The organism is Haloarcula sp. H-GB5, assembly GCF_054850705.1.
Map to the genome: position 1 here is coordinate 883980 of NZ_JBTWBG010000002.1, position 227328 is coordinate 1111307.

Below are 227328 nucleotides of genomic sequence, written 5' to 3' on the forward strand. Positions count from 1 at the left end.
GCCGGGTTCGACTTCGAGGGGGGCATCAGAATTATCTGCACGGTCATCGACGAATATCAGCCCGAATCCTTGACAGACGTGCGACTCATCGCCTACTCCGACGACGACTTCGCGGAAATGGAACGGGTCGCGGCCGACATTCTCGACTGACTATCCGCTACAGCAAGTGTATGCGTCCGGCACGCCACTCCCAGGCGAGTTCCAGTGCGATCCAACAGACGAGCCATACCGTGGCGAAACTGAACACCAGCCACGTCGATCCGAGGTAAGCCGTGGTTCCAGCGACGGACTGAAACCACGGATACGCCTGCACACCGACGACAAGCGTCGCGACGAGCCCCAGTATTCCGGTCACGTAATGCTCGACTGTGTTCCTTATTGAGCAGACACAGGCGTCACTGCCAGTAGTCTCCTCGAGTGTCTCGCTGCCCGGTCCCCGAGCGTTGGTCATTGTTACCTTTCCTCAAGATATAGCTTGATTTTACTGTGGCTTAACAATTTCGGCGGAATAGACCGCTGTCTGTATTCGTTTCAAGATACTCGATCGGGATGGCGAAACTCCTAATCGGCGGACAGCCGCCAGTATTACTCGTGGCCAGACACCCGAACTGGCTCGTATGGCTCTTCCAGCCACTCCACGTCACTCGCCGAGAGGTCGATTTCCAGCGCTGCGACTGCTTCTTCGAGGTGTTCGAGGCTACTCGTCCCGATAATCGGTGCGTCGACCCACTCCTTGTCGAGTACCCAGGCCAGCGCTATCTGGGCCATCGAGGCATCGTACTCGTCGGCCAGTTCCTGCACGCGCTCGTTGACCTCGCGGCCGTTGCCCTCGTAGTAGGGATGTTCGCGGGCGTAGTCGTCCGTCTCGCCCCGGACCGTCTCCTCGACCTGCTCGTGTGGACGAGTGAGATAGCCCCGGGCCAGTGGGCTCCACGGGATGACGCCGACGTTCTCCTTGTCACACAGCGGAAGCATCTCGCGTTCTTCCTCGCGGTACAGCAGATTGTAGTGGTTCTGCATCGTCTCGAACCGCTCCAGCCCCTCGCGCTCGCTCGTCCGCAGGGCGTCGGCGAACTGGTGGGTCCACATCGAGGACGCGCCGACGTAGCGCGCCTGCCCCCGCCGGACCGCGTCGTCCAGCGCCCGGAGCGTCTGCTCGATGGGCGTGTCGTAATCCCAGCGGTGGATCTGGTACAGGTCGACGGTGTCCATCCCGAGCCGGGAAAGCGAGTTCGACAGTTCCTGCTCGATGGCTTTCCGCGAGAGTCCCCCAGAATTGGGGTTGTCCTCGTCCATCTGAAAGTACCCCTTCGTCGCCACGACCTGACTGTCGCGGTCGTAGTCGTCGAGGACGGTCCCGAGGACGCGCTCGGACTCGCCCATCGAGTACATGTTGGCCGTATCGAAGAAGTTGATGCCGAGGTCGATGGCCCGCTCGATGACCTCGCGGCTCTCGTCTTCGTCAAGCACCCAATCGCGCCACTCCGAGGTTCCGAAGCTCATACAGCCCAGACAGAGCCGGCTGACTTCCATGCCAGTCGACCCGAGTGTGGTGTACTCCATGTTCGGGTTCGCGTTCGGGGCGGCGAAAAAGGTTCGGCGTCGGTTACAGTGACTCCGCTGCGACCCGCCCGATGTACAGTCTGGCGGCGGCGTAGCCGGCGACCGCCAGCAAGACCGCCCCGCCGACGTGGCCGTAGGTCAGTAGCGTCGGACTATCGACCGCAAGCTTCGCCACCGTCGTTGCCGGGTGTTCCGGAAGGATGACGGCCCCGCCGAAGAGCACGAGTGTGAGTACGGAGAACAGCAACTGCGCCGGGCGACGGTTCTGGAGCGTGATGCCCAGCACGACCCCGAGCGTCACGACGACGACGGTGACTGCGGTGATGAACAGCAGAATCGCTGCTGGGTTCGAAACCGCGATACCGTTCGTCGACAGCAGCGCGAGCCACATGAGCGCCTGTGCAGGGGCAAGCAACACCATTCCGAGGGCTTTCCCGTCGATAATGTCGAGCAGTGACACCGGAGCTACGCGGAGTAGTTCCATCGTGCCGCGTTCGAGTTCCTCGGTGACAGTGTCGACGGCCACCGAGCCGCTGATGAACGGCGGGAGGAACAGCAACAGCGGAATCAGAATGGTGTAGGTGAACCCGAAGTACTGGCTCGCGCTGACGGTGTCCGGGAGCGGCACGGGCGGCTGGTCGAGGTACGGCGTCCGCTCCAGTCGCTCCTGCCGCTCCAGCGCATTGAGAACCCGCCGCACCTCGACGACGATGAGCGTCGACCGGATGCTTCCTTCCGGCACGACAGCGGTGACCGCTATCTGCTCCCCTGGCCCGCGTGTCGACGGCACGTACTCGCCGCGCAGTATCGCATCGACCCGGCGCTGGTCGAACGCCCGCTGTGCGGCAGCCTCGCTCTCGAAGGCCGTCACACTCGTCCCGTCCTGTTCAGCGGCCGCGGCTTCCAGTTCCTCGCGGGCGTCGCCGGTAACGGCCATCTCTACCTCGCCGGCTGCAACCGAGCTGGGGTCGTACAACGAGGTGAGGCCGACAACGAGGAACGAGGAGAACCCCGCGACGAACAACTGGATGAGCAGCGCCAGCACGATGGTCTTCTCGCGGGACAGCGACCGCACGTCTCGCCGGGCGACGACGACTCGCGGGTCGCGCCAGAGGGGGCGATCATCAGACAAGGGTACTCACCACCGTGAAGTTGTAGGCGAAGTGAATCACGATAGCTACGGTCAGCGCAGCGACGTAGGCCCGTCGCCCACGACTCGCGCCGACCGAGGAGATGGCTGCCGTCACCGTGTGCAACGCCAGCGGCAGCATGAACAGCAGCCCCGCAACCCACAGCGGGAGGCCGGCGGGCAACGTTGCGCCCTGTAGAGCCGCTTCCCCGATAGGGAGACTTTCCAGATCAGAGAGTCTGGCGATAAGCAGGCCTTTCTCCCCGATGAAGAAGCCGAGCCCGGAGAGCGCACCGACGCCGAGCGCCGACCGGAGCGTTCGCTCGTAGCGGGCGTGCTCGTAGCCAGCGTAGACGTGCAGGCTCTTTGCCAGTTCCTCGATGACGACGATGACACCGAGCACGAGCACGATACCGAGCGACTGGTTCGTCCCGAAGACGTTCAGCGATACCGAGTCAAGGACGAACAGGAACGCAATTGCCGCCAGTTCGGCGACGATGACCAGCGGTAACAGGACGATACTCATCTTCAGCGCGCTCCGGCGGGAGTTGATACCACCGGCCAGCGCATCGAGCACTTTCAGCGGAATCGGTCGCTGGGTGAACATGTCCTCTTCCCGGTAGAGACCGGCTCCCAGACCGAACAGCACCAGTCCAGTCAGCAGCGGCGGGACCGTCGAGAAAACGAATGACGAGAGCCCCACGGACTGGCCAGTCAGGTCCAACACGACCAGCGTCAGCGGCGAGATGAGCGCGATGGGAGTCACGTCTGTAAAGATAGCCGGGACGAACGCGTAGGAGGTCAGCGTCACCGTTATCGTCACCGTCACGAAGGTGAGTTCCTTGAACGAGCGGGCGAACATCGCCCCGCAGAACGTCGCCGAGAGGAAGAGGACGACGAGCGGGACCACCGCCAGCACCGCGACATAACTCCCCGCCGGTGCGATATTTCCGAACCGTAGCGCCGCGGTGATGAGCGCCGCCACGCCGACAGCGCCCGCAAGGTACGGGAGCGTCTTGCCGCCGATGATATCGCCCCGCGAGGCCGGCGTCACCAGCAGGAGTTCGCCGCGACGGTTCAACCGTTCCGAGAGCATCGACGAGCCGTAGGCCTGGATGACGAAGTTCATCGGCACGATGTAGAGGAAGGCGAGCACGAGCGACTCGAAGGGGAACGGCGGCGAGATGTCCGACGGGGTGCCACCCTGTACGTCACCAGTCAAGCGCGCGCCGATAGCGCCGAGGTTCGCGCCGCTACCGCCAGCGGTTCCGCCGTCACCGCCGCCGCTTGTGACTGAGCCGCCAGTGTCGCTCGTATCTGAACCGCCACCGCTGCCGCGGGTACTCGTCTCGCTGCCGTCTGAGGAACTCGACCCATCGCTGCTGTCGTCACTCCGGGGGTCAAGCTGGCTGCTCCCCGACTGTTGCTCGTAGACAAGCGTCACAGAAACGGGGAACGCGGCGGTCTGGTTGTCGTCCCGAGCGAGTGTTCGGTCGTTATACTGCGCCGTGCTGTCGCGGAGTTCGGTGAGCGCGGCTCGCTCCTTGGCTGTTCGCGGAACGCTCTGGAGCTGGGTCCCACGATACAGGAGTTCCTGTTGGCGTCGTTCGATGGCTGCTGGGTCCGGCTCACGGATATCAAAGGTCGAATCATCGGCCGCGACGCCGTAGTACGGGCTGCTCTCGTCGACGCCGATCCGGTAGATGCCGTCGTCCATCCCCGCACCGGCACCGCCACTGACAGCTATCGCGGCGACCGCACCCATCGCAACGAGGGACAGCGCCATCACAACGATGGTCCGCTTGTCGACGCCGCCGGCGTTTTTCGTCACCTCCCACTTCGCGACGCGCAGGAGCGTATCCAGTTGCATCTACTCAGTGTCCTCCTCGACGTACCGCGTGCCGCGCGTGCCGGCCTCAGCGACGTTGAGGAACACCTCCTCAAGGCTGGATTCCTCTGTTCGGATGTCGACCACGTCACCACCATTGGCCTCGGCCCGCTCACGCGTCTCCTCGACGGCGTCCATGCTCTCGACGACCCGCTTGTACGACCCGTTCTCCTGCACTGCGTCGGGCACGTCGACGGTCGTGTAGACGTGATACCGCGTGTGGCCGTACTCGGCCTGAAGTTCTTCGAGATCGCCGCGGGCGACGATCTCCCCTTCGTTCATTATGACGACCCGGTCACAGATAGATTCGACGTGAAAGAGGTTATGCGCCGAGAAGACGATGGTTTTCCCCTCTTTCGCCAATTGTTCGGTGAACTCGATGACGTAGTTCGTCGTCAGCGGGTCCAGCCCCGACGCCGGTTCGTCGTAGATGAGCACGTCAGGGTCGTTGATAAGCGAGCGAGCGATGGCGACCTTCCGTTTCATCCCCTTGGACATGTCGCCGAGCTTCCGGTCGCGGTGTTCGAGTTCCAGTTCGTCCAGCGTGTCGTGCATCCGCTCCTCGGCCACGTCCGGGTCTACGTCGTAGAGGTCGGCGAAGAATTTCAGATAGGAGATCGGCGTCATCTCCTCGTACAGTGGCGATTCCTCGGGCAGAAAGCCCAGTTGCTGGCGCATCTCCGCGGTTTCGGTGTCGAATCCCGCTATCTCGGCGGAGCCACTCGTCGGCTCCAGGAGGCCCGCGAGCATCTTCAGCGTCGTCGTCTTGCCGGCCCCGTTCGGCCCGATGATACCGAACACCTCACCACGGTCGACCGAAAACGAACTGCCCTGCACAGCGACGAAACCGCCGTACTCCTTTCGAATGTCCCGGGCGTCAATCATCTGCCGATTGGTTGTGGGTGAACTAACCTATACCTTGGCTCCGGCCTATTGCTTCTGATAATGGCTCTCGAACTCGGCATGAACAGTGTTTCGCTTGAGAAAACACCGGACGGACGACGCCTTCTCGTCCGGCACAACGCCGACGCGTCGGTCGACACCGTGTGGGATATCCTGACCGACACCGGCTGCTGGTCGGACTGGGGGCCGTCGGTCACAGCCGTCGAGACGACGGATCAGTACATCGATGACGGGACGACCGGCCGCGTTCGCGTTGCCGGCGCGGTGTGGCTCCCGTTCGAGGTGACTGCGTGTGCACCGTACCGCTGGACGTGGAACGTCGCACGGCTCCCCGCGACAGGTCATTTCGTCGAAGAACGAGCCGACGGCTCCGTCGTCGGGTTCGAAATCCCGCCGCTGGCGACTGGCTACGCTCCGGTGTGTGCCCGAGCGTGCCGGCGAATCGCCGCGCTGGCACAGCAGCGCGACGCGTAGTCAGCGATCGCACCGACCTGTCAGGACTGTATTGGCGTCTTCGAGCGCGTGTCGGTGTCTTCTTCGGGGCCGTCCATCCTCGTGATGTCCGTAATCTCGAAGCGTGTCCCGCCCCCGTCGCTTTCCATCACGTCGATGTTCCAGTTGTGGGCTTCGACGATGCGCTGGACGATTGCTAGACCCAGCCCGCCTTCGCCGTCAGTTGTGGTGTAGCCGTCGTCGAGCACCGCATCACGCATCTCAGGCGGGATCCCGGAGCCATCGTCCGCGACGTAAAACCCCCCAGCCATCTCGCCGACACGAATCGTCAGGTCAGCACTGCCGTGTTCAAGATCGTCATCAGCCGCCGGTCGGCTGCTTGTTGAACCGTGTTCTGCACTGTCGCCGGACTGCGTCCGACTGCCCGTGGAGCCATGCTCCACGGCGTTCCGAAATAGGTTCTCAAACAGGTGGCGGAGCCGATCCGGGTCGGCGTCGATGATGGCTGTCATCTCGTTTTGTAGCGTCGCATTCGCCGTCGGCACGGCCTCCCAGCAGCTATCGACCAACTCTGCGAGATCGACAGCTTCCGTCTCGCTGATGACGTGGCCGCTTCGAGCCAGCGTCAGCGTCCGGTCGACGAGCGTTTCCATCCGATCCATTGCTTTCGCAGCCGTCTCCAAGTGTTCCGAGTCGCGGTCCATTAGTTCGAGTTCGAGCTGGCCGGATGCGACGTTGAGCGGATTCCGGAGGTCGTGTGCCACGACGGCCGCGAACTCGTCGAGGCGTTCGTTGCGCTGCTCGATGGCCGCCCGGCGGAGTCGCTGTCGCTCGGCCTCGACGGCCCTGGATATCGCACGCGCCTCGAAGATTCCCATCATGAGACCACCAAAACCGCCGACGATAGCCGCGAACAGCGCCCAGCCGATGTCTTCACTCAGCGACCCCGTCGGCCAGGTGAAAATCATCACCACATTCAACAGTAGAAAAGAGACGAGTCCGCCAGCGAACCAGACCCCGATACGCTGGTAGTGGTCCGGATCGATCCTCGAGTCACTGAGCCAGAACCCGCCGACGATGATCGCCGCTGTAAACGGCACGACTGCCAGCATACTGACAGCGAAATCAGCAGTAAAAACAGCTGCTAGTCCCAAGTCAGAGAAATAAAAGTAGTTGGCGACGCCTCCAAGGAGGAACAGCCACCCGACTCCCTGAATAATGGCTGGCAGGCGATCTGAGTGACGATCTATATCTGTCACTTCCGCACCGATTTGTTAGATGTGCATTTACATTTGCTGGCCAACGGAACAGGCGTGCGTCGTGTTTCCCGGCACTGTCGTCCACCGCACTGCTAGCTCGGTCTGTTCTTCCCGTTAGCTACTGTTTGGTCACGCGTGCGTCCGATACTTTGTGGATATCGTCGTCGATCCCGGAGCCGTCACAGTCGTCATTCGGACATCGATAGTGCCAGCCGTCCTCCGTCGCCGCTCGCTCTGTAAATCGGTCACCACATTCGTCACAGTAGAGCTGCCCGTCCGAACATGTGTCGCGATGGAGTTCGAGTTCGAGTTCTGTGCCGAAGGTCCGCTTGCAGTTCCGACAAATATGAGGCATATTCGAAAATACAGATTCATCCCTTATAGCGATACCGGAACGTTCACGGCCGCTTCTTTCCGTTGACGGATGTTTCGGGTCGGCCGCCGTCCGTCGATTTTCGATACTTCATACACCTCATATCTTGGACAGTAATGGTTGACAATACTGACTACCGATGTACACATTTCTCCAGCAGCCAGTTCGGGACCGAACACTCCAGAAGCCGTGTCAAAATGGCCCAGCTCTATTTTACGCTATAAAAGCGCTAGGCTGTCGTCACGTCGATCCGCGTGCCGCCGGATTCGCTGTCCCCAACCGACACCGTCCACCCGTGTGCCCGCGCTGCGGTGTCGACGAGGAACAGCCCATACCCCTCCCCTTCCCGTGTTGTCCCGAACCCCTGTTCGAACACGCTGTCGCGGTCCGATTCGGGAATCCCCGGGCCGTCGTCGGCCACGTAGAACCCCGACTCGGTGGCACCGACAGTGACAGTCACCGGTCCCTCGATGTGAGCGACGGCGTTGTCGAACAGCTCGCGAAGGAGCAACTGCAGTCGGTCGTCTTCGGCGTCGACAACTGCGTCTGTCACCACCTCAAGCGCCGCGTTTTCGTAGCTCGCGGTGGCCCAGACCTCAGTGGCGACATCCGCCAGCGAGAGCGACTCGGTCTCCGAAACGGGGCGTCCGATGCTTCCGATGCGAGACAGGTCGGTAAGTAGCGACTCGACCCGGTTGACGGACCGAAACAATGCATCTTCATGGGGCTCACCGATGTCGAGTAGCTCTAACCGACCCATGACGACGTTGAGCGGGTTCTTCGCGTCGTGGGAGACGCCGCTCGAAATATCGTCCCACTGGCTAGCACCGACCCACCAGTCAGTCGGCCACCGGGTCGCGTACGCTTCGAGCTTCGCGGCCACCAAGGACGCCGACGTTTCTGCGGTCACATAATCAGTGACGCCGGCCCGGAGCGCCTCGGTGACTCGATCCGGATCAGGGTCGGTCCCGACGAGTACAATCGGAATATCGGTGTCCGCTGCCCGTAGTGCCTCGAATACCGCAACCCCGTCGCAGTCACCGTCGTCACTGATGACGACACCCCTGATATCCCCGTCACTCAGCCGGTCCTGTACGTCGCTCGTATCTGGGATTGCCTCGGCTGTTACCCCGTCCGTGGTCAGTGCTTCGGAAAGTGCCTCAGCAAGCTCAGTCACTCCGCTACCGGCCACGAGATAGACAGTCCCACGAGCAGGCGTCATCCCCTGATATTACGAAAACAGGTGATAAGAAACCGACGGTGCCCTACAGCAGGTCTTCGACGTGGTCGGCGACTTCCTCCGGCGTGTCACCGACCGGGACGCCGTTGTCCTCCAAGGCGGTAATCTTCGACTGCGCGGTCCCGGTACCGGAGCCGGAGACGATAGCGCCGGCGTGGCCCATGCGCTTTCCGGGCGGTGCGGTCCGACCGGCGATGAAGCCGGCGACCGGCGTGTCCATGTGCTCGCCGATGAAGCGCGCGGCCTCCTCCTCGTCCTCGCCGCCGATTTCGCCGCACATCACGACGGCGTGGGTGTCGGGGTCGGCCTCGAACTGTTCGAGCGCGCCGATGAAGTCCGTCCCGATGATCGGGTCGCCGCCGATACCGATGGCCGTCGACTGGCCGATACCGCGGTTGGTGAGGTTGTCGACGACCTGGTAGGTCAGCGTCCCCGAGCGGGAGACGAGGCCGACGTTCCCCTCGGAGAAGATGTTCCCCGGGAGGATGCCGAGCTTGGCGACGCCGGGCGTGATGACGCCGGGGCAGTTCGGACCGACAAGGTGCGTATCGGTCTCCTGCAGTTTGCGGTAGACTCGAGCCATATCCTGCGTCGGGATGCCCTCAGTGATGGCGACCACGAGGTCGATACCCTTCGCATCGAGCGCCTCGAAGCAGGCATCACCGGCGAAGGCCGGCGGCACGAACACGACGGCGGCGTTCGCGTCGGCCTCGCGGGCCGCGCCCTGCACCGTGTCGAACACCGGCACACCGGCGACTTCCTGGCCGCCGCGGCCGGGCACTGCGCCGGCGACGACGTTCGTGCCGTACTCGAGCATCTGTTCGGTATGGAACTTCCCTTCACCGCCGGTAATTCCCTGTACAACGACGCGTGTGTCTTCGTCGACTAGAACACTCATGCTTCCACCTCCTTTGCGTACTCAACCGCACGCTGGACGGCGTCCTCCAGCGTATGCTCGACCGTCACCAGATCCTCGTTCAGGATCTCCATTCCCTCCTCGGCGTTGGTCCCTGCGAGTCGGACGGTGACTGGCTTCGGGATCTCGTCGAACTGCTCCAGCGCCTGATTGATGCCGTTGGCGACCTCGTCGCCGCGGGTGATGCCGCCGAAGATGTTGAACACGACCGAATCGACGTTGTCGTCGGAGAACACCATATCGAGCGCGTTTGCGATCCGGTCGGCCTTCGCGCCGCCACCGACATCGAGGAAGTTAGCGGGTTCGCCGCCGTAGTAGTCGACGAGGTCCAGCGTCGTCATCACGAGGCCCGCACCGTTCCCGATGATGCCGACGTTGCCATCGAGTCGGACGTAGTCGAAGCCGTACTCGTCGGCCTTCTGTTCGAGCTCGTCGCCTTCCGCTGCCTCTTCGCCCATCTCGGCGATTTCGGGCTGGCGGAACAGGGCGTCGCCGTCGATGTTCATGACGGCGTCGGCCGCGATGACCTCGTCGTCGCTGGTAATCATCAGCGGGTTGATCTCCGTGTCAGCGCCGTCGCGGTCGTCCCAGAGCTGGTACAGCGTCGTGAGGACGCTCGCTACGTCGTTTGCGACCTCGCGGTCGACGCCGGCCTCGTAGACGACCTTCCGGGCCTGGAACGGGTGCATTCCGAAGGCCGGGTCGATGTGCTCGCGGGCGATGGCGTCGGGGTCCTCCTCGGCGACCTCCTCGATGTTGACGCCACCTTTCGTCGAGACCATCGCGACGGGGCGGCCCTCGCCGCGGTCCATCGTCACGCCGACGTACAGCTCGTTGACGAAGTCGACGGCTTCCTCGACGAGCACTTTCGAGACGTGGTAGCCCTTGAGGTCCATCCCGATGATGTCCTCGGCGGCCTCGCGAGCCTCCTCCTTGGACTCGACGAGCTTGATTCCGCCGGCCTTGCCGCGGCCGCCTACGTGGACCTGTGCCTTGATGGCGACCGGATATCCGATCTCCTCGGCCGCGTCGACGGCCTCATCTACTGTCTCGGCCAGCTGCGAGGCGGGCGTCGGGATGCCCGCGTCAGCGAAGACTTGCTTCGCCTGGTATTCGTGCAAGCGCATGTCATGCAGAAAGGCGAGCGGTGGCGATTTAAATCCGTCCGTTTCTCTTCCTGCGACCAAGCGAAGATGGTCCCAGTTTACTGTGGGTGTCGAGAGCGAGCTATGCCCACGCGGTGCCATGATGCAGTACGGAGACTCGGGACACGAGGGCACGTCCACAGTCGCCCTCGCAATCGGGTACAATCCGATAGACCCACAGCGTCGTACCCCGAAGCGAGCGTATGGCTGACGACAGACACGGAGCTGAGGGTGTCGCCGACGAGACGCTCGGTGCTGTGGCCGAAGCGCTTCGTACCGCTGAAACCGGCGTCGCGCTCACCGGCGCGGGTGTCTCGACGGCATCGGGCATCCCCTCCTTCCGCGGCGACGACGGTATCTGGGAGCGCCACGACCCGGCCGACTTCCACCGCCGTCGGCTCGACGCCGACCCGGCGGGCTTCTGGGAGGACCGACTCTCGTTGCGAGAGGCTATCTACGGCGATTTAGACCCCGAACCTAACGCCGCCCACGAGGCGCTGGCGGCGCTTGAAGCGGACGGCCACCTCGACGCCGTGCTCACGCAGAACATCGACGGGCTGCACGACGCCGCCGGGACGGACCGGGTCGTCGAACTGCACGGAACCCATCGGCGCGTGGTCTGTGACGACTGCGGTCACCGCCGGGACGCGGAAGCGGTATTCGAACAGGCCGCCGAAAGCAGCGACTTGCCGCCGCGCTGTGACTGTGGCGGCGTCTACCGCCCGGACGTCGTGCTGTTCGGCGAACCTATGCCCGACGTAGCGATGAACGAGGCCCAGCGTCTCGCACGGGATAGTGACGTGTTTCTGGCGGTTGGGTCGTCGCTGTCGGTCCAGCCGGCGTCGCTCCTGCCGAAGATAGCGGCTGAGGGAGACAGTACGCTGCTCGTAGTAAACTACGAGGAGACGCCGCGTGACGCGAGTGCGGCGCACGTGCTTCGCGCCGATGTCACGCAGGTGCTCCCGGCGATTGTTGAGCGGCTGTAGCGGACTGGCTACAGCTCGACGCCGCCGGGAATCAGGCTCTGCCCGCGCAGGAGGCTCCCGTCGTGGTCGTAGACGAGCAGCGTCCGTAGCTCGTAGGTCCGTGACTCGCCCTCGCCATCGGTGAGACGGACTGTAAACTGTGGGTCTTCTTGAGCGTCCGCCGTGGAAACGAGTGCGTCGATGTCAGCTGTCGGTGCTGTCGCTTCGAAGACGTACTCACCGGTGAGTCGGTTCGTCAACGAGAGCACGCCGTCGCTCTCTGGCTGGCGGCGGAAGGTCACGTCGATCTCGTCGCCATCGAGTGTGCCGCCGTCTACTTTGGTGAGGCGCTTGCGGAGCTCTCCTGTCGGCCCGTCGTATACAATCTCGATCGTGGGGTCGTCGTTGTCGGTGGCCGAAGCCTGGATGTCGACGGTGAAGTAATCACGCCTCATTCCGGTGTTTACAGGTACGTGGCCCGGCCAAATGAACGTAACGGCGCACCGACTGTTGGTATCGGTAGCTTTTACCGGACCGGCCTACCCTCTGACAGTAGTATGGCCTGGGTGAAATCAGAGTACGCGGGCGAGTTCGCGGTGCTTGCGACGTGGCTCGTGGGGCTGGCCCCGTGGTCGGTGTCGCTGTTCGAGATTGAGGGGGTCACTGTCGTCGGGCTTCGCTTTCTCCCGTTCCGGTTCCAGTTCATCTTCGGGACGACGCTCCCCGGAGAGCGGCCGTTTCTCTGGGCGTGGCAGGTCGCCGCGTTCCAAGAGTCGGAGCCGCTTGCGCTCGCCGGGACACTCGGGGTCACGGCCCTGGCCGTTTTCCTGTTGCCGCTCGGCCTCAGCCTCTATTACTACGCCGCTGAGGACCGCGTCGAAGCGAGCCTGCCCGTCGACCCTGTCCGGCTGTTCGGCGGGCTGCTCGGACTCGTGGGCGTCCTCACGCTCGCGGCCAGTGGGCTGTTCATCACGTCGTTTCCCGGCATCACCGTCCCCATCGGGGCGCTCGTCGCCCTCGTGTTCGCCTATCTGCTGCTGACCGTCGACCGGGCGTAACAGCCAGTCCGGTTCTGTTCGTCCGACCGCTGGCGATTATACTCCTGATAATTTGGCGAGCGAATTTAAGTAGGTGGATACGATAGCAGAGGTATATTCCGCGGAGCACCGTCTGCTCCCCACTGCACCACCGATGTCGAACCCAGAATCTCCCGAACCCGGTGACTTCGTTTCGGACCCGCTCGGCCACATCCAGTCGTGGCTCTCGCGGACCGCGACGGTGTTGAGCGGGTCAGCAGTTCCGACGGCGAACTACGACCCCAGTCGCCACGGGACACTGGTCGAATTCGACGGTCTGGACGGCTACAACGAGGTCGACCGCTACTGGCTGAACGCTCCCTTCGCCTTCGCCTCTATCAATCACGATCCCGACCGCGACGAGCACCTGTACCACGTCGTCGAGCCGTCGCTGAGCGACATCGAGCGGGAACTGCTCGACCGCCTGTTCGAGGACATCCGCATCCCGCTCATCTACCGCGACGACGTCGACACCGACCCGGAGCGCGTCCTCGCCGAGGAACTCGAAGCCAGGCTGGAGGAGTACGGCGTCGTCATCGAGCCCGAGACGTTCTACCGCCTGTTTTACTACCTGCATCGCTCGTTTCAGGGCTACGGTCACATCGACCCCCTGATGCACGATCCTGACATCGAGGACATCTCCTGTGACGGAGCGAACCTTCCCATCTTCGTCTACCACGACGGCTACACGGACATCGAGACGAACATCGCCTACGACGCCGACGAACTGAACGACTTCGTCATCCAACTGGCCCAGCGCTCGGGGCGACACGTCTCCGTTTCGGACCCTGTTGTCTCCACGACGCTCCCGGATGGCTCCCGTATCGAGCTGGCGCTCGGCGAAGAAGTGACCCCTCGTGGCTCCGCGTTCACCATCCGGAAGTACGCCGACGAGCCGTTCACACCCATCGAACTGCTGGAGTACGGCACGTTCTCCGTCGAGATGCTGGCCTACCTCTGGCTTGCCATCGAGTCCAACAAGTCGCTCATCTTTGCGGGCGGGACGGCGGCCGGCAAGACCACGTCGATGAACGCGCTGGCGATGTTTCTCCCGCCCCGATCGAAAGTACTCTCCATCGAGGACACCCGTGAACTGTCGCTGTACCACGACAACTGGCTCTCCTCGGTCACCCGCGAGCGGCTGGGTGACTCGGACATCACGATGTACGATTTGCTGCGGTCCGCGCTCCGGCACCGCCCCGAGTACATCATCGTCGGCGAAGTTCGTGGCGAGGAAGCTATCACGCTGTTTCAGGCAATGAACACTGGGCACACGACGTTCTCGACGATGCACGCGGACTCGGTCCAGACGGTCATCAATCGGCTGGAGAACGAGCCGATCAACGTCCCACGGCCGATGGTCCAGAGCCTCGACATCCTCTGTGTCCAGGTGCTGGCCCGCTCGGGCGACGAGCGCGTCCGTCGTGCGAAGACGCTCGCCGAGATCGAGGGGATCGACCAGCGGACCGGCGAACTGGACTACTCGACGACGTACAACTGGCGGGCCACCGAGGACCGCTTCTCTGAGAACAACAGCGAGCTACTGGACGAAATCCGCGAGGAGCGCGGCTGGACGCAGTCGGAGCTGCTGACCGAACTCCGCAACCGCCAGCGGTTCCTCCGCTATCTCCAGTCCGAGGGCATCACTGACTACCGGAAGTTCACGGCGATGGTCAACAAGTACTACGCGGACAAAGAGCAGGTCATGGCAAACATCGACGACGACGCGATAGCCTGACATGGCGCTGAACCCGCTCGGTCTGGCACCGCTCGCCGTTGTCGTCGGGATTCTCGGGTTAGTCGGCTATAGCACTGTCAACGAGCGCTTCGACCGCAACGTCACGCGGCTGTCCCGACGGCTCTTCGGCCGGTACGTGGGCCAGTCGTCCGAGCGGGAACGCCAGCTCGAAGCCGCCTACGTCGACGAGACGTACCGCGGCTACGCTGCCAGAACGCTGGTGTACGCCTGTGTGGGAGCCGTTGGCGGAGCTATCACCGGGGCGTACGCTATCGGCGGCCTGCTGTTGATTCTGCCGGCGCTGGTGAACCTCGCACAGGGGCTCCCCTCGACGATGGTGAACGCCTTCGGCCTGCGAACGTTCGAGCTCGTGTTGTCGCCGACACAGACGCTGTACATCCTCATCGGCGGCGGTGTGCTTTCGGGCGCGGCGACGGCCGGCCTCACGTACCTCTACCGCTGGGAACGGCTGAAAAATCAGGCGGACGTGCGGAGCCGGAATATCGACGAGGGAATGGCTCGTACCATCGCGTTCATGTACGCGCTCTCTCGTGGCGGCATGTCCTTCCCCGACGTGATGCGTGTGCTGGCCCGGAATCAAGAGATCTATGGCGACACGGCCAGAGAGGTCGGCGTCGCCGTCAGAGAGATGGACCTGTTCGGCCGGGACATGATCTCGGCGCTCGAACACGTCTCCCGGCGGACCCCCAGCGAACAGTTCAAGACCTTCACCGAGAACCTCTCCAGCGTCCTCCAGAGCGGCCAGTCGCTGGCCCCGTTCCTCCGCGAGCAGTACGAGCGCCATCAGGAGGAAGCCGCCGAGCGTCAGGAGGACCTGCTGGAACGGCTGGCCACGGTCGCCGAGGCGTACGTCACCGTGTTCGTCGCCGCCGTGCTCTTCCTGATGACGATTCTGCTCGTCTTCGGCCTAACGACGACGGACACGCTCTGGCTATTACAGATGATGGCGTATCTCGTCATCCCGCTGGCCAACGTCGGGTTCATGGTGTATCTCGATAGCAAGCTTCAGTCGCTGGGAATCGGGAGCGGCGGGACGACGGACATTTTGGACCGGTACGAAACGGCGACACTCGGGAAACCCAGTCTGGGGACCGGCCGGCTCGGCCTGACTGACGGCGGTGTCGTCCCAGCCGACGAGGCGAACTGGCTCCGCCTCCGGTTCTACGACCGCATCAAGTCGCTCCGGGAGCTGCTTAGCTCCCCGATCCAGTCGCTCGTCTGGAACCCGGTGTACGTTCTCTACCTTGCCATACCCGTCGCGGTGGTGCTGTTGCTCGTCCGTTCCCCCGTGGCGTTCCAGACGTCGTCTGTTAACATCCGCATCCTCGACGACCTCGTCATCCAGTCGCTCCTGCTGATTCTTGGGCCGTTCGCGCTGGTGCGGTTCATCTACACCCAGCGGCTCTCGCGTATCGAGAACGCGACACCGGATCTGCTCGAACGGCTGGCGAGCCTGAACGAAGCCGGGATGACTGTCGTGGAAAGCCTCCGACGTGTCCGGGGCAGTGACATCGGCGTCCTCACGCAGGAGATGCACCGCATCTGGGCTGACATCAGGATGGGCGCGAACGTCGACGACGCCTTGGTCCGGTTCGGCCGCCGGGTCCAGACCACGGCGATAACGCGGATCGTCACGCTGCTGACCCACGCGATGCACGCCTCCGGCCAGCTCGGCCCGGTGTTCCGCATCGCGGCGACCCAGTCGCGGGCCGACCTCCGGCTGAAGCGGCGACGACGCCAGCAGATGCTCACCTACCTCGTCGTCATCTACGTCGCCTTTCTGGTGTTTCTCGTCATCATCGTTGCCGTCCAAGAGGTGCTCGTCCCGAGCCTCCCCTCCAGCGTACCGACGCCGGCCGGGGAGTCGAACCGCCTCGGCGTCAACGTCGACCAGTTCGCTCGCTTCGGTCGCGTCGACAAAGCCGCGTACACGCTCGTGTTCTTCCACACCGCCCTCATTCAGGCGGTCCTGACCGGCTTCATCGGCGGTCAACTCGGCGAGGGGACGCTCAAGGACGGCGCGAAACACGCCGCGATTTTGCTGGGCGTCGCCTACGTCGCGTTCATTCTCCTCTCCTCACCGGTCGCATCGATGACGGTCACCAGCCCCGCTGTCTCCGGCGACCAGATAACGGTCGAATCGGCATCGCTGTCAGAGGGTGGGTTCATCGTTGTCAGGGAGTTCGAGGAAGACGGTAGAGTGCTCGGGACCTCCGAGTACCTTCCGTCGGGGTCCCACAGCGATGTACAGATAACGCTTGACCGGCCGCCGTCGACCGGCCAGTCGATCGTGCTCGTCGCCCATCAGGACACCAACGGGAACCAGCAACTCGACTACCCCTTCGGCAGCAATTCAGGGTCGCCGGACCGGCCGTATGCGTCGTCGACGGCCGGCGAGAACGTCACCGTCGAGTACACGGTCGAGTGACGCTGGATTTACGGTGCCGAATCGGGTAGGAGGCGCTGATGGAGTTCGCCGCCTTCGCCGACCGCGCCGAAGCAATCGAAGCCGAGAGTGCCGACACCGCGATAACCGAGGCGGTGACCGACCTGTTCACCGACGCGGGGCCGGACCTCTCGACGCTCGCTCGCTTCGTACAGGGCCGGGTGTTTCCGGCCTACGAGTCCCGCACGCTCGACATCGGGCCGCGGCTCTGCTACGAGGCGATTGCCCGAGCGGCCGGTCAGAACGTCAGCGCCGACGACGTGGAACAGCGCCTCGCCGACATGGGGGAAATCGGTGCTGTCGCAGCCAGCTACGACCTCGGCGGCCAGCAGGGCCTCGCCGCCTTCGGCGCTGGTGGCGGAGGGAACGACGCGCTGACCGTCGCGGAACTCGACACCGAGCTACGGGAGCTGGCCGCTGTTGACGGCAGCGGGAGCCAGGGGACGAAAGTCGACATCCTCTTTGGCCTGTTCTCGCGGTGTTCGTCGACGGAAGCCGGCTATCTCGCCCGACTCGTCCTCTCGGAGATGCGTATCGGTGTCGGCGAGGGGACGGTCCGAGACGCCGTCGCGGCCGCTTTTGACGTGTCCGTCGAGGCCGTTGAACGGGCCGTGCAGGTGTCGAACGACTACGGCATGGTCGCCGAAGTGGCTCGCGACGAGGGCGAGTCCGGACTGTCGACCGTCACTCTCGAAATCGGCCGCCCCGTTCAGGCGATGCTGGCACAGTCGGGTTCGGTCGCCGGTGCGCTCGAAGACTGGGACCGTGCCGCGGTCGAGTGGAAGTACGATGGCGCTCGCGTCCAGGTCCACTTCGACGGCGAGGACGCGCGGCTGTTCTCCCGAAACATGGAGGAAGTCACCGACCCGCTCCCGGAGGTCGTCGATACCGTCGAGTCGACGCTGGACGCACCGGCAATCCTCGACGGCGAGGTGGTCGCGGTCGACGCCGACGGCGACCCGCTCCCGTTTCAGGAGGTGCTGCGGCGCTTCCGGCGGAAACACGACGTGGCCGCGGCCCGTGAAGACGTGGCCGTCCGTCTGCACGCTTTTGACTGCCTGCACGCCGCCGGTGAGGACCTGCTCGATGCCTCACTGGAGACGCGCCACGACCGTCTCGAATCACTGTTCCCGGCTGACAGCGATGTTGTCTCCCAGATGTGGCTGTCAGGCGACTCCGAGGAGATTGAAGACTTGGAAGCTGAGGCCCTCGCCGCCGGACAGGAGGGTATCATGCTGAAAGACCCAACAGCGGCGTACTCGCCCGGCAAGCGGGGCAAGCACTGGCGCAAGCGCAAACCCGACGTGGAGACGCTCGACTGCGTCGTCACCGGTGCGGAGTGGGGCGAGGGCCGCCGAGCGAACGTGCTCGGCTCGTTCGAGCTTTCTGTCCGAACCGACGACGGCTACGCCACCGTCGGGAACGTCGCGACTGGCATCACCGACGAGGAACTGGACGACCTGACCGAGCGGTTCGAACCGTACATCCAGAGCGAGGACGGCCGCGACGTAGTGCTCGACCCGGCCGTCGTTTTCGAGGTCGGGTACGAGGAGATACAGGCTTCGCAGTCCTACGCCTCGGGCTACGCGCTTCGGTTCCCGCGGTTCCTCTCGGTCCGCGAGGACAAGACGCCTGACAGCGCTGACTCGCTGGAGCGTGTCGAGCGACTGGCCGAGTCACAGTAGCGCCGCTGGGCCGTTTCGAGACGGACCGACACGCGTAATGGGCGTCTCCGAGAACACCCGCTCATGACAGTCCGACACGACGGCATCACCGCGGAGTGGCTCGGCTACGCGACCCTGCGGCTGGAAGGCGAGGAGACGGTTGTCTACTTCGACCCTGGCCGGTACGGCGTCCTGACTGGCGAGTGGGAACCAGACACGCCCGGTATCGGTCACCCGCCGACGCAGGACTACGCCCCGAAAGACGGCGACATCGTCTGTGTGACCCACATCCACCACTACGACCCCGACGGCATTCGCCGCGTCGCAAGCGAGGACGCCACCGTCGTCGCGTTCGAGGGCATCAACGTCCACGCCACCGACCGCGACCTCGACCGTCTCGCCGATCTCGACTACGAGGTCCGCAAGGTGTCGATGGAGGCTGACGTGCTGGTCGACGACGTTCCCATCTGGACGATGCCGGCGTACAACCACGAGGACGGCCGAAATGTGAAAGACGACGGCAGCCCGATCCACCCGAAGGGCATCGGCTGTGGCTTCCTCGTCTCCTTAGACGACACCCGCGTGTTCTGGCCCGGCGACACCGACGTGCTGGACGGCCACGCCGAACTCGACGTGTCGCTGTTCGTCCCCTCTATCGCAAAGAACTACACGATGAACCGCCACGAAGCCGCTGACCTCGCCGAAGAGATGGACCCTGACCTCGTGTTGCCGATGCACTACAACACGTTCGAGTCGCTAGAAGCGGACTCCGGTGCGTTTGCCGAGGACGTCGCCAAACGCGGGGTCCCGGTCGTCTTGGACGAAAGCTAGCTGGTGCAACAGCCAGACCACGTGACCTGAGACGACGGGCACCCAACTTCACCTGTCAGTCAAAACAATATTAAATCGCTCATAGGAACACGACTGTGATGGAACGCTCCAGCGACCGAGCAGGGGAGGCACGGTCCTCGACTGATCAAGCTCCCTCGTTTGGGCACCTACTGCTAGTTTGGGTCCTCATTGGGTCGTCCCTCTGGTCTCTCGGTGCTACGGTGGCTGATGCGATTCAGGTCGAACTTCCGCTATCGACGATGGGGACAGGCTTGTTGTTCGGAACGGTCGTCGTCGTGCTGTTCTGGACAGTCGGCTTCCACCCCTCACTCGCGGCCAGTTTCGGGTATTTCGTTACCGAACAGGTCATCAACATAGTCCTGCTTTTCGGTGCCATCTTTCTCTTCGTTCCGCCCTCTACACCGTGGGCCACGGCTGTGCTCCAGTTCAGTTCGATCTGTCTCGCTGCGACGCTGGTGTTTACGCCCGTCGGGAAGCAGATACGGAACTCTTTCCGGCGATCTGTCCGTTCTTTGCTTAAACTACCGCCCCAGAAGCAGTCGGCTAACAACGATTGATCGGTCGCCACGTAGAATCGGGCTAAACGCGGTTTGACTCGCTGCTACTCAGATCGCGGATATCGTACGCCTCCGACTGCACCGACCCTTCATTTGACAGAAAACACTTACCGAGCGACTGGAGTTAGACTGTCAATGCCCTCCTCCCGTCGGCGATACCTTCGTGGCTGTGCCGCGACCCTCGGACTGGCAACCGCTGGTTGTCTGGGTTCGAACGAGTCAACGGAACCAACGCCGGCGAAAACCAGTACAGCGCCGGAATCAGAGACTGGGACTGCCACCCCCACACAGAGCGGGCAAACGGAATCGTTTGTCGCCTGGCAGCAGTCGCTCGAATCTAAAGTCACGGCCCAACCAGCCAGTACGGACAACAGCGTCTACGTCGGCACAAAGTCGGGAACCGTCAAATCACTTGCAACTGCTGACGGGAGCCAGCAGTGGTCCTACGGCGCGAACGAACCCATCCGCTCGCAACCGAGACGTGTCGGGAATACCGTATTCGTCATAAGTGGGAAAGAGGGGCTGTACGAGGACCACGTCGTCGTGGCACTCGACGCCGAAAACGGCTCGAAGCAGTGGACGTTCGCTCCCGGAGAGTGGTGGCTGGAGTTGCTTGGCGCGGCCGGGAAGCGAGTGTACGTCGGAACGAACACTGACGCCCGGGCAAAGCAGGGACAGACGCTCTATGCACTCGCCGTTTCTGATGGGTCGGTACAGTGGTCCGGCGAAGTCGGCAATCAGTACGAGGGGGTCGTTCGAAACGGGACGATATACGTGGCCTCGCGCGGCCGATTCTACGCGTACGACACTGAGACCGGTGAGCAACGGTGGGCCAACGACGTCTCGGACTACTACTCCCAGACGATGGTCGCCACCGACGACACGCTCTGTTATGCTGCTGATATGGACGAGACTCGGGGCACGCTACTCGGCGTGGATTCCGACACTGGGGAGACGCTCTGGACCCACGGGGAAGGGTCCATCGCATCGACGACGCTCCACGACGGGACGCTCTACGCTGGTGGGACACACGTCGCCGCGCTCAACCCGACGACTGGCGAGCAACGGTGGCGAACGGACCAGTCCGGGGACGTCCAACAGGCCCCGGTTCAGGACGGGACTCTCTATACGGGTGGCGACGTGGTTCGCGGTCACGACAGTAGTACCGGCAAACTGGACTGGACGTGGAGACCGGAGACGAATATTAAAGGGGTGGTGCCGGCGGCAGTCGTGTCAGATACGCTGTACGTGGACTCGTGGGCGTACGGCGATCCACGGAATCGATTCAAATTCGCGCTCAATACGACGGCAGGAACGAAACGGTGGGCGTTCGATGTCGAGAGCGATCTGACCGATCTGTCTGTCGACGAAAAACGGGCGTACGTCGCCGCTGACGATACTGTGTACGCGCTGGAATAACCGGAAAAACGTCTCGCTGACGCTGTTTCTACAGCACGCCCATCTCGTCCAACCGCTCGGGCAGGTAGGTCTCTGTCACGAAGTCGAGCCCCCGAGACGCGAGCGCCTGCTGCTCGGCCTTCTTATTGATGTCGAGCTGGAGTTCGATCTGCTCCTCCCAGAAGTCGGTCTGGAAGCGCGGGTCCTCCAGTTCGCTCTCCAGGGCGTTGACGTCGGAGTCCGACAGCGGGTCTGTCGGCAGTTCGTACTCGACGATGTCTTCGGGGCGGATACCGATGAACTGCGCTTCGGGTGTCGCCAGGTACTCCGAGAGATGGGCCGATTTGATCGAGCCGTAGGAGACCGACCCGAAGATACGGTACGACCACGGGTCACCGTCAGTGAACACCGTGACCGGGAGGTCGAGTTCGTCGTGGAGGCGCTTGATGAGCCGCCGGGTCGCCCGCGCGGGCTGACCGCCGAGGTGGACCACCAGCGCGTCGTACTCGTCGTCGAAGCCGTTCTCGACGAGTCGGTCGCGCATCCCACCGGTCTCCACGCAGAGGACGAACTTCGCGTCGTTGTCGAGGAATTCGATGGTGTCGGGGTTGTTCGGGATCTGGTAGCCGCCCTGCCCCACGTCATCCTGACAGTGGATCTCGCGGTCCCCGCGGTTGGTCTGCTCGCGGAGGAGCAGTGGCCCCATCACCTTCGCTCCGGACTCCTCCGGGCGCATGTGGAAGTCCTCGCGTTTGACGTCGGAGACGATCTCCAAGTCCTCGATGAGGTTGTTCGACTCGTCCTGTGTGTTGAACTGGGCTTCGTCGAGGTCCCAGGACTCCGAGAGGTAGTACAGTTCACGCAGGGTCGAGGAGCGGTCTTCCTCCAGTTGCTGTGAGAGGAAGTCGATGGTGTAGACTGCCTTCAGGATCTTTTCGGCCCCGGATATCGTCTTGGCCGACCGCGTAGAGTTCCGGTCGCCGTACACCCAGACCTGCTCGTCCTCGTCGAAGACGATGTTGGACTTGGTCCGGGTAGGAATCGTCATTGTCGGGACCTCGCCGTCGGCGAACTGGTCGTAGAAGTCCGCCGCGAGGTCGATGAGTTGCTCGCGCGCTTCCTCGGTGTCGGGTGTGGTGTCTGAGTCGGTGCTCATATCAGGCGTTCACCGTAAGTTTCTCTTCTTCGATGCCGTCGACCGAGACGGTGAACTCGGCCTCGCCAGTCACGCTGTATTCGAGGACGGCCGTTTCACCAGCCCCGACGGTCGGGGACCACTTGACGAACCACTCGCCGTCCATCTCGACAACTGTCGCACCGTTCGTGTCCTGCGGTTCGGCGGTGACGATGTCGGTCAGCTCCACGTCCGCGTTCGTGTCGTCGTTGTTCTCGATTCGGACCCGGACCGTGTCGTCCTCAACCTCGCGCTCGACGAGGACGTTGTTCATGATGCGGGCCAGCGAGTCGTCGATGTGTAGCTCGTCGTTGTCGGTGACTTCGGTGAGCTTCTCGGCCATCTCCGGCAGGATGGTCGCCAGCTTGTCCTGTTTCTCGCGACGCTGTTGCATCGAGCGGCGCTTGTTCAGGTAACTTTTGAGCTCGCGGGCGGCCTCCCGGATGGCGAGTTCGATCTCGTCTTCCATCTCGGGGACATTCGCGATGGCGTCCTTGGACTCGCTGGTGAAGGGCACGTTCGTCGAGGCGACGTGGACCATGATGACGGCCGGCCCCTTCGGGATGCCGGAGCCGCCGGGCTGGTCGAGGTTGTAGTTGCGCCAGCGGATGGACTTCACGACATCGGTGGTCGCACAGGCCCCGCGCTGGTACACCAGCGGGACCCGGTTGGCGAACCGCATCACATCAACTGTCCCCTCGCTTTCGAGTTCACCGCCGTAGGCGATACCGGCCTCAACGATGAACGGGTCGCCGCCGTGGACCGACGCATCCCGCGTCGAGGCGGCGTAGAAGTCCGCGTCGAACTCCTTGCGAAGTCCTTCCTCGACGAGTTCCGCGCTGATCGGGGAGAGACAGTCCGTCGGCGGCGCGATGATGTCTGTCTCGCGCATCGCCGACAGCAGTTCGCTCGCCGTATCGCGGTCGTCGGCGATATCGGAGACCTTTGGCGGCTCCTCCGGGACACCCTCGGCGGCCGTCCAGAGCGCCTCTAGCACGTTCTCGCGGGCCGTCTCACCGAAGGTGGCGTCGTCTTGCTCCTCGGTCATGTCGGCCGCACGGTCGATGTAGCCCCGGAGTTCGTCGCGGGTCAGCCGGTGGCGGCCGTCGTCGTCGAATTTGTCGGCCAGTCGACTCGCCAGCCCCTCGATCGCGGCGTCGTCTTTGCGTTTCGTCGTTACCTCGTCGACGAGCGCGTAGAGATCGCTCGATAGGTTGTCGCTGACGGCACCCCAGGCGGCTTCGACGGCGTTTTCTCGAACTGTCGCGCCGAACGTCGTGTCGCCGTCCGCTTCGGCGTCTTCGGCCGCCGAATCGACGATAGCTTCGACCTCGTGGTACGCGACTCGGTCACGGTCGTGGATGGCGTCGGACACGGCGGCTGCGAACGTCGCAGTGGTCTCAGCGCCTTTGTTCGCCACGGCGTCCTCGACAGCGTGCTCGATGTCGGCGTCCTCGTTGACTTTCGGCGGCTGCCAGGCCATGCCGCGGCCGTAATGGCGGTCGTTGAAGTTCGCGATGACGCTGTCGGCGGTCTTCCCGCCGACGCGGGTGAACTCCTCCTGCATGAAGCCGGACACAGAGTACGAATCCGTCGCTTCGAGCATCTTCAGGAGCGTCCCCAACTCGACGCCGTGGGGGTGTGGGCGAATTTCTTCCGTCTCGTCGGGGAGTTCGGCGCGCTCGGCCCGCTCGAACTTCAGGGACTCGTCCAGCCCTGGTTCGTCGAATTCGATGCGGGCGTGGGGGTTGACCACAGCGGTGTCCTGAATGTAGTCCCGCAGTGTCGACCGGGCCCGCATGTTGGCCTCCATTTCCAGCTCGATTCGCGTCCCGTGAGGTCGCTCCCACGTTGTCGTCTCGTCGACGCTGATTTCGGGCTCATTGGTGTCCGTGTCGACGATGAGTTCGAAGTACTGTGCCTCGTCCTGTCCCTTCGGTCGGGACGTTATCTTTGCCGGCTTGCCCGACGTCAGCTGCGAGTAGAGCACAGCCGCAGAAATCCCGATTCCCTGCTGGCCGCGGTTCTGCTCTCTGGCGTGGAACCGGGAGCCATACAGGAGTTTCCCGAAGATTTTCGGTGCCTGTTCCTTCGTAATCCCGGGGCCGTTGTCCTCGACGACCAGTTTGTAGTAGTCGCCGGACTCCTGAATCTCGACGTAGATATCGGGGAGAATACCGGCCTCCTCACAGGCGTCGAGCGCGTTGTCGACGGCCTCCTTGACGGCCGTGACGAGCGCCCGGGCCTCCGAGTCGAAGCCCAGCATGTGCTTGTTCTTCTCGAAGAACTCGGCGATGGAGATGGCCCGCTGGGATTCGGCCAACTCCTCGGCGATCCCTTCGCCCTCGCCGAGTCGCGACTGATACGAGGTCATTGTCGTGCGATACGTACCCGCGTCGGGGTTAAAAGGTAATCGCCACCAGAGTGAAAGTGAAAACTGTCCCCGAAACCGCGGTCCCGCGCGCGTGCGGGAGCTTTATACGTCCCCCTCTATTAGGACGGGTAAGTTCCTATGTCAGGAGAGTCTGATGAGTACGGCGCAAAGTCGATCCAGACCCTCGAAGGGCTGGAAGCCGTCCAGAAGCGACCCGCGATGTATATCGGGTCGACGGACGCTCGTGGCCTCCACCATCTTGTCTATGAGGTGGTCGACAACGCGATCGACGAGGCGCTCGCCGGCTACTGTGACAACATCGACGTAACGATTCACGACGACGGTTCAGTCTCTGTCAGCGACGACGGGCGAGGTATCCCCGTCGATACCCACGAAGAGCACGGCCGCCCGGCCGTCGAGGTCGTGATGACGATCCTCCACGCGGGTGGGAAATTCGACAACAAGTCCTACCAGGTCTCCGGTGGCCTCCACGGGGTCGGGGTGAGCGTGGTCAACGCGCTCTCGAAGTGGCTCGAAGTCGAGGTCAGGCGCGACGGCGCGCTCTGGAAGCAGCGCTTCGACCACGGCAAGCCCGAGTACGACCTGAAGAAGGTCCGCGACCTCGAACCCGACGAAGAGACGGGGACGACGGTCCGGTTCTGGCCCGACGACGAAATCTTCGAGACCGGCGAGTTCAAGTTCTCGACGCTCTCGTCCCGCCTGCGTGAACTCGCCTTCCTCAACTCCGGCGTCGCCATCTCTATCCACGATGAACGCGACGGCGAAACGGAGACGTTCGCCTACGACGGCGGCATCCGCGAGTTCGTCGAATACCTGAACGAAACCAAGGACCCGCTCCACCGGAATATCATCTACTTCGAGGACGAAGAAGAGATCGCCGAGGGGCCGGTGCAAGTCGAAATCGCCATGCAGGGAACTGACGACCTGCAGGGGTCGATCCATGCCTTCGCCAATAATATCAATACACGCGAGGGCGGGACACACCTCACCGGATTCAAAACATCACTCACACGGGTCGTCAACGACTACGCGACCGACAATAATCTGCTCAAAGATCTGGACGATACACTCAAAGGCGACGACATCCGCGAAGGGCTGACGGCTGTCATTTCTGTCAAACATCCCGACCCGCAGTTCGAGGGGCAGACCAAGACGAAACTCGGCAACAGCGAGGTCCGTGGCATCGTCGAATCGGCGATGCACGACGGGCTAGCGACCTTCTTCGAGGAAAACCCCGATACGGCCGAAGCCATCGTCGGGAAGGCCGTCGAGGCCGCAAAGGCACGGAAAGCCGCACAGAAGGCCGAGGAACTCACCCGTCGGAAGTCGGCGCTCGACTCGACCGCACTGCCCGGAAAGCTGGCCGACTGTCAGACACGGGACCCCGAGGAAGCCGAACTGTTCATTGCCGAGGGTGACTCTGCGGGCGGCAGCGCCAAACAGGGCCGGAACCCGGACTTTCAGGCTATCCTCCCTATCAAAGGGAAGATCCTGAACGTCGAGAAACACCGGCTGGACCGGATTCTGGAGAACAACGAGATACGGAACCTCATCACTGCGCTCGGGACCGGTATCGGTGACGAGTTCGACATCGATGACCTGCGCTACGAGAAGATCATCCTGATGACCGACGCAGATGTCGACGGGGCGCACATCCGGACGCTCCTGCTGACGCTGTTCTACCGGCACATGAAGCCGCTGCTGGAAGCAGGCTACGTCTACGCCTCCCAGCCGCCGCTCTACCGGATCCGCTACCGCGGCAACACGTACGATGCGATGACGGATGCAGAACGCGACACGATCATCGAAGAGAAGTGTGACGGCAATCCCACGCAGGTCCAGCGGTTCAAGGGCCTTGGTGAGATGAACCCCGATCAGCTCTGGGAGACGACGATGAATCCCGACAACCGGATTCTCAAGCAGATCACCATCGAGGACGCCGCGGCCGCGGACAAGATGTTCAATATCCTGATGGGCGACGCCGTCGAACCGCGCAAGGAATTTATCAAGGAGCACTCGCCTGAAGCGGAGTGGGTCGACATATGAGTTCTGACGCGAACGACGCGAACGCCCCGGCAGAGCAGATCAAGCACGTCCGCATCGAGGACGAGATGGAGCAGTCCTACATCGACTACGCGATGTCGGTCATCGCGGGTCGGGCGCTCCCCGACGTTCGGGACGGCCTCAAACCCGTTCATCGGCGCATTCTCTATGCGATGCACGAGATGGGCGTCTCCTCGAACACCGCTCATCGGAAGTCCTCCTCGATTGTCGGCGACACGATGGGTGACTACCACCCACACGGCGACTCGGCCATCTACGACACGCTCGTTCGGATGGCACAGGACTTCTCGATGCGGTATCCGCTGATCGACGGGCAGGGGAACTTCGGGTCGATGGACGGCGATCCGGCGGCCGCCATGCGGTACACGGAAGCCCGCATGGCCCCCATCGCCGAGGAACTGCTCGAAGATATCGAGAAAGACACCGTCGACTTCTCCAGTAACTACGACGACCGCCTGCAGGAACCCGACGTACTGCCGTCGAAAGTACCGAACCTCCTGTTGAACGGGTCTTCCGGGATCGCCGTCGGCATGTCGACAAACATCCCGCCGCATAACCTCGGCGAACTGGTCGATGCAACGGTCCACCTGCTCGAAAACCCCGACAGTACGGTCGAGGACCTGATGGAGCACGTCAAGGGACCGGACTTCCCGACCGGCGGCAACATCGTCGGCCGCGACGCCATCTATTCGGCGTACGCGACCGGCCGGGGCCGTCTGCGAGTTCGCGCAGAGTATGAGGTCGACCCGGAGGAGGGTCGCATCGTCATCAGCGAACTCCCCTATCAGGAGAACAAGGCCCGCGTCGTCGAGCGTATCGCCGACGACGTGAACGAAGGAAAAATCGAGGGCATCTCCGACCTGCGGGACGAGTCCGACCGCAACGGCGTCCGGATAGTCATTGAACTCAAGCGTGGGGCAAACATCGACGTGGTCGAAAACCGGCTGCTCGACCACCATCTGGAATCCACGTTCGGCGTTATCAACCTCGCACTGGTCGACGGTCAGCCCAAGGTCCTCTCGCTGAAAGAGAGCCTCCAGCACTACATCGACCACCGCCGCGAGGTCGTCCGCCGGCGCTCCGAGTATGACCTCGCCGAAGCCGAGGATCGCGCCCACATCCTCGAAGGGCGGCTGAAGGCGCTCGAAAACGTCGAGGACGTGGTCGAACTCATCCGGAACAGCGAGGACCGCGACGCTGCCCGGTCGGGCCTGCAGGAGTCCTTCGAGTTCTCGGAGGATCAGGCCGCCCACATCGTCCGGATGCAGCTCGGCTCGCTCACTTCGATGGAATCGGCCGAAATCGAAGACGAGTACGAGGACGTGCAGAACACAATCGACTACCTCGAATCCGTCCTCAACAGCCGCGAAAAGCTCGACAGCGTCATCGCAGACGAACTCCAGGAAGTCAAAGACGATTACGACGACGACCGCCGGACGAGTATCATCGAGGACGAAGGCCAGGTCACCCACGAGGACCTCATCCCCGAAGAAGACTGCGTCGTTGTCATCACCGAGGACGACTACATCAAGCGGATGCCCGTCGAGAACTTCGATCCCCAGAACCGCGGCGGCAAGGGGATCATCGGGGCCGACCCCAAGGAGAACGACCGGGTTTCGAAGGTGTTCCGGGCCAACAGCCACGACTACCTGCTCTGTTTCACCAATCAGGGACAGGTCTACCGGCTCAAGACCTACGAGATCCCGGAAATGTCCCGCACCGCACGGGGCAAGTCCGCCATCAATCTCATTGACTTGGACGACGGCGAGGAACTGACCGCCGTTGTCTCGACCGACGAGTTCGGCGACGACGAGTGCATCACGATGGTGACCCGGAACGGCTACGTCAAGCGGACCTGCTGTTCGGAGTTCGAGAACATCCTCTCGACGGGGATCATCGCCGCCAAGCTCGAGGACGGCGACGAACTCATCGACGTGGACGTCACCGACGGCACCGGCGACCTCGTCATCGCCACGGAGGCCGGCATGACCATCCGCTTCAGCGAGAGCGAAGTCAGCGAGATGGGCCGTTCCGCACGCGGTGTCAACGGCATCAAGCTGCAGGGCGACGACAAGGTTGCAGGGATGGTTGCCACCGACGACGACGACTCCCGGTCGCTGTTGACCGTCACGGAACACGGCTTCGGGAAGCGGACCAAACTCGACGAGTACCGCACGCAGTCCCGCTACGGCAAGGGGCTCATCGACATCAAGACCGACGACCGCAACGGCCGCGTGTCGACGGCCAAGGCGGTCACCGACGAGGACCATCTTGTCATCATGTCCGAGCAGGGCCAGATAATGCGCATCCGCGCCGGCGACGTGTCGCAAGTCGGTCGGAACACAAAGGGTGTGACGATTATGGGACTCGAAGAGGATGACCGCGTGGCGACTGTGACAGTTGTGCCGGCAGAAACCGAAGAATAAGGGCCGATTCCCAGTCCCCAGTCCCGCGGTCTGGCTCGCCTTCTCTCCGTCTACACAGTTACAGCACGCGCTTGCCGAAGGCACTGGCGACGAGTTCACAGGCCAGTTCAGCGGTACGGTTGTGTTCGTCGAGAATCGGGTTCACCTCGACCAGTTCCATCGAGCGCATCTGGTCGTGGTGTTCGGCGACGTACTCCATCGCGATGTGGGCCTCGCGGTAGGAGACGCCGCCACGAACCGGCGTCCCGACGCCGGGGGCCTCCGTCGGGTCGAGCCAGTCGAGGTCGAGCGAGACGTGTATCCCGTCCGTCCCATCAGTGGCAATATCCAGCGCCTCGTCGACGACTTCCGGTGCGCTCCGGGCGTCGATATCAGACATCGTGTATGCCGTGATATCACTTTCTTCGATCAGCCGGCGTTCCCCGTCGTCCACATCTCGCAGACCGACGATAACGACGTTTTCCTCGCTCACCGCTGGCGTGTGCGCCCACTCGTGGTCCGAAAACTCACCGAGACCGAGGACGGCCGCCAGCGACATCCCGTGGATGTTCCCGCTGGGTGTGGTCTCCGGTGTGTTGAAATCACCGTGGGCATCGAACCAGATGACGCCCAGTTCCTCGTCCTCGCGGGCCGCACCGGCAATGGTACCGATGCCGATAGAGTGGTCGCCGCCCAGAACGAGCGGGAACCGCCCTTCCTGAAGAGTCGCGTCGACCGCCGTCGTCACGTCCTCGCAGACCTCTTTCGTTTCTCTGAAAAATTTTGCGCGACCGTTCTCTAAGCTCCCGGCGTCGGGGTCGCGCTCCTCCGGTCGCGGCACGGCGATGTCGCCGCCGTCGATACAATCGATACCGATATCCGACAACTGGTCGGCGAGGCCGCCGTACCGGATCGCTGATGGTCCCATGTCGACACCGCGCCGGTCGGCACCGAGGTCCATCGGCACGCCGAGCACGCGAACCTGTTGTTGCATACTATCGCCTCCACGGGCGGCGAATAAAGACCCAGCGTTGGATCGACGACAGGCGCGGCTTCCTATGTATACGGCGCACAGACCAGCTCAATGCCCTCTTCGAAGCTGATCTCCGGTTCCCAGCCCGTCGCCTCGTGCATCTTCGAGAAGTCAGCGCAGGTGTCGTGGACGTACACGTCCTCGGGAATCGGGTTCTCGACGTACTCCGGTTCGATGTCCGTTCCGAGTTCGTCGTTCAGCATCTCGACGACCGTGTTGAAGTCGTAGGCTTCGCCGGTTCCGAGGTTGTACACGCCGTTTAGCTCGTGCTCGGCGGCCAGGACGAGCCCACGGACGATGTCGTCGACGTGGGTGAAATCGCGAGTCTGCTCGCCGTCACCGTACAGCTTCGGTGCGTTGCCGCTGGCCAGGTCGTCGGCGAACTGGGCGATGACGTTGGCGTACTCACCTTTGTGTTCCTCTGCGCCGCCGTAGCCCTGATACACCGAGAAGAAGCGCATCCCGGCCAGCGTGAGGTCGTAGTGGTTCTGGAAGTACTCGGCGTACGTCTCTCGGGCCATCTTCGAGGCCTCGTAGCCAGTGTTGACCGTCACGTCCATGTCCTCCGGCGAGGGTTCGGTTCGGCTGCCGTAGATGGAAGACGTCGAGGCGTAGACGACGGTGTCACAGCCGTCGTCTCGGGCCTGCTCGACCGTGTTGACGAACCCCTCGACGTTCACGCGAGCGCCGTGGGTCGGATTGTCCTCGTGCATCGCGTAGGAGGAGAGTGCCGCGAGGTGGAACACGACGTCCACGTCGGTCGGCAGGTCGTCATCGAGGACGCTCTGTTCGACGTATTCTACGTCTTCTGATACGTTCTCGGGCGTGCCGAGGTACCCGTCATCTATGGCGACGACATCGTTGTTCTCGGCCAGTTTGTTCGCGAGGTTTGCCCCGATGAACCCCCCACCGCCGGTCACCAGAATACGATCATTTTCCATATCTGTGTCAGGTCAGCGATGCAATAAAGTACTAACGTTTTCCGCGATTCTAAGACGGTTCCAGACGGTTTACCGTCGCATTTAAGGACGGCTGTACCGAACAGGACATTATGTCATCTATCGAACTGACACCCAGTCAAAAGAACATTTTGCAGGAACTGGTAAATCTCTATCGGGAAAGTGAAAGCGCTGTCAAAGGCGAGGATATTGCCGAAAAAGTCGACCGAAACCCCGGTACGATCCGCAACCAGATGCAGAGCCTCAAGGCCCTGCAGCTTGTCGAGGGTGTTCCTGGCCCCAAAGGTGGGTACAAGCCCACCGCCAACGCCTACGACGCGCTCCAGATTCAGGACATGGACCAGGCTGCGGAAGTCCCGCTACGCCATAACGGCGAGCTCGTCGAACACTCGAACGTCGAGGAGATCGACCTGACCAGCGTCCACCACCCTGAGGAGTGTCGTGCGGAGATTCAGCTTCAGGGTACGATGTCCGAATTCCACGAAGGCGACTCGGTGACAGTCGGACCGACACCACTGTCGAAGCTCCAGATTATCGGGACGCTCGAAGGCAAGGACGACACCAACAACAAACTCATCCTCGCTATCGACGATATGCGGGCACCGGCGGGCGAACCGGAACACTAGTCCGTGTCTCTGGTTTTTTGAATTGTTTTTCTGCGGTCACCGGGGCCGCATCATACCGCATTGGTTCCGGATCTCGCCGGAGAATCCTTCCCCCGCTGAGAGGGATTTCAAAGGGTTTGTATCAGTTGGTTTCGGAGTCTCCGGTATGACAGAGAACGTGGTCGTGCTCGGAGCGGGGTACGCTGGCGCGGGGGCAATCAAGAGTTTAGAGGACGAGTTAGATGGTGAGACGGACGTTGATGTCACGTGGGTTTCTGAGACGGACTATCATCTGGTCTTGCACGAGTCCCACCGTTGCATCCGTGACCCGAGCGTGCAAGAGAACATCGCTATCCCCGTTCACGAGATCAAACAGCCTTCGACCGAGTTCATTCAGGACGAGGTCGTCGGCATCGACACTGATGCTCAGGAAGTCAACCTCGCCGATTCCGACACCGTCGAGTACGACTACCTGCTCGTGGGGCTGGGCTCCCAGACGGCCTTTTTCGGCATCGAAGGACTCGAAGAGTACGCCCTGACGCTCAAGAGCCTCGATGACGCCCTTGACATCCACGACAAGATCCAACAGGCCGCCCGCGACGCTTCTACAAACGACCCAGCACAGGTCGTCATCGGCGGCGCTGGCCTCTCCGGTATCCAGACCGCCGGCGAGGTCGCCGAGTTCCGCGACGAACACAACGCGCCCATCGACATCCACCTCGTCGAAGGCCTCGATCAGGTCCTGCCCAACAGCGACCCCGAACTCCAGGGTGCCCTGCGCAAGCGCTTGGAAGCCGCCGACGTGAACATCAAGTGCGGGGAGTTCATCGGCGAGGTCGACGAGGAGACGGTGTACATCGGCGACGAGGACGAACTGGACTACGACGTACTGGTCTGGACCGGCGGCATCACCGGCCGGGACTGCATGCAGGACGTTGACCTCGACAAGGACGAGCGCAACCACCGCGTCCACGCGGAAGGGAACTTCCAGACCGAAGACGAGCATGTGTTCGCAATCGGTGACTCGGCACTGATCGATCAGCCGGGCGACCAGCCCGCCCCGCCGACCGCTCAGGCCGCCTGGCAAGCCGCCGAGGTCGCCGGCGAAAACCTCGCTCGCGCGGCGCGAGGCCAACCGCTCAAGACCTGGACCCACAAGGACAAGGGCACAGTCGTTTCGGTCGGCGAGAAAGCTGTCGCCCACGACGTGGTGAACATGCCTATCGAAACCTTTGGCGGGCTGCCTGCGGAACTGCTGAAGAAAGCGATCGCCGCCCGCTGGATCAACGATGTCACCGGCGTGGGTCGGGCCGCTAAGGCCTGGCCTGACATGTAGTACCTTTTTACTTCACCCCCTCTCCTCGCGCCTCCGGCGCTGCGGGGAGTGGGTTCGCAAAAATCTACGCTAAAAACGACCTTCTCGCTCCCGCTGGTCGCGAGAAGTGAAACCGCTCGCCACTGGCGAGCGGTATACTGTTTCTACCGCACCGCGACTGCACAGGTCCGCTACCACGCTGCGACTGCACTGCGCCCGACACTGCGCTACTTCTACTACTGCAACAGTGGCCGCTCGCGGCTATCGGGTGTCGAGAAGCCTAGCGGTCGACAGACAGACCAGCGTGCCACCCGTCGGCGTCGGCTTCCTCGACAACCGTGTCCATCTCCGCCAGATATGAGACGGCGAGGCTGGCACACTTGGCCGCTTTGCGCTCCCCTTCGGTGCGGAACTCGCCGGTAACGCGGTTGGCGTACACCGTGCAGACAGCGCCGGCCCGCAGGCCATAGAGGTTCGCGAGCGTGAGAATCGTCGCGGCTTCCATCTCGAAGTTAAGGACGCCGGCCTCCTGAAGCGCCGCGATGCGTTCGTCGCTGCCGCTGGCCTCGAAGTCCTCGAACCCGGGGCGTGACTGCCCGGCGTAGAAACTGTCCGTCGAGCAGGTGACGCCGAGGTGGTAGTCGTAGCCAAGTTCCTCGGCGGCGGCGACGAGCGCCGAAACGATCCGATGGTCGGCGCTGGCGGGATAGTCCTCGCGGACGTACTCCTTGCTGGTCCCCTCCTGTCGCACCGCGCCGGTCGTGATGACGAGGTCGCCGATGCTGGCTTCCTCCTGGATTGCGCCACAGGAGCCGACCCGAATAAAGGAGTCAGCGCCGACGCGGGCCAGTTCTTCGAGCGCGATAGCGGCCGACGGGCCGCCGATGCCCGTCGAGGTCACGGAGATGGGCGTCCCGTCGTGGGTACCCGTCGCCGTGCGGTACTCGCGGTGTTCGGCGACGATGTCGTGGTCGTCCCAGTAGTCGACGACCTTTTCGACCCGCTCGGGGTTCCCCGGCAGCAGGACGCTGTCGGCCACATCGTCATCGCTTACTTCCAGATGGTACTGTACGTCGTCGTTCGGGTCTTCGCTGTCACTTGTCATTTGTCGAGATGATCGCTGGTGATTGTCGTCGGCAGGAGCTCCCCGAGTTCGTACACCGTCGGCTCGTCGCCGTCGGTGATAATCTTGAAGGACTCGTCACAGAACTCGCTGAACGTCTGGCGGCACATCCCACAGGGGGTGACGCCGTCTCGCTTGCCAGAGGTGACAGCGACGCGTTCGAACGACTGGTAGCCGTCGCTGACGGCCGCACCGATGGCCACTTCCTCGGCATGTAAGCTGTTGCTGTAGTTCGCGTTCTCGATGTTACAGCCGGTGTAGACGGTACCGTCGCTCGTTTCCAGCGCCGCGCCGACGGTGTACTCCGAGTACGGCGCGTACGCCTCGTCGATGGCGTCTCTCGCTGCGTCGAGGAGGTCCTCCATGCACTGGGCGTCGCAGGGCCGTGTAGAAATTCTATCGGTCTCGGTAGCAGTCGGTTTGCGGGTATCAGGCGTCGGCGGCACTGACGGCCGCGACAGCGTCGCGGACCGCCTGTGTGGTGTCGGCGACCAGCGCGTCGATATCGTCGCTCTCTGCGTACACCCGGACGTACGGCTCGGTGCCGCTCGGCCGGACGAGCGTCCACGACCCGTCGTCGAAGGAGAGCCGGACGCCGTACTCCGTCGAGACATCGGCTTCAGGGAACGTCTCGGGCAGGCTGGATTCCAGTCGCCCCATCGTCTCGGCTTTGGCGTCGTCGGGGCACTCTACGCTCACCTTCTCGTACGGCCGTTCGGAGATGACGGCCCGCCTGTCAGCGACACCCTCCGCAGCGAACAGGCGCGTCAGCACGGCTGCGCTGGCGACACCGTCGATCCAACCGCCGAAGGCGGTGTGGATGTGTTTCCATGGTTCTGCGGCGAAGACGACCTCGGTTTCGTCGGTCGCGTCCGCGCGGACATCAGCGATTCCCACGTGGAGCGAGCCGAGGTGGATGCGTTCGACGCGGCCGCCAGCGGCTTCGACCCGTTCGTCGATACGACCGGACGCGTTGGGCGTCGTCACGACGACGGGGTCCGAAACGTCCGCGGCACGCGTGTAGTGTTCGGCCAGCATCGCGAGTATCGTATCTTCGTGGATGACATCACCGTCGGTATCGACAACGACGATACGGTCGGCATCGCCGTCGTGGCCGAACCCGAAGTCGGCGTCGGACTCGGCAACGAACTCGCGGAAATCGGCCAGTGTCTCCGGTGTAGGCTTGCTCTCGCGGCCGGGGAAGGTCCCATCTACGTTCGCCTCCGTCGCGAGTACGTCGGCACCCAGTTCTCGGAGGACCTGTGGCGTCGCCACGCTGGCCATCCCGTTCCCGCAGTCGACTGCCACCGTCAGCCCTGCTGGGTCGCCACCAAGCGATTCGGCGTAGTCGGCGACAGCGCTCCGATACTCGTCGAGGTGGTCGACCGCCTCTGTGTCGCCCCAGTCGTGCCAGGCTGTCGGCGTCGAGCCGTCCTCAATTCGCCCTTCGATGCGCGTCTCGTCGTCGTCGCTGTACTCGGTGCCATCGGCGAATACCTTGATGCCATTGTCCGTCGGCGGGTTGTGGCTCGCGGTAATCATCACGCCGTGGCGGCCCTGCGAGGCGTAAGCCAGCGTCGGCGTCGGCACGCGGCCGATTCTGACGACTCGCGCGCCGGCGCTTTGCAGTCCCGCGGCCATCGCGTCAGCGAGGGCTGGCGAGGTCACGCGACCGTCGTACCCCAGCACGAACGTCTCGCCGTCCTGCCCAGTTGCCTGTCCAACTCGCAGCGCGAGGTCCGGCGTCACCTTCGATACGACATCACCGCGGATCCCCGCGGTCCCGAACAGTTCCATACCGGCGATGCGGAAGCCGACCGTATAATTCTCTCGTTCGGCCCTCACTTCTTCCCGATAAGGAAGGTGTCGCCCTTGCCGTCACGGATAACTCGCTTGGTCACAGCAAAGCCGTGTCCCTCCAGTCGACTGCGGATGCCAGCAACGGAGTGACCGTTGGTCTCGAGTCGGTTTCCGTGGACTTCACAGTACACGAGCCGACACGAGGGCTGGTCGAGCGTCGCCGACAGACCATTGAGAACAGCGCCCTCAGTCCCTTCGACGTCGATTTTGATCGCAGTCGGTGTCGGCAGTTGGTTGTCGGCGATGAACTCGTCGCCGTGTCGCTTGCTAATTGTGATTGTCTCGTGCTCTGTCGCTGTCGTCACCAGCGAATGCCCGGCTGAACCGATCTTTTCGAGCGTAATGGAGAGTTCGGCTTCACCGTCCTCATCGACCATCGCGTGTTCGAATAGCGAAATATCGGCGCGGTTGTGCTGCATATTCTGTCGTAACCGCTCGGCGTTGTCGGGGTGTGGTTCGAATGCGATGACTGGATTGTCGGTCACCTCCGATGCCAGACAGGCATACAGACCGATATTAGCCCCGATATCGTAGAACACGTCGTCGGGCCGGAGTTCCTCCAGCAGATCAGCGAGTACCGGTCGTTCGTCTATCTTCCATAGGTCAGTAAACTCATTGTAGGTTGGTATCAGGAACTCTGTGCTGACATCATCGACTGTGACCACGTATGTATCGCCAGCAAGGCGGTACGAGACTTCACGATACTGGTTGTAACACCGGTTGAGTAGTGGTTTGACTCCGGTCCGGGATGCAAACTGAACGACGGCGTCTGAAGATATCATTTAGATAAGTTATTCAGACTAACTACCTATACTTGTCGTTTCACCATCACATTACACGGTTGCATATATCTACAGCTTAGACAGAATGCGCCAGTCGTCGCCTTGTAATCTCTCACTGCGGTGGAACAAAGCTGACCTCGGCACGAAAAACGTCTGGGCCGAGACCCGACCGTAACGATTGTTTCGTGTGGCTACAGCAGTTCGTCGAAGTCGTAGCCGTTGATGTCGACGCCCTCGGCGGTGACATCGGCGAGGTAGATACCGTTACCGGAGCCGGTGTCACGCTCGGCGGCGGCGTTGATCGAGGCGGCAGCGACCTCTTTTGCCTCCTCGTTTGTCATGTCTTCCTCGTAGCGGTCTTCAAGGGTCCCGTACGCGACGGTGAGGCCGGAGCCAGTGACAGTGTAGTCGTCCTTCATGACGCCGCCGGCCGGGTCGATGGAGTAGACGTGGTGGCCGTCGTCGTCGACGCCACCAAGGATGGGGTTGATAGCGAAGAAAGGGCCGCCGCGGGCGAAGTTGCCGGCCAGCGTCGAAAGGGCCTTCATGCTGATGTCCTCACCGCGCCGGGCCTCGTAGAGGTTGACCTCCGCGCGAAGCGTCCGGATGAACGACTGTGCGCCGCCGACACTCCCGACAAGGGTGAGCGCTGCGGTGGGGTGAATCTGCTCGACTTTCTGGACGTTCTTGTTCGAGACGAAGCGCCCGCCAAGCGAGGCACGCATATCTGTCGCGATGACGACACCTTCGGAGGTACTGATACCGATGGTGGTTGTGCCAGTCTTGTTCACCTTCTCCGAATCCTGTGCGGACTGTTCGGGGAGCTCGCCGACTTCGGGCGCGTACGGGTCGCTCTGGAACTCGTCAGCAGCCTGGGGTCCAGAAAGGTCCGGCCCCGGAGTCATATCTCGCATTACTGTGGGGTACTAGTCGGGCGCTGATAAAACCTCTTTTCCTGACGAACCTGGCCGCCACCGCTGCGGGCAGGTTCAGTCGGCTGCTCCGTCTTACGCGTTCGCCTGATCGTAGGCCTCGTTGAGTCCCGACACGGCTCGGTCCATCGGCAGTCGGAGTCCGAACTGCTCCGTGAGCATCGCCACCGGCAGCAGCATGATGCCCAGTAGCAGGGTGAGTTGATACAGTGCGAACAGCGTTGCGGTGTACAGTCGAGCTACCATCTTCCTCGGTCATTCCAGAGTGAGTCCGGTATATAAGTCTTGTCGCCGAATTTCAGTTACGGAGTATTGATTGTGAAGAACTATGGGGCCGCTGTCTTGCGATTTGCTGAAATGGCTGAGAGAACGGCCGACTACACGAACGACTCCCCGATCAGACATAATGGGAGTGTGTGTCAGATGGCTGGTTCGCATAAGTTATAGAGATAGTAATGGTGACGTGCGCAACAGACGCGAATCAAAACTATCGAATAGTCGGGCCACGAGAGCTAGTGTATGAACTACCTCGTGGCGATGGAAGCAGCCTGGCTGGTTCGTGACGTAGACGACATCGACGACGCTATCGGTGTAGCAGTGAGCGAAGCGGGGAAGCGGCTCAACGAGGCCGAGATGGACTACGTCGAGGTCGAGGTCGGCGCGACCGGTTGCCCGGCCTGTGGCGAACCGTTCGACTCGGCGTTCATCGCAGCCGATACGGCGCTCGTCGGACTGGTACTCGAGATGGACGTGTTCAACGCCGAATCCCCAGAGCACGCCCAGCGGATCGCCAAGAGCGAGATCGGTGGCGCACTCCGGGACGTCCCGCTGAAAGTCGTTGAGGTATTCGAGACCGAAGCCGACGAGGACGAAGCCGAAGCCGAAGCATAACCGAAGCGCTCCTTGATTCGCTTGGCGCAGTAGCCGTGGGCTTTTTATATTACCCATGGTAATTACAGATATGGACTTACCGACGCCACAGGACCTGCGTGAGCGCCGCAACGAACTCGGGCTGACCCAGAGCGAACTGGCGGAGCGGGCTGACGTCTCCCAACCCCTTATTGCGCGTATCGAAGGCGGCGACGTGGACCCACGGCTGTCGACACTTCGGCGAATCGTGACCGCTCTGGAGGAGGCTGAAGGCGGCATCATCAAGGCCCGCGACCTGATGAACTCGCCCGTTGTTGGCGTCGCGCCCGACGACTCTGTCCATCAGACGAAAGACGTGATGGACGAGAAGGGGTACTCACAGGTCCCCGTCATCCGGGACGGGGCACCGCAGGGACTCATCGGTAACTCCGACATCCGCCAGCGGCCCGAGGAGAACGTCGGCGACCTCCCGGTGGCTGAAGTGATGAACGAATCTATCGCAACCGTCGAGCCTGACGCACCTATCGACGAAGTCGATGCGTACCTGAACCATAATGCCGCTGTGATGGTCGTCGAAGGTGGGGAAACTATCGGTGTCATAACCGAAGCGGACATCGCGCGTACGGTCAGCTAACTCTAATTCTCAGAAGCGCGAACTGTGATAGTGGTCGCGTACTACCTGTAGGAGGGGCTTACTACCGAAAACAGTGTCAGGGGTATATGTCTATTCTCACCAATGAGAGACGTACGCATATGGTCAATCCCAGCGACCCACTGTATGCCGAACTCGAAAAGGCCCTCGAAACCGCCGAAAGCGAAGCGGCCAGATACCACATCCGACAGGCGCTCCAGATTCGGATTGCGGAGGAGACTGCCGGCAAAGACATCTTGTCCGCCTGAGCTCACCTGATCGGTTTCTGGCAGCCCCCGAATAGATCACTCGGTGAGTTCGAGATCACGAATCGACACCGCCTCATCTCCGTCAGCCACTTCGCCGATCACGCGGGCGTCCTCGCTGTCGGCGACAATCTCCGCAGCATCGGCCTCGGGGACCGCAGCGACAAACCCAGTCCCCATGTTGAACGTCCGATGCATCTCTTCGTCAGAGACCTCGCCTTCCGCTTGAACGAACTCGAAGACGGGCTGGGCCTCGAAGGGGTCCGTGATCTCGTACCGGTGGCTCCCCATCCGCGTGAGGTTTGTCCAGCCGCCGCCGGTGACGTGTGCGGCCGCGTGCGTCTCGCTGGCCCGCAACGGCGCAAGCACCTCGCTGTAGATCCGCGTCGGTGTCAGTAGTTCCTCGGCGATGGTCCTGTCGGAGTTCGGCGGGAACGGGTCGGTGTACTCGTGGTCCTGTGTGACTGCCTCGCGAGCGAGCGTGAGCCCGTTCGAATGGATGCCAGAGGATGGCCAGCCGACGATAGCGTCACCGGCTTCGGCCTCACCGGGGAAGACGGCGTCTTTCGGTGCCAGTCCAGCACAGGTCCCGGCGATGTCCAACCCCTTGATGACATCCGGCATCACGGCGGTCTCGCCGCCCACGAGCGCTACGTCGGCCCGCTCGGCCCCAGTCCGGAGCCCTGCGCCGATGTCCTCGCTCGTCTCCTCGTCGGGTGTTTCGACCGCGAGGTAGTCGACGAACGCCACCGGTTCGACACCGGTCGCGATGAGGTCGTTAGCGTTCATCGCGATGCAGTCGATGCCGATGGTCGAGTAGTCGTCGACGGCTTCTGCGACCAAGAGCTTCGTTCCGACGCCGTCCGTTGCGAGTGCGAGGTACTGGTCGCCGATGTCCACCAGCCCCGCGTAGTCGCCCTCGAACTCGCCGGCCGCGCCGATGAGCGCCTTTGTGGCCGCCTCGCTGGCGTCGATGTCCACACCGGTCTCTGCGTAAGTCAACCCCTCCGCATCTTCGTCGTCTGTGTCGTCAGCCTCGGACTCGCTGTTGGTCATACCCGAGAGCGTGCGTGGCGCGGGCAAAAGAGCGTCGTTCCGGCGGAGGCATCCCCCCGTCTCAGAGAACGAACAGGGCGCCGACCCCGAGCAGAATCGACGGCACCGCGACGGCGAGAAACACCGGTGTGCTCCATTCCCGAACCGTTCGGCCGTCGAGCGGGCCGAAGGGAAGCATGTTGAACCCGGCGAGCAAGAGATTGATCTGCAGGCCCATCCGCGCGACCTCCCAGAGGAAGCCGCTTGTACTCAACAGCAGCGCCGCGATGAAGGGAACGAGGAACACGACAGCGAGCGCGAGGTTTGTCACCGGGCCGGCGACGGCGATGAGGCCGTGTTGCTTCGCCGTGAGGCGGCCGCGGTGGACGACCGCACCCGGCGCAGCGAACAGGAAGCCAGCGAGGCCGCCCAGAACTGCAAACCCGAGCATCCGGTAGTCGGCCTGGAACGCGGCGATCTGACCGAAGCGGACGGCGACGACCTTGTGAGCCAGTTCGTGTAGCAGGAAGCCGACGCCGACGGTCAGCAGACTGACCGCGAACGTGCTGAGAATTTCGCCCGCCGACAGCCCACCGAACTGGAGGAAGACGATGCGGCGGAACTCGCGTTCGAGGAAGAAGGTAAATGCCAGTCCGAGCGCAAGCCAAGCGACGAGAAGGTCCCGGAGTTCGCGCTGGCTGAAGCTGAGCCCGGCGACGGTCCAGCCCGTGGCGGTTCGCCGTTGTCGGCCCGCCATCAGAGCACTCCCACGAGTATCTGAGTCCCTTCGCGGACACCCTGCCAGAGCAGGCGTGAGACACCTTGCATCCCGCCGATGTCCGAGGAGATGTACGGAATCAGCACCGGGAACACGACGTAGGAGGCGATTGCGCTACCGACGTTCGTCAGCGCGACGACGAGAATCAGGCGGAACAGCGGTACCGCACGCATCCGGCTGACGAGGTCCATCACCGGTGATTCCTGATCGTTGAGTATCTCGTTGAGCGTCGCGATATCGCTGATGTTGACGGAGATGTATCGCAACTCGACGTAGCCCGCGAACCAGCCCGCCGCGAGCAGCGGGAACAGGCTCGTCAGCCAGCCGAAGGCCCCGGCGGCGGCCGCACTCGACCAGTGCGCGCCGGCCACCTTCGCCAGCCCGCCGGCCAGCACGGCGTTGACCACCACCAGCGCGACGAACAGCTGCAGTAAGACGGCCTGACTCGCGCCGCCGAGGATAAGTAGGCCGAAGAAGATGAGAAAGACGACCCCGAAGCCGTAGCCGACGAGTTTGTACAGCGAGACGCGACGCCCACCTTCGGTTCCGGTGAGCGACTCCATCGGCGGAAGCGTCTCCGGGTTGTCGAGATAGTTCTGGATGCCCTCACGGTGGCCGGCGCCGACGACGGCGAGGACGTGATAGCCGGCCTCGCGGAGAGCAATGAGCCGGTGGGCGATGAACGCGTCGCGTTCGTCGATGAGCGCCTCCGCGCCGCCGGGGGAGAACTGACGGAACTCCTCCATCATCGCGCTGACCACGTCGGTGTCAGTCAGTTTCTCCATGTCGAACTCCTCGACATCGGCCTCACCACGGAACTGGACCAGTAGCGCGGCGATGGGAATCCCGATACCGGCTGCAGCAACACAGATGAGCAACAGCGTATCGAGCAAGCCCTCGACGGTCCCGCCGAGGCCCCCCGGCAGAACCCCCGAAAGCGCTCCACTCGGGACGATAAACGGACCACCGAAGGCCCCGGCGACGACCGCAAACAGCCCGCCGAAGACAGCACCGACGGTCAGTCCGACGGTCAACGGCGGCCCCATCTCGGCTGCGAGACTGCCGACGAGCTTGAGCTTCTCGACGGCCGTCAACCGCGCCCAGAACCGCTGGACGGTCGTCTGAATGTCCCGGTCGACGAGTGCGACGCCCAAACCGAGGCGTTCGGCGGTGTCGATGCCCGCCTTCATGTCTGCCCCCGGCTCGATATCGAAGCGGTCGCCCAGCCGGGTCTGGATGTACGACAGCATCCAGTATGCGAGGAACTGAAAGACGGTGTTCCCGCGCAGGAGGTCGCTCGCATCGAGGTCGTCGGGCGTTTCGCCCTTTATCTGCCGATACCGACCCTCGTCGAGTTCGACGGCGACGATATCGGGCTTGGATTCCTCAATCGCTGATTCCACTTCTTCGACGCTGTGCTCGGAAACGTGAGCGGTTCCGACGACGTCGACGCGCCCCGTCCCTGACGGTTCCGGGAACTCGTCTGCCGCCGACTCCGCGTGTTCGGTCATCACCCGCGTTACACATTCGTTTCCTTTACCCTTGTCGGGTCCGGGTGACCGCCGAGAAACGGGGGCCAAAATCATGTTTGTGGCATTGTATGTTCACGTCACGAGGCGAAGCTATTACGCACTCTCGTGTTAATACAGCCGCAGATGCCGTGGTAACTACTGGACGCTGACGGCATGTATAAATACGTAATAGATTTACCGATTCAAAAGACTGATATGTACAGGGTCAGACTGTATCGGATATACAATGTATGACCTGACTGGATTCCAGCGGGACCTGCTGTACGTCATTGCAGGCCTTGACGAGCCCCACGGGTTAGCGATCAAGGAAGAGCTCGAAAACTACTACGAGAGCGAGGTCAACCACGGCCGACTGTATCCGAACCTCGACACGCTCGTCGAGAAAGCGCTTATCGAGAAGGGCGAACGCGACCGCCGAACGAACTTTTACACGCTGACCAAGCGCGGCCAGCGCGAACTCGACGCCCGGAAAGAGTGGGAAGCGCAGTACGTCTCGGCGTAGCAACGTTTTCGAAGCCCGTCCGACAGACTCAACCCACGTGCTGGCCAACCTCGGGCCATGCCAACGGTATTGGAAACCTATATCGAGAACCGCTGGATGGTCCAGCCCAACCATTCGAACCATCTGGGTTCGACCCACGGGGGGAACGTGCTGAAGTGGATGGACGAACTCGGAGCGATGTCGGCGATGCGCTTTGCCGGCGAAACCTGCGTTACCGCTCGGATGGACCAGGTAAATTTCAAGCGTCCGATACCTGTCGGTGATACGGCCCTGATTGAAGCTTTCGTCTACGATGCTGGCGAAACGAGCGTCAAAGTTCGGCTCCGGGCTGCCCGAGAGAATATCAGAACCGGCGAGACTGAGTCGACCGCTGAGTCGTACTCGGTGTACGTCGCGGTCGACGAAGACAGGAACCCGGTTCCCGTTCCCGACGTGACGACCGACACTGACCGCGGTGAACGACTGCGGCAGCGTGCCCTCGATGGGGAAGCAAAGCGCTGATACCGTCTGCTGTAATCACCGTATTGTCACCTCGGAGTGACGACTACCGTCACGAAGAGACAGCCAACAGTATGAGCTTTATTCGGCTCCGCCACGTACCACGACTATGACACTCGATGTTGAAACGCCGGAGCGGCCGGAGCTGTCTACCGGCGTCGCTGCCGACGAGTACGACGATGCAGACGTACAGGGCGACGAATACCGTCGCGAGGACCTCGCCGAGGCCCTCGACGACGGTGCGTGGGCGGACGCCTTCGAAGAATGGGCCGCGGATGCGTCACTCGATGCCGACCAGTGGAAGATTGTCACGGACCTGGGACTCATCGAGGAGTTCGATTTCTTCTGGGACTCCTTCGCAGGTCGTGTCGGCTACCACGCTCCGGGCTTGCCCGAGGACTGGCGCGAGCGGGAGATCCACCCGGACATCGATTCCTGGGGCACTGTTTCAGGTATCAACGCCGGACTGACCGAGTTCGGACAGGTCGTCTGTGAGGTGCTGGCCGACGAGTACATCGACTGGGAAGCGGAGGAGGTCGGCGCGGATGACCTCCCGGACTTTTGAGCACGGCAGCGGTTGCATCCCCCTGTCGTCAGTGTCGGTACAGCACTCCCGGTCGTCGGCGCTGAATCGTTCCGGACGACTAGTCAGGGACCGGCAGCCTGATAATCACCCACGCGCTTGCACCAGATATGGCTGAAATCGTCACCCCACGCAAACGCGAGTGTGAACGGTGTGGGCGGGTCGACGAGTGGGACCCGGACCAACACAGTTGGCGTATCGTCACCGACGACGGCACCAAGCAGTCCGGCGACCCGCACTGTCTTCACGAGTGGGACATCAACGGCACGTTCAATCCGCTGGCCGAGTGAGTTCACCGTTCCGCTGCTGTCGACTTTTTGACAGACAGGCACGCCCCTGCTAGAACGAAGTCCGCCAACAGAATCCTGCAAAACATCTCCGGTAGCCAACAGGCGGCCGGCTATCGATCGATCGTTAGGACTCGCTATGCGCCCGCTTCAGCCGCGTCTTCGGGCATCGGCTCGCGCGATTCATCGCTGGTCTCATTGCCCTGCTGAATCGATATCGGCTCCAGTTCGACGGTTGCGGCGTCGTCGTCCTCGCCGATGACCTGTCCTTCGGTGACCCCGGTAGTGCCGGTGAATCCGGTCCGTTCCCCGTTGTTGGTCCCGACTGCGGTGAACTGGTACTGGGTCTCAGCACGGACGCTCACGTTCGTGTAACCCTCGTCAGTCCCCCAGTCGTCGTACCCAGTGGTCGAGTAGGGAACGGTCATCTCGAAGTTCCCGTTCTGATCTGTCTTGGTCTGCTGGCGGTAGATGAACGTCTTGTTCGTCGCCGGATTGCGCATCCGCACGGCGGTCTGGACTGTCGTGTTCGCCGGTCCGGTCCCTTCGACCGTCGCCCCGGGCACGCGCTCGAATATCTTCGTCCAGGCGGAGTGCCGGTACTGCGGACTGTTCGGGAATGCCTCGGTCTCACTGGAGCCGACCAGGCGGTAGTGCTCCAGCGCGGGCACCCGCTCGCTCGGGTTGTCGCCGAAACCACCCAGTTGCGAGGTCGTGTCCTGCTCGACGTACTGACGGGCCTGTTCCATGCTCTCGAACTCGCGGACAATCCGTCCCTGTTGCAGGCCCTCCGGTTCCTCTTCGCTGGTCGGCGCCCCGCGGTACTGCGCCCCCTGGCTTGTCTGCTTGTTCTCCCAGTCAATGACGATCGGTCGCGGCTCCGCGGCGCTGCCGTGGAACCGGTACAGTCGTGCCACCGTCGTCTCGTAGTAGGCCTGCTTCTGGAACGTTACCTGACGGACCCCGCTGCCCTGTGACTGGACGTACAATCGACTGTAGTAATCACTGGCCTCTACGCCGTCGACGAATGCTGGTGGTGCGAAGAACTTCCCGCGGTAGGGTTGGTTCCCGTTCGTCTCTGCCATCCGCCAGTCCACGGCAATGTATCTGGTCTTCGCGTCGTCCTCGTCCGTGCTGTCGAGGACGTTGTTGGCCTGCGTTTCATTCTGTGCGATCAGGAACGGCGCAGCCGTGTCGGTTCCCTGCTGGAAGGGGTTCGCATTCGGAACCCGTTCGGCTCTGGTGGTAATCCAGTGCCCGTAGTCCCACCACGACAGAACGCCGTATTCCCCTTCTTGATAGTCGAAGTCTTCCTGTTGCTGGTAGGTGCCGTAATAATCGAGTGTCGCGTCACCACCGGAGCCGTACGCCCCTTCCGCGGGCGTGTTCTCTTCCATCCACTGCAGGCTCTCGTCCCAACCCTGAATACTCGGCCCGGGACCGGTCGAGCCGGCTTCGACCGGCGTCGTGCCGAAGGCGAACAGCGGAACGACGATGACGAGCAGTACCGTGAGAATTGTCATGACCTGATAATATTCGACGCCGTCGTCGGCGCTGAAATCGAACCAGCGGATGAATCGGCCGACGACCAGCCCTGACAGCACTGCAATCGGCGCAGCCAGATAGTACGCGAACCGCTGCTGGGTAAACGCGGCCAGTAGAATGAACACTGCCCAGACAACAACGAGCAGCTCCTCGGCGGGCGCGTCGTCGGAGAGGAACTGCTTTCCGAGCAAAAACAGGCCACCGATCGCCGCAACGATGACAGCGAACCCGTGTGCGTCGAACAGGACGCTGGCGTCCCGTAGCGGGGCGGCTTCACCGACAGTGCCGGCCGTTTCGCTGATACTGAATCCGACGACCCTTGTTACGTTCCGCGTGAAGAAGTCCCACAGACTCGGAGTCAACACTGCCATCAGAACGGCCCCGACAGCGAGGATTGCGAACACGGTCGCTGGATACACGTACCGGCCGTACTCGCGCTGCTCCATGAATCGGGCTAGCCACGCCATGAACACGCAACCGAGGCCGACAGCCAACGCCAGTCCCGGCTGTAGCAGGGACTGAGAGGTTGCTGTGACCTCTAGGACGGTAATTCTCGATGCACTCACCACAGCGGCAGTTGCCATCGTGATTGCGCCCGCGATAGCCGTGTGTTCCGGGCTGCTGTCGTGAACATATTCCAGACACAGTCGGATCAGGAAGAAGACGCCGAGTATCCCGAGAAGGAGTACACCGGGCGGCCAGACCCAGAGATACATCGCAATTGCCACACCGGCCAGCATGGACCAGCTGATGGTATCCCGGAGTGCGTCTATATCTCGTTCGATGAACTGCTCGTAGATCGGTTTGTCCCGCGCGGCGACGCTGACGGCCACCATGACGCCAAGGACGCCGAGTGCTTGGAAGAGGGCTTCTGCGACGTGGTGGTCGGAGAACCCGACGAGGCTTCGTCGTAGGAGCCACCCCGTCGAGAATGCCATCACAGTAACTGCAGTTACGCCGCCGAGGCGGCCGCCGAGTCGCCGTCCGATAAGGTACGTCGGAATCGCAACGAGCGTCCCGAGTACGGCGGGAGCAAACAGGAGCGTCATTGCAACAGTCTGATCGCTGGGCGAACCTAGACCGACAATCAGGGCGACCGTTGCGACGATCTGATCGAACAGCGTCCCGAACTGCCCGTTACTGGTCCCGTATGGGAACGCCGTCCAGGGGTCGAACGGCATCGTCGCGGGCCAGTTGTTAACGACGTACTGGGTCGATCGGTAGTGATACCATGCGTCGTTCCCGCTGAAGAGTACCTCGCCGTCAACAATGAAGTTCTCCCAACTCTGGACACGATTCCACAGCATGAACCCGAGCAGTACCAGGAGGCCCGGAACGTGGTACCAGCGCTCGGCCCACTCCAGGGCGGACTCGAGTTCGGGGTTGTCGTCAAGATAGCCCCGTGATTGACTCATTGCACGGAAAAACTGCCAAGGCGCGCATAAGCCTTTTGACCTCTATGCGAGCGCAGGATGGAAACGCCTAACAGCACCGGTGGCACACCACCGACCATGCGAGTCTCGGTCGTGCTCTGTACGCACACGATGGAGCGATACGACGACTGCCGGGCGGCGGCCGAGAGCGTCTTAGCCCAGACCTACGACGACGTGGAACTGGTGCTAGTCTCGGACGGTGACCGGGACGTGTACGAACAGTACGCGTCTGACTTCGGCGACCGTGACGACGTCCTGACTCACTGTAACGACGAAAACGTCGGGCTGCTAGAGAGCCGGAACAACGGGGCCGAAGTCGCTACCGGAGACGTTGTCGCGTTCATCGACGACGACGCGATCGCCGATGAAGAGTGGATGGAGGCGCTAGTTGATGCCTACGAACGGCACGACGCGCTCGCGGTCGGCGGCCGGATGACGCCGGCGTGGGTCGCCGGCAAACCCAGTTTTCTGCCCGCGGAGTTCTACTGGCTCATCGGTGTCACACACCGCGGCTTCGGACCGAACGGCGACCCCGACGAACCCGGCGTTGTTCGCAACACCTTCGGCTCGAACATCTCCTTCGACCGGGACGTGTTTCTCGAACTGGGCGGTTTCGACGACGATATCGGCGGCCGCCAGGGCGAAAAGAACCTGCAGGGTGGTGAGACGGAACTCTGCGCGCGCCTGCGATCGGAATACGACGAAGGTGTGTACTACACACCGGATGCGCTCGTCGCCCACAAGATATTCGACTACCGGACCGATCCCGGCTGGCTTGTCGACCGCGCGTTCTGGCAGGGGTACTCGAAGCGCGGGATGGAAGTGTTCGTTCCCGAATCGACCGGTGAGGAGTCCGATTTCCTCGGAGACCTGCTGTTTCGGTTCCTCCCGTCACGTCTCCGTGAACTAGTTGCGTCCCCGTCGCTCGGCGCAGTTCTGCAGCTGTTCTTTCTCTTTCTTCTCACCGGCAGCGTCGGCGTCGGATACCTTTACGGAATGTACGTCTGGCGGTAGCCGTCGCCTCCAGAACGTTACTTCTGTAACAGTCGTTTAGTTCAACACCGAATCCAGGACTTCGGTCGCCTCGCCGATAGTCAGGACGCCGGAGATGTGGCTCCCGAGCGCATAGACGCCCAGTCCAACGAGCGGGAGGACGCTCAGGTCAACAAACCACGGACCGTACGGTTCCAGTGCGAGCAACAGCAGGGTCGTACCGACGCCGAGGACGAGAACTCGAACAGCCGGGAACCCGGTGAGCGGCCTGAGGCCGACGTTGCGCGCGGCTAAAACGTGAGTCACCGCCATGAGTCCGTACGCCGTCGAGGTGCCGATAGCTGCGCCGACGATGCCGACACGCGGTATCAACAGCACGTTCAGGACGACGTTGACGACCACTGACGCCCCCGTTGCGAGCAGTAATTGTCGCAAGTGCCCACCTGCCTGCAACACCGGCCAGATAACCCGTGCGACAGCAAAGCCCAGCACGCCCGGCAAGAGTACCTGTAGGGGGCGGACGCTGGCCTCGTATGGCGCACCGAAGTACACGGTGAGGAACTGCTCGCCCAAGACGAACACGCCGGCGACGAGCAAAACCGTTAGAACGATGACGTATCGGAGGAGCCGTGACAGCAGTGAGGTAAGGCGGTCTATCTGTCCGTCTTCCCAGAGGTCCGCTGTCGACTGGATCATCACCATCTCCATCGCCACCGAAACGACCCACATGAACTCCGAAACCTGCAGCGCCGCCCGGTAGTGCCCGGTTTTCGTCGCGTCCCAGAAATGGCTGACCAGCAGAACATCGACTTTGTACATGCTCGTCAACAGGAGCGTAAGCGCCATCGACTGAACACCGAACCGAACCAGTGGTCGCGTATACGTTTTGAGAGCTAAGCGACGAACGGACGGGAAGACACCAGCCTCACGGAACGCCAGTGTCGTCGAAAGAATTCCAGTGAGCAGAAACCCTGTCGCGAAGCCGGCAAACACACCCGGAACGCCGTACCCGGCACCCGCGAGCGTGAGTCCCACGACAGCGAGGATGACAGACCGAGCAGGGACGAGGGGTTCAGCGAGCTCCTCCCGTTTGTACGCGTGGAGAACGCCGCGACCGAAGTAGTACAACTGCTCACCGATGACCGCACCGAGCATCAGATACAGGGCAGACTGGAGTGTTCCGTCGGCAAACCAGGTGATGAGCCCGATCAGGGCTGGAATCCCGACAAGCAGGCTCACAGCGTGAAGTACGAACGATGTCGTGACAACGCTCGTTCGGTCGTCACCGGTCTCCCGCGACGCGTACGTCTTGGTCGCTTCGAACAGGCCGAGGTTCAGTATCTTCCGGCTCGGAAGGAAAATCGCCATCACCAGCGCGTAGGTCCCGAACCCGTCCTGGCCAACGGTACGGACCAGTAACGGGATGAAAACGGCGAACGTCAGGAGCCGGCCGAGGTCCCCTGTAAAGACCGAAAGGTATCCTTTCAGAATGCTACCGTCATCGGCCATCACTCGACGTAACCGAGGTCGCGCATCTGTTGTTTGAGGTCTTCGTCCACGTCGTTGCGCTCGACGTCGACCGTTTCGCCGTCCCGGACCATCGACACATCTGAATCGCGGCTCACGATCTTCGTCTCGAAGTCCTGCCACGCGACGGTCGTCGTTCCGTGCCACGGCGCGATAGTGAGCGTCTGATCTCGTGGCGTCTCACGGACATCTTTCCCGTGCCACCCGGAGGGGATCTCGCCGCCGACTGCACCCAGTAGTGACGGCGCGATGTCGAGAACGCTGAGTGGCTCACACAGCGAGAGGTCGTTCGTCGCCACAGGCACGGTAGTCAGCGTGTCGACCACCCGTCGCCGCTGTGGCTGGTGGAAGTAGTGACCATCTTCGCCGAACTCGTCGCCGTGATCCGAACTGAACACGACGAGTGGGTCCGACGAGTCAACGGAGTCGACGAGGCGCTTTATTTCGGCATCCGCCCGAGAGAGGGTCTGGCGGTACTTTTGCGTAATCGTCTCCTTTTCGTCCGCGCTGAGTTTTTCAGGGGCGAACAGCGCCTTTCGGTCGATCTCTTTCGGTACGGCATCGTCGCCGAGACCGTACGGACGATGTGTCCCCATCATGTGGAGCCACATGAACCGCGGCCCCGACTCATCGTTGAACGCCGTGATCGCGTTGTCGATGAGTTCGTCGTCGGGAAGGCGATTTGATAACTTCGCGTGAGGTGGTCGGAAGCGGTGGTAGACTTTTCGAATGAGGTCGAACTGTGACGCGAACTGGCGAAGAGGATTGCCGCGATTGCCTGCGTCACAGTAATTCTCGTACACGTCGAACCCGGTATCGAACCCGAATCGTGGATCAGTGTGGGGCGACGAGGAGAGACCGATCGTCGTGTATCCGGCCTGCGAGAACGCTTCGGCAACTGTCGGGGATACCGCGCGGGACTCGATAGCCCCCTGATACGACGCAGTGAGAATACTGGCGAGGCTGGGGCGCGTGTAGTGGGCTCCGGTCACGCCCCGATGTTGCGAGAACGTAGAAACGAACTCCATTGCGTCCACAAAATCATAGCGGACAGAGTCTGCGGTAACGAAGATGACATCTCTCATTGCTACCAGCACTGACTGAGAAACACTTGAGTCCTGCGATCAGTCCACGTACCCGAGGTCTTCCAACATCTCTTGGGTATCGGCATCAACGTCCTGACCGCTGACTTCGTTTCCGGCGCTATCCCACACCTGTAGCTTTTCGTGGAGGGCGTCGTACGGCGTTTCATCGGTCGCTCCGGCCGCGACGAGGTCGGTCTCTTCACCGGGGTCAGCGGACAGGTCATACAGTTCGTGATCGGACCCCTCACGAATCAGTTTCCATCCCGGCGTGCGGAGGCCGATTGACTCCGTGAACTCCGGATAGGCCGTCAGGAACGCGTCACGATCACCCGGCGGCGTGCCGTCGTCGTTCTCACGAACGCTCCGTCCCTCAAACTCCGCCGGTACTTCGACATCCAGCAGGTCCAGCACTGTCGGCGCGATGTCGATCGTCCGGACCTGATCGGAGACGGTTTCCGGTTCGATATCCGGATGGTGGAACGCGAGGGGGACGTGGAGTTCCTCGTCGTAGAGCTGGCGGCCGTGACCCGTGTATCCGTGGTCGTCCAGCGCCTCGCCGTGGTCGGCGGTAAGGATCACGAGTGTCTCTTCGCGGAGGTTCCGCGCTTCGAGTTCGTCGAGTAGCTGCTGGACGTACCCGTCGACGAGCTTCATCGCCGCTGTGTACTCGTCGTGGGATTCGAGGTCGCTGCGGTCGTAGTTGCGCGGCTCGTGCATATCGAAGTAGTGCACCCAGCCGAAGAAGGGGCTGTCAACGCGGTCGAGCTGGTCGACAGCGTCCTGTGTCACGCTCTTGGCCGTTCGGCAATGCAGTCTGATGAGTCCCGTCTGGCGTAGAAGCGACTTGAGGTTCCACTGCTCCGTGCCGATATTCTTCACTGCGCCGAACACCGTATTGAACGTCTTCGTGTCGTATATCCGGCTTAAAATCGGATACAGCGTGTCGTAGGAGCCGCCGCCGTCGCAGTACTCGTCGAATCCGCGTCCGAGCCCCGAGTGTTCGTCACTGAGGTGATCGACGCTGACGACACCGAACGTGTCGTTCCCGGCCTCCTGTATTTCCTCCGCTAGTACGGGCACGGATTCGTCGAGCCCCCAGCCATTCTCCTGCACGCCGTGCGTATGGGGGTACGAGGCTGTCATGAATGACGTGAGACTCGGGTCGGTGGTGTTCGCAACGGTGAACGCCTGATCGAAGTACAGGCCATCCGTTGCGAGTCGTTCGAGCGTCGGGACGATGCCCTCGGAGATTCCCCGCTGAAGCCAGTCTTCACGGAGACAGTCGATACTAACGAGTAATACGTTCTCGATAGTGTTTGAGTCGAAATCTTGCATTGTCAGTCTTCACCGATGATGGCGTTAACGCGGTACGGTTGCTCGTCCCGATACTGCTGTTTCACGATCATCTCTGCGAGGAACCCGAACATCACGAGCTGTACGCCGAATATGACGAGAGCGACAGTCAGAATCAGCCGCGGGACGTGCGGTGCAAGTGACTCTCCAAAAGCGTACTTGAGAAACACCATGTGGGACCCGATGAGGCCACCGACCGTCATCAGAACCAGTCCGATACCACCGAAGAAGTGCGACGGACGGGTGGAAAACCGGTTCCAGAAGACGTGAAACAGGAGGTCGACGAACCCTTTGACCAGCCGTTTCATGCCGTACTTCGTCTCACCAGCGGTCCGTGGCCGGTGGTCGACGGGCAGTTCCGTTATCTTGTACCCGCGTTTGTGTAACTTCGCCGGGATGTACCGGTGGCCCTCTCCGTAGAGGTCTATCTCTTTCAACCCCTCTGCCCGGTACGCGGTCAGTGTACAACCGAAGTCGTGAATATCCGGGCCGGTCAGCATCGCCAACCGTGTCTGTATCGCCGAGGGAATGGTTTTCGAGAGCGGGTCGTCGCGGTCGCGTCGCCACCCGCTGACGCAGTCGTACCCCTCTTCGAGTTTCGTGAGAAGCTTCGGAATGTCTGTCGGGTTATTCTGGCGGTCAGCGTCCATCGTGACGATGTACGCTCCCGTAGCGTAGTCGATTCCAGCGGCCAGAGCGGCGCTCTGCCCGAAGTTGCGTCGAAGTAAGACCCCCGTCACTTCGTCACGGTCTGTCGCGATCTCCCGTATCGTCTCGGCCGTCCCGTCCGTGCTCCCGTCGTCAACGATAACTATCTCGTACGGGCCGTACGTCGTATTGTCGCGGAACGTAGACTGAATCTCGTCGATCAGCGGCTCCAGATTTTCGGACTCGTTATACGCAGGAAGCACGACAGATGTCTGGACGTCACTGTCGGTGTCTGTCGCTGATACGACCGACCCATCCGGCACGCTCCCTGTCTTTGCCATTCTGAGGCTCTGTATGTGCTACAAGATGCGCATTTATTAACAGTTGCCATTTGCTACCCGGACGAGCAATGTCAATACCGTAGATATTACGATAATTATCGCCTTAGACTTGTGTTTAGTCTTCTATCTGATCGATAAAAACACGCACCCGAACTCGACACAGAGACCGCTGATCAGGACGCCGTCTCGTAGAACCGTACAGACTATTACAGTCAGTGGTCAATCACGAGGAAATGCCCTCTAGTCCGTGGAACAGAATCAGCAAGTCGGTCCGACGTGAGCCGTTTGTGCCGCTCATTGCGATCGCTGCGTTCCTGCTGATGGTCTTTGGCACCTGGCGACTCCGCCCACATCTGACGTTTCCGGACGAGACCGGTGCTATCGAACTCGCTCTCAGGATGGGATACGAGCAGAACCCGTTCATAGACAACTTTCGGAAAGGAGGGAACCTCCATCTCTACCTTCTAGCGCTCTCCTTTGTCCCGGTGACGCTGTACTGGCTCGCGACCGGCCAGTTTGGCGAAATCATCTCGGGCGCTGCTAACGTCGGGAGTTCACCGAGTTGGGGCGTATCCCCGGACCTGCTCAGAGCCTTCTACGACGTGCTGTTCGCCGGTCGGCTTGTCTCTGTCGTGTTCGGTGTCGGGGCCGTGATCGTCCTCTACTATCTCGGTCAGGAGCTACTGGACCGCCGTGCCGGAATCCTCGCATCGACATTTCTGACGTTCACTGTCGGGTACGTTCACACCGCCCATTACGCGACTGAAGACATCCCGATGACGTTTTTCCTCATGCTCGGGTTTCTGCTAACGGTTCGTGCGTTTCACTCAAGAGATACCCGAACACTGCTGGCCGCTGCACTGGTCGCTGGTCTAGCAGCGTCGACAAAGGCGACTGCTGGGCTCCTCGTCCTCCCTCTCGCTATCGTGATCATCGAGCGTCACTGGGACGAATCGGGAAGCATTGTCGAGTTCATTACGGCAGCGTGGAAATACCCGACGCTGACGATACTCGGATACGTGACGACAACTCCGTCGATCTTCTTCCATCCAGTTTCGTGGGCCAACGAGATTTCCCGGTACGTCGTTCGCAGCACGAGCGAATCAGTGTCGTACAACTGGTCCGATCCCGGGTGGCTCATCCAGCTTGCACACCTCGCCGAGGGGCAGGGGATTGTGCTGTTCCTGTTCTCGATGCTGTCTGTGCTGCTCGTCGTCGCCTTCCTTCTGCGGGGCACTCTGGACAATGCGCTCTGGTTGTTGCTTCTCTATGCGATCCCGTACTTCGCAGTTATCATTCAGGGGAACATGACACAGTTCCCCCGGGTGATGCCACTGTTCCCGATTCTCGCAGTTCTCGCTGGCGTCGCCGGGTCCGAGCTAACCCGATCCACTCGTTCCGTCCGGGTGGTCGGAATCGGACTTCTCACCCTCGCCGTTGTCTTTTCGGGGGTCCACACTGCCGCCGGTGTCGCTGATATCAGTCAGTCACGGCAGGAGGCGACCGAATGGACGCACGCCAATCTAGATAGCTCCGATTCTGTCGACGTGTATTCTCAGCGGGTGTACCTCCCGGAGTTCCCCGAAGAAGCGACCGTGAACCGCTACGTCATCCACTCGACATTCCCCCGTGAAGAGTGGCAGCCAGGTCTCGAGCGTCTGGACTGTAACGCGCCCGAGTACGTCGTACTCTCTAGCTACCACTACTTTCGCTTTTTCAAGGATCCGTCCGTATACCCGAATGTAACTGAACGCATGTCGGCGCTGTTCGCCGAGGAGGACTACGAGATTGTCCGAACGTTCGGCCCGCCAGTAGACACCGAACTCAGCGCGGAGCGAAAATTCAGAGACAGTGCCGGGCTTTCGTCGTTCCCCGAGGACGGGAACCCGACTATCGTTGTGCTGAAACGGATAGACGATGAACCGACCTGCTGATGACAACTGTCTGCAGCAATCACTCGCGGCACTCTGTTCGCTCCGGCTACCCACCCCATGTGATAGCAAGCGGATCGTCCGTGATACTGATCGGGGGCGGAATCTGTGACTGACGAATCGCTCCCGAGCGTCTGCGTCGTAACTCATCCCCTTGCTGCTGCCGGGGAAAACGCCACACGAAGCCTGCTTGATATCCTGTCGGCTGTGACATCGGTCGCGCTCGTGACAGCTGACTTGCCGGCTGATTCCGAGATTCGCGACCGGCATGAACTCGTCGAACTAACGCAGAAAGGCGCGGGTGACTCTGTCGTCACCGCTGCGGTCCGGTTCCTGCTGAATCAACTCCGGATGTGCCGCGTCATAGCCGACCGTGACGAAGACGTAGTTCTGTTTTTCGGGGCAACGTCGTACCTGTTACCGATTATTGCGGCTCGGTTGCTCGGTAAAACGGTTCTCGTTGAACCTCGCGGCGACGTACCGCTAACGCTCCGGCTGAACTGGGAACAGCAGTTGCCCGATCAGGTGGCCGCCGGGCTCGCCGGCGCGGTGCGTGCGCTGGAACGGGCTGGCTTCGCCGCGGCTCACGGCGTCATCACCTACACGCCGGAGATGGCTCGCCAGCTAGACCTGCACCCGGAGGCTCCGGAGGTGTACCCCACAGGCGCGCGCTACGTCCGGACGGACGAGTTTTGTGTTCAGCAACCCTACGCTGATCGCGACCGCATCGTTGGGTTCCTCGGGCGACTCGACGAGGAGAAGAACATCCGTGAACTCGCTGCTGTCGCCGCCGAGCTACCCGCCGACGTGACCTTCCGATTCATCGGCGACGGTGACCTCCGGGCGTGGCTGGAATCCGAACTCGCGTCAGAGATCGACCGCGGCGCAGTCGAACTCACCGGCTGGGTGGATCACGACGACGTGCCGGACCAGCTGAACGACCTCTCGCTGCTCGTGTTGCCGTCACAACCGACTGAAGGACTTCCGACGACGATTCTGGAAGCCTTAGCCTGTGGGACACCGGTACTGGCCTCGCCGGTTTCGGGCGTCCCCGACGTCGTCCGTGAGGGCGATACCGGCTTCCTGCTCGATTCACAGGAGGCAGCCGTTCTTCGCGAGACGATACTCGAGATTCTCGAACGAGATGGCCTAGACAGGATCAGTGAGAACGGACGTGACCTGATCGAGTCCAAGTACAGTTTTGAAGCGGCCTGTGAGCGGTACAGATCGATACTCAAGCAACTGTAGGTGTGGCAGCTATAGCCATTTCGCTAACTGGCCCGCTACCTGTGGCCACACACAGTCTGATTCTGTGCGTTACCGCCGTATACTCCGATTCACTACTGCGATTACAGAGATATCAACAAATTCTAATAACGTCTTGTGTATCTCCTGATGTATACAGATGCGAATCGGACAAACATCGTTCATCTCTTTCGTTTCGAAGGGGCTCTCTTCTGCGGCTGGCTTCATTGCGACAATCCTGTTCGCACGGCTACTCGGTCCGGAAGTCCTCGGCAAGTACTATCTCTTGCTCTCTATCGTCGCGTGGCTCTCGCTTCTCGGTTCGATCGGGATCGGCAGTGCAATCACGAAGCGAGTCAGCGAGGGCACGGATATCGGGGAATACAAGCTTGCAGGGGGGCTTACGATTGCAGTTATCGGTGTCATAATCATTGTCGGTCTGTTGCTCTTTCAGGACCTTGTCACCAGCAGCTTCGAGGTTGACCGCATCGGATTCGTGATTATCCTCCTCGCTGTCGGATTGCTCGGGTCGTACGTCGACGCGATGCTCAATGGAGCCCACAAGGTTCACCTCGCGGCGGTACTCAAGGTTGCGCGAAGAATCGCCAGAACGGCTCTACAGGTCGGTGGCGTACTTCTCAGCTTCGGCTTGACTGCACTCGTAATGGGGTATGCGCTGGGTGGCCTTGTCCTCGTGATCGGCGGGCTCTACGTTCTCGGTGGTCCGTACCGTTTGCCACAAAAAAAGCACTTTGAACGGCTTATCGACTACGCGAAGTACGCCTGGATGGGGCGGCTCGAAGGAAAAACATTCCAGCAAGCCGACGTTATCATTCTCGGACTGTTTGTGCCGAGTTCGCTCGTTGGGGTCTACGGTGTCACGTGGAATGTTGCGAACTTCCTCATCATTTTCAGTACGTCCATCAGTGGCGCGCTGTTTCCAGAACTAAGTAAGCTGTCGGTAGACGACCGGGACCAACAGGTCGCGTCCCTCGTCGAGGACGCGTTATCCTACACCGGATTGGTAACGATACCTGGCCTCGTCGGTGGGCTACTGTTGTCCAACCGCATCCTTCGGATCTACGGTGACGAGTTCGCACAGGGGGCACAGGTTCTCGGACTCCTCATCCTCTCAGTGTTGTTCTACGGCTATCAAAAGCAGTTCACGAACGCACTCGGGGGCATCGACCAGCCGAAGGCTGCGTTCAAAGTAAACGGGATACTGATCGCTTCGAACGTGGTGCTGAACGCGGTCTTGGTCTACTCTATCGGTATGATCGGGGCTGCGCTGGCGTCTGCGACGTCCTCGGTGCTGAGCTTGATCGGCGGCTACTACATCCTTGGCAGACACATCGATTTCAGCGTTCCCGTCGCAGAAATCTCGCGGCAAATCGGGGCAACAGTGGCGATGGGTGTACTCGTCACCGTCCTCAACGGTGCGCTGGCGCGAGCGAACGACCCGTTCCCCAACGAGATCGCTACGACCGCACTCATTATCCTCGGGGCGGCCACCTATTTCGCAGTGCTAGTGTCTATCTCCTCTCAGTTCCGAACTGTCGTTCTCGACAACGTCCCAAAGGTCGCCTCGCTGCGGTAGCTGGTGAGACCGATTACCGGAGGTATCCCAGTTCTTCTAGCTGCTGTTCGACATCGTCGTCAAGTGCCTGTTCGTCCGCTTGATCCTTCCGAACGCCCTTGTCTTCGAAGCTGTCGTAAACGGTCCCGAGCGACGGCTCCTCGTCGTCCCGCGGATATGACACCTGCGCGTCCTCTATCAGAACCGTCCGCGCGGTTGACCCGTGGTCGGCGTCCTTTCGCACGTCGTCTCCAGCCTGTCGATAGACTGCTCGCCACGGGCCGCCGTACTTCGATCTATCCTGGCACGACGCCGGGAGCACTCGCTCGGGCTGTTCGAGCCGATGCGTCATAGCGATTGCACGGTCGTCTACGGTAAACGAACCACGCTCGCCGGCCACTTCGTCCCTGACAACATCGGGGAGCCGAGTGAGGCTCGCGATCCGGTTTTCGACGACGCCGTCTGACTCGCCCGGTCGCCGCACGACGAGTGGCACATGCGTCTGTACCTCGCTGATGCCCCAGCTGTGATCCGCAACCTGAACACGGGGGTCGATTCGGCTTCGTTCACCGAACCCTTCGCCGTGATCGCTCGTGATGACGAGGAGCGTGTCGTCCAGATCGCCTCGCTCCTCGAGCGCCGCGGTGAGATACTCCATCGCAGCATCGAGTTGCCTGATGCACCCGTCGTAGAGGCTCTCCACTGCTCGGAGTTTCCACCAATCTCCGTCTGTCACGATCTCCCGTGACGGCGGGGCTGACAGGGAGTCGTGGAGGGCCTGTAGCTCGCTACCGCCCCACTGGTCGTACTCCGGCATCGGTTCGTACGGGTAGTGCGCGTCCATCAGGTTGAGACACGCTGCCCACGGACCGTTCTGCGATCCTGACCAGTCCAGAAACGAATCGATGTATTCTGTGGCCGATTCGTCTTCGGCCTCGGTTCCGCCGTCGTAGTACTGGAAGTACAGCCCGTTGATGACCGACCGCAGTGGCGCATCGCTGTTGAAGCACCGGGTGAGGTACTCCCGGTTTGTCTGGTGACCTTCAATATCCGAGGGCGCGATACCGGCTTCGAAGTAGCGATGTCCGGGATCTTGCCGCGGCCCGTCGACAGTCTGGAACGGTTCGGTCAGATTCGACGACACGCCCACCACCACGTTCGGTGTGAAGATTCCTGTTTCGTACCCGTAGTCCGCCGCGAGTTCGTGCCAGATCGTGCTCTCTGGGTCAAGCTCTGATTCGTGCTTAGTCACGCCGTGCTCGGGGACGTGATAGCCGGTAAAGATGCTCGCGTGGCTTGCGACGCTGTGAATGCTCGGCGCACGCGCCTGTTCGTACACCTCAGCTTCGTCGGCAAACCGTTCGAGAAACGGCGTTGTCCGGGCGCCGCTCCCATAGAGACTCATATTTCTCGCCCGGACACTATCGAGAATGACGAGGAGAACGTTCGGCGAATCCATTGCGTTGAGTGACTGGAGTCGCAATAATATGTCTTTCGTGACCTACAGCGTGCAAACTATCGAGTGCAGCCAATGCCAAAACGCCAGACATAACGGTTAACTCTCCCACTGCTCCATCACCACTCATGCCGCGGGTTCTCGTCGGGCCGACAAAGGCGGATATGTCTAACGACGAATACGGAAAGAGCTACAATCTCTTGAATAACCTCCACGACGACGAGTTCACTGTCGATACATACACGCGGACGGTTTCCGACCGGCTCGACCCCGAGAACGTCACCGTGTATCCGCTCGGTGGCTCCAACCGGATCACGTACTACGCGAAATTATACCGGACGCTCTTGAGAGAGCTCCGCAACGGTCCTGTGGACATCTACCACCACATGAACCTCAGCTACCGGTGGTTCAATCCGCTTCTGGTTTCAGGTCTTCAGGGGGATGTCCCCGTCGTTATCGGGCCCTGCCAGGCGGGACACGCAATCATGGCCGAAGAGTTCAATCGTATGGTCTCCTCCTGGATCGGGTCAGATCTGCCGCGCCCACTGACAGACCCGCTACACGGGGCTGTCGACGCAACGCGTGATGTGGTGCTTGACCCACCCCGGATGGACTTATTCAAACGGACGCTTGCGGCCGCAGATCGGGTCGTCGTCGTCCACGAGGAAGCCCGAGAAGTGTACGCCGATTTTGTCGACGAGTCGAAACTCCGGACGATACCGCTCGGTGTCGACCCGGACTTTTTCGAGTACAGCGAGCCCGCCGATTCCAAGGAACTCGTGGCTATCGGGAGCCTCAGGGAACGGAAGGGCTACGACATCCTGTTCGAGGCGCTCGATAGCATCCGACAGGCGTATCCGGACGTCCATCTCAACGTCTTCGGCGATGGGCCACTGGAAGACGAACTGCACGCGCAGGTCGACCAGCTCGACCTAGAAGAGAACGTCACGTTCCACGGATACGTCGACCAGTCTATCGTCCGTGAACACCTCTCTCGGGCGCGTGCTTTCATCCACCCGTCGAGATCGGAGAGTTTCTCCCTCGTCCGTTTAGAAGCGATGTCGACCGGCTGTCCGGTGGTCGTCACCGACATCTCCGGGGCGCGCGAGATGGTCCGCGACGGGGAGGAGGGCTTTGTCGTTCCGATAGAGTCGCCGGCACCGATCGCTGACGCCGTCACCACCTTGCTTTCTGATTACGAACTCACGAAACAGATAGCCAGACAGGCACGAGACCGCATTGAGGAAAAGTACGACTGGCGGAAAATCGCGGCGGAGTACCTCAAACTGTACCGGTCGCTGTCTGGATAGGGCCGTAGCGCCGTCTATCGTCTGCATCGAAAGGTCTTAAGCCATCGACTGAGACGTTCGGGGTAGATATGGTCCTCGTAGTGCTGGGTATCGATGCACTCGACCCGGAACTAGTAGATTCGACGGCACATCCGAACTTGACGCTTGCCGACCACCACGCCATCGAGACGATCAGGAGCGTCGAAGGTGGCCCCAGCACCCACGAGCTCTGGCCGACGATTATTACGGGGCTCAGGCCCCCGGAACACGGCATCACGCTCGACGACGGCGTCGCGTGGGAGAATCCCATCCTCCGGTTCGGGAGCGCTGCCGCGGACTACCTCCTCCCGTCGGGGCTACAGACGCGTCTCGGAGCGTGGCTCCTGAACAACACCGAACAGGACGCGTTCCGGATTCCGGCGACCTACTATGAGGAGAACGATCTGACGACGGTGTTCGACGGTCGGGAGGCGGCACCGATCGGCATCCCCAACTATGTGATCGATCCGGACACAGAGGACCGCGAACACAGCCTCCGACGGAACCTCGGTGACCTCTTCGAGCGTGATCTCGAAGCGAAAGGCGGGCACTCGTCGACGGACCCGGCGCTGTTCTACGAGCAGTGTCTCGAAATGTCGATGGTTCGCCTCGCTCGCGCACGACGGGCGCTCAGAGGTGGCCGACATGAACTGGTGTTTGCATACACGAGCGGACTCGATCTCATTGGTCACGTCGCGTACGAACAGCCCTCGCTGCAGGACCGCGCCTACGAGGAACTCGACGAGTTCGTCGGGGAGGTCCGAGACGACCTCGGAGACGACGACGAACTACTGCTGGTAAGCGACCACGGCCTGCAGGACGGCGTCCACACCGACGAGGCGATGGTCGCTGGGACCGACCCCGACATGGTTGACGCGATCGAGAGCGTCGTCGATGTCCGGGCGGCTATCGAAGCCGAACTCGACGAGACCGACCACACGTCGACGCCGCAGGTGACAGCATCGGACGAGGGCAGTCGGTCGGGGGCGGAAGTCAAAGAGCACCTCGAAGACCTCGGGTACATGTAGCCATGTCGGACGAGCCAAACGTCCTGCTGGTCATCCTCGACAGCGTGCGGGCACAGAACCTCAGCGCCTACGGCCATGTCAACGAGACGACGCCGTTTCTGGACTCCTTCGCCACAGAGCGAGCAACGCTGTACGAACAGGCCCGAGCGCCCGGTGCGCGAAGCGTCACCAGCCACGCAAGCATCTTCTCCGGGCTACACGTCGAAGAACACGGTATCGTCTCGGCCGGGCATCGGCTCGACCCGTCGGCGTCGGTCTTCACGCAGCTGCGCGAAGACGGATACAGTACCGGCGTGTTTACCGAGAACGACTGGCTGACGGCCGTCGACGTCGGACTCCGCGACGGGTTCGACGAGATCGTCGGAGCGCGGAACGTCCCGTTCCCGGGCGCAGTCAACCCCCACGAATTCGTCTCAAACGAGGGCCGCGGACAGTACATGGAGTTCCTCAAACTCGCGCTGGGCAGTGACGCGCCGCTCCGGTCGCTGGCAAACGGCGCTGCGACGAAACTCCAGTCCGATTACAAGCGGTTCCTCCCGGATAGTGTCAGAGCGTCGACGCCGGCAGATGTCTACGTGGACTCGCTGCTGGACTGGAGCGACCGACAGGACGGGCCGTGGGCGGCGTGTCTCAACCTGATGGACGCCCACATTCCGTACGAACCGATGCCGGAGTACGACCAGTGGGGCGGCTCGGAGGCGTCGTCGCTACAGGCATCCTTCGAGGACCAGAAGTGGGACTTCAACGGCGGACATCGACCGTGGTGGCAGAAGAAGGCGGTCGAGTCATTGTACGACGGGGCAATCCGCCAGATGGACGCGGAACTCGAACGGCTTATCTCGGCGCTGGAACAGCGTGGCGAGCTCGACGATACTCTCCTCGTCATTACGAGCGACCACGGTGAGGGCTTCGGCGAACGGAGTGACGTTCGCCCGGGCGTCCGGGTCGCCGAACACGGCGTTGCGATTCACGACAGCGTGCTCCACGTCCCACTCATCGTGCGCTATCCGGGCCAGACCGAGTCCCGCCGGGTCGACCGCCCCGCGTCGCTGGTCGAATTTCCGCGAGTTGTGGACCGGGTTCGGGACGGCGACCAACAGACTGCCGGCTTCTGTCCTGACGGCCCGGTCATCGCGACCGCGGTCGGCCTCGACGAACCGCTGCAGGAACGTGCCAGTGCGTACGTCGAGGACCTGTCGCCGTGGACCGCCACCTCGCGAGCGGTGTTCGAAAACGACAGTGAGGGAGTTGTCAAATACTGTACTAACCGGGACCGCGCCGCCACAGTCGTCAGCCGCGACGCCCAGACCTCGTACAAGATAGCCGACGACGGTGCCGAGCACGTCGACCGCGCGTTCGAATCGATAGCGGAACTCGACGTCAAGACGGCAGGTGAAGACTTCGATGACCTTGACGACGGGACGTACCAGCGGTTGGAAGACCTCGGCTACGTCTGACGCTCCGTCGGGACGCTTTCGTACTCCCAGATCAGATCGAAGTAGCGCTTCATTCCAGCGACGAATGAGCCGTTGTCGGTAATCGCGGCCTGGCGCATGTGGTTGGGAATGTCCGGCTCCTCGACCAGTAGAATCGCTTCGCCGCTGTCGTAGTCCATGCTCGGGTCGACGAGCGTGCCGCGCCAGGGGAGCTTCTCCGTGCTGAACCGCAGGTCGACGGCGGGGAACTCCGTTGTCAGCCGGTCAACGATGTCGGCCTGTACAGCAGCTTTCTCCGTTGGGAGTGCATCGGGATGCAGAAAGAGAACGTTGATATCGACGCCGCGGTCGAGTGTCTCTGCCAGTGCGCGCTCGACGTTATCGAGGTAAGCGAAGCTATTGGTGATGACGCGAAGTGTCTCCTCTGCGTCGTCGTACAGCCGGCGGGTCTCGCGTTCGCTCGGTTCGCCCACGTCAACGACGTGGAACAGTTCGGCTGTCGGTGATATGTCTTCGCTCGCCCGTTCAAACCGCGGTTCGTACTCGGCGAGGAAGCTGTCGCGGTAGGAGTCGATGTCTGCGGTAAACGACTCGTATGACTGCCTGCGGTTTTCGACGGCCCGGTCGAGGATGTCGCCGGGAGATTTCGGCTGGTACTCCTTTGGACGGCCGGGGATCACCTTGATGAAGCCCCGGTCGGACAGCGACTCCAGCACGCCGTAGACGCGGGCTTTCGGGATGCCGCTGGCCTCCGCAAGGTTCGGGGCCGTCGTCCGGCCGAGCGAGAGCAACTCTTCCAGCGCCGTCGCCTCGTATTCGGTCAGCCCAACCAGGTCGAACACGTCCGCAGGGTCGCTCATACACGCCCATGTGTGGCAGGGGATGTAAAACGCGTCGCCCGACGCCGGAATCTATTAGTGGGTGGCGGCAAGTAGTTACTCGCAGAGTGAGTAACATGACTGCGACATCCCAGACAGAGGACGACGATCACCTGGCAGACATCGAAGACGGCTGTGGCTGTGCGGAGGTCTGGGAGCACATGAGCGAGCAGCGCGACGACTGATACGGTTGTCGTCGGCTATTCCCGGCTGTCACCGCTTTTTCGCCAATGACTGGCAAGGATCTGGACCGAAAACCCGGACGCGGCCAGACCCGCATTTATTTGCCTTCGGGTGGCTGACGTTGAATCAATGGCCGACCGAGACGACGTCTGTATACTGTTGCCGACATTCAACGAGGCCGAGACTATCGAGTCGGTCGTGTCCGGGTTCCGCGAGCAGGGCTTTGACAACGTCCTCGTCATCGACGGCGGCTCGACCGACGGGACACAGGATCTCGCCGAATCGGCCGGTGCACAAATCGTCGAACAGTCCGGCTCGGGGAAGGGACAGGCTGTCAGGGAGGCAGTGACACGCCACATCGAGCAACCGTACGTCCTGATGGCTGACGGCGACGCGACCTATCGGCCCGACGAGGCGGACAGGCTACTGGAACCACTGTTGTCGGGCCAGGCCGCCCACGTCATCGGAAACCGGTTTGCGGACATGCAACCCGGTGCGATGACGAAACTGAACCAGATCGGCAACCGCATCATCAACAGTGCCTTCGAAACGATTCACGGGCGCGACCTCACCGATATCCTCTCGGGGTACCGAGCGTTCACCCGACAGTCCTTCCAGCGGAGTTCGCTGACGGCGTCGGGCTTCGGTATCGAGACGGAGATGGCCGTCGAGTGTGTCAAACACAACATCTCGACGGCGGTGGTGCCGATCACCTACCAGCCCCGGCCCGACGAGTCCGACACGAACCTCCGCCCGTTCCGTGACGGCGCGACGATTATCCTGACGCTGTACCAGATGGCAAAGACCAACAACCCCCTGTTTTACTTCGGGAGCGTCGGCCTCGGGAGCACCGTGGTCGGGTTCCTGCTCGGCGCGTACGTGGCCTACGACTGGGTTGTCAACAGCATCTCACACGAGGTGATCGCAGTTATCGGCTCATTCGCTATTCTGCTGGGGATTCAGCTTCTCATGTTCGGCGTCCTGTCCGATATGCTCGTGGCAGTGAACCGCGAACAAACCCGCCGGCTGGAGGATATTGCCGTCCAACTCACACACGAGAGCCGCAATCGGTCGGTGGACCTGCTCGACGACCAGCAGGTCGGCGACGGGGAAGACACCGAAGATAGCGACACAGAGACAGAGCCGGCGGTGTCTCCGTACCAGCCCGACGAGTGAGTTAGAACGGGACCAGCGCGCGAAGCTGGGAGAGAAGACTGTTTTTCGTGGCTTCCCGTTTCCGTTCGAATATCGGATGGAGGTCGTTGAGTAGCTCCTGCTCGTTGTCGAACTCCGTGGCGTTCGTCTCCTCGAGCGCCTCGGCGACGGTCATCGAGTGGCCCGACGCGTCGAACGGGACCGCGATGTGGCCGGCGGCGTCCCGAACCTCCCTTGGTGTCGCAGGATACTCGATATCCACGTCCGACAGGCGGGCGTCGAGTGCCGCGATACCGAACTCGATGACGTCTGGCTCGTCGCTGTTATCGGCTGGTGGCCGTACTCCCATTGCTAAAGCGATGGGGCCGGGGGATAGAAAAGTCTACGTTGTCTGGTCAGTTCTTGCACCCGGCCAGCCACTCTTCGGCCCAGTCCTCGATTTCGTCGAACACCGGACAGAGGGATTCACCCTTCGGCGTGAGCTGATAGTACGTCGCGACGGGTGCGTCCTCTTCGAGCCGTCGGTCGACGAAGTCCATCTCCTGAAGGTCGTCAAGGACCCGGGAGAGGGTTCGGGAGCTGGCGTCGGTGGCGCGTTTGAGTTCGTTGAACCGCTGTTCGCCCTTCTGGAGTTCGTGGAGCACGACCAGTCGCCAGCGCGATCCGATCTGTTCCAGCGACTCGATGACGGCACACGGTCCGCTCTCTTCCTCCTCCTCCGCAGCGGTGAATACTTCAGATGACATCGGTGCTACCTGGTATCCTCTTTGTCCGGGAACGTACAAATAGGTTCGGATACGAACCAAGTAACGTAATGAAACCACCAATCGCGGTTCGACAGTCTCGTAGCGAAACTACCCCTGCCCCGGAGGTGAGCGCCTGATGGCGTTCGAGTCCGCCGGTGCGGGTGAACTGTTCTTACTGGGCCGACTCCTGTTCGGTGGGGTGCTCGCCTTCATGGGCTTGAACCACTTCCAGAACGCCGGACAGATGACCCCCTACGCGGAGGCGAAGGGGCTCCCGGCACCCGCGGCATCGGTCTACGGGAGCGGTGGACTGCTCCTCGTCAGCGGTATCCTCGTCATCCTCGGTGTGTACCCCGTCATCGCAGCCGGGGCGCTGGCGACGTTCCTCATCGCTTCCGCCATCACCATGCACGACTTCTGGGCGGTCCCGGACGACCAGATGCAAGACGAGATGACGCAGTTCCTCAAGAACATCGCACTTGCTGGCGGCGCGCTGTCGCTGCTTGCGGTGGCCGGCACGGCGTGGCCATACAGCGTCGGTCTGTCCCTGTTCTGAGGCGGCGACCCTGTCTAATCCGGTCGCCTGACCACAGCCCGCACCCCACCAATCACTATTCGGGAATGACACCTGCCGCCATCCATAAGCCGTCCCGTACCTGAACTGTGCGTGAATGATGCAGTCGCTGCCGACGCCGGCCATGCCTGCATGGCTCCCGTGGCAGGAAGCGGTCGTCCTCGCCGTGGTGCTCGCTGTCCTCCTTGCCGTCCGCCGCTTCTCGGATGTACGACTAGGCGACGGAATACGGGCGCGACTCCTCCTCGGAGTCCCGTGGGGAACGCTGCTGACGATTGCGGGTGTCGCGGCAGTGTACCTGTTCTTGCAGGGCGCGTGGTGGCATCCACGGAACCCGCTTGTTACTCCGTTCCGGACGTGGTCGTACTTCTACCCGTTCGGGATGCTTACCGGGGCCTTTACCCACGGCAGTCAGGGCCACATCACAGGGAACCTCATGGGGACACTGGTGTACGGAACGGTCGCGGAGTACGTCTGGGGACACTACCCTCGCGAGCGGGGCGTCCAGACCTTCACGTCGCTTCGGACGAACCCGTTCGCCCGGATTTTGGCCGTTCCCGTCACCATGTTCGTTGTGGGCGTGTTTTCCGCGGTGTTCGCTATCGGGCCGGTTGTGGGCTTTTCCGGCGTGGTGTTTGCCATTGCCGGGTTCGCGCTCGTGACGCGGCCGACGCTGTTTCTCGGTGCGTTTCTCGGGAATCGCGTGCTCGACCTCCTGTACTCGGCGCTTCGCTACCCCGTGTCGACGGCCTCGGGTCAGACCCGCTTCGTGACGCCGTGGTGGTCCAACATCGCCATTCAGGGACACGCTATCGGTATCTTGGCCGGCGTCATCGTGGCCCTCGTGCTACTGTGGAACCGGGACGAACGCCCCGATACGCTGCGGGTGTTCTTCGCGACGCTCGTGTTCGCCGTCGCACAGGGACTCTGGGCAGTGTACATCCCGCTCGGCGGCGGCCGGTTTCGGTTGTTCCGCTGGGTCGGGACGGCACTGGTGTTTGTCCTCGCGCTCGTCGTCGCCGCGGCGACCATCGGTTCTGACCGGCGTTTTCGCCCGTCGTTCGACCGACGCCCGGCGTCACTCGCAGTGATGGTTCTGCTTGTCGTCCTCGGTGCACTGAGTCTCGCTGCCGTCCCGACGAACGTCGTCGACCTGCAGGCGGACCAGCTCCCCGAAGACGGCATTGAGGTCAGAGACTACGTGGTGACCTACGACGAGAACGTCCCGAACGCGTACTTCGAGAGCATCTGGGTTCCAACGGAGCAAGCGGGGACAAGCGTCAACGCCAGCGGCGTCATCGTCGCCAGCGCGGAGCGGGAGGTCTGGATCGCCGCCGTCCAACCGGGCCGGCTCGCCGTCAACGGTCAGGAGCGAGTCACGGTCGGCGGGGCGACCTGGCGCGAGTCAGTGTACGCAAACCGGACGGACTGGTCGGTCCTCGGCAATTCCAGCGTCTACCGGGTCCAACTCAGGCGTGAGGGCGGCCAGCCCCGGACGGCGTACACCTCGGAGCCGTCGACGGCGGACGTGATACTCGACGGACGGAACGTAACAGTGGCGGCCCGGCAGAACGGATTCGATGTGGTCGTAACACGGCGGAACGAAACGCTCGGGCAGGCACCGCTCCCGGCGAACATGACGCGGACGCGGATCGGCGGGCTGACTTTCGAGCGGAACCGCTCGCGACTATACGCACGCACGGACGGCACTCGCGTCAAAATCGCCGAGCACCGCCAGCAAGCGACGCGGAGCTAGGTCCAGTCGATGCGGTACACTTCCGCCGTAATCGCCTGTCGATCCGATTCGTGGAAGTCGAACTGTCGCGGCAGGTCGAACTCCGTTTCGAAGGCGTGGGTCACTTCGCCGCCGTTGTCCCCGGCGAAGGATTCGACGAACGATTGGCTTCCCTCGTTGTGAATCGAGTACGAGACGCCCGCGATGGACGCGGCAGTTTCGAGGAACCGTCGGTCGGCGTGTTCGTTGTCCGACTGTGCGCCAAAGGGCGGGTTCATGACGACGGTGGTTTCTTCGGCAGGCGGACACAGCGGGGCTGTGGTGGCATCTGCTCGAATCCACGACACTGGCGTCGTCGACCCGACCTTCCGCTCGTTTTCACGCGCCGTCGACAGCGGTGCGGGGTCGATATCTAGCCCGACCACCCGCGCCGGCGACCGCAGTGCTGCACCCAGCGCCAACATCCCGGTGCCACAGCCAAGGTCGACGACCGTCTGTCCCTGAATATCGTCCTGGAGGTCCGCCGTATGGACCAGATGGGCGGCCAGATCCGGTGGTGTCCGGTACTGTTCGAGACTGGCCCGCGGGTTGTCAAACCCGGCGACAACGGCGAGTTGCTGGGCGAGCGCACTCTTTGTCGGCATTACCCGAGATACGCCCGATTCATTCAAAAACGTTTGGAAATGCCCAGTAGTTATTTTACCGGGAGCGCAACGACGAACTCGCTGCCGCCGAGGTCGCTTTCTTCAACCCAAATGTTGCCGCCGTAGCTATCGACCATCACCGAGACGAAATAGAGTCCGAACCCGGTCCCTGTCGATTCGGTTCCACGCTCTCCCTTCTCGAAGATTGCATCACGCTCTGCGGGTGGTATCCCGGGCCCGTCGTCAGCAATATGAAGGTGAACCATCGGCCCGACACGTTCCGTCGTCACCTCGATTGTGGTACCTGGGCCGCCGTGCTCGACAGCGTTCGTCAAGATGTTTCCGACGACATCGTCGAGAAGGTCGTCAGCCACGACCTCGATATCGCCGTGGATGTCCGTCCTGAGCGTGCAGTCCTCGTCCATCGAGGCCGCTTTTTTCGTTGCCCCTTCGACGACCGGTCCCAGGGCGATTGTCTCTGCCTCTGTCAGCCCGTCATCCGACATCGTGCTCAGGACGCTCCGGACCTTCTGTGTGAGGTCGACGATGTCCTGACTCCAGTCCAGAATCGTTTCGGCGTAGGTCGCCTGTGTCCCGTCAAGTGCGTCTGCAAGCGTTTCTGCGCGCGCCTCGATGACCGTCATCCCGTTGAGGATGTCGTGCCTGAGAATACTGTTGAAAAACTCCATTTGCTCTTCGCGGCGCTTGAGGTCGGTGATGTCTGTTCCCTCGACGATTATTTTCTGCACGCTCCCGTCGACCGTTACCGGCCGGGCCACGACGGAGGTCGAGATGCGCTGGCCGTCCGCGCTGACGTGCTCGGCTTCGAACCTGACCATCTCGCCCTCACTCGCACGCTCGACAGCATCCCGACAACGGTGCGCTGTCGCCGCATCGTGGTTCCACCAGGGCGTTTCCCAGATCGCGTTTCCTGAGATGTCTTCAGCGTCACCCTCGATGAACCCAAGTGCTGTTTCGTTTGCCCTGATAAGGGTTCCATCGGCCTCAACGATGCCGATGAACGTCTCCGGTGAGTTGAACGTCGCTTCCAACAGCCGCTGGCTCTCCTCGTGTGAATCGACAGCGATCTCGCGTTCAATCTCTGCTTCGACCCACTGCGTCAGATGCTTGAGCAGCGTCTGCTGCCAGTCCGAGAACCCCGTAATCGCCTCATCATCGTTGACGAAACACAGCGTCCCGTATTCTGACCCGTTCGCCCGAAGCGTCGTGCCGACGTACGCCTCCAGTCCGGCCTCCTTGTATGCAGGGTCGGCCGCCATCGATTCGCTCGCGTTAGTGATGATGTGAATCCCGGAGTCGTTGAGGGTGTGCTTACAGTACGTTTTGGAGAGTGGGCGTTCGACGCCCGCTGCAATCGTTGATGCCAGACCACTGCTAGCGACGACTTTGTGTTCGTCCCCAGAGACGACCGTGATGTGGCCGTTCGGGAACCCCAGATGCTCTCGCCCGACGGCCAAGACCGGTTCTACACGCTCCTGAAAGGTAGTTCCGCTGGCCGCCATCGCCGCAGTGAGGTCCTGCATAGCTGCCAGATAGCGATCTCGCTCCTCCGAATCGCTACCTTCGGTCCCGTCCAGCGGATCATCCATAACAGGTGAGTCGACCTCCCCGGAATTGAAGATTCGGACCCGTTTCTCAGAAGCTGAAATGCGGCCGACCAATAATGGTATGACGATCGATCATCCCTATAGAGTTGCACGCGGGAGTTCAACATAGAACGCCGCGCCGCCGTGGTCGCTGTCCTCGACCCAGACGTCGCCGCCATAACTCCGGACCATCGTGTCCACGAAGTAGAGGCCGAAGCCAGTCCCGCCGGACTCAGACCCCTTCTCACCACGCTCGAAGATGCGGCGAGCGTCGCTGCTCGGTATACCCTCCCCGTCGTCCGCAAGACAGACAGTCACAGTGCCGTCCGCAACCGTCGTCGTCACGTCGATAGTCACGTCGTTGCCACCGTGTTCGACTGCGTTGAGAAAGAGGTTCCCGAACACGTCATCGAGTAACTCGTCAGCGACAACAGTGACCGCCTGTGGCTCGATTGTGACGGTACAGTCGTCGCTGACCGACCGGGCGCGGTCCGCCGCATTGCCGAGGACGGCCTGGATCTCCCGGTGTTCGTGGTCCCGTCCGTCCTCTTCGGTGACCGTCTCCAGCACCGACCGGACCTTTTCGGTGAGTTCGATGAGGTCGTCGCTCCACTGGACGATGGTCGACGCGTACTCGCGTTCCTCGCTGTCGAGTGTCTCTTCGAGGAGTTCGCCCCGCGCCCGAATGACGTTCATCCCGTTGAGGATGTCGTGTTGCAGAATGCTGTTGAAGAAGTCCATCTGGTCGGTCTGGCGCTGAATGGCACGCTGCTGGCGGCTCCTGACGACTGCGTACCGGAGTGCTCTCACGAGTCGATCGCCGTCCAGATCCGTTTTCGGCAGGTAGTCCTGTGCGCCCCGGTTGATCGCTTCGATAGCCACCTCCCGGTCTTGCATCCCGGTGAGGACGATGATCGGCACTCCCTCTACGATCTCGGTTGCCCGGTCGAGCGTCGCAAGCCCTGTCGACTCGGGGAGTCCGAGGTCGAGCAGCACCACGTCGTAGGCTGCCCCCGACTGTTCGTCAACCGGCGCTAGCGACTCGACGTGGGAAATCGTCACGTCATCGACGAAGTGCGCCACAGCCGGCGAGTTCAGGTGGTGCTCGACGAGTCGAGCGTCGCCCGGGTTGTCCTCGACGAGGAGCACGTCGAGATGTACCGACTCAGCCATCGTTATTTCGGCGGCCGCTTGACGACCGTGAGGAAGAAATCTTCGATGCTGCTCACGATGTCGACGAACCCGTCGAAGTCGACCGGTTTCGTCAGGTAGGCGTTCGCGTGGAGGTCGTACGATTCGATGATGTCCTCTTCCGCCTCGGAACTGGTCAGCACGACGACCGGAATCCGCCGGAGCGACTCGTCGTCTTTCATCTCTTCGAGGACCTCCTGTCCTCCCTTACGTGGCATGTTGAGATCGAGCAACAACAGGTCTGGCCGCGGTGCGTCGTCGTACTCTCCTTCCTGCCGGAGGAACGCCAGTGCCTCGACGCCGTCGTTGACCACGTGCAGATTGTTCAGCACCTTCCCCTTCTCCAGCGCTTTCTCGGTCAGCTTGACATCGCCGGGGTTGTCCTCCGCCAGCAGAATCTCCACTGGCCGACCTTCGGAGGACTCAGTCATCGCCACTCACCTCCGTCACCGCGGGCAGCGTAAATTTGAATGTCGCGCCGTCGTCCGACGGTTCGACCCAGATACGCCCGTCGTGGCGCAGGACGATTCGCTGGCAGACGGCCAGCCCGATGCCAGTTCCCTCCGTGTCGTGGGCTCCGGCGCGGTGGAAGATGTCGAACACCTCCTCGCGGTCCGCTGCCGGAATCCCCGGGCCGTTGTCCGAGACGGTGAACGTCACCATGTCGTCGTCTTCTTCGGCGCTGACCTCGACGCGGGGTTCGATGTCGGCTTCCACGGAGTACTCGATGGCGTTTTCCAGCAGATTCTGGAACACCTGCCCGACCTGGTTCGGATCGGCTTCGACGGGTGGCAGTGACTCCGCTGTGATGGTCGCGTCCACCTCCTTTATTCGCATCTGCAAGGCGTCTAGCGTCCGGTTGAGCGCCGCCTCCGGGTCTGTTTCCTCGAAGTCGCCCGAGTTTGTCTCGACCCGCGAGTACCGGAGCAAGGCGTTGACCATCTCCTGCATTCGGCGAGCCCCGTCGACGGCGAAGGCCATGTACTCGGCCGCCTCCTCGTCGAGGTCGTCGCCGTATTCGCTGTCCAGCAGGTCGACGTAACTCGACACCATTCGGAGGGGCTCCTGCAGGTCATGCGACGCGATATAGGCGAACTGCTGAAGTGCCTCGTTCGATCGTTCGAGTTCCGTCTGCTTGGATTTGAGCCGGGTTTCCCGTTCGACCCGGTCCAGCGCAGCGGCCCCGGTACTCGCAAGAATTTCGAGCAAGAACCGCTCGTGGCTGTCGAAGGATTCGACAGTTGGCGAGCCGATACACAGCATCCCGTAGTCCTCAAGCGGGAGAAACAGCACCGTCCGCAGCGGTGTCTGAGGGACTGATGGGTTCGATAGCGTTTGGTAGTCCTCGACGACGGTCGGGCTGCCATCGTGGAACAGGCGGTTTTCGTCGCTTTCGGGACCCATCGGTGGGAGGTCAGATGCCGTCTCCACCGCCGCGAAGTCTGCCGCCTCGCTTGTTGCACCGATCGGATAGAGGGTGTCGTCGTCGCTGTCGTAGGACCACATCGCCGCCAGCGGCTGGTCGATGATGCGCTGTGCGATCTGCGTTACCGTGTCCGCGACCGCACGCTCCGTGCGAGTGTACAGCAGTTCATTCGTCGCCTCGCTGAGTGTTTCAATGCGTGCTTCGCGCTGTTTGAGGTCAGTGATGTCGCGGGAGACGCTGACCACCTGCGTTAGCTCTCCGTCGTCGAACACCGGCCGATACCACGTCTCGAAGACGAGGCCGTCGATCTCCTGGGTCACCCGGACCTCCTCCCCGTCCAGCGCTCGCTCGACGGCAGTGATGATGTCTGGATACTGGCTATAGACCTCGAACACAGAGGCCCCTTCGAACTCGCCGGGTTCGATCCCGAGTTCGTCCAGCCCCTTCCCGGCCGAGTAGGTAAAGACGCCATCAGGGTCGAGTGTGAACACGACGACCGGGAGGTTCTCGATCAGCGTCTGGAGTTGTCTGCTCCGTTCAGTGTGTTTGCGCTCCTGTCGGCGGATCTCGGTCACGTCGTGAATGAACGCCACAACACGGGTTACGTCGTCGATGACGGCGCGTTCGAGCGACACTTCGACCCGCCGGCTCTCGTCGTCCGGGCCCTGTGTCGTCCACTCGACCTGCGCCGACCCCGACGTGGCTGCCTCCGTAATCAGGGCGTTTGCGTCCGCCGTCGAGAACCCCGGCGGGCTGAACTCGCCGACGTGCATCCCGACGACATCTGCCGGCGGACGCCCGAGCAACGCGCCCGCTGCCTCGTTAGCTCTGACGACAGTCCCGGTGTCGGCGTCGTGGATCATAATCGGGTCCGGATTCGCCTGGAACACGTCGCGGAAAAGAGCAGTGTCCTCCGTAGAAGCCATACGTGTGGTGCGCTGGCAGGCTACAAGACTGTACTCCCGCCGTTCTCAGGTGTGAGAACGCTACCAGGTGCCGTGGAAGGTGTCGAACTCCAGCGAATCGAGCGGCTTCTCGCCGATGGCGATCTCGTACTCGCCGGGGGTGAGCATCGGCTTCTTGAACTGCGGACCGTCGTCGGTGGTAATACGCGGACAGCCAGTGTTGACGTAGGCGTCCATTCCGAAGTTCGTCAGCCGGTCCGGCGTCACCTCGTCCATAGTGATGAGATAGGCGTTCTCGTTGTTCTCGACGATTTCTTGGGCCTGATCCCAGCGGCCTTGTCCGATTTTGGTACAGAAGATGACGCCCCATGACTCGGCGTCCATCGCACGGTGGACTGCGCCGTAGCGCTGTTTCATGAACTTCTCCGTGTCCGCGACGGTGACGACGTTGTTGACCGGGTCGGCGATGACGACGTGCTTGTCGGGGTGTTCCATCGCGAGCCCCAGCGGGTGGAACTTTCCGCCACCGACGTACAGCATCTGGTCGGCGTCAACGTCGGCGCTGGCGTAGTTACAGCCGAGTACCTGTCCCTCGTGGGTCAGTCGCTCGTCGCCGCGCCGGGTGTGCACGGTGTAGCCGCGCTCCTCCAGCCACTCGCGCATCTCATCGAACTTGTTCATGTGCTGGGCCGTCGTCACCAGCCCCACATCGGGGTCTTCTTCAGGGTCGGCGAGCTGCTCCTCGCGAGCCTGTTGCATGATGGGGAAGACATCGACGTTGGAGAACAGCGGCACGTAGATGATCTTGTCCGATTCCTTCATCGGTGAGTGGCCGAAGTGGACGAACACGTCCGTCCGGCGCATCATGTACGTATCGAGGTCGCAGGCACCGTAACAGGGTTGGCCCGAGAGCAGCACCGTCACGTCGTCGGGGAGGTGCTCGCGGAGGTCATCGGCCACGGCCGGGCCACGGCGCTTCAGTCCCTCTGGGAACTGCAGGCCCACCTTCTCGGCGTCGCGCTCCTCGACAGCTTCAATGATTCGGTCGAGTTCGTAATCCCACTCGCGGTCGTGCTTGAGCGACAGTCCGGTGTTCCGGAGGTCGCCGTCAGTCCGCTCTTGACTCATTGCACCCCTGTATCCGTTCGAGAGTGATAACCCCCGTGTTTCTGTGAGCGACAGTCACTCCATAATCTCGGCGAGTCGGCGCTCGACCCGCTCGACGTTCTCTTCTAAGTCCTGAGCCATCCGGTGCTGGGTCTCGTTTGCGCCAGCCAGCTCGTCGATGGACTCGGACACCTCGGCAGCACGCTGGGCGATTTCGTCGATCATGCTAGCGATCTCTTCGGCGCTTGCAGCCTGGTCGTCCGTCGCCGCCGCGACTTCGCCGATACCCTGTTCTGTCTCTGAGGTCGCGTCGACGATGGCCTGCTGGTTGTCGAGCACCGTCTCTAAGTCAGTGAGCGCCTGCTGAATTGCGCCCGTCGTCTCCTCGACGTTCTCGGCGGTGCTGTCGGCCATCTCGCGGACCTCCACGACGATTCGCTCAACCTCGTCGGCGTGCTGTTTCGACTCGTCGGCCAGCTCTTTGATTTCGTCGGCGACGACCGCAAACCCGTCACTGTCGCTGTTGCTCCGTGCGGCTTCGATGTTGGCGTTCAGCGCCAGCATATTCGTCTGGTCCGCGATGTCGTTGATGACCTCGACGAACTCGTCGATCTCTTCGATGTGGCCGCGAAGCTCTGTCGAGTCCGACGCGACCTGTTCGGCGGACTCCGTCGCATCCTCGACGCGTTCGATTGTTTCCTCGGCCGTCTCGACGGATTCCTCGGCGAGTTCTCTGGCCTCGCCGCTCTGACTACTCACTTCCTCAGCGCTTGAGGCGATTTCCTCGACGGTCGCGCTGAACCCGGAGACCTCGGACTGGACCTCATCGAGGTTGTCGGACTGCTCGCCTGCCATCTCCTTGATTTCGTCGGACTGCTCGGTAACGGCTGCGGCGGAGTCGCTTATTTCACCGACCGCTGACTCGACGTCCGTCGCCATCTGTGACTGGAGGTTCTGGAGCGCCTCACGCTGTTCGACGATATCACTGAAATCGATCAGTAGCTCCAACGCACCGATAGTGTCCCCACCAGGACCCCTGAGCGGGATTGCCACTGCCCGCGCGTGAGCCATCGTCCCGTCTGGCCGTTCGGCCGAGCGGAACTCACTTTCACAGACTGGCTCTCCCGTCCTGATGACCTCCTGAGCGAGCGTTTCATCCTGCCCCTCTGTGCCAAACACGTCGTATGCGTTCATCCCGACCGCCTCGCTCGCCGGGAGCCCGAGCATCTGTCCAACCGTGTCGTTCCAGTGTGTGATATTAGCGTCTGTATCGACTACGAATGCCGCCTCCGGTATATCCTCAACAAGCGATTCGAACGTGTGAAGCCAGAACTCTCCGCTGTCGTCCACGGACTCCGGTAGCAGCCCGTCTTCGGATGCAGTTTTTGCCATTGTAAGACCTATCTTAGAAACTAATATACCGTTTTCGACCGATTATATCAGCTGATAACTGGTTTGAGCGAATCTCACTAGGAGCGAAGCTACAGAGCGACCAGTATAGCGGCGCTCATGCAGACCACAACGACCGCGATACACACGGCTTCCCGATTCAACATTGAACAACTGCCGGGCCGAGAATCCGATGCGAGCGACAGCACGGCAGGAACGCTGTCAGGGACCGATATCCCGCAGAGAACAACCCGGTTTCGGCAGGTCTATACCGCCCGAGTTCATACTAATCAGTGATGAGCATCGAGACCGATACCGCCGCTGATATCGACGGTGACCACGTCGAGGCGCTCGCTACAGAGTTCGGCGAAGCGATCGCCGATCTGCCGGTGTACCAGCGATTCAAGGAGACGAAAGACGCTGTCGAGAACCACGACGAGGCGCAGGCGGCCATCCAAGAGTTCGAGCAGATCCGCGAGGAGTTCATGCTCGCCCGCCAGACCGGAAACGCCTCTCAGGAGGACCTCCGGAAAGTCCAGCAGAAGCAGGAGGAACTCCACGACATCCCGGTAATGAGTGACTATCTGGAAGCCCAGAACGAACTCGAACTGCGCCTGCAGGAACTCAACGAGATCGTCTCCGAGGAACTGGCCGTCGACTTCGGCCAGAAAGCCGGCGGTTGCTGCGAGGACTGAACAGCGGTACTTCTCGCGGTCGTACTCTTCGCCGACTCTGAAGCGGCCGGTCAGGACTGCCGATGCCGCCGACAGTTATCGCCGGTCAGTGACACACTCGACCGACTGGGCAGTTACTCCTCGACTTCGGTTTTCACCACGACCGCCGGTCGCTCGGTCAGTCGAAGCACCTTGTCGGTGATGCTGCCGAGGAGACTCCGGTACTCCGCTGGCCGCCGCTTCGTCCCGAGGACGAGCAGGTCGACGTCCACCTCGTCGGCGGTCTCGATGATGGATTCGGCCGGTCGTCCGTGTTTCAGGGTCGTCGTCACGTCGACGCCGGATGCCTCTGCATCGGCCTCTATCCGGGCCAGCGTCTCCTGACCTGTCTCTTCGAGGCCGTGCTCCGGTCCTTCCGATTCGTCGACGTACTCGTCGCCGCTGTAGGCCGTGTAGACGTCTTCGTCGACGACATACAGCGCATGGAGAGTTGCGCCGTGTTCCGCTGCGAGGGCAATCGCGTGGGATTCGGCGTTGGTCGAGGCTTCTGTCCCATCTGAGGCGAGGAGGATGTGATCGTACATACAGGTCGTATTTCTCTCAGGTAGGAAATAAACCGAGGGTTCCGTTCTCAGATAGCGGGAGACGGCCTGGCGTCTTCGAAACATCTTAGCGACCGGGCGTGGCATCTTCCGACATGACAGTCGAATCTGATTGGGACGACTGGCTCCCGCGTGCAGTGGAGTCGGCGACGCCTGACGGACTGGCACTCTGGTATCTGGGTTGTAACGGCTTCATCCTGAAATCGAGCGGCGGGACGACCGTCTTCATCGACCCGTATCTCGGTACGGGCGACCCGCCGCGAACCGTTCGGATGGTCCCAGTGCCGTTCAACCCCGAGGACATCGCCGAGTGCGACGCGGTTCTGGGTACCCACGAACATACCGACCACGTTCACGGGCCGTCCCAGGCCCCGATTCTCGCTGGGACGGGCGCGGACTACTACACGACCGACAGCGGTCACGACGTCATCCGGGAGGAAGCGTGGCTGGAGAACTACGGCGTCACCGACGACCAGTTGCACGAGGTCACGGAGGGTGACACGCTCGAAATCGGCGACCTGACTATCCATGTCGAACCGGCCAACGACCCCGACGCCGAGCATCCGGTGTCGTACGTGTTCGAACACGACTCCGGCACGTTCTTCCACGGCGGCGACGCCCGTCCCGGCGAGTTCGAATCCATCGGTGAGCGCTACGACATCGATGTCGGTGTCCTCGCATTCGGGACTGTCGGGATGATCGACGACAAGGAGACCGGCGAACCCACGCGAACGCAGTGGTACAACGACGAGAACATGATTATCGAAGCCGCGAACGAACTCCAGCTTGACACCCTCGTCCCGACCCACTGGGATATGTGGAAGGGGATGACGACGGAGCCGACCGTCCTGCACAACCACGCCAACAGCTTCGCGTATCCCTCGACGCTTTCAATTGTTGAAATCGGCGACCGGTACGATCTCGACTGAAAACGACTCGCCAGTACCACACGGGCGGACTGTCCGTCTTTGCTGGCTCACGTCCTGCTCGTGTTACTGAGGTTACGTCTCTAGATTATATTAATCAGTATAGTATAGAAAAAAGGTGTAAATGTTGGTCAGGTACGTACCTTTAATACTATTGCTGAGACCATACAGACCATGAGCAATTCGCAAGCCTACGACGAAGTCACTGTCGCCGCAGATGGCGTGACAGTGACCAAGCGGTTCGAGGCGGACGAGTTCCCCGTACCCGCGATAGCGTTCAATCTCACTTCGCGACGGTCTGTTGCGGTGACTGTCAGGTTAGTCGACACCGTTCCAGAAGACGTAGCGGTCGAGGATCTGGGCTTCCACCCCGAGTACGGCAGTGAGTACTGGGACATCAACGAAAACCGGATCGCCTTCGAGAAAGAACTCGAACCCGAAGCCGACTACACGACCGTCTACGGTATCCGTGCGACGGGCACCGACGACGTCGAGAAGTTCCTGACGGAACCAAAAATCGAGAGTATCGACCCGCCCCTGGACGAGGACGAGGAGGACCTCGTCGGTGGCGGCGACGAGGCTGTTCGGGACGTTATCGCCGGTGACGCCGACAGCGTTCCCGGCCTCGAAGACGATAACGACGAAGACATCGAGACGCTGGACCTCTCTGATCCGAACAACCCGGACTCAAGCGTCGAAGCACCCGAAGAGAGCAACGCTGCGCCGGCAGATTCCGAGGTCCAATCCGGCGCAGTCGTCGCGACGATGGCACAGGAAATCCGCGACCAGAACGTCTCCCCCGAAGACGTGAAGCTCCTCAAGCGTGCGCTCGACGCCGTCTCCGAAGATGACAACGACAGTGACGCCGGCGGCGTCAACGACGCCCGGATCCAGCGCATCCAGAGCGATGTCGCAGACCTCCGTGCGTACACCGATGCCCTCGAAGAGTTCCTTGAAGAGAACGGTACCGGCGAGGATATGATTCAGGAGTTCGGCGAGCGCCTCGACTCCTTCGAAGAGGCTCTGGAGGGTTTCCAGGACGAAGTCCAGTCGGCGACAGACACAGCCACTTCGGCCTCCGATCAGGTCGACGACCTTTCCGAGGAAGTCGAGAGCGTCGAAGGCCAGCTCGACGAGCTCGAAGACGACATCGAAGCCGTCCGCGAGGAGATAGACGAGGGTGACCTCGCAGAGCGGATCGACGAGACCGAATCGGAGATCGAGGAGCTCAAACAGTGGCGCGAACAGCTATCGTCGGTTATCGGCGGCGGCGACTAACCGAACTCGTTTTACCGATCCCCCGTCTGTGCCTGCATAATGACGACGACGAGAGTGGCCGTTCCGCGAAAGGGCCGGCCTCTCGAAGCAGTGCTGGAGCGACTCGCCGGACGCACGGGGACGACCGACCTGGCCGACGAGATCATCTCGACGCTTCGCTACGAGAAGGCCGTCACAAAGGGCAAACAGGACGCGGTCGCCGACGTGTACCATCGCATCAGCGACTACTCCTCGCTCGATACGCCATACGAGCCGGAATACACGCTGCTCCGTGACGACCGTGACGGGATGCCCCGACGAATCGTCTTCGACAGCGTTACTGTGCCGACCGAATACGGGGATGTCCAGCTGGTCGGCCGCGAGGAACCGTTTCGGGCGCTCCGGACCCACGAGTTCGCGCTCGGGTTCGACAGCGCCGACCTCGTGCTCGAAGAAGTTGTCCAGCTTCGGGACGAGCCGCTGACCGCCATCCACGAAATCAACGACCGTATCGACCCGCTGGACACTGACGTGCGAGTCGTGACCGGATTGGGAGATACGGTGTACCACACGCTGCTGGCGACGCCGGAGGTCATGGACTCACAGGACGGGCCCCTCGACCGGACTTTCGTCACCAACTACGAGGGCGAACTCTGTATCTCACCGCGGTACGAGCGGCTCGTCGAAGCCGTCCTAGGGACGAGTGCGCTCGACGGCGTCTCCTTTACGTATCCCATGGAGGGTGGTGAAGAGGAAGCAGACATCGCGGCGACCGGCCTCGGCGTCTACCTCACCGTCACGGGGTCGACTGCTCGCGATCACGGCCTCGAACTCGGCGAGCAGTTGTTCCCCAGCGAGACTGTCCTTCTGGAAAACGCCCACGAGCGTACTGAGACGACGGAACAGGTCGCCAGTCTGTTCGAAGAGCCAGAAGAAACAGCGCTGCAGTCGATTTAGCTTCAGAGACGCCGCCGCTGGATGAGTTTCGCAGCGACGCCGACAGGTACGACGACCCATGCTAGGAGCCCCGCTGCGACCATCGGCGGGGTCAGCCCGGCCTGTGCAAGCACGCTACCGAAGCCGCCGGCGACCACGTCCACCTGCGAGAGCGCGAGCACGCGGAAGCAGTCCACGGGGTTGAGCAGTATCGCCGCGGCGATAGCGCCGGACCCGAGGTCGAACCCCGCGACCGCCCCGAGCGCGATCAGGTCGTGCAACAGCGCGACCCACAGCCAGATGGCGAGGGAGACACCGAGCGCGTGGGTTTTCGTCCGTGCGACCGTCGAGACTAGCACCGCCACGCCCAGCATCGCACAGGCAGTCAGCACCGCTGCGAGGGCGACCGCCGCGTACTGGCCGACGCTGGCGAGACCGATGTATCGGACGGTCAACAGTGCGCCGGGAACGAAGCCCAGCAACATCGCGCCGGACAGCACTGCCGCCCGGCCGATGGCAGTCCCGACGACGACACGGCCTTTCGTCACCGGGAGCGCGAGCATGAGTTCGAGTGAGCCGCGCTCGTCCGCCCCGACGATGGCGTCGTACCCGACCGCAAGCGCCGTCAGCGGGACGAGATAGACGCCGAGTTCGGCGATGGTTGCAATGACTGCGTCGAAGCGACCCGGGCCGACTGAACTCGCCCCGAACTGGACGACTGCGGTGGTAAAGAGGCCGAACAGCAGCGCCACGCCGAGTGCCCACCGGCTCCGGACGGCTAGCCGGTACTCTCGGCGAGCGATGGTGAGCAGGCTGCTGTCGGCAAGCCGAGCAAGCGTCGATTCGTCGGCCGCGTCCGTCGCCGTCTCCCTCTCGGTTCCACCGTCGTGTAACCGGGTAGCTGGAGTGTCGGCCGCGACAACGCCGCCGTCCGGGGTCGGATCTGTCGAGGAATCAGCCTCGCTCATGCCGGCTCACCTCCCGAGTCCTCGGTCGCCGCCTCCGAAGCCGCTGTCGCCGCTGTGCCGTCGGAGCCGGAGCCATCGCCGCCATCCGCCCCGACGGCCTCGTGGAACGCGGCCTCAAGGCCGGGTTCCCGGACCTCGAAGCGGTCGATGTCGTACCCCTCACCGACGGCGGTTAGCAGGTCGTAGGCGTTGGTCGGGGCGGCGGTGACAGTCAGATCAACGCCGGTACGGTTGACACTCGACGCACCCTCGTGGTCGCGAAGCATGCCTGCCACATCGCTCGCAGCCGCCTCGGATGCCAGCGACAGCGACACCGTCACCTCGTCGGCGGCGGCGCGGCGAAGCTCTTCGACCGGGCCCGCAGTCGCCACCTGTCCGTCAGCGATGATGACCGCCTCCGAGCAGAGCCGCTGAATCTCCCCGAGCGCGTGCGAGGAGAAGACGATTGTCACGTCCGTCTCCGACGCCAGGGACTCCACGACCTCGTGGAACGCCCGGATACCGTCGGGGTCGAGCCCCGCGGTCGGTTCATCGAGTATCAGCACGGCCGGCTCGCCGACGAGTGCCGTGCCGAGTCCGAGCCGGCGGTTCATCCCGTTGGAGTAGCCGCCGACCCGGCGGTCTGCGGCGTCAGCGAGTCCGACAGTGTGCAGGATGCGCTCGACGTGGTGGTCTCTGTCTTCCCGGGGCACCGAGCGCATCCGGGCATGGAAACTGAGTATCTCGCGGCCAGTCAGGCTTGGCGGGAAGCCGGCGTGTTCCGGCAGGTAGCGCACCCGCTCGCGAACGGCGGTCCCGTTGGTCGGGTCCGCGCCGGCGACGGAGACGCTGCCATCGTCCGGCCGGTTCAGCCCGACCAACAGTTTGAACAGCGTCGTCTTGCCGGCCCCGTTCGTGCCAAACACGCCGAGGGTGGCCCCCTGCTCGACAGACAGACTCAGTCCGTCGAGTGCCTGCACGCCGCCGTAGGCTTTCGATACGTCGTCGACGTCAATCACGTTCATAGTAGCTCCTCCAGTTCTCGTGGGGTGGTTCGGTGAGCGGGCGGGCATCGACGACGCCGGGCGACTTGACCACAGGCACGGACGACTCGGCCAGCCGAACGGCGTCGAAGGCCGGGCTACTGGCGAACACCCGCGCGGCGGGCTTTTTCGCGGTCACCTGCTGGACGGTCCCAGCGGGCTGGTAGCGGGTGTCGCCGATACCATCGTCGTCAACATCCGTCGGGTTCGCCCGGGACCAGTAGTTCCCGACGCTCTCGTTCCAGTGAACTTGGTCGCCCATGACCGCGAGCACCGGCCTGTCGTTGCGGATGAAACTGTTCTTGGTCACGGTTTCGTCGTTGCTACCGGCGGCGATGTGGACGCCGATGTCGTTACCGACGACGAGGTTCCCGACGATGCGGTTGCTGACGGAGTTGTAGATAAACAGCCCGTTCTCGTTGTTGACGAGGTGGTTACCGCGGATGTCCGTGTCGTCGATACTCTTGACGAGGATGCCGTGGCCGGACTGGCCGCTGTTGTTGACCGCGACGTTGTCCTCGATGACGAGGTGTTTCGACACCATCAGCGCGTACCCGACGTCGTTGTCGAAAGCGGTGTTGTCCCGCAGGTGGCAGTCGTCGGAGTACATGTAGTGGACACCGTACCGGAGGTCCCACATGGTGTTACCGGTCGCGTTCACGTCCTTGGCCCAGTTGAAATAGAGCCCGTCCCGAACAGTGGTTATGTCGTTGTTCCGGATGACGCTGTCCTCGGTCTTCCAGATCTGGATGCCGTTGCCGCGCTTGGTCAACTGCGTAATCTCCTCGCGGCCGACGATGGTGTTGTTGCGGATCTCGGCGTCGTCGACGCCGTCGAGCCAGATGCCGAAGGTCATATCGGTCACGCGGCTGTCGCGAACCGTGACGTCGCTGGCGTTGACGAATATCGCGGCGTCATTCGTTGCGGTGTCGTAACCGCTGTTGCGGACCCAGAGGTCCGCCACAGTGACGCCCTGCGCTTCGATGGCGAGCACATCGCCTGCGCCGTCGCCATGTAGCAGCGTCGACCCGGGACCGCTCCCGGACAGCGTGACGTTCGGCGTCGTCACGACGAGGGTCTCGTCGAAGCGACCGTCGAGCGTGACGGTGTCGCCGGGGTCCGCGGCATCGACCGCTGCCTGCGCGCTGTCGTACGTTTCACTATCGACCGTCGCGGTGCCGTCGGCCGACGGGGCGGTGAACGAGTCGGTGTCAGGCACGTCGGGGTCGAAGGCGAGGTCGTCGTGGGTCCCGCCGGTCTCGCCGGCACTGGCCATCCCGACAGCCATGACTGACAGCACGAGCAGGGCTGCGGTACCGACGGCGAACACACGCTCGAAATCGTGGGACAGTGGGCTCATGAGTGTGTTTCCGGTTGGTCAGGTTCGGCCGCGGTGGTCGTCGGGCGGTGCGGGGTGTCTTCCTCGTCGCTGTCGCCGTCACGACCCAGACGGTCCCGAACGGCGTCGGGAAGTCCGGTCAGTCCGTCGCGCAGTCGGGCCGGGAGTTCGCTGAACGCCGCTGCCTGATCGCGGTAGTAGTACGAAACCGCGAGCAGTCCGACGGCCGTGGCGGCCATGTACGCGCCGAGGCCGAACCGGGAGACGCTGGTGATGTTTGCGACCTGATACTGGCCCCACAGCGGCGGCGTGAAGCCGGCGACGCCCATCACCGGCGCTCCGGGATCGAGCGTGTGGCCGGCCTGCCAGAGCCGGTACTGGATGTCGGCCAGCATCACGGTGAACACCAGCACGGTGCCGCCGAACTGGTATTTCAGCCCGCGCTTGAGCTTCTCGGCGGTCGGCGCGATAGCGACGAACACTGACAGCAGTGACACGCCGATGAACGCGACTGGACCCAGCGACCACTCCGGCACGTCGATGGCCCGCGCCTTCACCGGGTAGTTCGGTTCGAGGAACACCGGGTCCGGGAAGTAGAAGCCGATGTAGTGGTTCAACCGCGCCATCTCGGTGTAGTCTCCGGTCAGCCGCGGGTAGGCGTACAGATTGAGGTGCAGCGTTGTACTGGGGTACTGGACGGCGTCGACGCTGATGTGCCACATCGGGAACGCGAGCGCTGCGACGAACAGCAGCGCCGCTGCCACGGGGAGGCCCCGCCGGATCTCGCGGAAGTCGTCGATGGTGGGTCGTTGCATGGCTGAACACCTCCGAAATGGGTTGTGGCGCTACCCCTCCGCCGGCTCGACGATCATTCGGCTGCGCATCTCCAGATGCAGGGCGCTACAGAAGAACGTACAGTAGATCCAGTACACGCCGGGGTCGTCTGCCGTGAAGGTGACCTCGCGGGTGTCCTGGGGAGCCACGGCGTAGTTGATGTCGTGTTCGGGGATGGCGACACCGTGGATGATGTCTTGGACGCCCTCGATGTTGGTTGTCGTCAGCGTGACCTCGTCGCCCTCCTGCACTGTGAAGTCAGGCAGGCCGTACTCCGAGCGCTTGGTCGTCATCTTGACGTGGACGCTACTCTCGCCCGTGCGCTCGACGCCGGAGTCCTCTTCGGTGATGTAGGTCTCCTCGTAGTCGTCCTTGTCGTAGACCTTCTTCGCGTCGATCTTGTCCTTGTGGGCGAACACGCAGTCGTGTGGCTCGGGGTAAGCCGGGTGGTCCGCGACCAGTTCCATCTCCTCCTCGCCCTGTCCGATGTGGATGAGCTGGTCGTTGTCGGGCATGATCGGGCCGACGGGGAGGAACCGGTCCTTCGAGAGCTTGTTCAGGCTGACGAGCCATTCCCCGTCGGGGTCGGTCGTCATCGCCTCAAGCGCCTGAATGTGGCCGGGGTTGTAATGGACGTCTTGCTTCTCGATGATGGGGTCCTCGGACCCTTCTTCGGCCTCGACGGCCGCCTCGATGTCCCACTTGACCGCCTGGGAGTCGATGAACAGCGACGTGTAGGCGTGCCCGTTCCCGTCGAAAGTGGTGTGAAGCGGCCCGAGTCCGACGCGTGGCCGCCCGGCGACGACCTCTTCGGGGTCGGAGGAGTCGGCCAGCGCATCCAGGTCGAGCATCGTCACCGTCGGCGAGAGTTTCCCCGCGATGAATGCGTAGTCGCCGTTCGGTCCGACCTCGACACAGTGGGGGCTTTTCGGCGTCGGGATGTACTTCACGATCGGGCGATCGCCCTGATTGAGCGAACTGCCCTGCGTCCCGTCGACGACGGGGATGCCGTTGACCTCCTCGTAGTTGCCGTTCTCGACGGCCTGCTCGATAGCCGGGATGTCGAAGGCCTTGACGTTGTCCCGGTCGTCCTTCGTCATACCCTGAATGTCGGTGGCCTCTTCGCTGTTGTACGCCGAGGAGATGGCCCACCGACCCTCTTTACCGGTGTCGACGATGTCGAGGTTCCCATCGACCTTGACCTGCCACTGGGTCTCCATCGATTCGGGGTCGACGGCGACGAACAGCGACGTGTAGTTGTCCGGGTTCTTCACGTCGGTCCCGTCGTTGGGTAGCGGCACGCGGAACTCGCCGTTCCCCAGCACGTACTTCGTGTCCGGTGAGAGGACGGTACAGCCGTGGATGGCCTGCATATTCGGGACGTCAGTGATCGCGTCCGTCTCGAAGTACGTGAGGTTCACGCGGGCGATGCGGCCGTTGGCCTTGTCGTTGACGTACAGGTACTCGCCGTCGTAGTCCCCGTCCGTCTCCGAGAGGTTCGGGTGGTGGTTGTCACCCCAGCTATAGCCACCGCCCTCTTCGAGCATCTCCTGCGTGCCGTCGGTGTACCCGTACCCCGACGCACAGTCGGTGTTGAACACCGGAATGCGGGTGAGTTCGCGCATCGACGGGATGCCGACGACCCGCAGTTCGCCGGAGTGGCCGCCGGACCAGAAGCCGTAGTACTCGTCGTGTTCGCCGGGTTCGACCGTGTGGCTCGCGCCGCTGCCCGAAGGGGTCGACTGGCTGCCCGCGCTGCCACCGCCGCCGGTCAGCGCCGAACAGCCGGCGACAGATCCCATTGCACCGGCGGCGACGCCGGCCTTCATGAAGTCCCGGCGGCCGAGCGAGAGGCCGGGCAGTCCAAGCGAGAGGTCGTCGTCTTCGGTCGTTTCGTCCGGAGACTCGACTTCCGCAAGCACCGAGTCGAGCGTTTCTTCGTACTCTTCGAGGACCTCGTTCGGATCGCGTGGGGTTTCGTTCTTGCTCATATCAGACCACCTTGATTGTGCCGGCCATCCCGTTCATCTCGTGAGGGATGCAGTAGTACTCGTACGTGCCCGCCGTCTCCAGCGTGACCTCGTAGCTCTCGCCTTTCGGGATGTTACCTTCCTGTCCGTTGCTGTACCCGTCTTTCGCGGCCTGCTGGGAGTCGAACCCGCCAGACGCGAAGTAGTCCGCACCGTCGGGAAGCTTGTCTTCGTAGGCTGTCACCGTGTGGCCGATGCTACCGACGTTCTCGAACGTGACCGTCGTCCCTGCCTCGACTTGGATTTTCTTCGGCTCGTATGCCAGTTCATCCGTCATTTCGACGGTACTCGTCTCGGTCCACTCGGACCCGCTTCCGCCGTCACTGGACTCAGTCTCGCCGCCGTCTGACCCGTCACCGCCGCCACCCGAGTCGCCGTCACCGCCGCTGTCGGACCCGCCGCCCGATGAACAGCCAGCTAGCGCGACTCCAGCCGCGACGCCCAGACCGCGCACGAATGTTCTACGCGTTGCCATTGTAGCTCACGGCTGCAACTCGAAGACCTACCTGTATATATAGGGAACCGCACTCTCAGCTCGCAGGAAGTGGGGCGAATATGTTCCCCCGTAAATAGTGAATGGTGACTACTCGTGAAGGCCGGCACAAAATACAACGGCTATGCAATCGTCTCTGAGGTCCCCGGGTCATGTGGTGAGTGGCAGCATCCAGTGCACCGCGCTTCGGTGACGCCTACAGCTGTCTGCCCCGGGGACCGCCTTCGCTCAACTGTCGACAGATTCCTGTAGCCGCGCGAGACTGGTCAACACCGGATACGTCCAGAGTTGCTCTTCGTACATGTACGTGCAGAACTCGTGGGTCTCGAACCGGTGGACGCTTGAATGGAGTTGGTCCTGGCGCTGCTGTAACAGCGCAGTAACGTCGCTCTGGAACGTCTCGCGATACCACTCGGGGACGACTGTGCTGTCGAGTGTCTCGATGATCTCTCGCAGACTGCCGCGGTACTCCCGCATCGATTCCTGTTCGATTTTGACAGCCCGGTCCAGCGAGGTCCGTTCGTCGATTGCTTGCTCGGTCGCGGCCACCAGCGAGCGTTTGAGCGGCGGCGAGAATCCGACATTTGTCTCAGGATGGAACAGCGCTGCGTAGTCCGGCCCGAACTCGATAGCGACGTTCTCGACCAGTGATTCGTCGTACACCGACTCGTAGTGGTCGACAGCCAGCACCGTGTCAGCATAGGCGTCCCGTAGCGCTTCAACGGGGTCGGATACGGACTGTCGACTTCGCGCACCGACGGGGGAGGAGGGCTGTTCGACGGGGTCGACGGCACGGAGGCGCTGCAGGAATTCTTCGAGACCAGCCTGCTCGGCGGCAAGCTCCGTATGCTCCTCGTCAAGAACAGTGAGAGCCGTCTCTATCGGCTCGAGAATGTGGTCTCGCCATGTATGCAGGAACCACTGCGTGCCGTCCTGCGCAGGCGTCGTTGCCATACTAGTGTCTCGTTCAGTAACAACAATAAGTGTTTTAGTTACCGGTCAACACCCCCGTGTTCTGGACGGCTATTTATATAGTCTCAGCGCGTCAACAGTGTTGGGATCGGGGTGTGTCGTGCGGTTTCGCTCTCTCAACAGTGTCAGTGCCCGTAGAATAGCATCTGATTTCGAGAACGAGTGTCACTCTCAGATTTGCTCATAAACCTGTGCTATTTAGAACAGTATAATGTGAAAACTGGAATGGCAGGCAAAACTAGCGAGCTTTGTAGGTATACATTCGAAATATACTTACACATTGGCCATTTTTGAACATATTACGATAGCATATGACTACAGATCTCGACAGATGGCCGTTGTAGGATCGGAACTGTGGACTTCGCCATGTTTCGTCTCCAAGTAATTCTGTAACGGAGGAGTCAAATGGTTTTACCGTGCTAGGCATTGCTATCTGTCGGTCGGTAGCAGTCGAGCAGTTGTTCCGGTCGCTCATCGCTCACATCCGGGTTTTTAAATAATGACGGCAACTCTACTCGGGTAATGACCGACGACGCCGACACACAAAACACGGGCCGGCGGATACAGTCCGTGGAGAACGCCTGTGAGATCATCGAAGCCGTTCAGGAGTCACACAGCGCGACGTTGCAGGAACTGAACGAGCGAATCGAGCTCTCCCAGGGAACGCTTCACACGTATCTTGCGACCCTGACCGACTGTGGTTTTCTCACGAAGGACAACGATACATACCAGCTCGGCTTTCGGTTCGTCACGATGGGCGAACACGTCCGCAACGAAACAGAGCTCTACACTGCCGGCCAGGAAGAAGTCGACAAACTGGCCGACAGGTCCGGCGAGTACGTCCATCTGGTTGTCGAAAACGACGGTCGTGAAGTCGCCATCTACGAGCGGCGGGGCGAACACGCCGTCGGAATGGACTACCACCTCCAGTTGCGGGAGGCACCACAACACCTCCATGACAGCGCTTCGGGGAAGGCAATCCTCTCGTGTCTCCCGGACGAGCGCGTCGAGAAAATAATCGATCGGGAGGGCCTCTCACGACAGACACAGCACACGATTACGGACCGAGAGACGCTCTGTGACGAGCTAGAAACAATTCAGGAGCGAGGATACGCGACAAACGACGAGGAAGAGATCCGTGGCCTCCGGGCGGTCGGTGCGCCGATCCTGGACAACGACGGGACCGTCGTCGGCGCGGTCAGTGTGACTGCACCGACCAGCCGTCTGAAAGGGAGCCGGTTCGACACCGAAATTCCCGAGATGGTGATGGAGGCCGCGAACCTCATCGAAGTCAATCTCGAAATGACATCGTTCGATCGGGGCATGTAACAACGGCGTCGTACACTTGTCGCTATGTGTCGGCGACGACCACGAAACGACGACGGCGTCCGGTTTCCGACATTTGGATAGCTCAAATCCCAGCTGCGCTACTGTGACCGTCGAACGGAGCGGTTCTCCCGGCAAATGAGCCACAATAACAGTCGTACCATCGTTAGTAAGAGTTCTGTGATAGCGCAGCAGGCCCGATAGCCATGCCTACAGGCTGTTTCGAGCGGATCGATGCGGGACTGACACCTGTCGTGGGTGGTCGCTTCCAGTATAGTACTCCGCCACTGCGCGCCAAGTCTATTTTTGAGGTAGTCAAAATACTGGCCGATTCTCAATTCAGTGCTTATATCAGGTCATAGCATGCATACGTCGATATTTGTCCCATCTGTCGGGGCATCAGCTGACCAATGTGGCCGCATCTATATTGAGTATATCAAGCTCGCGTCTGTGAAATATTCCGCATATGAGTTGCTGAAATACCCCATAATACTCCATAAGCGGCGAATAAAGGTGCTCAGGGGCTTTTGCTATATTCAAACTAATCGTCCCACAGACAGTCCCAAATGTTTATTAACAATACCGGTATTGGTGCCGATACACTGTCTCACTCCAGCCGTCGGATGGTGACAGTCAGGACGGAATCAGCGTGCTGAACGACGTAGCGTACTCGCTCCATTTGCCCGAAGCAAGTGGGCGTACGCACCACCGAACACAAACCAATCATGAGCACACAGAAGGAGCCACCAGAGCAAGCAACAGACGAGGACGAATCGCCAATCGCGACTGCCCGCCACCAGCTGGAGCAAGCGGCCGAACACCTCGACCTTTCTGAGGGAATGCTTGAACAGCTCCGCCACCCATCGAAAACCGTCGAGGTGTCCGTCCCGATCCGTCGGTCCGACGGGAGTGTCGAGGTGTTCGACGGGTATCGCGTCCAGCACTTCGAAGTCAGAGGGCCGTACAAGGGCGGTATGCGATACCACCCGAGCGTCTCCGCCGAGGAGTGTACGGCCCTGGCGATGTTGATGACGTGGAAGTGTGCGGTGATGGACCTCCCCTTCGGCGGCGCGAAGGGCGGCATCGTCGTCGACCCGTCGACACTCGACGCACAGGAGACCGAGCAACTGACCCGCCGGTTCGCCGAGGAGCTACGGGAAGTCGTCGGGCCGACGAAAGACATCCCCGCACCCGATATGGGGACCGACGAGCAGACGGTCGCCTGGTTCATGGACGCGTATTCGATGCAGGAAGGCGAGACGGTCCCCGGCATTGTGACCGGCAAACCGACAGCGGTTGGCGGGACACACGGCCGTGAGGAGGCACCCGGCCGAAGCGTCGCTATCGTCGCCCGCGAAGCACTCGACTACTACGACGGAAACATCGATGGTGCGACTGTCGCCGTCCAGGGCTTCGGTGCCGTGGGCGCGAACGCCGCACGCCTGCTCGACTCGTGGGGTGCGTCTGTCGTCGCTGTCAGCGATGTGGACGGCGGCATCTACGACGAATCCGGCCTCGATATCGAATCCATTTCCGCTGACGGCGACGAACACGGCCAGTTAGGGGCTGTTGACGCACCACGGCAGCTATCCAATGCCGAACTGCTGGAACTCGATGTCGATGTCCTCATTCCTGCAGCAGTCGGGAACGTTCTGACCGAGGAGAACGCCGCGGACGTGCAGGCGAGCATTATCGTCGAAGGGGCGAACGGCCCGACAACGACAGCGGCTGATACAGTGTTCGAGGAGCGCGACATCCCAGTCATCCCGGATATCCTCGCGAACGCCGGTGGCGTCACCGTGAGCTACTTCGAATGGCTCCAGCACATCAACCGACGAAGCTGGTCACGCGAGGAGGTCAACGAGGAACTCGAAGACGAGATGCTCGACGCCTGGGAGGCCCTGCAGGCCGAAGTCGAGGACCGCGATGTCACGTGGCGAACGGCTGCCTACATCGTCGCTCTCTCGCGAATCGGTGACGCTATGAACGCCCGTGGGCTATGGCCGTAGTAACGGATGTCGCTTCAGTCCACCCACTCGCGAGACCACAGTCGTTCCGTGTCACCTGTCGCGGTGCTCGGTGTCCCGTTCGCCCTCGGTGCCGACCGGCGTGGCGTCGACATGGGCCCGTCGGCGATTCGCTACGGCGGCCTCACCGCCGCGCTTGACACGGCCGGCGTCGACTACACTGACGTTGGCGACCTCTCGCCGCCGACGCTACAGTCCCAGCCAGTGTCCGACGACGACAGCGCGAAGTACCTCGATGCTATTGCTGAAATGACCGCCACCCTCGCCGACCGAGTGGCGACCGAAATAGCCGACGGGAGCGTCCCACTGGTGCTAGGTGGCGACCACTCTATCGCGATGGGGACGATGCGCGGTGCGGCTCAGACATCTGAACTCGGCGTCATCTGGTTCGACGCGCACGGTGATTACAACACCCCAACGACCTCGCCCAGCGGGAACGTTCACGGGATGCCGCTCGCGGCCGCCCACGGCTACGGCGACTTCGCAGAGATGCCGTGGGCCACCGCCCCGAATATCGCTGAGGAGAACACTGTCATCGTCGGCGCACGGAGCCTCGATGCCGACGAACGAGCGGTCCTCCGTGAGAGCGACATCTCCGTCTTCACGATGGAAGACATCGACAGGCGAGGTGTCGGCCCAATCACTGATGAGGCACTCGACATCGCGACCGACGGGGTCGATGACATCCACGTGAGCCTCGACCTCGATTGGCTTGACCCGGACGACGCGCCAGGGGTCGGGACACCAGTCCCAGGCGGCGTCACCTATCGGGAGGCACATACGGCGATGGAACGGGTCGCCGACCGCGACGCCGCCGAATCGGTGCTGCGTTCGCTCGACGTCGTCGAAGTCAACCCCATCCTCGACCAGCGCAACACGACGGGCGAGCGAGCGGCCGAACTCGCCGCCAGCGCGTTCGGCAAGCGGATCCTGTAGCCCAGTTTCGAACCGCAGCAAGGACTCAATTGCGTGTCCGCAACGCGGGGCCGGAACACAGTGATTTATTACCAATGATTGCCTTTATGTTAGCATGGACCGCGATACTGCGGAGCCGCGTGTCGATAGCCTTCCTGGCCCACGGAGCAGCGAGTGGGTCGAGTACCACCACGAAACCGCCGCGCCGAGCACGTACGTGTACGATTTCGTCTGGGACATCACCGAGGACGCAATCGGTCCGTTCTGTACAGACGCGGACGGCAACGTCCTGCTCGATTTCACCTGCCACGTCGCCGCGTCGCCGCTCGGCTACAACAACCCGAAAGTGCTCGACCGGGCCGACGAGTTCGACATGGTCGACCCGCTGAAAATCGCCGGCCAGGACTTCTACGTCAGCACCGGCGGCTCGCCCGACGAAACGTCGCTACCGGGTCCTGCTCACCTGATGGATCGGTTGACCGACATTACTAGCCACTACGACTTCGACACCGTCTTCCTCTCGAACTCTGGCGCAGAGGCCGTCGAGAACGCGATGAAGATCTGCTACGACAACTGCGAGACCCCGAAGTACGGCATTACTTTCGACGGCGCGTTCCACGGACGGACCCTGGGGGCACTCTCCCTGAACCGTTCGAAGTCCGTCTATCGACGGAAGTTCCCCGAACTCAGCGGGATTCACGACGTGGAGTACTCCGAGGCCGGGGTCGAGCGCCTCCGTTCGAAACTCGACGCAGACACCGGCCACATCCCGCCTGAAGAAGTCGCGTTTCTCATTCTGGAGCCGATACAGGGTGAAGGCGGCTATCGTGTTCCGAACCCCGAGTTCCTCTCGGCTGTCGACGACCTCTGCCGGGAACACGATATCCCGATCATCGCGGACGAAATCCAGTCGGGAGCCGGCCGCACGGGCGAGATGTGGGCCGTCGACCACTACGACATCGAGCCGGACGTCATCACGAGCGCCAAAGCGCTCCGGGTCGGCGCGACCATCTCCCGGTCGGACATCTTCCCGTCGGAAACGTCTCGGCTCTCCTCGACGTGGGGGGCCGGCGACATCCTCGGCTCGATGCGTGGCGCGCTGACGCTTGCCGCTATCGAGGACCACGACCTACTGGACAACGCCGCCGAGAAGGGGACGTACTTCATGGACCGACTCCGCGATATCTCGGCGGACCGTCCGCTGGTCGAGGACGTGCGTGGCCTCGGCCTGATGACCGCGCTGGAGTTCGATACGGCCGACCGTCGCGACGCCGTGATGGAAACAGCGCTCCAGCACGGCCTCCTCACGCTCGGCTGTGGCCAGAAATCCCTCCGACTCCTTCCGCCACTCGACGTCACCGAGCGCGAACTTGAACTCTGTCTCGACATCCTCGATTCGGTGTTTACCGAGGTTGCAGACCCTGTCGCGTCGGCCTGACTCTCGCTACTTTTGCGGTAACCGCAATGTTAAAATATGATTAATTCAATTGTGGCACTATGCCACGAGAGGCACGCGTAGACAGACGGAGGTATCTGCAGGCAATCGGTGGCACTGTCGCGACCCTGTCGGTCGCTGGTTGTCAATCGGGCAGCGGGGACTCACAGACGCTCACCGCGGGCACAGCGCCGGGTTTTCCGCCGTTTGAAATGAAACAGGACGGCGAACTCGTCGGCTTCGACGTCGAGTTGCTGGAGGCCGTTGTCGCGGCGACGGAGTACGAACTGAGCGGCTGGGAGGAACTGGAGTTCAAATCACTCATTCCAGCGCTGAACAACGGTAACGTCGACATCGTCGCGGCGGGCATGACGATAAACGACGACCGTGACGAAGCGATCGACTTCTCCGACCCGTACTATAGTTCGAATCAGGCTATCATCGTCCGGGAGAACGGGTCGTTCTCGCCGTCGTCGCTGGACGATCTCTCCGGAGCGACAGTCGGGGCACAGAAGGGGACGACCGGTGAATCCGTTATCAAGGACCAGCTCATCGACGCAGGGACGATTTCGGAGTCCCAGTACAACGCATACGGCAACTACGTGCTCGCCGTCGAGGATCTACTGAACGAAAACGTCGACGTCATCATCATCGACGTCCCAGTCGCGAACTCGTTCGTGGCAGATCGCCCCATCGAATCCGCGTTCGTCCACGAGACTGGTGAGCAATTTGGCTTCGGGATTCAGTCCGGTAACAACGAACTCGCGGGCGCGCTCAACAGTGGGCTGACCACAGTTGAGGACGACGGGACGTACCGGGACCTGACCGAGAAGTGGTTCGGACAGAAGTGAGGCCATGGCAGAAATCCTACTGCAGGCCGCTGACTGGCTGTTCGTCATCGACAACATGGGCCTGTTGCTCGGAGGGACAGTCGTCACTATCGCGCTCACCGTAGCCAGCATTCTCCTGGGATTCGTCGTCGGGTTTCCGGCCGGTGCGATAGAAGTGTACGGCTCGGACAGGGCCCGGCGGGTGGTCGAACAGGTCGGGGTTGTCCTCCGTGGTACCCCACTGCTGGTCATCATTATGATCCTGTACTTCGGCCTCTCTATCTCCAGTAGCGCGTTCGTCACGGCGACTATCGCACTCGGCCTCCGGAGCGCCGCCTACCAGTCACAGATCTTCCGCGGTGCGCTCCAGAGCGTCGACGACGGGCAGCTGGAAGCGGCACGCGCCGTCGCGATGTCCCGATTCGAAGCGATTCGGCACGTCGTCGTCCCGCAGGCGCTCCGCCGGAGCGTTCCGGGCTTCCAGAACGAGTTTACTATCGTCCTCAAGGATACAAGCATCGCCATCGTCATCGGAATCGGCGAGCTGCTGACGACGGGACAGAACCTTTACGAAGGCGGACAGTCGACAGCGGCACTCGAGATTTTCCTCGCCGTCAGCCTCGTCTACTTCGTGCTGACGTTCGCAACGAATCGGTCACTCGACAGACTCAGCGACTACTACGCAGTACCGGAAGGAACGACATGACACAGCCACTACTCTCAATCGACGATCTGCACAAGTCCTACGGGAGCGAAGAGGTACTGGAAGGCGTCGGCCTCGAAATGGACCAAGGTGACGTGACGGTCCTTATCGGTCCCAGCGGCTCGGGCAAGTCCACGTTGCTCCGATGTGTGAACCGACTGACGGAGATCAACAGTGGCCGGATCGCCCTCGATGGGCAGGACGTGACTGGAGCCGACACCGACGTCAACGAACTGCGAAAGCAGGTCGGCATGGTGTTTCAGGACTTCAACCTCTTTGCGCACCTGACGGCGCTCGAGAACGTCACGCTCGGCCCGAAAAAAGTACTCGGCATGGACGCTGCTGACGCCGAAGCGGCCGGACGGAACCACCTCGAACAGGTCGGATTACTGGAACAAGCGGACTCCTACCCCGCTGAACTCTCCGGCGGGCAGAAACAGCGTGTCGGCATCGCGCGCGCACTCGCGATGGACCCGGAACTGCTGTTGTTCGACGAGCCGACCAGCGCCCTCGATCCCGAACTCGTCGGCGAGGTCGTCGAGGTGATGCGCGACCTCGCCGACGAAGGCATCACGATGCTCGTCGTCAGTCACGAGATGGACTTCGCCCGGTCGGCCGCGTCGGACATCGTGTTCCTCGACGACGGTGATATCGTCGAACACGGCCCGCCGGAGCAACTGTTCCAGAACCCCACTGCGGACCGAACCGAACAGTTCCTGAGCAGATTGCACGCACACGAGGAAACGGCATGAGCACAGCTGAATCGACAACATCACCGAACCCGGGGCTCTGGGACCGCGTCGGGACGGTCTTCACCGTCCGCCCACTCACAGTGGGTCTGGCACTGTTCTGGGTCTGGGTTCTCGCCCGCTGGACCACTGATTTCGTCCTCGCAGGAGTCTCCGGATTCGACCGCGGCACACCATTTATTCCGGCGGCCCCGTTCCTGACAACAGCGGATGCCGTCGCGTCGCTCGCCACGCCACTTGGTGCTGCCGGAGCGCCCCTAGTGTGGGTCGCTGATACGCTCCGGTTCACTGCCGACGCGACGGCGTATCTGCCGGCGCTGGCGCATGGCATCTGGACGACGATCCTACTGACGGTCTTCAGCGTCTGTCTCGGGTTCACGCTGGCGCTCCCGCTCAGCGTCGTCCGCGTGTACGGGGGGCGGTGGGCCCGTTGGCTTGCCCTGTCGTACACGGAACTCATCCGCGGGACACCGCTGCTCGCTCAGTTGTTCGTGCTCTACTTCGCGACCTCACTGACGCAGGTTCTCAGGGGCGTCCCGGGAGTCGGTGTCGGCTTCGTCCCGGCACAGGCGTTCTGGGTGGCCGTCATTAGTTTCACGCTGAACAGCGCCGCCTACCAGTCCGAATACCTGCGTGCGTCGCTGGAATCGGTCGATGGCGGGCAGTTGACTGCCGCACGTGCCATTGGGCTCTCGAAGCTCGAAGGGATACGGTACGTCGTCGTTCCACAGGGCCTCCGACTCGCGCTTCCCAGCTGGACGAACGAACTCGTGTACCTTATCAAGTACTCCTCGCTGGCGAGTTTCATCACTGTGCAGGAACTGTACGGCAGGACAAGCACTATCGCTAACGAAACGTACCAGTATACAGAACTGTTCGTGCTGGTAGCGATACTGTATCTGGCGCTGGTCGTGTCGGCATCAGCGCTGATGGACCGCGTCGAATCGCACACCGCAACCGCCGGTGTCGGACACACCAGACAATGACTACTCTCTTACCGTTACCAATCAAACATTGCAGCACATCCCATGAGTCAAACCGATAGCGCCGGAGCACGGCTAACACTCGACCTGTGGCACCCGAACTGCTGGGCTATCGAAGCCACCGACCGAACCGATGGCGGCATCCTAGCACACACGGTGCAACAGAGCGTACAGTCGTCGACAGCATCGGTCAACGGCGTGTTTACCGCGTATGGTGCCACGAAGTCAGACGTCGAAAACTGCCTCGACGCAGTCCGTGCATCGCCCCACGCCGGAGAGATACAGGAGCTTCAGGCACGTATCGGACACAAGCGCGACGCGCCGGGAACCGTCGTCAGACAGTTCTTGCTGGAGTACGATCCGGACGAGTTGGTCTGCCCGACGCTGCTCGAACACGGGTTCGTCCACAGCGCGCCCGTTCGCATTGAAGACGGTCGCGAACGGTGGCAGGTGAGTTTCACCGGCGAACGGCCCGAAATCCAGTCCGCACTCGATGCCGTCGAAGCCGACGCCGACGCTGACGTGTCGGTCGAATCCATCGTCACGCCGGACAGCGATACCGAGCGGTCGGTGGGTGGGCTGCGAACCGACTCGCTAACGCCGGCTCAACGACGGGCTTTCGAAGCGGCCCGCGAAGCTGGCTACTATCAGTGGCCGCGTGGAATTTCGGTCCGCGAGCTCGCCGCCCAGATGGACATCTCGAAGACGACGCTCCTCGAACACCTCAGAACTGCCGAGTCGAAGCTTCTGGACCCCGAGTAGCCCTATCAGTACTTCATCCGAGTAGGTAGCCCCGAGACGTGTGTAGTCTTGGCGTCTTCGGTCTCTGGGGGACATTCCGTTCGCGCCGGTGATACTCCTGTCGTATGCGGTCACTGAGATCGTCCATTGAGATAGCACAGCTGCGAAGCAGAATCTGACTGTTTCTATATAGCGATATATAATTTACGAGTGCCGCAGCTACCATTCACACTGTCACTGTAGTGTTAGATAGCTAATAGAATAGTTACAATAGCGAGTAGATTTCGGCCTCGTATACATCCCTGACTCGGGTCCCCCATTCGTGGGTGTACGTGTCGATGACATCTTGTGCCACGTCGCCCCTGAGGTATTTGACGACGCCACGGTCGCCGGTCCGATCCCGGAGATGCGTCGTGAAGAAGTGCCGGAAGTAGTGCGGTGTCACGTTTTCTTCGGCTCCCCCACCCTCCGTGTACCAACCGAACTCACGAGCGTGGGATTCGACGATGTGATGTACCATATTCGGTGTGAGTCGCTCTCCCCAGCTGCCGCTTGTAGAGACAAACAGCGGCTCCGCCGGGGACTGCGTGTCTGGTCGGATTGCGAGCCAGCGTCGCAGTACTGAGCCCAGCTCTGCGTCGATTGGGACTGTTGTCTCGCGCTTGCGCTTGTTGGATGCTGTTCGTTCTTCCCCATTACTGGTCTCTCCGTGGGTCGGTTCCGCTGCGACGAACAACGAGTCCGGACGCCCGTCGAGCCCCGCCCGGACCGGTATCTCCGGCCTGGGGCCGGGGGTTTCGAGGTTGAGGTCACGGATATCGAGGTTACACAGTTCGCCGGCCCGCATTCCCGTCTTCAATAGCGTCACTACGATAGCTTGCTCAAGTGGGTGCGGGATGCTGTCGACGAACGCACGCATCGACTGGAGGTCTATCTCCCGGCGGGTTGGGTCGGTGTTGATGGACTCGTCCATCTCCTCCATGACCAGCGTCATCGGATTCGATTCGAAGACCCCCACCTGGGTCATGTACGCGAAAAACCGGTGTAGATAGGATGCATACGTTGCGACTGTGCTTTCTTCGACGTTTCCACGAAGACTGTGGACATATGCCATACAGTCTCGGTGGGAAGCCTCTCGGATGGGAATGGCCTGATGGCCATCCGCCAGATAGGATTCGAAGTCCCGAAGGACGCGCTCGTAGGATGCACGAGTCCGGTCGCTCTTTCCGTGATACGTGATGTCATCGAGGAAATACCCGACTGGGTCCGACTCGGCGTCTGGCGTGGCTGTATCCGTGCTCATTCGTCTCGAACGTACCCCCCGTGTCGCCCGCTGTACTGCACTTCGTTGTTGGACTGCAGTTCTTGTAGCGTATCTTCGAGACGCTCCTCGATATCATCGGTCAGTTCGGCGAGTAGGTCGTCCCACTCGTAGTAATCCCCGTCAGCTAAGATCTCCCGGACCCGGTCTTTCAGCCCGTCACCCCCAGGGGTAGCGTCCGGAGAACGGGGTTCCTCGCTATCGCTCTCAGCGTCGTCCGATTCAGGTGCCTGGGAGGCTGCTGACTCGAATCCGCTTCGACCCGCCTGTACCATCGTCCGGACGAACTCGCTTTGACTCATATCCAGTTCCTCAGCGTGGGCTTGCCACTGTTTTTTCTGATAGGCCGGAATGTACGTCCGAACCGTCGTTCGCTCGCTATCACTGGACACAGTTACCTCTGGGACGCGGGGGACTTCAATGTAGTCCCATACTTAGAGATAAAAGCCTTTATTTGGGTATGTGCAACCCTATTTCGCCGCTATTTGCCGCTTTATTGGCAATACTTTTACACTAAATCAAAGGGTGGGCCTATACTCACAAATACAAAGACGTCCGCAGATTGCTGTACTCTCTCTGGGTAGCTCGCCTGCCCAGCCAGATTTAGGGGGACATAAGCAGACTACTGCCTGTCAACAGGCCCCAATATTTGATTAGATAGAGTGAACGACCACGCGGAATGAGTCGGGTCGATTAGATCTGGTTTACTACCCAGCCAAGCCAGCCGTGCAGGGCTGGCAGCCCTCCAACAGTTCGATATCACTGACTTGCCTGCACGGTTATTCCCTGAATCTCCCACACTACATAGCATCCATGATATATCAGACGAGACCAGACGTGGTCGTCCCATTCACTGCCACGAGCGCGCCACCGGCTTGACTGCCGGTTCTACGTGTCGCTTCAGAACCGTTTCTAACACCCTAAGATCGGCGGAGCTGTCGGCCCGCATGACGACAGTGAATGTGGCCTTGATGCCGTGCCGTCGTGCCTGTGCCGGCACACGCGAGCACTTCAGGCAGGCACACGCTTTTGAGCGAGAGACACTGTGTCTACGTCACCTCATACAGCCGTGTCAGCAGGGCAGGGGATAGTGTTCCTCGGGCGTGACCGCGGCATCAGGTAGCTTCGGGTACTTGTCGGAGTCATCCGCTATTGTATCGGTCTTCGCGCAGGTATTGCTCGCCGGCTGTGGTGGTACAGGTGACGGGAGCATTCGCACCGCTATCTAGCACGGCTGTTCCGTCGGCCAGTGGCGTGTCCTGTGCCCCGCCAGAAGCAGTCACGGACTGAGAGACTCCGCAGAAGTGATCAGTCCCGTCATACCACGGTCCAACAGCCCCGTTTCCCGTAGTCGACTAATTCGGACTGTCAGCGATTTCCAGTTGGGAACGCCCGGGGTTGTATCGGTTCTTTCAGTTCGCTCTTGATTGGTGTCGCAGGCCGAGATCGTTCGTCTAATCTGACGATGCATGCTATGTTGCGAATGACGTCTTTGTGTACATGCCCATCGCGATAGTTGCCACGGAAGCCGGTAGGGTAGTGTTTATGACCGACGTATTCGGCTCGTCACTTGTTGTTCGTATCGAAGCATCCGCACCAAGCTTCACGGTCTACCGACACCTGCTGAGTGGTCAGTGCTCCGAAAGCAGCGCTGCCCTCCGTTCAAGCCGTCCTCCATCGACGTGGCTCTGTCACTCAGTTCTACGCACGTAACACTGAGTACTTCTGAACGTTGGAGGCCAGATAGATTACGAGTGCCATAGACTGGTGAACCGAAACCCTGCTACATTAGCGTGCCGAGGCTGAAGCTAACGATATGCGTTCCCGACGAGACGCCCCCTCTCAGGTGGGTGAGCGTGATGGCTAACGACGCACTTGTCCTTCTGTTCATGATCGCGATTGTACTGGTAGTCATGATTATCACTCTTATTGGTGGGTTCTATCTGGTCAAATACCTCGTCGAGCGCACGTTCAATTCGTAAGCTCAGGTCTGCAGGGATTTCTGGCTAAGATTTTCGTGGGTGGTGTGATTCTGTGATTACTATTGGTAATTCTCATACTACAGCTCAGTGGTCTACCTGGGCCAGATAAATCTCATGTCGCTATATCTAATCTGGGTGTGGCGCTACCGATTCGGACCGGAAATCAATACCTCGATGAGCGTAGCCACATCGCGCTGGGACGGCAACTTACTTTTAGAAGGGCCGAGCCGGGCCACGTACCCTCGCAGTGAGGATCGTCTCTGCTCGTAAGCTATTCGAATTCAGCACTGGGTCACCGTGAGAACGATGGCCGTCAGCAGATGTCAGCGTTGTATGACAGCCTGGTCTTGATCAGGCCCCAGTAAAATCTTCAGCCCCGGTCTTCTCCCGTCGCAACTCCCAGAATCGTCGTCTCTGCGTCGAAATACGTCGGTGCGTCGGTTTCGATTTCGAATTCAAGAACGGTTTCGAGATCACCGGAGCCCCCGGCGAGCTGTTCGGCAAGATCAGTATATCCCTCAGCGAGCGTCCGGTATTCCTCGATTGTTGCCTGCTCCGCCTGTGCTCGCTCCTGTTTGGTCTCGATCTCAGCGATAGTAGCTTCCGCATCGGTATCCGGCCCGGAACGCTCGGTCAATGTCGTACGAGCGTCAGCAGTCTCCTGTTCTATTTCTTCGAGCAAATCGGAGAGCTCCGCACTACGCTGGTCCAGATGCCCCGCAAGAATCGCAGCCTGGGTTCGACAGTACTCGGCGAGTTCAGGCCGTGAGATATCGCCCGTGTCGTCGCTCATTGAGCGAGATACGTCGCCGGCGTGAAAATCGGTTTCGGTGACAGCGGTGGGTCGGGTTACTCTTCTTCCTCTTCGCCGAGACTCTGTGACGGACCGCCCGAGAAGACGAACTCGTGCTCGGCTTCGGTTTCGAAGCGGTTCAGGATATCCCCGAGTGGCTTCGCGTAGCGTTTGAGCTGTTCGGCCCGTGACGACACTTCGTTGAGCTCTGCGGCCTGCTCTTCGGCTGCGCCAGCGACGGTCTGGGTTTCGGCCATCATCTGGTCACTCGTTTCGGCGGCTGACTGTAGTGTCGTCGCAACTGTCCGGAACCGTTCGAGCGAGTCGCCCAGGTCGATGTCCGGGTTCTCCGCTTCCAGTTCTTCGAGTGTGTCCACGAGGGTATCAAGATCCTCCGAAATAGTAGCGAGCCGATCCTTCTGATCGTAAGCGTCGTCGGAGATCTTTTGTGTCGATTCGGCGACCTGCTCGGATGCATCGCGGACGGACTCCGCACTCGACAGAACGACGTCGCCGGATTCCGCGACTTCGTCGGCGAAGCTGTTGAGCTGACCGATCGTCTTTTCGAGTTCATTGACCATGCCGTTGAACTCGCTGGCGATACGGTCCATTGACTCGTTCTCGCCGTCGGTTGCCATCCGCTCGGTGAGGTTGCCAGCGGCCGTCTCCTCCATCACATCGGAGAATTCTTCGGCCTTCTTCTGGAGGTATTTGTTGACTTCAAGGGCTTCGGCCCGGGAAACCTCCGCCTCTTTCTGTGCACGCTCGGCCTCGTTGATCTGCTGTTTGAGTCCGTCGCGCATATCAGCGAATCCGCTGTACAGGCGGCCGATATTGTCGATGCGACTGGTGGCGATCTCGACGTCGAGGTTCCCCTGTCGCATCTGGTCCGTTTTTCGGGTCAGGCGGTCGATCGACGTTGCCGTGTTGTACCCGAGTATCGCACCGACACCCGCGATGAGCAACACCATCAGTGCCGTGCCGATAAGTCCGTACTGCTGGACGTTCTGGACGAAGCCAAAGACCGCGGAGTTGGGTGCGTGTACGAGAACGACCCAGTCAGTGCCCTGAATCGGTGCATAGCCGACAGTGTAGCGCTCGTTGAGTACGTCGGTCGCCGGCATGTCAGCGGTGACGCCGGACTGTTGCTCCGACGAGCGGAGGCCATCTGCCGCGTCGATCGGTTCGGTAGCAGGGCTGTTCGAGCTATACGACTGCAGTATGTTTTCGCCGAGGCCGCGGCTTCCGTCTCTTGGTTCGTCGATCATGACGACCGCTGATCCGTTGACGACCTGCGTGAATCCGCCTTCGGCCCTGTTGTTCCCCTGAAGCGAGTTCGCGATCTCGTCAAGCGAATACTCGATGAGGATATATCGGTTCTGCGAGGCATCAACAGGACTGACGAAGCCGACGACCGGGCCGGAGTTCGTCTGGTACACGTCGGAGACAACGACATCGCTTGCCGTTTCGAAGTTCGTACCGGTAAGCCAAGCCCTGCTCGTCGATCCGAGCGGTGAGTTAGTCAGCACCTGTGAGTTAGATGTGCTGGCGACAACCTGTGATTGGCCGGCATTCCGTTCGACCAGATGGATGTCGGTAGCATCTGCGGACAAGGCGGCTTTCCGATTGTTAAGTTCGATATCGATATCGTCGGTATCACTACTGGCCCAGATATCGTCGGAAGAAACGAATTGGGTCGATAGCCGGTTTCGGTCAACCCACTGTGACAGGATGTCTGCCTCCTGTGCGGCGGCATTTTCGTAGTCGCTCAGAACCTGTTGTTCGGTGTAGTTCTTGACTTGCTCTGTCGCGGCAAGGCCGATGAGCCCAACCGACAGCGCCATAATGAAGAGGACGATGCCGAATTTGAGTGCGAAGTTTCGCCGGATAAAATCCGGGACGACTGTCGCTAGAATCCCATCGGAGGTGTTCGAATCGGTCTCTGAACTGTCTGGTATCTGTGTATCTCCTGAACTCATACTTAGCTCCCCCCAAGCGAACAGTTAGCCGCTGGCCCGCTATCGCAGGCGTACTGTACATCCGCTGGTTCTCCAACTAGGCCGTAGTAGCTGCCATAGGACTGCCGCACCTCCGGCTTTCCTCTCACAATCGGCACTTGACGCATCGCCTGGTGATCACAGGCCCGGAGGGTCTGTGTTCCGAGACCGGCGTCGTACTCGTGTCCTTCGAGCGCTCCGATGACATCGATCGGGTTGAACGTTCCCGCCCGCTCAACTGCGCTGGCGTATTGTAACGTTTGCGTGTATGCGATGTGGGCTGCTCCTGATGGGGACGCCGATTTCGAGGTCCCCGTCGAACTGCCGTACTCTTCACGGAACGTCTCTCGGAAAGTATTCGACAGCGGCGAGTTGATCTCCGGACTCCAGGCGACTGTTCCGATAACGCCCTCTATCGCACCGCCTGCGGTCTGGGCAATATCTCTCGAGGCTATCGGAAGGACGATATTCGAGTCCGGGAACTCGTCTCGGAACGCTCTGAGTGCGTTTACTGCGTCGAGGCCACCGAGCCCGAGGACGATCACGTCGAAATCGACCGACTTGATGTCTGCTGCGTACTGAGAGTAGTCGCTTGTTCCGACCTGCGCAGTCGTATCCCAGACAGGTGCCCAGCCGAGATTCCCGAGGGTTGTATCCATATCGTCCCGAAGTGTCCGTCCCCACTCGTTGTCCTGAGAGATCTTGACGTAGTTGATGTCGTCTCCGAACTCATCACTGAGGGCCGGGGCCAGCGCTTCGGCCGCCATACGGTTGTTGAACATCTCGCGGAAGGAGTACCGGTTGCAGTCAGCACCCGTCAGCGAGTTCGCGTTACCCATCGTTGCCATGTAGATGACCTGGTTCTGCGCCGCAACCTCCTGATTGGCCAGACCGGAGCTGCTGGACGTGCCACCAGCAAGCATAATTACATCTTCACTATCGACAAGCCGCTGTGCGTTGCTCCGGGCGGTATCTGAACTGCCGCCCGTGTCTTCGACAGCGAATTCGACCTCCTTATCCAGGAGGCCATCACCGTCAAGCGGCGACTCGTACGTCTCGCTCGTTACCCACCCACCACCGTTGTTAATGTGTTTGACCGCGAGTTTGAAACCCCGTAGTTCCTGCTTACCGGCCGTTGAATACGATCCCGAAGAAGCGACGTTAAAACCGAACGTCACCGAATCCCCGGACACCGGAAAGTTTCCAACTGGAGTTGGGGTCGGCGTCTCGTCCCCATTTGTCACACCCTCGCTGCCACCACAACCCGCAAGTCCGGCCAGCCCGGCCGCACCAATCGAGCGGAGTAGGTTCCGCCTAAAGACAGACGGCCCACCACCATTTCTCCCTGAATCCATACTGGCGTGTGTAAATTACTATAGCACATAAACTTTTGGAGAAAACTAATGCTGACGGTACTCAACAATTAAAACTACAAAGTAACTGACTATAATATAGTAAGCGGATACTACCAGCCCCGTCAGACGACTGGTTCTCCGGGATTTATACCCAGCCAGTGAGCAACGTCGGATATGACGGAGTTAGTGACGTTCGGCGAGACAATGTTGCGGTTATCGCCACCTGACGATGAGCGACTGGAGACCGCAGACCAGTACACTGTCAGGGCAGCTGGCGCAGAATCAAACGTTGCAGTCGCCGCTCAGCGGCTTGGGCTCGATTCGCTGTGGACCTCGAAACTCCCCGATTCACCGGTCGGTCGCCGAGTCACGGGTGAACTCAAACACCACGGCGTGTCGGTCGAGATTGCCTGGGACGAATCCGGCAGCGCCCGGCAGGGCACCTACTATCTGGAACAGGGCAGTCCACCACGGGGTAACGATGTTATTTACGACCGCCAAAACGCCAGTGTCACAACCGCTACACCCGCTGAACTTCCGACGGGGACCATCACAGACGCTGCGGGATTCCACACATCGGGTATCACACCAGCGCTTTCCGAGACGCTCGAATCGACCACTGCTGACCTCCTCTCGCTCGCACAGGACGCGGGTACGACCACGAGCTTCGACCTGAACTACCGCTCGAAGCTCTGGACGCCGGCGAAAGCCCGTTCAGTTCTGACCGATCTATTCCCGTCTGTCGATGTGCTCGTCGTCGCCGAACGCGACGCAAACGTCGTGTTGGACAGGACCGGTGGTGCGGAAACGATTGCTCGGGACCTCGCAGCCGAGTACGGGTTCGAAGCGACGGTGATCACCCGCGGCAGCGACGGCGCGCTCGCGCTTGCCGACGGGACCGTAACGGAGCAGCCGACGTTCGAGTCGACTGACGCACATCCGGTCGGGACCGGCGACTCTTTTGTCGGTGGCTTCCTCTCGCAGTATCTCTCCGGCGGTACTGTTGCGGACGGGCTTGCCTGGGGTGCCGCGACGGCCGCACTCAAACGAACCATCCCGGGCGACATTGCGGTCGTGTCGCCCGACGAGGTCCGCTCGGTTCTCAGTGGCGACACGGAAGCGATTTCGCGGTAGCTACGCCGTCCAGCAAGCTTCTTATCCCTTCGCGGGGAACGGCAGGGTATGATTAACTATGAACGCTGTAAACTGTGGGTCCCCGGAGACGGAGGTCACAATGCGTAGCGCAAAGATCGTCTGTACTCTCGGTCCCGCGTCGGACTCGGTCGACGACATCGCGTCGCTTGCAAAGGCCGGCATGTCCGTTGCCAGACTGAACGCGAGCCACGGCTCGCCGGAACACCGCCGTGAAATGATCGATCGAATCCGCGAGGTAGACGAAGCCGTCGAGGAGCCGGTCGCAGCCATGCTCGACATGCCAGGTCCGGAGGTCCGGACCGCGGAGATCGACGAACCGATTCAGCTCACGGAAGGGTCTACTATCCGGTACGTCGTCGGTGACGACGCGACGCCGGAGGAGGTCGGTCTTTCGCAGTCGATTACGGCGGTCGAACCGGGCGACCGCGTGTTGCTCGATGACGGACGCATCGAAACAACTGTCGAGCGCGTCGAGGACGACACAGTGTTTGCGACCGTCGAGAACGGCGGCGAGCTGTCCGCCCGCAAGGGCGTCAACGTTCCCGGTGTCGAACTCGACCTGCCGACCATCACGGAGAACGACAGGCAAGAACTTGACGTGGCCGCCGAGAAGGAGCCCGATTTCGTGGCCGCGTCGTTCGTCCGCGACGGCGAGGATATTTACGAGATCAGCCAGGCGCTCGAAGAGCGCGGCGTCGACATCCCGATCATCGCCAAGATCGAACGGGCGGGGGCCGTCGAGAACCTCGATTCGATCATCGACGAGGCCTACGGCGTGATGGTCGCCCGCGGTGACCTCGGCGTGGAGTGCCCGCTCGAAGACGTGCCGATCATTCAAAAGCGCATCATCCGTCGGTGCCACGAGGCTGGCGTACCGGTCATCACGGCAACTGAGATGCTGGACTCGATGGTCCACTCCCGGCGGCCGACACGCGCGGAAGCCTCCGACGTGGCTAATGCCGTGCTCGACGGAACTGACGCAGTGATGCTCTCCGGCGAGACGGCGATCGGTGACCATCCGACTCGCGTCGTCGAGACGATGGATCGGATCATCCGCGATGTCGAGGGCAGCGAGGAGTACGCCGAGTCCCGCGAACAGCGCGTGCCAAACGCCGGTGATACCCGGACGGACGCGCTCGCACGCTCCGGTCGGTTCCTCGCCCGCGACATCGGGGCATCGGCGATTGTCGCCGCGTCCGAGTCCGGCTACACCGCCCTGAAATCGGCGAAGTACCGACCATCGATTCCCATCGTCGCGTCGACGCCAAGCGAGCGCGTCCGCCGGAAGCTCGCGCTCTCGTGGGGCATCACGCCTGTAACGACCGAGTACACTACCGAGGGCGCTGATGCCGTCATTCAGACAGCAGTGCAGTCGGCCCTCGACACTGAGGCCGCGGACAGTGGTGACACGGTCGTCGTCCTGTCCGGGATGATGACCGAATTGGAGGGGATGAACACGGCAAACATGCTGAAAGTACACGTCGCGGCCGAAACGGTCGCCAGCGGTCGGTCCATCGTCGACGGCTTGGTGACCGGCCCCGTCCATCGGATTTCGACGGCCCCGCCCCGGGAGTCGCCGGGCGACCTCTCGAACGTCCCCGACGGGGCGATCTTGGCGGTTCCGGAAGGGTTCGACGGCGAATTTGTCGGCGACACCAGCCGCATCGGCGGCATCATCGACAGCCACGAGGGAGTCACGAGCTATGCGGCCATCGTCGCCCGCGAACTGTCGATTCCGATGATATCGAACGCAGACCTGCCTGATGCTGTCTCGGACGGGTCGACCGTCACCCTAGATTCCGAACGCGGCGTCGTCTACGAGGAGGCCGTTGGGCGAGAGGATATCTCGGGCAGGGAGCGAGACTACTAGCCGCAGTAGAATCTGTGTAGTTAAGTATCGGTGGGGCAACCCTTCGACCAGCATGGGCGCTTACGCAGGGGTCGACCTCGGAGCGACACATATTCGGGCTGTTATCGGTGACGAGACGGGCTCGATCGTCGCGTCACACAAAACTGAGACACCGCGTGGACCGGCAGGTATCGCGGTCACGGAGGCGGTCCTCGATTCGATCCGGCAGGCCTGTGATGCCGCCGACATCGCACCCACAGACGTGGTTGCCGCCGGGATCGGTTCCTTCGGTCCGATGGATCTGGCCGAAGGCGTCGTGGAAAACCCGGCAAATCTTCCCGACACCATCGACCGGATTCCGCTGACCGGGCCGGTCGAAAACCTCATCGGTAGCGAGCGGGTGTCGTTGCACAACGACGCGAACGCCGGCGTCATCGGCGAGCGGTTCTACTCGGACCGGAGCCCCGATGACATGGTGTATCTCACTATCTCGTCCGGAGTCGGTGCCGGGGTCGCCGTCGACGGGAACATCCTGTCAGGCTGGGATGGCAACGCCGGCGAGGTCGGTCATCTGACAATCGATCCGAACGGATTCATGACCTGTGGCTGCGGCCACGACGGCCACTGGGAAGCGTACTGCTCGGGCGAGAACATCCCGCGATACGCCACGCAGTTACACCGGGAGGACCCCGTCGAGACGGCGCTCCCAATCGAGACTGAGGAGTTTTCCGCGGCGGATATCTTCGAGTATGCTGGCGAAGACGAGTTCGCGTCCCACGTCCTCGATCAGATCTGTCACTGGAACGCGATCGGCGTTGCAAACATCGTTCACGCGTACGCGCCACTCGTCGTCTATGTCGGCGGGGCCGTTGCGCTCAACAACCCCGATCAAGTGCTAGATCCGATCCGGGAGCGGCTTGACGACATGGTGATGTCGAACATCCCGGACATCCAGTTGACGCAGTTCGGCGACGACGTTGTGGTTCGCGGCGCACTGGCGTCCGCACTGACTGGCGGCACAGGTGACCCATCACAGCGCGTCTGAAAAGCGTCGATCAGCCCGCGGAGTCTCGGGCTACTGTTGCAGGTCGTACAGCCGCCGGAAGGCCGTCGCGGGGAACCGCGGTTCGACACGGCTCGGCGGGCGTCCCTGACCGTTAGTGACCGTCGCCTCGACGCGATCAACGACGCCGGATTCCGCCATTTCGTAGAGGAACCGCTTGACGGTCCCGGCGGAGAGATCGACCGATTTTACCGACGCAATCGCCTCCGTCGTTGCCGTTACCGAGGAGCGTTCGCTCTCCTCTAAGTCGATGAGTTCTCTGAGGACGGCCTGCCGGTTCGTCGGCAGGGAGAGGACGACCCCCAACGAAACGCAGGGATCGGGCACCTCTGCGATGGCCGCGTCGACGTTGGCCTGTGTGATGCGGTCCTGGCTCCGTTCCTCGGCAAACTCCGCGGCGATAAACAGCGCGGCAAGGGCATCGTGGGCGTTTCCGTCCGCCCAATCGGCGATATGCCTCGCCAGACTGTGGTCGAGTCCCTGCTGGGCCAGTCCGTTCGAGGCCCTGGTCATCAACACGTCGACAAGCATCTGCCGTTGATAGCGGTCAATACTGATCGACTCGGCGGTGTACCGCGTCAGTTCAGTTGCCGACGGGTCATCGCGACCGATAGCGAGCCAGCTGACGTTACTCGGTAAGCCAGCAAACAGGTCAACAAGAGCCGGGGCCTGAATGCTCTCCGGTTCGCTGATGTGGTCAACCGCGATGACGATACCTGTGCGTTGCTCTCGGACTAGCTCGTGGAGTCGTGACTTGAGCGTCTCCGTCCCGATCCCGTGTTCCGGCACCGAGTCGTCCACGAGCGAGTCCAGCACTGCATGGTAGAACGCGAACTCGCTTGCGGTCTCTCGGGCGTTCACGTACACGAACGACGGCGAGGTCGGTGGCTGTGCACGGGTCGTCGTGTGGATGATCGCCTGTTGCTCCGTAGGAAGCTGTTCTAAATTGGCGAAAAGCGCTGTGATAACTGCGGACTTCCCTGAACCACGGGGTCCGTACACGTACGCGTTCGGCGGAAGCTGCCCGTCGAACACCGGATCAAGGTGGTCGAGAAGCCGTTCAAGCACTGGACCCCGGTCAGCCGGCTCCTCGATGTGGACGATCGGTGAGATCGACTCGTAATCCTGAATGAGCCGTGGCTCACCGTTCCGGCGTTGTCGACGCTTGATTCTCGCTTCGATGTCCATGCTTGGAAATTAGATCGTGTGTATATTCGATTGGACCTGTAAATAAAAAGCCGTATGAGTTCTTACGGCAGGGGGATAGCTGCGGACGTCGTGAACACTCCAGCCAGTGCCAGAATGCCCAGGATGAGGGTCGTCGTAATGATCGATGCGGCTGGCGGGTCAAAGTGCGTATCCGAATGCGCGTAGAAGATGCGCTGGTAGACCTCACCGAACAGCGCACCCAGGATACCGAAGAACGCGCCTAGGCCGAGCGCGACTAGGACACTCGCTCCATCCGTCATCGCCATGCTGGCGACGAACGTTGACGGGAGCGTCATGTGGTGCGTAACCGGGAATTTCTCCACACCGAGGTTCAGGAACAGCAGACTCGCTGCTGAGATACCGAATGGGAGGAAGAGACTCCCGGTTTTCGCGAAGATGTATGCACCAAGGATGCCGGTGATGAGGCCGAGCATTGCGACGTGTGTCCATTTGTACTGGTGTGGCAGCCACGGCTCGACAGCCGGTCGCTCGGCGGCCATTCCACCGTCCGTTGCGACTTCCTCACCCGACCGCATCTTTCCGCTCTCGAACGGTGACATATCGAGCAGGCCACTTCCGCGGGCACGGCCGATAACTGGGTAGCCAAAGACCAGACGGGCGATAACAGCGGTCAGGATGACGCCTGCTGCAGGCGGATCGATCGGAACTCCGAGTCCACCAGACGTCTGCCGGATCGCCATACCCAGGATACCGAATACCCCACCGACAGCAAGGACGTCCGGTCGGGTGCCGAGGGCGTAGGCGATGTCCTTCGCCGGGTGGTAGTCACCGTCGTCCGGCTCGTACATTCCGTCGTACTTTGCGGCGTAAGCGGCTGCTGCCACACCACCAGCGAAGGCGACGTGTGGCCCGAACACGGGACCGAAAGCCAGCGGGCCGACGATGCCGGCTCCGTACCCACCGGCGGCACCGGAAATGACGTCAGGCGAACCGCCGACGAACGACTCTGAGACGACGTTGCCCGCTTCTCCAATGAGCACCATGAAGCCGGTGAAACAGAATGCCGGGAGTGCACCGATAGATGCTCCGAACGCCCCGCCAGCGAACGCCGCGATGGCGAGGACGAGCATATCGACTGCCGTGAGTCCGAATACGATTGCCATCTGTTATTCCTCCTGTGCCCAGTCACGGGAACGGTCGACGGCGTCGTCCCAGCGGGCGTACATCTTGTCTGCCTTCTCGACGTCCATCTCCGGCGAGAACTCCTCGTCGACTTGCCAGTTGTCCCGGAGTTCGTCGACGGTGTCCCAGTACCCGACGGCGAGGCCGGCTGCGTATGCCGACCCGAGGGCAGTGGTCTCGTCGACCTGCGGTCGCGCGATGTCCGTCTGGATGATGTCGGACTGGAGCTGACAGAGGAAGTTGTTCTTGACTGCACCACCGTCGACTCGCAGCGTCGTCATCTCGACACCGGAGTCTTCCTCCATCGCTTCCGCGAGGTCGCGGGTCTGGTACGCGATGGATTCCAGGGTCGCACGCACGATGTGCTCCTTTCGCGTTCCGCGAGTCATACCGACAATCGTCCCGCGTGCGCGCCCGTCCCAGTGTGGAGCGCCGAGACCTGTGAAGGCCGGCACCATGTAGACACCGTCGGTTGATTCGACCGAGCGGGCCAGTTCCGCCGTCTGGGCGGCGTTGTTGATGAGGTCGACGTCTTCGAGCCATTCAATGGCCGCGCCAGCGATGAAGATGGAGCCTTCCAGCGCGTACTGGACGGGCTCACCGGACATCTGGAAGCCGACGGTCGTCAGCAGGCCGTTATCCGAGGCGACTGCTTCGGAGCCAGTGTTCATCAGGTAGAACGCGCCGGTTCCGTAGGTGTTCTTCGCATCACCCTTATCGAAGCAAGTCTGGCCGAACAGCGCGGCCTGCTGGTCGCCCAGCGCGCCCGCAACGGGGACCTCCTCTTCGAGGAAGCCGTCCGCGTCAGTGTGCCCGTACAGACTCTCGTCGGAGGACGGGCGGACTTCCGGAACCATGGACCTCGGAACGCCGAACTCTTCGAGGAGTTCGTCGTCCCACTCCATGTCGTGGATGTTGTACAGCATCGTCCGCGATGCGTTCGAGACATCCGTGATGTGGTTCCCGGTGAGCTTGTAGATGAGCCACGCGTCGATGGTGCCCATGAGGAGTTCACCGTCTTCGGCCCGCTCGCGGAGGTCAGCGCCACGCGAGCTCTGCATCTTGAGCGGCTCCGCGTTATCGAGGATCCACTCGGTCTTGGTCGCCGAGAAGTAAGCGTCACATTCCAGCCCGGTCTTCCCCCGGATCCACTCGACTTTGTCCTCTTCCTGGATTTCCTCGACGCGGTCGGTGGTTCGGCGGTCCTGCCAGACCAGCGCGTTGTGGACCGGTTTGCCGGTCTCCTTGTCCCAGACGATCGTCGTCTCACGCTGGTTCGTGATGCCGAGCGCCTCAAGCTGTTCGGCACCGACACCTGCATCCGCCAGCCCCTTCGTTACGACTTCCTGCGTGTTTTCCCAGATCTCGACGGGGTCGTGCTCGACCCAGCCGGGCTCCGGGTAGATCTGTTCGTGCTTCTCGTAGGCGTTCGCAACGACCTGGCCGCTATGGTCGAACACCATGAAGCGGGTCCCGGTCGTTCCCTGGTCGATCGCGCCAACGTATGTGTCTGCCATTGTTGTGTTCTCCGTGGTGGAGGTAGCTTATTTATGAAAGCTACCACCTTGCCAGTAAACAACATAGTGAACCATTATAAAGATTACTAATGGTGATGTTTGGCTAGTAAAGAAAGGAGGAGACGGCGCTACCGGTCGGAATCGTACCGCTCAAGCTGCTTTGTGACCTGTGTGTCGAGTCGATCGAGTGCGGCCGGGACCGAATCGGGTCCATCCATACTGTCGACTGCGTCTTCGATGATTGTTCGAACCGTATCGAACGGGCCGATCTGTGCGCCCCGCGTTGCGGTGGTATCGCGCGTCTCAATGAGCTGGTCGAACGCCGTCTTGTAGTGTGGGTTCTGGTCGAACCAGTCGTCAGCCCGGAGCTGTGGAATCGTCTCTTCGTGGACCGGGAAATACCCGGTTTCCTGGTGCCACCGACGCTGCTGGGCTGGTTCGGTAAGCCAGGTGAGGAACTCGCCGACAGCGTCGTGTACGGCCTCGGAAACGGCATCGCCGACCCAGAGGGATGCGCCGCCGACGAGTACGCCGGTCCGGTCGTTGAGTACGGGGAACCGGCCGGTCCCGACATCGAAATCGGCACTGCTTTCGATGCTGTTCAGCGACGACGTCGAGCCGATCAGCATCGCGGCGTTCCCCTCGGCGAAATGGGCCCGAGCTGCGCCTCTGGCTTCGATGCCGGGGTCGTGGTACAGTCCATCCGCTTCGAGGCCTTTCCACCACTCGAACAAGTCGTGGGCGAACGCCCCGTCGAGATAACTCTCCGTCGGTGACCCGGACCGCCCGTTGTTCTGGTCCACGAGGAGCTGGTCAGCCTCGGCAAACCACTGTTCGACGAACCACGAGTAGTTCGCGAACGTGATACCGGTGTCCACGCCTCTCCCGTCGACGAGCTGCGCAGCCGCGCTTCGCACGTCAGCGAGAGTTTCCGGGGGCGAGTCGGGATCGAGCCCCGCCTCCCTGAACGCGTCGCGGTTGTAGGCCATCACCGGGTTCGACGCGTTGAACGGCAGCGAGTGGAGCGTCCCGTCGAACCGGTAGTAGTTCGTGACCGGGTCAAGCAGCGAGTCGATGTGGGTTGCGGGGAGGAGTTCCTCGACGGGCTTAAAGTGTCCACTGTCGCGCGCACGCGTGGTACCGATCTCAAATATCTGCGCAATCGCCGGTGGGTCACCGTTTTCGGCGGCGTTCAGCGTTGCATCGAGGGTTCCGCGATAGCTCCCTTTCGACCGCAGTGTGAGACTGATACCCTCCGTCTGTGATTCGAACTCGCGAACGAGTTCTTCAAGCAGTAGCGCTTTTTCGCCACCCATCGCGTGCCAGAACTCGACGACGGTTCCGTCCGTGTTTGCCGCCGCCGAACCGGTCGCAAGTTCGAACGAATCCAGCGACGCGTCCAGCGATTCGGCCCGCTCGGTGAGCGTCGAGACCCGCGTCGAAACCTCCGCGAGTTCCGTCGTCTGGTCCGCTGCGGCGTCGGCGGCGATAGCCGCCTCTTCAGCCGTCCGGGTGCTGATGTCCTCGACGTCGTCGACCATCGAGACGACTTCCTGTGTGGAGTCGGCCTGCGTATCCGTCGCATCGTCGATCTCCTGGACGCTCGAATCGACTTCCTCGACCATCGAAACGACGGAATCCAGTTCGTCGAGTGCGCTGGCGACCGACGACCGGGTGTCCTCGACGCTTTCCCGAGTGTCGTACATCTCTGACACCGTTGCGTCGGCCTGTTCGTGCACTTCCTGGATGGAAGCCGCGATCTCGTCGGTCGCTTCCTTCGTCTCGGTCGCGAGCGATTTGACCTCCTCGGCCACGACGGCGAACCCGTCGCCGGATTCTCCTGCTCGGGCCGCTTCGATGTTGGCGTTCAGTGCCAGCATGTTGGTCTGATCCGCGACGTCCGTGATGAAGCCCACAATCTCCTCGATGTCCGACAGCAGGTCGTTCAGTTGTTCGACCTTGTCGACGGTCGCTTCGGCGTTGTCGGTCAGCCGGTCGAGCGTCGTCATCGCCGAGGACGCCGACTCCAGTGCGGATTCGCCTCGAACGCTGGCTTCGCTGGACGTGTCTGCGACCTCGTTTGCAGCGCTCGCTATCTCCTCGATTGTCGCCGAGAGGTTCCGCATCTCATCAGAAATAGACTGTATCTCGTCCCGCTGCTCGTCCGAACCGGTCGAAATCTCGCCGACAGCGCCGCTCACGTCCCGACTGGCGGACTTGACCGACCCGAGACGGGTATCGACCTGTTCCGTTGCGGCGGTCACCTGTTCACTGAACGACGCCATCCTGTCGACGGTGTCGGTCCATTCCCGGAGCAGTTCACTGTATGCGTCGTACAGCGGTTCAGCCGCCTCAGCTGGTGGCTGTCCGGGTTTCGTAGTCAGGTCGCCGTCGGCGTTCGCCTGGGCAACAGAAGTGAGACGGTCGACAGCGGTTTCGAGCGCTTCACGTTCCGCCCGCTCCTGTTCGAGTTCCGCCGCCAGTTGCTCACATCGTGCTTCCAGTTCCGCCTGTTCAGGGTCGTTTTCGGTCTCTGTGTCCTTCTGGAGGGCTCCTGCCGACGGCGGTTCGGTCTCCGACTCGTTTCCATCCCGCCCCTCTGTGACGCCGCCGTCGGTACGTTCTCCATCAGGCGGGTCGTCTTCTGAGTCAAGTGGGTTCCATTTACTCATTGTCACTCCCGTTGGCCGAACGGCCAACACGTTCTCGGGAATAGTCCACTATCAAAATATATAATAGTTACTGTCGAAGCGGTAGGAGTGATAACTACTGTTCGGGTACAGATACAGTGCCAAGACAGCCGTATTGAAGCTGCGAAAATTGAAGATTTCCACCTACTACTCGAATATAGTAAAGAGTGTACAGTTCTCCCGCTCAATAGTTAGTGGGACTTGTATGCTAATAGTCCACAATTAACAGTGTGCGTTTGAGCTATCCCTCATGATTACTTAGAAAATTTACTACCCAAACACCAGCAACGGTAAAGTGAAGTGTATGCGCTCCAAACCCACGGAAAGATAGATGGGACCGACACCACACATCGCCGTCATCGGTGGCGGCTCGACTGGGGCGGGCATCGCGCGGGACCTCGCGATGCGCGGGCTCGACGTGACCCTCGTAGAACAGGGAAATCTGACCCACGGGACCACCGGTCGGATGCACGGGCTGCTCCACAGCGGCGGTCGATACGCCGTTTCAGACCAGGCCAGTGCGACCGAGTGTATCGAGGAAAACCGAGTTCTGCGTGATATCGCAAGCCACTGTGTCGAGATGACCGGTGGCCTGTTCGTCAAGCGTCCTGAGGACTCTGAGGAGTACTTCCAGAAGAAGCTCAACGGCTGTGAGGAATGCGGTATTCCCGCCGAGGTCGTCTCGGGCGAGGAGGCACGCGCGATGGAACCACACCTGGCGAAGGACATCGACAAGGCCATCAGCGTTCCTGACGGGGCTATCGACCCGTTCCGACTGGTCGTCGCGAACGCCGCGAGCGCACAGGAACACGGCGCACGCATCGAGACCCACTCTAAGGTCACCGACCTCATCGTCGAGAGCGGCGAAGTAGTCGGCATCGAAGTTGAACACGACTCCGGTCCCGGAAAGCGGGTCCACGGCACCGAAGGCGGAACCGAGGAAATCCGTGCTGACTACGTCGTGAACGCGACGGGAGCCTGGGCCGGTCGCATCGGCGACATGGCCGGGCTGGACATCGAAGTTCGCCCCTCGAAGGGCGTCATGACAATCATGAACATCCGGCAAGTCGACACCGTCATCAACCGCTGTCGGCCCAAGGGCGACGCCGACATCGTCGTGCCCCACGAGACGACTGCGATTCTGGGCACGACTGACGAAGAGGTCGAAGACCCCGAGGACTACCCCGAGGAGCAGTGGGAGGTCGACATGATGATCGACACCCTCTCGGAGCTGATTCCGATGCTTGACGAAGCCCGGACCATCCGCTCGTTCTGGGGCGTCCGTCCGCTGTACGAACCACCGGACGTCGGCAGTGACGACCCGACGGACATCACGCGGGATTTCTTCCTGCTCGACCACGACGAGCGCGACGACCTGCCCGGCATGACCAGCATCGTCGGCGGGAAGTTCACCACCTACCGAATGATGGGCGAACAGATCGCCGACCACGTCTGCGGGAAGTTCGGCATCGACGCTGACTGCCGGACCGCCGACGAACCACTGCCGGGCAGCGAGGACTTCTCGGTGCTCCGGGACTACATGGACGAGTTCGGGCTCCGGTCGCCGATCGGCCGCCGGAGTGTCGAGCGACTCGGCTCCCGGGCCGACGACGTGCTCAAAACCGACGGGCCGAACCCGACCGTCTGCGAATGCGAGGGCGTCACCCGCGCCGAGATTCAGGACGCTATCAAGGGTTCAGGCTCAGACCTCAACGCCGTCCGCATCCGAACCCGGGCGTCGATGGGCAACTGTCAGGGCGGCTTCTGCTCGCACCGGATGGCGAGCGAACTCCACTCGGAGTACGACGAGTCGGTCGTCCGCGAGGCCTGGGACGAACTGCTCCAAGAGCGCTGGAAGGGTCAGCGCCACGCCCTCTGGGGCGAGCAGCTCTCCCAGGCGGCGCTGAACTACGCGTTGCATGCCACCACGCAGAACCGCGACCAGGACCCGGCGGACGGCGACCCGGTCGACTTCTCGGCGTTCGATTCGGGCCGCGGACAGACTGGCAGCAGCGTCGACAGCGCGGACGTGGCCGCCGATGGAGGGACAGATGGCTATTGAGTCTGAGGTGCTCGTTATCGGCGGCGGCCTTGGTGGGCTGACCAGTGCGCTGGCGGCCGCCCGCGAGGGAGCGGACGTGCGACTGGTGTCCTACAAACAGAGTACGCTTCGACAGGCGTCGGGTCTGGTGGACGTGCTTGGCTACACGCCGGACGGCGACGGCCCGCTGACCGACCCGTACGAAGCGATTCCGTCGTTGCCGGAGACTCATCCGTACCGGAAAGTCGGCGTCGAAACGGTTCGGGACGCACTGTCGCTGTTCGACGACGCGGTCCCGACCTACGAAGGCGAACACACGGACACGAACGCGCTCCTGCCGACCCATGGCGGGAGTATCAAACCGACCGCCCGCTACCCGGCTGGAGCCAGTGCTGGCCTCGCCAGCGACACCCGCGACACGCTGCTGGTCGGCATCGAGGAGATGGTAGACTTCGACGCGCCCCACGTCGCTGCCCATCTCGATGCGACGGGCGTGCCCTTCGATGTCCGCGGCGAGACGATCCGGTTCCCGGGCGACCTGCGCGCGGACGCGAAGGTCACACGGTATGCCAAACTGCTCGATACCAACAGCGAGGTTGCGGTTCGCGGGCGAATGGTCCCGGCCCGCGAGGCGCTGGCCCAGCGTGTGAACCCGCTGCTGGAAGGCGAAGAGCGGGTCGGCTTCCCGGCGATTCTCGGCGACGACAACCCCGGCGCGATCCGCGACGCACTGGGCGACCACCTCGGCGTCGACGTGTTCGAGGTCCCGATGGGGCCGCCATCCCTGCCGGGTCTCCGTCTCGAAGACGCGCTGTTCTCGGCACTGGACGAGGCCGGGGCCAGCATCGAGACCGGGAATCCCGTCGTCGACTTCGAGGGCGAGGACCGAATCGAAAAGGTGTTCATCGAGAAAAACGGCGCAAAGATCCCCAACAGCGCCGACCAGTACGTCCTCGCAACCGGCGGCTTCGTCGGCAAGGGCGTCGAGTCCGACCGGGAGGGCGTGTACGAACCCGTCTTCGACTGCCACGTCCCCCACGCTGCGGACCGCTATGACTGGTTCGAGGGCGAACTGTTCGGCGACCACGAGTTTGCCCGCTACGGCGTGGCGACCGACGATGATCTGCGGCCCCTCGATGAGAGCGAGCACAGCGAGTTCGAGAACCTGCGCGCTGCCGGCTCGGTGTTGGGCGGCTACGACTTCGCCGCCGAGAAATCCGGTAGCGGCGTCTCGATCGCAACAGGCTACGCGGCGGGCCAGCGCGCCGCACAGGAGGCACGATGAGTGACGCTGAAACCCCACCAGAGACAGAGTTTGACCCGGTAGCACCGAATACAGGCGAGGAGTTCGAACCAGTCGACGTCTTCCCCGATAGCGACGACTTCGACCTCCGTCCCGGCGCGGACTCCTGTTACAAATGCTCGACCTGCGACACGAACTGTCCCGTCGCGGAGGTCGACGACGACTTCCCCGGCCCGAAGTTCCAGGGCCCCGAACAGTGGCGGCTCAAGCAGTCCGACGACGACCACGAGATCGACGACTCGGTGATGGACTGCTCGAACTGCATGCGCTGTGACAACGCCTGCCCGTCGGGCGTCCCGCTCAGCCAGATGCACAACACCGCCCGCGGGGAGTACGTCAGCGAGCAGATGGACAAGCTCTCCGTCGAGTACATCCGGAACCGCATCCTCGCGAACTACCGCACCTCCGCGTTCTTGGCGAGCAAGGTTCCCCGACTTGCGAACTTCGCCATGAACTTCGGCCCGGCCCGCTGGGTCATGGAGAAGACGCTCGGCGTTACCAGCGAGCGTGACTTCCCTGCCTTCGCGAAACAGACCTTCCGCGATTGGTGGGCCGACCGCGGCGGGCAGGTCCAGTCACGGGAGAACGCGAAGGCGGCACGAAAACGGCGTGGACTCCCTGAGGATGCCGACAAGAAAGTGGCGTACTTCCACGGCTGTTACTCCAATTACAACACGCCGGAAGTCGGCAAGGCAATGGTCCGGGTGTACGAGGAGTTCGGCTACGAGGTCGTCGCGCCCGAGCAGAAGTGCTCTGGAACGCCGATGTTCGCCAACGGGATGCTCGACGACGCCCGCCGCCACGCCGAGACGAACGTCTCGTCGATGTCCGAACTCGTCGACGAAGGGTACCACGCTATCGCCTCCTGTACCTCGTGTTCGATGGCACTCCGACAGGAATACCCCGAACTGTTCGATATCGACGGCATCGACAAGGTCGCCGAGAACACCTTCGAGGCTGTCGAGTACCTCCGCATCCACGAGGACCTGAAGGGCGAAGTCCAGGCGGCTGACGTGGACGGAGAGTTGGCCGAGGAGTTCGCCTACCACGCCCCGTGTCACTCACGGAATCAGGGACTTGACCGACAGGCCGTCGAACTGTTCCGCGACCTGGATGGCGCCGAAGTCGAGGACGTCGGCGACTCCTGTTCCGGCATCTCGGGGACCTACGGCTGGAAAGAGGAGAAATACGAGAAATCGATGGAGATCGGCGAGGAGATGTTCGAGCACATGGAGCACGCCGAAGGTGAAACCGGCATGACCGAGTGCCCGACCTGTGCGATGCAGATGGAACACGGCAGCGGCTACGAGATCCGACATCCGCTCGAACTCCTCGAAGCCGCGCTTGTAGAGTAACTGAAAAAGCTCGTTTTCTGCGGTTTTAGTCTTCGCCGCGGACAAACGTGACCGGGCACGGCGCGTTCAGCATGACTTCCTGTGCGGTGGAGCCGAAGACGGCCTTCCCGGTCGGCGAGCGCTTGCGGCCGCCGACGACGACGAGGTCCGAGGTCGTGGCTTCGGCGAGGCTGACGATCTGCTCGCCGTGGTTGCCTACGGCACCGCGGACCTGGGTCGACAGGCCGGCGTCGTCGAACCGCGAGACGAGTTCTCGAACGGTTGTGTGGCGGTCAGCGACCTCATCAGGGTCGGCTTCGCCGGTAGATTCGAATTCGAGCCTATCGACGACGCCGTCGTACTGGTCGTCGGTGAATACGTGTGCGACGATGACCGTCGCACCAGCCGGGCTCGCGATATCGAGCACGGCGTCTGCGAGTTCGTCGATTCGGTCGGCGTCGTTCGGTCCAACTGCGAGAAGAACAGTTTCGAGTGCCATACCGGCTACTCCGGGGGCAGACGCGTAAATCCTTCGATGGGTACTACTTTCGTAGTAAGTCGTTGTAACGATACCTCAACCGGTGAGCTTCAGTGGCTCACCCGGTGTTTTTCATCCCGGCTGCGATACCCTGAACGGTCAGCCGAAGGGTACGGCGCTCGGTTTCGGTCCGGTGGGACTGCTTGAGCAGGCGGACCTGCAACAGGTTCAGTGGGTCGACGTACGGGTTTCGGCGCTCGAGGTTCTCCTTGAGCCAGTCCCGCGAGAGCAGGCCGTCCTGCCCGGTGATCTCGAGCACCTTCTCGACGGTGTCCTCGTACTCCTCGACGATACGCGGGTAGATGCGCTCACGGAGTTCGGGGTCAGCGAGGTCGGCGTACTCCTCGGCGATGCCGAGGTCGGTCCGGGCGAGCGCCAGCGACGCGTTGTCGAGTTTCGTCCGGAAGAACGGCCAGTTCTCGTACATCTCCTGTAAGGTTTCCATGTCGCCGCCGTTTTCCAGGTAGGCGTCCAGCCCGGTCGAGATCGAGTACCAGCCGGGGATGATACAGCGGGCCTGCGTCCAAGAGAACACCCACGGGATGGCCCGGAGGTCCTCGACGCTACGGTCCTCGCTCCGGGAGGCCGGCCGCGAACCCATGTTGAGGTTCTCGATGACGGTGATGGGCGTCGCTTGGTCGAAGAACTCGACGAAGCCGTCGGTCTCGAGCAGGTCCTGGTACTCGTTGCGGGCGGCGTCGGCCGCTATCTCCATCGCCTCTTCCCACTCGTCGGGGATCTCCTCGACGGGCTCCTCGATCGCGTTTTGACGCGCCCGGATCTGGGCGTTGAGCATCTGTTCGAGGTTCCGCTCGGCGATGTCGTGGTTGGCGTACTTCTCGGCGATGGCCTCGCCCTGCTCGGTGAACTTGATCTGGCCGGTCACCGTCTCGTTTGGCAGGGCCAGCATGGCGTCGTTCATCGGACCGCCACCGCGGGAGATAGAGCCACCGCGGCCGTGGAACAGACGCATCTCCACGTCGTAGTCGTCGGTGATGTCCGCAAGTCGCTTCTGGTTGTTGTACAGCGACCAGTTGGCGGCGAGGAAGCCGTTCTCCTTGTTCGAGTCGGAGTATCCCAGCATGATTTCCTGGATGTTGTCCCGGGCCTCTAGTGCCTGGGAGTAGGCCTCGTTCTCGAACAGCGTGCCCATGATGCGGCGGGCACCGGAGAGGGCGTACTCCGACTCAAGCAGCGGGACCACGTCGAACCCGCAGTAGCCGGGCAGGTCGACGATGTCGACCTGGTCGGCGAGGAACAGGACCTCGAGCGCGTGGCTTGGTTCCTCACACCATGAGATGGCGTAGGTGTCTATGGCGTCGATGCCGAACTCGTTTTGCCAGTCGGCGGCCGCGAGGAAGCGTTCGAGGACGCGGGTGGCGTCCTCTGAGAGCCCCTCGGTGTCTTCCATGTCGATAACGGGGTTGTCCTGAAGGATCGCCTCGGTCAGGAACTCGACACGCTCGTCCTCGTCCATCGACGCATAGTCGATGCCTTGCCGGTCGACAGCCTCGGCGATAGCGTCGGTATGCATCTTCCGGTGGTCGCGTAAGTCGAGGCTAGCGAGGGTGAAGCCGAACGTCTCGACCTTGCGGATCAGTGGGTCGACGTGGGCCTCGGCGATGACCTCGGCGTCGTTCTCCCGGAGACTGTCGGCGATGACGCGGAGGTCGGTCAGCAGTTCCTCCTCGTTCTCGTAGCCGCCCTGGCGGACATCGCTGACTCGGATGACGGATTCGCGCATCAACCGGAGCTTCTGGCGGTAGGGCTCATCGGGATACCGTTCCTCGGCTTCAGTGGCAATGCCGGGGAGCCTAGACTTGTGGCGGTCCAGTCGCTCGTTGAACAGCGCGTCAGTCGCGATGTTCGAGGCGTCCTGACTCAGCACGCCGGAGAGCTCTTTGAGCTTGTTGCGGTACAGCGGCAGGACAGTGTCGCGCTGGCGCTCCAGCGTTTCCTCGGTCACTTCGGTGGTGACAAACGGGTTCCCGTCCCGGTCGGACCCGGCCCACGAGCGGAACTCGTAGAGCGTGTCGATGTCGATGTCCTCGTCGTACACGTCTTCGAGGGTGTGTTCGAGTTCGTCGTACACCTCGTCGATGACGTCGAACAGGACGTTTTCGAGGTACCACTGGACGTTCAGCGCCTCGTCGGTGACCTCCGGGCGGCGGTCACGGACCTGTGGGGTCTGCCAGAGGCTCGTCACTTCGGCGTCGAGGTTCCGCTCGATGCGCTTCCGTTCGCGGTCGGTGAGCCGCCGTTCGTCGAGTCGTTCGATGTCACGGGCGACCGACCGGAGCTTCGCCTTCACCGTCTTCCGTCGGGCCTCAGTCGGGTGGGCCGTGAACGTCGGCTGGATGAGCACGTCTTCGAGGACCTGCTCGAACTCCTCCGGATCTGCACCGCGTTCGGCCAAATCGCGGACAGCTTCCTCGACGCTGTCGGCCAGCACGCCTTCCTGACTGCCCTCTCGGATTTCGCGGACCCGTTCGCGCTCCTCGGCGAGATTGATAAGTTCGAAATAGGTGGTAAATGCGCGTGCGACAATATCCTGCGTCTCCGGGTTCAGTCGGTTCAGAGCCCGATGGACCTCCTCCCGCGTCTCGGCGTCTCCACGCCGGTAGTCGATACACGAGTTCCGGATCGTTTCCACCGTCTCGAATGCCTCGGTCGAGGTCTGTGCCTCCAGCACTTCGCCTAGGAGCGCACCCAGCTCCCGTACGTCCTGGTTTATCTCTCTGGCGTGCAAAGTCATACCACTTCATCCAGAACCGAGCCCTAAAACACTATTGAAACGGTGTATCAGGGATAGACGTTCGTGAAGAACCCGGTTGCGAGAAATAGCTATTATTAATCGTGGGGTTCTTTACCGTATCACACGAATCACACACGAGACAGTGGACTGCCAATGATAGATATCGTACTGGACATGGAGCAGTACGACTGCCCGTTCATCGACACGACGGCAGACCACGATGTCGCCTTTGCAGCGGTACACTGGGACTTCGACCAGCGCGCGCGGGAGCTGGAGACGCGGATGATCGTCGAAGCCGAGGATACGGGGGTACTCGATACGGGGCTGGACAGCTTGCAAGCCCACGAAAACATGAACGACTGTGCGCTGTTGCGCCGGGAAGACAACGCCGCTCACATCAGGACAACTATCGAAGAAACGGCGGCGATGCAGACCATCAGGGACAACGGCGGCTACATCACTGGGCCGTTCCACATCGAGGCGGGCAGCGAGACCTGGCACGTCGGCTTCGACCGCGGCCGGGACGCAGACACGACGCTCTCGGAACTGGACCGCGACAACGAGTACGACGTAATCGAACGCACGTCGACGACGCTCCCACAGCTGCAGGACCTCGTCCAGAACGCCGGCGCGGCGATGACGCTCGTCGACGGCTGTCGCGACCTCTCGGATACCGAACGCGAGACGCTGGAAACCGCCGTCTCCGAAGGGTACTTCGAGTCACCCCGTGATGCGACGCTGGGGTCGCTGGCCGAAGACTTCGGCGTGTCCAAACCTGCCGTTTCGAAGAACCTCCGGCGCGGCGAGCGGAAGATGATCGAACGCGTCGTCGAAGCGCTGGACGACATCGAGGATTGAGTTCGATGCCCCCGTTGGTCTGTTCGTTTCTCCGCTGGGAGTAATAGACCGTCACAAGACCTCCATCGCCACAAGAGAACACTGATGCTGTGGGTCAAAATATAGACCGCCCGCTGGTTCCATCCAGAGAGACAAAGCGAAACCGGCTGCCGCGCATGATTTCGGGACTGTGAGCTGATCGTCACATTCCTATGTCCGGACTCAGTACGAGTGCAGAAGCGGAGCCGACGGGTATAATATCTCGACTGAAAGTATTTTATACAACGCCATATTTGACATAATAATGGCTGGCGAAGACGCCGAATCATCTTCTGGAGGACTACTCTCAGCGCTTGGGCTAGCCCTCAAAACGGTATTCGGGCTACTCTTGGGAATTATACTCGCACCGTATCGTAGGTTTGCAAGACGGTTGCTTGCTGGGGCCATCCTGATCCCAATTGCCGGATTCCTCGGAGTGTTCATTTTCGCAGGTTTCGCGGGAGGGATGGAACTGTTTGACTTCCTCGGTGTGAACCGTCGGATTGGATTTCTGGTTTCAATCACAGTCGGAATGATGTTGCCGTGGGTGGTCATCCTCGGTATCCTGCATCGGTACACTGACCACGAAATTCTCTAATTACGTAGTGCGATTGAGACGGCTAGTAACGACCCATTCTTAGTTAGAATCTAATTCTGCCGATACCCAGTTCCCTGATTCACGCTGTGGACTGTGAAACGTTCTAAATACAGTAGGACTGTTCACTGCATCCTCACCAAGTTGCGGGAGACACCGGCAGGGATGTGAGAAAATATACACAAGATCTTCACAATATGAGAATGGATTCCGCCCATGGAAATTGGTAGGATACTTCGGGATCAAATTCCATCTATTGTTCTCAACTTAACTGGCCTCTATGTTTGTTGGGTGGGGATCAGGGAGTATCAGAGACACTGCGAATAGATCCCAGCCACGAACTCGGGCACCTAGCCGAAATTATAACTCTCGTGTACCTGCTCTTCGGCAGTACGCTACTGGCTGTGTCTGTGTGGGCATCATTTCGTCAGCGCCCAGTGATACCGACAGTGGTCCTTGTTTGGCTAGCCGCCGTCAAAGTGACCTTTGTTGCAGACGTCTATTCTATTTCGTCTAACACACAGTTCGTGGTGGCGCTTGGTCTGGGACTCTCTGCTATTCCACCGTTACTAACGTGGGTGACCGCTGAGGTGTACCGGATAACGGCTGCTGAAGCAGCTACGTGGCAGATGGCAAATAGTCCTGAGGGTATAATTCGCCGAGTGAGGAACGATATAGGCGGTCTACCGCCGTTTTTGTGCCAGTCCTGATACGGACGAGAACTGCGTTCTGGCCGCTGCGTTAACATGTTAACTCAGAACACTATGTGGCCGGCAGATCTACAATAATTTGTTATGCAGAATACGGCCACACGGAGGCGCGTTCTCGGCGCGCTCGGTGCCGGTGTTGTCGGGCTCAGCGGCTGTGTCAGTGACGACTCATCCATGACTGAACAGGACGATTCGGACGGCGGCACGACGGACAGTGGCACGAACGGTGAATCGGGCGGCGGCTCGATGCAGACGGTCAGTATCGGCGTCCTTCAGCCCCGCGCTGGCGACCTCAAGTACTACGGTGACCAGTCGCTGTGGGGGTTCCTCTCCGGGCTGGCATACAAGGGAGAGACCGACCCACCGACTGACCCCGGCAGCGGCGAGATTACGATTACCGCCGGTGACACGGAGTATCGCCTGTTGATACGGGACACGGAGTTCTCGGCGGATACGGCCCAGACGGCGGCGACGAACCTCGTCGAAAACGAAGACGTAGATATGCTCGCCGGGTGTGCGTCCTCGGCAGTCGCCAGCCGGGTCGTCACGACGGTCGTCAATCAGGCGCAGGTCCCCATCATGCTCGGGCCGGCGGCGTCGGCCGACATCACGTCCAATTCAGATACCTGTAGCGACCTCGTCTACCGGGCCAGCGAGAACACCGCGATGGATGCCCGCTCGGGCGGGAAATACGTCGCCAGAGAGACGGACGTGTCGAGCGTCTATCTGTTCGGCGCGGACTACAGCTTCGGCCGGGCAGTGGTCAACAACTACCGAGACGTATTGGAATCGGAGGGCGTCGATATCGTCGGCGAACGCTTCGTCGAGCAGGGCTACGCCGAGTGGGAAGGCCTGCTTGACAACGCCGAAGAAGCGGGTGCCGAGGGCGTCGTCGGCGGGTTCACGGTTGCGACACTTCCGGCGATGTTCAACGCCTTCCTCTCGGGTGAGTACTCCTGTCGGGTGTTCGGCGGGTTCGCCACCAGAATCACCAACAGCGTCGTTGGCGGGACGATGCAGAGCGTGCTCGGCGAGCCGCTGACCGAGGAGAAGATACGGGACTCCCGACTGGGGCCGTTCACGACACGCTACCACTGGAACCAGTACGACAACCCGATCAACGACGCCTTCGTCGACAGCTATACCAGCGCGTACGGCGTCGTCCCGGACCTGTTCTCGGCGGGGACCTTCACCGGTGCGTCGGCGATCCACCAGGCGGTCCAGGAGAGCGGGTCGACCGAGGGTGCGGACATCGCCGATGCCCTGAAAGGAATGACTGTCACCGACACGCCGAAAGGCGAGGGCGGCTACACTTTCCAAGGGTACAACAACCAGGCGCGCTCGGCGATGACCGTCGCAAACCCGATTCCCACGACCGACGAGTGGGCCGACAACTGGGGAGCCGCGATTATGCCCGGCGAACCGCTCGCCCGCATCAGCGCCGACGAGACGACCATTCCGCAGGACAGCGACCAGATGGACTGTTCACTGTAGGTATGCTCAGAACACAGGGACTGACCAAGGAGTTCGGGGGGCTTACCGCCGTCGACAGCGTCGACTTCGAACTTGACGCCGAACTCTGCTCGCTCATAGGCCCGAACGGGGCCGGCAAGACGACGTTCTTCAATCTGCTGACCGGGACCCTCTCGCCCACCGAGGGTACGGTCGAACTCCGTCGTGACGGGACCTGGGAGGATATCACCGACGCGTCGCCCCACGAGACGGCCAGCAAGGGCATCCACCGCTCCTACCAAGTGACGAACGTCTTCCCCAACAGCACGGTTCTGGAGAACGTCCGGGTCGCGGAACAGGCCCACAGCGACGACGCCACGTCGTTCTGGCGCAACGTCGACCACTACGACGAGTTCACCGAGCGCGCCCACGAGATTCTCGACCGGGTCGGACTCTCACATCGGGCAGAGGACCTCGCGAGCACACTGAGCCATGGCGCGAAGCGCAAGCTCGAAGTCGCTATCGCGCTAGCGGGCGACCCCGCGGTCCTCCTGCTCGACGAGCCAAACGCCGGCGTCTCCTCGGAGAGCGTCGACGAGATCCGGGCCCTCATCGAAGCAGTGGCGGAGGATTACCCAGTCCTGCTGGTCGAGCACAACATGGACATCGTGATGGGTGTCTCCGACCGCGTCGTCGTACTCCATCAGGGCGCAGTCATCGCTGACGGGCCGCCGGCGGAGGTGCGGGCCAACCCCGACGTACAGTCGGCGTATCTCGGTGGCTACGAACCGGGCAGTCTGGATGACGATACGACTGCGGCCGGGTCCGACCGGGACTCGGAGGGGGGGATGGCGTGAGCCTGCTCGAACTCGACGGCGTCCACACGTACTACGGCGACAGCCACATCCTCGAAGGCGTCGACCTCTCCGTCGAGGCGGGAGAAGTGGTCGCACTCGCGGGGCGCAACGGCGTCGGTAAGACGACGACACTCCGGACCATCCTTCAATTGACGCCGCCTCGCGAGGGGTCGATCACGTTCCGCGACGAGTCGCTGGTCGGGCTGGAAACGCACGAGGTCGCTGAGCGCGGGCTTGGCTGGATTCCGGAGGACCGTCGGATGTTCAGCCAACTCAGTGTCGAGGAGAACCTCCGGGCGGCGATACCGGACCCCGACGACGTGCGCGACGGCCTCCGACTGGCCTTCGACTCGTTCCCCATCCTCGAAGAACGACGCGGACAGGACGCTGGCACGCTGTCGGGCGGCCAACAGCAGATGCTCGCCATCGCTCGCGGCTTGGTCGGCGATAACGATCTGCTGCTAGTCGACGAACCGAGCGAAGGACTGGCCCCACAGATCGTCGCCGACGTGGCCGAGGCGCTGTCGAAAGCCAGCGAGGACGTGACGATGCTGCTGGTCGAGCAGAACCTCCCGCTGGCACTCGATCTGGCAGACCGGTTCTACATCATCGACAAGGGCCGTGTCGTCGACGACGGCGAGACGGCGGCGGTGACCGCCGACGACGAACGGTTCAGGAGGTATCTGTCGGCATGATCGTCGACGCGCTCGCGGAGTTTCTGACGCTCGGCGAACTCGGCGGTGTCATCGTCAACGGGCTCGCCAAATCGGCGCTGTACGTGATGATCGCCAGCGGCCTCACACTCATTTTCGGCCTGATGGGCGTGTTGAACTTCGCCCACGGGTCGCTGACGATGGTCGGAGCCTACCTCGGCGGTCTCCTGATGGTGGTGACGGTCACCGGCGGGACAGACCCGCTGACTCGTCTCGGCCTGTTCTTCATCGCCATCGTCGTCGTGTTCGCGCTGCTGACGGTGCTGGGCGGGGCCATCGAGACGACCATCATCCGGCCGCTGTACGACCGACCGCCGATATACCAGATCCTGCTAACGTTCGGGCTGACGCTCGTTATCGAGGAGGTCGTCCGCATCGTCTTGGGAGTCTACGACCTCCAGCCGCTGTCGGACTGGCAGGCCGCCCTGGCGACCAAACCGCAGTTCCTGCGCGAACCGGTCGCCCTCGGTCCCGTCAGCGCCGGGTGGATGTCGCTGTTCCAGATACTCCTCGGTACGGTCACGGTGCTTGGCATCTGGGCGTTCCTCACGCGGACCCGCTATGGCCTGTACATCCGCGCCGGGAGCGAGGACGCGGAGATGGCGTCGGCGCTCGGTATCGACGTTCGTCAGGTGTTTACCGTCGTGTTCGCGCTGGGTATCGGCCTGGCCGGCGCAGCCGGAACGCTGCTGATGTGGGACCCGACCTGGGGTGCGAGCGTCCCGCTCGCGGCCGAGACGCTGCTGCCGGCGTTCATCGTCGTCATCGTCGGCGGCCTCGGGACCTTCCGGGGCACCGTCGTCGCCGCACTAGTTGTCGGGATGGCCGACGCGGTGACGACCTGGTGGTTCCAGAACGTCATCGAGTTCACGGGCCTGCCGGAACTCGTCCTGTTCCTAGTGCTCGTGGTAACGCTCATCGTCCGTCCGCAGGGCCTCTTTGGTGTCGAGGAGGTGGGGGGCCATTAGCGCCAAAACCGAGGCCGACGCTGAGGCGGCGTCCGAGCCACCGGCGACGACTGTGGAAACGGGATGGCCCCGTGAATACCTGCGGGACCACACCGCCCACATCCTCGTCATCGCCCTGCTGGCGCTATACCCGCCGGTGTATCACATCCTGTTGAATTCGCCGGTCAGCGCCGAGACACAGATGCTCCTGCCGACGGTGGAGACGATGGTCGGCGTCCTGTACTTCGGCCTCTTTGCCATCTCGTTTGACTTCATCAGCGGCTACACCGGCTACCTCTCGTTTGGCCACGCGGTGTTCTATGGTACCGGCGCGTACACCGTCATCCTCATCGCCAACGGGAAGCTGCCGCTGCTTGGCCCCGGGACGCCGTTCATGCTGTCGCTGCTGGTCGGCGGTCTCATCGCCGTCGTGCTGGCGATGCTCGTCGGCCTCGTTTCGTTCCGCCTGTCGGGCGTCTACTTCGCGATGATCACACTCGGCTTCGCGCAAGTGTTCTACGTGTTCGTCCGCGGCTGGGACTACGTGGCGACCAACCCCCGGGACGGCCCGGCGGTCGGGCCGAGCCACGCCGAGGGCTTTCAGATCGGGGTCCCCGGTATCGACCAGCTATCGCTGTCGATCGGCGTCCTCACCGGCGACGAGGTAGCCCTGCTTGGGTCGACGCTGTCCGGGACGGAAGTGTCCTACTACATGATCGGCCTCGTCGTCCTGGCCTGTTACTTCGCCATGCAGCGGGTCATCCACTCCCCGTTCGGCCGAGTGATGATTGCCATCAGGGAAAACGAGGAGCGCGCCGTCGCCATCGGCTACAACACGTATCTGTACAAGCTCGGGGCCTTCGCCATCAGCGGCTTCTTCGCTGCCGTTGCCGGTGGCCTATTCGCCGGCTTCAAGCGCTCGGCCAGCCCGGAGAACGCCTTTTACTTCCTGGTGACCGGCGACGCCCTGCTGGCGAGTATCATCGGCGGCTTCGGGACCCTCGCCGGGTCGCTGTACGGCCACCTGTTCGACGAAACGGTGAGAGAGTTCCTCTCGAAAGCCGGACAGGGCGGCGGCCTGTTGCCTTACCTCCGTGCGCTGCTGGGGCAGGAAACGCTTGACTTGACTCTGGTCGGGGACACGACCATCGGCGGGTTCATCGACCTGCTGTTGAACGGTCACGCGAGCCTCTACGTCGGCCTCGTGTTCGTGCTGTTCGTCCTCTACGTCCCCGACGGCCTGACCGGGACGCTTCGGGCGCGTCTCGGCGGGACGTTCGCCGAGGCGTTGCCGGCGAAGCTCTGGGGTGATTCGGAATGACGAAACCAGTGAAAACGACCGTCGAACCGCCTGACAGAACGACGACCTGGGCGTGGGGCGGCCGCTCTCCACCGGGTCGGCCCACGGCGGCGCATCGACAGCAAGACGACACGCGGTGTGACCACCCGAACACGGAGCCAGTAGAGCAATGACTGCGGAACCGGATTACTTGAAGGATATCCAACCAGAATCAGTCAGTATGCAATACGCAACCAACGACGGCGTCTCGCTCGCCTACGAGCGCGAGGGGCCGCCCGACGCCGAGACCGTCATCTTCGTCGAGGGGATTGGCTACGGCCGCTGGATGTGGCTGTGGCAACAGGAGACGCTCGTCGACGAGTACCAGACCATCGTGTGGGACAACCGCGGCACCGGGGACTCCGACGAACCGGAGGGGCCGTACACGATGAGTCAGATGGCAAGTGATCTGGAGGCCGTACTCGACGAGGTCGGCATCGAGCGGGCCCACATCGTCGGGGCCAGCATGGGCGGGATGATCGCCCAGCAATACGCCTTGGAGTACGACCGGGCCAGGTCGCTGACGCTCATGTGTACCTCACCGGGCGGCCCGGAGGCCAAGCCTGTCCCCGAGGAGACACAGCAGCGGATGTTCGCCGTCCCCAATGACCTCGACGAGCGCGAACTCCGGCGGTACAAGATGCAGCCAGCGCTCTCGGATTCGTTCATGGGCGCCCACGAGGACCTCATCGAGCGCATCATCGACTGGCGCATCGACAGCGACGCCAGCGACCAGGCACTGGAATGGCAAGGCGCGGCGGTCCAGGCGTTCGACGCGTCGGATCGCCTCAATGACATCACAGTTCCGGCTCTGGTCATCCACGGGACAGCCGACGAGGTGGTTCCCTACGAGAACGGCAAACTGCTGGCGCGGGGCTTGCCAAACGCCGACTTCGTCACCGTCCACGGCGGTCCGCATCTGCTGTTCATCGAAGAGTACGAGCGAGTCAACACACAGATCCGGGAGTTCATCGATGATGTCTGAAATAGGTCCCGACGCCCCGCAGGAGTGGGTCGGTGCCTGGAGCGAGCGCCGGGCCGCGCTCACGCCGGACCGTGAAGGACTGATCGACGCGACGACCGGCAAACGGCTCACCTATGCCGAACTGGACCGGCGAGCGAACCGGACTGCTCGACTGCTCAGGCAGTACGGTGTCGGCGCGGACGACGAGGCTGCTGGCTCTGACACTGCCGGCACCGTTGCCGTCGTCTCGCGGAACCGCCCCGCCGTCGTCGACCTGTTCTTTGCTACCGGCAAGATCGGGAGTCGACTGGCCCCACTGTCCCACCGCCTCGCACCCCCGGAACTCGCCGAACTCCTCGACCGCGTGGCCCCGGAAGTCCTCATCGTCGAGGCACCCTTCGCCGAAACTGTCTCGACGGCTCTAGAGACAGCAGACGCGACGGCCCCCCAACTCATCTATCTCGAAACCGCCACTGACGGCGCGTCCTCGGCTACCACGCTCGACAGCACGCCCTACGCTTCGGCCCTCCCCGAGGACGACACGCCCGTCGGGACAGCGACGCCGGCCCCCGGCGACACGCACCTCCTCCTCCACACCGGCGGGTCGACGGGAACGCCAAAGGAGACGGAAATCACGCATCGCAACATCGTCTGGAACTCCCTGAACACGATCACGGCCTGGGGCCTGCGCGAGGACGACGTGACGCCGATGGTGTTCCCGATGTTCCATACCGGTGGCTGGAACGTCCTCACCGTCCCGCTGTGGCACATGGGGGGGACAGTGGTCATCGCCCGCGAATTCGACCCTGGCGACGTGCTTGAGACCCTCGACGCGGAGGACGGGACCGTCCTCGTCGCTGTCCCGGCCATCCTGCGGATGATGACCCAGCACGACCGCTGGACGGAGACGGACCTCTCGTCGCTCCGCTTCGCCAAGTCCGGGGGTGGCCCCTGCCGCAAGAGCGTGATGGAGACGTGGTGGGATCGCGGTGTCGACCTCTCGCAGGGATACGGCCTCACTGAATGCGGCCCGAACAACTTCGCGATGCCCGAGGGCTGGCCCCGAGGGAAGGCTGATTCCGTCGGTAAGCCGGCGATGCACGTCGACGCCAGAGTCGTCGAACCCGAAGGTTCGAACGAGAAAGACGATCAAACCAGCCAACGAAAGACAGTCGATGCTGACACCGTCGGGGAACTCCAGTTGCGCTCGCCCCACGCCGCGACGGGCTACCTCGACAATCCCGAGGCCACTGCCGAGACGTTCGGCGACGGTTGGGTGTCCACCGGTGACCTCGCTCGCGTCGACGCGGACGGCTACTACTACATCGAAGGCCGCACCAAGCACATGTTCGTCAGCGGCGGCGAAAACGTCTATCCCGCGGAGGTCGAGGACGCTATCGCCGACCATCCCTCGGTCGGTGAAGTCGTCGTGATTCCGGTTCCCGACGACAGGTGGGGACAGGTCGGGAAGGCCGTGATCGAACCCGCCACCGGCGTTCGTTCGGACGATGCTGACGGTCGGCCGTTGACCCTCGACGAACTCCGGACGTTCCTCGATGACCGTCTGGCCCGGTACAAGCACCCCCGAGACATCGCGTTCGTCGAGGCGATGCCGACAAGCGGCCCGGACAAAATAGATCGGGGAGCAGTCTCGGACCGCTTTGGGGCGTAATCCGTCATTGCAGGCGTAACTTCAAGAGGGATGATGCAGTTCTATTTACACAATATGTCTGACACGTATGCAATTGCGGACTCAATACACGTGTTGCAGGTAGATGAGACCCCGCTACTCGACAAGACCGCAGAGTTCCCGGACAGACGGGGACCGGATTCGTTTACACTGACTACGACTGACCGGGCTGACAGTGCGCTGGAACATCTCGAAGACGACGCTATCGATGGCATCGTTGTCGCGGACGACCTCCCGGACCGGTCCGGTCGTGCGTTCGCTGACACGGTCCGCGAGCGGGACAGCACTGTTCCGGTACTGTTGCTGACCGAGTCGGAATCCGTCGCCAGTGACGCGGTCTCGAACGGGGTCACCGACGTTTTCAGAAGAGACGCGGCTGTCGACCATAGCCACCTCCTCGCCAATCGGATTCGGTTGCTCGTCGAACATCACCAGTCGACAGAGATCGCTAGCCAGACCAGACGGCGACTCACGGAGCTGGCGGAACAGTCGAACGAACTGCTGTGGGTGTTCTCCGGGGACTGGTCCGAGATACAGTTCGTCAATCCGGCATACGAAACGATCTACGGCCGCTCCGTGGATTCCTTGCAGGCGAACCCCGCGGAGTTCATGACAGCAATCCACCACACGGACCAGAAGAGGGTCATACAGGCGATGCAACGCGTCTCAGCCGGCGACGCTGCCGACCTCGAATTCCGGATCATCAAACCGGATGGCGAACAGCGCTGGGTGCGGGCCGAGGCGCAACCCATTGTTGAGGATGGCACAGTCACCAGAATCGTCGGGGCCTCGCGTGACATCACCGAGCGGAAGCGACGCGAGTCCGAACGCGCTACGGAACTGGATAGCCCCGACACGCCGGTCGATGCAGTGCCGGATCTGTTCTATGAACTCGACGAGAACGGCGATCTGATTCGCTGGAATGACGCACTGGCGGCAGACACCGGTCAGGAAGATGCTGATCTCGCATCGATGACTCTGGCAGGCCTCTTCGCCACATCCGATCGTGAGACCGTTCGCCAAAGTATCGAGTCGGCTTTTGAGACCGGTGAGACATCGTTCGAAGCCGATCTGCTGACCGCCGACGGAACGACAGTCCCGTACGAATTCACCGGCGGCCGGATAACAGCTGCTGACGGCTCGACGCTCGGCGTGGCCGGTATCGGACGGGAGATTTCTACCCGCGACAGTCATCAACAGGCTCTTGAACAACAAAACGAGCGCCTCGACGAGTTCGCCAGCGTCGTCAGTCACGACCTCCGGAACCCGCTTGACGTTGCCCGGGGCCAGCTAGAACTCGCCCAGATGGAGCACGACAGCGAGCATCTCGATGCAGTCAAGCGAGCCCACGACCGTATCGGACAGCTCATCGAGGACCTCCTGACGCTGGCCCGGAACGGCGAGGCCGCACTCGACAGCGAGCCGGTGCCGCTCCAGACCGTCGTCGAGCAGTGCTGGCACACCGTCGAGACCGGCGACGCGACACTGGAGCTACAGACCTCGGCCGTAGTCCGCGCGGACCCCAGCCGACTCCGGCAGCTGTTCGAGAACCTGATCCGCAACAGCGTAGAACACGGACAGACGCCACACATCGAGAGACAGGAAGACACCGGCGAGCAGCGTGCGACACCCTCGGTCTCACAGTCGCAGGAAGCAGCCGTCGACCTGACGGTAACCGTCGGTGAACTGAACGACGGGTTTTATATCGCGGACGACGGCGTCGGGATTCCGGCCGACGAGCGAGGGGACGTGTTCGATGGCGGCCATTCGCTGGCTTCGGGGCCCGGGTTCGGCCTCCGAATCGTCGATCAAATCGTCGATACCCACGGCTGGTCGATAAGAGTCGCAGAAAGCGACGCCGGTGGTGCTCGCTTCGAGATCACCGGCGTCGAGTTCGAGACGGCGTAACTGTGCCGCCGTGAGTGGTATCGGGTGACCACCACGTCACCCGGTGCCGCCCCAGTCAACACCAACGATGGGGGCCGAACCTTACGCTTCGTCGAAGACGGTATCGCCCTCGACGACGTGCTCTTCGACAGCGTCGAGATCGAGCGTCAGCCCGAGGCCCGGTTCTTCCGGAATCTCGATGTAGCCGTCCTCGATGACGGTCTCCTCGACCAGATCGTCCCACCAGCCGAGTTCGTAGGAGTGGTACTCGACGGCCAGTGAGTTCGGAACAGACGCCCCGACGTGGGCACTCGCCATCGTCGCAACCGGCGAGGAGACGTTATGCATCGCGACCGGGATGTAGTACTGGTTCGCCACGTCGGCGACCTTGCGCGTCTCGCGCATCCCACCGACTTTCGGCATATCCGGCGCGATCATGTCGACGGCCTGATTCTCGATGAGCCGCCGCTCCTCGGTGACGCGGTAGCGGTTCTCGCCCACAGTGATCGGCGTCGTCGTGGACTTGGTGACCTCCTCCTGCACTTCGAGGTTCTCCGGCGGGACGGGGTCTTCGAGCCACCAGACGTCGTACTCCTCGATGGCATCGGCGAGGCGTTTGCCGGAGCTGCCCGAGAACGTCCAGTGACAGTCGAATGCCACGTCGGCCTCGTCTTTGACCTCTTCTGTGACCTTCTCGACGATCTCGGCCTTGTGACGGATCTCGCCCGGGCGGAGGTGGCGGTTCGCACGGTCCTTTTCGAGGCCGCTCGGCACGTCGAGGTCGAACTTCAGGGCGTCGTAACCCAGTTCGTCGACGACGCGGCGGGCCTCCTCGGCACAGGCGTCGGCGTCGGCCTCCTCCTCGGTGTGGCAGTCACAGTACACGCGCATCTCGTCGCGGTACTTCCCACCGAGAAGCTGGTAGGCCGGCACTTCGAGGATCTTGCCCGCGAGGTCGTGCAGTGCGACTTCGATGCCAGCGATAGCCGTCACCGTGACACCCTCGACGCTCCCTTCACCACTCATCTTCTGGATGAGGTGCTCGTAGAGTCGGTCGATGTCCAGTGGGTTCTCGCCGACGACGAACGGCTTCATCCGTTCGATGAGTTCCGGGACGCCCGCGCCCCAGTAGGCCTCGCCCGTGCCGACGATGCCTGCATCGGTGTAGATTCGAACGAGCGTCCACGGGAAGTTCCCGTCGACCATCGTCGTCTGAACGTCGGTGATCTCCACGTCGCGGCCGCCACCGCGCTTGGCAGTAACGCCCATTGTCTCCGCAGAGAGCTCCCGCATCGTGTACTCTGCGTTCGGGTCGTGCAGGTCAGCGTAGTCTACGTCGTTTGCCTTTCCCATACCCCTCGCTTGCTATCGGCGTTACAAAAGTGTAGAGGAAATCGGTTTCACTCTGTGACGACGCTACGCGGTCACTGCCGCCCGCCTTCGGTTCGTAATCGCTACCGAGATATTCGAACCTACCTGTTCCGTATAAGTTGAAGTGGGACCGCCGAGATTCGAACTCAGGTCCGACGCACCCCATGCGCCGAGGATACCGCTACCCCACGGTCCCGCACTTCGTGAGAGGAGGGTGGTTTAATTAAGGGCTTCGTTTTCTCGACGGCCCAATAGGATGAAACCAGTGACAGCGAGGGGGTTCAACGGGCGCGTGTCAGTCGGCGACTTTGATATCGGGACTGTCGATAGTGACGTTCTCAAGCGACCAGCCCTCAGCCGCGGACCGAGCGTCGATACCGATGGCATTCTTTTCAGCAGTCACAGAGATAGTCGATTCAGAGACAGTCCACGACGCGTTGGTCTTGATGGCGTGGATTCCTTGCTGCCGACTCTCGATGGTCGTGTTCTGGATGGTCCACGCACCGGTCGTTCGTGCGGTGAAGACCCCGATATCGCGAGTGTCGAGAGTGGAATCTTCGAGTGTCCACGCGCCGCCGGAAAAGGCGGTTACGAGACCGATGTCGCTTCGGCTGGCCGTCAGGTCGGTCACCGTCCAGTCACCATCGCTGTTGATAGCTTTGACGCCTGTATCGCTTCGGCGGACCTCCGTGTTCTGGACCGACCAGTCACCAGTTGTCCCAGAGGCGTCGACGCCGTCCGCACCGGACCGGTCGACGACGACCGCTGTGATCGTCCAGTCGCCGGAGGACTCACGGACGTCGGCGCCGTCACCGCCGACTTCAACAAAGCGGGTGTCGCGAATCGTCCAGTCGCCGCTGGTGCCACGGGCGAACACGCCGCTGTAGGTCGTGCTGGCGACGGCGGCGTCCTCGATAGTCCAGTTCCCGGTCGTGTTTGGTGCGTAAACGCCGACGTCAGCAGCGATAACAGTCGTGTCACTGACCGTCCAATCACCGCTGGTTCCGTTAGCGGCGACGCCAAAGCGGTAGTTTCGTACGGTGAACCCAGTGACGTTCGGTTCGGCGGTGCCGGCCACCGTGACGCCGGTCCCATTGACGAACCGCGACCCGTCCAGTATTGCCCGGTCGGGTGCGACGAGAGTGATGCTCTCGTTGACACTGACCTCTTCGTAGTAGGTACCCGGCTGGACTTCGACAGTGTCACCGCTGTCGGCGGCATTCACGGCGGCCTGTATCGACCGATAATCAGCACTCCCGGATTTATCGACGGTCAGCGTCTCCTGTCCTGTCTGGGCTCCAGCCGCGCCGGCTGGCACGACAGCCAGTGTCAGCATGATCGACAACAGGAGGGCAGGTAGTCTCGTACGCGTGTCGCTCATATTTGGAATAGTAGGGTCCGAATAGATGTAAACCGTAGTGTTCTTTCACCCGTCGGCGACAGGCCGCTGCGGTAAAGCTGGAAATACCAGCGACATACTCGGCAGCGCGGCGCGCGAAAGCGTTATCGGCCGGACCAGCGAACCACTGGGTGTGCTGGAGTTGACGTACGAGTCGGGGACCATCCGCGTAACGGGAGACCCCCCGTCGGACCTGCCCGGCGTCAAGTACGACCAGCGGTCACAGACAGGGCGAGCGCCGGCCTACCGGTACGCTGAACTGATTGCCGAACTCGATGAGCGTGGGGCTGCATATGAGGACCACATCGGTGCGTTCCCCTCGCTGTCGCTCTCGACGGCGTACGATCTCCGGGAGTACCAGCAGGCGGCACTGGACGCTTGGCGAGGGGCCGATGACAGAGGCTGTCTCGAATTACCGACGGGGAGCGGCAAGACCGTTATCGGCATCGCGGCGATGGTGGCGCTGGGGACACCGACGCTGGTCGTCGTCCCGACCATCGATCTGCTGGAGCAGTGGCAAGGCGAGCTACAGCAGGAGTTCGACCATTCCGTCGGCCGTATGGGCGGGGGCGAACAGCACGTCGAGGATATCACAGTGTCGACGTATGACTCGGCATATTTGCGGGCCGATGAACTCGGTGACCGGTTCGGGTTCGTCGTCTTCGACGAGGTTCACCACCTTGGCGGGGAGGGGTATCGGGACATCGCTCGGCTACTCGCTGCGCCGGCTCGACTCGGACTGACAGCGACGTTCGAGCGGCCGGACGGAGCCCACGAGGCCATCGAGGACCTCGTCGGCTCGCTCGTCCAGCGAGTCAGCATTGACGACTTAGCGGGAGAACACCTCGCGGACTACGATATCAAGCGACTCGAAGTTTCACTTACGCCGGACGAACGGGACCGTTACGAGGAGTATCAGGGGACGTTCACCGACTATCTCAAGCAGTCCAACATCCAGCTCCGGTCGGGCAGCGATTATCAGGAACTCGTGAAGCGGTCTGGCAACGATCCGGCGGCTCGCGAGGCGTTACTGGCGAAACAGCGCGCCCGCGAGGTGATGATGAACGCCCAGCGGAAGGTCGACCGGCTGGCGACGATTCTGGACCGCCACCGCGAGGACCGGATCATCGTCTTCACTGCCCACACCGACCTCGTGTACCGCCTCTCAGAGCGATTTCTCATTCCGGCGATAACGCACGAGACTGGCGCGAGCGAGCGCCGAGAGATCTTAGAGCGGTTCCGTGACGGAACGTATTCCCGGGTCGTGACGGCGAACGTCCTCGATGAGGGTGTTGACGTGCCAGACGCGAACGTCGCCGTCGTCCTCTCGGGCAGTGGCTCAGAGCGGGAGTTTACCCAGCGACTCGGCCGGATTCTACGGCCGAAAGCCGACGGCGGGCGGGCACTGCTGTACGAACTCGTGACCGAGGAGACTGCGGAAGAGCAGGTCGCTAGGCGCCGCAGATAGTGGGCGATGCGCATCGAGGCGGTCCCTGAGCCTGCCGATGGGATTGCCTGACTCCCTGTTTTTTGTCGCTCCGTCGCAGAAACACGCGTGTGCTGACGAAAGACCTCCTGCGGGTGTCTCGGGCAGGCGGCGGCTATCACCTGCAGTTCGCCGACACCGACGCCGAGCGACTTGCGGCCCGCGTGCTCGGCATCTACCAGGGCCACGTCGGCGAATCCCGCGAGACGCTGGAGGCAGCACTCGCGGATATAGAGCGTGAAGCCGACGATTTCAAGCTGGTCCGCGGGCTGGCGAAACTCGTCGAACGGGAGGCTACCTTCGAGACGCAAGCTCCGGTCGACCCCGTTCGCGCCCGTCGTCGGGTGTTCGAAGCCGCTGCGGACATCGGGGTCGTGAGCGAAGCCGAGCGCCAGCAAACACTCACCGAGGCAGCCGATCACTTCGGCACGGACGCCGCGACGCTGGCCGACGCGCTGTACGCCGACCGGGACTCGCGGCAGATCCTCACCGATGTCGACTCGCGCTGGGGACCGGCCGAACTGCGGACCCAGTACAATCTCTCGCTGGCACAGACAGCGCTGTTCGACGCGACGGGAGTACGAGTCCGCTCCTCCGAGCCGAAAGCGCTCATTTCTGCCGTCAAACGTCTCCGGCTGATGTACGAGATCCGCCGGACTGAGGCCGGTCGAGAAGTCGTCGTTACAGGACCGGACGCGCTGTTCTCGAACACACGCCGGTACGGGACCCGCTTCGCTCGTCTCCTGCGGACGGTCGCGACCGCGAGCGAGTGGGAGCTGGCGGCGACTATCGACGACCGGGGCACCGAGCGGCAACTCACGCTCTCGGACGCGGATGTCTCCGTGCCTGGTGTCGAGCCCGTAACGGAGGTAAGCTACGACAGCGGCGTCGAAGCCGACTTCGCCGGTCGGTTCGCCGCGCTGGACCTCGACTGGGACCTGATACGCGAACCGGAACCCCTTGCCGCGGGCGAACACGTCGTCATTCCGGACTTCGCCTTCGAGTGGCGGCCCGGCGCTGACACCGGTGTTCGTGATACTGGGCGTGGTGTGGAAGATTCGGATGAACCCGGCCATGACGACCCCTTCCGCGTCTTCTTCGAGATTATGGGGTTCTGGACGCCGGAGTACGTCGAAAAGAAACTCGCCCGCCTCGATGCGCTAGATGACATCGAGATGCTGGTCGCCGTCGACGAATCGCTCGGCGTCGGCGAGGAGATCGAAGCGACGGACAACCGGGCAATTCCGTACTCCGGCACGGTCAGCGTGAAAGACGTGCGGGACGCTCTGCGACCCTACGAGGAGCGACTCGTGCGTGAGAGCGTTGCGGAGATCCCCGACGAACTGCGGCCAGATGCCAAAGTAATCTCGCTCGCTGACCTCGCTGTGGAGTACGGTGTCAGCGAGGATGCGCTGGCAGACGTGGCCTTTCCAGCTCACGAGCGCGTCGGCCGCACGCTCGTAGACCCCGCTGTGCTTGATGAACTGGCCGAGGCAATCCAGCCCGGAATGGCCTACGAGACGGCGACCGACCAGCTTGCCGACTACGGTATCAAGGACGACAGCGCTGCACTCGCACGCCTCGGCTATCGCGTTGCTTGGGAAGGACTGGGTGAGGGGACAATCCAGCCACGGGAGTGAGCGGGCTGTGAGAAACGACGGGGAATCCGCTCCCAAGTACAGCGGATACCCACCGCAATGAAGGGAGTAACCGGCGTTCAGGCCGGTTCGTCAAGTTGCTCCTCGGAAGGCTGTCGCCGCCACTGTGGCGTTTCGAGGAAGAGTCGGAGCGGCCAGATGACGTAGTACAGCGGATGCAGCGGACCGGGGAGCGGGCAAAACTGGTATTCCGAGTACGTTGGGTGAAGCGACGAGTGCAACAGCAGGAATGGCACCAGCGCAGTTATCGAATCGCTGGCAGCCAGATAAAACCGGGCGGCTTCGAACTGCGTGGGCGCCTCTGTCGTCCCGGCAGCCAGCGACTCGACGACGGCGTCAGCTAATTCAGCGATGCGACCGTCCGTGCGAAGGCAGTCCAGTATCGGCGCTGGGAGGGCATACCCGAAGACGGCACGGACGAGCGCAGCCCCAAGCAGTAGATTCCGCTCAACGCCAGTTTCTCGTGCCCGGGCAAGGACGTGTGACCAGTCGGCATCTGCGGACTCCAGCGCCGCAACGAAGTCACAGAGCCACTTCAGGAGATACCAGCGGTGCTTGGTTCCGTGAAACGCCAACACGAGCAGCCGGTCTGACTGTGCAAGCGCCGGGAGTGGTTGGCCGCCGACCGCCACTGCGTCGCGGCGGTCCCAGAGTTCATCGAAGGGTGTTGAGAACGGCCGCTCGGCGTCGCCAACCCGCCAGCGAAGCTCAACGTCGAACTCCGGCCCTCGCATCTCGTACTCGTGAACGATTGCTTTCGTCACAGGACCGCCCAACAGTGCGGCGTCGTCCAACCGCGGCGTGCCCCCGCGCCACTCGTATCCTCGCTCTTCCAGAATATCCGCGGCAACGGGGATATCTTCCGGATGGACAAGCAGATCCAGGTCATTGTACTCACGCGCTGTTGCGTCGTCGTACGCAACGGCAGACAGCACCGGTCCCTTGAACGGCATTACGCGTACACCGCGTGTCTCGAAGCGCTCTAGTATCTCCTGTAGCTCGGCCGTGAACGCGAGATTTCGCATCCGTTTTCCCTGTACGATGCTGCTAAGTCGTGTCAACACGTCCGCTGGCACGGTGAACTCATCACCGCTCTCGCGTGCCATCATCTCCAGCCCCTCATAGAGGAGTTGCACGACGCCGTGATACCGGGCGAGTTCAACGACGCGGTCCCAGTCGGGCGTGTCATCCAGCGGGAGAGGCTCGGGGGAAGCGTCGGTGACAATTGCGGTCCGAGTACAGTTGAGCACCTCCTGAAGTTCGGGTTCAGCCTCCGTCAGCATGAATCGCTCTTGAGATCAGACTGAATCCTGGCTGCGACATCCCGAATCGTATCGAGACCTCGTGGCCGGCGAAGCCGTCTTATATTTGTCTTGTCGACGATCTCCCCGCAGGCGTCGAAGTTAGACACGGCCTGACCGTCGGCTTCCAGCGCGCCCAGCGTGTACGTGTTATTCACGAGCGCCATGATCTGCTCGTTCGGCCTGACTGATTCTACTTCGATTGTCTCGCCGTCTTCGAGGAGGTAGATGCGCTCTAACGGTACCGGAGTCGCGGGCTGGTCGTGCCTGAGCCCGTAGAAGTGTCGAGGGCGCCCGTCGTGGACCTGTTCCGGTGGTTCGACCGGGGGGTCGAACGCCTCAACTGCCTCCGGATCGAGTTTCATCGATGGGTAGCCGCTCCGGACAATCGGTCCTTCATCGTCCAGCGCTATCGCAGCCACGTCGTCGCTGAGGACACGGTGTCCGTCGAGCAGGCAGGCCATCGCAGTTGTCGTTTTTCCGACCCCCGACTCCCCGACGAACGCCACTGCACGCCCGTCGATGCTGATAGTACTGGCGTGCAGCACGAAGTAGCCCCGTTGATCCAGCAGGTGGTTCAACGCCGGGCCGACCAATACATGACGGAGCACTTCGCTGGGCACGCCCGCGGCCGGGTCCACAGCGATGGACGTGCCGTCGCAAATTCTGACCGTTGCGGCGTCGTATAGAAGGTAGTATTCGCGCTCGGTTACTGCGTGAAAAGTCGTCCCGGACGCAGCCGACAGTGGGCGGGGAATCCGTTCCTCGGTGATGGTGACATCAACTCGCCCGTCGGGCGCTGTCTCAGCGGGCGGAAGCTCCGGTACGTCGAAAGCCGAGCGGACCGTCAGGCCAAAGGCTTCGTACGTGGCTGCGTTTGTCGTCGCCATCCGGCTAGTTTCCTCCCTGCGTGGTTGTCCACCGATTCCATCTATGTTGAAACACACCCCATCTACGGCACCCCTGGTTCATAGCAGACCGCTTGACTGCTGTGGTGGATAAGAATGGGCTCTTTACTCCCAGCACATATCGATAGAACCGTCGCGGTGAATACACTGAACGTCGCCAGTGTCGAGTACCAATAAAAGAGAAGGCTGTTAGATATGTGAGCCGGCTGTGGACGTTAGCTCCACTTCCCGTATCCGTCGTCGTGGTCCCACCAGTTCGTTTTTTCCTCGACAGTTCCGTACGTTTCGACCGACGGCGTTTCGTATTCCTTCATGGGTTACCCCCGTCCCTGCTTTCAGATGTCGGTGTGTTTGTTATAGTATCTATTACTATTGAATTACTGCAGAATAGAGTGTTTACTATTCGTTAGCCACGTACTTCGCGTTCGGTGAGTGTTCGGAAACGCCCGAAGTCGTCGATATCTCCGATAAGGACATCGCCGTTCGATTCGATCCAAGCGTGTGCCTCGAACGTATCGGACTGCGGATCCACGCCGAAGCGGAGACGATGCGGCAGGTCGTTGGCGACCAGCAGTGTACTACCAGTGAGTGCTCTGTCGAGACAATCGTAGGTGCCCGGTAGACACGATCCTGCTGTCAGAACCGCCCAGCGGACAGACTCCGGTGACGCAGACTGTCGATGGCAGGGGAGAAACTGAGCGGCCGTACCGAAATATCGCTCCGCGTCCTCCAGCCCAGCGACTGCAAGCAGTACCTTGCTCGCAGCGATCAGTACCACTGCTTCACAGAGCAAGAGCTTCTGTCCCCGAGGCAACGCTCTGCACTCACGGAGTCGGGCTCGCATCGACATTGATGAGTTGCTCCCCGGCAAGCGTTTCCAGAAAGCGTTCCACGTCATTTGCCGCTCGGTTTCTGTCGACCTCGTACTCGCCGACCAGCGCCGAGACGATGTCCGCTGGCTCAGTCGGTTCCTGAATTCGCTCCCAGATATCCGGGCCGACTCCCGACAGGCCTTGATACCGCCCCGTCTCGTTGTTGAGCAACACGATTTCCCCGTCGATAGTCGTGGTGACACAGTTATCAGTTGCGACGACAGTCGATCCGGAATCTATTGCGACCATACGGATATCCGCGCTACTCGCACTATTTGTTATGGCCTCTTTTCATCCCCGCCGCAGCTCTAACTGCGGTAGACGTGCCCTTCGCTCCTGAACGACCCGGCCGTAGTAAGCCGGTAACTATGCCTCATAGAAACCGCATCCCGAACAATGGCTGCCACTCCCTCGGTCAGTGAAAAATACGCATCGTTGCGCCGCGTGGCGCTGTATCGGCCGGCGCTGACGGGGAGTATCGTCGCCGCCAGCCTCTTCGTGATGCTGCTGGAAGGCGTCGGCCTCTCGTTCCTGTTTCCGATACTCGACGCCGCACAGGCCGGCCAGGGCCTCCCGTTTCAGCCGGACGGCGTCACCGGCCAACTTCTTTCCGCGTACGCCGCTGCAGGACTGCCGCTCACACTCGAATTCCTGCTGGCCGGCCTCGCGTGCGTGATGGTCGTCCGGTACACGGCGTCGTTTACCGTGAAATGGCTCGCGGCGAAGCTCACACAGACGTACGAACGTGACCTCAAAGACCGGGCCTACGAACTGGCAATGGGCGCATCAGTTTCCTACTACGACAATAAGGGGTCCGACGACATCATGAACACGATTCTGACACAGACCCGCTACGCCGGGCGTGTCATCGGCCGGATTATCCAGTTCTTCCAGCAGGCAATCCTCTGTCTGGTGTATATCGGAATCGCGCTGGCTATCGCACCGATGCTGGCAGTCGGTTCTGCTGTCGCTCTCGGCGGTGTCACAGCGATCATCAGATACGGCATCGAGCCCGGGTACGCCGTCGGCGACCGTGTGGCGACGGCAAACGAACAGCTACAGGAGACAACACAGGCGGGGACGCAGGGTATCCGTGACGTGAAGCTGTTCGGCATGCGCGACGGGCTGCTTGCCGAGTTCCGGGCCACGCTCGACCGATACACTTCGACCAGCATCGCTGTTCGTCGGAATGAGGTCGCAATCGGCAGCTTCTATCGACTCTCGGTCTCGCTACTCCTATTCGGGCTCGTCTACGTTGCACTCCGTTTCCGGGCGCTGTCTATCCCGGAACTCGGCGTGTTCCTGTTCGCGATGCTCCGACTCGCGCCCCGACTGAGCTCGCTCAACTCCACCGTCTACGCTATCGAGGGAGAGCTACCACATCTGGTTCGAACGCACCAGTTCATCGACCGCCTCGAAGCCCAGCAGGAGCCGGCTGGCGGGCAGTCGGTCCCGAACCGAATCCGGCAGATCGCGTTCGAGAACGTCTCGTTTGCCTACGAAGACGAGCCAGTGCTTGCAGACTTCTCGATGACTGTCGAGCGAGGCGAGTTCATCGGTATCGTCGGCGAGTCCGGCAGCGGCAAGTCGACAGTCGTCTCGCTGCTCACTCGGCTCTATGCGGCGGATAGCGGTGACATCCTAGCGAACGGGACGCCGATTTCGACCTATGCCCTCGACGAATGGCGTGACGCCGTTGCGATGGTCCGACAGGACCCACATATCTTCAACGACACGTTACGGTACAACCTCACTGCCGGACGGGATATCTCCGACGAGACGCTCTACGAAGTCGCCGAGAAGGCCCTCGTTCTCGAATTTCTCGATGACCTCCCGCAGGGGCTCGACACGGTACTGGGCGACGACGGCGTGAAACTGTCTGGCGGGCAGCGCCAGCGCGTCGCACTGGCGCGAGCGCTGCTGACGGACGCAGAGATACTCGTGCTCGATGAGGCCACCAGCGACCTCGACTCGAATCTGGAACGGCAAATCCATCGAACCGTCGAGACGCTTGACGGAGACAAGACCGTGATCGCAATCGCCCACCGACTCTCGACCGTCTCCAACGCCGACCGAATATACACCGTCGAGGATGGGCGGGTAACGGAACGGGGGAGCCACGCCGAACTGCTCGACGACGACGGGACGTACGCGGAGTTGTACGCGATGCAAGGAACGGCAGCCGCGAAGTCTTCCAGCGGCTGAGCCGTTCTCGTCCAAGTGGTCGTACCGCCCTCTGTCAGACCTCTCGCCGCCGGCCCTTCGGGACCTGTGATCTGAGTTCGCCGTAGACGTACAGGCCGACGCCCACCGGTTCGGCCTCACCAGCAAGGTCGTGAGTGACGACGAGATACCCCCAGTCACCGTCCCAGTCGAGTTCCTGATCCTCGCCGGCCACGAACGCCCGGGCAGCGTCCGCATCGAGGTGGATGACGTTCTGGCTGGCGTGCTCGCCGAACCGCTGGACGGCTTCCAGCGTCGGCTTCCAGTGTTCCTGACGTGTCCGCAGGAACGTCATTCCCAGTCCTTCGATGTCGACTGGCGACGGCGGGCTGCCCTGATACAGCCACAGTTTGCCAGCACCGCGCTCCCAGAAGGTGTACCCCTCGAAGGTCTCCGGCGGGACGCCAAAGCGTTCAGCCCAGAAGTCGAGCACTTCCTGTCGGGTCGCTCGCACAGGGTCGTCGCGCGCTTCGTCCGTCTCTGGGAGTCGCGTGAACTCAGTGCTCTGGTCGCTCATTCTGCAGGCACCTCCAGTTTCGCACAGAAGAACCCGCCCGTATCGTTGTGATGCGGGTAGATGCGCTTGGCGTTGGTCACGCTCGGGTCGAAGCGCTCGTCCTGCCACTCGGTGATCCCCGAGGCGTGATCGAGCGGGAGGTCGTAGTCCACGATTTCACAGGCAACTTCGTCGAGCACGTAGTCCAGCACGGCCTCGTTTTCCTCCGGGGCGAACGTGCAGGTAGAGTAAACAACGGTTCCGCCGGGCTCGGTCACCTCGACAGCTCGTTTGAGGATACCCTTCTGCACGCCGGAGATGCCTTCGACGTGCGAGAGCGACCAGTCCTCCAGCGTATCCGGGTTCTTGCGAATCGTCCCCTCACAGGAACAGGGGACGTCGACGAGCGCCCGGTCGTATCCCTCGCCGCCGAAGGGCTTGAGCGAGTGGTTGCGGCCGTCCTCGTGGGTAACGGCCACCGTCGTCGCCCCCAGCCGCTCAGTGTTGGTCCGTAGCGCCGAGATACGTCCGAGATTGTTGTCGGTTGCGACGACTTCGCCGGTATCCCCCATCAGCGCGGCGAGCTGGGTCGTCTTGCTCCCCGGTGCCGCACAGGCGTCCCAGACTCGCTCACCGGGCTCGGGGTCCAGCACGGTCGCCGGAATCACGGACACTTCCTCTTGCCCGTGAATCCAGCCGTGGAAGTACGGCCAGTTCGCGCCCGGTGAATCTTCGGGCAGGACGAACAGACCGTCGTGCCAGTCGACGGGGTCGTAGGCGATGTCTGCATCCGCGAGCGCCGTCCGGACCCGCTCGACGGTGGCTTTGATCGTGTTGACCCTGACAGCCGACGGCAGCGGGCGTTCACACGCGTCGATGAACGCCTCGAAGTCGTCGATGATGGGTCGGTAGCGGTCGAGTGGTTCCATTGTCCGGCGTTCGCTGGCGGTCGGTTTGTGGGTTTCGAACGGCACCGGCCCATGGCTTTCAAGCCGCCGGCGGTCGATACCACAAGTATGGCACACATACAGGTCCACCGCGACGACATCTCCCTCGACTCCCCGACACTGGTCGAGGGGCTCCCGGGCGTCGGCCTCGTCGGCAAGATAGCCGCTGACCACCTCGTCGATGTCTACGGCATGGAGTACTATGCGTCGGCACACTGCGAGGGATTGCCAGAAATCGCCGTGTACGGGACGGACGACCCGGAGGTTCGCCCACCGGTCCGGCTGTACGCGGATGAGGATCGCGACCTGCTCGTCCTCCAGAGCGATGCACCGATTTCCCCATCCGGCGCGAAGGAGTTCGCCAGCTGTATGGTCGGCTGGTTCGAGTCCAGCGACGCGACGCCGATCTATCTCAGCGGCCGCCCTGCCGAGAAAGACGGGGTTCCGGCCGTGTACGGCATTTCGACGGGCGACGGAGCGGCGATGCTTGAGGGAGCGGACGTAAATCCGCCCTCTGAGAACGGCGCGATTACCGGGCCGACCGGCGCGCTGGTCCACGAATCACAGCGAACTGGGCTGACGAGCGTCGGACTTATCGTCGAAGCCGACCAGCAGTTCCCCGACCCGGAAGCGGCGCGGGCACTGCTCCAGACAGGCATCAGTCCACTAACTGACTTCGAGATCGACACCGAGGCGCTGGTCGAGCAGGCCGAGGAAATCGGGCGCGCCAAGGCACAGCTCGCACAGCAACTGCAGGAGAATCAAGAGGAGAGCACGAGCGCACGGCCGCTCGGGATGTATCAGTAATGGCGGGCGCAGACGACATCGTTCGCGGGTTACTGGTCATAGCTATCGTCGGTATCGGGACGATCCTGGGGTGGGTGCTGTTTGTCAGGACACCTGACAACCTTGCCCAGTTGCTCGGCGTCCTGCTGGTCGTCGCTGTCGCCGTCGCCACTGCCCGTATCGGCAGTAACATCGCCGGCTCCCTCCTCCCAGCACACAACGTCGCGGAGGTCGCCGTCGAAGGGCCGATCAGCCGTGACGGCGGTGGTGGCATCACCAGTCCGCCGGTCGGTGCCTCCGCCGATGACATCGTCGAACAGATCGAACGCGCTGATTCCGACCGAGGTTCAGAGGCACTGCTCCTGAAGCTGAACACGCCGGGCGGGGAAATCGTCCCCAGCGAGGACATCCGTATCGCCGCCGAGCAGTTCGACGGGCCGACCATCGCCTACGCGACGGATGTCTGTGCCAGCGGCGGCTACGACATCGCCGCCGGCTGCGACGAGCTGTGGGCGCGGGATGGCTCAATCGTCGGGTCCATCGGCGTCGTCGGCTCGCGGGTCAACGCCAAGGAACTGGCCGACCGCCTGGGCCTCTCCTACGAGCAGTTCACCGCCGGTGAGTACAAAGACGCCGGCGTCCCGCTGAAGGAAATGTCCGAAGACGAGCGCGAGTACCTGCAGGGCATCGTCGACGACTACTACGACCAGTTCATCGACACTGTGGCCGAAGGCCGCGAGATGGACGCCGAGACGCTCAAAGACACCGAAGCGCGCATCTTCCTCGGCGATGAGGCGGAAGAACGCGGGCTCGTCGACCGACTCGGCACGCGAGACGATGTCGAGGCGAGCTTGGAGCAACGGCTGGGCGAGGATGTGACGATCAAGGAATACGAGCCCGAGCGCGGATTGACGGGCAAGCTCCGTGGGGGCGCACAGCAGGTCGCCTTCGCGCTGGGCGCGGGCATCGCCGGCGTCGCCGACGGGGATATCGAGGGCCTCTCCTTCCGGCGATAGCTCGGGAGGTTTTTTATTCGGGGACCGCCTTCGCCGTAGTGTGACTACGCTGGTGGTGTGTATCGACAGGGACAGCCCGGCCACAGCGGCGTGTCCCGTCGTCGGCCGCGACGCCGTCGAGGCACTCATCACCCAGACAGGCGTCGTTGACCCGGAAGACAGCCGAGTCAACTGCCTCCTCGAAGGGCTCGCAGTCGCGGATGAACTCAAAGCCGAGGAGTCTGCGCCGGTCCTCGCCGTCGTCGGTGGCGGGAGTGACAGCGTCGGCTCGGACCGGGAGATCGCCAGCCAGATCGACAGTCTGGTCGCCGAGCACGACCCGGACTCCGCGGTCGTCGTCGTCGACAGCGCCGACGACGAGCGGCTGGTCCCCATCATCGAGAGCCGCGTTCAGGTGGATGCCGTCGACCGCGTTGTCGTCCGTCAGGCCCGCGACATCGAGTCGACGTACTACCTGCTCAAACAGTTCCTGGCCGACGAGGAACTGCGCAAGACGGTGCTGGTCCCCGTCGGCATCATCATGCTCGCGTTCCCGCTGTTGCTCGTCGTCACCAGCCCGACCATCGCCGTCGGCGCTATCGCGGCCGCCATCGGCGTGTTCCTCATCTACAAGGGACTTGGTATCGACGCGTACCTCTCGCGACTCCCCGGCCAGACCCGGGAGGCGCTGTACTCAGGGCAGGTGTCGCTCGTGACCTACGTCGTCGCCGCCGGCCTCTCGCTCGTCGGCGTCTTCGCCGGCGTGCTGGGCGTTTCTGCGGTCGGCGATATCAGTCCCTTCCTGCTTGCGAACCGTTTTGCCTTCGCGTCCGTCCCATGGCTGACCGGCGCGGCGCTGGCCGCCTCGCTGGGCCGTCTGCTGGACGAACTCATCCAGCAAGAGGGGGTCCGGAGCGCGTACGTGAACCTTCCGTTCGGTGCGGTCGCGGTCGGGCTCGTTGTTCGCGGCTTTTCTGCGTACTTTCTTGAACGCGGTGGCGTGTTCGAGCCGTTTCAGGTGCCGGAGACGAACCTCAGCATCGTACAGATTCAGGGGTTCTCGCTGGATGCAGGGACCCGCCTCGGGCTGTTCATCCTCGCGGGCATCCTCATTAGCCTCGTCGGCGTCCGGGTCGCAACCTACGTCAGCCATACCGATATCGAGGACGAACTGGTGGAATAGACAGCGATTTACGCCGCCGACGGCTACCGGTGGCTATGACAGACGGCGCGTGGGTTTCGCTGTTCTCCGGCGGCAAAGACTCCTCGTGGGCGCTGTACCGGGCACTGGAACGGGGCCACCCCGTCGAACGCCTGGTGACGGTCCACCCGGAGGGCGACTCCTACATGTACCACGTTCCGGCGACACGACTGGCTCGCCTGGCTGCCGAGAGTATCGGTATCCCACTGGTCGAGGTCGAACCTGATGACTTCGAGGCCGACGACGTGCCTGACTCGGGCGAGCAGGGCGACGCCGAACTCGAACCGCTGGAAGAAGCACTGCGTGAACTCGACGGTGAACTGGACGGCGGCATCACCGGCGTCACCGCAGGCGCTGTCGAAAGCGAGTACCAGACGACCCGCATCGAATCGATGGCCGACCGCCTCGAAGCCAACGTGTTCGCGCCGCTGTGGCAGGAAAACCCCCGCGACCTCGCCGACGCAATGTTGGACGCCGGCTTCGAGATTCGGATTATCCGCGTTGCCGCCTACGGCCTCGACGAGTCCTGGCTGGGTCGCACGCTCGACGCCGACGCGCTCGACGAACTGGAGGCACTCAACGAGGAGTACGGCGTCCACATCCTCGGCGAAGGTGGAGAGTTCGAGACGCTCGTCACCGACGGGCCACACATGGACCGCCGAATCGAACTTGAGTACGAGACAGAGTGGGATGGCAGTCGCGGGACGCTCCAGATTGAAGACGCGTGGCTGGCGTGAGTCGATTTCGGACCGGGCGGGAGTGAGCAACGCGAACGAGCGACCGGCTTTTTAGCGGAGATTTTTCATCGAGTGGTGCCCGCAGGGCCACCGGCCCGAGGACACCCGACGATGAAAAAGGTACGACGGTACAGATCGAAGACGCGTGGCTGGCGTAATCAGGAAAGACAAAACGGCTGGGCGGGACTAATCGCCGTTGGTCAACTGTGTGTGTGCGCCGATGAGCGCACCGGCGAGGTCCAGACTCTCGACTTGCGTGTCGCGGTCGATAATCGACTGGCGGATGTCCGAATCGATGATGGTCGTGTCCGGGAACACGATGGTCCCGTCGAGGCTGGAGTTGACGATTTCCGCCCCCGAGAGGATGTGAACGTTCTCGCCGAGCGTGGTGTTCTCGATGGTGGCGTCCTCCGCGACGACGTTGTCCCCGTCCAGTTCCCACGCGACGGCCTCCAGATAGCTCTCGGGCGTCCCGATGTCGTACCAGGCGTCGTCAAACGTGAACGCACGGACCGGCCCGTCATCGACGAGCCACTGGATGAACCAGCCGGGTTCGTCGGGGTTGTTTCCGTCTTCGAGGTACTCGTCGAAGCGAATCGCATCCGCCGGGAACGCGTAGCAGGCAATCGAGACGAGCGTGCTGTTGGGGTCGTCGGGCTTCTCTTGGAAGTCCGTGACTTCCTCGCCGTCGAGTTCGATGAGGCCGTAGGAGCTGGCCTTTTCGAGGGACCCAACATCATAGGCGGCGAGCGTGGGGTCGTCGTACTGTTCGAAGTAGTCGATGAACTCCGCGATGTCGAAGCTGATGAGGTTGTCGCCGGCAATGACGAGCAGGTCTTCATCGCCGAGCCCTTCGCGGTCGACCAGTTGGGCGAGCGCGCCGACGACCCCGAATTTCTCGTCTTCCTCGGCGGTTTCTTCGACGGTCAGCGACGGCTTTTCGAAACTGCTCGCGGCGATGTGGTCCCGGAAGTCGTCGGCAAACCGCTGGTTCGTACTGACGAACACGTCAGTGATGCGATCGTCCTCCTCTAATTCCCCGAGAATCCGATCGATGACGGTCGTTTCACCGACAGGGAGCAGCATCTTGGGCCGGTGCTTGGTGACAGGCCAGAGCCGGGTGGCGTACCCGCCTGCGAGGACAATCGCTTTCATGTCCGGAAGCAGACAACCAGAATACAAGTTCTTTTTCATCGGCTGGACCACGGCACTTATCGGTGCCCCGGAGTACAACCCCGTATGACTGACGACGCCGACGGCCCTGAGACTGGGGCGGGAGATGCGAACCTCACGGAGAAGATCAACCAGACGAACGTCGACGAGCGTATTTCGAGCCTGGAAGCGGCCTACGACGAGGTTCCGGTCACCGAGGAGACCTTCGAGCTATCGCCCGACGAATACGCCGACGTGTTCGCTGCGACACGCGGGACTGGGTACTCCGGGAACAGCGTCGTGTTCGTCACCCGAGACGGCTCAGAGTTCCCGGAGCTAAGTGACCAGATACCAGAGCAGGCGGCCGGCGATACCCGCGACCGTGTCCTGCTGGTGCTTGGGCGCGGCGCTGACATGTGGGCGCTGCCCGGCGGCGGCAAGGGGGGCGAGTACGAGTCGGTCCAAGGGACTGCCGTGCGCCGTGTCAACGAACAGACTGGCATCCGCTGTACGGTCACCGGCGTCGCGGAGGTCGTTCACTCGAAGTACTATCCGGACACCGATGCACAGGGGTCGGTGCACACGCTAGACATCTTCCTCGAAGCAGAGTACAAGAAGGGGAGCCTCGACGTGGACGAGTCTGAACTCGTCGGCGCGGCGTGGTTCGCGGAGCCGCCGGACCGCCTGACCCCCGGGGCTGAAGACCGGTTCGCGGCCTTCCTCGGCGACGAGTGACTCCGGAATCCGGGGGCTCTCCGTTAGTGTTCGACTAGCTCCACGAGCACCCCGCCAGTCGTTTTCGGATGGAGGAACGCCACGTCGTGCCCCCACGCGCCCGGCCGTGGCTCCTCGTCTATGAGGTCGATGCCGCAGTCACTAACGGTCTCTAGCGCGGTGGCGATATCGTCTGTCTCCAGAGCCACGTGATGGATGCCCGGCCCATTGCTGTCGAGATATCTGGGAATCGCGCCGTCGGCGTCTGGCAGCGGTTCTAGCAGTTCGAAGTAGCCGTTGTCCATCTCCAGAAACGTCACCTGTAGCCCGTCGAACGTCTCCTCATGGACGACCGGTGTCTCAAACGCATCGGCGAACAGTTCTGCGAGCGGGGCGGCGTCGTCGGTCGCGATGCCGGCGTGATCGAAGCGCATGGACGGCCGTACACCGGGATGGCTTATAATTCTGGGAGCACGGAGGACTGGAAAAATAGGCAATATCCGCGTCTCGACCGAGCCTACATTGACGAACCGGGCTGGTACTCGCCGAACACGTCCCGGAGCACGTCGCACACCTCGCCGGTCGTGGCGTAGACTTTCACGGCATCAATGATGTAGGGCATGACGTTCTCGTCGCCCTCGGCGGCCTGTCGGAGCGCGTCGAGTTTCGCCTCGACGGCCTCCTCGTCGCGCTCCTCCCGAACCGTAGCGACGTTGTCCTGCTGGGCCTGCTCGACCGCTTCGTCGACCTCTTCGATGTCCTGCTCGCCCTCTTCTTCGACCTGATACTCGTTGACGCCGACGATGATGCGTTCGCCAGCTTCCTGTTCGCGCTGGCGCTCGAAGGCCACGTCCTGAATCTGGCGCTGAACCCACTGTTCCTCGATGGAGCGGCGCATCCCGCCGCGTTCGTCGACCTCCTCGATGAGTTCACGGGCCTCGGCTTCGAGTTCGTCGGTCAGTGATTCGACGTAGTAGCTTCCGGCCAGCGGGTCGATGGTGTCCGCTGCGCCAGACTCGTGGGCGAGAATCTGCTGGGTCCGCAGTGCAGTTCTGACAGACTGCTCTGTCGGCAGGCCGATGGCCTCGTCCTTGCCGTTGGTGTGGAGGCTCTGCGTTCCGCCCAGGACCGCCGCGAGAGCCTGGTAGGAGACGCGGACGACGTTGTTCTCGATCTGCTGGGCGGTCAGCGTCGAGCCAGCGGTCTGGGTGTGGAACTTCAGTTGCTTGGACTTGGGGTTCTGTGCGTCGAAGCGCTCGTCCATGATTTTCGCCCAGAGTCGACGCGCTGCCCGGAACTTCGCCACTTCCTCGAAGATGTTGTTATAGGAGGCAAAGAAAAAGGAGAGCTGCGGGGCGAACTCGTCCACGTCCAGCCCGGCCTCGATAGCGGCCTCCACGTACTCGATGCCGTCACCGAGGGTGAACGCGATCTCCTGGGCGGCCGTCGAGCCGGCCTCGCGGATGTGATACCCGGAGATAGAGATGGTGTTGAACTTCGGCGTCTCGGCGGCACAAAACTCGAAGATGTCGGTGATGAGCCGCATTGACGGCTCCGGCGGGTAGATGAACGTGTTCCGTGCGATGTACTCCTTGAGCACGTCGTTCTGGATGGTCCCGCGAAGCTCCTCGCGGTCGACGCCCTGCTTGTCGCCGACAGCGATGTACATCGCCAACAGCACCGACGCGGGGGCGTTGATGGTCATACTCGTCGAGACCTCGTCCAGCGGGATGCCATCGAACACAGTCTCCATGTCGTCCAGCGAGTCGATGGCGACGCCGGTTTTGCCAACTTCGCCGGCGGCCATCGCGTGGTCGGAGTCGTAGCCCATCTGCGTGGGGAGGTCAAACGCCATCGAGAGCCCGGTCTGGCCCTGGTCGAGCAGGTAATTGAACCGCTCGTTGGTCTCCGTCGCGGTCCCCATCCCGGCGTACTGGCGCATTGTCCAGAGGCGGCCCCGATAGCCGGTCGGATACACGCCGCGGGTGTAGGGCTCTTGGCCGGGGAAACCCAGATCCTCTTCGTAGTCGAGATCCGAGATGTCTTCAGGTGTGTACAGGCGGTCTACCTCGTGCCCTTCGGTGTCCGTGGTGAACGTCTCCTTGCGTTCGCCAAAGCGATCGACGGTGGGCTGGACATCGTCTTCCTCCCACTGAGCCTTCGACTCCCGTATCTCCTCCAGCTCGTCGGGGTCAAACATGGACGGACTGTCGGACGGCGGAGGCTTAAGGGTTCTTAAATCCTTCACGATTTGTAATCCTCACCCCGCGGGGATTCACGGCGCGCTGTTCCGAGGTGGGTTTATATCGTCGGTCTCTACCGAGGACGTATGCCAATCGAACCGGGAGACGGCGTCACCATCGAGTACGTCGGCCGCTTCGAGGACGGGAGCGTCTTCGATACGTCACGTCCCGAAGTCGCCAGGGAGCACGGACTCATGGAGGCACAGGGTGTCGAGGCGAGCGAGTACGCACCGCTTTCCTTCACCGTCGGTGCAGGGGAGATCATCGAAGGGATCGACGAGGCGCTCGTCGGCATGGCCGCGGGTGAGGAGGCCACCGTCACGGTGCCCCCAGAGAAAGCCTACGGCGAGTTCCAGTCCGACCGCATCCGCGAGTACGACCCCGAGACGTTCGAGGGCATGGTGGGAAAAGAGCCGGAAGTCGGAATCCACGTCGAGGCCGAAAACGGGCTTCACGGGGATGTGACTGCCGTCCAAGACGATGCTGTTGAGGTGGATTTCAACCACGAGCTGGCCGGTAAGACACTCGTGTTCGACATCGAAGTCGTCGACATCCGGTAGTGAATCCGCCGTCGACAGCTGATCAGTCGCCCGTGTCGTACTTGTAGGTCGCTTCGTCGGGATCGATACCGAAGTCCTCGGGACCCTCCTCGGGCTCTGGCTCCTCGGGTTCCCCGGCACTGGCCTGCTTGAATCGCTTGCGGAGGTGGCCGGGCACTTCGAAGCGGTCGGCGGTAACCCGGAGCGGCACCGCATCCGGCTGGATGTTCTCCTGCTTAGTCGCGAGTCGGTCCCGGAGTGGGTCAGGCAACTGGGCCGGCTCGATGCGTTCGAAACCGAACTGCGCGAGGTACTCCGAGGCGTTCGTCAGCGAGTAGACGGTGTCGAACCCCTCGTCGCCCGCGTACTCGACCAGGCGCTCGATGACGTGGGCACCGACGCCCTGATTGCGCCATTCGGGCAGGACGCCGATGCTGGTCAGTTCACAGACTGGCTCGTCGCCGCCCTTGTGGATACGGATGCGGCCGAAACCCGCTTTTTTGTGACTCTCCTCGTCGATAGCGACGACGTAGTCCCGGGATCTGAAAGCCGTCTCGTCCAGCCCCATCTCTTCGATACGGTCGAGCAACCAGACTTCCTCGCGGTTTTTGGCATCCCGGACGTACATGCTCTAAACTTGACTGCCGCAGTCAAAAGGGTTTGCGGCGTGATTGAGACGGGAGACGACCTGGTTGAGAGGCAACCACTAAGACAGTCCAACATGATTGATTACCCATGATCTCGCTCGAGATGGACATGGTCCAGTACGACTGTCCGTACATCGATACGACACGGGACTACGAGGTGTCGTTCCTGGCCAAGCAGTGGGATTTCCACCCTGTCGAGCGGGAGCTTGAGACGCGGATCATGGTCAACGGCGCGGACCGTGAGGAACTAGATCGCGGGCTGAACGCACTGGAGACCCACGATCACATGGAATCCTACCAGCTCCTTCGTCGGAAGGATGATCTGGCGCTCATCCGCTCGCGCATCGACGAGACGAACGCGATGAGCGTCATCCGCGACCACAGCGGCTACATCACCGGCCCGTTCCGCATCCGGGACGGGTCCGAGATCTGGCACGTCGGCTTCGACACCGAGCGGGTCGCGGAGGGAACCCTGTCGGAACTCGAACGGGACAACGACTACACGATCCGATCCCGCGAGTCGGTCGATCTGGAGGACTACTACGACCTGCTACAGAACATCGACTCGGCAAAGCGGCTGGTCGACGGCTGTCGAGAACTGTCGGAAGTAGAACGAGACACACTGGAGAAAGCCGTCGAAGGCGGCTACTTCGACACGCCCCGGGACGCGACGCTCTCCTCCCTCGCCGAGGAGTTCGACGTGTCGAAGATGGCTATCTCGAAGAACCTCCGGCGCAGTCAACGGAAGATACTCGACCGCGTCACGACGGCGATGAATGACGTGACCGAGTAAGACTGGTTCAGCGTTGCCCTGTCGCTACTCCGCGCCGCTGCCCTGCATCAGCTTCTGGATCTCCTCGTCGGCTGCCAGTTCCTCGGGGTCGCCGCTAGCGATGATATCCCCACGCTCGATGACATAGAGTCGGTCCACGACCTCGGGGACGTGCGTGACGTTGGACTCCGCGATGAGTACCGCGATATCCTGGTCGTTGATGGCCCGGATGTACCGTTTGAGGTTCTCAACGACGACCGGCGCTAATCCCTCCAGCGGTTCGTCGAGAATGAGCAGATCGGGCTGGAGCGCCAGCGCCCGGCCGATGGCGACCATCTTGGCCTGGCCGCCGCTGAGGTTCTGAACCTTCGCGTTCCGGCGGTCATCGAGTTCAGTGAGCACGTCGTAGACGCTCTCGATGACCGCGTCCTCGTCGTCGATACCGCGGGCCTTTCCGCTGGTCCAGATCGGGAGCCGGAAGTTCTCGTCGACGGTCATCCCGGTGAACAGCTTCCGGTCCTCGGGCTGGTAGCCGATGCCCCGCTTAGGGATCAGCTCCGAGCGGATGCTAGTCAGCTCCTCACCGCGGAACGTGACTGAGCCGCTCCAGACTGGTGTCAGGCCCATGATGCCGCGGAAGGTGCTTGTCTTGCCCGCCCCGTTGCGGCCGACCAGCCCGACCGCCTCCCCGGCGTTCACGTCGAGGTCGATGTCCTCGGTCACCTGAAACCCCTCGACGGCAGCGTTGAGGCCGCGAACGGACAGCAGCGGTTCGCTACTCATCGTCGCCCACCCCCAGCAGGAGCCGCCGGAGTTCGTCGTCGGTTTCGAGCATCGTCGGCGGGCCGACCCCGTGGACAGTTCCCTGATGCAGTGCGACGACGCGGTCGGCGTACTCCGTGACGATGTCCATATCGTGTTCGATGGTTACCGTCGTAACGCCCTCGGCTCGGCCGACCTCGACAATCGTCTCGATGACGTACTCCTTTTCGCGGGTCGACACGCCCGAGGTCGGTTCGTCGAGCAGGAGGTAGTCCGGGTCGAGGCCGAACGACATCGCCACGTCGAGCAGTTTCCGGTCGCCGTGGGGGAGCTCCTCGGCGACGGTGTCAGCCGCGTCTTCGAGCCTGAACTTCTCGACCAGTTCCTCTACCTGTGACTCGACCTCTTCGTGGCCGTCAGCCATGGAGAACAGGCTCCAGGTCTTGCCCTGTTCGGTCAACACGACCGTCCGGAGGTTCTCACGGACGGTCATCTCCTCGAACACCTTGACGACCTGGAAGCTCCGGGCGATGCCGGCATCGACGCGCCCGTTGGCCGACATGCCGGTGATGTCGTCGCCGTCGAGGACGATGGACCCCTCGTCCGGCGAGAGGAACCCAGTCAGCAGGTTGATAAATGTCGTCTTCCCGGCCCCGTTCGGGCCGACGATGAAGACGAGTTCGCCCTCCTCCTTACCGAACTCGAGCGTGATGTCGTCAGTTGCGACCAGTTCACCGAAGGACTTCCGTAGATTGCGTGCTTCGAGCATATCAATCGACTCCGAAGAGGATTATCCGCAGGCTGGTCAGCGCCGCTGTCACCTTCCGTTCTATCGACTGCGCGGCGCTCCGGCTCCACGTCGAGAGGACGGACGGTTCTCTGCGCAGCTCGCTGAGCCGCGCGTTGACGATGCCGCCAGACCGGAGCGACCCGACGATCCCCCGCGGGAACCCGTACACTAGTATCAGCAGCACAACGCCGGTCAGGAACTCGTAGTACTGGGTGATATCCTGGCCCACGTCCTGCAGGAAGACGAGGACGACACCGCCGATGAGCGGGCCGACAAGCGTCCGGAACCCGCCCAGAATCGCCATGAACAGGATGTCGCCCGACCGGAGGAAAAACAGCGTCCCCTCCGGACGGACGTACTGGCGGACGACGGCGTACAGCCCGCCCGCGACGCCGCCGTAGATGCCCGAGATGACGAACGCGGCCCAGACGTACCGCCGGACCGGCAGACCGATGAACCGCGCCCGGGTCCGTTCCTGCCCGATGGCGTCCAGGGCGTTGCGGAACGGCGACTGCGTGATGCGGTACATCACGAACAGGCCGATGAGGATGACGACCACTGTCAGGTAGTACGTCAGAATTTGGTACACATCGGGGCTGAACGCAGTCCCGAACAGGAGCGGCTGGTTCGCCGGCCCCGGCCGAATCGGGAGTCCGTCGCTCCCGCCGAGTGCGCTCTGACCGAGTGCGATGGCGTACAGGAGTTGGCCGAAGGCCAGCGTCAGGAGGGCGAAGTACAGCCCGGTGTGTCGCAGCGACAACACCCCGATGATGGCCGCCATCACCGTCGCGGCGGCGATGGCTCCGAGCAACAGCAGCCCGACGCTCTGGACACCGGCGTAGCGCGCGAGGACCGCGGTCGCGTACGCGCCGGTGCCGAAGAAGGCCGCGTGGCCGAACGAGGTGAGCTTCGTGTGCCGAAGCAGGAGGTTCAGCCCGACCGCCGCAAAGCCAAACAGCAGGCCCTGATGGATGACGCTAAGCTGGAGGCTGTCGGAAAGGCTCGCGATGTCGGGGATGACGAACAGGAACACGACCCCCAGGACGAGGAATGCTGCTTCTCGTCGCGTTACTTCGACTCCGAGGAAGCGATACGCCGGCGTTCCGTCGCGGTCGACGCGCTCCGGCATCACGCCGTCTCACCCCACGTCCCGAACAGGCCCTCTGGCTTGACCAGCAGAATGAGCGCCATGATGGCGAACGGGGCCGCGATCTCGCCCGGCGGGTACAGCGTAATCATCCAGCTCCGGATGACACCGACGAGGAGTGCGCCGACAAACGCCCCGCGGAGGCTGCCGAGGCCGCCGATGACGATAACGACGAAGGAAAGCACCAGCGGATTGGTGCCCATCTCCAAGGTCGCCGACGTCGGCGGCACCGCCATTGCACCGGCGAAGCCGGCGAGGAACGCGCCCAGCGCGAACACGAGCGTGAACACGCGGTCGGTGCTGACGCCGATGGCGGTCGCCATCTCGCGATCGATGGCCGTCGCACGGATGATGCGGCCGGTCTTCGTCCGTTCGAAGAACCAGAACAGCCCCGCGACGACGGCCGAGCCGACGAGGATGACGAACACGTTGTAGCTTGGGTAGTTCAGCCCGACGAGTTCGCTCGTTGGAATCGAGTTGATTGCGCTGTAGACGGCATCTGTCCGGATCGAGCTGTCCCCCCAGATGAACTTCTTCACGTCGAGGAGGATGAGCAGGAGGGCGAAGGTCAACACCAGCTGGTACACCTGGTCGCGGTCGTAAATCTGGCGCAGGAACACCGCCTCGAAGAGGGTGCCGACGGGGAGGAGGATCGCCGCCGTCACAAGCACGGCGGCGAGGACCGCGAGGACGAACACGGCGGTGCCGACGACGCCGCCACCCGGCGGGCCGATGATGCCGATGATAAACCCGAACACGCCGATGGCGGTGTACGCGCCCAGTGAGAACAGTTCCCCGTGGGCGAGGTTCAGAACGTCCAGAATCCCTAGGATGACGGTCAGTCCCGAGGCGATCATGAACAGGATGAACCCGAACTGGATGCCGTTGAGCGTCTGGACGAGCGCGGCTGTGGGTGTTACGGCCATGGCTCGGTATCAGGCGCTCCAGCTGTCCAGCCAGTCGCTGCCGGTGACGCCCGGCGGCGGTGCCGTCTCGGTGGCGGCGTAGACGTTCACGTCGTCGAGCCTGGCCGCGCCGAGGTCGTCGTCGTACACCATCTGCCCGGCGAAGGAGTTCGACGACCCCTGATGATCCTCGGCCATGTTGTGGTAGCCGGCCGGCGTGAAGAAGCCGTGTCCCTCTAGGATCTGCGCGATTTGCTCTTGGCTGGGGTAGGTACCAAGTAGGTCGATGCCCTTCTCGACGGCCGTCGCCCAGGCGGTGACCGCTCCGTACCCGCTCATGTAGTGCGCCGTCGGGACCGACACCCCCTCCTGCTGTGTCGCGGCGTCGAACAGGTCGCGGCCGGGCTGCCAGTTGCCAAGCGCCGGCAGGCCCCAGTAGTAGTTCCGCGACCCGGAGTAGATGTCCGTCCCGGCCAGTGCATCGCCCGGCACGTCCCCGGCGGCGCTGTACAGCGTCGTGCCGAACACCGTCGTGTTCTCGAACATGTCGTTGGCGTTGGCCTGCCGGACGAACGTCGTCACGTCGCCGCCCCACAGGCTGGAGAATGTCACATCCGGTTCCTCGTTGTTGATCGAGGTGATGTGGTTCGCCATGTCGCTGGCTCCGAGTTCCGGGAACCCCTCGTAGACAACTTCTGCGCCAGTGAGTTTCTGAATGGCCTGTGTAAACACCCGCATCTCGTCCTCGCCGAAGGAGTAGCCGGGGTTGACCCCGGCAACGGTCGAGATGTTGTCCGCGCCGATGCGCTCGACGGCCTCCCGGGCCATCGTCACCACTTCCATGATGTCGTAGTTCTGGAAGCGGAAGGAGTAGGTCGGATCGGGGACGGTTTCCTCGTAGAGCGTCGTCACCGTCCCGTCAGTACTGACGTTGATGACCTCGTTTTTCTCGACTTCAGGAGCGATCTGGCTGTGTGTGCCACTAGAGATGGGGCCGAAGGTGACCTCTTTCCCCTCTTCGATGAACTGGTTGTAACTGTCGAGCGGGTTCGACCCCTCGTTGACCACGTCCAGTTCGATCTCGCGTTGCCCGCCGATACCGCCCGCCTCGTTGATGCGCTGGACGGCGAGTTCGGCTCCACGCTGGGCCTGAATCCCGAGGACGCCCGGTGCGCCGCGGGTGAAGGTCAACAGCCCGGCCTGTATCGGCTCGTCGGAAATTTCGCCACCGGACTGCCCACCCTGGTCCGCCGCCTCGCCGTCGCTCAGCAGCGTCGAGCAGCCAGCGAGCGCTGCGGCGACGGCTGAGCCGCCGACGGCGGAGAGCAGTTGTCGCCTGCCGATACCTTCGCTGTCATGGTCCGTTATCGTTCGTTTCATAGGTGTGTCCCAATACGCCCCGGACGAGTCCGAGGAGGCTGGTCACGCGGTGTGTGCCACGCTCACAGGGATGACTGAGTCTTCCGACGTAACCCACGAATAACGAGAGGTTTACACGTAAACCACGACGCCGGTGAGATGACGGAACAGCGTTCTCGGGCCGGACTGCGGGCGCGTCACAGCAGCCAGTCGGGTATACATGTCAACCCGCCCCTATTCGGAGATGACTGGAGAACGTGTGACTGAATGGCATCCAGCACCTCTCACGAACGGCTCGAAGTCGAGCCGATCGACGAGTCCTCGATCCTGTTCGTCGGCGACGACCACTACACGAGTGACACCGTCTGTCTGGTGACCGGCGGCGGGTCGGGTATCGGCCGAGCGACGACGCTGGCGATGGCCGCTAACGGGGTTACCGCCGTCGCGACGGATATCGACGCGGATGGCCTCGCGGAAGTCGCGGACACAGCGGCGGACCTCGACCTCGATGGAACCGTCGAGACGGTGACCGGCGATCTCGCGAACGACGCGGATATCGAGTCCATCGTCGAGACCGCCGCCTCTCATGGCACCGTGCGCTACCTCGCCAACATCGCCGGTCTTCAGCACATCGACGCCATCGAGGACTTCCCGATGGAGAAGTACGACCAGATGCACGACGTGATGTTGCGTGCCCCGCTCGCACTTTCCAAGCACGTCATCCCGCACATCCGCGGCACCGACGACGGCGTGGGTGCCATCGGGAACATGGCGTCGGTCCACGGCCACTACGTCACCTCGGACAAGGTGGCTTACAACGTCTCGAAGTTCGGTCTGCGGGGGCTGACACAGTCTATCGCCGCCGAAGGTGGTGACGGGCTCCGCGGCTTCTCTATCAGTACCGGGTACGTCAAGACGCCGCTGGTCGTCGACCAGATTCCCGACACCGCCGAGCAACGGGGCATCAGTGTCGACGAGGTCATCGACGACGTGATGCTGGGGCAGGCCCGGGTCAAGGAGATGATGGACCCCATCGACGTGGCGAATCTCTTCGTATTCGGCTTCTCGACCCACGCCGACCACCTCAACGGCGGGGACCTGCTGTTCGACGGCGGCATGACAAAAACGTACGAGTGAGACAGTGACGTGAGTCGATGAACTGCCGATGCGCCACACACAGACGGTGCGGAATCGGGCTACCCGACCGGCACACGCGTATTGCGTGCCGGACGGCGGTACCAGTTTATACCAGACGACCAAACACTACGGAATACTGACGCAATGAGCGAACAAAACCACGTAGACTCCATCGTCCACGAACCGAGCCATTCGTTCGTCGAATCGACGAACGTCTGGGAGTTCATGCAGGAATACGACATCGACAACTACGACGAACTCATCGAGCGAACGACCACAGACCTGCCCGAGGAATCCGACTCGGGCGTCGAGTGGTTCTGGGACCTGCTCCCGGAGTACCTCGACATCGAGTTCTTCGAAGCGTACGACGAGGTCCGGGACGATAGTGAGGGGCCGCAGTTCACCGACTGGTACACTGGCGGGATTATCAACGCCGCCCACAACGTCCTGGACCGCCACGCAGCGCGGGACAGCCCGACTCGAAACACGGTCGCACTCATCTGGGAGGGCGAACCCGGCGACGTGCGAGAAGTCACGTACCACGAACTGAATCGGCAGGCCAGCAAGGTAGCGAACTATCTGGAGTCCGTCGGCGTCGGCACCGGCGACACCGTCGGTCTGTATATGCCGATGGTGCCCGAAGTCGCGTCGATACTGTACGGCTGTCTCAAGGTCGGCGCGGTCGCCGTGCCCATCTTCTCCGGGTTCGGCGTCGACGCGACGGCGACCCGTATCGCGGACGCCGAGTGTTCTGTCCTCTTCACCGGCGACGGCTTCTACCGCCGGGGCTCCGAGGTCCACCTCAAAGGGAGCGCCGACGAGGCAATCAAGCAGGCCGGCGAGGAACTCGGGACGACACCGGTCGAACACACAGTCGTCTACGACCGCCTTGGCGTCGCCGACGACCCCGACGAGACCATCCGCTGGACACGTCGCGACGAGTGGTGGGACGAAGCAATAGAGACTGCTGATGACGAGTACGCGGCGAAGGAACTCCCGAGCAATCAGGAGTCGATGTTGCTGTACTCCTCGGGGACGACCGGGAAGCCAAAAGGCATCGTCCACACGCACGCCGGCGCGCTCATGCAGGCGGCCAAGGAGATCTACTTCGGCTTCGACCACAAGCCGAGCGACCGCTTCTTCTGGGTGAGCGACATCGGCTGGATGATGGGCCCGTGGACGCTGCTGGGGAACCACGCCTTCGGCGGGACTGTGTTCATGTATGAGGGCGCGCCGGACCACCCCGAGCCGGACCGTTTCTGGGAGATGATCGACCGCCACGACATCACCACCTTCGGCGTCTCACCGACCGCAGTTCGGGCACTCCGCAAGAAGGGCGACAAGTGGCTGGATGGCCACGATCTCTCCAGCCTGCGGCTGTTGGGATCGACCGGCGAGCCCTGGGACCCCGAGAGCTGGCAGTGGTTCTACGAAAACGTGGGCGACGAGAGCTGCCCCATCATCAACATCTCGGGCGGGACCGAAATCATGGGCTGTTTCCTGATGCCGATGCCGATCCAGTCGCTCAAACCCTGCACGCTGGGCGGTCCAGGGCTGGGGATGGACATCGATATCGTCGATTCCGATGGCGAGTCCATCGCCGACACGCACGAGCGCGGCTATCTGGTCGCTCGGGACTCTTGTCCGTCGATGACCCGGTCGCTCTGGTCGGGCGACGAGCGCTACCTGCACGAGTACTGGTCGACCTGGGACGACATCTGGGACCACGGCGACTGGGCCCAGAAAGACGAGGACGGCCTCTGGTTCCTCCACGGCCGGGCTGACGACGTGCTCAACGTCGCCGGGCGGAAGGTCGGACCGGCGGAGGTCGAAGGGGCGGCGATGGAACACGACGCGGTCAATCAGGCCGCCGCCGTCGGTGCGCCGGACGACACCACCGGCACTGCCGTCGTTCTCTACACCGTGCTGGAACCCGGCTACGAATCCGACGACGACCTCCGGGACGATATCCGCGCCGCCGTCGGCGAGGAACTCGGCAAGCCGTTCCGGCCCCGCGAGGTGCTGTTCGTCGACGAGTTCCCCAAGACTCAGAGCGGGAAAATCATCCGCCGGGCCATCGCTGGCGTCTACCGCGGCGAGGACCTGGGCGACATGTCCAGCATCGAGAACCCCGCGGCGCTGGACGAGATTCGCGAAGCGTCGTAATCAGCTCCCGACGGCATCCTTGGCGGGCTTCTCAAGTCGTAACAGTCCGGGTAGCGCCAGCACCGCTAGGACGACTTCCGTCCCGCCGGCGACGAGGAACGCAACGGGATAGCCGAAGACTCCGGCGACAGTCCCCCCGATAAGAATGCCGGCGAGGAAGCCGACACTACCGAAGATGTTGAACCCGGCCATCGCAGTGCCGCGCTCCGTCTCGCCGGCGAGGTCCGAGACGAGCGCCATCGTCGCCGGGGCCATCAGTGCGCCGATGACACCGGTCAAAACCATTCCTGCCCCGGCGATGGCCACCGTCGGGGCCTGCCCGACGCCCATGACCGTGAGGCCGTACAGCACCGATCCGAGGACGATAGGAATAGTACGGCCAATACGGTCAGAAAGCACGCCAAAAGGATACTGCAGCAGGGCGAACGGGGCGAAAAACAGCGCAAGCATGATTCCTGTCTCGCCAGGCCCAAGTTCGAACGTTTCCCTGAAATACAGGGTTCCGACGAGTGCGAAAAACCCCGCAGTGAGTCGGTCGATGAACCCGAAGGCGTACGGCACGCCGAGCGTCGGCCGCTGTTTGAGCCCGGACACGGTCGCAGCCAGGCCCGATCGCCCGTCCGACGGTGCGCGGTCGGTCACGAGCAGGGCGGCCACCGCGACGACGAGCGACAGCGTGCTCGCCACGTACAGCGGGAGCGTGGTCTGGATTTCGTACAGTTGGCCGCCGAGTGGCGCACCAAGCGCCGTCCCACTGCCGATAGCGATTCCTGCCGCTCCCATGTTCTTGCCGTGGCCGCCGCCGAGATCCATCAGCATCGTCATCGCCAGGGAGAACGCGGCGATCGTAGCCCCACCCTGAAGCACTCGCAAGACCAACACGCCGACAAACGGGAGCGAGACCATCCCGGGAAGCCACGCGATGAGGGCATACAGTACTGCGCCTACGCCCGCTCCGCCGGCGATGTACGGCGTGCGCCGTCCGGTTGCGTCGCTGAGTACACCCCACATACCAGCGAAAACGACAAACGCCCCAAATTCGGCCGCAAGGAACCACATACTCGCGTTCAGGTCCGTCGTCGCACCAAGCGACCGAACGAGTCTGTCGACGCCCGGATACAGCAAGACTTGCGCCAGTAACACGGCGAAGATAACGCCCGCGAGAACGCCCCGGTCTGTACGGTCCGTCACAGATAACCATACAGCGAGCCGAGAAAAATAGATGTCGGACCCGAATACAGGACGCTGCTTGTAGAGCTCTGCAATTACCGACGACAGAACAGCGCGTCCGCTAACCCGGCCAATCCGCGTTACTCAGCGCCGTGGGGCGGAACGAACCCGCAGTTCGAACAGCCGTTGTGCTTCGTCGTCTGGTAGCTCAATTCCGCCCCGCAGTTCGGACAGTTGTACTGATCTGAACTCATTCACGCACTGGTAGTGTTCGACAGTACCTAAACCTTTTCTCGACAATTGTCTATATCTCTTTTTCCGCCGTTTTATGGGATGTAGCGAGGCTTAGACTGCAATCCACCAGCTTGTGGGACGGATAATTACATCATTCAGAAAAGATGAACAAGGGCCTAAAACGAGCGTTGGCCGACGCTTGTAGTTGTTGCCACGCATATACCGGCAGCCGTGTCCGCTCTATGCGCTCGACCACACCGGATCCGGGATTGCTGCCGGCGCAGCCTACATCGACTCCTGTCGAAGTGTTGGAGTGGCAATACACGGGCCGTTAGCAGGTTCTGAGTTCTGGGGTCCGCTACTGGAGACCGCCCGTTTCGGTCGACAGGCGGATTCGGCTGTGTACTTACGTCTGGTGTGGCGAACGTCCCTACTGAGACAGCAAGAGAAACAGCGATACGGAACCGGTGTCGTTCCGTGGCCGTTTACATGTAGCCGAGGTCGCGCAGGCGCTCCATCAGGTCTTCCTTGTCCTGAGCGCGGCCGGCGCGCTCGGTTGTGTTCGCCATGTCCTGCAGCCAGGCGGGCTCTTCGGCGGACTTGTCGGTGCTGACCTCGCTCCCGAGCGAACGGAACCCGGCGAAGTACTTCGGCGAGACCGGCACGTCTTCCTTCTCGATGCCCTCGGGGAGGTCGTCCTGACCCTGTGGGACGTAACCGTCGTCCGGGTAGCCCTCGACCGTGTCCGGGACGACGAAGTTCCAGAAGGCCTCCCACACGTCGGCTTCCGCGAACTGGAGGATCGACTGGATGCGGTCGTGCGGCGGGTAGATGTCCGGGTCGTGACGCGGCGAGAAGAACGTCTCGTCGGCGCGGGACTCCTGCTCGTCCCAGCGGATGCCCGACAGGATGCCGTCCACGTCGTGTTCCTCGATAGTGTCGTTGAGCGCCACCGTCTTCAGGAGGTGGTTACCGACGTAGGTGTCCAGCAGGAACGGGAACGTGTCCTCCTCGTATTCGAGGATGTTCCGGATGTGGTGCTGGTTGTGTTCGGAGAGTTCGTCGACGGGGATGTCGTCACCTGGTTCGAGACCGTTCTCGTCGACGTAGTTGCCCACGTCCTCGTTGCGGGCCCAGATGACATCGAGGTCCCACTCGTCAGCCCAGTGCTCGACGAAGTCGATGAGCTCGTCGAAGTGCTGGTAGTGGTCGATGAAGACGACCGGCGGAACTTCGAGGTCGAAGCGCTCGGCGACTTCCTTGACGAAGTACAGCGTCAGCGTCGAGTCCTTGCCGCCAGTCCACATCACGACAGGGTTCTTGTACTCTTCGAGGCCGGTCTTCGTGACCTCGATAGCCTTCTCGATCTTGTGGTTGACGGTCGGGTACTCTTCGGAGTCTTCGCCTTCCCCGTCAGTGTAATCAACGTCCAGATAGTCCGGGAACTCTGCTGATTCGGACATAGTGTAATGAGATATAATTACGAGTGTCAAGTACTTTTTGGATGGTCGACAGGTGTGTGAGGCGGTGGCAAATAAAATGACGGCCGCGTCCGTTCCGGTCACTCGGGTTTTTTGCTGCCGGCGCAGAAGGTGTGGTATGGACGACCGCCCAACCCTCCCGGCCCGTCTCTTTCACCGCTGGCTGTTGCACTATGTCCCTGTAGCCGCGCTGATCCTGATCGTCAGTGGACTGCTCGGGTACGGGCTCGGCAGCCAGGTCCCCGCAGAGTGGCTTCAGAACCCCGGAACGACCGGCGAGAATCCATTTATGCCGGCTGAACTAACGACAGTCTCACTGACCATTAACAACCTCGGTGCGTTGCTCGTGATGTCGCTCGGTGCGATTTCGCTCGGTTCGATGACGGTTCTGTCGCTCGTCTTGAACGGACTGCTTATCGGTGTTGTGGTCGGTATCGCACTCAAGCAGGTCTCGCCCGTCGTCGTCGCCGCGCTCATCGTCCCACACGGGCTTATCGAGATTCCCGCACTGCTAATCGTCGCCGCCGTTGGACTGCGGTTCGGATGGCGCACGATACAGTATATCCGCGGCCGTACGAAGGAACTGGTCACTGGACAGGATATCCGAGAAGCGGGATGGTTGCTTGCGACAGCCGCTGTGTTAATCGTGATTGCTGCCTACATCGAAGCGAACCTCACCATCGAAATCGCGTCACGATTTACCGACGCTGATCTCTCAGGCCTCACGCCGGCGTAGCGGTCTAAGCCGTTTGCTATTCGCTATTGAGCTACGGCTCGACAAAACTGAATCCGTGACTGGACGCTATGCGGGCCGCGTTACGAGATGAACTCGTTGTCGCGCCAGTTGACGCCCTCTTCTTCCTCACCGTCGCGGGGTTCCTCTGCAACGTTGATCGCAGCGGGCCGCTCTTCCCCATCGACGATGCGGACAGCTTTGAGTTCCTCGTCGACCGCCGCAATTGCTGTCAACGTGCCCTTTTCTGCGACTTTCGCGACCTCACACAAGACCTCGAACATCGCGTACTGGAGCGCGGTGTTCTGGAGCACGGTCTCACGGTCACCCTTGAAACAGGCGTATTCGACGAGTTCGGACTCGATCTCTTCTTCTTCCTCTTCGAGTGCGCCCCACTGGGGGCCACCGCCGGAGCTTCCGGTACTCGCGGCCCCGGGTGGACCCATCTCGTCGGGGTCCTCCTCGTACACCCGGTTCTCGGTGACGCTGGCCTTGAGTTGGGCCGTTGGGGTGTACTTGCTCATGGAGTCGTCCTTGGCGACGGCGCTGACGATTAGCGTATTATTTCGACGAGTAATGTCGATGTCAGCGATTTCAGGTGGAAGGTCCGGATCCTCAAAGAAATCGTAGGCGTCTTCCAGTGGCAGTTCAAGTGTCGAGTGAAGTCTGTATACGCGGCTGGTCATGGTTGGGGAAGCGTGTCTCAGTCGTCGAAGGCCGTCCGCTGACGCTGTAGTCACTACTCCTTAGGGGCCACTTGCTTATATGACCTGTCCTTCATTCGCAGTTTCACCGCTCTATATCAGGGAATTCTTCAGACGTATGTTAAAGGTATTTAGAGATATTCTAGTAGGCCATATGTTAGCGGTATTCAGTGCCTACTAGTCGTCTGCAGGCGTGGGGTCGCCGTCCTCTAGGTCAACATCCGCTTCAATACTGGGCGGGTACTTCCCGCGGTCGAGTTTCAGGTCCGACTGCGGGCGCGCCATGCAGGTCAGTGCGTAGTTCTCCCGTTCCCGGTCGGTCAATCCACGAGCGGCGGGTTGGGTGACCGACCCCTCGACGATTTTCGCCGAACAGGCCAGACACATCCCCACGCGACAGGAATACTCCTGAGCGATACCCTCCTCGATACACCGGGAGAGAATCGTCTCCTTCTCGGAGACGGTAATCTCCTCACCCGTCCCCACAAATGTCACCGTATGCTCGGTCATGCTCGGCCATTTGATACCCCCCAGCAAAACTCTTTATCACCGCTGTCCCGGAGTGAAACGGACTTTTATCCGTCGATGTCGCATCAAACACCCGTCCGTCGCGAGAAATTGTTCCAGCAGTCCGTCTGAAACCCGTAGCGGAATAATTTTCTCTCTCCGGGCAGGACGAGAGTGCATGACCACACACCAGGACGGCAACGCCGGCGGAGAGTCGGCGACGGCACGGACCGTTTCCGTGGACGTTGTCGTCGTCGGGGCCGGAACATCCGGCTGTTACGCCGCCGCGACTATCGCGGATGCAGGCTACGACGTCGTCGTCGTAGAGCGAAAGGACGAGACGGAAGCCGGCCACATCGCCTGTGGGGACGCACTGAAGGGAGCCAGCGACTTCCCCGACGCGATTCCGAAGTCCCAGCTCGAACCGGCCTTTACCAACACGGGTGTCGACCACGGCCGCTTCGAGATACCGCAGGAGGACACTGTCCTCGAAATCCCCGTTCCGGGCGAACTCGCTGTCATCGATCGCTGGGAGTACGGTCGCTGTCTCATCGAGGGTGCAAACGACAGCGGTGTGGAGTTCCACTACGATACGGTCGTTCAGGACGTGCGACAGGACGACAGTGGCCGTGTGACCGGGGTGAAAGCCATGCGGAAGGGCGACCCTGTCACGTACGAGGGTGACATGGTCATCGACGGGGCCGGCGCGCTGTCGATCCTGCAGGACAAAACCGACTTCGAAGACGCGACCTTCGATACGAACGTCCAGTACTCGCAGTTCTGCTCGGCATACCGGGAGATTATCGAGGTAGACGAGCCGGTCGAATGGGACGACGCGCTCGTGTTCAAGCCGACCGAGCGCTCTGCCGGGTATCTCTGGTACTTCCCGCGCACGGACACGGAAATCAATGCTGGCCTCGGGTTCCAGATGAACGAGGAGCCGATGGAACTGGTCGACGACCTCAAGCGCGATCTTCAGGGCCGAAGCGAGTTCGAGGGCGCGGAGGTACAGGACAAACTCGGCGCTGCGCTGCCGACGCGTCGGCCGTACGACTCTGCCGTCGCGCCCGGGTTCATGGCCGTCGGCGACGCTGCTGGACACGTCAATCCGACGACCGGCGGTGGGATCGCCGGTGCAGCCTATGCCGGAACCTACGCCGCCGAACAGGCTATCGAGGCTATCGAGTCCGGCCGAACGGACGACGAAGCCGCGCTCTGGGAGTACAACGAGCGCGTGATGGACCACTTCGGGGCCCGGTACGCTGCGCTTGACGTGTACAATATCTTCACCACTGCCTACGATGTCGACGATCTGATGGCGTTGCTGGCCGCACTGCCCGGCGAGAAGCTCGCCGAAGCGCTGTACGGCGGCTCGACCAGCATCGGGCTCGGACTCAAACTCAAGATGGCCGTCAAGAGCATCGGCCACCTCGGGACGATCCGGGACCTTTACCAGACGAAGAAGGCCGCCGACCGGCTGCTGGACCATTACGAATCCTACCCCAGCGACCGTTCCGGCTTCGAGTCTTGGCAACGCGAGCGTGACTCGATTATGGACGATATCTACGAAGTCACTGGCGCAGAGCCCAAGTACTGATTCGGCGGCTCGGTGTGTTTTTCGGTTGGTTTTGATCTTCTGGCATGAGTTCGCTAAGGGTAGATGTAGCGTTTTGAATTCGGTCTGGATAGTAGTTGAGTAACACATAAACTACAATTTTGAACAACAAGTTTTATTATTCGACAACATGATATCAAAATGAAGTCACTCTGGGGTCGGTCGACCGGGGGGTCACCGAGACGGAGACAGCGTGTCGACCGTCGCCCAAGTGGGGGTCAATCATGCTAGCACACAGATTCAAATCCGACGATAGTGCAGTCTCACCAGTTGTGGGAGTTATACTAATGGTTGCAATAACAATCCTATTGGCGGCGACAGCAGCGACGTTCTTCCTCGATTTCGGTTCCGGGAATCTCGGCCAGAGCGCGCCACAGGCAGCGTTTACGTTCGATTACGAGTCCGGGAGTCCCGACACCCTGACAATTGAGCACCGGAGCGGTGACTCGATCCAGGCCGGAAATCTGTACATCACCGTTAGCGGGGCTAGCGGTGCTTCAGGCGTCAACGGACAACACGATTTCACAGATCTCGACAGTACGTTGGCAGACGGTTCGAAAATCACAGCCGGGTCACGAGTGACGTTTTCAGAACCCTCACTCGACCTCTCGGATGCGACGGTCACGCTGAACTGGAAGTCGCCGGACAGCGATAAGTCAATTCAGCTTGCCAGTTGGGAAGCGCCGTAGCTGCTCACTTGCTCAGCTGACGGATCGCTTCGCTGACGACATCGACGCCGATAGTCAGCGAATCTTCATCGACATCGAACATCGGTGTGTGGTGGCCGCCGGGGTGATCGGTCCCGATACCGACAAATGCCGCCGTTCCACCGTGATCTTGGACGCGGTCCATCAGGTACGTCGCGTCCTCGCTGCCGCCGAGGTCGTCGGTTCGAAGGCGGCTGGTAACGCCGGAAACCGAGTCTGCTGCGTCGTACACTACATCCGCGAGCGCGCCGTCGCTCACCGCACTCGGTGCTTCTGCGGTTGTCTCGATATTGACCTCACAGTCGTGCATCTCGGCCGCGGACGACATGACGGTGTCCGCCCGCTCGCTCATGTATTCCTTGAGTGGGGTCGTTTCACCCCGGACTTCCCCTTCCAGTGTCGCTTCCCCGGGGACGATATTCGTCGCTGTCCCACCCTCGACAACTCCAGCATTAACACGCGTCGCGCCGTCGCCGTGCCGGCGAATCGCATGGAGGTTCTGGACGGCTGTTGCGAGGGCCTGCACAGCGTCCCGTCCCTGTGCCGGATGCCCGCCGGCGTGCGCTGTCTCACCGGCGAATGTCGCCTCGAACTGTCGAACGGCGAGGAAGCCGCCGACGCCAGCGACGATCTCCCCGGTCGGATGGTCGAGTCCGATATGTATCGCCAGCAGGTGGTCCACGTCGTCGAGATGACCGCTCTCGGCGACGGCCTTGCCGCCGCCGATGACCTCCTCTGCTGGCTGGAAGACGACTTTGAACGTGCCACGGAAATCGCTCTCTTTCACGGCCGCTAGCACGCCGAGGCCAATCGTCGCGTGGGCGTCGTGCCCGCAGGCGTGCATGTACCCCTCGTTCGTCGAGCGGAACTCCGCTGTCGTCGGGGCATGTGCCACGCTGTCCGACTCTGGTATCGGCAGCGCGTCGATGTCGACCCTGAGCGCGACGGTCGGTCCCTTGCCCCGTTCGAGTACGGCCAGCGCACCGGTGAAGCCACCAGCAGCGGCCTCCAGCACGTCCTCGCGGGCACCGGCTTCGCGGGCCTTCTGTTGCCAGTCTTCGAGTTCGTCGTCGTCGGGGACTGCCATCCGTGCGTCGCCGTCAACGACATCCTGGCCAGTATACAACTGATCGACGCCGATACGCTCTATTTCGCCGACGATACGACTAGTGGTGTAGAACTCCCGCCACGCGGGTTCAGGATAGCTGTGCAGGTCGCGCCGGACAGACCTGAGCCGCTCCTGCTGGGCTTCGTTCATGCCGGCGAAACGGGTCACAGTTACTTATAAGAAACCACAGGAGCGAACGACGGCTCCCCGACCCTACGATCCGCTGCCGACCTGCGTCCGCTGTTCCACGCCGGCCTCGACGTGGATGGCGTTCGGGAACGTTCGCTGGGTAACGTTCCGGGCGAACTCCTCGTACCCGACGATCTCTATCGTCCGGGTGTAGACGGTGTGGGTCCAGGAATCGAAGCGGCCACCGTCCGGTCCCAGCGTTTTCGACTGTGGAATCCGCAGTTCCTGTGGTTGCTTCGGATGCGGACCCTTGAGTTCGACCCCCTTCTGCTCGGCGCTCTCTTTGATCTCTGTGACAATGTCCTCGAGGCGATGTCGGTCCCCACTGGTGAAGGTAAGCGTCGTGACAAAGGGCATCTGTAGACGAACACTCAGTCGCGAGTGACAAAAGGCCACCTGTTTCCGTTGTGTCTCCGATATTCTCTTAAGTAGCGGTGTCATAAAATCCGATAATGATAGAGGCCACGAGCGCGGGAGCCATCCTCTTTCGCGATACGCGTGGCCGGCGGGAGTACCTCCTGCTCAAGAGCCGACCCGGCGATTGGGAGTTCCCCAAGGGCGGCGTCGAGGGCGAGGAAGAGCTCCAGCAGACCGCCATACGCGAAGTGAAAGAGGAGGCCGGTATCGGCGATTTCCGGCTTTTAGACGGGTTCCGCGAAGACTACGACTACGTGTTCGAGGCGAACGGCAACACCATCCACAAGACGGTCCACCTGTTCGTCGCGAAATCGTTCGAAGCGTCAGCTGAACTGTCCACAGAACACCGCGACCTGCAGTGGCGCGACTACGAACAGGCCATCAACACAGTCACGCAGGACGGTCCCCGCGAGATACTCGAACAGGCAGACGAGTTCCTCGACGACCGGGAAGACGAGAAGTAGAGCCAGTCGCGGTCGATAGCGGCTGCTCAGTGAAATTATGAGCAGCAGGACTGTGTCTCAGGGCCAATACGGGACGAAGTGAGTTCTGTTGTGAGTTATACGCCGGGAGAGGTGTCGCCAACGTATGACTCGTCACCGAACCCGAGCAGTGGCCAAAACACGAATGGGAGGAGCCACATCGCGAGTCCGTATCCGGGTCCCTTTCCGAAGTTCTTCGCAATATCAATATTGATCACAATGAACACCAGTCCGTTGATTACTGGGATGAAAAATAGAATTATCCACCAGGTTTCCCTGTCGGCGATATCCAACATGTAGAGGATATTTAATATCGGAATGAATGATCCCCAGCCCGGTTGTCCGGCTTTCTCGAAGACTTTCCACATTCCTGCAATATATGCGATGAAGGCACCGAACGCGAGCAGAGCGAGAACTATGAAGAAAAGGCCTCCAAAAATTCCAGCGGCAGTACCACCACCGCCAGACTGGAGTAACGCTGTTCCGACACTACCAATCGAACTACTGAGTACTGACATGCACTCACTCATCTCGACCCATATGGAATAAATTCTTTGTGTACTTATTTAACAAGAAACGCACTTTCATAGCCAATTCGCTTTAGCTCTCAATATCAAATTCAGTAATCTTGTTTCCGGACCGGAACCAAATGACGAAGGATGAGCCGAAGTGACTGAGTTACCCGGAGAAAGCGGGTTTATTTAGACCGAAGCCAAATCAGTGCTATGACCAGTTCCGAGTTCGCCTTCGAGCTGGCCGTCTGCCAGTGGGCCGAGCGAGCGTGGTCGCCATCTGACGACGCGGCGGTGCTGGTCGCCAGACAGTTCGGGACGAAACACCGCCGCTGGGATACGATTGTACTGGAGTGTGATCCCGTCGGACTTCAGGAACGGGCGAAGTTCGGGACAGAATCGTTTCACTCGGACCTCTTGCATGTCCTCCGGCACGCGCCGGCCGACTGGACCTACTACCGCGACGCGCTGCCTGATCCGGGCTATCCGTGGCGGTATGTCCGGGAGTCGATTCACGAGGCGGCCGACCGGGACGCTATCGAGACCCGAAAGCGTAGCAACCGCATCGAAATCCGTCGGGTGCGCCCCTATCCTGACTGGCTCCGGCGGATCATCGCCATCGAGAACAAGCCCGATCTGACGGCCAGCGCCGCTAGGAATCTCATCCCACAACTGGAACGGGACATCGCGCTCTCGCTGGCCGACGAGGTGTGGGTTGCGACGGCGGCGACTGACGAGCGCGTGGAGCCGATTCTGCTGGCGGACCTGCCAGCAGCTGCCGGCGTGTTGACAGTCGACCCAGAATCCGGCACGGCCGAGGCGGCCTGGCAACCGCGGTCGTTGTCAGTTGACGAGCCCGGAACGCGCATTCTCGACCGGCCAGACGACGACACCAGCGCGGCGCGGTTCGAGTACGTGGACACCGACTGGAAGCACGAGCGGCGTCTCGCCATCGCTGAGCGAGCGTACGCTCGCGGGTGGCGTGCCTACGCAGACACGATGCGCCCCGATTGCAGGCACTTCCAGCTCAGTACCGACGAGACTGGCGTGTACCCCCACTGCGCAGCGAAAGACTGTCTGCCGACAGCGGCGGAGTGTCGAGGACAGTGTCCGTCCTACGAGCCCGAGCCGCCGGCGTGGCGGTCGATGGACTGGCCGCTCGACGGCGGACCGGGTAAGGCAATAAAACGGGTGTTAGCACGGCGACGACGCCGCCAGCGGCCGGAACTGCCGGAGTAGCGGACCGATACCGCGACCTGGACTTATTCTTCAGATAGCTCGATATCTAGTTCGTCGCGCGGAACGGCCAGTCTGAACGTCGGGACTGTCTTCTCGACCGTCTCCACGATACCCTTGTCTGCGAGGCTGCGAAGCGCGGAGCGGACACCGTCGGTGTCGCGGTCCTCGCCGACCTCGCGGAGGGCGTGTAACACGGCGACGACGCTCTGGCTCTCCTCGTCGGGTCCGGCAATCACGTCGACGATAGCCTGCTGGAGCGGGGTGACTGTCACCGTCTGAATCCGTTCGGAGTCCTCCCCATCGATGAGCGTCGTCGCTTCCGGCGTCGCACAGATGAGGCTGTTGTCGTTGCGGTAGTAGTACTCCTTGAGTTCGGATTCGAGGTACTGGTGGACCTCGCTCCCGCTGTCCATGTCCCAGCGCTCCTGTAGCTCGCCGTTTTTCGTCGGCTGGAGTTCGACGATGTCGGCAAGCCGTTCGCGGGCCTCCTCCGAGAGGGTCATGGCCCGTCGGTACGGTGACCACGTATTTCGGTGTTCTGAATCCGGGTAAGGCTCACTCGTGTCTGAGCGCGTCGATGGGGTCGACCCGCGCTGCCCGCCACGCCGGGTAGAGACCGGCGACGACGCCGACTAGCACGCCGACGCCGACCGCCAACGCCATCCAGAGCGGCGCAAGCGAGAACGTCACTTCGGCGTACCGCGTCGCCCCGTAGCCGACGAGCAGTCCGAGCGGGACGCCGAGCAGCGAGCCGATAGTTCCGAGGAGTGTGGCTTCGACGAGGAACACCTGCATCACGTCGCGGTTGCGCGCCCCGACGGCTTTCATGATGCCGATTTCGCGGGTCCGTTCGGTGACGCTGACGAGCATCACGTTGGCGATGCCGATCGCGCCAACGACGAGCGCGATGACGGCGATGCCGGTGACAAAGCGCGTGATTCGCTCGATGACGTCGCTAATCTCCTCGACAAAGTCGTTTCCGGACCGGGCGACCAGTTCCGTGTCGTCGGCCGACAGCGACCGCGCGTCAGACGCACCGGTGAGGTACGTCTGAATCGCCGACTGCGTCTCCGGAATCTCCCGAGGGTCGACGACGAGGGTTACCTGCGGGTATGCCCGCTGTCGGACGCCCGCTGACGGGCTCTCGACGACCGACTCATAGAAGGGGTCGATGGGGACGTACACCCGCGGCTGGCGGGCGAACTCACTGACCGGGACTTCCCCGCGTGTCCCGTTGACGACGCCAACCACGGTGACGTTCCGCTCGTTGCCGTCGGGCATCGTCATCGTGAGTCGCTCGCCGGTCGTGAGGTTCTCCGAGAACGACCCGGCCATACGCTCGTTGACGACGACGGCTTCCTCGTCAGTCTCGAAGGAGCGCCCCTCGACGAGGACCCTTGGCGTGAAACTGGCCGGCCGCGTCGCTGTGACCTGCTGTCTGGCCAGTGTCTGGTTCCCGTGCTGTACCGACTGCGTTTGGACGATTCCACGCGGGAGCACCGCCTGTACCCCAGCAATCCCCTCTAGCTTCTGAATGTCGTGCTCGGTAAACACCGGCTGGAGCGTCCGGTCGAAGTCGTCATCGCCGGACGGGGTGCCGAACACGTAGATGTTGCCCGCGTTCGATGTCTCGATGTCGCCGACGATTTCGGCCTCGACGCTGGCCCCGAACGTGGCGAAGGTGATGACCGACGCGATGCCGATAACGACGCCGACAACTGTCAGCGCCGACCGGAGCTTGTGCGCTCTGATGGACCGGAGCGTGATGCGCACGCTTTCGCCGGTGTCCATCAGTACTCGCCCCCGGAGACATCCTCGACGGACTGGATGTGGCCGTCTTCGACGTGGACGATTCGCTCCGCCCGCTCGGCGACGTGGCGTTCGTGGGTCACCAGCAGGAACGTGTTGCCCGCCGCATGGAGGTCATCGAACAGGTCGAGTATCTGTGCGCCGGTATCCGTGTCGACGTTGCCGGTGGGCTCGTCGGCGAGAATCAACGCCGGGTCCGTCGACAGCGCCCGGGCGATGGCGACCCGCTGGCGCTGGCCGCCGCTTAGTTCAGAGGGGACGTGGTCGGTTCGGTCGCCGAGTCCGACCTCAGAGAGGAGCGACACCGCCCGCTCGCGGCGACGGGCGCGGTCCCAGCCGTCGAAGACGAGCGGCAGGGCGACGTTTTCGACCGCAGTCAGCCGCGGCATGAGGTTGAATGTCTGGAAGACAAAGCCGACCTCGGTCCCGCGGATGTCGGCCCGTTCGGCCTCGCTGGCGGCCGAAACGTCCTGTCCGTTGACCACGACCTGCCCCGACGACGGCGTATCCAGCCCGCCGATGAGGTTCAACAGCGTGCTCTTCCCGGAGCCGCTCGGCCCCATCACCGCCGTGTACGACCCCGCCGTCAGGTCCAGACTCACGTCGTCCAGCGCCGTCACCGTCCCGCCGAGGTCGTACTGCTTGCTGACGCCGTCGACGCGGACAGTCGTGTTCGCTGACTCGCTCACGGCCACGTGTACGGACTGGACGGCAATGAGGGGTTCGCCCTCTGTCATAGTAGTCCGCGCTGTGACAGGAGCAACCCACTTACCATTCCAGTCCTAAGCCCGGACAATGACAGCCGATACCGGACGGAAACTGGCTATCGTTGCGGTGTTCGTCACCATTGGACTACTGGCTGTGGGGGCAGTCGCCGGCGTTTCCGGCTTCGAGCAGATGGGGCAGCCGTCCGGCGACGACGTGCTTGAGCAAACCGAGCAGCGCTACGACGCGGCCGAAACAATTACCGGGACTGCGACAGTGACCGTTACGAACGACTCGGAATCGAAGGCTGCGACAGTGGAGTACGCCGCCGCTGAACCGAACAAAACGTGGGCCGCCGTCACGAGTGAGAACCGGTCCTACGAGATGGGGACGAACGGGACCGTCGTCTGGGCGGTCGGCGAGAACCAGTCATATGCTCGCGAACTGACCGAGGAGTCCGTGGCGATGAACGACACCACCGACCCGGTTCCCGAGGAGAACGTCACTGCGACGCTCCGGGGGACTGAGGAGGTCAACGGCGAATCGACGTACGTTCTCGACCTCGAACCAACCAACGAGAGCATCGACGCGCCGAACACGACGCTGTGGGTCGATACCGAGGACTACCGCGTCCACAAGATGACCACTGACGACGGAACGAACCGGACGGAACTCACCGTCGAAGAAACGAACTTCAACGTCAGTATCGACGACAGCCAGTTCGCCCCGCCGGCTGACCGGGTGGCCGTCACGACCGTCGAAACGTACGACACCTACGACGCGGCCCAGTCCGCGACGGATCTGGACCTGCCGGCGTACGAGAACGGGACTTTCGAGGAAGCCCGGTACATCAGCCGGCCCGAGAGTACGGCCGTGGCCCAGCAGTACGACGATGACGGCGAGAACGTGACGATTCTGACCGCGACCGGCGCATCGAGCTATCTGGACGATGCGGAGAACGGGACGGCGGTGCAGGTGAACGGGCAGAACGCGACCGCAATAGAGCGCGACGACAGGGCTGTGGTCTACTGGACCGGGGACGATGTCACGACTGGCGTGGTCGTCGAGGGGACGACCGACGAGGCCGTCGCCGTCGCTGAAGAACTGTAGCGACGCCCGCCAACTGTCTGTATTCTATAGGTCTTCCAGCGTTGACTTGACCGACGCCCAGTGGCTCCCTTTCCAGAAGTGTTGCCCGCAGTCCGTACAGCGCCAGACCCGCTCGTCACTGGCACTCGGTGCGTACTCCGGCGTCGGTTCTACCGGGTCGACCTCCTCGACCGGGCCGTTGCAGACGCCACAGTAGCCCGGCTCCGAAGCGAGCGAGAGTTGGAAGCCGGCGTCAGCGAGTTCCCGCAGTTGATCGTCAACCTCCCGCTCGGTAAGGAGCACGCTCTCGGATGCGCGGGCAGCGAGGTCGCTGTCCCGAGTTATCACCAGCCGGTCCTCACGTTCCGCTATCGCGAGAAGGTCATCGTCAGCCTCGGCATCTCGATCGAGCGCGTAGGCCGTGTCGTACCCACACATCCGCAGATAGGTGGCGAGCTTGCCGAGCATCGCATCGAGTACGAGCCGGTCGCTGGGGGTGTCGTCAGGCATCGAAGAACTCGCGAAGGCCCTCGGCGTCGCGGGTGTTCAGCACGTCGCCCGTTTCGGCCCAGCCCCGCCGCGCCGTGTGGACGCCGTAGCGCAGGAGGTCGAGGTTGGCTGGGCTATGTGCGTCCGTGTTGATCGCGATTGTTGCCCCAGCCTCGATGGCCTGTTTGACCGCGCCACCGCCAAGATCTAGGCGGGCGGGGTTGGCGTTTATTTCCAGCGCCGTATCGTTGTCAGCGGCGGCTTCTGCGAGGCACCCCACATCCACGTCCAGCCCCTCACGACGGTTGAGATACCGGCCTGTCGGATGCCCGATGACGTTCACGTCGGGGTGTTGTGCAGCCGCGACGAGGCGATCCGTGCCGTCCCCGTCCAGTGCGGCGTGTGGTGAGGCGACCACGACATCCAGTTCCGACAGCAGGTCGTCGGCAACCGAGATGCTGCCGTCCGCTGCGATGTTCGCTTCAACGCCGGTGAATACGTCGATGTCGACGTCTGCGGCGACCGATTCGACTTCGCTGATCTGCTCGCGGAGCTTCTCGTCCGGGACGCCGACGCCGCCGACCATCCCCGGCCCCGTCGCGTGGTCCGTGACGGCGAGGTAGTCGTGGCCGAAGTCGGCGGCACCCTCAACCATCTCCGTGATACTGTTGCTGCCGTCCGACCAGTTCGTGTGGGTGTGGAGGTCACCACGGACCTCGCCCTCGGCAAGGAGGTCCGGGAGCGCCCCGTCCGCGGCAGCCTCGACTTCGCCGCGGTTCTCCCGAAGTTCCGGCGGGACCCAGTCCATGTCTAGGGCGTCGTACACCGCTTCCTCGGTTTCGCTGGCCACCAGTTCGCCAGCCCGCTGGTCGTCGTCTTCGACGCCCTCGACATCAAAGACGCCGTACTCGTTGACTTTCAGGTCCTGCTCGATAGCGCGGTTTCGGACCGCCACGTTGTGGTCCTTGCTCCCGGTGAAATACTGGAGCGCCGCACCAAACTCCGAAGGGTCGACGACCCGCAGGTCGACCCGAACGTCGTCAGCGTAGGCGCTGGCTTTCGTGTCTCCGGACTCGATGACACGGTCGAGTCCGTCCCAGTCGACGAACCGCTTGACGACTGCCTCGGGGTTGGGGCTTCCGACGAGTACGTCCACGTCGCCGATGGTCGGTCGCCAGCGACGAATCGACCCACCGAGTGCGCACTCGGCCACAGCGTCGCCGGCGGCCATGTAGCTCCTGACCCTGTCGCCGTGCGGCCGGCCCTCGCCGAGGAGCGACCGCTCGTGAGCCTCGCGGGCGAAGTCGATGTTGTCGAGGATGTTCTGCTCCGTCTTTGCACCGAAGCCCGACACCTTCTGTATCTCGCCGGCCTCGGCGGCGGCTTCCAGTTCGTCGAGGGTGGTGATACCCAGTGCCTCGTACAGTGAGCCGACTGATTTCGGCCCGATTCCCTCGACTGCTGTGAGGGCGTCCATCTCGACAGGGAGTTCCGCACGGAGTTCGGTCAGCTCCTCGATTTCGCCGGTCTCGAAGTACTCGATCACCTTCGAGGAGATGGCGTCGCCGACGCCGTCTATCTCACCGACGCTGGCTTCGCCCTCGGCCGCCAGCCCCTCGATGGCACCGGGAAAGTCCCTGATGTTCTCGGCCGCCCGGCGGTAGGCCCGGGGCTTGTACTCGACGCCTTTCGCGTCCAGCAGGTCGGCGAACTCTTCAAGCAATGTCGCGATTTCGTCGTTCCGACTCATGTTAGTAGCTCCGTCCGGCACGGCCCGTGCCGGAGTCCGCGTCCTCGTGTCCGAGGGCCTTCTGGAGGAACTTCATCCAGCGCTTCCTGTCGGCCGCCTCCTGTGCCTGTGCTTCCTGCTCGATGTCCGCCGCACCGAGCTGTTCGAGGGCGTTGAGCGCACGGTCGATACCGATGATAGCCGTGGCAAGCTCCTCACCGCGCTCGTAATTCACTTCGTTGTCCTCGATCCGCTGCTTGCGCTGGAGGCGCTCGCGCCGCAGGTTCTTCTTAGCTTGTTCGACGCGCTCGCGCTCGCCTCGCGGAATCGTCTCCCGACGCTTGATCTCGAAGACGAACGACTGGAGTTCGATCTCCTCGCCCTGAATGGTGATCTCATCGGGAATGTCAGCACCGACGGTCGCGCTGTCGCGTTCGATGCGCTCCAGCAACTGTTTGCGCTCGAACTCTTTCACTACCGGATGTTAGACCGGGGTGCCCTTACCCGCTTCGCCCATCGGCCACTAAACCTTGTACGGCGGTGCCTGTTTTTGCTCTACCCACGTGTGCCCGTTCAGCCTCCGTGTTTCAGGGAGACTCAGTGAGCGGTCCCGACTGAAATAAGCGAAGTCGGCGATATCTTTTTCATTGTCTCTGTCGTTCTCATTGTACGAGAGTAATACTGCCCCCCTCGCTTATTATATGACTCTAACGTTCGAACCGCTTGACGACCGTCCTGGGCTCGCGGTCATTGACCAGATCGAGCGCCAGCGCTACCGGATACACACGCCGACCCCAATTGCCCTCAGAGAGGCGGAGACCGACGTGTTTCAGTATCCCGTCGGGGACGCTGTCCGGATACGGACGCGCGCTATCGAACTACCGACAGTGGTCATGGTGTACGTACGTGACGACGACGGAGCGATAGCCGCCGAGGTTGCGCAGTTCGAGTCTGAGACGCTGCCGGCGGATGATTACGTACTGGACCCGCTGACGCAGATCAAGACGTACATGCGGGTCGAGGACACCGAAGTCGAGGTCACCGTCGACTCGGACCGGACCCGTATCGAGTTCGACAGTCCGACGGACCTGCTCATCGGCGCTCGCTCCCAGCACGACCGCCCGGCGGCCACGGTCACGACGACCGAGCAACCGGCGGACGTGATGGCAGCGGTCGAGACCTTCGGGTCGGCGCTCAAGGCCCACGACCCGGAGCGCTCCTATCCGACACTTCGCGGCCACCCACCGGCGCTTGAAATCGGTGATACGCTGGACATCCCAGCGGATATCGACAGTCCGGATACCGGTGTCACGCTCGAACTCCCGCCCGATCTCGCGTCTATCTTCGTCGCCGCGCCGCTTTCGTACTACCTCGGTGCCTCACTTGCTCCCGCATCTGAGCCACGACTCGTAACTGACAGGGGATTCACGTACTCACTCGACACCGCACGGGGCTTCGAATCCGAGGTCGGACGGACGCTCAAACGGCTGTTCTTCCTCGATTGTGTCACACGCACTGAGGGGTTCCACCAGATCGACTTGCACGAGCGCGCGGCAATCGAGCCCTACGTCGACCTCGACTTCGAATCACTGTATCAGCGGCCGCTGGCGGAGCAGGTCGCCACCTATCTGCAGGTCCCGTACGACGTTATCGAGGACCACATTCCGAAGTGGCGGCTGACGACACATATCGACCCGGTGCCGGCGAACGCGGAACAGCTCCCGTACGTCGTCGACGATCTGGCTATCGTCCGAACGCATCAGCAACAACGGCTGAATCAGGCAAGCGTGCCGGCGGAGGCCGAGGCTGAATTCACCCGCGACGATGTCATCACCCGCGCCGCGAGTTCCGAAACTGGCACTGCCACAGCTGAGACGGACTACGTCGAGCCACAGGCCGAGGACTCACTCGAACAGGCCTGGATCGGGGACAGCATCCCCATCGGTGCGAGCAAGCTGACCAAAGCAGCGTTCGAACACCGACTTGACCGCGATACGAACGCCGAGGACATCACGATTCGCGTCGTCCAGAACGACGCCCGGATGGACGAGGAACGGCAGGTCGTCGATGACGTGTACGGTACCCGCGACGATCTGCCGTTCGATGTCACGGTCCACGACGACTTGACGACGGCGGAACTCAGAACGGTCCTCACGACCGACGCAGAGTTCTTCCACTACATCGGCCACACCGAACACGACGGTTTCGTCTGCTCCGATGGCAAGCTCGACGTGACGACGGTCGATTCGGTCGGCATCGACACGTTCCTGCTGAACGCCTGCAACTCGTACAATCAGGGCTTGGCACTCGTCGAGAAGGGTGCAATCGCCGGCATCGTCACGCTCAACGAAGTCCTGAACGACGGCGCGGTTCGCATCGGCGAAGCAGTTGCCCGACTGTTGAACTGTGGATTCCCACTCCGGGCGGCGCTTACTATCGCACGCGGTGAGAGCGTACTTGGTGGGCAGTACATTGTTGTGGGTGACGGTGGTGTGACGGTTGCACAAACAAAGAATGGGACACCAAATTTGCTGGATATCTCTGCTACTGCAACGGGATATAATGTAGAAATGATAGCATATTCAATGGACAACAAAGGCTTAGGAGCAATCATATTTCCGTTTTTCGAGGACTGTCAAGAGTATTTCTTATCCCCAGGATCGATTGGAGAGTTCACCATCTCTAGCTCAGAATTGTCTGATTTCCTTCAGATGCAACAAGTTCCAGTCAGGACTGACGAGAACCTCTATTGGAGTAATTCGATGGAACTCGAGGATATCAGCTGAGTTCTGGGAAGAATAACTTGTCGTGAGCTATTAGATCTGCTATTGCTATACTCTACGGTCCAATGTAGATATTGTTGTTAGCTGCTGCAGTCCCTGCCTGTGACAGTAGCATCAGGATGGTGAACAGTGCGCCGGCCATTTTTGGGTGCTCTGCGAGGTATTCGCGCATGGTGGTATCTGACATGATACAACTTCGATGATGGTGGGCAGATAATTAAATTTATTTGAAAAGTACCTACATATTATATATTGTATTAAGGATAGAATTAACAGTCAAATCCGGAAAGTAATATGTACAAGGCCAAGAGCACGAGTTTAGAGGGAAAAATCACACAGGGATTGTGCGTGCAGACGCGGAGAAATTACCGATACCCCCCATCAGTAGCGTTTAGTATGCAGGTATGTAATTGATAATCAGGGTTTAGTATTGATGTGTAAATGGAAACCAGAAGACAATTATTCAGGATATATACGTCCTGCTGGCTCGCTTCAGGGGTCGGACGCAGGGGGGTCGATGCATGCAACAATCGCGACTAACTTGCTGGAATCGATGATTGCTGGCGGCTCTTTTCGCAGCACCGGGTGGAAAAATGACTTCTGAGGAACAGTGGCGGCTCGGAGACAAGACAGTGGAGCTCTCCAGCGCGGCCATCAGCGGAAGCCGACGGGCGGCAACGAGACATACACCGCTTCTCCGGACTGAATCAGTGGACCGACGCGACGAGATGCGGACAGAGGTCCCGATTCCGCTGGCGAAAGTCGAGCAGTCCCAGCAGTGTACTGTGTTGCACGTCGACGACGATCCACAGGTTGGTGAGCTGGTCGAGGTGTACCTCGAACGCATCAACGACGACTTCGACGTCGTGACGAAGACCAGTGCCGTCGCCGCGCTTGATTTCCTCCGGACCGAGCAGGTCGACTGTATCGTCAGCGACTACGATATGCCAAACACTGACGGACTGGAGTTTCTGGAACTCGTCCGCGAGCAGTATCAGGACATCCCGTTCATTCTGTTCACTGGCAAGGGCAGTGAGGAGATCGCGAGCGAGGCGATCGCGTCGGGCGTCACGGACTATATGCAAAAGGGGGGTCGATCAGATACGTACGACGTTCTCGCCAATCGCATCGAGAACGCCGTCGAGCAACATCGCACCGAGCAACGGTTCTGGAACGCCCTCTCGTGGTATCAACGGCTCGTCGAACAGGAGCTCGCGGGCGTCTGTATCATTCAGGACGGATCGTTCGTCTACGTGAACCAGAAGCTGGCGGACATTTTCGGCTATGACCAGAGTGATCTCATCGACGAATCCCCGGCCCTTCTCACGGCGGAGGGCGACGGCGACAGACTTCCCGAATCACTCCGAGGAGCGGACTCAGACGAGCTCGAAACGTTCCATTCGGAGTTTGAGGGCCAACAGGCTGACGGCGAAACGCGGACTATCGAGGTGTCCGGCGGGTCGATCGAGTACGACGGCGACCCGGCGTGGATCGGTGTGCTTCGAGATGCCGAAAGCAACCCCGACGTTGGCGAGTAAGTCACTGTTCGGGCTGTGTGCCGCCTTTTGATTCTACTAGCGCAGACATCGCAGTATCGTAGCGGTCTGCCAGTGGCTGGCCCACTGTAAGCACAATCCCTTTCCACCGTCCACTCGTATCGTAGTACAATGTCGGAGTGCGATGCCTGTGGAAAGCAGGAGAACATGCCGTACCAGTGTGGGCACTGTGGCGGGACCTACTGTGCGGAACACAGACTGCCCGAGGCCCACGATTGCCCCGGACTGGATAACTGGAGCGATCCGGGTGGCGTGTTCGACAGCGGGTTCGACGAGAGTGTAAACAGTGGCCAGGCCTCCGGAGGCGGCGTCACCGACCGGCTCGGTATCAACACCGGGCCGGGCGGGCCGCTGGCGTACTTCCGGGGGAACGTCACGTACCTGTTTCTGGCCATTATGGGTATCTTCTTTATCCTCGAAAACATTGTCCGCCTTTCCCTCGGACCAGAGGCGTTCAACACGCTGTTTGTCCTCCGCCCGAGCCACCCCGAATACGTCTGGACATGGGTCACGTCGGTGTTCTCACATGACCCCAGCGGGTTCTATCACATCTTCGGGAACGGGATTATCATCTACTTCTTCGGCCGGATCGTCGAGCAGCAGATCGGATCGAAGAAGTTCGCGATCTTCTTCCTTGTCTCCGGCGCACTGGCGGGCCTCGGTCAGGTCGGCCTCCAGATGTTCCTGAGCGGCCCCGCTTACGGCGTCCTCGGGGCCAGCGGGGCTGCACTGGCTATCATGGCATTCTTGACCGTGTTGAAGCCGGATCTGCGCGTCTACCTGTACTTCCTGATCCCGGTACCAATTTGGGCTATCACTGGCTTCTACTTCCTTCTGAGCATCGCTGGGACGTTTAGCATTGGAGGCGCAGGGCTGCTCGGCGGCAATATCGCCCACCTCGCCCACCTCATCGGCCTCGTCATCGGGCTCTGGTACGGCCAGAGAATCAAGGGGCAGACCCGGATGCCCGGCCAGATACAGTTCGGCGGTGGCGGCGGCCCAGGCGGCCCCGGTGGACCGGGCGGTCCCGGCCGACGTCGTCCGTGACGATGAATCCGGTTCGCCCCGAGTTCGTCCCTGACCCGTCGCTCTCGCAGGCTGAGATGGAGGAGTTGCAACGCGACATCGCGGAGGTTGCGCGGTTCGAAGACGAGATAGACGTTTTGCCCGAGACAATCGCGCCCGCCGGAGACGCGCCGGACAGCGACCAGACCACGCTGGGTGCTGGCGACGATACGACGGACGCGCCGCTCGTCGCCGGCGTCGACCAGGCGTTCGTCGACGACAAGGCCGTCTCGGCTATCGTCGTGCTGCGGAACGGCGAGGTCATCGAGCGAGTCAGCGCCGTCGAACGCACCGAGATTCCGTACATTCCCGGCCTGCTGTCGTTCCGCGAAGGCGGCGCAATCCTGGCCGCGTTTGCGGAGTTGGAGACCGACCCCGACGTGGTACTCGTCGACGGCAGCGGCCGCATCCACTTCCGGGAAGCCGGGCTGGCCACACAAATCGGCGTGACACTGGACATCCCAGCCATCGGCGTTGCCAAGAACCTCCTCTGTGGCACGCCGGAACAGTCGCTCGACGAGACGTACCCGGAGGGAACGCGGATTCCGATTGCAGCCGACGACAGCGTCGAGACCTGCCCCGACGGGACTCTCATCGGTCACGCGGTCCAGACGCGCCAGTACGACTCGCCGAATCGGTATATCAATCCGCTTATCGTCAGCCCCGGCCATCGCGTCAGCGCAAGCTCCGCGGCGGATATCGTCGAAGCCACCGCTGACGGCTACAAGCTCCCCGAGCCGACCCGGCTGGCCGACAGCTACGCCGACGAGGCGAAGACGGCCGTCAATAATCCGTCCGAATAACCGACAGTATAACTTCCCGGGGTGTGTTCTCCCGGCCAACACATGGCGAAGACGGTGCTGATTACGGGTGCGTCCTCGGGTATCGGACGGGCGAGTGCCGAGGCGTTCCTGGCCGACGACTGGACTGTCTGGGCGACTGCCCGCGAGGAATCGGACATCGAAGAGCTCGGCGAAGACGGCTGTGAGACCGCCGAACTCGACGTGACGAACCCGCGCGAATGCGAGCGTGTCGTCGAGGCGCTCATCGAGTCCGAAGGGCGGCTCGATTGTCTCGTAAACAACGCCGGCTATGCGCAGTTCGGCGCGGTCGAGGATGTGTCGACGGCGGCACTACACGAGCAGTTCGACGTGAACCTCTACGGCCCGCACCGACTCATCCGCGAGGCGCTCCCGCACATGCGTGCCCGGGAGAACGGGACCATCGTCAACGTCTCCAGCGTCGCGGGCCGTATCTCGTTCCCGAACCAGGGTGGCTATGCCGCGTCGAAGTTCGCCCTTGAGGGGCTCAGCGACGCGCTCCGGATGGAGGTCGAAGAGTTCGGCATCGACGTGGTACTTGTCGAACCCGGACCCGTGGAGACTAACTTCGACGACCGCGCCGACGAAGAACTCGACGACCTGGATACGTCCGGTGCGTACGACTGGCTGTATCAGGCCCACGAAGACTCGAATCTCGTCGGTATTCAGGACGCGCTCTCTGTCACGCCCGGGACAGTTGCGCTGACCATCCGTGACGCTGCCAACGCCAGCGATCCCGAACCGCGGTATCCCGTCGGACAGGGCGCACAGCTACTTCTCATGCTCGACTACCTGCCGGCGCGGTGGCGCGACGCGGCGTTCGGCGTCATCCGGAAGCTGACGAGCTAACCGCCGCCCTCGCCCAGTTCAGTCCAGACAGGCCGCTACAACTGACAGCAACCGCTCGCCGCGTACTTCTTCGGCGAACAGCGGCACGCGGCGCACGTCGTGGCCACGGAACATATCCTGTGACCGGGCCAGAGCGTCCTGCTGGACCTGCCAGCGTCGCGCACAAAATTCACAGTCGGCGTGGTTCGGGCCAGCGATGTCCACGTCTTCGCCGAGCACCTCGCTCGGGTCCTGCATCACGCGATTGACGACGACGGTGCTGACAGGGATGTTGAACTCGCCGAGTTGGGCGAGCAGACGCTCGGATTCGACAACGGACAGTTCCTCGGGCACCATCACGATGCGAAAGTCGGTCTTCCGTGGGTCCTGCAGAATCGACCGCAGGTGCTCGATCCGGTCCGACAGCTCCTGTAAGTCCTCGATACCAGCCTCGGCGTCGACATCCTGATCGTCACCGAACATTCCGGTGAGGTTGTCCATCATCCCGGAGAAGCGCTCGCGGAGCTGCAGAATCTTCCCGACCATCGAATCCATCGTCTCGGGAAGTTCCAGCAGACGCAGGGTGTGGCCGGTCGGCGCGGTGTCGATGACGACGCGGTCGAAGCGGTCGTCGTCGACGTAATCCAGCAGGAGCCGGAGCGCCGCGGCCTCGTCAGCTCCGGGCATCGACCCGCCAAGGAGGCCCTCCTCGCCGCCGATGGGGTCCTCGGTCTGGCCTGCACCTGCTGCGCCGCCCGCGCCACCGCCGAACATCCCATCGCCGCCGAGGAGTTCGCCCACACCGCCCAGTGCGTCCTCCTCGACACCGAGGGGCCCCTCGCCGACGGCGGCCTCCGGATCGATCTCAGCGGCGTACAGCGGGATGTCCTCGCGGATGCGCGTCGGCGTTGCCGGAATATCTGCCTCCAGTGTGTCCGACAGCGAGTGGGCAGGGTCCGTGGAGACGACGAGTGTCGCCGTGTCGTCGCGCGCGGAGGCAAGCGCCGTGGCCGCAGCACACGTCGTCTTGCCGACGCCGCCTTTCCCGCCGTAGAGGACGTACTCCGCCGCGTCGATTCCTGCGGGTGCATCGATGTCGTCGACTGCCTCGACGTCGAGTTCGCTCATGCCAGAAGCTACGCTCGTCCGGCCTTGAGTACTTCCCGAAAAAGAGGTGTCCTACTGTCTCGAAGACCGCGCTTCACGGACGTCCGCGCCGTCCCGGAGTTTGTCCTCACAGTTCGGACAGACCCGGGGGCCATGACCTTCGACGGCTTCTGGTGTAAAAACCCGTACGTACTGCTCGGTTACGAATTCACCGCAGTTCTGACACTCGGGCATCTATAGGTACACTCGTTCCACGATGTAAATGCCTTCCGCTGGCGACGAAATGTTCCGGTTAATCAGCGGGCGGCGCTACTGGTGGTCGGCCCAGAACGAATCCAGTTGGCTCGCGAGGAAATCGGGCGTCATCCGGGTGAATTCCTCGCGCTCGCCGGCGGGCAGGTACGGATACACCGAATGCCGCGCATCTGGTGTGTACCGGCGGCCGACTAGCGCCCGCACGCCGACCTCGTCAACGCCGCGGATGACGCGGCCGATGGCCTGGCGCGCGCGCCGCACAGCCGGAACTGTCAGGGCATACTCGAAGGCGTTGTCCTCGCCGAAGGCGTCGCCGTATGCTCGCTGGACACCCCGGACGCGCGGCGACCCGATGTTCACCAGCGGAATGCCCACGACGGCACAGGTCGAGAGCTTCTCGCCGTCGTAGTCGACGCCCTCGGTCAGCGTCCCGCGCGTCGACGTGACCATGACTTTCCCGTCGCCACTGAAGAACTCGCGTTTCAGCCGTTCGGTCTCCTCGTTGCTCGATGATTCGTCCACGAGGACCGACTTTTCGACGGCCTCCTGCAGGTACGCGCCGGCCCAGCGCGCCTCCCGGTAGTTCGGCATCGCCACCATGACGTTGCCCGGTGAGCGGGCCAGCGCGCGCAGCGCCTGTGCGTACTCGTCGCGGGTGGGGTTCCAGTTGTCACCGAGCGGGCGCATCATTTCGGGGTCGCCCCGGTTGCGCGCAGTAAACGGCGTCGCGTCGACGAGGTACGACGCCCGGTTCTCGGGCGGGAACGGCAGGTCGTAGGTCGTCGACCGGACTGGTCTTCCATCGCCGGATTGTTCGTCGGGGGCCGTCGAGCCCGTCTCGGCCATCGAGTCCAGTCCCGACACGCGGGTGAACACGTCCAGCGGTTCCAGCGTCGCGCTCATCAGGATACCGCCGCCGAGGTCGTCGAAGACGTTCCGCAGGGCCGTCGCGGGCATGCAATTGTAACACAGCAGCCCCGGCGTGTAGACAGCCTGGTAATCGGAATCGAGGCTCTGTCCGTGGTTCGGCGAGTGCTCCAGTTCAATCTCCCGGAGGAACGTCGCGTGGTCGCGCTCCCACCACTGCCCAGCCAGCACGCCGACAGCGGCACACACCGGCTGGCGGGTCAGCCCGAGCTGGTCGATTGCATCCTCGACGGCGGCCCCGACCTTCGACAGCGAGCGCCACAGCGACCCGTCGTAGCCCTTCCGCTCGGCCCACTCGGTCAGTTCGTCCTGCTCGACCGTGTCGGGGTCCCGGAGCGGAATCTCCCTATCGTGTTCCGGTAGCACCGACGGGTCCGCGCGCCAGCCCTCGTGTTCGGCGTCAAGGAAGGACTCGATGCGGTTGTCGAGCCACCGAACGAGGTCGTCGTAGAACTTCCGGGCCTGGTCAACCGCATCCAGTGGGACCTCACGGGCCGACAGCACCTCGCGGACCTGCGCCTTGTGGTCGGCGCTCTGCTGGGCGCGCTGGATGAGCGTCGTGCAGTCGTTGCGCGCCTGCACGATGCTCTGGCGGCCGAGGCGATCCGACAAGAGGTCCCGGACGCGCTCCTCGAGTCGGTGGGCCTCGTCGACGATGACGAGCGTCTGGTTGTCGAGTACGTCCGCAAGCAGCGGGCGGGAGCCCGGATCGAACAGGTGGTTGTAGTTCCCGACGATCACGTCGGCCTCGTTCAACATCACGCTCATCACCCGGTGGGGACAGGTCCCGCGTTCCGTTGCCGCCGGGAGGTAGTCGTCCATCGTCACCACGTGCTGTTCCCCGGCTGAGAAGTCGACGGGCGAGCCCTTGTTGCGGGCGTACCAGTCCGCCTCGAATGGACAGTACAGCGGCGGGTCTGATCCCTCCGCCATTGATTCTGGGGCCGTCGGCTGGGCCTGCCGGTACGGCGAGGCCGCGCCGGCCGTTCGAAGCGTGTCGTCACCAAGGGTGGATTGATCGGCCGCGTCGGGGCGTGCGGCCGCGGCGAGGTCTTGCCCTTTCCGCGGGTCCCACCACTGGTCGTCGTCGGCCTCACCGGCGATTGCGGCGTCCGCGACGGCCGCGCCGTCCGAGTGTCCGTCGTCCTCGACTAACCGCGCTGTCGCCTCCCTGAGGTCCTCACAGCGGTCGTGTGTCCCCACGTCGTCCGGGAACTGCCCCTCACGGCCGTACGGACAGAGGTCGCGCTTCCCGACCAGCGAGATGCCGGCGAACGGCTCCTCGATACCGGCGTTCAGCGCTCGCAGGTCGTCGACGAACTGCTGGAGTTGCTGTTTGACCGGCGTGACGACGACCATTCGCTCGTACAGGTCCGTATCGCGGACCAGGGTCGCGCCGGCGGTGAGCGCGGCCATCGTCTTGCCCGTCCCGCATGGGCCCTCCATCGCGAGAAAGCCGCGTGCCTTGCCCGCCTCGATGGCTCGTTCGACGGCGTCGGCCTGATTCTCGTAGGGCTCGTCGAAGCCGAAATACGTGCGCCAGGACTCCGTGCCCGTCGAGGCGGGGTCTCCCATCGAAACGGGGTTAGTCGTCCCGGTATTTGAACCGCGGGGTTCCCGTCCGTCGCAGTCGCTCAGTGTGAGTCGCGTCGGGACCGCAGTGAACCGAAAAACGGGCTGTGACTGGTCGCCGCCCAGTCACTGGCACCGAGCCGTTAGTCCAGCAGGCCGAGGTCGCTCAGGCGTTCGACGATGGTGTCGACGGCTTCCTCCGCATCCTCCTTTCGCTTCCCGCCGGTGACAACGAGCTTCCCCGAACCGAATAGCAGCGCGACCACGTCGGGTTCGTCAAGTCGATAGACGAGGCCTGGGAACTGCTCGGGCTCGTACTCGATGTTCTCGAGCCCGAGGCCGATGGCGATGGCGTTGAGGTTGAGCGAACTCCCGAGGTCCGCGGAGCTGACGATGTTCTGGACGACGATTTCGGGGTCGTCGTCGACCTGAATATTCAGATCACGGAGCTTGTCGAAGACGATACGCAGACTCTGGTGGACGTCGTCCGTCGACTTCGCACCCGTGCAGACGATCTTGCCCGACCGGAAGATGAGCGCGGCAGATTTGGGGTCCTGTGTCCGATAGACGAGGCCCGGGAACTGCTCTGGGTCGTAGTCGGCACCCTCGAGGTCCATCGCGACGCTCTCAAGGTCGAGTTCTTGTCCGATACCGGTCGAAGCAACGACATTTTCGATGTCAATGCTCTCTTTTGGGTCGACCATATAGTGTTTTAAATACCGGATTTAAATCATATAAACGTTTGTGATGCTGTGATTACTAGTCGTTCTTCGACCTCTACAACGTCCGACAGATCCCATTCAAGTAGGGGTCTGCCGGCTGAGCGACCCTGCTGTGGCCGTCTGTTCCGGCCCAGTAGGCTGCCAGCCCGGCGGTCACTGGGCCGCTGAAGACGCGACGATACCGCTATACAGTGTGGCCGTCGTTGTCGACGACGCTCGCAAACGCGACGTTTTCCTGGACGGTCTCGATCTCGACGGTCGGCGAGTCGCCCGGTTCGCCGTCGGGGACGATGACGACGTATCCGCGTTCGACCTTGGCGATGCCGTCGCCCTGGTCGCCGAGCGATTCGATGGTCACGTTTCGGATTTCGCCCTCGTCGACCGGCGGTTGCGGGACGCCGGTGTCGGCTCGTTCCGGTTCGGCATCCTGTGTAGGCGTTTGCGGCTGGGCTGTCGTCGACGAGCCGGCATCGACCTGCGATAGCAGGCCAACGCGGTAGGTCTCGCCCGGCGAAATCGCTCCGTGGGACACTTCGCTTTTCGGAATCTCGACGATATATTTGTCCCCGTCAGTCTCTACTCGCGCACTGAACAATGTACTGAGTGCATCTGGAACTTCGACCATAGGCTATTCTACGGCTCATGATAGATAATGGTCCTGCCCTGATGTGGTGAAAATTGCCGGCAGTTGCCGATTAGTCGTCGCTTTCGACGCGATTAGTGTCCGTTTCAACCCCGACTTCATCAAGCAGTTCCGCCCTGTGCTCGTCTAGTAGCGGCGCGCGACCACCGGGCGAGGGCATCGTCTCGGTCATCTTTATCGGACTGCCGGCGATGGTTATCTGTTCGTCGGCACCGGGCTGGTCGACATCGGTGAGCATCTCCCGGTCGTGGATGTGCGGGTCATCGAAGATATCAGCGGTGTTCTGGACCGGCGCAGCCGGCACGCGCCCTTCGAGCAGGTCAAGGAGGGTTTCCGAGTCGATGGTGGCGGTCCAGTCGGCAATCTCGCGGCGCAGGGACTCCCGGTTCGCGATCCGGCTGCCGGCGTCTGGATAGTCCGCGGCGAGGTCCGGTCGCTCCATCGCCTCGCACAGCGCCTCCCAGTGGCCGTCGGCGAACGCCGCGATGACGACGTGGCCGTCGGCGGCCTCGAAGGAGTCGTACGGGAACAGCGTCGGATGAGAGTTCCCCTGCCGGGTCGGCGACTCGCCGTCACAGGAGTACTGGTACACCGTTCGCTCACACAGCGACACCATCGAGTCGTACATCGCCGTATCGACGTACTGGCCCTCGCCCGTGCGTTCGCGGTGATGGACGGCCGCAAGGATGCCGACAGCGTTCAGTACGGCAGTGAAGAGGTCGCCGACGCCGGGGCCGACCTTCGTCGGCGGGCCATCCGACTGCCCCGTGATTTCCATGACGCCACCCAGCGCCTGCGCGATGAGGTCGAATGACGGCTGACCTTGTCGGTGGGTTTCGCCCGTTCGCGGGTCGCCAAAGCCCCGGATGGAAGAGTAGATGAGGTCCGGGTTGTGTTCTCGCAGCGTCTCGTAGCCGCAGTCGAACTTCTCCATCGTGCCGGCCTTGAAGTTCTCGACCACCACGTCTGCGCGCTCGACGAGCGAAAGGAACGCCTCGCGGTCATCGGCGTCCCCGAGGTCGAGTTCGAGCGAGCGTTTCCCACGGTTGACGCTCTGGAAGTACCCGCCGTAGGCTTCTTCGTCGCCGTCGCTCACGAACGGCGGGTTCGACCTGATGAGGTCGCCGCCGGGGCGTTCGACCTTTACCACGTCCGCGCCCATGTCCGCGAGCAACATCGTACAGTACGGTCCGGCGAGGACCTGTGTCAGGTCGAGCACACGCAAGTCGTCAAGCGCACCCATGCGAAAACCACGACGGGGCGGCCGCATAAACCTTCTTGAACGTCCGTTATAAATTCCTTAAGGCCATATTATCATGAAAGACCATTAGGTTTATCACTACCCGCCGACGACGACGTAGTACATGCCCCGGACCGTTATCCTCGGCGTGATTGGCTCCGACGCGCACGTCGTCGGCATCACGATTCTAGAGCAGGCGCTCTCGGCCGCTGGCTTCGAGGTCATCAACCTCGGTGTCCAGACGTCACAGGACGAGTTCGTCTCCGCCGCGAAATCTCACGACGCCGAGGCAGTACTGGTATCCTCGCTGTACGGGCACGCCCGCCAGGACTGCGAGGGGCTGCACGACGAGCTCGACGACGCTGGGCTTGACGTGCTCACCTACGTCGGTGGGAACCTCGCCGTCGGACAGTCCGACTTCGAGGAGACGCAGGCGACCTTCCGACAGATGGGTTTCGACCGCGTCTTCGACGCGGAAACGGACCCGGAAGAGGCTATCGAGATGCTCCGCGAAGACCTGCAACTGACGACAACAGAGGCGGAGCAGATCAGGGTTGACGGGTGACTATGCCAACAGACGAGCGACTCAGCGACGACCAGCTACAGCGCATCGCAAACGACCTCAGGGACAACTGGCACACGGGCCGCGAAGTCGACTTCGAGGAAGCTATCGCCTTCCACGAGTCACTGCCAGCCTCAAAACAGTTCGCCCAAGTGTTGGAGTCCGCCGATCAGCCGCTCCTCCAGCCACGGGCGGGTGTTCCCTGCCTCGAAGAACAGATTGACCTGCTGCGGTACCTGCAGGACGAGGGCGGCGCGGACCTCCTGCCGACGACCATCGACTCCTACACGCGGGACAACGAGTACGAGAAGGCCGAAGAGGGACTGGCCGCCTCCCGCGGCAGCGACGAGAACGAACTGAACGGCTTCCCGGCGGTGAACCACGGCGTCGAAGACTGCCGGCGGCTCATCCGGGCGCTCGACGCCCCGGTCGAGGTTCGCCACGGCACGCCGGACGCCCGGCTACTGGCGATGGTCACGCTCGCTGGCGGCTTCCAGAGCTTCGAGGGCGGGCCGATTTCATACAACATCCCCTACACGAAGCGACACGACCTCGCGACGACCATCGAACACTGGCAGTTCGTCGACCGGCTCTGCGGGGCCTACACCGAGCGCGGCGTGACCATCAACCGCGAGCCCTTCGGTCCGCTGACCGGCACCCTCGTCCCACCGAGCATTGCCATCGCGGTGATGCTCGTCGAGGGCGAACTCGCCGCGACACAGGGTGTTCGGTCGCTCACGCTTGGCTACGGACAGGTCGGAAACCTCGTGCAGGACGTGGCGGCGCTGCGGGCACTTCGGAAGCTCGGTAACGAGTACCTTCGCGACGAGGTGACCGTCACGACCGTCTTCCACGAGTGGATGGGCGGCTTCCCGCCCGACGAGGCACGGGCCAATGGCGTCATCAGTCTCGGCGGCGCGACGGCGGCCGTCGCCCAGCCGGACAAAGTCATCACGAAGTCCGCCCAGGAGTTCCAGGGTGTGCCGACGAAGGAGGCCAACGCGGCTGGACTGCGAACGACGAGACAGCTTATCGATATGATGATCGAACAGGACATCGACCTCGGGGGTATCGACGAGGAACAGGCGCTCATCGAACGGGAGACACGGGCGCTGATGGACGCGATCTACGAGGCTGGCGACGGCGACGTTGCACAGGGAGTTATCAACGCCTTCGACAGCGGCGCGCTGGACGTGCCCTTTGCACCCAGCGACGCCGCCAAGGGCGCGGTGCTGCCGGCCAGAGACGACGATGGCCGGGTCCGCATCTTCGAGTTCGCGGACCTCGCGCTCCCGGACGACATCAAGGAAATTCACGCCGCGCGACTCGGTGAACGAGCCGAGACCGAGGGCCGCGACCAGTCGTTCCGGATGGTCGCCGACGACGTGGACGCCATCAGCGACGGGAAGCTCATCGGGCGGCCGGCCGGCGACAACAGCCCTGCGGGGGGTGCCAGCGATGCGGATTGAGGACGTTCGAACAATTCCCGGCCTCTCGGGGTTCTTTTTCGACGACCAGCAGGCGATCAAGGACGGGGCGACCCAGACCGGGTTCGCCTACGACGGCCAGCCGGTCACCGAGGGGTTCGACCGCATCCGCGAGGCCGGCGAAGCCCTCATCGTCGAAATCGAACTCGCCGACGGCTCCATCGCGACCGGCGACTGCGCTGCGGTCCAATACTCCGGGGCCGGCGGCCGCGACCCGCTGTTCCGGGCCGAGAAGTACCGCCCGGTCGTCGAGGGTCCCGTCGCCGACGCGCTCCGCGGGCAGGACGCAACCCAGTTCGGGGCCAACGCGACGATGCTGGAGGAGATGAATGCCCAGCGCTCGGGCGGCGACCAGCTCCACACAGCGGTCCGCTACGGCGTGTCGCAGGCACTGCTGAACGCCGCCGCACAAGCACGCGGGGTGACGCCGACGGACGTGCTCGCAGACACCTACGACACCGAGCCGGCGACTTCGCCGGTCCCGGTATTCGGCCAGTCGGGCGACGAACGCCGCATCAACGCCGAAAAGATGCTCATCAAGGGCGTCCCGGTGTTGCCCCACGGCCTGTTCAACAGCGTCGAGAAGGTCGGAGAGAACGGCGAGGGGCTACGAGATTACCTCGCCTGGCTCTCGGACCGGGCAACGACGCTCGGGCCGGAGCCGTACTCGCCGCGCTTTCACGTCGACGTGTACGGCATCCTCGGGAAAGTGTTCGGGCCGCCCTATGACCGCACCGAGGTGACAGACTACTTCGAGACGCTGCGGGAGGCCGCCGCGCCCTACCCCCTCCAAGTCGAGGGGCCGATGGACGCCGGCGGCCGAGCGGAACAGATTTCCCGGATGGCCGAACTCCGCGACGGACTGGCCGATGCCGGCGTCGACGTGGATATTGTCGCCGACGAGTGGTGCAATACCTTCGAAGACGTACAGGCGTTCGTCGACGCGGAAGCGGCCGACCTCGTCCAGATAAAGACGCCGGACCTCGGCGGCATCCAGCGGTCGGCCGAAGCCGTGCTGTACTGTGACGGCACGGACACCCGGGGATACGTCGGTGGAACGTGCAACGAGACCGTGACTTCGGCGCGAGCCTGTGCCCACGTCGCGCTGGCGACCGACGCCGCGCAAGTGCTCGCCAAACCCGGCATGGGCTTCGACGAGGGGTTCATGGTCGTCACAAACGAGATGCGGCGGGCGCTTGCCAGACGGGACGCCACGCAGGAGGTGCCGGCTGATGACTGACTGGACTGAGCCCGACGCGCTGGATCTCTCGGACGGCGAGACGTTCGGTTCGCTGCTGGACCGGGCTGACACCAGAGAGAAGGGACACTTCTTCGAGTTCTTCGCCGAGGGCGACGAACTCACTCACGAGCCCGGCCTCCAGCTCACCCACCATGGCAGCGAGCAGTGGATGGGCCAGACGCTCAACCACGACCCGGCGTACTGGCGGGCCGACACCGCCCGCGAACGCGGCTTCGACGAGCGCCCGGTCCACCCGGATTACCTGCTGGCGTGCGTGATGGGCATCACCGTCGAGGACCTCTCAGAGAAGGGCGGGTACTTCCTCGGCCGCGACGACGTGACGTTCCATCAGCCGGTGACGGCCGGGACGCCGCTGTCAGTCACCTCGACTGTCGTTGACACCAAGACATCGTCCTCTCGACCGAAGTACGGCATCGTCACATGGGAGACGGAAGGCCGGGATCGCGAAACCGGCGAGACACTGGTATCCTACCAGCGGACGAATATGATACCGCGCCGCGAGCCAGCGGCCACCGACGGCGGCGCTGTCGGGGAGCAAGACGAAGGCGGTCCAGCGCTGCCCGACACCCTCATCTCTCCAGATGGCAAGTACTTCGGCGACTTTCGGACGGCACTCGACCGCGCCGACGCGGAGAACGCAGCCGTCGCCTACCGCCACGAGCGCGGGCGGACGATGGACGATCAACTGGTCGCTGGCCTCCCGCTGGCGACGCTCAACACCGCCCGCCAGCACCACAACCGTGACGAGATGGCCGATTCGCCGTCGGGCGACATCGTCGCGTACGGCGACGTGACCCGCTCAATTGCGCTGGCACACGCTCGCTCCGACGAGGCGACCTATCGCGAGCGTCGCTTCGCCGACGAACGGTTCCACGACTTCGTCACGCTGGGTGATACTATCTACGGCTTCACCCGCGTCCTCGACTGCGACCCAGGCGCCGGACCGGAGCGGGCCGGCGCGGTCACGTTCGAGCACGTCGCGTTCAATCAGGAGCAGACCCCGGTCTACTCGGGCCGGCGAACCGCACTCATTCAGCGAGATACATGACACGACTCTGTCGCTCATTCCAGACCGCACCGGCCGCGATACCGAACGACAACAGCGCGAAGTTCCTCGTCTCGGGACTCACCAGCGAGGGGTTTCAGGCCCCCGACTGGCTTGTCCCCGACATTGAGGACGGCACCGCGCCATCGATGAAAGACGAGGCCGTCGACAACATCGTCGAGCACATCCCGGACCACGCCGACGACTTCGCGGGGGACATCCTCCCCCGAGTCGAGTGGGCCTACGACGACGCTGATGCCCGCGAGCGTGGCATCGAGCAGGTGACTCGCTTGGCCGAGGAAGTCGGCGAGGAACTCGACGGCTTCGTCTTCCCGAAGACCGGCCGCCTCGACGACGTGCGCGACGCCGCGGGGGTCGTCGCTGACGCGGAGCGCGACGCCGGGCTTGCGGAGGGAACGCTGGAGATGGCAATCATTCTTGAGACGGCACCGGGTCGCTCGGACCTTCGCAAGATTTGCCAGTACGCAACAGACTCCCGGCTCTCCGGCCTCGTGTTCGGGCCGGTCGACTACACGGCGGAACTCGGCGGACGCACGCTCGACGGCGAGCGGCCCCGCTGGGACGGCCTGCTCGAAGCGCTGTCGAACGAGACGAGCGCGGCCGACATCGTCGCCATCGGCGGCCCCTTCGACCAGTTGTTCCACGACCGTGCCGGCGTCACCTACTACAACGCCGAAGGGTACGCCAATCAGGTGGAGTACGAGGCGACCATCGGGATCGATGGCTCGTGGTCGCTCCATCCCAAGCAGACCGAACAGGCGAATCGAATCCATATGCCGACAGTGGAAGAAATGGAGCGAGACCTCCACAAGATCGAGTCGTTCAACGAGGCCAAGCGCGAGGGGACCGGCGCAGTCGTCGTCGACGGCCAGATGGTCGACGAAGCGACCTACAAAAACTTCGCCAACACCGTCAAAACGGTCCGGGCCATCGACGACACCCACCCCGCACAGACCGAGGAGTACTACGACGATGACCTGCTGGCGCGGGCGAGAGACGTCGAACTGATTTTCGGCTGAGCCGGCGGTCGTTTCTTATTCGAAATAGTTCGCCAGCCGTTCGGCCGCTTCGTCGACCCGCGGCGTCACGAGCGCGAACCGTATCCAGTCGCGCCGGGACTCGCCGAAAGCCTCGCCGGGCATCCCGGCGACGCCGGCCTCGTCGACGAGTTCGTACACGTTCTCGAACGACCCGGGGAAGTCGGGGAACCGCGCCATCACGTAGAACCCGCCGTCGGGGCGGTTGTACTCGGCACCGGCCTCTGCAAGTGCGGCACAGAAGTCATCGACGCGATCTTCGAGTCGCCGTCGGCAGGCAGCGTAGTAGTCCGGACTCGTCGTCTTCAGCGCCCGCAGGACGGCGTACTGGGCCGGCCGGCTCCCGGTGACGTTCGTGAGCATGTGCTGAGTGCGAGCGCGTTCAAGCAGTGCCCCAGTAGGCCCGTCTTCTGGCGGGAAAATCGCGTAACCAACCCTGAACCCCGTAATCGCCATCGTCTTCGAGAAGGAGTTGGTGGCGACGACGTGGTCGGAATCGGCGTGCAGTGCCGAACCGAACCGACCCGCGTAGTCGAAGTGGTCGTACACTTCGTCACTGAGCAACAGCGCGTCGTACTCCTCGGCGATGGCCGCGAACTCGGCCATCGCGTCGGCGTCGTACACCGCGCCGGTAGGGTTGTTCGGCGAATTGACGGCGATGACGGCCGTCTCCTCGCTCGCAGCTTCCCGAACGTCCGTGGGGACCAGTCGGTTGTGCTCGTCGACCGGGACGAAGGAGATGTCCGCGCCGATGAAATTCGCTCGGCCGGCGTAGTAGGGGTAGACGGGGTCCGTCAGGAGGATTTCGTTGCCGTCGAAATGGTGGAGCCCGCCGGTCATCGCGAGGTGGTTCGCCTCGCCAGCGCCGTTCGTGACCAGCACGCGGTTCCGATCCACACCGCGCCGAGCGGCGATTTCATTGCGGAGCGGCGTGAGGCCCACGCTTGGCGGATACTGGTAGTCGTCGGCCGGGGCTTCGGCGTAGTCTCTGAGCCCGTCCCGAAGCCCCTCGGGTGGGTCCCAGTCGGGATTGCCCGACACCATGTCCACCACGTCCCGATCGGCCCGGGCCGCATACTGCATGACCCGGAAAAACTGGGGTTCCGTGTAGTCCATATGCACACTCCGACCGCCGGCCCCGTCTGCTTTTCTGTCTACTGGCGGATGTACAGCGTCAGCCCGCCGAGGACCAGCAGCAGTAGCCCCCACAGGAGGTCCGACCCCGGCAAGACCCAGAGGAACAGCGTCACGAGGCCCGACGTAACGAGTGACCAGCCAAGCGTCGTCTGATAGCTCACATACGCAGTTGTGTCTCTGAACTGAAAGTATCCCGCCCTGAACGCTTATTCGCCTGTCACGACAAACACCGGCAATGGCAGACGAGACAGCGGACCCAGTCGAGAAGCGCGTCGGCAAGCGTCTCCGAGAAGCTGCTGCTACGGTCGCCACCGCGGAGTCCTGTACCGGTGGCCTCGTGGGGTCGAAAATAACGGACATCCCCGGATCGAGCGATTACTTCGACCGCTCGCTGGTCACCTACTCCTACGAGGCCAAGCGGGAACTGCTTGCCGTCTCGCGGGAATCGCTGGACACCCACGGCGCGGTCTCAGAGCCGGTTGCTATCGAAATGGCTCGGGGCGTTCGCGACACCGCCCGGACCGACTGGGGCGTCGCCACGACTGGCGTCGCCGGGCCGAGCGGCGGTTCACCGGAGACACCCGTCGGGACGGTGTACATCGCCGTTGCCGAGGCCGCCCCGTGGGGGACCAACGAGTCTGGCGTGACTGTGTCCCGTTACGAGTTCGATGGCACCCGTCGCGAAATCAAAGCGAGCATCGCGACACAGGCGCTTCGGGACCTGGAAACCGCATTACAGGAGTAGTAAGCTCTTTCAGTCGGGACACAGACGGTCCGGTAGATGAACAAACGTGGGCACGTCCTGAACGCGGTCCTCCTGAGCATCGGACTGGGGTACGTTCTCGACCCCTCGGGCGACGTGACGACCTTCGCGACAATCGCGGAGGTGTTCCTTCCCATCGTCCTGGGTGCGCTGTTCCCCGATGTCGACACCGCCTTCGGCAAGCACCGCAAGACCCTGCACAACATCCCCGTCCTCCTCATATTCTTGGCCCATCCGCTGTATCACGGCGGTAATCTCCAGTGGGTGTGGCTCGGTGTCCTCACGCACTACGTGCTTGACTACTTCGGCTCCCGGCGGGGCATCGCGCTGTTTTACCCGTTCTCGGACACAGAGTATGGCTCACCGACGGGCGTGACAACCTCAAGCGACCGCGCTGAAGCCGTCACCGTCGTGATTACCGCCTTCGAACTGCTCGCGGTTGCCCTGCTTGTCCACGTACTCCCACAGTATCTGCCGCCAACGGTCAGAACCTTCGTCGTCGAGAACAGCGCGTTTCTGGTTTAGTACACTTTCACGTCGTTGAATCGACCGTCGTACGCGACGTGGTCGGGGTGGGTCGGCTCGGTTCCCTGTAACATCAACCGGTCGAACTTGCCCCAGGTGTTTTCCAGCCCCAGATGGGCCCACTCGACCGCCCGCCGCAGGTCGTGTGAGAGACCGTCGCGATGGAACAGCGATCGCTCCACGTCGTTTTTCAGCGCCGTACTGAGCGCCGCCACGTCGTCGAACGCTTCGGTAAAGTTCACGTACGCCTCGCCGACGGTCCCACGGACGTGAGCATACGACGAGACGAACGGCTCGTGACCGGTTTCCGACGTGAACGACTGCGCGCGGTCCCGGTGGTGGGACAACTGCTTGGGGTTGTACACTTCCAGCGCGTCGATACTGTCGTCGTACGCTTCGATGTCGTCCAGTCCGAGACTGACATTGAGAAAGCCGGGATGCGGAACCAGTACAGCGGCGTCTTGACGATTCAGTTCTCGCATCGCGCCGTCGAAGGTAATGAAATCCGGGATCGGCTCTTCGAGTCCGATGCCTAGCACGTGCCGGCGCTGTTGCCAGGTGCCAGTAAATATCTCTCTGGCTGGAAACACAGTCAGCTCTTCGTCGGAAAACGCCGCCGCTTGCCGCCGTATCTCCGGTAGGCGCGTGAAATGCGGCGCGTACACCAGCGCGTCGAGGCCACGTGCCTTCGCGCGCTCGACGACCCCCTCGTCGAGCACTTTCACGTGGAGATCAACGGCGTACCCCTCGGGTTGCACGGTCAACGCTATCTTCGTACTGCCATTAGGGGTTTCCGTTTTGGCAATCTGAGAGACAAAATCCTGACAGGTAGCAGCCAACGTTTTTAACCCCGCGTCGCCTGCCACTGAGCAAATGCCACGCTGGGAGTGCGACATCGAAGGGGACGACAGACAGTTCGACCGCGTCGAGGAGCTCATCATCCACCAGTCGGTCGAACACGACCGCATCGAGTGCAAGGTCTGCGGTGCCGTCGTCCCTGACGGCTACTTCGCTATCAAGCACGCCTTCGACGAACACTCCCGCGCGGAGTACGTTCGCGCCTACGACGCCTCCGCCGCCGAGGTCCGCCGCCGCGAACAGATCAAGGAGTCCGTCGAGGCCGCCGCGAACATGAGCGAGGTCATCGACCGACTGGAAGGCGGCGAAGCGTAGCGACCGCTTGTTTTTTGAAAACGGAGACGGCGTATCAATTGGTACGTCGCCGAAGAAGAATTATTCCCGTCTTTCACGGACAGCTACGCTCCCCGTTCGAATTGAACGAGGCGCGCTTCGCTGCGCTCAGCGCTCTTCGCTATCCAACACCCGAATCTGGTCACCACGCACGGTAACCGGAATCGGGACCGTCGCCTCGTACAGTTCGACGGTGACCTGATCCTTGCCTTCGTCGATACGCTGGACCTGCGCCTTCTCGCCCTTGAACGGGCCGGCGATGAGTTCGACGATGTCGCCCTCTGCGATACCTTCCACGTCCGGTTTCGGCGAGAGGAAGTGCTCGACTTCTGCCATCGAGGACTCGCCCTGCACGACGCCGTTGGCGTGGGGAATCTCGTCGAGGATGCGGTCGAAGACGTTGTGATCGTCCGCTTCCACCATCACGTAGCTGGTGAGCGAGTCCGGCGCAAGCGCGGCGTGAATCTCGTCTTCCTCGCGGGAGATGATCATGTCCGCGACGGTGCGCTCCTGACTGGCCGTGGTTTTGACTGCGTAGATCCCCATCGGTTTACACCGGCTTGCTGCCAGGGATGAAGGTCATCACGGCGAAGATGATGAACCCGAGCAGTCCGACCAGCGCGATGCCCGCGCCGGCGATTTTCGCGATCTGGGAGAACTCCTCCCACGACGGCGTACTCGCCAGTTTGAGTACGCGGATGTAGGAGGTGAGATCGTATGGAACGTCCATAGCGGGTCGTACCCACTGGTGGCTTTTCTATATTGTGGTGCGCGGCGACGAGTCCGGCCCTTCACAGAGCGGACTGTATAGTGTCACAAAAAAGCAGCCGACAGAACGGATCGATAATCGGAACGGACGTTCTGAACCCGTTCAGTCAGTCGTCGGTCAGCGCGGTTCCGTCCGACCCGTGTGACCCCAGTTCACTACTGCCATCGGCATCGCTGGTTTCGAACTGGTCGATGAGTTCCTTGAGGTCGGTCGCCTGACTGGAGAGCGACTGGATCTTCTCGGTGACCTCCGTGATCGACGCCGTCTGTTCCTCGGCGGACGCGGCGACGTTCTCGGCCTCGGCAGATGTCTCCTCGCTGATCGAGCCGACTTCCTCGGCCATCGAGACGACTTCTTCCATCGACGCCGCCTGTTCGTCCGTCGCGTCGCTGATAGCCTGCACGCCGTCGTTGGCTTCGTTGACCTGCTGGACGATACTGGTCAGCGAGTCGGTCGCGTTTTCGACCGTCTCTTTTCCGGTGTCGACGCTCTCACCCATGTCCCGCATGTCTTCGACGGTGGTGTCCGTCCGGGACCGGATGTCGTCGATCATCGACTCGATGTCAGTCGTCGCTTCCTGGGTTTCCTCAGCGAGCGTCTTGATTTCGCGGGCCACGACAGCGAACCCTTCGCCCGCTTCACCAGCTCGCGCGGCTTCGATGTTCGCGTTGAGCGCGAGCATGTTCGTCTGTTCCGCGATCTCGTCGATGAGCGTCGTGACCTCGCCGATGCGCTCCATCTCCTCCGCGAGGGACTCCACCTGTTCGATTGCCTCGGTGGACTTCCGCTCGAGCGCCTCGATTTCGGCGGCGGCCTGCTCGGCGTATTCGCGGCCGGACTCGCCGTCGTTGACGGCCTGCTGGGACTTCGAGGCGACTTCGTCGGTGGATGAAGTGATTTCCTCGACAGTGGCCGACAGATCGGTCATCTCGTCGCTCACCTGCTGGATGTTCCGGTTTTGCTCGTCAGCGCCTTCGGCGATCTGTTGCACCGACTCGCTCACCGACTCGCTGGCTGACCGCACTTCCTGTGCGCTTGCGGAAATCGTCTCCGTCGAGCTGTCGACGGTGCCGGCGAACCCTTCGATACGGTTGACCGTCCGTTCGAGTTCCGTGATCATCTCGTTGAAACTCTCCGCGATGTCGACCATCGCGTCGTAGTCGCTGTCGGTAGCCATCCGCTGGGTGAGGTCCCCGGCCGCCGACTTGTCCATCACGTCGCTGAACTCGGCCGCTTTCGCTTCGAGGGCGGACGCCATCGACTCAGCGTCTTCTTTCGCCGCCTCCGCCTCGTCTCTGGCGGCCTCGACGTCAGTAATCAACGTCTGGATGTCCTCGCCCATCTCTTCCAGCGCCGCGCCGAACTCGCCGGGAATGTTCTCGTCGAGTGCCGGGTCGTCGAACCGCTTTTCCGCGAGCGCGTCAGCCTGGTCAGCGGCGGTCGTCAGGTACGCCTGCATCGACGCGAATGAGTCGTACAGCTGTCCCATCTCGTCGACGCGCGTGGTCTCGGGGAGGGTGCTGTTGATCTCACCCGCGGCGATGTCCTCGGCGCTTTCGGCCACGCGGGAGAGTGCGTTCGCGGTTCCGCGCCCGATTGTCACACCGACGACGAACAGTGCTCCGACGGCAAGCGCCACCAGGAGCGCGATATTCTGTGAGACAGCCGATTGCAGGGCGAACGCGCGGTCCTGGGGCACGTGATACAGCAACGCCCACTCAGTGCCGGTCACCGGCGTGTACGCCATCACGTACTGCCCGTCTTCCATCCCCGTTCTGGCGGAGACGGATTTGTAGCCGGTTTCGCCGTTCAGCGCCGCTTTGACGCTCGTATCGGTCGCGTCCCCGGTTGCCGCGTACTCTTCGAGAATCGAGCTTTTCCGGTTGTCGAGTATGATCTGGCCGTCCGACCCGACGACTTTCACGTCGCCGGTCGCAAACGGTGACGTGAACTCGTGGGAGCGCGCCTCAAGCGACGCCGTCAGCACGACGTATTCATCGGTGCCGGAGACGGGCTGGACGAACGCGATGACCGATTCGTTCCCGCTCTGGTACGCTTCGGACGTGCCCGTCGGTCCCGACGAGACGACTGCCCCACTCGCGTCGGTCCACGGGTCGTCAACGTCGCTCAGTGCAACGCCGTTCAGATCGTCGTCGGTGCTGGCGGTGACTGTGCCGTCAGCAGTATCGACGTAATGCAGCGCACGGACATCTCCCGGGAGTCCAATGAGCTTCTGTTCGAGCCACCGCTGGTGGTCTGTATCCGAGGTTGACTCGGACCGGTCGCCGATAGACGCCGCAAGGAACGACGCAGTGGATTGCTTGTTCGAGACCCAACTCGACACGGAACTCGACTGGGATTCTGCAACGCCGAGAATCTGCTCCTCGGTCTGTGACTCGACCAGGGACCCCGTGTCGAGGTGGATCGCTGCGCCGCCGAGCGCAAGCACGACGACCACGCCGAGCAACAGGACGCCGAACTTCGCCGCGTACCGCCGCCGAATAACGTCAGGGAGCGCACGCTCCGTCGCCTGAACCATCCGGCTTGGAAGTGAACTCATTGGTTGCCTCCTGATTTGAAGAACCGTGACTGCAGTAGCTCCAGCGACTCGACTGACCCGTTATTGACTCGTTCGATCAGGTACGAACTCAGCGGTTCGAGGTTCGCAGTCAGGTCGACGCTTCCGGACGCGCCCTGATAGTTCACCGCTCGGCCTGCGTCGGTGAGTGACCGAACGCGGCCGAAGTCGCCGACAGAGACAGTGTGTCCGGACCCGCCGGAAACCGACTGAATGGTCTCGGCGATTGCCGGCCCGCTGGCTTCACCGGCCTGTTCGGCGGCACAGGCCATCAAAAACAGCGCGTCGTAGGAATTGACAGAGTACGCTCTGGGTTGGTCGATGTCCGAGAGGCGGCGGACGAGTTCGAAGTACGCTTGCGTCCGAGCAGAGGACAGCGACGCGCTGTAGAATCCGTCGTAGTACGACGGGAGGTCGCCGCCGAACATCCCCGCGGACAACACCCAAGGAACGTCGTACTCCGACTGATTGTATGCATCAAGGATACCCCGCTCCTGGCCGGAGACGCTGGTGAAGCTGACGGCATCAGGGTCGTTCTGGAACACGTCCGCGATCGTGTCGTCGAACGATCCCGACGACGGGTCGTACCGAACGTCGGCGACGATTTCGGCGTCCAGTGCCTCACGTTGTGCGTCTGCCAGTCCAGCACCGAACGAGTTGTCGATGCTCAGTAACGCGACGGAGTCCGCATCGATGTACAGCGGGTCGTCGACGACCTTCGCCATGACCAGCGCTTGCGTCCCGTCGCTCGGTACCGTTCGGCCGAAGTATTTCCGCCCGTTGGCTCGGCCGGCTGTCGACAGTTGCGGGGCAGTACTGGCAGGACTGACTTCCATGATCTCGTCGCTGGCCGCCTCCGGTGCGAGGGCGAGCGACGCGTCACTGACGAGGCCACCGACGAAGCCGGTGACACCACGGTCGACGAGCGTCCCGTACTGCTCGACAGCGGTTTCGGCGTTCGCTTCAGTATCAAGAATAGTCACTTCGAGGTCGTTCCCGCGGATACCACCGCCCGCGTTGACGTCGCTCGCTGCCTGTTCCACCATCCGCTTGCCGTGTTGCCCGAGTGGGGCGAGCGCACCACTGAGTGGGAGAAGCGCACCAAACTGTACAGTGTCACCGCTCCCGCTCAGAGAGCCAAGGCAGCCAGACGAGAGCCCCAAGCTCCCAGCTGCAATACATTTTTTGAGAACACCACGCCTCGAGTCTGAGTACATAGACAAAGAGTCCGAATTTCTGGATAAACGCTTTTCGGCGAGAATATCATTTATGATAGGGGGAGTGTAGATGAATCTGTACGTTTTGGTGATTAAAAAGAGTGGAAAATCTGAGACGACGAGGCAGTTTAGTCGACGTAGTCGATGTCTTCGCCGAGTTGCTGGGCGGCCTTCTCCTGTTCGGCCTCGCTCTGGCCGTAGATCTGTGGGCTCTCGACGCCGGTGACAACGATCATCGTCTCCATCTTGCCCTCGAACTCGTTGTTGACCGACGCGCCCCAGATGATGCGGGCGTCGGGGTCGATGCGGTCGTATATCTCCTCAACGACGCCCTCGGCTTCCTCGATGCTCATGTCAGGGCCACCGACGACGTTGACGAGTGCGGAGTTCGCGCCGTCGAACTCCACGTCCAGCAGCGGGGAGCGAAGCGCCGAGCGGATGGAGTCCTGAGCCTTGTTCTCGGAGTCGGACTCCCCGAGACCGATCATCGCGACGCCGCCGTTCTCCATGATGGTTCGAACGTCGGCGAAGTCCACGTTGACGAGGCCGGGCTTGGTGATCAGTTCGGTCATGCCTTTGACCGAGCGCATCAGCACGCGGTCACAGATCTTGAACGCGTCCTGGAGCGGCATCGACGGCGCGTAGTCCAGCAGACGGTCGTTCGGCACGACGATGACCGTATCGGAGACGGAGCGGAGTCGTTCGAGGCCAGCATCGGCGTTGGCACGGCGGCGCTCACCCTCGGCGGTGAACGGAATCGTGACGATAGAGATGGTGAGTGCGCCGGCTTCCTGCGCGGCCTGTGCGACGACCGGGGCCGCGCCGGTACCGGTGCCACCACCGAGACCGGCGGTGACGAACACCATATCCGAGCCGTCGATAGACTGCTGGATGTCCTCGATGTCCTCTTGGGCGGCCTCCTCGCCGATTTTCGGGACCGAACCGGCCCCGCGGCCACCGGTACGCTTGCGGCCGATGAGAATCTTGGTGTCGGCGGCTACCTCGTCGGCGAGGTGCTGTGCGTCGGTGTTTGCGGCGACGAGTTTGGCCCCGTGGATGCCCTCCTCCATCATCCGAGTGACCGTGTTCCCGCCAGCGCCACCACAGCCGACGACCGTGATCTTCGTTTCCAGGTCTTTGACAACGCTTGCCAGTTCCTCGTCGGACATCGTCCCCGACGTCGACATGTCCTGTGACGGCGTCGATGTCGTCTCGTCGACAGTGCCACCAGCCGCGTCCTCCCCGTCTTGTTCTGCCTCGTCGATAGCGTCGTCAATTATCGAATCCATAATTTAAAGCGTCCTTGCAGACGAGCAGTTATTAGTTTTCCCCCTGTGTCTGACGCTCGTCTGACGTGTTGAGTGCCAGTTTCGACGGCTGACACGCCAGTGTTCACAGCGTATATCGACGTATACGCTCGCGCTGGAAGCGTTCTGGGTCGATCTCTTCCCCATCGATTTCGACTGACTCGCCCGAGGCGAGCTTCCCGAACTTCGGCCCCTCCGGGATGCCAGCAGTTCGCGCGAGGTCCGGGTCGAACGCCGTCTCGCGGGCGACGAGTTTGTCCGCAGTCCACTCGACGGTGTCGAAGCGCCGTTCGAGTATTTCGACGAGTGGGTCGACGACCGTTTGCAGGTCCGTCGTCGCCGGACAGACGATCGGGCCGGTGAGGACGGTTCCGTTCTGTTCGGTCGCGTACGCGATGGACTGCCGTTCGACAGTTTCGCGCAGGGCCTCGCTATCGACGCCGCGCACGTCCGAAATAAGTTCGTCAGGGAGATCGATAACCGTCCACTCGCCGTCGTATCCGGGTGCAAGCTCTCCGAACCTGAGACCATCGTCGACCGGCCGGACAGCGTCTTCCAGCGCCTCGACGAGGCCAAGGTCGACACCGCTCGTCTCCTGAACGAACGTCTCACTGACGACGCGGTAGCCCAGCGACTCGATGGCGGCCGTGAGGTCCGGCCGGTCGCCCTCCATGAGGGCGTAGTCGGCCGCGCTGGCCCGGAAGGCCCGTTCGAGGACGGTATCGCGCTCCTCGTCGCTGTCAGCCCACTCCGCCAGTGCGTCCAGCGACCAGTTGGCGGCGATATGTCCGACCGCCCAGTCCGTCTCGCGGACGACGCGCTCGAACCGCGGCGCGTAGTGGCCGCCGCCGACACCGAGGAGGTGGCGGCGCGTCCCGTTTTCCCGCGGCTTGTCTGCCGGTTCGTCGGCGAGGTCCAGTATCGCCCTCGCAGCGGCCTCGGCGGCGTCTGGGTCCTCCCACTGTGGCTCCGCGCTGCCAACCTCGACGAACATCGACGGGACGCCGACCGTTGTCGGGCCGTGGTGCGTACACTCCATCCCGACCTCGTAGTCCGGCGGAGCGTGGCGCTGGAGCGCCGAAACTACGCTCTTGTGAGCACCGGGACAGGCGCGGGCGAACTGCCCGTCTTCGCCGCCGTACTCCGCGACACCGAAGTTCCCGGTGTGGTGGGCCGTCAGGAGTTCGTCCGTCTCGCCGGCGTGTTTTGAAGCGAACACCAGCAGGTCTAGGTCGTCGAACGCCGCCGCGACGTTTTCGATGTCCAGATGTAACGCCTCGAACTCGCGGAGTTCCACGCTGTCAGTTCGGTACACCGTGCCACCGCCCTCGGCGTCGGGCCGCGTTTCATCGACGCTCGTTTCCCAGTCACGCAGAGAACGCAGGTGTTCGCCGATGTGAGTCGACGCCGAGTCAGCGTGTGAGACGACGATTCCAAGCATCAGTCCGCGTTCTCCAGATTGGCCGGTTCACGGCCCATTGCGGTCCGGACGGCGTCACCAGCCAGTCCGAACAGGTGTTTCAGCGCCTCGCGGCGCTGGACGAACAGTCCGGCCCCGACGACGACGTACAGCCCTGTGTACGCTAGCAGGAGGTCGTGACTCGATATCGGCACAGCGATGAGATCTCTGATGATAGCGAACTCCAAAATCACCTGCGAGATGAACAGCACGAACAGCCCGACGGCTTCGCGGATACTGATCTCGAAGTTGACCAGAATGGCGAGCGCGAAGAAGGACTGAGCCGCTGTAATCCAGATCTCCGCGCCCTGTCTGGCGTCGAACGGCAGGACACCGTACCCGCCAAGGGCGATGGAGTACACCACCGCGATGGTCCCGATGAGCAGCGTCCACTGATTGAGTTTCGAGGAGATGAGGGCGTTGAACCCGGCCGTCGACCGGGCTTTGTTGACCAGCACGGCGACGACGATGAGTTCGGGCGATTCGCTGGCCAGCGGGGCGACCCACTGGATCATGAAGAACTCGGGGATGCCGTTCGCGACACCGATCTCTTCGAGCCCGTGGGCGAACGGCTCGACAGCCGTGAAGATCATCACGCCGGAGTAGCCAAACAGCGCCAGGACGACGAGCGGCCGCCACGGTAGCGACCACTCCTGAAAGTACTTCGGCACGCCCACAGTGTGCTCGCTGTGTTCGATGTCGGACTTGAGCACGAGGCCGATGTACGCGACGTAGAGGCCAACCAGAAACAGCGTATCGAAGATACCGATACCGCCACCGAGGGGGACGAGAAACGCCCACATCGTCGCCAGAAAGAGGAATGCAATCTCGGTTGCGATGTCGGTGTCCAGCTGGACAGCGTCTTTCAGGAACCCGTCGCGTTTCGTGACTGCCGCGTCTCGTGTCTTTGCGGCGCGCCAGACGGTGAACACGGCGATGCCGGCCCAGCCGATACCGATGAGGATGCGGTTCGCGCCGGTCATGTTCGCGATTGCGAGGTTCGCGTCGTGACAGGCACGAGCGAGCCCCCCGCTCGCGGACTCGATTTCTGCCGCCGTGAACTGGCGACAGGCTTCCGTTGTCGCACCACCAGCCCCGGCGTTCCAGGCGTACAGCGCGTCGACGGCGTACTCGGGAGCCACAGCGAGAATGGCGAGAACAGCGATAGCGAACGCCCTCGGTACGTCTTTCTCTGCGGTTTCAGCGCCCCAGGCCAGCAGGAACGACGCCCCGAGAACGGCGAGCCCACTGACCGCGACGGTGGTCACGTTCCCGACCGCAATGCCGGAGATAAATAGGTAAATCCAGCCGACAGTCAGGGCCAGCGCGACTGCGACTTGCATCAGTGGATGGCGAAAACGACTCACTGTCGGAAATGTGGCTGGGTCCGGCTGAAAAGCTTGCGAAAGTGTCGGCCTAAGGCCGTGCTTCCCACAGAGCGTGGCGTTGATACGACCGGGGCGCGCTGACGTTGGTATGGACGTTTACGGACTCATCGGGAACCCGGTCGGGCACTCGCTGTCGCCGCCGATGCACGAGGCGGGCTACGAGGCACTGGGGCTAGATGCACGCTACGTCACGTTCGAACCAGCGGCGGATTCTGGTGCCGAAGCCATTGAAGCGGCTGAGACGCTCGGGATCGACGGCCTCAACGTCACGATCCCGTTCAAACAGGACGTGCTGGACACCGTCGACCCCGCACCGCTCGCCGAACGCATCGGCGCGGTCAACACTGTCGACTTCGACGGCGGGACGCCGACAGGCTACAACACCGACGCGGTTGGTGCGGTCAGAGCGCTGGAACACCACGACGTATCGCTGTCGGGCACGGCGGTCGTCGTCGGGGCCGGCGGTGCGGGGCGAGCGGTCGCGTTCGGTCTCGCCGATGAGGGGCTGTCGGTGCGGATCGCAAACCGGACCGAGTCTAAAGCTGACGCGCTCGCGGATGAAGTACCGGACGCTTCCGGCCACGGGCTCGACTCGCTCCCCGACCTGCTTGCGGACGCCGATGTCCTCGTCAACTGCACCAGCGTCGGCATGGAAGAAGAGACGACACCGGTCCCCGCTGACGCGTTGCACGGTGACCTCGCGGTGCTTGATGCGGTGTACACGCCGATCGAGACCCGTCTGCTACAGGATGCGGCGGCCGCGGGCGCAACGACAGTCGACGGTGCGTGGATGCTCCTGTATCAAGGGGTCGAAGCGTTCGAACGCTGGACTGGCGAAGATGCGCCAGTGGACCGGATGAACGACCAGTTGCGCGACCACCTGTAGCGGAGCGGTCACCAGCAAGAGATTTGTGTGGGGGATAAATACGTTCATGTATGGGTCTGCTTCAGAAATTGAAATCCGCCCTCGGGCTTGACGGGACTGGGTCATCCACGTCGGGAACTAACCGCGACGTGGACGTGACCGTCGAGCGAGAGCCCTCTACTGAAGACGAAGACGCTGTGAAGGGGACGAACACCGCGACGACTACCGAGACCCACACATCCGATACCGCGGCTGGGGACGGTACTGAATCAGGGGATGGGAGTGCGACGCCCGCTCACACGAACGAGTCGGAGACTGCCGCGTCACCGACCACTACTGATGACGAATCGACATCTTCGGCCGATGATTCTTCTATGAACTCCGAGACAGAAACGGTGGCCGACGACGAAGCCGGCGACTCGGAGGCCACCGCTGACGAGGACCCGGCCGAGGCCGATGCGGAGCCAGCCGAATCCAACAATGACTCGACCGATATCGAGGAGGGGAGCACCGCCCCTGTCACAGACATCAAAGGTATCGGTCCCGCCTACGCTGATCGACTCGCCGATATCGGTATCGAGACGGTGGGCGAGCTGGCCGTCGCGGATGCAGCAGACATCGCCGCAGACACTGACCTCTCCGAGAGCCGTGTTTCAGGCTGGATCGAGCGGGCCGAAGACTTCTGAGACCGTTGACGTTCCGTCTTTGTGCACCGAACCGCAAGGGAATTAGTCGCCGCACTGTTTTCGTTCGGTAATGCAATCGGTCGAAACCGACCGGACAACGTTCACCGACCTCGCAGCCGATGCGCCCTCAGAAGCGCGCGTCCCTGTCGAGGTTCGAGTGGACGTCGATGACCCGTTTCTCGCTTATCGCCGGGCGCGCGACGAGACTGGCGGTGTGTATCTGGCGACGACCGGCGGACAGTCTGGGTGGGGCTACTTCGGGACCGCTCCGGCGGACTTCCGCGAGGTCGATCCGAGAGCAGGCGGGACCCTCGCCGCGCTGACCGAGTTTCTCGATGACGAACGACTGGTCCGCGGTGACTGCGACGTGCCGTATCCCTGCGGAGCCGTCGGCTGGCTCTCCTACGACGTGGCACGGGAACTGGAGTCACTGCCCGACAGCGCCGACGCTGACCGCGCGCTCCCGAACCTCCAGATAGCTCGCTACGACCGCTTCGCCGCCTGGGAAGAGCCACGCGGCGAATCGGTGACGTTGCGCGTGACGGCCTGCCCGCGGGTCGGCGACTTTGAGACGCCAGAACTGGCCTACGAGTTCGGCAAGCAACACGCGCTGGATCTGGCTCGGGCGGCCATGCAGGGCGATCCTGCAGTCGAGGACCCGCCGGTCGAAGCCGACGAAGCGACCTTCGAGAGCGACTGCACGCGCGGGGCCTTCGCCGACCGCGTCCGGACAGTCAAGCAGTACATCCGCGACGGCGACACGTTCCAAGCGAACGTCTCGCAACGCCTGCGCGCACCCGCCGCAGTCCACCCGGTCGAGGCCTTCGACGCACTTCGAACTGTGAATCCCGCACCGTACTCGGCCCTGCTTGAGTTCCCCGGCGTCGACCTCGTCAGCGCCAGCCCGGAACTCCTCCTGCACCGCGACGGCGACCGGATCGAGACCGAACCCATCGCCGGTACCAGGCCGCGTGGCGAGACGACTGAAGCCGACGACCGACTGGAGGCGGACCTGCTCGACGACGAGAAGGAGCGGGCCGAACACGCGATGCTCGTCGATCTGGAGCGCAACGACCTGGGGAAAGTGAGTAAATTCGGGAGCGTCGAGGTGTCGGACTACCGCCGTGTCGACCGCTACTCAGAGGTGATGCACCTCGTCTCGGTCGTTGAGGGCCGACTCCGCGACGGCGCGTCCCTGCAGGACGCCATCGCCGCGGTGTTCCCCGGCGGCACCATCACCGGTGCGCCCAAGCCCCGGACGATGGAGATTATCGACGAGGTGGAGGCGACCCGACGGGGGCCGTACACCGGCTCCATCGGCCTGTTCGGCTTCGACGGCAGAGCGACGCTGAACATTGTCATCAGGACCCTGGTCCGGTACGCCGAGGAGTACCACCTCCGCGTCGGTGCCGGCGTGGTCCACGATTCGGACCCCGATAGCGAGTATCAGGAGACGCTGGACAAGGGCCGCGCGCTCGTCAACGCCGTCGACGAGGCGCTGGGGCGGCGCGTCGACCTGTCGATGGAGGGCGAGGGATGAGCGGTCATTTTGACAGCGGTGGTAGCGGCGATAGCGGCACCGACGCCGCGGGCGGTCCGGCAACAGATTCACTGGCGCCGACCGTGCTGGTCGTCGACAACTACGATTCGTTCGCGTACAACCTCGTCCAGTACGTCGGTGAGGTGGTCCTCCGCCTCGGCGGGACTGAGGACGACGTAGTTGTGCGGCGCAACGACGCCATCGATATCGAGGACATCCGAGAGATGGACCCCGACGGCATCGTCGTCTCGCCGGGGCCGGGGACGCCCGAGGAGGCGGGCGTCTCGATGCCTATATTCGAAGAGTTGGAGTACCCGACGCTGGGAGTCTGTCTCGGCCATCAGGCACTGTGTGCGGCCAACGGCGCACCCGTCGGCCACGCCGAGGCGGTCGTCCACGGCAAATCTTCGTCGGTTACCCACGACGGCACAGGTGTATTCGAAGACATCCCGGACCCGTTCGACGTCGGCCGGTACCATTCGCTTGCGGTCGACCGCGAGCACCTCCCCGACGTGTTGACCGAGACAGCGTACACTGTCAGCGACGGCGATACTGCTGGGACCGCTATGGCATCTGATTCGGACGACGCTGCCACCGCCGACGGCACGAACGAGTCGCAGGTCGTCATGGGTGTCCGCCACAACGACCGCCCGCACATCGGCGTGCAGTTCCATCCCGAAAGTATCCTGACTGACCACGGTAAGACCATGATCGAGAACTTCTGCCTGCTATGCAATACCACGTAAACGGGACGCTCGTCCCCGAGGACGAGGCGACGGTATCGGTGCGCGACCGCGGGTTCATGTACGGCGACGCGGCGTTCGAGACGCTTCGGGCCTACGGCGGCGAGCCGTTCCGGTGGGACGCCCACCGCGACCGCCTCCAGCGGACGGCCGAGACACTGGGCTTCGCCGACGCCGTGCCCGGTGACCTCCGGGAGCGCGTGGACGAGACCCTCGCGGCTAACGACTTGGAGGAGGCGTACGTCCGACTGTCTGTCACGCGGGGCGTCCAGCCCGGAAAGCTGACGCCAGGGAGCGACGTTGACCCCACGGTCGTCGTCATCTGTAAGGGACTGCCACGGGGCGGCTTAGAGGGTGAGCGCGTCTGGGACGAACCGGCGTCGGTCCAGACGGTCAGGACCCGGCGGATTCCCAGCGAGGCCGTCCCGGCGGATGCGAAGACGCACAATTATCTCAACGGGATTCTCGGCAGACTCGAACTCCGAAAGGCCGCCGCTGGTGGCGATCCCGCCGACGAGTGCCTCATCCGGGACACGGACGGGAATCTGGCCGAAGGAGCGACGAGCAACCTCTTTTTCGTCACGGACAACGGTCTCCGGACGCCGAGTACGGACCTCGATCTGCTACCGGGGGTCACCCGCGACGTGGTGATGGACATCGCTCGCGGCGAGGACTTCCCCGTCGAAACGGGCCACTACTCGCTCGATGCCCTGCGCGACGCCGATGAGGCGTTTCTCACAAACTCGACGTGGGAGATCCGGCCGATCGAGACCGTTGACGGCATCTCCGTCGGGAGCGGGCCGATGACGAAGCTCCTCCAGCGACTGTTCGACGAGCGCATCGAGGAGCAACAGTACTGATTGCACTGAAGGGGTAGAAGGCAAGCCAGCGTGGATCGCTGGCGTGCTAGCTGACTGGTGCCCGCGTCCGCGGCCTACTCGGGTGCGTAGCAGACCCAACTTGTTGCGGGAACGGTGATCTGGACCCAGCTGTCACCGTTGGTCGAGATATTGTTCGCGTTGCCGCTGTAATCGTTGAGTGCCTGGTTCGTCCAGCTCGTGGGGACCCATTTGCTCCGCTGGCTGCTCGCACGGTTCAGGCCGACGAGGAGGTTCTCTTTGCGCTCGTAGACGTACAGGTCCTGATCGACGTGACGGGTCTGAGCGTCGCCGCTTGCGAGGTTGTTCCGGATCCAGAGGAGGTTCCGGATGTCGTCGTCGTCGACACTGATACGGTTGCTGTACACCCGTGGATACCCCTCGTACGTGAGGATGTAGGCGTACGCGAGTTTCTCGTAGTCCGGCGGCCCGCTGTCGTGGTTTGAAACGAACGTGAACGCCTGGAACGGCGACTGATTCACCATGCCGGCGCCGTCGAGCGCCTGCATATCGCCGCCGCTGTGGAACGTCTCCTCTTTCATCGTGTAATAGAGTGGGTAGTCAGTAACGGACATCCCCGTGTCGGCGTACCCCTGGCAGACGCTGACATCGCCGTCGAGCACCTCACCCACTGTCCAGAGATCGAGGTCGTCGGCCCACTGGTTCGCGTAGTCGGCGAAAAACGACTCGGGGACGTGTTTGGCGGCGTCCCAGCGAATGCCGTCGACACCGAGGTCCGCGTACTTCTGGACGTAGTTCTGTAACTCGCCGCGGACGTATTCGGACTTCTGTTTCAGGTCTTTCAGCCCGACGAGCCAGTCGTCCTCGACCGACTCTGGATCGTCGTAGTTAATGTCGTCTTTCGGGTGGAAGTCGCGTTCGCTGAACCGGGGGAGGTCCTCGAACGTAATGCCCGGCGCGTCCCGGAAGTCGTCATTTGCAGCCATGTGGTTGATGACTGCGTCGGCGACGACGTCGAGGCCCTGATTGTGGGCCTCCTGAACCATCGCCTCGTACTCGGCCTCTGTGCCGAACACGCTGTTGAAATCCGTCAGGTCGACGGGCTGGTACCCCAGCGGTGGGTCGGTGACACCGTTTTGATGGCTCCGATCGAGGCGGCTCCGATGGGCCGGTGGAACCTGAATTGCATCGTAGCCCTGTTGTGCAACTGTTTCCAGTGTTGCTGTGACTTCTGTCCAGTCTGTGTGGTAGTACTGGTACACCGCGCTATCACCGACGGCGGCGCTACTGCTGACCGATGTGGCGGTGCCGAATACTGCAGCACCGAGCGCGCTAATCCCTTTCAGCACAGTTCGCCGAGACGCTCGGCCACTGCCGGTTGTTTGGGTTCTGTTCATCTGGAATCGAAGGTGTGTCTCATGTTATCTACCATGCACATCTGCAAAAAATGATGAAACACTACATCACAATAAATAGTCGGTAGTGATAGTAGAATTATGTGTCAGAGCTCGAGAAAACCTGAATGCTAATCAGGGAAAGAATCGCCGACAGAGCCGCTATCTATACCCTCTTCCGACTCTCGATATATACAGCGTTGGGAACGTATTTCTTATTTGATTGCTTAATTGCAGACTCACTCTGTATCGAGGCGGCTCGTTCACACCACGTCTTCGCGCTCCACACCGCCAATAGCGAGACGCAACTCAGAACCCGACGTGCCAGTGGACATCAGAATCCCGACGAGTGGTTCGCATCAGGGACCCGCTTGGTGGCCGTTCACGGCTTTGGCGACTTGATTCCCACCACAACTGTCTGCGGAGCTACGTTCCGCGCTACTCGCCGTGACCGGCGGTTTGAAACGGCTTACATCCTTACGGATGCGTAGTATGGACGAGGATAGCCGTATCGTCGCACTGGACGAGGTACCTGATGACGGAACCTTTCTGTTCACTGTTCGCGACGGGTTCGACACCAAGGAAGCGATTATTGTCGAGTTGTCAGATACAGTCGTCGCGTTCGAGAACTACTGTCCCCACTGGACGGATGTCCGATTGGACAAGGGTAGTGGAGCGACGATCCGCAACGGGGAACTGGTGTGTGAGAAACACGGGGCGACGTTTGCATCCGATTCGGGGCTGTGTAGCTACGGTCCCTGCGAAGGGGCGGTTCTGGAGGAAGTCGCTATCACCACCGAGGACGGTGATGTCTATCTGACCGACGAGCGCTACGAATTCGAAAATCAGGGACCGTCGGGCGACCACGACCTTTCATCGCGCGGTCGCATCGGCTTCTCCGGGAACTGAACGAACAGAACCGGTGCCGCTGGGAGTCGGTCCTGTATCAGCTGATCCGGTACGCCGGCTCCGAGACGGCCTCGCATTTGCACTCCGGACACCGGCTCGGTCGGTTCGTCAGGTCGTCGAAGTCCGTGAAGCCGCACTCCTCGCACTCGGGCGGCGCGACGAGAAGCTGTTCGTCGGTCGATTCTAGAGATTTCGAAATATGCTCTACGTGTGTGAGCGCGTCGCTGGTCTGTATCTCGAACTCGTTCGCGATTGTCCCGGCGGCCATCGCTTCGTCGCGTAGTTGGTCAGCGATGCGCTGGCGCGTCGTCCGACTTGCCTCGCGCATGGGAGAAGTTGGCATCCGATTGTTATAGGCTTTGTTCTGTTCTTGTGGCACCACCGTCGCCGTCTCCCGGCCAGTTCCTCCATCCGCCACGATACTTTATCACCGACGGCGGTGAACAGCGACACCAACCGATGTTCGATCGAATACTCGTTCCGACCGACGGCAGCCCCGGTTCCGAGCGCGCGTTTGAGGCCGCCGCGACGCTCGCAAGAACACACGACGCCACCGTTCACGTCCTCTCGGTCGTTGACGAGCATGGACCCACGGACGACTGGGATTACGACGGCGACTCCCCAGCAGCGGCCTTCATAGAATCCCAGGCCGACCGCGTCAACACCGAGGGCCTGTCCGTCACCTCCGCGGTCCGCGAGGGAGTTGTCCATGACACGGTTCTCGACTACGCCGACGAGACCGACATCGATCTCATCGTCATGGGGACCCACGGTCGAACTGGGGTCCGGCGGTTCCTTCTGGGCAGCGTTACCGAAAAGGTCGTCCGTCTCGCCGACGTGCCAGTCCTCTCGGTCAAAGCCGACGCGGAGCCGGGAACCGTTTCGTTCGACGATATTCTGCTCCCAACCGACGGCAGTAGCGGCGCAGAGGCAGCGATTGAACCGACGGGCGCGCTCGCAAGCGTAACCGATGCCACCGTCCATCTTGTTTCGGTCGTGGACACGCGGTCGCTCGGTGTCGATGTCGGATCGGGCGTTATCGTCGACGAGCTGGAGTCAGTCGCGACGGATGCAGTCGAGAATACGTCCGACCGACTCTCCGAGATGGGGGTCGAAACCGTCGAGACAGCTATCGCACACGGCGTCCCGTACCGGGCCATCCTTGACGCTATTGAGGAGGCTGATGCTGACCTCGTCGTCATCGGCACTCACGGCCGCACCGGCATCGACCGCTACCTACTGGGCAGCGTTGCGGAAAAGCTGGTCCGAACCTCGCCGGTGCCGGTGATGACTGTTCGAGCGTCGGACGCCGGTGAGGAGCAATAACGCCGCTACCAGCGGCCTATCGTAGGGACGGCCAGCCGGTAAGACAGCACCGAACGGCGCTCGACTAACTATCCGAAGTTCTCGACCTTCGCGTCGTCAGTGTTGACCCCAGCAGCTTCCAGCGCTTCCGTGGCGGCGTCGAGGAAGTCCGCGAAGCCGTAAATGAACACCTGCCCGCCGTCCTCGACGGCGTCGGCGACTGGCTCGGTCAGGGACTCCTCGCTGCCGATGACCGTGACGAGCGCTCCGGCCTCGGCGAGCGCGTCCAGCCGCTCCTCGTGGACCGGTGCATCGTCCTGATACACGACTGCGGCCTCGTTACCGTCGTCCAGCGCGCGCTCGGCGATACCGACGGCTGGACCGACACCGGGACCCCCGGCGAGAACGACAGCGCGACTCTCTCCTTCGTAGTAATCTGACCCGAACGGCCCGGCGATGCGGACGCCGTCGCCCGCTTCGAGCGCGCCGAGCTGGGGGGCCAACTCGCCGTCGGGGTCGATGCCGACAGTGATCTCGAACGCCCCCTCAACCGTCGGTGAGGAGATCGTGTAGAACCGCGAGACGTCCTCCCCCTCAACGGGTAGCGTCAGCTTGACGAACTGACCTGGCTGTGCGTCGAAGGCGTCCGGTGTCTCGAAGTCGATCGCCACGGTATCCGGTCCGACATCCCGGACGGCAACCACGTCGAGGACTCGTTCATCCATACCGCAGAGTTACCGTGACCGGGCAAGGGGGTTACGGTCGCGGAGTTTCACGTTCGTCGGCATCGATTGCCGGTGTTTTCCCACATACGGTGTATTATGCCGGTATCCGCTCGAAACTACACCGGTATTCACTCGAATGCGAGTAGTGCGCGCGCGGGCGGTTACGGAAGGCTTTTCCTACCACGCTGGCTACCCGAGGGATATAATGCCAGAGGACCTGAACTGGGCCATCGGCGGCGAAGCCGGCGATGGAATCGACTCCACCGGGAAGATTTTCGCGCAGGCACTCTCCCGGGCTGGTCGACACGTCTTCACCTCAAAGGACTTCGCCTCCCGCATCCGTGGCGGGTACACTGCCTACAAGGTACGGACGTCAGTCGACCGCGTCGAGAGTGTCGTTGACCGCCTCGACATCCTGATCGCACTCACCGAGCGCACCATCCACGAGAACGAGGACGAGCTCCACGAGGACTCCGTCATCATCTACGACGGTGAGCGCTCGACGATGCAGGACGTGGAGGTTCCCGGCGACGCGACGGCACTCGAAGTACCGCTGAAACGGCTCGCCGAGGACGCGGGCGGGGCCATCATGCTCAACGTCGTTGCGCTGGGCGCGGCGTGTGAAGTCACCGGCTTCCCCATCGAGAACCTCGACGAAAGCCTCGAAAAGCGCTTCGGTGACAAGGGCGAGGCCATCGTCGAGAACAACAAGGAAGCCGCCCGGAAGGGCCAACACTACGTCCAGGAGGAGTACGGCGAGTTCGACTACGACATGGAGACCACCGACGAGGACTACGTGCTCCTCAACGGCGACGAGGCCATCGGCATGGGCGCTATCGCCGCCGGCTGTCGCTTCTACGCCGGCTACCCCATCACACCGGCGACGGACGTGATGGAGTACATGACCGGCCGCGTCGACCAGTTCGGCGGCAAGGTCGTGCAGGCCGAGGATGAACTGTCGGCCATCAACATGGCGCTTGGCGCGGCACGTGCCGGTGCCCGAGCCATGACCGCAACGTCCGGTCCGGGTATCGACCTGATGACCGAGACGTTCGGGCTGGTCGCCACCAGCGAGACGCCGCTGGTCATCTGTGACGTGATGCGTTCCGGTCCCTCGACCGGGATGCCGACCAAGCAGGAACAGGGCGACCTCAACATGACGCTGTACGGCGGCCACGGCGAGATTCCGCGGTTCGTCGTCGCGCCGACGACCGTCTCGGAGTGTTTCTGGAAGACCGTCGAGGCGTTCAACCTCGCCGAGAAGTACCAGACCCCGGTCTTCCTCGTCTCGGACCTCGCGATGGCCGTGACGGAACAGACCTTCTCCCCCGAGACCTTCGACATGGACGAGGTCGAAATCGACCGCGGGAAGGTCGTCGACGAGAACGAAATCGACACTTGGCTGGACGAGAAGGGGCGCTTCCAGGCCCACTTCGCGGCCGCCGACGGGGTCTCGCCGCGTGCATTCCCCGGCACGACCGACGGCGCACACATGACGACCGGCCTCGAACACGACGAACTCGGTCGCCGGACCGAAGACACGGACGTGCGTATCGAGCAGGTCGACAAGCGCCAGCGGAAAGTCGAGACCGCCCGCGAGCAGGAGGACTTCGACTACCGCGAGTTCGGCGACCCCGACGCCGACACGCTCGTCATCTCTTGGGGCTCCAACGAAGGGGCTCTGCGTGAGGGGCTGACGCTGCTGGAGGAGGACGGATACGACGTGCGGTTCCTTTCTGTGCCGTACATCTTCCCGCGGCCGGACCTCTCCGAAGAGATCGAAGCCGCAGAGGATGTCATCGTCGTCGAGTGTAACGCCACCGGCCAGTTCGCGGATGTCATCGAGCACGACGTCCTCGAACGGGTACAGCGCATCAACAAGTACAACGGCGTGCGGTTCAAAGCAG

210 protein-coding genes and 1 tRNA gene (2 of these 211 running past the window's edge) are annotated in these 227328 nt (G+C 62.2%); 100 read left to right on the forward strand and 111 right to left on the reverse strand.

The features are described 5' to 3' along the window. Positions 1–150, forward strand: partial view of a macro domain-containing protein gene (locus tag ACYJ11_RS12570; RefSeq protein ID WP_461648015.1) — the 3' end only. Its footprint begins 351 nt before the window's first position; the window shows 150 of its 501 coding nt (coding positions 352–501); its start codon lies beyond the left edge, outside the window; it ends in the stop codon at positions 148–150. A 7-nt stretch (positions 151–157) separates the two neighbouring features. On the opposite strand, the gene ACYJ11_RS12575 is transcribed toward ACYJ11_RS12570, so the two are convergent. From ACYJ11_RS12575 to ACYJ11_RS12595, 5 genes are all read right to left on the reverse strand, one after another. Continuing rightward, positions 158–451, reverse strand: a complete 294-nt coding sequence (locus ACYJ11_RS12575; RefSeq protein WP_461648016.1) for a hypothetical protein — start codon at positions 449–451, stop codon at positions 158–160. A 134-nt stretch (positions 452–585) separates the two neighbouring features. After that, positions 586–1563 (reverse strand): aldo/keto reductase, encoded by a 978-nt coding sequence (locus tag ACYJ11_RS12580; protein ID WP_461648017.1) that lies wholly within the window; start codon positions 1561–1563, stop codon positions 586–588. A gap of 43 nt (positions 1564–1606) precedes the next feature. Further along, complete coding sequence (locus ACYJ11_RS12585; RefSeq protein ID WP_461648018.1) at positions 1607–2695, reverse strand: ABC transporter permease; 1089 nt, start codon at positions 2693–2695, stop codon at positions 1607–1609. After that, positions 2688–4562, reverse strand: coding sequence for a PrsW family intramembrane metalloprotease (locus ACYJ11_RS12590; protein WP_461648019.1), 1875 nt, complete (start codon positions 4560–4562; stop codon positions 2688–2690). Before ACYJ11_RS12590 ends, ACYJ11_RS12585 begins: the two co-directional genes overlap by 8 nt. Further along, a complete protein-coding gene (locus ACYJ11_RS12595; RefSeq protein WP_461648020.1) occupies positions 4563–5465 on the reverse strand; it encodes an ABC transporter ATP-binding protein in 903 nt (300 codons plus the stop codon). Between the two features lie 60 nt (positions 5466–5525). Between ACYJ11_RS12595 and ACYJ11_RS12600 the strand changes: the two genes are divergently transcribed. Continuing rightward, complete coding sequence (locus tag ACYJ11_RS12600; protein ID WP_461648021.1) at positions 5526–5957, forward strand: SRPBCC family protein; 432 nt, start codon at positions 5526–5528, stop codon at positions 5955–5957. Between the two features lie 20 nt (positions 5958–5977). Here the strand turns inward: ACYJ11_RS12600 and ACYJ11_RS12605 are convergent, their stop codons facing one another. The 5 genes from ACYJ11_RS12605 to sucC form a co-directional block, all read right to left on the reverse strand. Beyond that, positions 5978–7048, reverse strand: a complete 1071-nt coding sequence (locus ACYJ11_RS12605) for a sensor histidine kinase (RefSeq protein ID WP_461648022.1) — start codon at positions 7046–7048, stop codon at positions 5978–5980. A gap of 265 nt (positions 7049–7313) precedes the next feature. Beyond that, positions 7314–7550, reverse strand: coding sequence for a transcriptional regulator (locus ACYJ11_RS12610; RefSeq protein ID WP_188976495.1), 237 nt, complete (start codon positions 7548–7550; stop codon positions 7314–7316). Positions 7551–7797: 247 nt separating this feature from the next. After that, positions 7798–8790, reverse strand: coding sequence for a sensor histidine kinase (locus ACYJ11_RS12615; RefSeq protein ID WP_461648023.1), 993 nt, complete (start codon positions 8788–8790; stop codon positions 7798–7800). A gap of 43 nt (positions 8791–8833) precedes the next feature. Then, on the reverse strand, positions 8834–9706 hold the full coding sequence (gene sucD / locus ACYJ11_RS12620) for a succinate--CoA ligase subunit alpha (RefSeq protein ID WP_170097961.1): 873 nt from the start codon (positions 9704–9706) through the stop codon (positions 8834–8836). Continuing rightward, positions 9703–10851 carry an ADP-forming succinate--CoA ligase subunit beta gene (sucC, locus tag ACYJ11_RS12625; RefSeq protein ID WP_005535016.1) on the reverse strand — a complete coding sequence of 383 codons (1149 nt, stop codon included), beginning with the start codon at positions 10849–10851 and terminating at the stop codon, positions 9703–9705. Before sucC ends, sucD begins: the two co-directional genes overlap by 4 nt. A gap of 221 nt (positions 10852–11072) precedes the next feature. On the opposite strand from sucC, the gene ACYJ11_RS12630 reads away from it, so the two are divergent. Next, the gene (locus ACYJ11_RS12630; RefSeq protein WP_461648024.1) at positions 11073–11855 is read left to right on the forward strand and encodes an NAD-dependent protein deacylase; all 783 of its coding nucleotides are present in this window, start codon (positions 11073–11075) and stop codon (positions 11853–11855) included. 8 nt (positions 11856–11863) lie between these two features. On the opposite strand, the gene ACYJ11_RS12635 is transcribed toward ACYJ11_RS12630, so the two are convergent. After that, positions 11864–12289, reverse strand: a complete 426-nt coding sequence (locus ACYJ11_RS12635; protein WP_170097959.1) for a DUF5793 family protein — start codon at positions 12287–12289, stop codon at positions 11864–11866. 102 nt (positions 12290–12391) lie between these two features. Here ACYJ11_RS12635 and ACYJ11_RS12640 point away from each other — a divergent pair, with 102 nt between their 5' ends. The 7 genes from ACYJ11_RS12640 (at position 12392) to ACYJ11_RS12670 (ending at position 21607) form a co-directional block, all read left to right on the forward strand. After that, the gene (locus ACYJ11_RS12640) at positions 12392–12892 is read left to right on the forward strand and encodes a TIGR04206 family protein (protein ID WP_461648025.1); all 501 of its coding nucleotides are present in this window, start codon (positions 12392–12394) and stop codon (positions 12890–12892) included. A 133-nt stretch (positions 12893–13025) separates the two neighbouring features. Continuing rightward, positions 13026–14648: a type II/IV secretion system ATPase subunit gene (locus tag ACYJ11_RS12645; protein ID WP_188976504.1), complete on the forward strand. Its 1623-nt coding sequence runs from the start codon at positions 13026–13028 to the stop codon at positions 14646–14648. Between the two features lies 1 nt (position 14649). After that, positions 14650–17097 (forward strand): type II secretion system F family protein, encoded by a 2448-nt coding sequence (locus ACYJ11_RS12650; protein ID WP_461648026.1) that lies wholly within the window; start codon positions 14650–14652, stop codon positions 17095–17097. 38 nt (positions 17098–17135) lie between these two features. After that, positions 17136–18800, forward strand: a complete 1665-nt coding sequence (ligA, locus tag ACYJ11_RS12655) for an ATP-dependent DNA ligase LigA (RefSeq protein WP_461648027.1) — start codon at positions 17136–17138, stop codon at positions 18798–18800. Positions 18801–18863: 63 nt separating this feature from the next. After that, positions 18864–19610, forward strand: coding sequence for an MBL fold metallo-hydrolase (locus tag ACYJ11_RS12660; RefSeq protein ID WP_461648028.1), 747 nt, complete (start codon positions 18864–18866; stop codon positions 19608–19610). Between the two features lie 98 nt (positions 19611–19708). Beyond that, positions 19709–20188, forward strand: coding sequence for a hypothetical protein (locus tag ACYJ11_RS12665; protein WP_461648029.1), 480 nt, complete (start codon positions 19709–19711; stop codon positions 20186–20188). A gap of 135 nt (positions 20189–20323) precedes the next feature. Beyond that, positions 20324–21607 carry an outer membrane protein assembly factor BamB family protein gene (locus tag ACYJ11_RS12670; protein ID WP_461648030.1) on the forward strand — a complete coding sequence of 428 codons (1284 nt, stop codon included), beginning with the start codon at positions 20324–20326 and terminating at the stop codon, positions 21605–21607. A 28-nt stretch (positions 21608–21635) separates the two neighbouring features. On the opposite strand, the gene ACYJ11_RS12675 is transcribed toward ACYJ11_RS12670, so the two are convergent. Both ACYJ11_RS12675 and ACYJ11_RS12680 read right to left on the reverse strand, forming a co-directional pair. Then, positions 21636–22742, reverse strand: a complete 1107-nt coding sequence (locus tag ACYJ11_RS12675; protein ID WP_170097951.1) for a DNA topoisomerase IV subunit A — start codon at positions 22740–22742, stop codon at positions 21636–21638. Position 22743: 1 nt separating this feature from the next. Continuing rightward, positions 22744–25134 carry a DNA topoisomerase VI subunit B gene (locus ACYJ11_RS12680; RefSeq protein WP_461648031.1) on the reverse strand — a complete coding sequence of 797 codons (2391 nt, stop codon included), beginning with the start codon at positions 25132–25134 and terminating at the stop codon, positions 22744–22746. A gap of 138 nt (positions 25135–25272) precedes the next feature. Between ACYJ11_RS12680 and gyrB the strand changes: the two genes are divergently transcribed. After that, positions 25273–27201, forward strand: a complete 1929-nt coding sequence (gene gyrB / locus ACYJ11_RS12685; RefSeq protein WP_461648032.1) for a DNA topoisomerase (ATP-hydrolyzing) subunit B — start codon at positions 25273–25275, stop codon at positions 27199–27201. Continuing rightward, positions 27198–29645 carry a DNA gyrase subunit A gene (gyrA, locus tag ACYJ11_RS12690; protein ID WP_461648033.1) on the forward strand — a complete coding sequence of 816 codons (2448 nt, stop codon included), beginning with the start codon at positions 27198–27200 and terminating at the stop codon, positions 29643–29645. Before gyrB ends, gyrA begins: the two co-directional genes overlap by 4 nt. A gap of 58 nt (positions 29646–29703) precedes the next feature. Here gyrA and rocF (ACYJ11_RS12695) read toward each other — a convergent pair whose 3' ends face one another. Together rocF (ACYJ11_RS12695) and ACYJ11_RS12700 are read right to left on the reverse strand one after the other, a co-directional pair. Beyond that, on the reverse strand, positions 29704–30618 hold the full coding sequence (gene rocF / locus ACYJ11_RS12695; RefSeq protein ID WP_461648034.1) for an arginase: 915 nt from the start codon (positions 30616–30618) through the stop codon (positions 29704–29706). Positions 30619–30680: 62 nt separating this feature from the next. Next, positions 30681–31598: an NAD-dependent epimerase/dehydratase family protein gene (locus ACYJ11_RS12700; RefSeq protein WP_461648035.1), complete on the reverse strand. Its 918-nt coding sequence runs from the start codon at positions 31596–31598 to the stop codon at positions 30681–30683. A gap of 110 nt (positions 31599–31708) precedes the next feature. Between ACYJ11_RS12700 and ACYJ11_RS12705 the strand changes: the two genes are divergently transcribed. Continuing rightward, positions 31709–32242, forward strand: a complete 534-nt coding sequence (locus ACYJ11_RS12705) for an Rrf2 family transcriptional regulator (protein WP_004515710.1) — start codon at positions 31709–31711, stop codon at positions 32240–32242. 145 nt (positions 32243–32387) lie between these two features. Then, positions 32388–33557, forward strand: a complete 1170-nt coding sequence (locus ACYJ11_RS12710) for an NAD(P)/FAD-dependent oxidoreductase (RefSeq protein WP_461648036.1) — start codon at positions 32388–32390, stop codon at positions 33555–33557. Between the two features lie 259 nt (positions 33558–33816). On the opposite strand, the gene ACYJ11_RS12715 is transcribed toward ACYJ11_RS12710, so the two are convergent. The 6 genes from ACYJ11_RS12715 to ACYJ11_RS12740 form a co-directional block, all read right to left on the reverse strand. Then, on the reverse strand, positions 33817–34641 hold the full coding sequence (locus tag ACYJ11_RS12715) for a nucleoside phosphorylase (RefSeq protein WP_461648037.1): 825 nt from the start codon (positions 34639–34641) through the stop codon (positions 33817–33819). Next, a complete protein-coding gene (gene cdd, locus ACYJ11_RS12720; protein WP_461648038.1) occupies positions 34638–35024 on the reverse strand; it encodes a cytidine deaminase in 387 nt (128 codons plus the stop codon). Before cdd ends, ACYJ11_RS12715 begins: the two co-directional genes overlap by 4 nt. A gap of 64 nt (positions 35025–35088) precedes the next feature. Continuing rightward, positions 35089–36456: a phosphopentomutase/phosphoglucosamine mutase gene (locus tag ACYJ11_RS12725; protein ID WP_461648039.1), complete on the reverse strand. Its 1368-nt coding sequence runs from the start codon at positions 36454–36456 to the stop codon at positions 35089–35091. A 44-nt stretch (positions 36457–36500) separates the two neighbouring features. Then, positions 36501–37301 (reverse strand): FkbM family methyltransferase, encoded by an 801-nt coding sequence (locus tag ACYJ11_RS12730; RefSeq protein ID WP_461648040.1) that lies wholly within the window; start codon positions 37299–37301, stop codon positions 36501–36503. Between the two features lie 191 nt (positions 37302–37492). Then, positions 37493–38215, reverse strand: a complete 723-nt coding sequence (psmB, locus tag ACYJ11_RS12735) for an archaeal proteasome endopeptidase complex subunit beta (RefSeq protein WP_005534983.1) — start codon at positions 38213–38215, stop codon at positions 37493–37495. A gap of 93 nt (positions 38216–38308) precedes the next feature. Then, positions 38309–38479, reverse strand: a complete 171-nt coding sequence (locus ACYJ11_RS12740) for a hypothetical protein (protein WP_170097939.1) — start codon at positions 38477–38479, stop codon at positions 38309–38311. A 273-nt stretch (positions 38480–38752) separates the two neighbouring features. On the opposite strand from ACYJ11_RS12740, the gene ACYJ11_RS12745 reads away from it, so the two are divergent. From ACYJ11_RS12745 to ACYJ11_RS12755, 3 genes are all read left to right on the forward strand, one after another. After that, positions 38753–39124 carry a DUF555 domain-containing protein gene (locus ACYJ11_RS12745; RefSeq protein ID WP_004515717.1) on the forward strand — a complete coding sequence of 124 codons (372 nt, stop codon included), beginning with the start codon at positions 38753–38755 and terminating at the stop codon, positions 39122–39124. A 70-nt stretch (positions 39125–39194) separates the two neighbouring features. Continuing rightward, on the forward strand, positions 39195–39737 hold the full coding sequence (locus ACYJ11_RS12750) for a CBS domain-containing protein (RefSeq protein ID WP_005534977.1): 543 nt from the start codon (positions 39195–39197) through the stop codon (positions 39735–39737). Between the two features lie 86 nt (positions 39738–39823). After that, the gene (locus ACYJ11_RS12755; RefSeq protein WP_170097938.1) at positions 39824–40003 is read left to right on the forward strand and encodes a hypothetical protein; all 180 of its coding nucleotides are present in this window, start codon (positions 39824–39826) and stop codon (positions 40001–40003) included. A gap of 36 nt (positions 40004–40039) precedes the next feature. Here the strand turns inward: ACYJ11_RS12755 and purM are convergent, their stop codons facing one another. From purM to ACYJ11_RS12770, 3 genes are all read right to left on the reverse strand, one after another. Further along, entirely contained in the window at positions 40040–41056 is a 1017-nt protein-coding gene (gene purM, locus ACYJ11_RS12760; protein WP_461648041.1) for a phosphoribosylformylglycinamidine cyclo-ligase, read from the reverse strand. A gap of 61 nt (positions 41057–41117) precedes the next feature. Continuing rightward, entirely contained in the window at positions 41118–41792 is a 675-nt protein-coding gene (locus tag ACYJ11_RS12765) for a site-2 protease family protein (RefSeq protein WP_188976536.1), read from the reverse strand. Continuing rightward, positions 41792–43324, reverse strand: coding sequence for a TraB/GumN family protein (locus ACYJ11_RS12770; RefSeq protein ID WP_461648042.1), 1533 nt, complete (start codon positions 43322–43324; stop codon positions 41792–41794). The genes ACYJ11_RS12765 and ACYJ11_RS12770 overlap by 1 nt, the downstream gene beginning before the upstream one ends. 247 nt (positions 43325–43571) lie before the next feature. Between ACYJ11_RS12770 and ACYJ11_RS12775 the strand changes: the two genes are divergently transcribed. The 4 genes from ACYJ11_RS12775 (at position 43572) to ACYJ11_RS12790 (ending at position 45218) form a co-directional block, all read left to right on the forward strand. Beyond that, a complete protein-coding gene (locus tag ACYJ11_RS12775; protein WP_004515723.1) occupies positions 43572–43847 on the forward strand; it encodes a PadR family transcriptional regulator in 276 nt (91 codons plus the stop codon). Positions 43848–43904: 57 nt separating this feature from the next. Continuing rightward, positions 43905–44348 (forward strand): acyl-CoA thioesterase, encoded by a 444-nt coding sequence (locus ACYJ11_RS12780; RefSeq protein WP_461648043.1) that lies wholly within the window; start codon positions 43905–43907, stop codon positions 44346–44348. Between the two features lie 106 nt (positions 44349–44454). Continuing rightward, a complete protein-coding gene (locus ACYJ11_RS12785; protein WP_005534939.1) occupies positions 44455–44910 on the forward strand; it encodes a hypothetical protein in 456 nt (151 codons plus the stop codon). Positions 44911–45038: 128 nt separating this feature from the next. After that, positions 45039–45218, forward strand: coding sequence for an HEWD family protein (locus ACYJ11_RS12790; RefSeq protein ID WP_004593110.1), 180 nt, complete (start codon positions 45039–45041; stop codon positions 45216–45218). A gap of 134 nt (positions 45219–45352) precedes the next feature. On the opposite strand, the gene ACYJ11_RS12795 is transcribed toward ACYJ11_RS12790, so the two are convergent. After that, positions 45353–48175 carry an oligosaccharyl transferase, archaeosortase A system-associated gene (locus tag ACYJ11_RS12795; RefSeq protein WP_461648044.1) on the reverse strand — a complete coding sequence of 941 codons (2823 nt, stop codon included), beginning with the start codon at positions 48173–48175 and terminating at the stop codon, positions 45353–45355. A gap of 96 nt (positions 48176–48271) precedes the next feature. Here ACYJ11_RS12795 and aglG point away from each other — a divergent pair, with 96 nt between their 5' ends. After that, positions 48272–49207: a glucosyl-dolichyl phosphate glucuronosyltransferase gene (aglG, locus tag ACYJ11_RS12800; RefSeq protein ID WP_461648045.1), complete on the forward strand. Its 936-nt coding sequence runs from the start codon at positions 48272–48274 to the stop codon at positions 49205–49207. Between the two features lie 36 nt (positions 49208–49243). On the opposite strand, the gene ACYJ11_RS12805 is transcribed toward aglG, so the two are convergent. Genes ACYJ11_RS12805 through ACYJ11_RS12820 form a run of 4 tightly spaced genes read right to left on the reverse strand, consistent with a single transcriptional unit; the run spans position 49244 to position 54140 of the window. Next, positions 49244–50695 (reverse strand): lipopolysaccharide biosynthesis protein, encoded by a 1452-nt coding sequence (locus ACYJ11_RS12805; protein ID WP_461648046.1) that lies wholly within the window; start codon positions 50693–50695, stop codon positions 49244–49246. Next, positions 50695–51798, reverse strand: a complete 1104-nt coding sequence (locus ACYJ11_RS12810; RefSeq protein WP_461648047.1) for a sulfatase-like hydrolase/transferase — start codon at positions 51796–51798, stop codon at positions 50695–50697. The genes ACYJ11_RS12805 and ACYJ11_RS12810 overlap by 1 nt, the downstream gene beginning before the upstream one ends. A 39-nt stretch (positions 51799–51837) precedes the next feature. Continuing rightward, a complete protein-coding gene (locus ACYJ11_RS12815; protein WP_461648048.1) occupies positions 51838–53133 on the reverse strand; it encodes a sulfatase in 1296 nt (431 codons plus the stop codon). 2 nt (positions 53134–53135) lie between these two features. Next, the gene (locus ACYJ11_RS12820; protein WP_421642430.1) at positions 53136–54140 is read right to left on the reverse strand and encodes a glycosyltransferase family 2 protein; all 1005 of its coding nucleotides are present in this window, start codon (positions 54138–54140) and stop codon (positions 53136–53138) included. A 287-nt stretch (positions 54141–54427) separates the two neighbouring features. On the opposite strand from ACYJ11_RS12820, the gene ACYJ11_RS12825 reads away from it, so the two are divergent. The 3 genes from ACYJ11_RS12825 (at position 54428) to ACYJ11_RS12835 (ending at position 58913) form a co-directional block, all read left to right on the forward strand. Then, a complete protein-coding gene (locus tag ACYJ11_RS12825) occupies positions 54428–56074 on the forward strand; it encodes an ArnT family glycosyltransferase (protein ID WP_461648049.1) in 1647 nt (548 codons plus the stop codon). Between the two features lie 105 nt (positions 56075–56179). Next, complete coding sequence (locus ACYJ11_RS12830; protein ID WP_461648050.1) at positions 56180–57319, forward strand: glycosyltransferase family 4 protein; 1140 nt, start codon at positions 56180–56182, stop codon at positions 57317–57319. Between the two features lie 157 nt (positions 57320–57476). Continuing rightward, the gene (locus tag ACYJ11_RS12835; protein ID WP_461648051.1) at positions 57477–58913 is read left to right on the forward strand and encodes a flippase; all 1437 of its coding nucleotides are present in this window, start codon (positions 57477–57479) and stop codon (positions 58911–58913) included. 13 nt (positions 58914–58926) lie between these two features. On the opposite strand, the gene ACYJ11_RS12840 is transcribed toward ACYJ11_RS12835, so the two are convergent. Beyond that, entirely contained in the window at positions 58927–60351 is a 1425-nt protein-coding gene (locus tag ACYJ11_RS12840; protein WP_461648052.1) for a sulfatase-like hydrolase/transferase, read from the reverse strand. Between the two features lie 125 nt (positions 60352–60476). Here ACYJ11_RS12840 and ACYJ11_RS12845 point away from each other — a divergent pair, with 125 nt between their 5' ends. The 3 genes from ACYJ11_RS12845 (at position 60477) to ACYJ11_RS12855 (ending at position 64161) form a co-directional block, all read left to right on the forward strand. Further along, positions 60477–61658 (forward strand): glycosyltransferase family 4 protein, encoded by a 1182-nt coding sequence (locus ACYJ11_RS12845; protein ID WP_461648053.1) that lies wholly within the window; start codon positions 60477–60479, stop codon positions 61656–61658. A gap of 68 nt (positions 61659–61726) precedes the next feature. Beyond that, the gene (locus tag ACYJ11_RS12850; RefSeq protein ID WP_461648054.1) at positions 61727–62704 is read left to right on the forward strand and encodes an alkaline phosphatase family protein; all 978 of its coding nucleotides are present in this window, start codon (positions 61727–61729) and stop codon (positions 62702–62704) included. 2 nt (positions 62705–62706) lie between these two features. After that, on the forward strand, positions 62707–64161 hold the full coding sequence (locus ACYJ11_RS12855) for a sulfatase (RefSeq protein ID WP_461648055.1): 1455 nt from the start codon (positions 62707–62709) through the stop codon (positions 64159–64161). On the opposite strand, the gene ACYJ11_RS12860 is transcribed toward ACYJ11_RS12855, so the two are convergent. Further along, a complete protein-coding gene (locus ACYJ11_RS12860) occupies positions 64152–65000 on the reverse strand; it encodes a TrmB family transcriptional regulator (protein ID WP_461648056.1) in 849 nt (282 codons plus the stop codon). The two genes, ACYJ11_RS12855 and ACYJ11_RS12860, sit on opposite strands and share 10 nt — an antisense overlap. A gap of 330 nt (positions 65001–65330) precedes the next feature. Here ACYJ11_RS12860 and aglJ point away from each other — a divergent pair, with 330 nt between their 5' ends. Beyond that, entirely contained in the window at positions 65331–66377 is a 1047-nt protein-coding gene (gene aglJ, locus ACYJ11_RS12865) for an S-layer glycoprotein N-glycosyltransferase AglJ (RefSeq protein WP_461648057.1), read from the forward strand. A gap of 1 nt (position 66378) precedes the next feature. Here the strand turns inward: aglJ and ACYJ11_RS12870 are convergent, their stop codons facing one another. Continuing rightward, positions 66379–66705 carry a hypothetical protein gene (locus ACYJ11_RS12870; protein ID WP_461648058.1) on the reverse strand — a complete coding sequence of 109 codons (327 nt, stop codon included), beginning with the start codon at positions 66703–66705 and terminating at the stop codon, positions 66379–66381. A 46-nt stretch (positions 66706–66751) separates the two neighbouring features. Then, positions 66752–67102 (reverse strand): winged helix-turn-helix transcriptional regulator, encoded by a 351-nt coding sequence (locus ACYJ11_RS12875; protein WP_005534904.1) that lies wholly within the window; start codon positions 67100–67102, stop codon positions 66752–66754. A gap of 136 nt (positions 67103–67238) precedes the next feature. Between ACYJ11_RS12875 and ACYJ11_RS12880 the strand changes: the two genes are divergently transcribed. After that, positions 67239–67658: a DoxX family protein gene (locus ACYJ11_RS12880; RefSeq protein WP_461648059.1), complete on the forward strand. Its 420-nt coding sequence runs from the start codon at positions 67239–67241 to the stop codon at positions 67656–67658. A gap of 115 nt (positions 67659–67773) precedes the next feature. Beyond that, positions 67774–69432, forward strand: coding sequence for a rhomboid family intramembrane serine protease (locus ACYJ11_RS12885; protein WP_461648060.1), 1659 nt, complete (start codon positions 67774–67776; stop codon positions 69430–69432). On the opposite strand, the gene ACYJ11_RS12890 is transcribed toward ACYJ11_RS12885, so the two are convergent. The 7 genes from ACYJ11_RS12890 to ACYJ11_RS12920 form a co-directional block, all read right to left on the reverse strand. Further along, positions 69429–70055, reverse strand: coding sequence for an METTL5 family protein (locus ACYJ11_RS12890; RefSeq protein ID WP_461648061.1), 627 nt, complete (start codon positions 70053–70055; stop codon positions 69429–69431). The two genes, ACYJ11_RS12885 and ACYJ11_RS12890, sit on opposite strands and share 4 nt — an antisense overlap. 50 nt (positions 70056–70105) lie before the next feature. Then, the gene (locus tag ACYJ11_RS12895; RefSeq protein WP_461648062.1) at positions 70106–71665 is read right to left on the reverse strand and encodes a sensor histidine kinase; all 1560 of its coding nucleotides are present in this window, start codon (positions 71663–71665) and stop codon (positions 70106–70108) included. Positions 71666–71761: 96 nt separating this feature from the next. Then, a complete protein-coding gene (locus ACYJ11_RS12900; protein WP_461648063.1) occupies positions 71762–72835 on the reverse strand; it encodes a sensor histidine kinase in 1074 nt (357 codons plus the stop codon). Between the two features lie 2 nt (positions 72836–72837). Continuing rightward, positions 72838–73284 carry a response regulator gene (locus tag ACYJ11_RS12905; protein ID WP_188976585.1) on the reverse strand — a complete coding sequence of 149 codons (447 nt, stop codon included), beginning with the start codon at positions 73282–73284 and terminating at the stop codon, positions 72838–72840. Beyond that, the gene (locus ACYJ11_RS12910; protein WP_461648064.1) at positions 73277–75205 is read right to left on the reverse strand and encodes a PAS domain-containing sensor histidine kinase; all 1929 of its coding nucleotides are present in this window, start codon (positions 75203–75205) and stop codon (positions 73277–73279) included. Before ACYJ11_RS12910 ends, ACYJ11_RS12905 begins: the two co-directional genes overlap by 8 nt. 60 nt (positions 75206–75265) lie before the next feature. Continuing rightward, the gene (gene dph2, locus ACYJ11_RS12915; RefSeq protein ID WP_461648065.1) at positions 75266–76312 is read right to left on the reverse strand and encodes a diphthamide biosynthesis enzyme Dph2; all 1047 of its coding nucleotides are present in this window, start codon (positions 76310–76312) and stop codon (positions 75266–75268) included. 54 nt (positions 76313–76366) lie between these two features. After that, positions 76367–77683: a methyl-accepting chemotaxis protein gene (locus ACYJ11_RS12920; protein ID WP_461648066.1), complete on the reverse strand. Its 1317-nt coding sequence runs from the start codon at positions 77681–77683 to the stop codon at positions 76367–76369. A 293-nt stretch (positions 77684–77976) separates the two neighbouring features. On the opposite strand from ACYJ11_RS12920, the gene ACYJ11_RS12925 reads away from it, so the two are divergent. After that, on the forward strand, positions 77977–78375 hold the full coding sequence (locus ACYJ11_RS12925) for a YlbF/YmcA family competence regulator (protein ID WP_188976599.1): 399 nt from the start codon (positions 77977–77979) through the stop codon (positions 78373–78375). A gap of 113 nt (positions 78376–78488) precedes the next feature. Here the strand turns inward: ACYJ11_RS12925 and ACYJ11_RS12930 are convergent, their stop codons facing one another. After that, on the reverse strand, positions 78489–78938 hold the full coding sequence (locus ACYJ11_RS12930; RefSeq protein WP_461648067.1) for a universal stress protein: 450 nt from the start codon (positions 78936–78938) through the stop codon (positions 78489–78491). A gap of 113 nt (positions 78939–79051) precedes the next feature. Between ACYJ11_RS12930 and ACYJ11_RS12935 the strand changes: the two genes are divergently transcribed. The 3 genes from ACYJ11_RS12935 (at position 79052) to ACYJ11_RS12945 (ending at position 82096) form a co-directional block, all read left to right on the forward strand. Further along, complete coding sequence (locus ACYJ11_RS12935) at positions 79052–79885, forward strand: MBL fold metallo-hydrolase (protein WP_461648068.1); 834 nt, start codon at positions 79052–79054, stop codon at positions 79883–79885. Positions 79886–80056: 171 nt separating this feature from the next. Next, complete coding sequence (locus tag ACYJ11_RS12940) at positions 80057–81160, forward strand: IFT57 family protein (RefSeq protein WP_461648069.1); 1104 nt, start codon at positions 80057–80059, stop codon at positions 81158–81160. 39 nt (positions 81161–81199) lie between these two features. Then, on the forward strand, positions 81200–82096 hold the full coding sequence (locus ACYJ11_RS12945; RefSeq protein ID WP_188976607.1) for a hypothetical protein: 897 nt from the start codon (positions 81200–81202) through the stop codon (positions 82094–82096). A gap of 2 nt (positions 82097–82098) precedes the next feature. Here ACYJ11_RS12945 and ACYJ11_RS12950 read toward each other — a convergent pair whose 3' ends face one another. The 7 genes from ACYJ11_RS12950 to ACYJ11_RS12980 all read right to left on the reverse strand — a co-directional run bounded on the left by ACYJ11_RS12950 (position 82099) and on the right by ACYJ11_RS12980 (position 89715). Next, entirely contained in the window at positions 82099–83043 is a 945-nt protein-coding gene (locus tag ACYJ11_RS12950; protein WP_461648070.1) for an ABC transporter permease, read from the reverse strand. Continuing rightward, positions 83040–84047: an ABC transporter ATP-binding protein gene (locus ACYJ11_RS12955; RefSeq protein WP_461648071.1), complete on the reverse strand. Its 1008-nt coding sequence runs from the start codon at positions 84045–84047 to the stop codon at positions 83040–83042. The genes ACYJ11_RS12950 and ACYJ11_RS12955 overlap by 4 nt, the downstream gene beginning before the upstream one ends. Beyond that, on the reverse strand, positions 84034–85425 hold the full coding sequence (gene nosD / locus ACYJ11_RS12960) for a nitrous oxide reductase family maturation protein NosD (protein WP_461648072.1): 1392 nt from the start codon (positions 85423–85425) through the stop codon (positions 84034–84036). The genes ACYJ11_RS12955 and nosD overlap by 14 nt, the downstream gene beginning before the upstream one ends. Next, entirely contained in the window at positions 85422–86219 is a 798-nt protein-coding gene (locus tag ACYJ11_RS12965; RefSeq protein WP_461648073.1) for a hypothetical protein, read from the reverse strand. The genes nosD and ACYJ11_RS12965 overlap by 4 nt, the downstream gene beginning before the upstream one ends. A gap of 30 nt (positions 86220–86249) precedes the next feature. Next, positions 86250–88229, reverse strand: a complete 1980-nt coding sequence (gene nosZ, locus ACYJ11_RS12970; RefSeq protein WP_461648074.1) for a TAT-dependent nitrous-oxide reductase — start codon at positions 88227–88229, stop codon at positions 86250–86252. 1 nt (position 88230) lies between these two features. Continuing rightward, the gene (locus tag ACYJ11_RS12975) at positions 88231–88743 is read right to left on the reverse strand and encodes a plastocyanin/azurin family copper-binding protein (RefSeq protein WP_461648075.1); all 513 of its coding nucleotides are present in this window, start codon (positions 88741–88743) and stop codon (positions 88231–88233) included. A gap of 246 nt (positions 88744–88989) precedes the next feature. Further along, the gene (locus tag ACYJ11_RS12980; protein WP_461648076.1) at positions 88990–89715 is read right to left on the reverse strand and encodes a DUF7260 family protein; all 726 of its coding nucleotides are present in this window, start codon (positions 89713–89715) and stop codon (positions 88990–88992) included. Between the two features lie 540 nt (positions 89716–90255). Here ACYJ11_RS12980 and ACYJ11_RS12985 point away from each other — a divergent pair. The 9 genes from ACYJ11_RS12985 to ACYJ11_RS13025 all read left to right on the forward strand — a co-directional run bounded on the left by ACYJ11_RS12985 (position 90256) and on the right by ACYJ11_RS13025 (position 99463). Next, on the forward strand, positions 90256–91062 hold the full coding sequence (locus ACYJ11_RS12985) for an IclR family transcriptional regulator (RefSeq protein WP_461648077.1): 807 nt from the start codon (positions 90256–90258) through the stop codon (positions 91060–91062). Positions 91063–91784: 722 nt separating this feature from the next. Beyond that, a complete protein-coding gene (gdhB, locus tag ACYJ11_RS12990; RefSeq protein ID WP_461648078.1) occupies positions 91785–93068 on the forward strand; it encodes a glutamate dehydrogenase GdhB in 1284 nt (427 codons plus the stop codon). Positions 93069–93074: 6 nt separating this feature from the next. Then, positions 93075–94022 (forward strand): arginase, encoded by a 948-nt coding sequence (gene rocF, locus ACYJ11_RS12995; RefSeq protein ID WP_461648079.1) that lies wholly within the window; start codon positions 93075–93077, stop codon positions 94020–94022. 94 nt (positions 94023–94116) lie between these two features. Next, positions 94117–95439, forward strand: a complete 1323-nt coding sequence (locus ACYJ11_RS13000) for a class-III pyridoxal-phosphate-dependent aminotransferase (protein WP_170097896.1) — start codon at positions 94117–94119, stop codon at positions 95437–95439. Between the two features lie 59 nt (positions 95440–95498). Then, complete coding sequence (locus tag ACYJ11_RS13005; RefSeq protein ID WP_461648080.1) at positions 95499–96287, forward strand: basic amino acid ABC transporter substrate-binding protein; 789 nt, start codon at positions 95499–95501, stop codon at positions 96285–96287. A 4-nt stretch (positions 96288–96291) separates the two neighbouring features. Next, complete coding sequence (locus ACYJ11_RS13010) at positions 96292–96972, forward strand: amino acid ABC transporter permease (protein WP_461648081.1); 681 nt, start codon at positions 96292–96294, stop codon at positions 96970–96972. Further along, a complete protein-coding gene (locus ACYJ11_RS13015; RefSeq protein WP_461648082.1) occupies positions 96969–97721 on the forward strand; it encodes an amino acid ABC transporter ATP-binding protein in 753 nt (250 codons plus the stop codon). Before ACYJ11_RS13010 ends, ACYJ11_RS13015 begins: the two co-directional genes overlap by 4 nt. Further along, the gene (locus tag ACYJ11_RS13020; RefSeq protein WP_461648083.1) at positions 97718–98704 is read left to right on the forward strand and encodes an amino acid ABC transporter permease; all 987 of its coding nucleotides are present in this window, start codon (positions 97718–97720) and stop codon (positions 98702–98704) included. The genes ACYJ11_RS13015 and ACYJ11_RS13020 overlap by 4 nt, the downstream gene beginning before the upstream one ends. A 42-nt stretch (positions 98705–98746) precedes the next feature. After that, entirely contained in the window at positions 98747–99463 is a 717-nt protein-coding gene (locus ACYJ11_RS13025; RefSeq protein ID WP_461648084.1) for a helix-turn-helix domain-containing protein, read from the forward strand. Positions 99464–99707: 244 nt separating this feature from the next. Here the strand turns inward: ACYJ11_RS13025 and ACYJ11_RS13030 are convergent, their stop codons facing one another. The 3 genes from ACYJ11_RS13030 to ACYJ11_RS13040 form a co-directional block, all read right to left on the reverse strand. Continuing rightward, on the reverse strand, positions 99708–100745 hold the full coding sequence (locus ACYJ11_RS13030; RefSeq protein ID WP_461648085.1) for a tyrosine-type recombinase/integrase: 1038 nt from the start codon (positions 100743–100745) through the stop codon (positions 99708–99710). Next, complete coding sequence (locus ACYJ11_RS13035; protein ID WP_461648086.1) at positions 100742–101155, reverse strand: DUF5805 domain-containing protein; 414 nt, start codon at positions 101153–101155, stop codon at positions 100742–100744. Before ACYJ11_RS13035 ends, ACYJ11_RS13030 begins: the two co-directional genes overlap by 4 nt. A gap of 750 nt (positions 101156–101905) precedes the next feature. Further along, complete coding sequence (locus tag ACYJ11_RS13040) at positions 101906–102046, reverse strand: hypothetical protein (RefSeq protein ID WP_461648087.1); 141 nt, start codon at positions 102044–102046, stop codon at positions 101906–101908. A 576-nt stretch (positions 102047–102622) separates the two neighbouring features. Here ACYJ11_RS13040 and ACYJ11_RS13045 point away from each other — a divergent pair. After that, positions 102623–102745 carry a hypothetical protein gene (locus ACYJ11_RS13045; protein ID WP_268237848.1) on the forward strand — a complete coding sequence of 41 codons (123 nt, stop codon included), beginning with the start codon at positions 102623–102625 and terminating at the stop codon, positions 102743–102745. Between the two features lie 370 nt (positions 102746–103115). Here the strand turns inward: ACYJ11_RS13045 and ACYJ11_RS13050 are convergent, their stop codons facing one another. The 3 genes from ACYJ11_RS13050 to ACYJ11_RS13060 are packed head-to-tail and all read right to left on the reverse strand — an operon-like array spanning position 103116 to position 106728. Continuing rightward, on the reverse strand, positions 103116–103538 hold the full coding sequence (locus ACYJ11_RS13050; RefSeq protein WP_461648088.1) for a hypothetical protein: 423 nt from the start codon (positions 103536–103538) through the stop codon (positions 103116–103118). Positions 103539–103594: 56 nt separating this feature from the next. Further along, positions 103595–105517: a HAMP domain-containing protein gene (locus tag ACYJ11_RS13055; RefSeq protein ID WP_461648089.1), complete on the reverse strand. Its 1923-nt coding sequence runs from the start codon at positions 105515–105517 to the stop codon at positions 103595–103597. A gap of 2 nt (positions 105518–105519) precedes the next feature. Beyond that, positions 105520–106728: an ABC transporter substrate-binding protein gene (locus tag ACYJ11_RS13060; RefSeq protein WP_461648440.1), complete on the reverse strand. Its 1209-nt coding sequence runs from the start codon at positions 106726–106728 to the stop codon at positions 105520–105522. A 336-nt stretch (positions 106729–107064) separates the two neighbouring features. On the opposite strand from ACYJ11_RS13060, the gene kdgK1 reads away from it, so the two are divergent. From kdgK1 to ACYJ11_RS13075, 3 genes are all read left to right on the forward strand, one after another. Then, positions 107065–108024, forward strand: a complete 960-nt coding sequence (gene kdgK1, locus ACYJ11_RS13065) for a bifunctional 2-dehydro-3-deoxygluconokinase/2-dehydro-3-deoxygalactonokinase (protein WP_461648090.1) — start codon at positions 107065–107067, stop codon at positions 108022–108024. A gap of 100 nt (positions 108025–108124) precedes the next feature. Next, the gene (pyk, locus tag ACYJ11_RS13070) at positions 108125–109915 is read left to right on the forward strand and encodes a pyruvate kinase (protein WP_421642388.1); all 1791 of its coding nucleotides are present in this window, start codon (positions 108125–108127) and stop codon (positions 109913–109915) included. 52 nt (positions 109916–109967) lie between these two features. Then, the gene (locus ACYJ11_RS13075; RefSeq protein WP_170097883.1) at positions 109968–110939 is read left to right on the forward strand and encodes an ROK family protein; all 972 of its coding nucleotides are present in this window, start codon (positions 109968–109970) and stop codon (positions 110937–110939) included. A 30-nt stretch (positions 110940–110969) separates the two neighbouring features. Here the strand turns inward: ACYJ11_RS13075 and ACYJ11_RS13080 are convergent, their stop codons facing one another. The 4 genes from ACYJ11_RS13080 to ACYJ11_RS13095 all read right to left on the reverse strand — a co-directional run bounded on the left by ACYJ11_RS13080 (position 110970) and on the right by ACYJ11_RS13095 (position 117498). Then, positions 110970–112145: a Cdc6/Cdc18 family protein gene (locus ACYJ11_RS13080; protein WP_461648091.1), complete on the reverse strand. Its 1176-nt coding sequence runs from the start codon at positions 112143–112145 to the stop codon at positions 110970–110972. 62 nt (positions 112146–112207) lie between these two features. Further along, positions 112208–113290 carry a hypothetical protein gene (locus tag ACYJ11_RS13085; protein ID WP_461648092.1) on the reverse strand — a complete coding sequence of 361 codons (1083 nt, stop codon included), beginning with the start codon at positions 113288–113290 and terminating at the stop codon, positions 112208–112210. Between the two features lie 3 nt (positions 113291–113293). Next, on the reverse strand, positions 113294–114826 hold the full coding sequence (gene glpK / locus ACYJ11_RS13090) for a glycerol kinase GlpK (RefSeq protein WP_188976659.1): 1533 nt from the start codon (positions 114824–114826) through the stop codon (positions 113294–113296). 128 nt (positions 114827–114954) lie between these two features. After that, entirely contained in the window at positions 114955–117498 is a 2544-nt protein-coding gene (locus ACYJ11_RS13095) for an extracellular solute-binding protein (protein WP_461648093.1), read from the reverse strand. Positions 117499–117847: 349 nt separating this feature from the next. On the opposite strand from ACYJ11_RS13095, the gene glpA reads away from it, so the two are divergent. Genes glpA through ACYJ11_RS13110 form a run of 3 tightly spaced genes read left to right on the forward strand, consistent with a single transcriptional unit; the run spans position 117848 to position 122215 of the window. Further along, positions 117848–119578, forward strand: a complete 1731-nt coding sequence (glpA, locus tag ACYJ11_RS13100; protein WP_461648094.1) for an anaerobic glycerol-3-phosphate dehydrogenase subunit GlpA — start codon at positions 117848–117850, stop codon at positions 119576–119578. Then, positions 119568–120842, forward strand: coding sequence for a glycerol-3-phosphate dehydrogenase subunit GlpB (gene glpB / locus ACYJ11_RS13105; RefSeq protein WP_461648095.1), 1275 nt, complete (start codon positions 119568–119570; stop codon positions 120840–120842). Before glpA ends, glpB begins: the two co-directional genes overlap by 11 nt. Then, positions 120839–122215 carry an anaerobic glycerol-3-phosphate dehydrogenase subunit C gene (locus ACYJ11_RS13110; RefSeq protein ID WP_461648096.1) on the forward strand — a complete coding sequence of 459 codons (1377 nt, stop codon included), beginning with the start codon at positions 120839–120841 and terminating at the stop codon, positions 122213–122215. Before glpB ends, ACYJ11_RS13110 begins: the two co-directional genes overlap by 4 nt. A 25-nt stretch (positions 122216–122240) precedes the next feature. Here ACYJ11_RS13110 and ACYJ11_RS13115 read toward each other — a convergent pair whose 3' ends face one another. Both ACYJ11_RS13115 and ppc read right to left on the reverse strand, forming a co-directional pair. Then, positions 122241–122693 (reverse strand): universal stress protein, encoded by a 453-nt coding sequence (locus tag ACYJ11_RS13115; protein ID WP_170097875.1) that lies wholly within the window; start codon positions 122691–122693, stop codon positions 122241–122243. Between the two features lie 97 nt (positions 122694–122790). Continuing rightward, positions 122791–125487 carry a phosphoenolpyruvate carboxylase gene (gene ppc / locus ACYJ11_RS13120; protein ID WP_461648097.1) on the reverse strand — a complete coding sequence of 899 codons (2697 nt, stop codon included), beginning with the start codon at positions 125485–125487 and terminating at the stop codon, positions 122791–122793. 153 nt (positions 125488–125640) lie between these two features. On the opposite strand from ppc, the gene ACYJ11_RS13125 reads away from it, so the two are divergent. From ACYJ11_RS13125 to ACYJ11_RS13170, 10 genes are all read left to right on the forward strand, one after another. Next, a complete protein-coding gene (locus ACYJ11_RS13125) occupies positions 125641–126345 on the forward strand; it encodes a helix-turn-helix domain-containing protein (RefSeq protein ID WP_461648098.1) in 705 nt (234 codons plus the stop codon). A gap of 283 nt (positions 126346–126628) precedes the next feature. After that, positions 126629–126961 (forward strand): hypothetical protein, encoded by a 333-nt coding sequence (locus tag ACYJ11_RS13130; protein WP_188976672.1) that lies wholly within the window; start codon positions 126629–126631, stop codon positions 126959–126961. A 791-nt stretch (positions 126962–127752) separates the two neighbouring features. Then, positions 127753–129162: an ABC transporter substrate-binding protein gene (locus ACYJ11_RS13135; protein WP_461648099.1), complete on the forward strand. Its 1410-nt coding sequence runs from the start codon at positions 127753–127755 to the stop codon at positions 129160–129162. A 2-nt stretch (positions 129163–129164) separates the two neighbouring features. Further along, a complete protein-coding gene (locus ACYJ11_RS13140) occupies positions 129165–129977 on the forward strand; it encodes an ABC transporter ATP-binding protein (RefSeq protein WP_461648100.1) in 813 nt (270 codons plus the stop codon). Then, complete coding sequence (locus ACYJ11_RS13145; RefSeq protein WP_461648101.1) at positions 129974–130672, forward strand: ABC transporter ATP-binding protein; 699 nt, start codon at positions 129974–129976, stop codon at positions 130670–130672. The genes ACYJ11_RS13140 and ACYJ11_RS13145 overlap by 4 nt, the downstream gene beginning before the upstream one ends. Then, positions 130669–131658, forward strand: coding sequence for a branched-chain amino acid ABC transporter permease (locus tag ACYJ11_RS13150; RefSeq protein ID WP_461648102.1), 990 nt, complete (start codon positions 130669–130671; stop codon positions 131656–131658). Before ACYJ11_RS13145 ends, ACYJ11_RS13150 begins: the two co-directional genes overlap by 4 nt. Positions 131659–131794: 136 nt before the next feature. After that, entirely contained in the window at positions 131795–132958 is a 1164-nt protein-coding gene (locus ACYJ11_RS13155) for a branched-chain amino acid ABC transporter permease (protein WP_461648441.1), read from the forward strand. A gap of 148 nt (positions 132959–133106) precedes the next feature. Beyond that, the gene (locus ACYJ11_RS13160; protein ID WP_461648103.1) at positions 133107–133961 is read left to right on the forward strand and encodes an alpha/beta fold hydrolase; all 855 of its coding nucleotides are present in this window, start codon (positions 133107–133109) and stop codon (positions 133959–133961) included. Next, positions 133954–135612, forward strand: coding sequence for an AMP-binding protein (locus ACYJ11_RS13165; RefSeq protein WP_461648442.1), 1659 nt, complete (start codon positions 133954–133956; stop codon positions 135610–135612). Before ACYJ11_RS13160 ends, ACYJ11_RS13165 begins: the two co-directional genes overlap by 8 nt. Positions 135613–135666: 54 nt before the next feature. Beyond that, positions 135667–137538: a PAS domain-containing sensor histidine kinase gene (locus ACYJ11_RS13170; RefSeq protein ID WP_461648104.1), complete on the forward strand. Its 1872-nt coding sequence runs from the start codon at positions 135667–135669 to the stop codon at positions 137536–137538. Positions 137539–137619: 81 nt separating this feature from the next. Here ACYJ11_RS13170 and ACYJ11_RS13175 read toward each other — a convergent pair whose 3' ends face one another. The 3 genes from ACYJ11_RS13175 to ACYJ11_RS13185 all read right to left on the reverse strand — a co-directional run bounded on the left by ACYJ11_RS13175 (position 137620) and on the right by ACYJ11_RS13185 (position 140269). Further along, positions 137620–138870, reverse strand: coding sequence for a mandelate racemase/muconate lactonizing enzyme family protein (locus ACYJ11_RS13175; RefSeq protein ID WP_005534800.1), 1251 nt, complete (start codon positions 138868–138870; stop codon positions 137620–137622). 143 nt (positions 138871–139013) lie between these two features. Beyond that, a tRNA-Pro gene (locus tag ACYJ11_RS13180) sits at positions 139014–139084 on the reverse strand. Positions 139085–139183: 99 nt separating this feature from the next. After that, positions 139184–140269, reverse strand: a complete 1086-nt coding sequence (locus ACYJ11_RS13185) for a right-handed parallel beta-helix repeat-containing protein (RefSeq protein WP_461648105.1) — start codon at positions 140267–140269, stop codon at positions 139184–139186. Positions 140270–140420: 151 nt separating this feature from the next. Here ACYJ11_RS13185 and ACYJ11_RS13190 point away from each other — a divergent pair, with 151 nt between their 5' ends. After that, positions 140421–141755 (forward strand): DEAD/DEAH box helicase family protein, encoded by a 1335-nt coding sequence (locus ACYJ11_RS13190; RefSeq protein WP_461648106.1) that lies wholly within the window; start codon positions 140421–140423, stop codon positions 141753–141755. 89 nt (positions 141756–141844) lie between these two features. Then, positions 141845–143413: a DUF790 family protein gene (locus tag ACYJ11_RS13195; protein WP_461648107.1), complete on the forward strand. Its 1569-nt coding sequence runs from the start codon at positions 141845–141847 to the stop codon at positions 143411–143413. A 77-nt stretch (positions 143414–143490) separates the two neighbouring features. On the opposite strand, the gene ACYJ11_RS13200 is transcribed toward ACYJ11_RS13195, so the two are convergent. The 4 genes from ACYJ11_RS13200 to ACYJ11_RS13215 all read right to left on the reverse strand — a co-directional run bounded on the left by ACYJ11_RS13200 (position 143491) and on the right by ACYJ11_RS13215 (position 146761). Then, the gene (locus tag ACYJ11_RS13200; RefSeq protein ID WP_461648108.1) at positions 143491–144714 is read right to left on the reverse strand and encodes a nucleotidyltransferase domain-containing protein; all 1224 of its coding nucleotides are present in this window, start codon (positions 144712–144714) and stop codon (positions 143491–143493) included. Next, the gene (locus ACYJ11_RS13205; RefSeq protein ID WP_461648109.1) at positions 144708–145622 is read right to left on the reverse strand and encodes a hypothetical protein; all 915 of its coding nucleotides are present in this window, start codon (positions 145620–145622) and stop codon (positions 144708–144710) included. Before ACYJ11_RS13205 ends, ACYJ11_RS13200 begins: the two co-directional genes overlap by 7 nt. Positions 145623–146046: 424 nt before the next feature. Beyond that, entirely contained in the window at positions 146047–146490 is a 444-nt protein-coding gene (locus tag ACYJ11_RS13210; protein WP_461648110.1) for a lasso peptide biosynthesis B2 protein, read from the reverse strand. Then, positions 146465–146761, reverse strand: a complete 297-nt coding sequence (locus ACYJ11_RS13215; RefSeq protein WP_461648111.1) for a PqqD family protein — start codon at positions 146759–146761, stop codon at positions 146465–146467. Before ACYJ11_RS13215 ends, ACYJ11_RS13210 begins: the two co-directional genes overlap by 26 nt. A gap of 147 nt (positions 146762–146908) precedes the next feature. Here ACYJ11_RS13215 and ACYJ11_RS13220 point away from each other — a divergent pair, with 147 nt between their 5' ends. After that, the gene (locus ACYJ11_RS13220) at positions 146909–148717 is read left to right on the forward strand and encodes an ABC transporter ATP-binding protein (RefSeq protein ID WP_461648112.1); all 1809 of its coding nucleotides are present in this window, start codon (positions 146909–146911) and stop codon (positions 148715–148717) included. Positions 148718–148751: 34 nt separating this feature from the next. Here the strand turns inward: ACYJ11_RS13220 and ACYJ11_RS13225 are convergent, their stop codons facing one another. Beyond that, positions 148752–149252: a DUF7122 family protein gene (locus ACYJ11_RS13225; RefSeq protein WP_461648113.1), complete on the reverse strand. Its 501-nt coding sequence runs from the start codon at positions 149250–149252 to the stop codon at positions 148752–148754. Beyond that, a complete protein-coding gene (locus ACYJ11_RS13230; RefSeq protein WP_461648114.1) occupies positions 149249–150160 on the reverse strand; it encodes an RsmB/NOP family class I SAM-dependent RNA methyltransferase in 912 nt (303 codons plus the stop codon). Before ACYJ11_RS13230 ends, ACYJ11_RS13225 begins: the two co-directional genes overlap by 4 nt. Before the next feature lie 51 nt (positions 150161–150211). On the opposite strand from ACYJ11_RS13230, the gene ACYJ11_RS13235 reads away from it, so the two are divergent. Genes ACYJ11_RS13235 through ACYJ11_RS13250 form a run of 4 tightly spaced genes read left to right on the forward strand, consistent with a single transcriptional unit; the run spans position 150212 to position 153897 of the window. Continuing rightward, positions 150212–150985 (forward strand): proteasome assembly chaperone family protein, encoded by a 774-nt coding sequence (locus ACYJ11_RS13235; protein ID WP_461648115.1) that lies wholly within the window; start codon positions 150212–150214, stop codon positions 150983–150985. Next, entirely contained in the window at positions 150985–151980 is a 996-nt protein-coding gene (gene sppA / locus ACYJ11_RS13240; protein ID WP_461648116.1) for a signal peptide peptidase SppA, read from the forward strand. The genes ACYJ11_RS13235 and sppA overlap by 1 nt, the downstream gene beginning before the upstream one ends. A 40-nt stretch (positions 151981–152020) precedes the next feature. After that, positions 152021–153142 (forward strand): DUF373 family protein, encoded by a 1122-nt coding sequence (locus ACYJ11_RS13245; RefSeq protein ID WP_461648117.1) that lies wholly within the window; start codon positions 152021–152023, stop codon positions 153140–153142. 35 nt (positions 153143–153177) lie between these two features. Further along, complete coding sequence (locus tag ACYJ11_RS13250) at positions 153178–153897, forward strand: diphthine--ammonia ligase (protein ID WP_461648118.1); 720 nt, start codon at positions 153178–153180, stop codon at positions 153895–153897. 186 nt (positions 153898–154083) lie between these two features. On the opposite strand, the gene ACYJ11_RS13255 is transcribed toward ACYJ11_RS13250, so the two are convergent. Then, the gene (locus tag ACYJ11_RS13255) at positions 154084–155052 is read right to left on the reverse strand and encodes a sugar phosphate nucleotidyltransferase (protein WP_461648119.1); all 969 of its coding nucleotides are present in this window, start codon (positions 155050–155052) and stop codon (positions 154084–154086) included. 84 nt (positions 155053–155136) lie between these two features. On the opposite strand from ACYJ11_RS13255, the gene ACYJ11_RS13260 reads away from it, so the two are divergent. Beyond that, positions 155137–155784: an NUDIX hydrolase gene (locus ACYJ11_RS13260; RefSeq protein WP_461648120.1), complete on the forward strand. Its 648-nt coding sequence runs from the start codon at positions 155137–155139 to the stop codon at positions 155782–155784. A 23-nt stretch (positions 155785–155807) separates the two neighbouring features. Here the strand turns inward: ACYJ11_RS13260 and mce are convergent, their stop codons facing one another. Next, positions 155808–156197 (reverse strand): methylmalonyl-CoA epimerase, encoded by a 390-nt coding sequence (gene mce, locus ACYJ11_RS13265; protein ID WP_461648121.1) that lies wholly within the window; start codon positions 156195–156197, stop codon positions 155808–155810. Positions 156198–156280: 83 nt separating this feature from the next. After that, complete coding sequence (locus tag ACYJ11_RS13270; protein ID WP_188976772.1) at positions 156281–157963, reverse strand: acyl-CoA mutase large subunit family protein; 1683 nt, start codon at positions 157961–157963, stop codon at positions 156281–156283. Positions 157964–158092: 129 nt separating this feature from the next. On the opposite strand from ACYJ11_RS13270, the gene ACYJ11_RS13275 reads away from it, so the two are divergent. Then, on the forward strand, positions 158093–158566 hold the full coding sequence (locus ACYJ11_RS13275; protein WP_461648122.1) for an FKBP-type peptidyl-prolyl cis-trans isomerase: 474 nt from the start codon (positions 158093–158095) through the stop codon (positions 158564–158566). Positions 158567–158588: 22 nt separating this feature from the next. On the opposite strand, the gene ACYJ11_RS13280 is transcribed toward ACYJ11_RS13275, so the two are convergent. Next, positions 158589–159173 (reverse strand): GNAT family N-acetyltransferase, encoded by a 585-nt coding sequence (locus ACYJ11_RS13280; RefSeq protein ID WP_461648123.1) that lies wholly within the window; start codon positions 159171–159173, stop codon positions 158589–158591. 107 nt (positions 159174–159280) lie between these two features. Between ACYJ11_RS13280 and ACYJ11_RS13285 the strand changes: the two genes are divergently transcribed. Next, the gene (locus ACYJ11_RS13285; protein WP_461648124.1) at positions 159281–159985 is read left to right on the forward strand and encodes a helix-turn-helix domain-containing protein; all 705 of its coding nucleotides are present in this window, start codon (positions 159281–159283) and stop codon (positions 159983–159985) included. A gap of 24 nt (positions 159986–160009) precedes the next feature. Here ACYJ11_RS13285 and ACYJ11_RS13290 read toward each other — a convergent pair whose 3' ends face one another. The 5 genes from ACYJ11_RS13290 to ACYJ11_RS13310 are packed head-to-tail and all read right to left on the reverse strand — an operon-like array spanning position 160010 to position 164948. Then, positions 160010–160747, reverse strand: a complete 738-nt coding sequence (locus ACYJ11_RS13290) for a branched-chain amino acid ABC transporter ATP-binding protein (RefSeq protein ID WP_461648125.1) — start codon at positions 160745–160747, stop codon at positions 160010–160012. After that, on the reverse strand, positions 160740–161495 hold the full coding sequence (locus ACYJ11_RS13295; protein WP_188976782.1) for an ABC transporter ATP-binding protein: 756 nt from the start codon (positions 161493–161495) through the stop codon (positions 160740–160742). Before ACYJ11_RS13295 ends, ACYJ11_RS13290 begins: the two co-directional genes overlap by 8 nt. A gap of 1 nt (position 161496) precedes the next feature. Further along, the gene (locus tag ACYJ11_RS13300) at positions 161497–162645 is read right to left on the reverse strand and encodes a branched-chain amino acid ABC transporter permease (RefSeq protein ID WP_461648126.1); all 1149 of its coding nucleotides are present in this window, start codon (positions 162643–162645) and stop codon (positions 161497–161499) included. Beyond that, positions 162645–163589: a branched-chain amino acid ABC transporter permease gene (locus ACYJ11_RS13305; protein ID WP_461648127.1), complete on the reverse strand. Its 945-nt coding sequence runs from the start codon at positions 163587–163589 to the stop codon at positions 162645–162647. The genes ACYJ11_RS13300 and ACYJ11_RS13305 overlap by 1 nt, the downstream gene beginning before the upstream one ends. A gap of 9 nt (positions 163590–163598) precedes the next feature. Continuing rightward, complete coding sequence (locus ACYJ11_RS13310; protein ID WP_461648128.1) at positions 163599–164948, reverse strand: ABC transporter substrate-binding protein; 1350 nt, start codon at positions 164946–164948, stop codon at positions 163599–163601. A gap of 246 nt (positions 164949–165194) precedes the next feature. Here ACYJ11_RS13310 and ACYJ11_RS13315 point away from each other — a divergent pair, with 246 nt between their 5' ends. Together ACYJ11_RS13315 and ACYJ11_RS13320 are read left to right on the forward strand one after the other, a co-directional pair. Next, complete coding sequence (locus ACYJ11_RS13315; RefSeq protein WP_461648129.1) at positions 165195–166064, forward strand: SDR family oxidoreductase; 870 nt, start codon at positions 165195–165197, stop codon at positions 166062–166064. 144 nt (positions 166065–166208) lie between these two features. Further along, entirely contained in the window at positions 166209–168230 is a 2022-nt protein-coding gene (locus ACYJ11_RS13320; protein WP_461648130.1) for an acyl-CoA synthetase, read from the forward strand. On the opposite strand, the gene ACYJ11_RS13325 is transcribed toward ACYJ11_RS13320, so the two are convergent. Together ACYJ11_RS13325 and ACYJ11_RS13330 are read right to left on the reverse strand one after the other, a co-directional pair. After that, a complete protein-coding gene (locus ACYJ11_RS13325; RefSeq protein ID WP_461648131.1) occupies positions 168231–169421 on the reverse strand; it encodes an MFS transporter in 1191 nt (396 codons plus the stop codon). It lies immediately after the preceding gene. 698 nt (positions 169422–170119) lie between these two features. Next, the gene (locus tag ACYJ11_RS13330; protein WP_461648132.1) at positions 170120–171097 is read right to left on the reverse strand and encodes a phosphoadenosine phosphosulfate reductase family protein; all 978 of its coding nucleotides are present in this window, start codon (positions 171095–171097) and stop codon (positions 170120–170122) included. A gap of 136 nt (positions 171098–171233) precedes the next feature. On the opposite strand from ACYJ11_RS13330, the gene ACYJ11_RS13335 reads away from it, so the two are divergent. After that, positions 171234–171851 carry a stage II sporulation protein M gene (locus tag ACYJ11_RS13335; protein ID WP_170095945.1) on the forward strand — a complete coding sequence of 206 codons (618 nt, stop codon included), beginning with the start codon at positions 171234–171236 and terminating at the stop codon, positions 171849–171851. An 80-nt stretch (positions 171852–171931) separates the two neighbouring features. On the opposite strand, the gene ACYJ11_RS13340 is transcribed toward ACYJ11_RS13335, so the two are convergent. Together ACYJ11_RS13340 and ACYJ11_RS13345 are read right to left on the reverse strand one after the other, a co-directional pair. After that, entirely contained in the window at positions 171932–172534 is a 603-nt protein-coding gene (locus tag ACYJ11_RS13340) for a DUF7110 family protein (protein ID WP_005534746.1), read from the reverse strand. 195 nt (positions 172535–172729) lie between these two features. Then, a complete protein-coding gene (locus tag ACYJ11_RS13345; protein WP_188976798.1) occupies positions 172730–173062 on the reverse strand; it encodes a 2Fe-2S iron-sulfur cluster-binding protein in 333 nt (110 codons plus the stop codon). A 175-nt stretch (positions 173063–173237) separates the two neighbouring features. Between ACYJ11_RS13345 and ACYJ11_RS13350 the strand changes: the two genes are divergently transcribed. Further along, positions 173238–174656, forward strand: coding sequence for a geranylgeranyl reductase family protein (locus ACYJ11_RS13350; protein ID WP_461648133.1), 1419 nt, complete (start codon positions 173238–173240; stop codon positions 174654–174656). A 242-nt stretch (positions 174657–174898) separates the two neighbouring features. Beyond that, positions 174899–175363, forward strand: a complete 465-nt coding sequence (locus ACYJ11_RS13355; RefSeq protein ID WP_461648134.1) for a type IV pilin — start codon at positions 174899–174901, stop codon at positions 175361–175363. A gap of 4 nt (positions 175364–175367) precedes the next feature. Here the strand turns inward: ACYJ11_RS13355 and ACYJ11_RS13360 are convergent, their stop codons facing one another. Both ACYJ11_RS13360 and ACYJ11_RS13365 read right to left on the reverse strand, forming a co-directional pair. After that, a complete protein-coding gene (locus ACYJ11_RS13360) occupies positions 175368–176639 on the reverse strand; it encodes an amidohydrolase (RefSeq protein WP_461648135.1) in 1272 nt (423 codons plus the stop codon). Between the two features lie 63 nt (positions 176640–176702). Beyond that, complete coding sequence (locus ACYJ11_RS13365) at positions 176703–177035, reverse strand: uS10/mL48 family ribosomal protein (RefSeq protein ID WP_005534740.1); 333 nt, start codon at positions 177033–177035, stop codon at positions 176703–176705. 95 nt (positions 177036–177130) lie between these two features. Between ACYJ11_RS13365 and ACYJ11_RS13370 the strand changes: the two genes are divergently transcribed. Then, positions 177131–177559 (forward strand): bis(5'-nucleosyl)-tetraphosphatase, encoded by a 429-nt coding sequence (locus tag ACYJ11_RS13370; protein ID WP_461648136.1) that lies wholly within the window; start codon positions 177131–177133, stop codon positions 177557–177559. Between the two features lie 95 nt (positions 177560–177654). Here ACYJ11_RS13370 and ACYJ11_RS13375 read toward each other — a convergent pair whose 3' ends face one another. Further along, positions 177655–178095 (reverse strand): DUF5684 domain-containing protein, encoded by a 441-nt coding sequence (locus tag ACYJ11_RS13375; RefSeq protein WP_229775246.1) that lies wholly within the window; start codon positions 178093–178095, stop codon positions 177655–177657. A gap of 207 nt (positions 178096–178302) precedes the next feature. Here ACYJ11_RS13375 and ACYJ11_RS13380 point away from each other — a divergent pair, with 207 nt between their 5' ends. Further along, a complete protein-coding gene (locus ACYJ11_RS13380) occupies positions 178303–179328 on the forward strand; it encodes a DUF5787 family protein (protein WP_461648137.1) in 1026 nt (341 codons plus the stop codon). Between the two features lie 23 nt (positions 179329–179351). Here ACYJ11_RS13380 and ACYJ11_RS13385 read toward each other — a convergent pair whose 3' ends face one another. The 3 genes from ACYJ11_RS13385 to ACYJ11_RS13395 are packed head-to-tail and all read right to left on the reverse strand — an operon-like array spanning position 179352 to position 181874. Next, positions 179352–179831: a DUF5797 family protein gene (locus ACYJ11_RS13385; protein WP_461648138.1), complete on the reverse strand. Its 480-nt coding sequence runs from the start codon at positions 179829–179831 to the stop codon at positions 179352–179354. A 52-nt stretch (positions 179832–179883) separates the two neighbouring features. After that, on the reverse strand, positions 179884–181119 hold the full coding sequence (locus tag ACYJ11_RS13390) for an ABC transporter permease (RefSeq protein WP_461648139.1): 1236 nt from the start codon (positions 181117–181119) through the stop codon (positions 179884–179886). After that, positions 181119–181874: an ABC transporter ATP-binding protein gene (locus ACYJ11_RS13395; RefSeq protein ID WP_461648140.1), complete on the reverse strand. Its 756-nt coding sequence runs from the start codon at positions 181872–181874 to the stop codon at positions 181119–181121. Before ACYJ11_RS13395 ends, ACYJ11_RS13390 begins: the two co-directional genes overlap by 1 nt. Positions 181875–181932: 58 nt before the next feature. Here ACYJ11_RS13395 and ACYJ11_RS13400 point away from each other — a divergent pair, with 58 nt between their 5' ends. Further along, entirely contained in the window at positions 181933–182952 is a 1020-nt protein-coding gene (locus tag ACYJ11_RS13400; RefSeq protein WP_461648141.1) for a LolA family protein, read from the forward strand. Positions 182953–182976: 24 nt separating this feature from the next. Here the strand turns inward: ACYJ11_RS13400 and ACYJ11_RS13405 are convergent, their stop codons facing one another. Genes ACYJ11_RS13405 through ACYJ11_RS13415 form a run of 3 tightly spaced genes read right to left on the reverse strand, consistent with a single transcriptional unit; the run spans position 182977 to position 185624 of the window. Beyond that, on the reverse strand, positions 182977–183441 hold the full coding sequence (locus tag ACYJ11_RS13405; protein ID WP_461648142.1) for a Mut7-C RNAse domain-containing protein: 465 nt from the start codon (positions 183439–183441) through the stop codon (positions 182977–182979). Continuing rightward, positions 183434–185170 (reverse strand): DNA polymerase/3'-5' exonuclease PolX, encoded by a 1737-nt coding sequence (polX, locus tag ACYJ11_RS13410; RefSeq protein WP_461648143.1) that lies wholly within the window; start codon positions 185168–185170, stop codon positions 183434–183436. The genes ACYJ11_RS13405 and polX overlap by 8 nt, the downstream gene beginning before the upstream one ends. 1 nt (position 185171) lies before the next feature. Continuing rightward, positions 185172–185624, reverse strand: coding sequence for a DUF5788 family protein (locus ACYJ11_RS13415; RefSeq protein WP_170095959.1), 453 nt, complete (start codon positions 185622–185624; stop codon positions 185172–185174). A gap of 226 nt (positions 185625–185850) precedes the next feature. On the opposite strand from ACYJ11_RS13415, the gene ACYJ11_RS13420 reads away from it, so the two are divergent. Beyond that, complete coding sequence (locus tag ACYJ11_RS13420) at positions 185851–187935, forward strand: hypothetical protein (protein WP_461648144.1); 2085 nt, start codon at positions 185851–185853, stop codon at positions 187933–187935. Positions 187936–187987: 52 nt separating this feature from the next. On the opposite strand, the gene ACYJ11_RS13425 is transcribed toward ACYJ11_RS13420, so the two are convergent. Next, the gene (locus tag ACYJ11_RS13425) at positions 187988–188119 is read right to left on the reverse strand and encodes a DUF7503 family protein (RefSeq protein WP_461648145.1); all 132 of its coding nucleotides are present in this window, start codon (positions 188117–188119) and stop codon (positions 187988–187990) included. A 406-nt stretch (positions 188120–188525) separates the two neighbouring features. Between ACYJ11_RS13425 and ACYJ11_RS13430 the strand changes: the two genes are divergently transcribed. The 4 genes from ACYJ11_RS13430 (at position 188526) to ACYJ11_RS13445 (ending at position 192223) form a co-directional block, all read left to right on the forward strand. Beyond that, positions 188526–189470 carry a response regulator gene (locus ACYJ11_RS13430; RefSeq protein ID WP_461648146.1) on the forward strand — a complete coding sequence of 315 codons (945 nt, stop codon included), beginning with the start codon at positions 188526–188528 and terminating at the stop codon, positions 189468–189470. A 129-nt stretch (positions 189471–189599) separates the two neighbouring features. Next, positions 189600–190535, forward strand: a complete 936-nt coding sequence (locus ACYJ11_RS13435; protein ID WP_461648147.1) for a rhomboid family intramembrane serine protease — start codon at positions 189600–189602, stop codon at positions 190533–190535. Positions 190536–190537: 2 nt separating this feature from the next. After that, positions 190538–191356, forward strand: a complete 819-nt coding sequence (locus ACYJ11_RS13440) for an endonuclease V (RefSeq protein WP_461648148.1) — start codon at positions 190538–190540, stop codon at positions 191354–191356. A gap of 42 nt (positions 191357–191398) precedes the next feature. Beyond that, positions 191399–192223 carry an SDR family oxidoreductase gene (locus ACYJ11_RS13445; RefSeq protein WP_461648149.1) on the forward strand — a complete coding sequence of 275 codons (825 nt, stop codon included), beginning with the start codon at positions 191399–191401 and terminating at the stop codon, positions 192221–192223. A gap of 18 nt (positions 192224–192241) precedes the next feature. Here ACYJ11_RS13445 and ACYJ11_RS13450 read toward each other — a convergent pair whose 3' ends face one another. The 6 genes from ACYJ11_RS13450 to mct form a co-directional block, all read right to left on the reverse strand. Further along, a complete protein-coding gene (locus ACYJ11_RS13450) occupies positions 192242–193330 on the reverse strand; it encodes an ArsA family ATPase (protein ID WP_170095965.1) in 1089 nt (362 codons plus the stop codon). A 51-nt stretch (positions 193331–193381) separates the two neighbouring features. After that, the gene (locus tag ACYJ11_RS13455) at positions 193382–193543 is read right to left on the reverse strand and encodes a DUF7563 family protein (RefSeq protein ID WP_004516852.1); all 162 of its coding nucleotides are present in this window, start codon (positions 193541–193543) and stop codon (positions 193382–193384) included. A 75-nt stretch (positions 193544–193618) separates the two neighbouring features. Continuing rightward, the gene (locus tag ACYJ11_RS13460; protein WP_461648150.1) at positions 193619–196066 is read right to left on the reverse strand and encodes an ATP-dependent DNA helicase; all 2448 of its coding nucleotides are present in this window, start codon (positions 196064–196066) and stop codon (positions 193619–193621) included. 140 nt (positions 196067–196206) lie between these two features. After that, positions 196207–196767: a TATA-box-binding protein gene (locus ACYJ11_RS13465; protein WP_004516850.1), complete on the reverse strand. Its 561-nt coding sequence runs from the start codon at positions 196765–196767 to the stop codon at positions 196207–196209. A gap of 202 nt (positions 196768–196969) precedes the next feature. Continuing rightward, positions 196970–197410 (reverse strand): TRAM domain-containing protein, encoded by a 441-nt coding sequence (locus tag ACYJ11_RS13470; protein ID WP_188976835.1) that lies wholly within the window; start codon positions 197408–197410, stop codon positions 196970–196972. A gap of 70 nt (positions 197411–197480) precedes the next feature. Further along, complete coding sequence (mct, locus tag ACYJ11_RS13475) at positions 197481–198671, reverse strand: succinyl-CoA:mesaconate CoA-transferase (protein WP_461648151.1); 1191 nt, start codon at positions 198669–198671, stop codon at positions 197481–197483. Positions 198672–198792: 121 nt separating this feature from the next. On the opposite strand from mct, the gene glmS reads away from it, so the two are divergent. Genes glmS through citE form a run of 5 tightly spaced genes read left to right on the forward strand, consistent with a single transcriptional unit; the run spans position 198793 to position 204063 of the window. After that, entirely contained in the window at positions 198793–199233 is a 441-nt protein-coding gene (glmS, locus tag ACYJ11_RS13480; RefSeq protein ID WP_004516847.1) for a methylaspartate mutase subunit S, read from the forward strand. A gap of 2 nt (positions 199234–199235) precedes the next feature. Then, complete coding sequence (locus ACYJ11_RS13485) at positions 199236–200699, forward strand: methylaspartate mutase subunit E (protein WP_005534697.1); 1464 nt, start codon at positions 199236–199238, stop codon at positions 200697–200699. Beyond that, a complete protein-coding gene (locus ACYJ11_RS13490) occupies positions 200689–201957 on the forward strand; it encodes a methylaspartate ammonia-lyase (protein WP_461648152.1) in 1269 nt (422 codons plus the stop codon). Before ACYJ11_RS13485 ends, ACYJ11_RS13490 begins: the two co-directional genes overlap by 11 nt. Beyond that, positions 201950–203026 carry a 2-methylfumaryl-CoA hydratase gene (mch, locus tag ACYJ11_RS13495; protein WP_461648153.1) on the forward strand — a complete coding sequence of 359 codons (1077 nt, stop codon included), beginning with the start codon at positions 201950–201952 and terminating at the stop codon, positions 203024–203026. The genes ACYJ11_RS13490 and mch overlap by 8 nt, the downstream gene beginning before the upstream one ends. Further along, entirely contained in the window at positions 203023–204063 is a 1041-nt protein-coding gene (gene citE, locus ACYJ11_RS13500; protein ID WP_461648154.1) for an L-malyl-CoA/beta-methylmalyl-CoA lyase, read from the forward strand. Before mch ends, citE begins: the two co-directional genes overlap by 4 nt. Before the next feature lie 15 nt (positions 204064–204078). Here the strand turns inward: citE and ACYJ11_RS13505 are convergent, their stop codons facing one another. Together ACYJ11_RS13505 and ACYJ11_RS13510 are read right to left on the reverse strand one after the other, a co-directional pair. Next, positions 204079–205197, reverse strand: coding sequence for a pyridoxal phosphate-dependent aminotransferase (locus tag ACYJ11_RS13505; protein ID WP_461648155.1), 1119 nt, complete (start codon positions 205195–205197; stop codon positions 204079–204081). Positions 205198–205235: 38 nt separating this feature from the next. Beyond that, entirely contained in the window at positions 205236–205379 is a 144-nt protein-coding gene (locus ACYJ11_RS13510; protein ID WP_170095974.1) for a hypothetical protein, read from the reverse strand. Positions 205380–205453: 74 nt separating this feature from the next. Between ACYJ11_RS13510 and ACYJ11_RS13515 the strand changes: the two genes are divergently transcribed. Then, positions 205454–205963, forward strand: a complete 510-nt coding sequence (locus tag ACYJ11_RS13515) for a CinA family protein (RefSeq protein WP_461648156.1) — start codon at positions 205454–205456, stop codon at positions 205961–205963. Between the two features lie 36 nt (positions 205964–205999). Then, entirely contained in the window at positions 206000–206506 is a 507-nt protein-coding gene (locus ACYJ11_RS13520; RefSeq protein ID WP_058996143.1) for a metal-dependent hydrolase, read from the forward strand. Here the strand turns inward: ACYJ11_RS13520 and ACYJ11_RS13525 are convergent. Beyond that, positions 206503–207264 carry a PHP-associated domain-containing protein gene (locus ACYJ11_RS13525; protein WP_461648157.1) on the reverse strand — a complete coding sequence of 254 codons (762 nt, stop codon included), beginning with the start codon at positions 207262–207264 and terminating at the stop codon, positions 206503–206505. The genes ACYJ11_RS13520 and ACYJ11_RS13525 overlap by 4 nt on opposite strands. A gap of 115 nt (positions 207265–207379) precedes the next feature. On the opposite strand from ACYJ11_RS13525, the gene ACYJ11_RS13530 reads away from it, so the two are divergent. After that, positions 207380–207679 carry a DUF7565 family protein gene (locus tag ACYJ11_RS13530; protein WP_004516837.1) on the forward strand — a complete coding sequence of 100 codons (300 nt, stop codon included), beginning with the start codon at positions 207380–207382 and terminating at the stop codon, positions 207677–207679. A 126-nt stretch (positions 207680–207805) separates the two neighbouring features. Here the strand turns inward: ACYJ11_RS13530 and ACYJ11_RS13535 are convergent, their stop codons facing one another. From ACYJ11_RS13535 to ACYJ11_RS13565, 7 genes are all read right to left on the reverse strand, one after another. Beyond that, positions 207806–208243 carry a transcription elongation factor Spt5 gene (locus ACYJ11_RS13535; protein ID WP_004516836.1) on the reverse strand — a complete coding sequence of 146 codons (438 nt, stop codon included), beginning with the start codon at positions 208241–208243 and terminating at the stop codon, positions 207806–207808. A 4-nt stretch (positions 208244–208247) separates the two neighbouring features. After that, the gene (locus ACYJ11_RS13540; RefSeq protein WP_004592944.1) at positions 208248–208427 is read right to left on the reverse strand and encodes a protein translocase SEC61 complex subunit gamma; all 180 of its coding nucleotides are present in this window, start codon (positions 208425–208427) and stop codon (positions 208248–208250) included. Between the two features lie 145 nt (positions 208428–208572). Further along, positions 208573–211026, reverse strand: coding sequence for a methyl-accepting chemotaxis protein (locus tag ACYJ11_RS13545; RefSeq protein WP_461648158.1), 2454 nt, complete (start codon positions 211024–211026; stop codon positions 208573–208575). Next, entirely contained in the window at positions 211023–212261 is a 1239-nt protein-coding gene (locus ACYJ11_RS13550) for an ABC transporter substrate-binding protein (RefSeq protein WP_461648159.1), read from the reverse strand. The genes ACYJ11_RS13545 and ACYJ11_RS13550 overlap by 4 nt, the downstream gene beginning before the upstream one ends. Before the next feature lie 128 nt (positions 212262–212389). Further along, a complete protein-coding gene (gene ftsZ / locus ACYJ11_RS13555; protein WP_004592941.1) occupies positions 212390–213550 on the reverse strand; it encodes a cell division protein FtsZ in 1161 nt (386 codons plus the stop codon). Between the two features lie 103 nt (positions 213551–213653). Further along, on the reverse strand, positions 213654–215009 hold the full coding sequence (locus tag ACYJ11_RS13560; RefSeq protein WP_461648160.1) for a D-aminoacyl-tRNA deacylase: 1356 nt from the start codon (positions 215007–215009) through the stop codon (positions 213654–213656). Beyond that, positions 215009–216370: a sodium:calcium antiporter gene (locus tag ACYJ11_RS13565; protein WP_461648161.1), complete on the reverse strand. Its 1362-nt coding sequence runs from the start codon at positions 216368–216370 to the stop codon at positions 215009–215011. The genes ACYJ11_RS13560 and ACYJ11_RS13565 overlap by 1 nt, the downstream gene beginning before the upstream one ends. A 133-nt stretch (positions 216371–216503) precedes the next feature. Between ACYJ11_RS13565 and ACYJ11_RS13570 the strand changes: the two genes are divergently transcribed. The 5 genes from ACYJ11_RS13570 (at position 216504) to ACYJ11_RS13590 (ending at position 221109) form a co-directional block, all read left to right on the forward strand. After that, positions 216504–217301, forward strand: a complete 798-nt coding sequence (locus ACYJ11_RS13570) for a shikimate dehydrogenase (RefSeq protein ID WP_461648162.1) — start codon at positions 216504–216506, stop codon at positions 217299–217301. A 50-nt stretch (positions 217302–217351) separates the two neighbouring features. Continuing rightward, entirely contained in the window at positions 217352–217966 is a 615-nt protein-coding gene (locus ACYJ11_RS13575; RefSeq protein WP_188976859.1) for a helix-hairpin-helix domain-containing protein, read from the forward strand. A 70-nt stretch (positions 217967–218036) separates the two neighbouring features. Continuing rightward, positions 218037–219506: an aminodeoxychorismate synthase, component I gene (pabB, locus tag ACYJ11_RS13580; RefSeq protein ID WP_461648163.1), complete on the forward strand. Its 1470-nt coding sequence runs from the start codon at positions 218037–218039 to the stop codon at positions 219504–219506. Beyond that, positions 219503–220252 (forward strand): anthranilate synthase component II, encoded by a 750-nt coding sequence (locus ACYJ11_RS13585; RefSeq protein ID WP_461648164.1) that lies wholly within the window; start codon positions 219503–219505, stop codon positions 220250–220252. Before pabB ends, ACYJ11_RS13585 begins: the two co-directional genes overlap by 4 nt. Further along, complete coding sequence (locus tag ACYJ11_RS13590) at positions 220237–221109, forward strand: aminotransferase class IV (RefSeq protein WP_461648165.1); 873 nt, start codon at positions 220237–220239, stop codon at positions 221107–221109. The genes ACYJ11_RS13585 and ACYJ11_RS13590 overlap by 16 nt, the downstream gene beginning before the upstream one ends. A 74-nt stretch (positions 221110–221183) precedes the next feature. On the opposite strand, the gene ACYJ11_RS13595 is transcribed toward ACYJ11_RS13590, so the two are convergent. After that, positions 221184–222485 (reverse strand): alpha-amylase domain-containing protein, encoded by a 1302-nt coding sequence (locus ACYJ11_RS13595; protein ID WP_461648166.1) that lies wholly within the window; start codon positions 222483–222485, stop codon positions 221184–221186. Positions 222486–222974: 489 nt separating this feature from the next. Between ACYJ11_RS13595 and ACYJ11_RS13600 the strand changes: the two genes are divergently transcribed. Continuing rightward, complete coding sequence (locus tag ACYJ11_RS13600; RefSeq protein WP_461648167.1) at positions 222975–223391, forward strand: Rieske (2Fe-2S) protein; 417 nt, start codon at positions 222975–222977, stop codon at positions 223389–223391. 37 nt (positions 223392–223428) lie between these two features. Here the strand turns inward: ACYJ11_RS13600 and ACYJ11_RS13605 are convergent, their stop codons facing one another. After that, a complete protein-coding gene (locus ACYJ11_RS13605; protein ID WP_004592932.1) occupies positions 223429–223719 on the reverse strand; it encodes a transcriptional regulator in 291 nt (96 codons plus the stop codon). 131 nt (positions 223720–223850) lie between these two features. On the opposite strand from ACYJ11_RS13605, the gene ACYJ11_RS13610 reads away from it, so the two are divergent. After that, positions 223851–224717 (forward strand): universal stress protein, encoded by an 867-nt coding sequence (locus tag ACYJ11_RS13610; RefSeq protein WP_461648168.1) that lies wholly within the window; start codon positions 223851–223853, stop codon positions 224715–224717. Between the two features lie 68 nt (positions 224718–224785). On the opposite strand, the gene ACYJ11_RS13615 is transcribed toward ACYJ11_RS13610, so the two are convergent. After that, entirely contained in the window at positions 224786–225421 is a 636-nt protein-coding gene (locus ACYJ11_RS13615) for an FAD-dependent oxidoreductase (RefSeq protein WP_461648169.1), read from the reverse strand. Positions 225422–225626: 205 nt separating this feature from the next. Here ACYJ11_RS13615 and ACYJ11_RS13620 point away from each other — a divergent pair, with 205 nt between their 5' ends. Then, on the forward strand, positions 225627–227328 hold the 5' portion of the coding sequence (locus ACYJ11_RS13620) for a 2-oxoacid:acceptor oxidoreductase subunit alpha (RefSeq protein WP_188976875.1). 59 nt of this gene lie beyond the right edge of the window; the window shows 1702 of its 1761 coding nt (coding positions 1–1702); the start codon lies at positions 225627–225629; its stop codon lies beyond the right edge, outside the window.

Bases quoted from the DNA above. Each gene is read 5' to 3' on its own strand.
- citE (WP_461648154.1), top strand. From the start codon at position 203,023: ATGACACGACTCTGTCGCTCATTCCAGACCGCACCGGCCGCGATACCG.
- gyrB (WP_461648032.1), top strand. From the start codon at position 25,273: ATGTCAGGAGAGTCTGATGAGTACGGCGCAAAGTCGATCCAGACCCTC.
- ACYJ11_RS13560 (WP_461648160.1), bottom strand. From the start codon at position 215,009: ATGCTTGGAATCGTCGTCTCACACGCTGACTCGGCGTCGACTCACATC.
- ACYJ11_RS13600 (WP_461648167.1), top strand. From the start codon at position 222,975: ATGGACGAGGATAGCCGTATCGTCGCACTGGACGAGGTACCTGATGAC.
- nosD (WP_461648072.1), bottom strand. From the start codon at position 85,425: ATGAGCCCACTGTCCCACGATTTCGAGCGTGTGTTCGCCGTCGGTACC.
- ACYJ11_RS13285 (WP_461648124.1), top strand. From the start codon at position 159,281: ATGATCTCGCTCGAGATGGACATGGTCCAGTACGACTGTCCGTACATC.
- ACYJ11_RS12640 (WP_461648025.1), top strand. From the start codon at position 12,392: ATGGCCTGGGTGAAATCAGAGTACGCGGGCGAGTTCGCGGTGCTTGCG.
- ACYJ11_RS13300 (WP_461648126.1), bottom strand. From the start codon at position 162,645: ATGCCGGAGCGCGTCGACCGCGACGGAACGCCGGCGTATCGCTTCCTC.
- ACYJ11_RS12710 (WP_461648036.1), top strand. From the start codon at position 32,388: ATGACAGAGAACGTGGTCGTGCTCGGAGCGGGGTACGCTGGCGCGGGG.
- glpB (WP_461648095.1), top strand. From the start codon at position 119,568: ATGGCTATTGAGTCTGAGGTGCTCGTTATCGGCGGCGGCCTTGGTGGG.
- ACYJ11_RS12590 (WP_461648019.1), bottom strand. From the start codon at position 4,562: ATGCAACTGGATACGCTCCTGCGCGTCGCGAAGTGGGAGGTGACGAAA.
- ACYJ11_RS12900 (WP_461648063.1), bottom strand. From the start codon at position 72,835: ATGGCTGAGTCGGTACATCTCGACGTGCTCCTCGTCGAGGACAACCCG.
- ACYJ11_RS13220 (WP_461648112.1), top strand. From the start codon at position 146,909: ATGGCTGCCACTCCCTCGGTCAGTGAAAAATACGCATCGTTGCGCCGC.
- ACYJ11_RS13200 (WP_461648108.1), bottom strand. From the start codon at position 144,714: ATGCTGACGGAGGCTGAACCCGAACTTCAGGAGGTGCTCAACTGTACT.
- ACYJ11_RS12895 (WP_461648062.1), bottom strand. From the start codon at position 71,665: ATGGATGATCCGCTGGACGGGACCGAAGGTAGCGATTCGGAGGAGCGA.
- ACYJ11_RS13545 (WP_461648158.1), bottom strand. From the start codon at position 211,026: ATGAGTTCACTTCCAAGCCGGATGGTTCAGGCGACGGAGCGTGCGCTC.
- ACYJ11_RS12860 (WP_461648056.1), bottom strand. From the start codon at position 65,000: ATGAGCGACCCTGCGGACGTGTTCGACCTGGTTGGGCTGACCGAATAC.
- ACYJ11_RS13015 (WP_461648082.1), top strand. From the start codon at position 96,969: ATGACACAGCCACTACTCTCAATCGACGATCTGCACAAGTCCTACGGG.
- polX (WP_461648143.1), bottom strand. From the start codon at position 185,170: ATGAGTCGGAACGACGAAATCGCGACATTGCTTGAAGAGTTCGCCGAC.
- ACYJ11_RS12745 (WP_004515717.1), top strand. From the start codon at position 38,753: ATGAACTACCTCGTGGCGATGGAAGCAGCCTGGCTGGTTCGTGACGTA.
- ACYJ11_RS13010 (WP_461648081.1), top strand. From the start codon at position 96,292: ATGGCAGAAATCCTACTGCAGGCCGCTGACTGGCTGTTCGTCATCGAC.
- ACYJ11_RS13275 (WP_461648122.1), top strand. From the start codon at position 158,093: ATGCCAATCGAACCGGGAGACGGCGTCACCATCGAGTACGTCGGCCGC.
- ACYJ11_RS12905 (WP_188976585.1), bottom strand. From the start codon at position 73,284: ATGACTGAGTCCTCCGAAGGTCGGCCAGTGGAGATTCTGCTGGCGGAG.
- ACYJ11_RS12665 (WP_461648029.1), top strand. From the start codon at position 19,709: ATGGAACGCTCCAGCGACCGAGCAGGGGAGGCACGGTCCTCGACTGAT.
- ACYJ11_RS12935 (WP_461648068.1), top strand. From the start codon at position 79,052: ATGACAGTCGAATCTGATTGGGACGACTGGCTCCCGCGTGCAGTGGAG.
- ACYJ11_RS12635 (WP_170097959.1), bottom strand. From the start codon at position 12,289: ATGAGGCGTGATTACTTCACCGTCGACATCCAGGCTTCGGCCACCGAC.
- ACYJ11_RS12675 (WP_170097951.1), bottom strand. From the start codon at position 22,742: ATGAGCACCGACTCAGACACCACACCCGACACCGAGGAAGCGCGCGAG.
- ACYJ11_RS12660 (WP_461648028.1), top strand. From the start codon at position 18,864: ATGACAGTCCGACACGACGGCATCACCGCGGAGTGGCTCGGCTACGCG.
- ACYJ11_RS13550 (WP_461648159.1), bottom strand. From the start codon at position 212,261: ATGTACTCAGACTCGAGGCGTGGTGTTCTCAAAAAATGTATTGCAGCT.
- ACYJ11_RS12595 (WP_461648020.1), bottom strand. From the start codon at position 5,465: ATGATTGACGCCCGGGACATTCGAAAGGAGTACGGCGGTTTCGTCGCT.
- ACYJ11_RS12910 (WP_461648064.1), bottom strand. From the start codon at position 75,205: ATGGCTTCTACGGAGGACACTGCTCTTTTCCGCGACGTGTTCCAGGCG.
- ACYJ11_RS13135 (WP_461648099.1), top strand. From the start codon at position 127,753: ATGCAGAATACGGCCACACGGAGGCGCGTTCTCGGCGCGCTCGGTGCC.
- ACYJ11_RS12805 (WP_461648046.1), bottom strand. From the start codon at position 50,695: ATGGCCGATGACGGTAGCATTCTGAAAGGATACCTTTCGGTCTTTACA.
- kdgK1 (WP_461648090.1), top strand. From the start codon at position 107,065: ATGACGGAGTTAGTGACGTTCGGCGAGACAATGTTGCGGTTATCGCCA.
- ACYJ11_RS12775 (WP_004515723.1), top strand. From the start codon at position 43,572: ATGTATGACCTGACTGGATTCCAGCGGGACCTGCTGTACGTCATTGCA.
- pyk (WP_421642388.1), top strand. From the start codon at position 108,125: ATGCGTAGCGCAAAGATCGTCTGTACTCTCGGTCCCGCGTCGGACTCG.
- ACYJ11_RS12645 (WP_188976504.1), top strand. From the start codon at position 13,026: ATGTCGAACCCAGAATCTCCCGAACCCGGTGACTTCGTTTCGGACCCG.
- ACYJ11_RS13185 (WP_461648105.1), bottom strand. From the start codon at position 140,269: ATGAGCGACACGCGTACGAGACTACCTGCCCTCCTGTTGTCGATCATG.
- ACYJ11_RS13020 (WP_461648083.1), top strand. From the start codon at position 97,718: ATGAGCACAGCTGAATCGACAACATCACCGAACCCGGGGCTCTGGGAC.
- ACYJ11_RS12750 (WP_005534977.1), top strand. From the start codon at position 39,195: ATGGACTTACCGACGCCACAGGACCTGCGTGAGCGCCGCAACGAACTC.
- ACYJ11_RS12870 (WP_461648058.1), bottom strand. From the start codon at position 66,705: ATGGGAGTACGGCCACCAGCCGATAACAGCGACGAGCCAGACGTCATC.
- ACYJ11_RS13225 (WP_461648113.1), bottom strand. From the start codon at position 149,252: ATGAGCGACCAGAGCACTGAGTTCACGCGACTCCCAGAGACGGACGAA.
- ACYJ11_RS12770 (WP_461648042.1), bottom strand. From the start codon at position 43,324: ATGACCGAACACGCGGAGTCGGCGGCAGACGAGTTCCCGGAACCGTCA.
- ACYJ11_RS13590 (WP_461648165.1), top strand. From the start codon at position 220,237: ATGCAATACCACGTAAACGGGACGCTCGTCCCCGAGGACGAGGCGACG.
- sucD (WP_170097961.1), bottom strand. From the start codon at position 9,706: ATGAGTGTTCTAGTCGACGAAGACACACGCGTCGTTGTACAGGGAATT.
- ACYJ11_RS12850 (WP_461648054.1), top strand. From the start codon at position 61,727: ATGGTCCTCGTAGTGCTGGGTATCGATGCACTCGACCCGGAACTAGTA.
- ACYJ11_RS12890 (WP_461648061.1), bottom strand. From the start codon at position 70,055: ATGCCGACAAAGAGTGCGCTCGCCCAGCAACTCGCCGTTGTCGCCGGG.
- ACYJ11_RS13295 (WP_188976782.1), bottom strand. From the start codon at position 161,495: ATGCTCGAAGCACGCAATCTACGGAAGTCCTTCGGTGAACTGGTCGCA.
- ACYJ11_RS12985 (WP_461648077.1), top strand. From the start codon at position 90,256: ATGACCGACGACGCCGACACACAAAACACGGGCCGGCGGATACAGTCC.
- glmS (WP_004516847.1), top strand. From the start codon at position 198,793: ATGCCCCGGACCGTTATCCTCGGCGTGATTGGCTCCGACGCGCACGTC.
- ppc (WP_461648097.1), bottom strand. From the start codon at position 125,487: ATGACTTTGCACGCCAGAGAGATAAACCAGGACGTACGGGAGCTGGGT.
- ACYJ11_RS13345 (WP_188976798.1), bottom strand. From the start codon at position 173,062: ATGACCGAGCATACGGTGACATTTGTGGGGACGGGTGAGGAGATTACC.
- ACYJ11_RS13595 (WP_461648166.1), bottom strand. From the start codon at position 222,485: ATGAACAGAACCCAAACAACCGGCAGTGGCCGAGCGTCTCGGCGAACT.
- ACYJ11_RS13375 (WP_229775246.1), bottom strand. From the start codon at position 178,095: ATGTCAGTACTCAGTAGTTCGATTGGTAGTGTCGGAACAGCGTTACTC.
- pabB (WP_461648163.1), top strand. From the start codon at position 218,037: ATGCAATCGGTCGAAACCGACCGGACAACGTTCACCGACCTCGCAGCC.
- ACYJ11_RS13335 (WP_170095945.1), top strand. From the start codon at position 171,234: ATGGACGACCGCCCAACCCTCCCGGCCCGTCTCTTTCACCGCTGGCTG.
- ACYJ11_RS12610 (WP_188976495.1), bottom strand. From the start codon at position 7,550: ATGCCTCATATTTGTCGGAACTGCAAGCGGACCTTCGGCACAGAACTC.
- mce (WP_461648121.1), bottom strand. From the start codon at position 156,197: ATGCGCTTCGATCACGCCGGCATCGCGACCGACGACGCCGCCCCGCTC.
- glpK (WP_188976659.1), bottom strand. From the start codon at position 114,826: ATGGCAGACACATACGTTGGCGCGATCGACCAGGGAACGACCGGGACC.
- ACYJ11_RS13435 (WP_461648147.1), top strand. From the start codon at position 189,600: ATGTCGGAGTGCGATGCCTGTGGAAAGCAGGAGAACATGCCGTACCAG.
- ACYJ11_RS12730 (WP_461648040.1), bottom strand. From the start codon at position 37,301: ATGATATCTTCAGACGCCGTCGTTCAGTTTGCATCCCGGACCGGAGTC.
- ACYJ11_RS12810 (WP_461648047.1), bottom strand. From the start codon at position 51,798: ATGAGAGATGTCATCTTCGTTACCGCAGACTCTGTCCGCTATGATTTT.
- ACYJ11_RS12705 (WP_004515710.1), top strand. From the start codon at position 31,709: ATGTCATCTATCGAACTGACACCCAGTCAAAAGAACATTTTGCAGGAA.
- ACYJ11_RS13465 (WP_004516850.1), bottom strand. From the start codon at position 196,767: ATGGTCGACCCAAAAGAGAGCATTGACATCGAAAATGTCGTTGCTTCG.
- sppA (WP_461648116.1), top strand. From the start codon at position 150,985: ATGGCGGGCGCAGACGACATCGTTCGCGGGTTACTGGTCATAGCTATC.
- ACYJ11_RS12630 (WP_461648024.1), top strand. From the start codon at position 11,073: ATGGCTGACGACAGACACGGAGCTGAGGGTGTCGCCGACGAGACGCTC.
- ACYJ11_RS12575 (WP_461648016.1), bottom strand. From the start codon at position 451: ATGACCAACGCTCGGGGACCGGGCAGCGAGACACTCGAGGAGACTACT.
- ACYJ11_RS13585 (WP_461648164.1), top strand. From the start codon at position 219,503: ATGAGCGGTCATTTTGACAGCGGTGGTAGCGGCGATAGCGGCACCGAC.
- ACYJ11_RS13400 (WP_461648141.1), top strand. From the start codon at position 181,933: ATGACAGCCGATACCGGACGGAAACTGGCTATCGTTGCGGTGTTCGTC.
- ACYJ11_RS13420 (WP_461648144.1), top strand. From the start codon at position 185,851: ATGACTCTAACGTTCGAACCGCTTGACGACCGTCCTGGGCTCGCGGTC.
- ACYJ11_RS12605 (WP_461648022.1), bottom strand. From the start codon at position 7,048: ATGCTGGCAGTCGTGCCGTTTACAGCGGCGATCATCGTCGGCGGGTTC.
- ACYJ11_RS12790 (WP_004593110.1), top strand. From the start codon at position 45,039: ATGGCTGAAATCGTCACCCCACGCAAACGCGAGTGTGAACGGTGTGGG.
- ACYJ11_RS13045 (WP_268237848.1), top strand. From the start codon at position 102,623: ATGGCTAACGACGCACTTGTCCTTCTGTTCATGATCGCGATTGTACTG.
- purM (WP_461648041.1), bottom strand. From the start codon at position 41,056: ATGACCAACAGCGAGTCCGAGGCTGACGACACAGACGACGAAGATGCG.
- ACYJ11_RS13350 (WP_461648133.1), top strand. From the start codon at position 173,238: ATGACCACACACCAGGACGGCAACGCCGGCGGAGAGTCGGCGACGGCA.
- ACYJ11_RS13215 (WP_461648111.1), bottom strand. From the start codon at position 146,761: ATGGTCGCAATAGATTCCGGATCGACTGTCGTCGCAACTGATAACTGT.
- ACYJ11_RS13050 (WP_461648088.1), bottom strand. From the start codon at position 103,538: ATGAGCGACGACACGGGCGATATCTCACGGCCTGAACTCGCCGAGTAC.
- ACYJ11_RS13150 (WP_461648102.1), top strand. From the start codon at position 130,669: ATGATCGTCGACGCGCTCGCGGAGTTTCTGACGCTCGGCGAACTCGGC.
- ACYJ11_RS13165 (WP_461648442.1), top strand. From the start codon at position 133,954: ATGTCTGAAATAGGTCCCGACGCCCCGCAGGAGTGGGTCGGTGCCTGG.
- ACYJ11_RS13485 (WP_005534697.1), top strand. From the start codon at position 199,236: ATGCCAACAGACGAGCGACTCAGCGACGACCAGCTACAGCGCATCGCA.
- mct (WP_461648151.1), bottom strand. From the start codon at position 198,671: ATGGGTGCGCTTGACGACTTGCGTGTGCTCGACCTGACACAGGTCCTC.
- ACYJ11_RS13130 (WP_188976672.1), top strand. From the start codon at position 126,629: ATGGCTGGCGAAGACGCCGAATCATCTTCTGGAGGACTACTCTCAGCG.
- rocF (WP_461648034.1), bottom strand. From the start codon at position 30,618: ATGCAACAACAGGTTCGCGTGCTCGGCGTGCCGATGGACCTCGGTGCC.
- ACYJ11_RS13425 (WP_461648145.1), bottom strand. From the start codon at position 188,119: ATGTCAGATACCACCATGCGCGAATACCTCGCAGAGCACCCAAAAATG.
- ACYJ11_RS13235 (WP_461648115.1), top strand. From the start codon at position 150,212: ATGGCTTTCAAGCCGCCGGCGGTCGATACCACAAGTATGGCACACATA.
- ACYJ11_RS13210 (WP_461648110.1), bottom strand. From the start codon at position 146,490: ATGTCGATGCGAGCCCGACTCCGTGAGTGCAGAGCGTTGCCTCGGGGA.
- dph2 (WP_461648065.1), bottom strand. From the start codon at position 76,312: ATGAGTCAAGAGCGGACTGACGGCGACCTCCGGAACACCGGACTGTCG.
- ACYJ11_RS13140 (WP_461648100.1), top strand. From the start codon at position 129,165: ATGCTCAGAACACAGGGACTGACCAAGGAGTTCGGGGGGCTTACCGCC.
- ACYJ11_RS13125 (WP_461648098.1), top strand. From the start codon at position 125,641: ATGATAGATATCGTACTGGACATGGAGCAGTACGACTGCCCGTTCATC.
- aglJ (WP_461648057.1), top strand. From the start codon at position 65,331: ATGGCCGACCGAGACGACGTCTGTATACTGTTGCCGACATTCAACGAG.
- rocF (WP_461648079.1), top strand. From the start codon at position 93,075: ATGTCGCTTCAGTCCACCCACTCGCGAGACCACAGTCGTTCCGTGTCA.
- glpA (WP_461648094.1), top strand. From the start codon at position 117,848: ATGGGACCGACACCACACATCGCCGTCATCGGTGGCGGCTCGACTGGG.
- ACYJ11_RS13030 (WP_461648085.1), bottom strand. From the start codon at position 100,745: ATGAGCACGGATACAGCCACGCCAGACGCCGAGTCGGACCCAGTCGGG.
- ACYJ11_RS13085 (WP_461648092.1), bottom strand. From the start codon at position 113,290: ATGGCAATCGTATTCGGACTCACGGCAGTCGATATGCTCGTCCTCGCC.
- ACYJ11_RS13370 (WP_461648136.1), top strand. From the start codon at position 177,131: ATGATAGAGGCCACGAGCGCGGGAGCCATCCTCTTTCGCGATACGCGT.
- ACYJ11_RS13080 (WP_461648091.1), bottom strand. From the start codon at position 112,145: ATGGACATCGAAGCGAGAATCAAGCGTCGACAACGCCGGAACGGTGAG.
- ACYJ11_RS12945 (WP_188976607.1), top strand. From the start codon at position 81,200: ATGACGACGACGAGAGTGGCCGTTCCGCGAAAGGGCCGGCCTCTCGAA.
- ACYJ11_RS13445 (WP_461648149.1), top strand. From the start codon at position 191,399: ATGGCGAAGACGGTGCTGATTACGGGTGCGTCCTCGGGTATCGGACGG.
- ACYJ11_RS12765 (WP_188976536.1), bottom strand. From the start codon at position 41,792: ATGGCGGGCCGACAACGGCGAACCGCCACGGGCTGGACCGTCGCCGGG.
- ACYJ11_RS13290 (WP_461648125.1), bottom strand. From the start codon at position 160,747: ATGAGTAGCGAACCGCTGCTGTCCGTTCGCGGCCTCAACGCTGCCGTC.
- ACYJ11_RS13055 (WP_461648089.1), bottom strand. From the start codon at position 105,517: ATGAGTTCAGGAGATACACAGATACCAGACAGTTCAGAGACCGATTCG.
- ACYJ11_RS13075 (WP_170097883.1), top strand. From the start codon at position 109,968: ATGGGCGCTTACGCAGGGGTCGACCTCGGAGCGACACATATTCGGGCT.
- ACYJ11_RS12615 (WP_461648023.1), bottom strand. From the start codon at position 8,790: ATGACGCCTGCTCGTGGGACTGTCTATCTCGTGGCCGGTAGCGGAGTG.
- ACYJ11_RS12670 (WP_461648030.1), top strand. From the start codon at position 20,324: ATGCCCTCCTCCCGTCGGCGATACCTTCGTGGCTGTGCCGCGACCCTC.
- ftsZ (WP_004592941.1), bottom strand. From the start codon at position 213,550: ATGGATTCGATAATTGACGACGCTATCGACGAGGCAGAACAAGACGGG.
- ACYJ11_RS12965 (WP_461648073.1), bottom strand. From the start codon at position 86,219: ATGCAACGACCCACCATCGACGACTTCCGCGAGATCCGGCGGGGCCTC.
- ACYJ11_RS12930 (WP_461648067.1), bottom strand. From the start codon at position 78,938: ATGTACGATCACATCCTCCTCGCCTCAGATGGGACAGAAGCCTCGACC.
- ACYJ11_RS13110 (WP_461648096.1), top strand. From the start codon at position 120,839: ATGAGTGACGCTGAAACCCCACCAGAGACAGAGTTTGACCCGGTAGCA.
- ACYJ11_RS12680 (WP_461648031.1), bottom strand. From the start codon at position 25,134: ATGACCTCGTATCAGTCGCGACTCGGCGAGGGCGAAGGGATCGCCGAG.
- ACYJ11_RS12940 (WP_461648069.1), top strand. From the start codon at position 80,057: ATGAGCAATTCGCAAGCCTACGACGAAGTCACTGTCGCCGCAGATGGC.
- ACYJ11_RS13330 (WP_461648132.1), bottom strand. From the start codon at position 171,097: ATGTCCGAATCAGCAGAGTTCCCGGACTATCTGGACGTTGATTACACT.
- ACYJ11_RS13490 (WP_461648152.1), top strand. From the start codon at position 200,689: ATGCGGATTGAGGACGTTCGAACAATTCCCGGCCTCTCGGGGTTCTTT.
- ACYJ11_RS12785 (WP_005534939.1), top strand. From the start codon at position 44,455: ATGACACTCGATGTTGAAACGCCGGAGCGGCCGGAGCTGTCTACCGGC.
- ACYJ11_RS13115 (WP_170097875.1), bottom strand. From the start codon at position 122,693: ATGGCACTCGAAACTGTTCTTCTCGCAGTTGGACCGAACGACGCCGAC.
- ACYJ11_RS13575 (WP_188976859.1), top strand. From the start codon at position 217,352: ATGGGTCTGCTTCAGAAATTGAAATCCGCCCTCGGGCTTGACGGGACT.
- ACYJ11_RS13605 (WP_004592932.1), bottom strand. From the start codon at position 223,719: ATGCGCGAGGCAAGTCGGACGACGCGCCAGCGCATCGCTGACCAACTA.
- ACYJ11_RS13450 (WP_170095965.1), bottom strand. From the start codon at position 193,330: ATGAGCGAACTCGACGTCGAGGCAGTCGACGACATCGATGCACCCGCA.
- ACYJ11_RS13395 (WP_461648140.1), bottom strand. From the start codon at position 181,874: ATGACAGAGGGCGAACCCCTCATTGCCGTCCAGTCCGTACACGTGGCC.
- ACYJ11_RS13360 (WP_461648135.1), bottom strand. From the start codon at position 176,639: ATGAACGAAGCCCAGCAGGAGCGGCTCAGGTCTGTCCGGCGCGACCTG.
- ACYJ11_RS12715 (WP_461648037.1), bottom strand. From the start codon at position 34,641: ATGACAAGTGACAGCGAAGACCCGAACGACGACGTACAGTACCATCTG.
- ACYJ11_RS12815 (WP_461648048.1), bottom strand. From the start codon at position 53,133: ATGCAAGATTTCGACTCAAACACTATCGAGAACGTATTACTCGTTAGT.
- ACYJ11_RS13000 (WP_170097896.1), top strand. From the start codon at position 94,117: ATGGACCGCGATACTGCGGAGCCGCGTGTCGATAGCCTTCCTGGCCCA.
- ACYJ11_RS12650 (WP_461648026.1), top strand. From the start codon at position 14,650: ATGGCGCTGAACCCGCTCGGTCTGGCACCGCTCGCCGTTGTCGTCGGG.
- gdhB (WP_461648078.1), top strand. From the start codon at position 91,785: ATGAGCACACAGAAGGAGCCACCAGAGCAAGCAACAGACGAGGACGAA.
- ACYJ11_RS13515 (WP_461648156.1), top strand. From the start codon at position 205,454: ATGGCAGACGAGACAGCGGACCCAGTCGAGAAGCGCGTCGGCAAGCGT.
- ACYJ11_RS13260 (WP_461648120.1), top strand. From the start codon at position 155,137: ATGACTGACGACGCCGACGGCCCTGAGACTGGGGCGGGAGATGCGAAC.
- ACYJ11_RS13205 (WP_461648109.1), bottom strand. From the start codon at position 145,622: ATGGCGACGACAAACGCAGCCACGTACGAAGCCTTTGGCCTGACGGTC.
- ACYJ11_RS13175 (WP_005534800.1), bottom strand. From the start codon at position 138,870: ATGGGAAAGGCAAACGACGTAGACTACGCTGACCTGCACGACCCGAAC.
- ACYJ11_RS12780 (WP_461648043.1), top strand. From the start codon at position 43,905: ATGCCAACGGTATTGGAAACCTATATCGAGAACCGCTGGATGGTCCAG.
- ACYJ11_RS13615 (WP_461648169.1), bottom strand. From the start codon at position 225,421: ATGGATGAACGAGTCCTCGACGTGGTTGCCGTCCGGGATGTCGGACCG.
- ACYJ11_RS13535 (WP_004516836.1), bottom strand. From the start codon at position 208,243: ATGGGGATCTACGCAGTCAAAACCACGGCCAGTCAGGAGCGCACCGTC.
- ACYJ11_RS13095 (WP_461648093.1), bottom strand. From the start codon at position 117,498: ATGAGTAAATGGAACCCACTTGACTCAGAAGACGACCCGCCTGATGGA.
- ACYJ11_RS13340 (WP_005534746.1), bottom strand. From the start codon at position 172,534: ATGACCAGCCGCGTATACAGACTTCACTCGACACTTGAACTGCCACTG.
- ACYJ11_RS12795 (WP_461648044.1), bottom strand. From the start codon at position 48,175: ATGAGTCAATCACGGGGCTATCTTGACGACAACCCCGAACTCGAGTCC.
- ACYJ11_RS12880 (WP_461648059.1), top strand. From the start codon at position 67,239: ATGGCGTTCGAGTCCGCCGGTGCGGGTGAACTGTTCTTACTGGGCCGA.
- ACYJ11_RS13405 (WP_461648142.1), bottom strand. From the start codon at position 183,441: ATGCCTGACGACACCCCCAGCGACCGGCTCGTACTCGATGCGATGCTC.
- ACYJ11_RS13255 (WP_461648119.1), bottom strand. From the start codon at position 155,052: ATGAAAGCGATTGTCCTCGCAGGCGGGTACGCCACCCGGCTCTGGCCT.
- ACYJ11_RS12600 (WP_461648021.1), top strand. From the start codon at position 5,526: ATGGCTCTCGAACTCGGCATGAACAGTGTTTCGCTTGAGAAAACACCG.
- cdd (WP_461648038.1), bottom strand. From the start codon at position 35,024: ATGGAGGACCTCCTCGACGCAGCGAGAGACGCCATCGACGAGGCGTAC.
- gyrA (WP_461648033.1), top strand. From the start codon at position 27,198: ATGAGTTCTGACGCGAACGACGCGAACGCCCCGGCAGAGCAGATCAAG.
- ACYJ11_RS13230 (WP_461648114.1), bottom strand. From the start codon at position 150,160: ATGGAACCACTCGACCGCTACCGACCCATCATCGACGACTTCGAGGCG.
- ACYJ11_RS13530 (WP_004516837.1), top strand. From the start codon at position 207,380: ATGCCACGCTGGGAGTGCGACATCGAAGGGGACGACAGACAGTTCGAC.
- mch (WP_461648153.1), top strand. From the start codon at position 201,950: ATGACTGACTGGACTGAGCCCGACGCGCTGGATCTCTCGGACGGCGAG.
- ACYJ11_RS12835 (WP_461648051.1), top strand. From the start codon at position 57,477: ATGCGAATCGGACAAACATCGTTCATCTCTTTCGTTTCGAAGGGGCTC.
- ACYJ11_RS13160 (WP_461648103.1), top strand. From the start codon at position 133,107: ATGACTGCGGAACCGGATTACTTGAAGGATATCCAACCAGAATCAGTC.
- ACYJ11_RS13315 (WP_461648129.1), top strand. From the start codon at position 165,195: ATGGCATCCAGCACCTCTCACGAACGGCTCGAAGTCGAGCCGATCGAC.
- nosZ (WP_461648074.1), bottom strand. From the start codon at position 88,229: ATGAGCAAGAACGAAACCCCACGCGATCCGAACGAGGTCCTCGAAGAG.
- ACYJ11_RS13320 (WP_461648130.1), top strand. From the start codon at position 166,209: ATGAGCGAACAAAACCACGTAGACTCCATCGTCCACGAACCGAGCCAT.
- ACYJ11_RS13565 (WP_461648161.1), bottom strand. From the start codon at position 216,370: ATGCAAGTCGCAGTCGCGCTGGCCCTGACTGTCGGCTGGATTTACCTA.
- ACYJ11_RS12885 (WP_461648060.1), top strand. From the start codon at position 67,774: ATGATGCAGTCGCTGCCGACGCCGGCCATGCCTGCATGGCTCCCGTGG.
- ACYJ11_RS12580 (WP_461648017.1), bottom strand. From the start codon at position 1,563: ATGGAGTACACCACACTCGGGTCGACTGGCATGGAAGTCAGCCGGCTC.
- ACYJ11_RS12925 (WP_188976599.1), top strand. From the start codon at position 77,977: ATGAGCATCGAGACCGATACCGCCGCTGATATCGACGGTGACCACGTC.
- ACYJ11_RS12875 (WP_005534904.1), bottom strand. From the start codon at position 67,102: ATGTCATCTGAAGTATTCACCGCTGCGGAGGAGGAGGAAGAGAGCGGA.
- ACYJ11_RS12975 (WP_461648075.1), bottom strand. From the start codon at position 88,743: ATGGCAACGCGTAGAACATTCGTGCGCGGTCTGGGCGTCGCGGCTGGA.
- ACYJ11_RS13455 (WP_004516852.1), bottom strand. From the start codon at position 193,543: ATGCCCGAGTGTCAGAACTGCGGTGAATTCGTAACCGAGCAGTACGTA.
- ACYJ11_RS13385 (WP_461648138.1), bottom strand. From the start codon at position 179,831: ATGACCCTCTCGGAGGAGGCCCGCGAACGGCTTGCCGACATCGTCGAA.
- sucC (WP_005535016.1), bottom strand. From the start codon at position 10,851: ATGCGCTTGCACGAATACCAGGCGAAGCAAGTCTTCGCTGACGCGGGC.
- ACYJ11_RS12845 (WP_461648053.1), top strand. From the start codon at position 60,477: ATGCCGCGGGTTCTCGTCGGGCCGACAAAGGCGGATATGTCTAACGAC.
- ACYJ11_RS13250 (WP_461648118.1), top strand. From the start codon at position 153,178: ATGACAGACGGCGCGTGGGTTTCGCTGTTCTCCGGCGGCAAAGACTCC.
- ACYJ11_RS13280 (WP_461648123.1), bottom strand. From the start codon at position 159,173: ATGTACGTCCGGGATGCCAAAAACCGCGAGGAAGTCTGGTTGCTCGAC.
- ACYJ11_RS13380 (WP_461648137.1), top strand. From the start codon at position 178,303: ATGACCAGTTCCGAGTTCGCCTTCGAGCTGGCCGTCTGCCAGTGGGCC.
- ACYJ11_RS13610 (WP_461648168.1), top strand. From the start codon at position 223,851: ATGTTCGATCGAATACTCGTTCCGACCGACGGCAGCCCCGGTTCCGAG.
- aglG (WP_461648045.1), top strand. From the start codon at position 48,272: ATGCGAGTCTCGGTCGTGCTCTGTACGCACACGATGGAGCGATACGAC.
- ACYJ11_RS13170 (WP_461648104.1), top strand. From the start codon at position 135,667: ATGTCTGACACGTATGCAATTGCGGACTCAATACACGTGTTGCAGGTA.
- ACYJ11_RS12740 (WP_170097939.1), bottom strand. From the start codon at position 38,479: ATGGTAGCTCGACTGTACACCGCAACGCTGTTCGCACTGTATCAACTC.
- ACYJ11_RS12755 (WP_170097938.1), top strand. From the start codon at position 39,824: ATGTCTATTCTCACCAATGAGAGACGTACGCATATGGTCAATCCCAGC.
- ACYJ11_RS13310 (WP_461648128.1), bottom strand. From the start codon at position 164,948: ATGAAACGAACGATAACGGACCATGACAGCGAAGGTATCGGCAGGCGA.
- ACYJ11_RS13540 (WP_004592944.1), bottom strand. From the start codon at position 208,427: ATGGACGTTCCATACGATCTCACCTCCTACATCCGCGTACTCAAACTG.
- ACYJ11_RS13005 (WP_461648080.1), top strand. From the start codon at position 95,499: ATGCCACGAGAGGCACGCGTAGACAGACGGAGGTATCTGCAGGCAATC.
- ligA (WP_461648027.1), top strand. From the start codon at position 17,136: ATGGAGTTCGCCGCCTTCGCCGACCGCGCCGAAGCAATCGAAGCCGAG.
- ACYJ11_RS12700 (WP_461648035.1), bottom strand. From the start codon at position 31,598: ATGGAAAATGATCGTATTCTGGTGACCGGCGGTGGGGGGTTCATCGGG.
- ACYJ11_RS13520 (WP_058996143.1), top strand. From the start codon at position 206,000: ATGAACAAACGTGGGCACGTCCTGAACGCGGTCCTCCTGAGCATCGGA.
- ACYJ11_RS13470 (WP_188976835.1), bottom strand. From the start codon at position 197,410: ATGGTCGAAGTTCCAGATGCACTCAGTACATTGTTCAGTGCGCGAGTA.
- ACYJ11_RS13460 (WP_461648150.1), bottom strand. From the start codon at position 196,066: ATGGGAGACCCCGCCTCGACGGGCACGGAGTCCTGGCGCACGTATTTC.
- ACYJ11_RS12955 (WP_461648071.1), bottom strand. From the start codon at position 84,047: ATGAACGTGATTGACGTCGACGACGTATCGAAAGCCTACGGCGGCGTG.
- ACYJ11_RS13365 (WP_005534740.1), bottom strand. From the start codon at position 177,035: ATGCCCTTTGTCACGACGCTTACCTTCACCAGTGGGGACCGACATCGC.
- ACYJ11_RS13305 (WP_461648127.1), bottom strand. From the start codon at position 163,589: ATGGCCGTAACACCCACAGCCGCGCTCGTCCAGACGCTCAACGGCATC.
- ACYJ11_RS13270 (WP_188976772.1), bottom strand. From the start codon at position 157,963: ATGTTTGACCCCGACGAGCTGGAGGAGATACGGGAGTCGAAGGCTCAG.
- ACYJ11_RS13505 (WP_461648155.1), bottom strand. From the start codon at position 205,197: ATGGACTACACGGAACCCCAGTTTTTCCGGGTCATGCAGTATGCGGCC.
- ACYJ11_RS13440 (WP_461648148.1), top strand. From the start codon at position 190,538: ATGAATCCGGTTCGCCCCGAGTTCGTCCCTGACCCGTCGCTCTCGCAG.
- ACYJ11_RS13025 (WP_461648084.1), top strand. From the start codon at position 98,747: ATGAGTCAAACCGATAGCGCCGGAGCACGGCTAACACTCGACCTGTGG.
- ACYJ11_RS13430 (WP_461648146.1), top strand. From the start codon at position 188,526: ATGACTTCTGAGGAACAGTGGCGGCTCGGAGACAAGACAGTGGAGCTC.
- psmB (WP_005534983.1), bottom strand. From the start codon at position 38,215: ATGCGAGATATGACTCCGGGGCCGGACCTTTCTGGACCCCAGGCTGCT.
- ACYJ11_RS13355 (WP_461648134.1), top strand. From the start codon at position 174,899: ATGCTAGCACACAGATTCAAATCCGACGATAGTGCAGTCTCACCAGTT.
- ACYJ11_RS12920 (WP_461648066.1), bottom strand. From the start codon at position 77,683: ATGGCAAAAACTGCATCCGAAGACGGGCTGCTACCGGAGTCCGTGGAC.
- ACYJ11_RS12840 (WP_461648052.1), bottom strand. From the start codon at position 60,351: ATGGATTCGCCGAACGTTCTCCTCGTCATTCTCGATAGTGTCCGGGCG.
- ACYJ11_RS12950 (WP_461648070.1), bottom strand. From the start codon at position 83,043: ATGAGCGAGGCTGATTCCTCGACAGATCCGACCCCGGACGGCGGCGTT.
- ACYJ11_RS12980 (WP_461648076.1), bottom strand. From the start codon at position 89,715: ATGGCAACGACGCCTGCGCAGGACGGCACGCAGTGGTTCCTGCATACA.
- ACYJ11_RS12855 (WP_461648055.1), top strand. From the start codon at position 62,707: ATGTCGGACGAGCCAAACGTCCTGCTGGTCATCCTCGACAGCGTGCGG.
- ACYJ11_RS12820 (WP_421642430.1), bottom strand. From the start codon at position 54,140: ATGGCAAAGACAGGGAGCGTGCCGGATGGGTCGGTCGTATCAGCGACA.
- ACYJ11_RS13390 (WP_461648139.1), bottom strand. From the start codon at position 181,119: ATGGACACCGGCGAAAGCGTGCGCATCACGCTCCGGTCCATCAGAGCG.
- ACYJ11_RS12725 (WP_461648039.1), bottom strand. From the start codon at position 36,456: ATGGAACTGTTCGGGACCGCGGGGATCCGCGGTGATGTCGTATCGAAG.
- ACYJ11_RS13570 (WP_461648162.1), top strand. From the start codon at position 216,504: ATGGACGTTTACGGACTCATCGGGAACCCGGTCGGGCACTCGCTGTCG.